Source organism: Pseudomonas laurentiana (genome assembly GCF_014648275.1).
Taxonomy (GTDB): domain Bacteria; phylum Pseudomonadota; class Gammaproteobacteria; order Pseudomonadales; family Pseudomonadaceae; genus Aquipseudomonas; species Aquipseudomonas laurentiana.
Genome location: NZ_BMQU01000003.1, coordinates 164,543 through 361,611 on the forward strand (window position 1 = coordinate 164,543; position 197,069 = coordinate 361,611).

General features: G+C 59.5%; 165 protein-coding genes, 1 tRNA gene and 3 pseudogenes (1 of these 169 cut by a window edge). 77 read left to right on the forward strand and 92 right to left on the reverse strand.

Annotated elements, in window-relative coordinates:
- Together IE038_RS04585 and IE038_RS04590 are read right to left on the reverse strand one after the other, a co-directional pair.
- A protein-coding gene (locus IE038_RS04585) for a cupin domain-containing protein (RefSeq protein WP_163937026.1) crosses the window boundary here: on the reverse strand, window positions 1-297 show its 5' portion. The gene continues 69 nt to the left of window position 1, outside the view; 297 of the gene's 366 nt are visible here — the first part of the coding sequence; its start codon is at window positions 295-297; the stop codon falls past the left edge of the window.
- A gap of 31 nt (window positions 298-328) precedes the next feature.
- Window positions 329-1,627, reverse strand: coding sequence for an NAD(P)/FAD-dependent oxidoreductase (locus IE038_RS04590; RefSeq protein ID WP_163937023.1), 1,299 nt, complete (start codon window positions 1,625-1,627; stop codon window positions 329-331).
- A 336-nt stretch (window positions 1,628-1,963) separates the two neighbouring features.
- Between IE038_RS04590 and tyrS the strand changes: the two genes are divergently transcribed.
- Window positions 1,964-3,199 carry a tyrosine--tRNA ligase gene (gene tyrS, locus IE038_RS04595; protein ID WP_163937019.1) on the forward strand — a complete coding sequence of 412 codons (1,236 nt, stop codon included), beginning with the start codon at window positions 1,964-1,966 and terminating at the stop codon, window positions 3,197-3,199.
- A gap of 83 nt (window positions 3,200-3,282) precedes the next feature.
- On the opposite strand, the gene IE038_RS04600 is transcribed toward tyrS, so the two are convergent.
- The 9 genes from IE038_RS04600 to IE038_RS04640 all read right to left on the reverse strand — a co-directional run bounded on the left by IE038_RS04600 (window position 3,283) and on the right by IE038_RS04640 (window position 12,065).
- A complete protein-coding gene (locus IE038_RS04600; RefSeq protein WP_163937016.1) occupies window positions 3,283-4,737 on the reverse strand; it encodes an NAD-dependent succinate-semialdehyde dehydrogenase in 1,455 nt (484 codons plus the stop codon).
- A gap of 15 nt (window positions 4,738-4,752) precedes the next feature.
- Entirely contained in the window at window positions 4,753-5,556 is an 804-nt protein-coding gene (gene hpaI, locus IE038_RS04605) for a 4-hydroxy-2-oxoheptanedioate aldolase (RefSeq protein WP_163937013.1), read from the reverse strand.
- Between the two features lie 10 nt (window positions 5,557-5,566).
- Window positions 5,567-6,370, reverse strand: coding sequence for a 2-oxo-hept-4-ene-1,7-dioate hydratase (gene hpaH, locus IE038_RS04610; protein ID WP_065757829.1), 804 nt, complete (start codon window positions 6,368-6,370; stop codon window positions 5,567-5,569).
- A 13-nt stretch (window positions 6,371-6,383) separates the two neighbouring features.
- The gene (locus tag IE038_RS04615) at window positions 6,384-7,688 is read right to left on the reverse strand and encodes an MFS transporter (RefSeq protein WP_189395221.1); all 1,305 of its coding nucleotides are present in this window, start codon (window positions 7,686-7,688) and stop codon (window positions 6,384-6,386) included.
- Window positions 7,689-7,735: 47 nt separating this feature from the next.
- Complete coding sequence (locus IE038_RS04620; RefSeq protein WP_163937010.1) at window positions 7,736-8,128, reverse strand: 5-carboxymethyl-2-hydroxymuconate Delta-isomerase; 393 nt, start codon at window positions 8,126-8,128, stop codon at window positions 7,736-7,738.
- Window positions 8,129-8,183: 55 nt separating this feature from the next.
- Window positions 8,184-9,041 (reverse strand): 3,4-dihydroxyphenylacetate 2,3-dioxygenase, encoded by an 858-nt coding sequence (gene hpaD / locus IE038_RS04625; RefSeq protein ID WP_163937007.1) that lies wholly within the window; start codon window positions 9,039-9,041, stop codon window positions 8,184-8,186.
- A 119-nt stretch (window positions 9,042-9,160) separates the two neighbouring features.
- Entirely contained in the window at window positions 9,161-10,621 is a 1,461-nt protein-coding gene (hpaE, locus tag IE038_RS04630; protein WP_065757833.1) for a 5-carboxymethyl-2-hydroxymuconate semialdehyde dehydrogenase, read from the reverse strand.
- Between the two features lie 5 nt (window positions 10,622-10,626).
- Complete coding sequence (locus IE038_RS04635; RefSeq protein WP_163937005.1) at window positions 10,627-11,394, reverse strand: fumarylacetoacetate hydrolase family protein; 768 nt, start codon at window positions 11,392-11,394, stop codon at window positions 10,627-10,629.
- Between the two features lie 11 nt (window positions 11,395-11,405).
- On the reverse strand, window positions 11,406-12,065 hold the full coding sequence (locus tag IE038_RS04640) for a fumarylacetoacetate hydrolase family protein (RefSeq protein ID WP_189395222.1): 660 nt from the start codon (window positions 12,063-12,065) through the stop codon (window positions 11,406-11,408).
- Between the two features lie 202 nt (window positions 12,066-12,267).
- On the opposite strand from IE038_RS04640, the gene hpaA reads away from it, so the two are divergent.
- From hpaA to IE038_RS04695, 11 genes are all read left to right on the forward strand, one after another.
- Window positions 12,268-13,170, forward strand: a complete 903-nt coding sequence (hpaA, locus tag IE038_RS04645) for a 4-hydroxyphenylacetate catabolism regulatory protein HpaA (RefSeq protein ID WP_163937002.1) — start codon at window positions 12,268-12,270, stop codon at window positions 13,168-13,170.
- Window positions 13,171-13,348: 178 nt separating this feature from the next.
- Complete coding sequence (locus IE038_RS04650) at window positions 13,349-14,590, forward strand: Bcr/CflA family multidrug efflux MFS transporter (protein WP_163936999.1); 1,242 nt, start codon at window positions 13,349-13,351, stop codon at window positions 14,588-14,590.
- A 113-nt stretch (window positions 14,591-14,703) separates the two neighbouring features.
- The gene (gene hpaR, locus IE038_RS04655; protein WP_083199727.1) at window positions 14,704-15,126 is read left to right on the forward strand and encodes a homoprotocatechuate degradation operon regulator HpaR; all 423 of its coding nucleotides are present in this window, start codon (window positions 14,704-14,706) and stop codon (window positions 15,124-15,126) included.
- Window positions 15,127-15,174: 48 nt separating this feature from the next.
- Window positions 15,175-15,375, forward strand: coding sequence for a hypothetical protein (locus IE038_RS04660; RefSeq protein ID WP_189395223.1), 201 nt, complete (start codon window positions 15,175-15,177; stop codon window positions 15,373-15,375).
- Between the two features lie 287 nt (window positions 15,376-15,662).
- A complete protein-coding gene (locus IE038_RS04665; protein WP_163936994.1) occupies window positions 15,663-16,439 on the forward strand; it encodes an ABC transporter ATP-binding protein in 777 nt (258 codons plus the stop codon).
- Window positions 16,436-17,158 carry an ABC transporter ATP-binding protein gene (locus IE038_RS04670; protein ID WP_189395224.1) on the forward strand — a complete coding sequence of 241 codons (723 nt, stop codon included), beginning with the start codon at window positions 16,436-16,438 and terminating at the stop codon, window positions 17,156-17,158. Before IE038_RS04665 ends, IE038_RS04670 begins: the two co-directional genes overlap by 4 nt.
- 108 nt (window positions 17,159-17,266) lie before the next feature.
- Window positions 17,267-18,481, forward strand: a complete 1,215-nt coding sequence (locus IE038_RS04675) for an ABC transporter substrate-binding protein (protein WP_163936991.1) — start codon at window positions 17,267-17,269, stop codon at window positions 18,479-18,481.
- Window positions 18,482-18,554: 73 nt separating this feature from the next.
- Window positions 18,555-19,442, forward strand: coding sequence for a branched-chain amino acid ABC transporter permease (locus IE038_RS04680; RefSeq protein ID WP_189395225.1), 888 nt, complete (start codon window positions 18,555-18,557; stop codon window positions 19,440-19,442).
- Between the two features lie 2 nt (window positions 19,443-19,444).
- A complete protein-coding gene (locus IE038_RS04685) occupies window positions 19,445-20,449 on the forward strand; it encodes a branched-chain amino acid ABC transporter permease (RefSeq protein ID WP_163936988.1) in 1,005 nt (334 codons plus the stop codon).
- A 148-nt stretch (window positions 20,450-20,597) separates the two neighbouring features.
- Window positions 20,598-21,812, forward strand: coding sequence for an OprD family porin (locus tag IE038_RS04690; RefSeq protein ID WP_229775626.1), 1,215 nt, complete (start codon window positions 20,598-20,600; stop codon window positions 21,810-21,812).
- A 176-nt stretch (window positions 21,813-21,988) separates the two neighbouring features.
- A complete protein-coding gene (locus IE038_RS04695; protein ID WP_163936982.1) occupies window positions 21,989-22,882 on the forward strand; it encodes an EamA family transporter in 894 nt (297 codons plus the stop codon).
- Window positions 22,883-22,974: 92 nt separating this feature from the next.
- Here IE038_RS04695 and IE038_RS04700 read toward each other — a convergent pair whose 3' ends face one another.
- Window positions 22,975-23,469 carry a DUF934 domain-containing protein gene (locus IE038_RS04700; RefSeq protein ID WP_163936979.1) on the reverse strand — a complete coding sequence of 165 codons (495 nt, stop codon included), beginning with the start codon at window positions 23,467-23,469 and terminating at the stop codon, window positions 22,975-22,977.
- On the reverse strand, window positions 23,453-25,111 hold the full coding sequence (locus IE038_RS04705; protein ID WP_163936977.1) for a nitrite/sulfite reductase: 1,659 nt from the start codon (window positions 25,109-25,111) through the stop codon (window positions 23,453-23,455). Before IE038_RS04705 ends, IE038_RS04700 begins: the two co-directional genes overlap by 17 nt.
- 220 nt (window positions 25,112-25,331) lie before the next feature.
- On the opposite strand from IE038_RS04705, the gene IE038_RS04710 reads away from it, so the two are divergent.
- Window positions 25,332-26,414, forward strand: coding sequence for an ABC transporter substrate-binding protein (locus IE038_RS04710; protein WP_163936975.1), 1,083 nt, complete (start codon window positions 25,332-25,334; stop codon window positions 26,412-26,414).
- Between the two features lie 275 nt (window positions 26,415-26,689).
- Here IE038_RS04710 and IE038_RS04715 read toward each other — a convergent pair whose 3' ends face one another.
- On the reverse strand, window positions 26,690-26,908 hold the full coding sequence (locus tag IE038_RS04715) for a DUF2970 domain-containing protein (protein WP_065757851.1): 219 nt from the start codon (window positions 26,906-26,908) through the stop codon (window positions 26,690-26,692).
- Window positions 26,909-27,020: 112 nt separating this feature from the next.
- Window positions 27,021-30,728 carry a methionine synthase gene (gene metH, locus IE038_RS04720; RefSeq protein ID WP_189395226.1) on the reverse strand — a complete coding sequence of 1,236 codons (3,708 nt, stop codon included), beginning with the start codon at window positions 30,726-30,728 and terminating at the stop codon, window positions 27,021-27,023.
- A 156-nt stretch (window positions 30,729-30,884) separates the two neighbouring features.
- On the opposite strand from metH, the gene IE038_RS04725 reads away from it, so the two are divergent.
- A complete protein-coding gene (locus IE038_RS04725) occupies window positions 30,885-33,185 on the forward strand; it encodes a fatty acid cis/trans isomerase (RefSeq protein WP_163936971.1) in 2,301 nt (766 codons plus the stop codon).
- 157 nt (window positions 33,186-33,342) lie between these two features.
- Window positions 33,343-33,927, forward strand: coding sequence for a Fe-S biogenesis protein NfuA (gene nfuA, locus IE038_RS04730; RefSeq protein WP_163936969.1), 585 nt, complete (start codon window positions 33,343-33,345; stop codon window positions 33,925-33,927).
- Window positions 33,928-33,984: 57 nt separating this feature from the next.
- Here the strand turns inward: nfuA and IE038_RS04735 are convergent, their stop codons facing one another.
- The 9 genes from IE038_RS04735 to IE038_RS04775 all read right to left on the reverse strand — a co-directional run bounded on the left by IE038_RS04735 (window position 33,985) and on the right by IE038_RS04775 (window position 43,552).
- On the reverse strand, window positions 33,985-35,601 hold the full coding sequence (locus IE038_RS04735; RefSeq protein ID WP_189395227.1) for a glycosyltransferase family 39 protein: 1,617 nt from the start codon (window positions 35,599-35,601) through the stop codon (window positions 33,985-33,987).
- A 163-nt stretch (window positions 35,602-35,764) separates the two neighbouring features.
- Window positions 35,765-36,778, reverse strand: a complete 1,014-nt coding sequence (arnC, locus tag IE038_RS04740; protein WP_189395228.1) for an undecaprenyl-phosphate 4-deoxy-4-formamido-L-arabinose transferase — start codon at window positions 36,776-36,778, stop codon at window positions 35,765-35,767.
- A 353-nt stretch (window positions 36,779-37,131) separates the two neighbouring features.
- Window positions 37,132-37,941, reverse strand: coding sequence for a gamma-glutamyl-gamma-aminobutyrate hydrolase family protein (locus IE038_RS04745; RefSeq protein WP_163936966.1), 810 nt, complete (start codon window positions 37,939-37,941; stop codon window positions 37,132-37,134).
- A gap of 332 nt (window positions 37,942-38,273) precedes the next feature.
- Window positions 38,274-39,062, reverse strand: a complete 789-nt coding sequence (locus IE038_RS04750; RefSeq protein ID WP_163936963.1) for an amino acid ABC transporter ATP-binding protein — start codon at window positions 39,060-39,062, stop codon at window positions 38,274-38,276.
- 19 nt (window positions 39,063-39,081) lie between these two features.
- A complete protein-coding gene (locus tag IE038_RS04755; protein ID WP_189395229.1) occupies window positions 39,082-40,323 on the reverse strand; it encodes an NAD(P)/FAD-dependent oxidoreductase in 1,242 nt (413 codons plus the stop codon).
- A 27-nt stretch (window positions 40,324-40,350) separates the two neighbouring features.
- Window positions 40,351-41,061, reverse strand: a complete 711-nt coding sequence (locus IE038_RS04760; RefSeq protein ID WP_163939860.1) for an ABC transporter permease — start codon at window positions 41,059-41,061, stop codon at window positions 40,351-40,353.
- The gene (locus IE038_RS04765; RefSeq protein ID WP_163939861.1) at window positions 41,058-41,777 is read right to left on the reverse strand and encodes an ABC transporter permease; all 720 of its coding nucleotides are present in this window, start codon (window positions 41,775-41,777) and stop codon (window positions 41,058-41,060) included. Before IE038_RS04765 ends, IE038_RS04760 begins: the two co-directional genes overlap by 4 nt.
- A 115-nt stretch (window positions 41,778-41,892) precedes the next feature.
- The gene (locus IE038_RS04770; RefSeq protein WP_163939862.1) at window positions 41,893-42,651 is read right to left on the reverse strand and encodes a transporter substrate-binding domain-containing protein; all 759 of its coding nucleotides are present in this window, start codon (window positions 42,649-42,651) and stop codon (window positions 41,893-41,895) included.
- A gap of 31 nt (window positions 42,652-42,682) precedes the next feature.
- Window positions 42,683-43,552 (reverse strand): MurR/RpiR family transcriptional regulator, encoded by an 870-nt coding sequence (locus IE038_RS04775; protein ID WP_189395230.1) that lies wholly within the window; start codon window positions 43,550-43,552, stop codon window positions 42,683-42,685.
- 148 nt (window positions 43,553-43,700) lie between these two features.
- Between IE038_RS04775 and IE038_RS04780 the strand changes: the two genes are divergently transcribed.
- The 9 genes from IE038_RS04780 to IE038_RS04820 all read left to right on the forward strand — a co-directional run bounded on the left by IE038_RS04780 (window position 43,701) and on the right by IE038_RS04820 (window position 60,625).
- Window positions 43,701-44,732, forward strand: coding sequence for an Ldh family oxidoreductase (locus IE038_RS04780; protein ID WP_189395231.1), 1,032 nt, complete (start codon window positions 43,701-43,703; stop codon window positions 44,730-44,732).
- 136 nt (window positions 44,733-44,868) lie between these two features.
- A complete protein-coding gene (locus IE038_RS04785; protein WP_163938944.1) occupies window positions 44,869-46,071 on the forward strand; it encodes an amino acid aminotransferase in 1,203 nt (400 codons plus the stop codon).
- 305 nt (window positions 46,072-46,376) lie between these two features.
- The gene (locus tag IE038_RS04790; protein ID WP_163938946.1) at window positions 46,377-47,654 is read left to right on the forward strand and encodes an aromatic amino acid transport family protein; all 1,278 of its coding nucleotides are present in this window, start codon (window positions 46,377-46,379) and stop codon (window positions 47,652-47,654) included.
- Between the two features lie 1,010 nt (window positions 47,655-48,664).
- Window positions 48,665-49,165: a thiol peroxidase gene (tpx, locus tag IE038_RS04795; RefSeq protein WP_189395232.1), complete on the forward strand. Its 501-nt coding sequence runs from the start codon at window positions 48,665-48,667 to the stop codon at window positions 49,163-49,165.
- Between the two features lie 205 nt (window positions 49,166-49,370).
- Window positions 49,371-50,663, forward strand: a complete 1,293-nt coding sequence (locus IE038_RS04800; protein ID WP_189395233.1) for an MdtA/MuxA family multidrug efflux RND transporter periplasmic adaptor subunit — start codon at window positions 49,371-49,373, stop codon at window positions 50,661-50,663.
- Window positions 50,660-53,755: an MdtB/MuxB family multidrug efflux RND transporter permease subunit gene (locus IE038_RS04805; protein WP_189395234.1), complete on the forward strand. Its 3,096-nt coding sequence runs from the start codon at window positions 50,660-50,662 to the stop codon at window positions 53,753-53,755. The genes IE038_RS04800 and IE038_RS04805 overlap by 4 nt, the downstream gene beginning before the upstream one ends.
- Before the next feature lie 22 nt (window positions 53,756-53,777).
- Entirely contained in the window at window positions 53,778-56,888 is a 3,111-nt protein-coding gene (locus IE038_RS04810; RefSeq protein WP_163931797.1) for an efflux RND transporter permease subunit, read from the forward strand.
- A complete protein-coding gene (locus IE038_RS04815; RefSeq protein WP_163931793.1) occupies window positions 56,885-58,372 on the forward strand; it encodes an efflux transporter outer membrane subunit in 1,488 nt (495 codons plus the stop codon). The genes IE038_RS04810 and IE038_RS04815 overlap by 4 nt, the downstream gene beginning before the upstream one ends.
- Window positions 58,373-58,543: 171 nt before the next feature.
- Window positions 58,544-60,625, forward strand: coding sequence for a putative bifunctional diguanylate cyclase/phosphodiesterase (locus IE038_RS04820; RefSeq protein WP_189395235.1), 2,082 nt, complete (start codon window positions 58,544-58,546; stop codon window positions 60,623-60,625).
- A 3-nt stretch (window positions 60,626-60,628) separates the two neighbouring features.
- On the opposite strand, the gene IE038_RS04825 is transcribed toward IE038_RS04820, so the two are convergent.
- On the reverse strand, window positions 60,629-60,886 hold the full coding sequence (locus tag IE038_RS04825) for a DUF1652 domain-containing protein (RefSeq protein WP_163931790.1): 258 nt from the start codon (window positions 60,884-60,886) through the stop codon (window positions 60,629-60,631).
- 303 nt (window positions 60,887-61,189) lie between these two features.
- Here IE038_RS04825 and IE038_RS04830 point away from each other — a divergent pair, with 303 nt between their 5' ends.
- Window positions 61,190-62,398, forward strand: a complete 1,209-nt coding sequence (locus IE038_RS04830; protein WP_189395236.1) for a pyridoxal phosphate-dependent aminotransferase — start codon at window positions 61,190-61,192, stop codon at window positions 62,396-62,398.
- Here IE038_RS04830 and IE038_RS04835 read toward each other — a convergent pair.
- Complete coding sequence (locus IE038_RS04835) at window positions 62,370-63,017, reverse strand: DUF1345 domain-containing protein (RefSeq protein WP_189395237.1); 648 nt, start codon at window positions 63,015-63,017, stop codon at window positions 62,370-62,372. The two genes, IE038_RS04830 and IE038_RS04835, sit on opposite strands and share 29 nt — an antisense overlap.
- Before the next feature lie 80 nt (window positions 63,018-63,097).
- On the opposite strand from IE038_RS04835, the gene IE038_RS04840 reads away from it, so the two are divergent.
- Both IE038_RS04840 and IE038_RS04845 read left to right on the forward strand, forming a co-directional pair.
- Window positions 63,098-63,769: a DUF3313 domain-containing protein gene (locus tag IE038_RS04840; protein ID WP_163931787.1), complete on the forward strand. Its 672-nt coding sequence runs from the start codon at window positions 63,098-63,100 to the stop codon at window positions 63,767-63,769.
- 261 nt (window positions 63,770-64,030) lie between these two features.
- Entirely contained in the window at window positions 64,031-64,876 is an 846-nt protein-coding gene (locus tag IE038_RS04845) for a site-specific integrase (protein ID WP_407682233.1), read from the forward strand.
- Between the two features lie 3 nt (window positions 64,877-64,879).
- Here the strand turns inward: IE038_RS04845 and IE038_RS04850 are convergent, their stop codons facing one another.
- Both IE038_RS04850 and gspG read right to left on the reverse strand, forming a co-directional pair.
- Window positions 64,880-66,067 (reverse strand): type II secretion system F family protein, encoded by a 1,188-nt coding sequence (locus IE038_RS04850; RefSeq protein ID WP_189395238.1) that lies wholly within the window; start codon window positions 66,065-66,067, stop codon window positions 64,880-64,882.
- A 15-nt stretch (window positions 66,068-66,082) separates the two neighbouring features.
- Entirely contained in the window at window positions 66,083-66,505 is a 423-nt protein-coding gene (gene gspG / locus IE038_RS04855; RefSeq protein ID WP_163931781.1) for a type II secretion system major pseudopilin GspG, read from the reverse strand.
- 174 nt (window positions 66,506-66,679) lie between these two features.
- Here gspG and IE038_RS04860 point away from each other — a divergent pair, with 174 nt between their 5' ends.
- Window positions 66,680-67,285 carry a lytic transglycosylase domain-containing protein gene (locus tag IE038_RS04860; RefSeq protein WP_163931778.1) on the forward strand — a complete coding sequence of 202 codons (606 nt, stop codon included), beginning with the start codon at window positions 66,680-66,682 and terminating at the stop codon, window positions 67,283-67,285.
- Window positions 67,286-67,340: 55 nt separating this feature from the next.
- On the opposite strand, the gene IE038_RS04865 is transcribed toward IE038_RS04860, so the two are convergent.
- The gene (locus tag IE038_RS04865) at window positions 67,341-68,006 is read right to left on the reverse strand and encodes an HAD family hydrolase (protein ID WP_163931774.1); all 666 of its coding nucleotides are present in this window, start codon (window positions 68,004-68,006) and stop codon (window positions 67,341-67,343) included.
- A 101-nt stretch (window positions 68,007-68,107) separates the two neighbouring features.
- Here IE038_RS04865 and lexA point away from each other — a divergent pair, with 101 nt between their 5' ends.
- From lexA to IE038_RS04895, 6 genes are all read left to right on the forward strand, one after another.
- Window positions 68,108-68,725, forward strand: a complete 618-nt coding sequence (lexA, locus tag IE038_RS04870; RefSeq protein WP_163931770.1) for a transcriptional repressor LexA — start codon at window positions 68,108-68,110, stop codon at window positions 68,723-68,725.
- Entirely contained in the window at window positions 68,725-69,342 is a 618-nt protein-coding gene (imuA, locus tag IE038_RS04875) for a translesion DNA synthesis-associated protein ImuA (RefSeq protein ID WP_189395239.1), read from the forward strand. Before lexA ends, imuA begins: the two co-directional genes overlap by 1 nt.
- Window positions 69,343-69,348: 6 nt before the next feature.
- Entirely contained in the window at window positions 69,349-70,764 is a 1,416-nt protein-coding gene (locus IE038_RS04880) for a Y-family DNA polymerase (RefSeq protein WP_163931764.1), read from the forward strand.
- Window positions 70,740-73,838, forward strand: a complete 3,099-nt coding sequence (locus tag IE038_RS04885; RefSeq protein ID WP_195826216.1) for an error-prone DNA polymerase — start codon at window positions 70,740-70,742, stop codon at window positions 73,836-73,838. Before IE038_RS04880 ends, IE038_RS04885 begins: the two co-directional genes overlap by 25 nt.
- Window positions 73,839-74,009: 171 nt before the next feature.
- Complete coding sequence (locus tag IE038_RS04890) at window positions 74,010-74,708, forward strand: CoA transferase subunit A (RefSeq protein WP_102052136.1); 699 nt, start codon at window positions 74,010-74,012, stop codon at window positions 74,706-74,708.
- A gap of 36 nt (window positions 74,709-74,744) precedes the next feature.
- Window positions 74,745-75,401 carry a CoA transferase subunit B gene (locus IE038_RS04895; RefSeq protein WP_065757882.1) on the forward strand — a complete coding sequence of 219 codons (657 nt, stop codon included), beginning with the start codon at window positions 74,745-74,747 and terminating at the stop codon, window positions 75,399-75,401.
- Between the two features lie 88 nt (window positions 75,402-75,489).
- Here IE038_RS04895 and IE038_RS04900 read toward each other — a convergent pair whose 3' ends face one another.
- Both IE038_RS04900 and IE038_RS04905 read right to left on the reverse strand, forming a co-directional pair.
- Window positions 75,490-76,374 (reverse strand): dihydrodipicolinate synthase family protein, encoded by an 885-nt coding sequence (locus tag IE038_RS04900; protein ID WP_163931761.1) that lies wholly within the window; start codon window positions 76,372-76,374, stop codon window positions 75,490-75,492.
- 25 nt (window positions 76,375-76,399) lie between these two features.
- Entirely contained in the window at window positions 76,400-77,182 is a 783-nt protein-coding gene (locus IE038_RS04905; protein ID WP_065757884.1) for an aldolase, read from the reverse strand.
- 162 nt (window positions 77,183-77,344) lie between these two features.
- Here IE038_RS04905 and IE038_RS04910 point away from each other — a divergent pair, with 162 nt between their 5' ends.
- The gene (locus IE038_RS04910; RefSeq protein WP_163931758.1) at window positions 77,345-77,887 is read left to right on the forward strand and encodes a helix-turn-helix domain-containing protein; all 543 of its coding nucleotides are present in this window, start codon (window positions 77,345-77,347) and stop codon (window positions 77,885-77,887) included.
- 26 nt (window positions 77,888-77,913) lie between these two features.
- Complete coding sequence (locus IE038_RS04915; RefSeq protein ID WP_163931754.1) at window positions 77,914-78,699, forward strand: AraC family transcriptional regulator; 786 nt, start codon at window positions 77,914-77,916, stop codon at window positions 78,697-78,699.
- Here IE038_RS04915 and IE038_RS04920 read toward each other — a convergent pair.
- Window positions 78,688-79,275, reverse strand: coding sequence for a LysE family translocator (locus IE038_RS04920; RefSeq protein WP_163931751.1), 588 nt, complete (start codon window positions 79,273-79,275; stop codon window positions 78,688-78,690). The genes IE038_RS04915 and IE038_RS04920 overlap by 12 nt on opposite strands.
- Before the next feature lie 270 nt (window positions 79,276-79,545).
- Here IE038_RS04920 and IE038_RS04925 point away from each other — a divergent pair, with 270 nt between their 5' ends.
- Window positions 79,546-81,117: a TerC family protein gene (locus IE038_RS04925; RefSeq protein ID WP_163931748.1), complete on the forward strand. Its 1,572-nt coding sequence runs from the start codon at window positions 79,546-79,548 to the stop codon at window positions 81,115-81,117.
- On the opposite strand, the gene rarD is transcribed toward IE038_RS04925, so the two are convergent.
- Both rarD and IE038_RS04935 read right to left on the reverse strand, forming a co-directional pair.
- Window positions 81,080-81,967: an EamA family transporter RarD gene (gene rarD, locus IE038_RS04930; protein ID WP_163931745.1), complete on the reverse strand. Its 888-nt coding sequence runs from the start codon at window positions 81,965-81,967 to the stop codon at window positions 81,080-81,082. The two genes, IE038_RS04925 and rarD, sit on opposite strands and share 38 nt — an antisense overlap.
- Before the next feature lie 49 nt (window positions 81,968-82,016).
- Entirely contained in the window at window positions 82,017-83,588 is a 1,572-nt protein-coding gene (locus IE038_RS04935; protein WP_189395241.1) for an EAL domain-containing protein, read from the reverse strand.
- Window positions 83,589-84,025: 437 nt separating this feature from the next.
- Here IE038_RS04935 and hppD point away from each other — a divergent pair, with 437 nt between their 5' ends.
- Entirely contained in the window at window positions 84,026-85,102 is a 1,077-nt protein-coding gene (hppD, locus tag IE038_RS04940) for a 4-hydroxyphenylpyruvate dioxygenase (RefSeq protein WP_163931960.1), read from the forward strand.
- An 84-nt stretch (window positions 85,103-85,186) separates the two neighbouring features.
- Here the strand turns inward: hppD and IE038_RS04945 are convergent, their stop codons facing one another.
- Entirely contained in the window at window positions 85,187-85,978 is a 792-nt protein-coding gene (locus IE038_RS04945) for a CSS-motif domain-containing protein (protein WP_163931962.1), read from the reverse strand.
- A 168-nt stretch (window positions 85,979-86,146) separates the two neighbouring features.
- Window positions 86,147-86,842, reverse strand: a complete 696-nt coding sequence (locus IE038_RS04950) for a type 1 glutamine amidotransferase domain-containing protein (RefSeq protein ID WP_163931965.1) — start codon at window positions 86,840-86,842, stop codon at window positions 86,147-86,149.
- Between the two features lie 156 nt (window positions 86,843-86,998).
- Here IE038_RS04950 and IE038_RS04955 point away from each other — a divergent pair, with 156 nt between their 5' ends.
- Window positions 86,999-87,454: a nucleoside deaminase gene (locus IE038_RS04955; protein ID WP_189395242.1), complete on the forward strand. Its 456-nt coding sequence runs from the start codon at window positions 86,999-87,001 to the stop codon at window positions 87,452-87,454.
- A gap of 35 nt (window positions 87,455-87,489) precedes the next feature.
- Window positions 87,490-89,118 carry an ATP-binding protein gene (locus IE038_RS04960; RefSeq protein WP_189395243.1) on the forward strand — a complete coding sequence of 543 codons (1,629 nt, stop codon included), beginning with the start codon at window positions 87,490-87,492 and terminating at the stop codon, window positions 89,116-89,118.
- Window positions 89,119-89,154: 36 nt separating this feature from the next.
- On the opposite strand, the gene IE038_RS04965 is transcribed toward IE038_RS04960, so the two are convergent.
- From IE038_RS04965 to IE038_RS04985, 5 genes are all read right to left on the reverse strand, one after another.
- A complete protein-coding gene (locus IE038_RS04965; RefSeq protein WP_163931972.1) occupies window positions 89,155-90,207 on the reverse strand; it encodes a HEAT repeat domain-containing protein in 1,053 nt (350 codons plus the stop codon).
- A gap of 182 nt (window positions 90,208-90,389) precedes the next feature.
- Window positions 90,390-91,814 (reverse strand): efflux transporter outer membrane subunit, encoded by a 1,425-nt coding sequence (locus tag IE038_RS04970; protein ID WP_163931975.1) that lies wholly within the window; start codon window positions 91,812-91,814, stop codon window positions 90,390-90,392.
- Window positions 91,811-94,990 carry an efflux RND transporter permease subunit gene (locus IE038_RS04975; protein WP_163931979.1) on the reverse strand — a complete coding sequence of 1,060 codons (3,180 nt, stop codon included), beginning with the start codon at window positions 94,988-94,990 and terminating at the stop codon, window positions 91,811-91,813. Before IE038_RS04975 ends, IE038_RS04970 begins: the two co-directional genes overlap by 4 nt.
- A 12-nt stretch (window positions 94,991-95,002) precedes the next feature.
- Complete coding sequence (gene mexE, locus IE038_RS04980) at window positions 95,003-96,244, reverse strand: multidrug efflux RND transporter periplasmic adaptor subunit MexE (protein WP_189395244.1); 1,242 nt, start codon at window positions 96,242-96,244, stop codon at window positions 95,003-95,005.
- Between the two features lie 172 nt (window positions 96,245-96,416).
- Window positions 96,417-97,151, reverse strand: a complete 735-nt coding sequence (locus tag IE038_RS04985; RefSeq protein WP_163931983.1) for an SDR family oxidoreductase — start codon at window positions 97,149-97,151, stop codon at window positions 96,417-96,419.
- A 123-nt stretch (window positions 97,152-97,274) separates the two neighbouring features.
- Here IE038_RS04985 and IE038_RS04990 point away from each other — a divergent pair, with 123 nt between their 5' ends.
- Window positions 97,275-98,090: a LysR family transcriptional regulator gene (locus IE038_RS04990; RefSeq protein ID WP_163931985.1), complete on the forward strand. Its 816-nt coding sequence runs from the start codon at window positions 97,275-97,277 to the stop codon at window positions 98,088-98,090.
- Window positions 98,091-98,120: 30 nt separating this feature from the next.
- Here IE038_RS04990 and IE038_RS04995 read toward each other — a convergent pair whose 3' ends face one another.
- From IE038_RS04995 to IE038_RS05010, 4 genes are all read right to left on the reverse strand, one after another.
- The gene (locus IE038_RS04995; RefSeq protein ID WP_163931988.1) at window positions 98,121-100,544 is read right to left on the reverse strand and encodes a glucose/quinate/shikimate family membrane-bound PQQ-dependent dehydrogenase; all 2,424 of its coding nucleotides are present in this window, start codon (window positions 100,542-100,544) and stop codon (window positions 98,121-98,123) included.
- A gap of 359 nt (window positions 100,545-100,903) precedes the next feature.
- Window positions 100,904-101,839, reverse strand: coding sequence for a LysR family transcriptional regulator (locus tag IE038_RS05000; protein WP_189395245.1), 936 nt, complete (start codon window positions 101,837-101,839; stop codon window positions 100,904-100,906).
- A 107-nt stretch (window positions 101,840-101,946) separates the two neighbouring features.
- A complete protein-coding gene (locus IE038_RS05005; protein ID WP_163931991.1) occupies window positions 101,947-102,999 on the reverse strand; it encodes an alpha/beta hydrolase in 1,053 nt (350 codons plus the stop codon).
- 108 nt (window positions 103,000-103,107) lie between these two features.
- A complete protein-coding gene (locus tag IE038_RS05010) occupies window positions 103,108-104,097 on the reverse strand; it encodes an aldo/keto reductase (protein ID WP_163931994.1) in 990 nt (329 codons plus the stop codon).
- Between the two features lie 257 nt (window positions 104,098-104,354).
- On the opposite strand from IE038_RS05010, the gene IE038_RS24800 reads away from it, so the two are divergent.
- Window positions 104,355-104,462, forward strand: coding sequence for a 4-hydroxy-2-oxovalerate aldolase family protein (locus tag IE038_RS24800; RefSeq protein WP_189395246.1), 108 nt, complete (start codon window positions 104,355-104,357; stop codon window positions 104,460-104,462).
- Window positions 104,463-104,504: 42 nt separating this feature from the next.
- Here IE038_RS24800 and IE038_RS05020 read toward each other — a convergent pair whose 3' ends face one another.
- From IE038_RS05020 to IE038_RS05050, 8 genes and pseudogenes are all read right to left on the reverse strand, one after another.
- The gene (locus tag IE038_RS05020) at window positions 104,505-105,620 is read right to left on the reverse strand and encodes a glycosyltransferase family 61 protein (protein WP_189395247.1); all 1,116 of its coding nucleotides are present in this window, start codon (window positions 105,618-105,620) and stop codon (window positions 104,505-104,507) included.
- A 38-nt stretch (window positions 105,621-105,658) separates the two neighbouring features.
- Entirely contained in the window at window positions 105,659-106,813 is a 1,155-nt protein-coding gene (locus IE038_RS05025; protein ID WP_163932000.1) for a GNAT family N-acetyltransferase, read from the reverse strand.
- A 435-nt stretch (window positions 106,814-107,248) separates the two neighbouring features.
- Window positions 107,249-108,181, reverse strand: a complete 933-nt coding sequence (locus IE038_RS05030) for a VirK/YbjX family protein (protein WP_189395248.1) — start codon at window positions 108,179-108,181, stop codon at window positions 107,249-107,251.
- A gap of 89 nt (window positions 108,182-108,270) precedes the next feature.
- Entirely contained in the window at window positions 108,271-109,641 is a 1,371-nt protein-coding gene (locus tag IE038_RS05035; protein WP_163939251.1) for an oligosaccharide flippase family protein, read from the reverse strand.
- 181 nt (window positions 109,642-109,822) lie between these two features.
- Window positions 109,823-111,097 (reverse strand): M20 family metallopeptidase, encoded by a 1,275-nt coding sequence (locus tag IE038_RS05040; protein WP_229775621.1) that lies wholly within the window; start codon window positions 111,095-111,097, stop codon window positions 109,823-109,825.
- Window positions 111,098-111,195: 98 nt separating this feature from the next.
- Window positions 111,196-111,813: a trimeric intracellular cation channel family protein gene (locus tag IE038_RS05045; protein ID WP_163939253.1), complete on the reverse strand. Its 618-nt coding sequence runs from the start codon at window positions 111,811-111,813 to the stop codon at window positions 111,196-111,198.
- Window positions 111,814-111,930: 117 nt separating this feature from the next.
- Window positions 111,931-112,101, reverse strand: a pseudogene (locus IE038_RS24430) (Fic family protein); the annotation flags it as partial.
- Window positions 112,102-112,338: 237 nt separating this feature from the next.
- On the reverse strand, window positions 112,339-113,253 hold the full coding sequence (locus IE038_RS05050; protein ID WP_163939255.1) for a LysR family transcriptional regulator: 915 nt from the start codon (window positions 113,251-113,253) through the stop codon (window positions 112,339-112,341).
- A 193-nt stretch (window positions 113,254-113,446) separates the two neighbouring features.
- On the opposite strand from IE038_RS05050, the gene IE038_RS05055 reads away from it, so the two are divergent.
- Window positions 113,447-114,469 (forward strand): zinc-dependent alcohol dehydrogenase family protein, encoded by a 1,023-nt coding sequence (locus IE038_RS05055; protein ID WP_189395249.1) that lies wholly within the window; start codon window positions 113,447-113,449, stop codon window positions 114,467-114,469.
- A gap of 69 nt (window positions 114,470-114,538) precedes the next feature.
- Here IE038_RS05055 and IE038_RS05060 read toward each other — a convergent pair whose 3' ends face one another.
- Window positions 114,539-115,546 carry a hypothetical protein gene (locus IE038_RS05060; RefSeq protein ID WP_163939263.1) on the reverse strand — a complete coding sequence of 336 codons (1,008 nt, stop codon included), beginning with the start codon at window positions 115,544-115,546 and terminating at the stop codon, window positions 114,539-114,541.
- Window positions 115,547-115,933: 387 nt separating this feature from the next.
- On the opposite strand from IE038_RS05060, the gene IE038_RS05065 reads away from it, so the two are divergent.
- Window positions 115,934-116,539 carry an OmpW/AlkL family protein gene (locus tag IE038_RS05065; RefSeq protein WP_163939257.1) on the forward strand — a complete coding sequence of 202 codons (606 nt, stop codon included), beginning with the start codon at window positions 115,934-115,936 and terminating at the stop codon, window positions 116,537-116,539.
- Window positions 116,540-116,551: 12 nt separating this feature from the next.
- On the forward strand, window positions 116,552-117,796 hold the full coding sequence (locus tag IE038_RS05070; protein WP_189395250.1) for an SfnB family sulfur acquisition oxidoreductase: 1,245 nt from the start codon (window positions 116,552-116,554) through the stop codon (window positions 117,794-117,796).
- A gap of 14 nt (window positions 117,797-117,810) precedes the next feature.
- On the opposite strand, the gene IE038_RS05075 is transcribed toward IE038_RS05070, so the two are convergent.
- The gene (locus IE038_RS05075; protein ID WP_163939259.1) at window positions 117,811-118,491 is read right to left on the reverse strand and encodes a cupin domain-containing protein; all 681 of its coding nucleotides are present in this window, start codon (window positions 118,489-118,491) and stop codon (window positions 117,811-117,813) included.
- A 953-nt stretch (window positions 118,492-119,444) separates the two neighbouring features.
- Between IE038_RS05075 and IE038_RS25195 the strand changes: the two are divergent.
- Both IE038_RS25195 and IE038_RS25200 read left to right on the forward strand, forming a co-directional pair.
- Window positions 119,445-120,407 (forward strand): annotated as a pseudogene (locus tag IE038_RS25195) (HAMP domain-containing protein); the annotation flags it as partial.
- 90 nt (window positions 120,408-120,497) lie between these two features.
- Window positions 120,498-121,262, forward strand: a complete 765-nt coding sequence (locus IE038_RS25200; RefSeq protein ID WP_407682236.1) for a methyl-accepting chemotaxis protein — start codon at window positions 120,498-120,500, stop codon at window positions 121,260-121,262.
- 80 nt (window positions 121,263-121,342) lie between these two features.
- Here IE038_RS25200 and IE038_RS05085 read toward each other — a convergent pair whose 3' ends face one another.
- Complete coding sequence (locus IE038_RS05085) at window positions 121,343-121,882, reverse strand: GNAT family N-acetyltransferase (RefSeq protein ID WP_189395252.1); 540 nt, start codon at window positions 121,880-121,882, stop codon at window positions 121,343-121,345.
- A gap of 178 nt (window positions 121,883-122,060) precedes the next feature.
- On the opposite strand from IE038_RS05085, the gene IE038_RS05090 reads away from it, so the two are divergent.
- Window positions 122,061-122,351: a DUF7693 family protein gene (locus IE038_RS05090; RefSeq protein ID WP_163936085.1), complete on the forward strand. Its 291-nt coding sequence runs from the start codon at window positions 122,061-122,063 to the stop codon at window positions 122,349-122,351.
- A gap of 1 nt (window position 122,352) precedes the next feature.
- Here the strand turns inward: IE038_RS05090 and dsdC are convergent, their stop codons facing one another.
- The 4 genes from dsdC to IE038_RS05110 form a co-directional block, all read right to left on the reverse strand.
- Window positions 122,353-123,300 carry a DNA-binding transcriptional regulator DsdC gene (gene dsdC / locus IE038_RS05095; RefSeq protein WP_163936088.1) on the reverse strand — a complete coding sequence of 316 codons (948 nt, stop codon included), beginning with the start codon at window positions 123,298-123,300 and terminating at the stop codon, window positions 122,353-122,355.
- A 74-nt stretch (window positions 123,301-123,374) separates the two neighbouring features.
- Window positions 123,375-124,727, reverse strand: a complete 1,353-nt coding sequence (dsdA, locus tag IE038_RS05100; RefSeq protein ID WP_163936091.1) for a D-serine ammonia-lyase — start codon at window positions 124,725-124,727, stop codon at window positions 123,375-123,377.
- A 250-nt stretch (window positions 124,728-124,977) separates the two neighbouring features.
- Window positions 124,978-125,781: a hypothetical protein gene (locus tag IE038_RS05105; protein ID WP_189395253.1), complete on the reverse strand. Its 804-nt coding sequence runs from the start codon at window positions 125,779-125,781 to the stop codon at window positions 124,978-124,980.
- Window positions 125,782-126,005: 224 nt separating this feature from the next.
- Window positions 126,006-126,458 carry an Lrp/AsnC family transcriptional regulator gene (locus IE038_RS05110; RefSeq protein ID WP_163936094.1) on the reverse strand — a complete coding sequence of 151 codons (453 nt, stop codon included), beginning with the start codon at window positions 126,456-126,458 and terminating at the stop codon, window positions 126,006-126,008.
- A gap of 188 nt (window positions 126,459-126,646) precedes the next feature.
- Here IE038_RS05110 and IE038_RS05115 point away from each other — a divergent pair, with 188 nt between their 5' ends.
- The 5 genes from IE038_RS05115 to IE038_RS05135 all read left to right on the forward strand — a co-directional run bounded on the left by IE038_RS05115 (window position 126,647) and on the right by IE038_RS05135 (window position 130,806).
- On the forward strand, window positions 126,647-127,264 hold the full coding sequence (locus tag IE038_RS05115; RefSeq protein WP_163936109.1) for a LysE family translocator: 618 nt from the start codon (window positions 126,647-126,649) through the stop codon (window positions 127,262-127,264).
- Between the two features lie 653 nt (window positions 127,265-127,917).
- On the forward strand, window positions 127,918-128,625 hold the full coding sequence (locus tag IE038_RS05120) for a hypothetical protein (RefSeq protein WP_229775623.1): 708 nt from the start codon (window positions 127,918-127,920) through the stop codon (window positions 128,623-128,625).
- Between the two features lie 424 nt (window positions 128,626-129,049).
- Complete coding sequence (locus IE038_RS05125; protein ID WP_189395254.1) at window positions 129,050-129,799, forward strand: 3-oxoacyl-ACP reductase family protein; 750 nt, start codon at window positions 129,050-129,052, stop codon at window positions 129,797-129,799.
- 301 nt (window positions 129,800-130,100) lie between these two features.
- Entirely contained in the window at window positions 130,101-130,262 is a 162-nt protein-coding gene (locus tag IE038_RS05130; protein ID WP_163936107.1) for a DUF2986 domain-containing protein, read from the forward strand.
- A gap of 208 nt (window positions 130,263-130,470) precedes the next feature.
- The gene (locus tag IE038_RS05135) at window positions 130,471-130,806 is read left to right on the forward strand and encodes a hypothetical protein (RefSeq protein WP_163939880.1); all 336 of its coding nucleotides are present in this window, start codon (window positions 130,471-130,473) and stop codon (window positions 130,804-130,806) included.
- Between the two features lie 187 nt (window positions 130,807-130,993).
- Here the strand turns inward: IE038_RS05135 and IE038_RS05140 are convergent, their stop codons facing one another.
- Window positions 130,994-131,881: a DUF2950 domain-containing protein gene (locus IE038_RS05140; RefSeq protein WP_163939881.1), complete on the reverse strand. Its 888-nt coding sequence runs from the start codon at window positions 131,879-131,881 to the stop codon at window positions 130,994-130,996.
- Between the two features lie 26 nt (window positions 131,882-131,907).
- Window positions 131,908-133,380: a DUF3300 domain-containing protein gene (locus IE038_RS05145; RefSeq protein WP_189395255.1), complete on the reverse strand. Its 1,473-nt coding sequence runs from the start codon at window positions 133,378-133,380 to the stop codon at window positions 131,908-131,910.
- A 266-nt stretch (window positions 133,381-133,646) separates the two neighbouring features.
- Between IE038_RS05145 and IE038_RS05150 the strand changes: the two genes are divergently transcribed.
- Window positions 133,647-134,345 (forward strand): ion channel, encoded by a 699-nt coding sequence (locus IE038_RS05150; RefSeq protein ID WP_189395256.1) that lies wholly within the window; start codon window positions 133,647-133,649, stop codon window positions 134,343-134,345.
- Window positions 134,346-134,431: 86 nt separating this feature from the next.
- Here the strand turns inward: IE038_RS05150 and IE038_RS05155 are convergent, their stop codons facing one another.
- On the reverse strand, window positions 134,432-135,358 hold the full coding sequence (locus IE038_RS05155) for a transporter (protein ID WP_189395257.1): 927 nt from the start codon (window positions 135,356-135,358) through the stop codon (window positions 134,432-134,434).
- Window positions 135,359-135,499: 141 nt separating this feature from the next.
- Between IE038_RS05155 and IE038_RS05160 the strand changes: the two genes are divergently transcribed.
- The 5 genes from IE038_RS05160 to IE038_RS05180 all read left to right on the forward strand — a co-directional run bounded on the left by IE038_RS05160 (window position 135,500) and on the right by IE038_RS05180 (window position 139,409).
- The gene (locus tag IE038_RS05160; RefSeq protein ID WP_163932396.1) at window positions 135,500-135,844 is read left to right on the forward strand and encodes a cupin domain-containing protein; all 345 of its coding nucleotides are present in this window, start codon (window positions 135,500-135,502) and stop codon (window positions 135,842-135,844) included.
- Between the two features lie 241 nt (window positions 135,845-136,085).
- Window positions 136,086-136,850 (forward strand): COG4705 family protein, encoded by a 765-nt coding sequence (locus IE038_RS05165; protein WP_163932401.1) that lies wholly within the window; start codon window positions 136,086-136,088, stop codon window positions 136,848-136,850.
- Between the two features lie 28 nt (window positions 136,851-136,878).
- Window positions 136,879-137,316: a hypothetical protein gene (locus IE038_RS05170; RefSeq protein WP_163932394.1), complete on the forward strand. Its 438-nt coding sequence runs from the start codon at window positions 136,879-136,881 to the stop codon at window positions 137,314-137,316.
- A 96-nt stretch (window positions 137,317-137,412) separates the two neighbouring features.
- Window positions 137,413-138,078 carry a response regulator gene (locus IE038_RS05175; RefSeq protein ID WP_189395258.1) on the forward strand — a complete coding sequence of 222 codons (666 nt, stop codon included), beginning with the start codon at window positions 137,413-137,415 and terminating at the stop codon, window positions 138,076-138,078.
- On the forward strand, window positions 138,054-139,409 hold the full coding sequence (locus IE038_RS05180) for an ATP-binding protein (protein ID WP_163932391.1): 1,356 nt from the start codon (window positions 138,054-138,056) through the stop codon (window positions 139,407-139,409). Before IE038_RS05175 ends, IE038_RS05180 begins: the two co-directional genes overlap by 25 nt.
- A 226-nt stretch (window positions 139,410-139,635) precedes the next feature.
- On the opposite strand, the gene IE038_RS05185 is transcribed toward IE038_RS05180, so the two are convergent.
- Window positions 139,636-140,193 (reverse strand): TetR/AcrR family transcriptional regulator, encoded by a 558-nt coding sequence (locus IE038_RS05185; RefSeq protein ID WP_163932389.1) that lies wholly within the window; start codon window positions 140,191-140,193, stop codon window positions 139,636-139,638.
- A 107-nt stretch (window positions 140,194-140,300) separates the two neighbouring features.
- Here IE038_RS05185 and IE038_RS05190 point away from each other — a divergent pair, with 107 nt between their 5' ends.
- Window positions 140,301-140,801: an HPP family protein gene (locus IE038_RS05190; RefSeq protein ID WP_163932386.1), complete on the forward strand. Its 501-nt coding sequence runs from the start codon at window positions 140,301-140,303 to the stop codon at window positions 140,799-140,801.
- An 11-nt stretch (window positions 140,802-140,812) separates the two neighbouring features.
- Here the strand turns inward: IE038_RS05190 and IE038_RS05195 are convergent, their stop codons facing one another.
- The 8 genes from IE038_RS05195 to IE038_RS05230 form a co-directional block, all read right to left on the reverse strand.
- Window positions 140,813-141,451, reverse strand: a complete 639-nt coding sequence (locus IE038_RS05195; protein WP_163932398.1) for an START domain-containing protein — start codon at window positions 141,449-141,451, stop codon at window positions 140,813-140,815.
- A gap of 102 nt (window positions 141,452-141,553) precedes the next feature.
- Complete coding sequence (locus IE038_RS05200; protein WP_189395259.1) at window positions 141,554-142,459, reverse strand: amino acid ABC transporter substrate-binding protein; 906 nt, start codon at window positions 142,457-142,459, stop codon at window positions 141,554-141,556.
- A 47-nt stretch (window positions 142,460-142,506) separates the two neighbouring features.
- Window positions 142,507-143,847 (reverse strand): putrescine-ornithine antiporter, encoded by a 1,341-nt coding sequence (gene potE / locus IE038_RS05205; RefSeq protein ID WP_163932383.1) that lies wholly within the window; start codon window positions 143,845-143,847, stop codon window positions 142,507-142,509.
- A 78-nt stretch (window positions 143,848-143,925) separates the two neighbouring features.
- Entirely contained in the window at window positions 143,926-146,226 is a 2,301-nt protein-coding gene (locus IE038_RS05210; RefSeq protein ID WP_189395260.1) for an Orn/Lys/Arg family decarboxylase, read from the reverse strand.
- A 36-nt stretch (window positions 146,227-146,262) separates the two neighbouring features.
- Window positions 146,263-148,443, reverse strand: coding sequence for an ornithine decarboxylase SpeF (speF, locus tag IE038_RS05215; protein WP_163932380.1), 2,181 nt, complete (start codon window positions 148,441-148,443; stop codon window positions 146,263-146,265).
- Window positions 148,444-148,731: 288 nt separating this feature from the next.
- On the reverse strand, window positions 148,732-148,968 hold the full coding sequence (locus tag IE038_RS05220; protein ID WP_163931092.1) for a thioredoxin family protein: 237 nt from the start codon (window positions 148,966-148,968) through the stop codon (window positions 148,732-148,734).
- Window positions 148,969-148,987: 19 nt separating this feature from the next.
- Entirely contained in the window at window positions 148,988-150,025 is a 1,038-nt protein-coding gene (locus IE038_RS05225) for a permease (RefSeq protein ID WP_189395261.1), read from the reverse strand.
- 27 nt (window positions 150,026-150,052) lie between these two features.
- Window positions 150,053-151,132 carry an ArsO family NAD(P)H-dependent flavin-containing monooxygenase gene (locus IE038_RS05230; RefSeq protein WP_163931096.1) on the reverse strand — a complete coding sequence of 360 codons (1,080 nt, stop codon included), beginning with the start codon at window positions 151,130-151,132 and terminating at the stop codon, window positions 150,053-150,055.
- A 417-nt stretch (window positions 151,133-151,549) separates the two neighbouring features.
- Between IE038_RS05230 and IE038_RS05235 the strand changes: the two genes are divergently transcribed.
- The 5 genes from IE038_RS05235 to IE038_RS05255 all read left to right on the forward strand — a co-directional run bounded on the left by IE038_RS05235 (window position 151,550) and on the right by IE038_RS05255 (window position 158,143).
- Window positions 151,550-151,906, forward strand: a complete 357-nt coding sequence (locus IE038_RS05235; protein ID WP_163931098.1) for a metalloregulator ArsR/SmtB family transcription factor — start codon at window positions 151,550-151,552, stop codon at window positions 151,904-151,906.
- A 73-nt stretch (window positions 151,907-151,979) separates the two neighbouring features.
- Window positions 151,980-152,696 carry an arsenical resistance protein ArsH gene (gene arsH / locus IE038_RS05240; protein ID WP_163931113.1) on the forward strand — a complete coding sequence of 239 codons (717 nt, stop codon included), beginning with the start codon at window positions 151,980-151,982 and terminating at the stop codon, window positions 152,694-152,696.
- A gap of 111 nt (window positions 152,697-152,807) precedes the next feature.
- Entirely contained in the window at window positions 152,808-153,812 is a 1,005-nt protein-coding gene (locus IE038_RS05245) for an ArsJ-associated glyceraldehyde-3-phosphate dehydrogenase (RefSeq protein WP_163931116.1), read from the forward strand.
- A 12-nt stretch (window positions 153,813-153,824) separates the two neighbouring features.
- The gene (gene arsJ, locus IE038_RS05250) at window positions 153,825-155,045 is read left to right on the forward strand and encodes an organoarsenical effux MFS transporter ArsJ (RefSeq protein ID WP_189395262.1); all 1,221 of its coding nucleotides are present in this window, start codon (window positions 153,825-153,827) and stop codon (window positions 155,043-155,045) included.
- 266 nt (window positions 155,046-155,311) lie between these two features.
- A complete protein-coding gene (locus IE038_RS05255; protein WP_189395263.1) occupies window positions 155,312-158,143 on the forward strand; it encodes an amino acid adenylation domain-containing protein in 2,832 nt (943 codons plus the stop codon).
- A gap of 88 nt (window positions 158,144-158,231) precedes the next feature.
- Here IE038_RS05255 and IE038_RS05260 read toward each other — a convergent pair whose 3' ends face one another.
- Together IE038_RS05260 and IE038_RS05265 are read right to left on the reverse strand one after the other, a co-directional pair.
- Window positions 158,232-158,906 carry a phytanoyl-CoA dioxygenase family protein gene (locus IE038_RS05260; protein ID WP_163931119.1) on the reverse strand — a complete coding sequence of 225 codons (675 nt, stop codon included), beginning with the start codon at window positions 158,904-158,906 and terminating at the stop codon, window positions 158,232-158,234.
- A 19-nt stretch (window positions 158,907-158,925) separates the two neighbouring features.
- Window positions 158,926-160,341 (reverse strand): esterase, encoded by a 1,416-nt coding sequence (locus tag IE038_RS05265; RefSeq protein WP_163931122.1) that lies wholly within the window; start codon window positions 160,339-160,341, stop codon window positions 158,926-158,928.
- A gap of 220 nt (window positions 160,342-160,561) precedes the next feature.
- Here IE038_RS05265 and IE038_RS05270 point away from each other — a divergent pair, with 220 nt between their 5' ends.
- The 5 genes from IE038_RS05270 (at window position 160,562) to IE038_RS05290 (ending at window position 167,288) form a co-directional block, all read left to right on the forward strand.
- Window positions 160,562-163,105 (forward strand): patatin-like phospholipase family protein, encoded by a 2,544-nt coding sequence (locus IE038_RS05270; protein WP_163931125.1) that lies wholly within the window; start codon window positions 160,562-160,564, stop codon window positions 163,103-163,105.
- 115 nt (window positions 163,106-163,220) lie between these two features.
- Window positions 163,221-163,733, forward strand: a complete 513-nt coding sequence (locus tag IE038_RS05275; protein WP_163931127.1) for a GNAT family N-acetyltransferase — start codon at window positions 163,221-163,223, stop codon at window positions 163,731-163,733.
- A 251-nt stretch (window positions 163,734-163,984) separates the two neighbouring features.
- Entirely contained in the window at window positions 163,985-165,718 is a 1,734-nt protein-coding gene (locus IE038_RS05280) for an ABC transporter permease (protein ID WP_163931130.1), read from the forward strand.
- A 10-nt stretch (window positions 165,719-165,728) separates the two neighbouring features.
- Window positions 165,729-167,030: an ABC transporter ATP-binding protein gene (locus tag IE038_RS05285; protein ID WP_163931133.1), complete on the forward strand. Its 1,302-nt coding sequence runs from the start codon at window positions 165,729-165,731 to the stop codon at window positions 167,028-167,030.
- 183 nt (window positions 167,031-167,213) lie between these two features.
- Window positions 167,214-167,288 (forward strand) — tRNA-Gln (locus IE038_RS05290).
- Window positions 167,289-167,508: 220 nt separating this feature from the next.
- Here the strand turns inward: IE038_RS05290 and IE038_RS05295 are convergent.
- Window positions 167,509-169,221: an amidase gene (locus IE038_RS05295; protein ID WP_163931137.1), complete on the reverse strand. Its 1,713-nt coding sequence runs from the start codon at window positions 169,219-169,221 to the stop codon at window positions 167,509-167,511.
- 383 nt (window positions 169,222-169,604) lie between these two features.
- On the opposite strand from IE038_RS05295, the gene IE038_RS05300 reads away from it, so the two are divergent.
- From IE038_RS05300 to IE038_RS05310, 3 genes are all read left to right on the forward strand, one after another.
- Window positions 169,605-170,579: a quinone oxidoreductase family protein gene (locus IE038_RS05300; protein ID WP_163931140.1), complete on the forward strand. Its 975-nt coding sequence runs from the start codon at window positions 169,605-169,607 to the stop codon at window positions 170,577-170,579.
- Window positions 170,576-171,511, forward strand: a complete 936-nt coding sequence (locus IE038_RS05305) for a LysR family transcriptional regulator (protein WP_163931143.1) — start codon at window positions 170,576-170,578, stop codon at window positions 171,509-171,511. The genes IE038_RS05300 and IE038_RS05305 overlap by 4 nt, the downstream gene beginning before the upstream one ends.
- Window positions 171,512-171,768: 257 nt before the next feature.
- The gene (locus tag IE038_RS05310) at window positions 171,769-172,935 is read left to right on the forward strand and encodes an HPP family protein (protein ID WP_163931146.1); all 1,167 of its coding nucleotides are present in this window, start codon (window positions 171,769-171,771) and stop codon (window positions 172,933-172,935) included.
- Here the strand turns inward: IE038_RS05310 and IE038_RS05315 are convergent.
- From IE038_RS05315 to IE038_RS05345, 7 genes are all read right to left on the reverse strand, one after another.
- Window positions 172,909-173,772: a LysR family transcriptional regulator gene (locus IE038_RS05315; protein WP_163931149.1), complete on the reverse strand. Its 864-nt coding sequence runs from the start codon at window positions 173,770-173,772 to the stop codon at window positions 172,909-172,911. The genes IE038_RS05310 and IE038_RS05315 overlap by 27 nt on opposite strands.
- A 137-nt stretch (window positions 173,773-173,909) precedes the next feature.
- Window positions 173,910-174,746 (reverse strand): nitrilase family protein, encoded by an 837-nt coding sequence (locus IE038_RS05320; RefSeq protein WP_163931152.1) that lies wholly within the window; start codon window positions 174,744-174,746, stop codon window positions 173,910-173,912.
- Window positions 174,743-176,173, reverse strand: coding sequence for a purine-cytosine permease family protein (locus IE038_RS05325; RefSeq protein ID WP_163931155.1), 1,431 nt, complete (start codon window positions 176,171-176,173; stop codon window positions 174,743-174,745). Before IE038_RS05325 ends, IE038_RS05320 begins: the two co-directional genes overlap by 4 nt.
- Before the next feature lie 166 nt (window positions 176,174-176,339).
- A complete protein-coding gene (gene ada, locus IE038_RS05330; protein WP_163931157.1) occupies window positions 176,340-177,422 on the reverse strand; it encodes a bifunctional DNA-binding transcriptional regulator/O6-methylguanine-DNA methyltransferase Ada in 1,083 nt (360 codons plus the stop codon).
- 135 nt (window positions 177,423-177,557) lie between these two features.
- Window positions 177,558-178,214 (reverse strand): DNA oxidative demethylase AlkB, encoded by a 657-nt coding sequence (alkB, locus tag IE038_RS05335; protein ID WP_163931160.1) that lies wholly within the window; start codon window positions 178,212-178,214, stop codon window positions 177,558-177,560.
- A gap of 115 nt (window positions 178,215-178,329) precedes the next feature.
- The gene (locus IE038_RS05340; protein ID WP_163931162.1) at window positions 178,330-179,322 is read right to left on the reverse strand and encodes an asparaginase; all 993 of its coding nucleotides are present in this window, start codon (window positions 179,320-179,322) and stop codon (window positions 178,330-178,332) included.
- A 96-nt stretch (window positions 179,323-179,418) separates the two neighbouring features.
- A complete protein-coding gene (locus IE038_RS05345) occupies window positions 179,419-180,861 on the reverse strand; it encodes an alanine/glycine:cation symporter family protein (RefSeq protein WP_163931164.1) in 1,443 nt (480 codons plus the stop codon).
- A gap of 174 nt (window positions 180,862-181,035) precedes the next feature.
- Between IE038_RS05345 and IE038_RS05350 the strand changes: the two genes are divergently transcribed.
- Window positions 181,036-181,854: a helix-turn-helix domain-containing protein gene (locus tag IE038_RS05350; RefSeq protein WP_189395264.1), complete on the forward strand. Its 819-nt coding sequence runs from the start codon at window positions 181,036-181,038 to the stop codon at window positions 181,852-181,854.
- Window positions 181,855-181,868: 14 nt separating this feature from the next.
- Here IE038_RS05350 and IE038_RS05355 read toward each other — a convergent pair whose 3' ends face one another.
- The 8 genes from IE038_RS05355 to IE038_RS05390 form a co-directional block, all read right to left on the reverse strand.
- Window positions 181,869-182,939 carry a lipocalin-like domain-containing protein gene (locus tag IE038_RS05355; RefSeq protein ID WP_189395265.1) on the reverse strand — a complete coding sequence of 357 codons (1,071 nt, stop codon included), beginning with the start codon at window positions 182,937-182,939 and terminating at the stop codon, window positions 181,869-181,871.
- Window positions 182,929-185,406, reverse strand: coding sequence for an ABC transporter permease (locus tag IE038_RS05360; RefSeq protein ID WP_189395266.1), 2,478 nt, complete (start codon window positions 185,404-185,406; stop codon window positions 182,929-182,931). The genes IE038_RS05355 and IE038_RS05360 overlap by 11 nt, the downstream gene beginning before the upstream one ends.
- Window positions 185,406-186,071: an ABC transporter ATP-binding protein gene (locus tag IE038_RS05365; RefSeq protein WP_189395267.1), complete on the reverse strand. Its 666-nt coding sequence runs from the start codon at window positions 186,069-186,071 to the stop codon at window positions 185,406-185,408. The genes IE038_RS05360 and IE038_RS05365 overlap by 1 nt, the downstream gene beginning before the upstream one ends.
- Window positions 186,072-186,159: 88 nt before the next feature.
- On the reverse strand, window positions 186,160-187,098 hold the full coding sequence (gene copD, locus IE038_RS05370; protein WP_163939249.1) for a copper homeostasis membrane protein CopD: 939 nt from the start codon (window positions 187,096-187,098) through the stop codon (window positions 186,160-186,162).
- A gap of 4 nt (window positions 187,099-187,102) precedes the next feature.
- Entirely contained in the window at window positions 187,103-187,486 is a 384-nt protein-coding gene (gene copC / locus IE038_RS05375; protein ID WP_163939247.1) for a copper homeostasis periplasmic binding protein CopC, read from the reverse strand.
- A gap of 73 nt (window positions 187,487-187,559) precedes the next feature.
- Complete coding sequence (locus tag IE038_RS05380; RefSeq protein ID WP_163939245.1) at window positions 187,560-188,450, reverse strand: copper resistance protein B; 891 nt, start codon at window positions 188,448-188,450, stop codon at window positions 187,560-187,562.
- 9 nt (window positions 188,451-188,459) lie between these two features.
- A complete protein-coding gene (locus IE038_RS05385; protein WP_189395268.1) occupies window positions 188,460-190,268 on the reverse strand; it encodes a copper resistance system multicopper oxidase in 1,809 nt (602 codons plus the stop codon).
- Between the two features lie 151 nt (window positions 190,269-190,419).
- Window positions 190,420-191,772: a methyl-accepting chemotaxis protein gene (locus IE038_RS05390; protein WP_163939241.1), complete on the reverse strand. Its 1,353-nt coding sequence runs from the start codon at window positions 191,770-191,772 to the stop codon at window positions 190,420-190,422.
- A gap of 346 nt (window positions 191,773-192,118) precedes the next feature.
- Here IE038_RS05390 and thpR point away from each other — a divergent pair, with 346 nt between their 5' ends.
- Entirely contained in the window at window positions 192,119-192,664 is a 546-nt protein-coding gene (gene thpR / locus IE038_RS05395; RefSeq protein ID WP_189395269.1) for an RNA 2',3'-cyclic phosphodiesterase, read from the forward strand.
- A gap of 7 nt (window positions 192,665-192,671) precedes the next feature.
- On the opposite strand, the gene IE038_RS05400 is transcribed toward thpR, so the two are convergent.
- A complete protein-coding gene (locus IE038_RS05400; RefSeq protein WP_163939239.1) occupies window positions 192,672-193,484 on the reverse strand; it encodes an AraC family transcriptional regulator in 813 nt (270 codons plus the stop codon).
- A gap of 92 nt (window positions 193,485-193,576) precedes the next feature.
- Here IE038_RS05400 and IE038_RS05405 point away from each other — a divergent pair, with 92 nt between their 5' ends.
- Both IE038_RS05405 and IE038_RS05410 read left to right on the forward strand, forming a co-directional pair.
- Window positions 193,577-194,542, forward strand: coding sequence for a bile acid:sodium symporter family protein (locus IE038_RS05405; RefSeq protein WP_189395270.1), 966 nt, complete (start codon window positions 193,577-193,579; stop codon window positions 194,540-194,542).
- 101 nt (window positions 194,543-194,643) lie between these two features.
- Window positions 194,644-195,648 carry a formylglycine-generating enzyme family protein gene (locus IE038_RS05410; RefSeq protein WP_189395271.1) on the forward strand — a complete coding sequence of 335 codons (1,005 nt, stop codon included), beginning with the start codon at window positions 194,644-194,646 and terminating at the stop codon, window positions 195,646-195,648.
- Between the two features lie 49 nt (window positions 195,649-195,697).
- Here IE038_RS05410 and IE038_RS05415 read toward each other — a convergent pair.
- Window positions 195,698-197,069 (reverse strand): annotated as a pseudogene (locus IE038_RS05415) (LysM domain-containing protein); the annotation flags it as partial.

Here is a 197,069-nt window from a genome sequence, read left to right on the forward strand (position 1 = left end):
GGTCACGAACCAGCTGTCGCCAGCTTTGTAACGTGTGCTCTGGCCGGTGGACTCATCGGTGAGTACCACTTCGCCAGTCACGACTACGGCCTGTTCGTTGAATGGGTAAACCATGCGGAACTTGCCTTGGGTGGTGCCGAAGTAAGCGCTGCTGACCGGATCGGTCGGTGCACCGAAGGTCATTTTGCCGAAGGCTTTCACTTCGCCTTCGAGGATCTCGGAACCCAGGTCGGCAACGGTGCCCCAGGCGTCGAGTTCGGACAGCGCGATGTTGTTTTGTACGGTTGTAAGGGTCATGGCAATGCTCCAGTGAGTGAACAGTAGGGTTTCAACGACGGCCGTTGAAGTAGCCGGACAACTGATGCAGGCTCTTGCCGGCGGTCAGCAGCAGGGGACGAATGTGGTCTTTGCCGAGGATCTGGGCGTGTTTGACCGAGCTGATGAGGTCGTAACGGGTTGAGCCTTCGCTCATGCCTTCGGCGAGGATTTTGCAAATGATGTGGCTCGGGGTGACGCCGAAGCCGGAATAGCCCTGTACATAGAACGCATTCGGGCGGCCGCTGAGCGTGCCGATCTGCGGGAACAGGTTGGCGCCGGTCGCCATTGGGCCGCCCCAGGCCAGGTCGATCTGCACGTCCTTCAGGTACGGGAAGATCTTCAGCATCAGGTTGCGGTTCCAGGCCTTCAGGTCCTTGGGGATGTGTTCGATGAAGGGTGTGGCCGCACCGAACAGCAGGCGGTTTTCGTTGGTGACCCGGTAGTAATCGATGACCGGGCGAATATCGCTGTAGGCGCCGCGGATCGGGCTGATACGCCGGATCAGCTCGTCGGACAGCGGCTCGGTCATCAGTTGGAACGCGTAGGTGTTGATGGTGCGCGCGTGCAGTTCTGGCTCCAGCTTGTTGAGGAAGCTGTCGCAGGCCCACAGCAGCTTGCGCGCTTTCACCGAGCCACGCCCGGTACGCACGGTGATTTGCTCGCCGTAGCTCACTTCCAGGGCCGGGCTATGCTCGAAAATCCGTGCGCCCAGGCCGGCCAGCGCCTTGGCTTCGCCGAGCAGCAGGTTCAGCGAGTGCACATGGCCGCCGCCCATGTGCAGCAGGGCGCTGCTGTAGGCGTCCGAGCCGATGATCTGCTTGACTTCGGAGCCGCCCAGGAAGCGAATCTCGTCTTTGCTGTTGATCGATTTGAAGTCTTTTTCCCAGGCCCGCAGGGTTTTTTCCTGGCGCGCGTTGAAGCCCATGTAGCCGTAGCCGTGGCAGAAATCCGCATCAATCGCGTACTTGGCGATACGGTCCTTGATGATGCCGGCGCCCAATTCGCTGATCTCGAAGATTTCCCGCAGGCCTTGCTCGCCGACACTGCTCTTGATCTTCTCCAGGTCGTGCCCGATACCGGCCATGATCTGTCCGCCATTGCGGCCTGTACCGCCAAAGCCCAGGTAGCGCGCTTCCAGCACCACGACGTTGGTGATGCCTTTTTCGGCCAGTTCCAGCGCAGTGTTGATGCCGGAAAAACCGCCGCCAATCACGACGACGTCCGCTTCAATGTCACTTTCCAGCGTCGGGAAGCTGAGGTTGTATTTCTTGGTAGCCGAGTAGTACGTAGGCGTTTCGATAGTGATCATGGCGCAGCCTGAACGGTTGAATTGGCACGACGGCAGGGCTTTTCACAAGCGCTGTCCCCTGTGGCCTATTAAGTTCCTAACGAGCGGTAGGTGTCTTGACTCTGCGTGCCGACAGCTTTGACCCGGCCTGCCAGCGCAGGGGTTTTGCGCCGGGCAGCTTGACGGCAGCCCCGGCATTTCGGAAGATCGGTTCATGAATACATTAATGACTTGTCGCAGCGACTATTACGGCTACCCGCTCATCCCATGAGGCGGTAGTTGCTGCGTGCACCCGATCCGCCTGAGGCGAATCGGATAGCGCTCCCTTCTCCTCGGGCTTTACCCCTGGAGACAGCAATGAACGACACCCAAGACCGTTTGATCGACCACCTGCAGGCGCGGGGCTTTATTCACCAGAGCACCGACCTGGAAGCCTTGCGCACGCACCTGGCGACAGGCTCAAGAACGATCTACCTCGGCTTTGACGCCACCGCCGACAGCCTGCACGTTGGCCACCTGCAAGGCCTGATGCTGATGCGCTGGTTACAGAAGGCTGGCCACCGGCCGATCCTGTTGATCGGAGGCGCCACGACCCGTATCGGCGACCCGAGCTTTCGTGACGAGAGCCGGCCGATCCTCAGCGAAGCGCAGATTCAGGCCAATATCGCCGGCATTACCCGCACGTTTGGCCGTTACCTGAACCTGGGTGAAGGTGCTGGCTTGGTCGTCGATAACGCCCAATGGCTCGATGGCATTGGCTACCTGCAGTTTCTGGATCAGGTGGGGCGCTACTTCTCCATCAACCGTTTGCTGACCTTCGACGCGGTTCGCCAGCGCCTGGACCGCGAGCATTCATTGTCGTTTCTTGAGTTCGGCTACACCCTGTTGCAGGCCCACGACTTTACCGAGCTGGCGCGCCAGTACGATTGCACCGTGCAACTGGGCGGTGCTGACCAGTGGGCCAATATCATCAATGGCGTGGAGTTGGGGCGCCGTCGCGACAATCGCCAGCTGTTTGGCCTGACCATGCCGCTGTTGACCAGCAGTGATGGCAAGAAAATGGGCAAATCGGTCAGTGGCGCTGTGTGGTTGGACGGCAGCCGCCTGGCACCGTTCGACTTCTGGCAGTTCTGGCGCAACTGTGATGACCGCGATGTCGGGCGCTTCCTGGCGCTGTTCACCGAGCTGTCGCTGGAAGAGATTCAGGCGCTCACGGCGCAGGGCGGTGCCGCGTTGAATCAGGCGAAGTGCGTACTGGCCGACCACGCCACGGCGTTGGCCCATGGCGAGGCGGCGGCGAAGCAGGCCCATGCGGCGGCGATTGCCGTGTTTGCCCATGGCGAGGCGGCAGAGCTGACCACGCTGACTATTCCTCGTGCCCAGGTGCAGGCGGGTATCACCCTGGCCGAGCTACTGGTCGAGACAGGCTTGCAAGCATCACGCTCGGCGGCACGTCGTCTGGCCGAGGGGCGTGGGCTGCGGCTGGATGGGGCGCTGGTTGAGTCGGCTGAACTGGAAATGGACCGGCAGGCCAGCCAGTGGCGGGTGAGCCTGGGCAAGAAGCGTCATTTCGACATCAAGGTGGTGGGCTGAATCGAGCGGATGTTTAGGTGAAACACGGCCTGCTGAGCCGATGCGTCGACTCGGCAGACCGCATTTTTTAACGCACCTGACCGTTACTTGATACCCAGGCACATGTACTTCTGCTCGATGTAGTCATCAATGCCGTACTTGGAGCCTTCGCGGCCCAGGCCGGACTGCTTGATGCCGCCGAAGGGGGCAACCTCGGTAGAGATCAGCCCTTCGTTGACGCCGACCATGCCATATTCCAGTGCCTCGCTGACGCGCCAGGCACGGCCGAGGTCGCGGGTGTAGAGGTAGGAGGCCAGGCCGAACTCGGTGTCGTTGGCCATGGCGATGGCTTCTGCCTCAGTGTCGAAGCGGAAGATCGGTGCCAGCGGCCCGAAGGTCTCGTCACGGGCCACCAGCATCTGCGGGGTTACATCGCCCAGGACCGTCGGCTCGAAGAAGTTGCCGCCCAATGCATGGGGTTTGCCGCCAGCGAGCAGCGTTGCACCTTTGCCCAGCGCATCGTTGATGTGTTCTTCGACCTTGGTCACTGCCTTGGCGTTGATCAATGGGCCTTGCTGGACACCGTCGGTATCGGCACTGCCAACCTTGAGCGCCTTGACGGCGGTGGCGAGGCGTTCGCTGAAAGCCTCGTAGATGCTGTGCTGGACCAGGATACGGTTGGTGCAGACGCAGGTTTGCCCGGTGTTGCGGAATTTGGAGCCGATCACGCCCTCGACAGCCGCATCCAGGTCGGCATCTTCAAAGACGATAAAGGGGGCATTGCCGCCCAGTTCCAGGCTGACTTTCTTGATGGTTTCGGCGCATTGCGCCATCAGCAGCTTGCCGATGCCGGTCGAACCGGTGAACGAGAGCTTCTGTACCCTCGGGTTACCGGTCAGCTCCGCACCGATCTCGCGCGAGCGGGTGCCAGGGACAATGTTCAGCACGCCCGCAGGAATGCCGGCGCGCTCACCCAGCTCGGCCAGCGCCAGTGCCGACAACGGGGTCTCCGAGGCCGGTTTGACGATAACGGTGCAACCTGCCGCCAAGGCCGGACCGACCTTGCGGGTGATCATGGCATTGGGGAAGTTCCACGGGGTAATCGCAGCGACCACGCCAATCGGCTGTTTGATAACCAGCAGCCGACGGCCGGGTTTGTCGTGAGGAATCACGTCGCCGTAGACACGTTTGGCTTCTTCAGCGAACCACTCGATAAAGCTGGCGCCATAGGCGATCTCGCCACGGCTTTCGGCCAGCGGTTTACCCTGTTCCCAGCTCAGCAGGCGCGCCAGGTCTTCCTGGTTGGCCATGATCAGCTCGAACCATTTACGCAGAATCGCGCTGCGCTCCTTGGCGGTTTTGTCTCGCCAGGCAGGCAGGGCCGCATGAGCCGCGTCGATGGCGCGGGCGGTTTCGGCCTGGCCAAGGGAACTGACGGTGGCAATGATTTCGCCGTTGGCCGGGTTGCTCACGTTGAAGCGGGCATGGTCGTCTGCTTCAAGCCATTGGCCGTTAACGTAGGCGTGCTCGCGTAGCAGTTTCAGGTCGTTGAGTTTCATGGTCATGCTCAGTAGTTAGTAGACGCTGCCGCCAGCGCTGGTGGGCGCTGTACCGCCTTTGAATTTGCCGGCCAGGGTCTGCAGGCCGCGCATCAGCACGGTGGTGTCTACGCCGACGGCGACGAAGGCTGCGCCCAGTTCGATGTAGCGCCGGGCAAGCGCCTCGTCAGCGCTGAGAATGCCGGCTGCTTTGCCTGCCTTCTGAATCCGTACGATGGCGTCTTCGATGGCCGCCTGGACTTCGGGGTGGCCGGGGTTGCCACGATGGCCCAGTGAAGCACTGAGGTCGGCCGGGCCGATGAACACACCGTCGACGCCGTCGACCGCCGCGATGGCGTCCAGGTTGGCCAAGCCTTCACGGTTTTCGATCTGCACCAGCAGGCACATCTGCTGATCGGCGTGATCCAGGTAGCCGGGAATGCTGTTCCAGCGCGAGGCGCGGGCCAGGGCACTGCCGACACCGCGAATCCCCTGCGGCGGGTAGTGGATGGCACGGACCAGTTCGCGTGCCTGCTCGGCGCTTTCGACCATGGGTACCAGCAAGGTCTGGGCACCGATATCCAGCACCTGTTTGATCAAGGCGGTGTCGCCGATCACCGGGCGAATGATGGGTTGGCTCGGGTAGGGCGCGACGGCCTGCAACTGGCTGAGCATGCCGCGCAGGTCGTTCGGCGCGTGTTCACCGTCTATCAGCAACCAGTCGAAACCGGCATTGGCCGCCAGCTCCGCACAATAGGCATCGGCCAGGCCGAGCCACAGGCCGATTTGTGCCTGGCCACTTTTCAGGCGTTGCTTGAAGGTGTTGATGGGCATGTCCATGGGCAGCTCCTCAGACGAAACGGCAAGCGATGGAGCCGAGCATGTCGTAGTCGACATGGAAGGTATCGCCCGGGTTCGCGGCCACCGGACGGGTAAACGAACCGCCGAGAATGATCTGACCGGCTTCCAGGGTGACGTCATATGGCGCCAGTTTGTTTGCCAGCCACGCAACGCCTTTGGCCGGGTGGTTGAGCACGGCAGCAGAAACCCCGGACTCTTCGATCACGCCATTGCGGTAGAGCACGGCGGGAACCTTGCGCAGGTCGATTTCGGTCGGGCGCACAGCACGACCGCCCATGACCACGCCGGCGTTGGCGGCGTTATCGGAGATGGTGTCGAAGACTTTGCGGGTAGCCTTGGTTTGCGGGTCGATCTGTTGAATGCGTGCGTCGATGATTTCCAGCGCTGGGATCACCCATTCGGTGGCGTCGAGCACGTCGAACACACTGACGTTCGGGCCTTTGAGCGGCTTGCCAAGGATGAACGCCAGTTCCACCTCGACCCGTGGGACGATGAAACGGTCGAAAGGAATGTCACTGCCTTCTTCGAACATCATGTCGTCGAGCAGCGCGCCGTAGTCCGGCTCGGTGATGTTCGAGGAGACTTGCATGGCCCGAGAGGTCAGGCCGATCTTGTGCCCGACCAGCTTGCGACCGTCCTTGATCTTCTGCGCTACCCAGGCGCGCTGGATGGCATAGGCGTCTTCGATGGTGATGGCCGGGTGTTCGAGCGAGAACTGGCGGACTTGTTCGCGCGAGCGTTCAGCACGGTCGAGCTGGGCAGCGGCTTGCAGAATCAGGCTGTGGTCAAGCATGGAAAAGGCTCTCTTACTGTGGATTAACGATGGCAGCCCGGGTGCGCAGCACCAGGAAACCGCCCAGAGCGATGAACAACGCCAGTACATACAAGGCCAGGCTGGCGCTGTGCGTGGTGTCGCGCATCCAGCCGATCAGGTAAGGCGCAAGAAACGAGGCGATGCTGCCGAACGAGCTGATCAGGGCGATGCCGGCCGCCTGGGTACTGTTGGAAAGAAATGCGGGTGGCAACTGCCAGAACATCGGCAAGGCGGCGCTGGCACCCATGCCGGCGACCACCAGGCCACTGAGCACCATGACCGGATTGGTGGGGGCCAGGCCGGCGACTGCGATCCCCACTGCCGACATCAGCAGGGGTACGCACAGGTGCCAGCGGCGTTCGCGGTGACGATCCGAAGAGCGTCCACAGGCGATCATGAACAGGCAGCCGAACAGGTAGGGCACCGCACTGAGCAGGCCGACTTTGCCGTCGCTACCAATGCCGGCACCGTGAATCAGGGTGGGCATCCAGAACGCCAGCGTGTTGACCGCCAGCATCACTGCGAAGTACACGGCGACCAGTAACCAGACCTGCGAGTCCTTGAGGATGCCGGAGAACGAGGTGATGGACTTGCGTTGCTCTTCATGGCTGAGCTGTTCGCGCAACTGACGTTTCTGCCCGTCGGACAGCCAGTTCACGGTCTCGAAACTGTCAGGCAGGCACTTGAGGACCACAAGGCCCAGCAGTACCACGGGCGCGCCCTCGATCAGGAACATCCACTGCCAGCCGCGTAACCCGGCAAACTCATGGAAGCGTTCGAGGATACCGCCCGACAGCGGGCCGCCAATCACCCCGGCCATCGGTACGGCAATGGCGAACAGCGCGGTGACCTGTGCGCGGCGACCGGCCGGGTACCACCGGTTGAGGAAGACCAGTATGCCGGGGAAGAAACCTGCTTCGGCCACCCCAAGCAGGAAGCGCAGTACGTAGAATCCGGCCGCGCTGTCGATCCACAGCATGCCGGTGGAAAGCATGCCCCAGACCACCATCAGGGTGGCGATCCAGCGACGCGGGCCAACGCGGTCCAGGGCCATGTTGCTGGGCACTCCGAACAGTGCATAGGCGACAAAGAACAGGCCGGCGCCAAAACCGTAGACGGTATCGCTGAAGTGCAGGTCGGTGCTCATCTGCATTTTGGCGAAGCCGATGTTGATTCGGTCGAGGTGGGCAAACAGGTAGCAAATCAGTAGCAGGGGCATCAGTCGCCAGGTGACGATGCTGTGGGTCCGATCCTGGGTAGCGGCGGTGACGCCTTGAACGCTATGGGCTGTGTTCATGATCTTGTGCTTTTTTATTAGAGAGATCAGGGGTAAAGGCAACGAGGTCAGTTGCCTTGTGACTTGAGGAACGCGTGAACGTTGTTTTCCTTGAAGTTCAGGACTTCGTGCAGCTCGGTCATCTCGAACGACAAGGCCAGCAGACGTTCAGCCTGTAACGGCGCGAAGTGCGCCTTGATGACCTCGAACAGGGCTTCGGCGACGCGCTGGCGCGTCGCCAGGTCCCGGCCATGGCCGACTTTCAGGGTCATGTGCACGAAGGCATAGTCATGCTTGCCGTCGGCCATGCGCCAGGTGTCCAGGCGAACCGCACGGCTGCGGATCCCGCCCAGTGGGAATACACCACTGTCGCCCAGGGTGGCATGGACCTTCTCGAACAGGCCGGGCAGGTCGGCTTGCTGTTCAAGGTTGTCGGTGTACTCGGCAATAAAATGCGGCATGGGAGCTCCTCTGCGCCGGGTAGCCTTGAGCGTGGCGCCCAAGGCTTGCGCTGCGTTAAACCGGGAAGATGGCGTTGATCTGGCCAGTGCCAGAACTGCCGAACGGCTCGGTGAGCACCTCGACAGGCTTGTTGTAGTCGGCACCACCGAGCAGGCCCAGGAGCATCGCGGTGTCATGCATGCCGCCTTCGCCAAAGCAGTGTGCGGCGTAGTCCGGGAGCATGGCGCAGAACTCCTTGAAGCGGCCTTGCTTCCACAGCTCGACCACGCGCATGTCCATCTGCTTGTCGAATTCGCGGGTCCAGTTGTGAATGTTCGCTTCAGCGTTGCGATCGTCCGAGAAACGGTGCGACAACGAGCCGGAGGCCAGGACCAGGACCTTGCGGTCGCTCTTCTCGATGGCGCGGCGTACAGCGGCGCCGAATGTGAAGCTGTCTTCCAGGCGATGCCAGGCACACCAGGCTGCAACCGAGACGACGTTGAATTTCTGTTCGTCCGGAACGTCCATGTGCATGTAGCGCATAGGGACCAGGGTGCCGTATTCCAGCTCCAGGCTCGGGATGTTGTGGGCCAGGGTGCGTACGTCGGAGGCATTCGCCTCGGCAGCGATCAGTTCACCCAGCTCCGGGCAGCCGGGGTACTCAAAGTGCATGTCCTTGATGAAGTGCGGCAGCTCGTTGCTGGTATAGATTCCCTTGAAGTGTTCGCCACAGTTGACGTGGTAGGCACTGTTGACCAGCCAGTGCACGTCGAACACAACGGCGGTATCAGCGCCCAACTCGCGTGCGCGGCGGCCAATCTCCTTGTGACCGGCGATAGCGGCTTCACGGCAGCCATGGTGTTTGCCCGGCAGTTCGGAAAGGTACATCGAGGGTACGTGACAGACTTTGGCTGCCAGGACGACTTCGCCCATGATGGAACTCCTGAAAATTGTTCTTGTTGTGCGTTGTAGGAGCCGGTCTTGCCGACGATGTGCTCACCCTATACAGGGTGTTGCAGCTATCGCCAACCACAGCGGCTCCTGTACGGGTATCAGACGCCCCAGCGTGGAATGTGGTGGCTGCCCATGGAAATGCACACGTTCTTGATCTCGGCGAACACTTCGAAGCTGTACTGACCGCCTTCGCGACCGGTACCGGAGCCCTTCACGCCGCCGAACGGCTGGCGCAGGTCACGCACGTTCTGGCTGTTGATGAAGACCATGCCGGCCTCGATGCCACGCGCCAGGCGGTGGGCCTTGCCGATGTCCTGGGTCCAGATGTAGGAGGCCAGGCCGTATTCGGTGTCGTTGGCCAACTGCAGTGCTTCGGCCTCGTCCTTGAACGGGATCAGGCAGACCACAGGACCGAAGATTTCTTCCTGGGCAATGCGCATCTTGTTGTTCACGTCAGCGAATACAGTCGGCTGGATGAACTGGCCACGGCTCAGGTGCGCTGGCAGGTTGGCCGGACGCTCCAGGCCACCGGCGAGCAGGGTGGCGCCTTCTTCGATACCGATCTTGATGTAGCCGGTGACCTTGTCGTAGTGGGCTTGAGTGATCATCGAGCCTACTTGGGTTTTCGGGTCTTGCGGGTCGCCGACGATCAGGCGCTTGGCGCGGGCAGCAAACTCGGCAACGAATTGCGGGTACACGCTTTCCTGGATGAAGATCCGGCTGCCAGCGGTGCAGCGCTCGCCGTTCAACGAGAAGATGGTGAACAACGCAGCATCCAGTGCGCGCTCGAGGTCGGCATCTTCAAAGATCAGTACCGGCGACTTGCCGCCCAACTCCATGGAGTACTTCTTCAACCCGGCGGTCTGCATGATTTTCTTGCCGGTGGCGGTGCCGCCAGTGAAGGAGATGGCGCGTACATCCGGGTGACGAACCAGTGCATCGCCGGCGGTGGCACCGTAGCCCTGGATCACGTTCAGCACACCGTTGGGGATGCCGGCTTCAACGGCCAGGCGACCCAGTTCGTTGGCGGTCAGTGGCGACAGCTCGCTCATTTTCAGCACCGCGGTGTTGCCCAGTGCCAGGCATGGCGCCGTTTTCCAGGTGGCGGTCATGAACGGTACGTTCCACGGCGACACCAGGCCGCATACACCCACCGGCTGGTACAGGGTGTAGTTGAGCATCTGGTCGTCGACCGGGTAGGTGTGACCGTCCATGCGGGTGCAGACTTCGGCGAAGAAATCGAAGTTGTGCGAGGCGCGCGGGATCAGCACGTTCTTGGTCTGGTGGATCGGCAGACCGGTGTCCAGGGTTTCCAGTTCGGCCAGGTGTGGCACGTTCTGCTCGATCAGCTCACCGAGTTTGCGCATCAACCGCGCACGTTCCTTGGCCGGGGTGTTGGCCCATTTCGGGAACGCTTCCTTGGCAGCGGCAACGGCCTGTGCGACTTCTTCAGCACCACCACTGGCGACTTCACCGATGGCCTCGCCCGTGGCCGGGTTGTAGTTGACGAAGGTGTCTTTGCTTTCGACCTCGCGGCCGTTGATCCAGTGTTTGATCATGGGGTTCAAGCCTTTTTGTTCTTGAAGAAGTCAGCTTCACTGACAATACGGTTGACCAGGCGACCGACGCCCTCGACTTCAACCACCACCTCATCGCCTGGCACGACATCGGCCAGGCCTTCCGGTGTGCCTGTGGCGATCATGTCGCCCGGCTGCAGGGTCATGAAACTCGAGAAGTATTCGATCAGGTAGGGGATGTCGAAAATCATGTCGCGAGTGCTGCCTTCCTGTTTCAACTCGCCGTTGATCCAGGTGCGCAGGGTCAGGTTGCTTGGGTCCGGTACGTCCGCCACATCGACGATCCACGGGCCGACCGGGGTGGTGGCGTCGCGGTTCTTCACCCGCAGGTTGGGGCGGTAGTAGTTCTCGAGGTAGTCGCGGATCGCGTAGTCGTTGCACACGGTGTAGCCGGCCAGATACGCCAGGGCGTCTTCGCGCTTGACGTTGCGTGCCGGCTTGCCGATCACGGCCACCAGTTCGCACTCGTAGTGCATGTAGGCGACGTTGTCCGGGCGCCAGGTGACGCTGTTGTGGCCCGTGTAGGTACCGGGCGACTTGATGAAAGCCAGTGGCTCGGTCGGTGGCGCGAAGGCCAGTTCGGCGGCGTGGTCGGCATAGTTCAGGCCCAGGGCGAACATGCTGCCGTTGGCCGGTGGCAGCCACTCGACCTGGTCTTCGTTGAGACGGCGACCATCGGCCAGGTGCAAGACGTTGTTGTCGTCGACCGTGGCGAGGTGAACCTCGCCTTCAAAGCGGATACGGGCGTGTTTCATGGGGGCTCCTCTTACTCGGCCACGATGTGGTTAACGAGGCGGCCCAGGCCGCTGATTTCAACTTCGACGCGGTCGCCAGGTTGCACATCGACACGGCCTTCCGGGGTGCCGGTGATTAACAGGTCACCTTCATGCAGGGTCATGAACTCGCTGAGTTCGGCAATCAGTTGCGCCACCGAGCGGACACAGTTGGCCGTGCTGTTGGACTGGCGCAACTCGCCGTTGACCCAGAGCTTGATGTCGAGCGCCTGTGGGTTGGCGACCTGGGAGGGCGGAACCAGCTCCGGACCGAACGAGCAGAAACCGTCTCGGCATTTGGCTTTGACGGCAGGGCGGTAGTAGCTGTCTTCCGGCAGGCTGAATTCGTTGACGATGGTGTAGCCGGCCACGTACTCCAGTGCCTGTTCGACGCTGACGCGGCTGGCGTCCTTGCCGATCACGACGCCCAGCGCAGGGCCGGGCTGCAGGTGTTCGATGCCCTGGGGGTATACCACCGCACCATCATGCTGGTTTCGGGTGTTGGGGGTCTTTACGAACAACACCGGCTTGACCGGGGGTTGCTTGTAAGGCGGCTCGTTGAAGGCGGCGAGGTGCTGATTCAGCAGCCCCTGGTAGTTCAGGGCAACGCCGAACAAGGTGCCGGTCGCAACGTCATGCAGGGCACGGCTCATGCTTTTCTCCTGGCAGTGGCAGGACACTGTGTGCCCTGCGTCTATTTCGTTAATGTGTTAGCGTTATAATTAATATGTTAACGATCGTCAAGGTATTTGCCATCGTGCCGACCTGTGCCGCGGCGGTGGTACGATGGGCAAACGCTGCGTGGCTTGGGAACAGGACCAGGGTGGCGGCCAAGACCAGCATGAGTAGCCCGCGATGAAAGATCGCCATCCGATTCCGAACATCAACATTGGCAAGGTGTACGACCAGCGTTACAGCGACAGCGAAGTGCATTACGACAAGCTGGGCAATCTCGCCGGCTTTTTCGGTCGCAACATGCCGGTGCATCGGCACGACCGCTTTGTTCAGGTGCACTACGTCAAAAGCGGTACGGTCCGGGTCTACCTGGATGACCAGCAGTACGTGGAGTCGGGGCCGATGTTCTTCCTTACGCCGCCGACCATCCCGCACTCGTTTGTCACCGAAGCCGATGCCGACGGTCACGTCCTCACCGTGCGCCAGCAACTGGTCTGGCAACTGATGGAGGCTGAACCCGGTTTGATCCCAGGGCCGCGTCTGCCGGCTGCTTGCGTTGCCCTCGGTCGACTGTCGGGGCAGTATCAGGAAGAGGCACGTCGCCTGGAGTTTCTGTTCGAGACGCTGCGCGAAGAAACCAGCCTGCCGTTGCCCGGCCACGCGTCGGCGTTGTCGAGCCTGACGCGTTTGATCATGATCAGCCTGCTGCGACTGTGTGCCAATTCGCTTGAGGCGACACCAGCCCGTCACGAAGACTTGCAGATCTTTCACCGTTTCAATGAGCTGATCGAGCGTCACTATCTTGAGCACTGGACGTTGTCGGCCTATGCCTCTGCCATCGGCGTGACCGAGGCGCGACTGAATGATGTCTGTCGACGCATCGCCGACTTGCCCTCCAAGCGCCTGGTGCTGGAGCGTGTCATGCAGGAAGCGAAGCGTTTGTTGTTGTTTACCGGCGGCTCGGCGAACGAAATCTGTTATCAGCTGGGGTTCAAGGACCCGGCGTATTTCAGCCGGTTTTTCCAGCGTTATGCGCAGATGACGCCGGGCGAGTACCGTCAACGTCAGGTCGGTTTGCGATAGAGCGTGCATGGCGCCACTGCCTTTTTTACTGACGGATAGTGGTGCCTGCCGGGCAGGGCGGAAATGGCTTTTCCGGGTGATGTATTGCACTTTTCATGGACGGTAGGCGGCAGGTCTCTTCATTTGCATAGTTAATATGCTAACGTTCTCTTCCCTGTTCGCCGATACTTGCCTACCCATGTCTACTATTGCCCGCCCTGACCGCTTGCTTGTGTTGCTGGCTGCGCTTGTTGCCTTTGCCCCGTTGTCGATCGATACCTACCTGCCCAGCTTGCCGGAAATTGCCAACAACCTCGCGGCCAGTCAGCCTCAGGTGCAAATGACCATTGGCGTTTTTCTCCTTGGCCTGTGCGTCGGCATGTTGTTTTACGGGCCGCTTTCCGACCGCTTTGGTCGCCGCCCGATTCTTCTGGCCGGCCTGGCGCTGTACCTGGTGGCCAGTGTCGGCTGCATGGCTGCATCCAGTGTTGAGCAGTTGATCGTCTGGCGTTTTTTTCAGGCGTTGGGCGGTGCCGCAGCGTCGGTGCTGGCCAGGGCCATTGTCAGGGACCTGTACCCATTGAATGAAGCCGCGCGGGCGCTGTCCCTGATGCACCTGGTGACGATGATTGCGACCTTGGCGGCGCCACTGGCGGGCAGTGCGCTGCTGAGTCTGAGTGGCTGGCGCAGTATCTTCGCAGCATTACTGCTGTTCTCGGTGCTGTGCCTGTTGGCGTCGTTGCGCTGGATTCCAGAAACCCACCCGGCCAGCCGCCGCGGCCGTTCGGTAGGGGCGGCGTTTGCTGCCTATTGGCACATCGGCACGCAACGCCGGGCCTTGGGCTGCATTCTGTGCATGGGGTTCTCCTTTGGCGGCATGTTTGCCTTTATTACCGCCTCGCCCTTCGTCTATGTGGAGTATTTTGGCGTTTCGCCAAGCGACTATGCCTGGCTGTTCGGCATGAACATCGCCGGGATCATTGTCATGACCTTCGTCAACGCACGGCTGGTCACTCGGGTGGGGACGCTGCCAATGTTGGCGGTGGGTGCTGTGTTGGCGGCACTGTCGGGGGCGGCGCTGGCCGTGGTTGGCCTTACCGAAATGGCAAGCCTGGCGGCGATGGCGACCTGCATCATTGTGTATGTCAGCGTGACCGGGCTGCTGGGGGCCAACAGTGTGGCGCGCCTGTTGACCTTGTACCCACAGCAGGCAGGCGCCGCCGCTGGTTTGGCGGTGTCCGGGCAGTTTGCCTGCGGTGCCGGGTTTAGTGCGTTGGTCAGCTACTTCGCCAATGGCACGCCATTGCCGATGTGCCTGGCGATGGCCGCTGCCGGTGTTGGCAGCCTTGGCGCATTTCTGTTGATCTATCAGGGGCGTGGCGAGGCGTCCTCCGGGGCGGCAGGGCAGTTCCAGGCGGGAAGAGCGCCAGGAGGTCGCTAACGTCCTGACGCGTCACAATTCGAAATTTGTTAACATGTTTATTTTGTGGGGCGCCCTTGCTGCGACGTTGAGGCGCCCTTAAACTGCCACCTCATTCACTGTTTAACTCAATCATGGCTATTCCCAGACCTTCCCTGACCCTCACGTTGCTTCAAGCGCGTGAAGCGACCATGTCCTTCTTCCGCCCGGCGTTGAACGCCCAAGACCTGACCGAGCAGCAGTGGCGGGTCATCCGCATCCTGCGTCAGCAGGGCGAACTGGAAAGCCATCAACTCGCTCACCTGGCATGCATCCTCAAGCCAAGCATGAGCGGTGTGCTCAAGCGCCTGGAGCGTGACGGCCTGGTTTCACGGCGCAAGTCCACCGAAGATCAGCGGCGTATCTTCATCAGCCTGACTGTACAGGGCCATCAGTGCTTTCTGGAAATGAGCGAGCAGATGGAGCGTAACTACCAGGAGATCCAGCGTCAGTTCGGTGAAGAGAAACTCGACCAACTGATGGGCCTGCTGAACGAATTGAAGAAGATCAAACCCTGAGGGCGTGGGTTCCTGAATGGATGTATTGGCTCAACGCAGGAACTCTTTATGAACGACGAGATTGATATTCACGAACCCGAGCACGATCACCTGCTCGATCATGAGTTCGATGAAGACTTCGACGCGGTAGAGGCTGAAGCCAACCCGCTGTTCGACCACGCCGATGACGAAGACAACGAAGACGACGACTCCGAGTGGGATGAGTTTGATCGCGAAGATCAGGACAGTTGGGAGCGTAGTCTCGACTGATCGCTGGTCATGATGCCTGCCTGCAACGGTCACTATTTCATACCCGCACGACGAGCCAGATCGCCCTAAAGTATCGTTTCAGCACGGGCAAAGTGTTTTATCCCGATTTTGCCCGTCATTTCCCGACATTTTTTGTCACATTTCCCCGCTATCAAAATTTCTTCCTGCTCTTCATGTTATTACCGTTTACGTAAAGGTAATCTTCGTCTAGTGTTTGCGTTTACGTAAAGGGAAGAACACCCGCAGCGCCATAACCAATAAAAATAATCAAGGTTAGAGGGCTACACATGTCACCAGAGTTCGTGTTGGAAACACGTGGCTTGACCAAGGAATTTCGCGGTTTCACCGCGGTCGACTCGGTAGATCTACGTGTGCAGAAGGGACACATCCACGCGCTGATCGGGCCTAACGGGGCCGGTAAAACCACCGTATTCAACCTCCTCACCAAGTTCCTCACGCCCACCCGTGGAGAGATCCACTACCTCGGCAAGCCGATTACCGGCATGCAACCCAACGAAATCGCCCGTCTCGGTCTGGTGCGTTCCTTCCAGATATCGGCCGTTTTTGGCCACATGAGTGTGGTGGAGAACGTGCGGGTAGCGCTGCAGCGCAAGTTGCGCAACTCGTTTCATTTCTGGAAGTCCGAACGCAGCCTCGATGCCCTCAATGAGCGCGCGTTGCAGATGCTGGATGATGTCGACCTGCTGTCCTATGCCGATACATTGACCATCGAGTTGCCCTACGGGCGCAAGCGCGCCCTGGAGTTGGCAACCACGCTGGCGCTGGACCCGACGGTGCTGTTGCTCGACGAGCCGACCCAGGGTATGGGGCACGAGGACGTAGAGATGGTCATTGGCCTGGTGCGCCGCGCTGCAGTAGGGCGCACGGTGCTGATGGTGGAGCACAACCTCAATGTGGTCAGCCAGTTGTGCGACCGCATCACGGTACTGGCCCGTGGCTCTATCCTCGCTGAAGGTGACTATGCCAGCGTTTCGGCTAACCCACAGGTGCGTGAAGCCTACCTGGGCAGTGAAGCGGTCAGCCTCGAGGAGGCCCACGCATGAGCAGCCTGAATGTTCCGGACTTCGAGCAACTGCGGGTCAGTGATCTGCATGCCTTCTATGGCGAATCGCACATCCTGCACGGCATCGACCTGCAGGTACGGCGTGGCGAACTGGTCACCTTGCTAGGGCGTAACGGCGCGGGGCGCTCGACGACCTTGCGCGCGATCATGAATCTGGTGGGCCGCCGCACCGGTTCGATCATGGTCAATGGCAACGAGACCATCGGCATCGCCGCTCACCTGATCCCGCGTCTGGGGGTCGGATACTGCCCTGAAGAGCGCGGTATCTTTGCCAGCCTCAACGTCGAGGAAAACCTGCTGTTGCCGCCGATGGTGCGCAGCGATGGCATGAGCCTGGACGACATCTACGCGATGTTCCCCAACCTCTATGAGCGCCGTTTCAGCCAGGGCACACGTTTGTCCGGTGGCGAGCAGCAGATGCTGGCGATGGCGCGCATCCTGCGTACCGGGGCCAACCTGCTGCTGCTCGATGAGATCACCGAGGGCCTGGCGCCGGTCATCGTGCAGAAACTGGCCGAGGTGCTGATCAAACTCAAGCAGAAGGGGCTGACCATCGTCCTGGTGGAACAGAACTTTCGTTTTGCGGCGCCGCTGGCCGACCGTCATTACCTGATGGATCACGGGCAGATTGTCGAGGAAATCAGCGCTGCCGAACTGGGCGCAAAACAGGATCTGCTCAACCGCTGTCTCGGCGTCTGAACGCCGTTTAACCCCTGTGCTGTTTACGTCGGCGTGGTTTCAGTCACGCCGGGCGGGGGGCGCTTTGCCCTTTACAACAACAATAACTGTGGAACGTGGGTGAACTACATGAAGGTTTTCCAAAAGACTGCTTGCGCCATGCTCGCCTCCAGCCTTATTGCCGGTGCGGCCCAGGCCCAGATCAGCGACGATGAAATTCGCATTGGTTACCTGGCCGACATGTCCGGGACCTACCGTGACCTTTCCGGCCCGGGCGGCCTGGAAGCGCTGAAAATGGCCGTCGAAGATTTCGGCGGTCAGGTCAATGGCAAGAAAATCGTGGTCTTCAGCGCCGATGACCTGAACAAGCCGGATGTCGGTGCCAACACCGTGCGCCAGTGGGTCGATGAGCGCAATGTCGACATGGTCACCGGGATGGTGGCGTCCTCGGTGGTACTGGCGGCAAGCAAGGTGGTGGAACAGTCCGGCAAGCTGGCGCTGATTTCTGGTGCGGCGGCGTCCAGCCTGACCAACGAATACTGCTCGCCCAACCATATCCACTGGACCTATGACTCTTACGCCCTGGCCAACGGTACGGCCAAGTCGGTACTCGCTTCCGGTGGCAAGAACTGGTTCATCCTGACGGCCGACTATGCCTTTGGCCATGCGATGGAGAAGGACATCACCAAGGTTGTCCAGAGTGACGGGGGCAAGGTGGTCGGTACGGTTCGTCATCCGTTCCCTAGCAGTGATTTCTCCTCCTACATCCTCCAGGCCCAGGGTTCTGGTGCTGACGTGATCGCCTTCGCCAACGCAGGTGCCGATACGGTCAACTCACTGATGACCGCAAGCCAGTTCGGTGTTGCCCAGTCCGGGCAGAAACTGGCGGGCATGGTGGTGTTCCTCAATGACATCCATGCCATGGGTCTGGACGTCACTCAAGGGTTGATGCTGACCACCGGCTGGTACTGGGACATGAATGATGAAAGCCGTGCCTGGGCCCAGCGCTACTACAAACGCGTCGGCAAGATGCCGGGCATGGTTCCGGCGGGCATCTACTCGGCCACCACCAATTACCTGAATGCAATCAAGGCCACCGGCAGTGATGAAGCCCAGGCGGTGCGTACCCAGATGATGGCCACGCCGGTCAACGACATGTTTGCCAAGAACGGCAAGATCCGCGCTGACGGCCGCATGGTTCATGACATGTACCTGGCACAGGTGAAGACCCCGGCCGAGTCGAAAGGGGAGTGGGACCTGTACAAGATCGTCAGCACCATCCCCGGCGATGAGGCCTACCGGCCGCTGTCCGAAAGCGCCTGCAAACTGCTGCCGAAAGGCTGATCGGCACCTGAATCAGGCTACACGCCCGGTTGCTTGCAGCCGGGTGTCACGGACTTCCAGCGGATGGTAATTCATGACTATCGTATTCGGCATTCCCCTGAGCGTATTGCTCGGTCAACTGCTGCTCGGGCTGATCAACGGGACGTTCTATGCCTTGCTCAGCCTGGGCCTGGCGATCATCTTCGGCCTGCTGCGGATTATCAACTTTGCCCATGGTGCCCAGTACATGCTCGGTGCGTTCGCCGCCGTGCTTGGGTTCAACTACCTGGGGGTGAACTATTGGGTCGCCCTGGTACTGGCGCCGCTACTGGTGGGTGCGCTGGGCATGCTCATCGAGCGCGGCCTGTTGCGACGCATTGCCGGTGAAGACCACCTCTATGGCCTGCTGCTGACCTTTGGTCTGGCGCTGATCGTCGAAGGCGCCTTCGTCAAATTGTTTGGTGTTTCCGGTTCTTCCTATCCCATGCCAGAGCAACTCAAGGGCGGCTTCAACCTGGGCTTCATGTTCCTGCCAACCTACCGCGCCTGGGTGGTGTTAGCGGCCTTGGTGGTGTGTCTGGCGACCTGGTTCATGATTGAGCGCACACGCCTGGGCTCCTATCTGCGTGCAGGCACCGAGAACCCGAAACTGATGCAGGCGTTCGGCATCAACATGCCGCTGCTGATTACCCTGACCTATGGCTTCGGTGCTGCCTTGGCGGCCTTCGCCGGGGTACTGGCGGCGCCGATCTATTCGGTGACGCCGACCATGGGCGCCAACCTGCTGATTGTGGTGTTCGCCGTGGTCGTGATCGGGGGTATGGGTTCGATCATGGGCGCGATTGTCACCGGTCTGGCCATGGGCCTGATTGAGGGGCTGACCAAGGTGTTTTATCCAGAGGCGGCCAACACGGTGGTGTTCCTGGTGATGGTGCTCGTATTGCTGGTTCGTCCTGCGGGACTGTTCGGGAAAGAGGTGTGACGATGACGAGTCTGGAGATCAAGCAGGGCGCAGGTGTCCTGCAACCGAATGCCGTACAGGAGCGTCGTCAGGCAGCGGCAAGGCGCAAGCGCTGGTTCTATCTGGTGCTGATGGGCGTCGCGTTGCTCGCACCGTTGGCGGTGTACCCGGTGTTCCTGATGAAACTGCTGTGCTTTGCGCTGTTTGCCTGCGCATTCAACCTGTTACTGGGGTATGCCGGGTTGCTGTCGTTTGGCCATGCGGCGTTTCTTGCCTCGGGCGGCTACGTCACAGGGTATTTGTTGAGTACGTACAGCGGCCTGGGAACCGAGCTTGGAATTCTTGCCGGAACCCTGGCCTCCACTGCGTTGGGCCTGGTATTTGGCCTGTTGGCGATCCGGCGCCAGGGTATCTACTTTGCGATGATCACCCTGGCCTTGGCGCAGCTGGTGTTCTTCATCTTTGTCCAGGCGCCGTTTACCGGTGGCGAGAACGGTCTGCAGGGCGTGCCCCGTGGGCATCTGTTCGGGGTCTTCGACCTGAACAACAACCTGACCCTGTACTACGTCGTTCTGGCTGTGTTCGTGTTCGGCTTCGCAGTGATCCAGCGCACCATCCATTCGCCGTATGGCCAGGTCCTCAAGGCGATCCGCGAGAACGAACCACGGGCGATCTCCCTGGGCTACAACGTCGAGGCCCACAAACTGCTGGCCTTTGTGATTTCCGCAGCGTTGACGGGCCTGGCCGGCGCGACCAAGACCGTGGTGTTCCAACTGGCTTCATTGACCGACGCTCACTGGCACATGTCCGGCGAAGTGATCCTGATGACCCTGCTCGGTGGCGTTGGCACGGTGTTCGGCCCATTGGTCGGTGCCGGCATCGTGGTCACCCTGCAGAGTTATCTCTCCAACGGACCATTGGGGGAGTGGGTGCACGTCATCCTCGGGTTGATCTTCGTCATCTGCGTGTTGCTGTTCCGGGTCGGCATCGTCGGCTGGGTGCTGAAACTCGCACGGCGCAATTTCTAAGGGCAGCGTTGCAGGCAACGCTGGGGGAATACCGCGCAGACGTTGATCTGGGCTGGCTACGAGTGCATCAGCACGCTAATAAGAAGAGAGACCTATGAGCGCAATTCGTTCTACCCGCATTCTGTTGTTACCTGGCCTCGCTGGGGTCATGGGTGTTTGCTCACCGGCGTCCGCTGCGTTTCTGGAGGACAGTAAAGCCAGTGTGGAAATGCGCAACTTCTACATGAACCGCGACTTCCGCCAGCATGCGGCGCCGCAGAACAAGGGCGAGGAGTGGGCGCAGGGCTTCATCATGCGCTATGAGTCCGGGTATACCGAGGGTACGGTTGGCTTTGGTGTCGACGCCTTGGGCCTGCTGGGGGTCAAGCTCGACTCAAGCCCCGACCGTGCCGGAGCAACCGGCCTGTTGCCACGAGGTGCCCAGTCCAAGCGGGCACCCGATAATTACAGCGAGCTGGGGGTGGCCGCCAAGGTGCGGGTGTCGAAATCCACCCTCAAGGTGGGCACCCTGATCCCCATGTTGCCGGTGTTGACGCCGAACAACACGCGCCTGTTGCCACAGACCTTCGAGGGTGGCTGGTTGAACTCCACGGACCTTAGCGGTCTGACCTTCGATGCCGGGCGCCTGACTCAGGTGAACCAGCGCGACTCGACCAACCGTGAAGACATGACCCTGATGAAGGGGCCGCGGCGCAATATCGTCACCACCGGCAAGGCGACTTCGGACAAGTTCGATTTTGTCGGCGGTACCTACGCCTGGAGCAAGACGCTGAGCACGGGCTACCACTATGCGCAGTTGGAAGACCTGTACAAGCAGCATTTCCTGACCCTGGTGCATGTCTTGCCTATCGGCGAAGGGCAATCCCTGAAGTCCGACCTGCGTTTTGCCGACGCCCGCGATGATGGCCGCAGCAACGTCGACAACACCTTGCTCAGTGGCATGTTCACCTACACCCTGGGTGCCCATGCCTTTGGCCTCAGCTATCAGAAAATGAACGGTGATACGGGCTTTGCCAACGTTCAAGGTACCGACCCGTACCTGGTCAACCTGGTGCAGATCAACGATTTCGCCAACCAGGACGAGCGCTCCATGCAGGCCCGTTACGATTACAACTTTGCAGCGTGGGGTATTCCCGGCCTGACCTTCATGACCCGTTATGTCAAAGGTGACCAGATCGAGCTTGGCGCGGCAGGCGGCGAGGGCAAGGAATGGGAACGTAATACCGATATCGGCTATGTCGTTCAAAGCGGTCCACTGAAAAACGTGGGTATCAAATGGCGAAATGCGACCTACCGCTCCAGCTTTGCCAGCGACATCGACGAAAACCGTCTGATCCTCAGCTACAGCTTGCCACTCTGGTAAATACGGCAATGCGTTGAGTACGGGCCCGACTCGGCAACGATCGGGCCTTTTTCATGCGGGGTTATGAATGGCTGCGGCGATGACGTAAACAGACTATTGGGCGGCAGTTGCAGGTATGAAGGGCCAGTGCATAAGGCTATGCTGTTTCGACATATTACAAGGCGTGCGAGGGAAGGATGCCAGTCAAGGATCTGCTGTTGGCGTTGGTGGTAATCATCGCCTGGGGTGTCAATTTCGTGGTGATCAAGGTCGGCCTCGACGGGCTGCCACCCATGCTGCTGGGTGGGTTGCGCTTCTTGCTGGTGGCGTTTCCGGCGATCCTGCTGATCAAGCGTCCTGCGCTTCCCTGGCGTTGGCTGATTGCCTATGGCGCGACCATTTCGCTGGGCCAGTTCGCGTTCCTGTTCGAAGCCATGGGTAACGGCATGCCGCCGGGGCTGGCCTCCTTGGTGCTGCAATCGCAGGCGTTCTTCACCTTGTTTTTCGCCGCGATGTTTCTGGGCGAACGTTTGCGCGTGGCCAGCGTGCTCGGGTTGATGGTGTCGGCCGGCGGGTTGGTGTTGATTGGCAGTGAAAACGGTACCAGTGTGCCGGTGTTCGCCTTGATCCTGACGTTGTGTGCTGCCGCCAGTTGGGCGATAGGCAATATCATCACCCGGCACTTCGGCAATGTGAATCTGGTTGCCTTGGTCATCTGGGGGGCCTTGATTCCGCCGCTGCCGTTTTTTGCACTGTCCTGGTGGCTGGAAGGGCCGGCATTGATTGAAGCTTCGCTGCGGGGTATCGGCCTGAGTTCGATCCTGTCGCTGGCGTACCTGGCCATTGTCGCCACGATGCTCGGCTATGGCCTGTGGAGCCGATTGTTGTCGCGTTACCCGGCAGGCAAGGTGGCGCCATTTTCGTTGCTGGTACCTGTCGTGGGGCTCAGTTCCTCGGCACTGTTGCTGGACGAACGATTGAGCGATGTGCAGTGCTGGGGGGCCTTGCTGGTCATGGGCGGGTTGTTGATCAACGTATTTGGCCCACGTCTGCTGCAGCGTTTGCGTGCGACTCAAACGCAACTGTCCTGAGGCACGGGTGGCCTGCGAAAACAAAACACCCTGCGAAGGCGCAGGGTGTTGAGTACTCATTCAGCATTGCCCGCATCTGCGGGCTTTTGCTGTCAGCGGCGGCGGAACAACGGCAGCGGCTGATCGGTGGCGGCCTGATAGGTCACCGAGAAGTCCTTGAGGCTTTCCAGCGCTTCGTACGGGTCCTTGTCGGCACGTACCGCGAAAGCGTCGAAACCACAGCGGGCCATGTAGAACAGCTGGTCACGCAGGACATCGCCGATGGCGCGCAGTTCGCCCTTGAACTGGTAACGGTCACGCAGCAAACGTGCGTTGGAGTAGCTGCGGCCATCGGTGAATGCCGGGAAGTTCAAGGCAATGACCTGGAACTGGGCCGCATCTTCACCGATTTCCTCGGCTTCTTCGTCGCTGTCCAGCCACACGCCCAGGCCGCCATCGCGGGCCTTGAGGGCATGAGCATGATCGCGCCACAACTGCAGCGGTACGATGTAGTCGTCGCAGTTGCTCAGTTCGTCCAGGGTGACGTCCTTGGGCAGCAGGTGCCAGGTTTCGTCGACGACCTGGTTGTTCTTAATGATTCGCTGCATAGACGCGCTCCTTGAAGGGGTCAATGCCAATACGTTGGTAGGTGTCGATGAAACGCTCGTCTTCGGTACGTCGTTCCACGTACACCGCGATCAGCTTTTCGATCACATCCGGCATGGCATCCTGGGCGAACGAAGGGCCGAGGATCTTGCCCAGGCTGGCATCACGGCTGGCGCTGCCACCCAGGGAAACCTGGTAGAACTCTTCGCCTTTCTTGTCCACACCGAGAATGCCGATGTGGCCTACGTGGTGGTGACCGCAGGCGTTCATGCAACCGGAGATGTTCAGGTCCAGTTCGCCGATGTCGAACAGGTAGTCCAGGTCATCGAAGCGACGCTGGATGGACTCGGCAATCGGGATCGACTTGGCGTTGGCCAGGGAGCAGAAGTCACCGCCCGGGCAGCAGATGATGTCGGTCAGCAGGCCGATGTTCGGGGTGGCAAAACCGTTTTCGCGCAGCTCCAGCCACAGGGCGTGCAATTGGCGTTGCTCGACGTCGGCCAGAATGATGTTCTGCTCGTGGGAGGTGCGCAGTTGACCGAAGCTGTAGCGCTCGGCCAGATCGGCAACTGCGTCCAGTTGCTTGTCGGTCAGGTCGCCTGGCGCCACACCTGTCGGCTTCAGCGACAGGGTGACAGCCACGTAACCCGGGCGTTTGTGCGCACGGGTGTTGCGCGAACGCCAGCGGGCGAAACCTGGGTGCTGCTGTTCCAGTTCGGCCAGCTCGCGGTCGAGGTTTTCCAGCGCCTTGTACTCAGGGTCGACAAAGTGCTTGGCGACTCGGTGCAATTCGGCTTCGGTCAGCGTGGTGCTGCCGCCGCGCAGGTGAGCCATTTCGGCCTCGACCTTTTCGGCGAACACTTCTGGAGTGAGCGCCTTGACGAGGATCTTGATCCGCGCCTTGTACTTGTTGTCGCGTCGGCCATAGCGGTTGTAAACCCGCAGGATCGCGTCCAGGTAGCTGAGCAGGTCCTGCCAGGGCAGGAACTCGTTGATAAACGCACCGACCACCGGGGTACGGCCCAGGCCGCCACCGACCAACACACGGAAACCCAGTTCACCCGCTTCGTTGCGCACGGGCTCCAGGCCGATGTCATGCACCTCGATGGCTGCGCGGTCGTTGACCGAGCCATTGATGGCGATCTTGAACTTGCGCGGCAGGTAGGCGAACTCAGGGTGGAAGGTGGTCCACTGGCGAACGATTTCGCACCACGGGCGTGGGTCGATCAGCTCATCGGCAGCCACACCGGCAAATTGGTCGGTGGTGACGTTGCGCAGGCAGTTACCGCTGGTCTGGATCGCGTGCATCTGCACGGTGGCCAGTTCGGCGAGAATCTCCGGAATGTCTTCCAGGGCCGGCCAGTTGTACTGGACGTTCTGCCGGGTACTGATGTGGGCATAGCCTTTATCGTAGTCGCGAGCGATCTTCGCCAGCATCCGCGTCTGACGCGACGTCAGCTGGCCATAGGGCACCGCGACCCGCAGCATGGGGGCAAAACGTTGGATATAGAGGCCATTCTGCAGGCGCAGGGGGCGAAACTCTTCTTCACTGAGCTCACCGGCCAGGTAGCGTCGGGTCTGATCACGGAACTGCTTGACGCGGTCCTCGATGATCCGCTGATCGTACTCGTCGTATACGTACATAAGGGTCCTGTTTTCAGGCTGCAGGCAGCTAATCGCGCGCACGGCCGCGCACTCCGGAGCGGAGCTGTGGAAAGATATCAGCTTGTGTTTATGCGCAAAAGTGAAGTTTTTGCATATGCAAAGAACCATTTGGACTAAGTGAGATTGTATTGCGTTTAGCCTAAGGGTGGGTTGAGGGCGTTATACTCCGCCGCTTCGTTTTGCAGGAGCGTGACCCCCCATGCTGAAGGCTCTGGCTAAATGCCTGCTGCTGAGTCTGCCATTGGCAGCCCATGCGCAGACTCCCTCGGTGGTTTTTTTGAATCCGGGGTACTCCAATGAGACTTTCTGGGTCAGTTATTCGCGCTTCATGCAAGCGGCGGCCAGCGACCTCGGGATGCAGTTGCGGATCGAGTACAGCGAGCGTGAACCGGCACGGGCCATGACGCTGGCCCGGCAAGTGTTGGAGGGGCCGCAGCGACCGGACTACCTGGTGCTGGTCAATGAGCAATATATAGCCCCGGAAATCATTCGCCTGTCCCGTGGCAGCGGGGTAAAGCTGTTTCTGGTCAACAACGGTTTGACGCCCGACCAGACGCGGCTCATTGCCGACAGCCCGGACAAATACCCGCAACCTATCGCGACGCTGGTCACGAATGACGAGGAGGCGGGCTATCGCATGCTCACGGCATTGATTGCCCAGGTACCGCCGCCTCCGAAGGGCCAGCAAATCGACCTCCTGGCGTTTTCCGGGATGAAAATCACCCCCGCCTCGCAACTGCGTGAGCGCGGCATGCGTCGGGCGCTTGCCGAGCACCCCGAAGTGAATCTTCGCCAGGTGGTCTACGGCGGGTGGGGGCGGGAACGGGCTTATGAGCAGGCCACTCAGTTGCTGCAGCGCTATCCGAACACCCGACTGGTCTGGTCGGCCAACGATGAAATGGCCTTTGGCGCCATGCAGGCGTTTGAAGAGGCGGGGCGCAAGCCTGGCAAGGATGTCTGTTTCAGTGCCGTCAACAGCTCGCCAGAGGCCTTGCAGGCGCGTATCGACGGGCGCCTGAGCGTACTGATGGGCGGGCATTTCTCACTCGGTGGCTGGGCCATGGTGCTGTTGCACGACGATGCACGCGGGTTGCCGATCAGCCGCGATGGCCAGCATCAGTATCAGGTGCCAGTGCTTCAGCTCATCGATCCCGCTCGAGCCCGACGCTGGCTGAAGCTGGTCAATGAACCCGACTATGGCCTGGACTTCAATCGTTTCAGCGCCGAAGGCAAGGCGCGCAGTTTTCGCTACCCATTCCTGACCGCGCCGGTGGACTACTAACCGACGAACAGCCAAAAGACCTGGCTTGAGCAAAGGGCATCGCTGGGCTTAACTGCTACAGGTGTCATGCATTCCCATAACCACTACAAGAGGCGATGCAATGGGAAATTCAACCAAGTCGGTTAAGAGTGACAGTCATGTCGACGCTTGGGCGACACTCTGTCTGATCATTCTGGTGGTCGTGACAGCCGTGTACTGGGTCAGTCATCAGTGACATCACCCGCTGGGTAGCATGAAACCGCCCGCAGCATGGATACCTGCGGGCGGGTTGCGTTTCAGGCGGCGGTCAGGTGCAGGGCCAGTTTTACCAACCCCAGCAGAACCAGAATGAACAGCAGGGTGAACAGCGTGCCCAGCACAATGAAGTGACTGGGTTTGCCGTGGGTGAAATCGCGCGCGCGGTTCTTGTTGCTCTGCACGCCAAACGCGGCGGCCAGCACGCTTTGCAGCATCTGCCAGAAGGTCGGTGGCTTGCCTTGGGCGGGGTCGTCCATGATCAGCTCCTGTAGGGCGGAAGGCCTGCCCACAGTGTAGCCCCTCAAGCGGCTTCTGCAGGGTGAGGTATCACCTCGACCCTGCAGCACCGGCCTCGCTGACGACAACCGCTTAGGCGTCGTACCCCAGGTTGGGCGCCAACCAACGCTCACTGACGTTCAATGCCTGGTCTTTACGCGCCGTGTAGCTCTCCACCTGATCCTTGTCGACCTTGCCCACGGCGAAGTACTGCGCTTGTGGGTGGGCGAAGTACCAACCGCTGACGGCGGCTGCCGGGAACATCGCATAGTGCTCGGTCAAGGTAACGCCGCTCTGGCCCTGTTCACCGATTTCGGTGCCGTCGAGCAGTTGGAACAGTGTGCCTTTTTCGGTGTGGTCCGGGCAGGCAGGGTAGCCAGGGGCCGGACGGATGCCCAGGTATTGTTCCTTGATCAGCGCTTCGTTACTCAGCGCCTCGTCTTTGGCGTAGCCCCAATACTGCTTGCGCACCTGTTCGTGCAGCCATTCGGCACAGGCCTCGGCCAGGCGGTCGGCGAGTGCCTTGACCATGATCGAGTTGTAGTCGTCGCCCTTGTCCTGATAGGCCTTGGCGACTTCCTCGGCGCCAATGCCGGCGGTGGTGATGAAACCACCGACATAATCGGTCACGCCGCTGTCTTTTGGCGCCACGAAGTCGGCCAGGGAGAAGTTGGGCTTGCCGTCGGTCTTGATGGTCTGCTGACGCAAATGGTGCAGCAGCGCCAGTGGCTGGCCATCCTGCCCATAGACTTCGATGTCGTCGTGGTTGACCTGATTGGCCGGCCAGAAGCCGAACACCGCCCGGGCGCTGATCAGCTTTTCATCGATCAGCTTGCGCAGCATCTGTTGGGCGTCTTCGTACAGTGCCGTGGCTGCCTCACCGACCACTTCGTCGGTGAGGATGCGCGGGAATTTGCCGGCCAGGTCCCAGGAGATGAAGAATGGCGTCCAGTCGATGTACTCGGCCAGTACGTTCAGGTCGATGTTTTCCAGTACCTTGGCGCCGGTGAACGTCGGTACGACTGGCTGATAGCTTGCCCAGTCGAACGATGCCTTGGCCGCGATGGCCTGTGCGTAGCTCAGCCGTTCAGTACGGGCGCTGCGGTTGGCGGTACGCTCACGTACTTCGATGTACTCCAGGCGGGTGCGCTCAACGAAACCGGCTTTCAGTTCCTTGGACAGCAACTGCGTGGCGACGCCGACGGCACGCGAGGCGTCGGTGACGTAGACCACTGCGTCGTTGCTGTACTTGGGTTCGATCTTGACGGCCGTGTGTGCCTTGGAGGTGGTTGCACCGCCGATCATCAGTGGCAGGTGGAAGTCCTGACGCTGCATCTCGCGGGCGACATGCACCATCTCGTCCAGCGACGGCGTGATCAGGCCGGACAGGCCAATGATGTCGCACTTCTGCTCACGGGCCACCTGCAGGATCTTCTCGGCGGGGACCATCACCCCGAGGTCGACGATGTCGTAGCCATTACAGCCCAGCACCACGCCGACGATGTTCTTGCCGATGTCATGCACGTCGCCTTTTACCGTGGCCATGAGGATTTTGCCCTTGGCCTCCGGCTTGTCGCCTTTCTCCGCTTCGATGAAGGGGATCAGGTGGGCCACGGCCTGCTTCATGACCCGCGCCGACTTGACCACTTGCGGCAGGAACATCTTGCCGGCACCGAACAGGTCACCGACCACGTTCATGCCGCTCATCAGCGGGCCCTCGATGACCTCGATCGGGCGTGCGCACTGTTGGCGGCATTCCTCGGTGTCCTCGACGATAAACGCCGTGATGCCTTTGACCAGGGCGTGTTCCAAGCGCTTGCCGACGGGCAGCGAACGCCATTCCTCGCTTTCGACTTCCTTGGTGGCACCGCCTCCCTTGTAGTCATCGGCGATGGCCAGCAGGGCATCGGTGCCTTCGGGGGTGCGGTTGAGTACCACGTCCTCGACCCGCTCGCGCAGGGCTGGCGGGATCTCATCGTAGATCTCCAGCTGGCCGGCGTTGACGATACCCATGGTCAGGCCGTTCTGGATCGCATGGTAGAGAAACACCGAGTGGATCGCTTCACGCACCGGGTTGTTGCCCCGGAAAGAGAACGACACGTTGGACACGCCGCCCGAGGACAGTGCATGGGGCAGGTGGTCGCGAATGTAGGCGCAGGCTTCGATGAAGTCCACGGCGTAGTTGTTGTGTTCCTCGATGCCAGTGGCCACGGCGAAGATGTTCGGGTCGAAAATGATGTCTTCCGGCGGGAAGCCCACTTCATTGACCAGAATGTCGTAGCTGCGTTGGCAGATTTCACGCTTGCGCGCGGCGGTATCGGCCTGGCCGACTTCGTCGAAGGCCATTACTACCACGGCGGCGCCATAGCGCTTGCACAACTTGGCGTGATGCTTGAAGGCTTCGACGCCTTCTTTCATCGAGATCGAGTTGACGATGCCCTTGCCCTGGATGCATTTCAGGCCTGCTTCGATTACCTCCCACTTGGAGGAGTCGATCATGATCGGGACGCGGGAAATGTCCGGCTCGCCGGCAATCAGGTTGAGGAACTTGACCATGGCCGCCTGGGAATCGAGCATCCCTTCGTCCATGTTGATATCGATGACCTGGGCGCCGGCTTCGACCTGCTGCAGGGCGACTTCCAGGGCTTCGGTGTAGTTTTCTTCACGGATCAGTCGGGCGAACTTGGCCGAACCGGTAATGTTGGTGCGCTCACCGACGTTGACGAACAACGAGTTGCGGTCGATGGTGAAGGGCTCCAGGCCCGACAGCCGGCAGGCCTTGGGGATATCCGGAATGACCCGCGGTGGGTACTTGGCCACCGCTTCGGCAATCGCCTGGATGTGCGCAGGCGTGGTGCCACAGCAGCCGCCGATAATGTTCAGGAAGCCGCTGGCGGCGAATTCTTCAACGACGGCAGCCATTTCGGCCGGGGTTTCGTCGTATTCGCCGAAGGCGTTCGGCAGGCCGGCGTTAGGGTGCGCGGAGACCTGGGTATCGGCTTTGCTCGACAGTTCTTCCAGGTACGGGCGCAGGTCCTTGGCACCCAGGGCGCAGTTCAGGCCCACCGAAATCGGCTTGGCATGGCGTACCGAGTTCCAGAACGCTTCGGTCGTCTGTCCGGACAAGGTGCGGCCCGAGGCGTCGGTAATCGTGCCGGAAATCATGATCGGCAATTCGACACCGTCTTCCTCGAACACCTGTTGCACGGCGAAGATCGCCGCTTTGGCGTTGAGGGTGTCGAAGATGGTTTCGATCAGGATCAGGTCGGCACCGCCTTCGATCAGGCCACGGGTGGCCTCGATGTAGTTGGTCACCAGTTCATCGAACGTGACGTTACGGTAGCCGGGGTCGTTGACGTCCGGGGAGATCGAGCAGGTGCGGCTGGTCGGGCCGAGCACGCCGGCGACGAAGCGCGGGCGCTCCGGGGTTTCCAGGGTCTTGGCGTCGGCTACCTGGCGGGCGATTCGTGCGCCCTCGACATTCAGCTCATAGACCAGCGCCTCCATGCCGTAGTCGGCCTGGGAGATCTGCGTAGCGTTGAACGTGTTGGTCTCCAGGATGTCGGCACCGGCATCCAGGTAGGCTTTCTCGATTGCGGCGATGACATCGGGGCGTGACAGCAGCAACAGGTCATTGTTGCCCTTGACGTCGCTGGGCCAGTCGGCGAAGCGCGTGCCACGATAGTCGTGTTCCTCTAGACGGTAGCTTTGGATCATAGTACCCATGCCGCCATCGAGGATCAGGATGCGCTCTTTGAGTGCTTTCTGAAGTGCTTGGAAACGAGCGCTGCGGTCAGACATAGGACTACCTGGTCGGGCAAAGACAAAAGTTGCGGAATAATAACAAAGCTGCGCGGTTTTTAGACGTGCCACAGATTTGCATGAATTTCATTCATGTTGGTGCGGTGCCGCCACCGGTAGAATCGTGAAGCTTTTAATTTCCAGGACAATTGGCACATGGTGCATCGTTTACTTGCCGGGGCCGTCGCGCTGCTGATCAGTGGCATGGCGTTGGGGCAAGCGCCTCAATCCAGTCCGGCTATTTCCTATACCCGGGACATTCAACCCATCTTCACTGAGAAATGCGTTGCCTGCCATGCCTGCAACGATGCTGCCTGTCAGCTCAAGCTGGAAAGTGCCGAAGGTGCCGAACGCGGCGCCTCGAAAGTCCCGGTCTATGAGGGTAACCGCACCAAGGCGGTACCCCCGACCCGGCTGTTCTACGACGCCCAGGGTGTCGATGCCTGGCGGCGCAAGGGCTTCCACTCGGTGTTGGATAACCAGGGTAGCCAGGCCGCGCTGATGGCGCGGATGCTGGCGCTGGGGCATTCAACCCCGTTGACGCCAAATGCCAAGCTGCCTGAAGACATCGTGCTGGGCTTGAATCGGGAAAACATCTGCCCGCTGCCCGGCGAGTTCGATGCGTATGCCAAGGCACATCCCCGAGAGGGCATGCCGCTGGCAGTCACCGGCCTGACCGATGCCCAGTACCAGACGCTGCAGCGTTGGTTGGCGGCGGGTGCGCCAGTCGAGCACAACCCGATCCAGCCTAGCGCCAAGGAAGCGGCACAGATTCAGGAATGGGAGGCGCTGCTCAACAGCCCGGGTTCGACCGAAGCGCTGGTAGGCCGGTGGCTGTATGAACACCTGTTCCTGGCGCATATCTACTTTGTCGGCGGTGAGCCGGGGCACTTCTTCCAGTGGGTACGCTCCCGTACACCCAGTGGTCAGCCCATTGACCTGATTGCCACACGTCGACCCAACGATCCGCCGGGCACCGATTTCTATTACCGGCTGATGCCCGTACAGGGCGTTATCGTGCACAAGACTCACATCACCTACCCGATGGGGCCGCAGAAGCTCAAACGAGTCAAGCAACTGTTCTACAGCGGCGACTGGCACGCGGCTGCGCTGCCGGGCTATGGTCCGCGCCACCGTGCCAACCCGTTCGAGACGTTCGAGGCGATCCCGGCGGTAGCGCGCTATCAGTTCATGCTGGATAACGCCGAGTATTTCGTCCGCACCTTCATCCGCGGCCCGGTGTGCCGTGGCCAGATCGCCACGGACGTCATTCGTGACCACTTCTGGGCGCTGTTCCAGGAACCGGCCCATGATCGCTACCTGACGGATGCCAAGTACCGCGCTGAAGCCACGCCATTGCTGGCAATGCCCGGGCAGATTGACGATGTTGGCAGCATTCTGACCCTCTGGCATACCTACCGTGACAAGCGGAACGAATATGAAAGCCTGCGCCGTGAAGCCTATGCCGACATGCCGGCGCCAAGCTGGTCAAGCCTGTGGGCGGGTAACGACAACGCCTTGCTGACCATCTTCCGTCACTTTGACAGTGCCTCGGTCACCAAGGGCCTGATCGGCGATGTGCCGCTGACCCTATGGCTGTTCGACTACCCGCTGTTCGAGCGTACTTACTATCAGTTGGCAGTGAACTTCGATGTGTTCGGCAACGTGTCGCATCAGGCTCAGACCCGCCTGTATTTCGACCTGATCCGCAACGGTGCCGAGGTCAACTTCCTGCGTCTGATGCCGGCCAACAAGCGGGGCGCCATCCTCAGCGACTGGTACCAGAACGGCGGCAAGGTGAAGATGTGGCTGGACTATGAGGAAATCGACACCAGTACCCCGAGTGCCCTGAAGCTGGACAAGCGTGACCCGAAACGTGACTTTGGCCTCAAGCTGATCGAGCGAACCGGTAGCCTCAACGCAGCCCCCGACCCGATCAATCGCTGCCATGGTGCCTATTGCTCGCGGCCGCAGATGACGGAAGAGTTCCGCGATGTCGAGCAGTCACTGAGCCGCCTGGCTTCGCGTCCGGCAGCAGGGCTGAAGGTGATCAACCAGTTGCCGGAAGCGACCATGCTGCGTATCGAAGGCGCGAGCGGCAAGCGGCAGGTGTACTCCATGCTGCGCAACCATGCCCACAGCAACGTTGCCTTCATGTTGGGTGAGGTCTCGCGGTACCAATTGGGGCTGGACACCCTGACCATCTACCCTGGGGTGATGAGCAGCTACCCGAACTTCATGTTCAATGTTCCGGCCAGCGATGTACCGGAGTTTGTCGAGGACATGGAAGCGGCCCGTGACGATACCGCCAAATTCGAGCGCATTGTCATGCGCTGGGGCGTACGCCGCAGTCATCCGCAGTTCTGGCAGTACTTCCATGACCTGAGCACTTACATCAAGGAAACCGAGCCTGTAGAGGCCGGTGTGTTGGACATGAATCGCTACGAAAACCTTTAAAGGCGATTGTTCGTACCGCTACGGGGCCGCCTCCGGCGCTTGGGTTACCCGCTCAAGAAGCCTGAGGCGGCTTTTGTTTCCCGACAAAAATACTGGGACTTTGTTCGCGCGTCAGGTTGGCGTAAACTGCGGCCAAGTCTGTGAGGAAACCACTTCAATGAGTGCCATAACGATTACCGATGCTGCGCATGATTACCTGGCTGACCTGCTGTCCAAGCAGAACACCGCAGGCATCGGCATACGCATCTTCATTACCCAGCCGGGCACCCAGTACGCCGAGACCTGCATCGCCTACTGCAAACCGGGCGAAGAGAAGGCCGAAGATACCGCCCTGGGCCTGAAGAGCTTCACCGCCTGGATCGACGCCGTCAGCGAGCCGTTCCTTGAGGATGCACTGGTTGACTATGCGACTGACCGCATGGGTGGTCAACTGACCATCAAGGCCCCGAATGCCAAGGTGCCAATGGTCAATGCCGACAGCCCGATCAACGAGCGCATCAACTATTACCTGCAAACCGAGATCAACCCTGGGCTTGCCAGTCACGGCGGCCAGGTCAGCTTGATCGAGGTGGTTGATGATGGCATTGCCGTGCTGCAGTTCGGTGGTGGTTGCCAAGGCTGCGGTCAGGCCGACGTGACCTTGAAGGAAGGTATCGAGCGTACCCTGCTTGAGCGTATTCCTGAGCTCAAGGGCGTACGTGACGTCACCGACCATTCACAGAAAGAGAACGCCTACTACTAAGGCGTTTGCGACAGACCTTCAAGGGGCCGGCAACCGCCAGGCCCCTTGTACGGTTGCTCAGTCGATCTGTTTCGTGCCCTGTTCGCCTTTCGTGTGCGCCAGACGGGCCTGCGATGGCGCGTGAACGGTGTAAAGACGTACTTGAGTATCGCCGACGTTGCGCGTGCTTACGTTTGTCCAGTTGCCGGGGATGGGGGCGAAATCATCTGGCGGCTCGCTACTGCTGACCAGCCATACTCTGCTCGTACTTGTGCCCAGCTGTTCGAGGTTGTCGAGGTAGATCTTTTCAGCATCGCCGTTGACCAGTGTGCCAAATCCATAGTCGCCTGGCCGTCCCGAGGCACCATTGGCCTGTGGCGGTGTATAGAGCAGAGGCAGCGCACCGGTCGTGTTGTAATAGCGGTAGCCGAAATACCAGAACAGGTCGCTGACCACAATTCGGTCATTTGCGACATAGTGCTCGTTGACGTAACTCACCAGCGTGTCGAACTGTTCGTCATCGGTTTGGTAGTTGGTTTTCAAACCGCCCAGTTCTACGAGCAGAAGCAGTGCCAGCGCCGCCATTGCGGTGTAGCGGGAATGGCGCTCCACATGGTCAATAACGATTGCCATGATCAGTGGCAAACCCAGTGCCGAGAACATCAAGTAGCGCTCGACCAGAAGCGGCATTGCCCATGAGACAAGAAACACTACGATCAACGGAAGGAACGTATAGATCACCAGCAGGACGTGAAGTTTATGAGGCCCTTGATCGCGCCGGCATACAACGCCAGCGATCAATGCCAGCGCCACTGGAAGCGAGAAGTAGATCGCTCTGTTCAGTTCCAGGCCGTCCGTAAGGTTTAAGAACTGCCAGATTGTCGACGGAAGTGAATAGCCGGTAACCGGCGGTATCCAGCCTACGTCACCGCCTGCCTTGAGCTGCTCGGTATGTTGCATCAGGTCAATCAGGCCTGGAATCCAGGGGGTGTACATCAAGACGATCGCACTGTTGGCCAGCCACCATGCCGGCCGAACGATGAGGCGGTTTTTTTCCCCGCGAATCATCAACAGATAGGTCCAGTGAGAAAGCACGCAGAGGGCGGTGAAATAGTGCGTGTAAAAACTGGCGGTCATTAACAATGCGTAAATGACAAGGTAGCGGTGACGCGCTGGGTTTTTTACCCAATAGACCAGGGCGATGGTTGCGCCCAGTAACCAGAATCCCATAAGCGAGTACATGCGCACTTCCTGGCTGTAGCGCACGGCAATTGGCAGCATTGCCAGTAAAACTCCAGCAAGGACGGCTGCTCGACGTGTTGCAATCAAGGAGACCAGCCAGACACCCAGGGCAACGGTCCCCAAGCCGGTCAGTACACTCATGAACCTGATGGAAAAAATGCCGTTTCCGAAGACGTCTATCCAGGTATGCAAAAGAAGAAAGTAGAGTGGGGGGTGCACATCATGGGCGCTGTGAAGCCAAATGAGTGAGGGTGAATACTGGCTCATCAGCAAGCTGGAACCTTCATCGCACCAGATCGCGGAAGCGGTTGAGCCATAGATACGAACCACTGTTGCGAGCAACAGAATAGGAATTAGCCAGAGTTCCCTCGCCAAGACCGCAAGTCGCTGGATTCTCTGCGCGGCATCGGGCGTCAGGGCTTTGCCCGTGACATTGCATTCGTCAGGCCTCATGTTCCCTCCCAGCTAGTCAGGGCGCAGCGTATTGGTTTGGCGTATTTGCTGGCTGATTTGAGCGTAGCCTTTTTCCTCTGAAATCCTGGGTCTTTCGGCAGCATTGACCGGCTGCGATAACGTGGCAGTAGCGAGCCATGCAGGTTGAGTGTACCTGCCGTACTCATCGAACTGCCTTGCTCAAGTGGGGCGAGGCAGAGACATCCAGACGTTCGGCGGCCACTTCGGTTGAGCTGCGCACGATTTTTTCGATGAAAAAACGCGGGCGTGCTCTGACATCGCTGTACATTCGACCCAGGTACTCGCCGAGCAGGCCCATGCCGATGAATTGCCCGCCGGTGAACACGAACAGCACTGCGAACAATACGAAGGTGCCCTGGCCAGCCCAGTGGGCACCGAACATCAGGCGCAAGACGATCAACAGCACTGCAAACAGCGCGCCCAGCAATGCCATGCTGAAGCCAATGATGCTCAGCAGCCGCAAGGGGGTTGTGGTCATGCAGGTGATCAAATCGAACATCAGGTTGATCAGGCGCATCGGGCTGTACTTTGAATCGCCATGCACGCGTTCGGCATGGTCTACCGGTACCTCGGTCGTATAGCGGGCAAAGCTATTGGCCAGAATCGGGATAAACGTGCTGCGCTCGCGGCAGGCCAGCATCGTGTCGACGATAGTCCGTCGGTATGCCCGAAGCATGCAGCCATAATCGGTCATGGCAACGCCGGTGGAACGCTTGACGGCCAGGTTGATCAGCTTTGAAGGCCAACGGCGCCAGGCAGAATCCTGGCGATTGCTGCGCACGGTGCCGATTACGTCGTAACCCTGTTCAGCAAGGGTGACCAGCCGCGGAATTGCCTCGGGCGGGTTTTGCAGGTCAGCGTCGAGGGTAATGACCACATCGCCTTTGCACTGTTCAAAACCGGCCATGATCGCTGCGTGCTGACCGTAGTTTCGATTGAGTATGACGGCGACGATAGGGCTGTCGTCTCGTTCCGCTGCCTCTTGGAGTATCTGCGCAGAGTTGTCACGGCTGCCATCGTCCACCAGCACAATCTCAAAGTCATGGGGCTGCTGCGCGCATGCGGCTTGAGTGCGTCGCAACAGTTCCGGCAGGCTCTGTTGTTCGTTGTAGACCGGTATGACAATCGACACACAGTGGATAGGGTAAGGTTTCACGAGGGCGCTTCCACGATGAATTCGATGGCGCCTCAGGCGTACTTGTCATCGCCAAGGCTCGGTCGGGAAAACGGCATAACACCTGATGAGGGGGCGCTTAATGCGCGCAACGGTGGTGAACCCAGGTAAGGGAGCGGTTTTTCTGCGCCGTCACGGCCCCGTCCAACCCTCCATACAGGCTGCTTGATGCTGAAAATACTAGTTCAAGCATGAATATTACGTATGCAAAGCGTTGGTTTTTCGGATGGGGTGTGAAGGTGTAAAGGCGGGTGAGGTGTTTCGTGGGGTGTGGTTATCACCCGCAAGGCTGGCTCCTCGTATGGCGCCGGCCTTGCGGGTGATCGGTGCAGCACTCAAGCTGCGATTTCAGGCTTTTTTAGCGCAAGGCGCACGCGTTGGCGGCAGGCATCGCCGAAGGCCTGGAACATTTTGACCGAGTCGGGGTTCTGCGCTGCTTGCCACTCCGGGTGCCACTGCACGGCGAAGAGGAACGGCGACAGGCTCGGGGCATGGACAGCTTCGACCAGGCCATCTTCGGCGTGGGCGATAGGCTCAAGGCCTTTACCAAGGGTTTTCAGGCCCTGGCCATGCAGTGAGTTGACGCGAATCTCATCGGTTTGCAGCAGGTCACGCAACCAGCTTTTCGGTGCCAGGCGTACGCCATGTACGGCCTGGTACTGGATGTCCACCGGATCTTCCGGGTTTTCCCGGTGGTCGTTGAAGCCAGGTTCTGCGTAGACTTTCTGGTAGATATCGCCACCCAGCGCTACGTTGATTTCCTGCATGCCACGGCAAATACCGAAGATCGGCAGGCCGCGGGCAATCGCTGCATGCACCAACGGGATGTCGAACAGGTCACGGTCCTTGTCCTGAGCTTTGCCGGGGGTATGGTTGTCCTGGCCGTAAAGGCTTGGGTCGATGTTGCTGCCAGCACCGGTCAGGTAAACACCGTCGGCCATGTTCAGGTATTGCTCAAGGTCGTCGGCACCGCAGCAGGTCGGTACCAGTACCGGTACGCAACCGGCCAGCTCGACCAGTGGAACGATGTACTTGTGGGTCATGACCTGGTAGTCGTGGCCCTTGCGCTCCTGGGCACCCATGGTCATGAGAACGACGGGCTTGCGGAGAGTCTGATTCTTATTGCCAATGTTGCTGTTGGGCATATGTCACCTTTGGACAGGCGCAGCCTGTCATTGTTGTGCAGGCGCATCGATTCAGCCTGATGCTACCTGAGGTTCCGAGCACTGCCGGAAGGCACGCAATGGCCTGATTCCAGTCGAAACCTGTTACATAGCTTGCCAGCGCCGTTAAATATGTCAAACAGCTTTGTGTAAAATTATTGCTTAGTAAGCTACTAATTCTGCGGATCTATTAGGTATGCTATTGAAATATAAAGATATTTTGTATTTTTTATAGTTCATTATATTTAACGTTTTGGCGCGTGCGCTGCGGGAGTATGGGCCTTGGCGAGACGGAGGCGCTCAAGGCCCTTGGCTCAGTGCAGGATCTGCGCGAGGAACCCTTTGGCCCGTGAGCTTTGTGGGTTGTTGAAAAATGCCTCGGGAGGGCTGTCCTCGATGATCTGGCCGCCATCGAGGAACAGCACGCGTTCTGCCACCTGGCGGGCGAACCCCATTTCGTGGGTGACGCACAGCATGGTCATGCCGGTGTCGGCCAGCCGGACCAGCACGTCCAGCACTTCGGCGACCATTTCCGGATCGAGTGCCGAGGTGGGTTCGTCGAACAACATGATTTTCGGTTTCATGCACAGTGCCCGTGCGATTGCCACGCGCTGCTGTTGCCCGCCAGAGAGCTGGCTGGGGTACTTGCCTGCCTGGCTTTCGATACCCACCTTGTTCAGGTAGAAGCGCGCGCGTTCCTCGGCTTCCTGACGTGACAGGCCGCGCACGCTCATGGGCGCCAGGGTGCAGTTGTCGAGTACGCTCATGTGGGGAAACAGGTTGAAGTGCTGGAACACCATGCCGATCTCGCTGCGCACCTGGGCCGCCTGGCGACTGGTTTCGGCGAGGTCAGTGTCATTGACCCGGATCGTGCCTTTCTCGGCGATCTCCAGGCGGTTGATACAGCGGATCAGTGTCGACTTGCCCGAACCGGAAGGCCCGCAGAGTACGATACGCTCGCCCTCGCGTACCTGCAGGTCGATATCGTGCAGTACATGGTAGGCGCCGTAGTACTTGTTCAGGCCCTCAATGGTCACCACGACCTTGCGTGGGTCGGGTTGGGCGATGGGGCGGGTGGTGGCAAGGCTCAGGGGGCTGGGCATTATTATTGTTCTCCCGAAGTCAGTTGAAGCGCTGTGCGCTGTAAGGCGCAGGGTCGGTGAAAGGCTTGGCGCCGGTCATCATTTCAGCTAACAGCCGACCGCTGACCGGCCCCAGGGTCAGGCCATGGTGAGCGTGCCCGAAGTTGAACCACAGGCCTTTGTGATGCGCTGCCGGGCCTATGACCGGGCGCATGTCCGGCAGGCATGGGCGGCGCCCCAGCCATGGCTCGGCTTCGATGCGTTCGCCGAGGGGGAACAGCTTGCGTGCGATGGCCTCACAACGCTCCAGCTGGATTTGATTGGCCGGCGCATCGCTGGCGGCGAATTCGATGCCGGTGGTCAGGCGGATTCCCTTGACCATGGGGGCCAGGACGAAACCACCCTGTACGTCGCAGATCGAGTGCGTCAGTTCGGCGCCGGCGCGTGGTCGGTAATGGGCGTGGTAACCCCGCTTGATCTCCAACGGAATGTTGTAGCCCAAGGGTTTGAACAGGTCGGCGGCTTGTGGGCCGAGGGCGACGACCACTTCGGCTGCGCTGACGGGGCCCTGACGGCTGTCGACTTGCCAGTCGCCAGCGACCTGGCGCAGTGTGCGGGCATCGCCATGAATGAACTGGCCCCCGCGTTTGACGAACAGCGCGGCATAGCCGCGCGTCAGGCCACCGGGGTCGCTGACGGTCTTGGGGTCGAGCCAGTGGATGCCACCGACAACGTTTTCGCTGAGGTCGACTTCGCGTGTGTGCAGTTGCTGGCGGTCGAGGATCTCGTAGCGCAGGCCGTAGGGCTTGAGTGCATGGGCCTCTTCCTGTGCAGTGGCAAAGGCGTCGGCATTGCGGTACACCTCGATCCAGCCCTTGGCCTTGATCAGGTCGCCGAGCTCGGCAGCCTCGATCAGCGCGTCGTGTTCCTCTACGCAGCGCTCCACCAGTGGCAGCATGGCGCGGGTGGCCACGGCGATGCCTGCGGGCGATGAATTTTGCCAGTACTTGAGCAGCCAGGGACCCGCCTTGGGCAGGTAGCGCAGGCTGTAGCGCACATCAGGCTGGCGATTCAGGCTGTAGCGCAACAAGCGGGAAAGCTCGCGCGGGAAAGCGTAGGGGATCACGCTGGAGCGCTCGATCAGCCCGGCGTTGCCGTGGCTGGTGCCGCTGCCCGGCTCGGCGCGGTCGATCAGGATCACCTTGCGTCCACGGGCCTGCAGGTGCAGGGCGGTGCTGACGCCGACGATACCGGCGCCCAGAACGATGGTTTGGCATTGCATGGAACGGTCCTCGAAAGGCTGCACGGTTTAGCGCAGGTGACGGCCCAGACGGCCTTCGATGTGTTTAAGGCTGCGTCGCACGATCTCGACGATCAGCAGGTAGAGCACTGCAGCCCAGAGGTAGATCTGGAAGTCGAAACTGCGCGAGAAGGCCAGTTTGGTGATGCCCATCAGGTCATAGATGGTCACCAGCGAAGCAATGGCGCTGGCCTTGATCATCAGGATCAATTCGTTGCCCAGTGGGCCGACGGCGACGATCAGTGATTGGGGCAGGATGACTTTGAAAAAGGTGGTCGAGCGCTTCAGGCTCAGTGCCTTGGCGGCTTCGTATTGCCCGGGGGCAACGGCCAGCAGGCTGCCGCGGAAGATCTCGGCCTGGTAGGCCGCGGTGTTCAGGGTGAAGGCCAGCAGGGTGCAGTACCACGCCTCGCGGAAAAACCACCAGAGCCCGACGTCTTGCCAGAAGCCCTTGAAGGAGCTCAGGCCGTAATACAGCATGAACAGTTGAGCCAACAGCGGTGAGCCGCGGAAGAAGTAGATGTAGCCGGCGCTCAGACGCTGCACGACCAGGTTGTTCGACAGCCGCGCCAGGGCCAGCAGCAGGCCAAGTATTGCGCCGAGGGTGAACGAGATTGCCACCAGTTTGGCGGTCACCAGCAGGCCATCGACAAAGCGGGGGCCGTAGCGCTCCAGCAGCTCGGGATCGAGGAACAGCCGTAGCAGATCGTCGAAAGTCATGGGCGTGCGCTCCGCAGGTGGCGGCTGAAATACCGCTCGATAACGTTAAAGGCGCGTCCCGACAGGGCTGAGAACAGCAGGTAGCCAAAGCAGGCGACGGCATAGAAGAACATCGGCTCCTTGGTCACGCTGACCGCCAGGTTGGTCTGGCGCATCAGGTCGACCAGGGAGATGGTCGAGACCAGCGACGTGTCCTTGAGCAGTGACAGCCAGTTGTTCGACAGGCCGGGCAAGGCGATACGTGCCAGTTGCGGAAACACCACTTTGCGAAAGGTCGTGGTCTTGCTCAGGCCCAGAGCCGCTGATGCCTCGTATTGGCCCTTGGGCACGGTCTTGAAGGCGGCCAGCCAGATCTCGCTGGAAAAGGCGGCGAAAACGAAGCTGAACGCGATCATCGCGGCGAGGAACGTGTTGATCAACACTTCGCCTTCATACCCCATGGCAGCAAGGATTTTCTGTGCGGCAATCTGGCAGCCGTAATAGATGATCAGCAGGGTCAGCAGCTCTGGCAGGCCCCGGAATACGGTAGAGAAGACGGTAGCCGCAGCCCTTGGGAAACGCTTTGGCGAGCGGGCGGCGAGGGCGACGCCCAGCCCCAGTGGCAAGCCAATGGGCAGGCAGGCCAAGGCCAGGGTAATGGTGACCACGGCACCGGCCAGTAATGCCTGGCCCCAGCCGCCGCTGGCAAACGACAGCAGTGACAGTTGTTCGATCATGCTCGAACCCTCTTTTTTGACCGTGCAGGAGCCGGCGATGGCGTCGACGCGTTGTCAGCGCGATATCCGCTGGCGCATCGCGTCGGCAAGGCCGGCTCCTGCAGGGATGTGGGGCTTATTGGTAGATATCGAAGTCGAAGTAGCGGCTGGAAATCTTCTGGTAGGTACCGTCGGCGACGATCTCATCCAGCGCCTTGTTCAGGCGTTCGCGCAGGGCGTCGTCGTCCTTGCGAACGGCGATCGAGGCATCGGCGGTGGTGCCTTTGACATCGCCTATGAACTTGCAGCAGTCCTTGCCGGACTTGTTCAGCCATTCCATCAGCGGAAATTTGTCGGCAATCACGCCATCCAGGCGGCCTGCAGCGAGGTCGGCGTTGGCTTCATCGAGGGTAGGGTAGAGCTTGACCTCGGCACCGGCCTTGCCATAGACGTCTTCGGCATAGATGGCCTGGGTCGAGGACGACTGTGCGCCCACGGTGTAGCCCTTGAAGTTGGTCTGTGCGTCGGTGATCTTGCTGTCCTTGGCCACGGCAACCGAAAGGGGGGTCTTGTAGTAGTGGTTGGTGAAGGCGATTTTCTTGCGACGCTCTTCCGTGTTGATCATCGACGCAACCACGGCATCGTACTTCTTGGCCATCAGTGCCGGGATGATGCCTTCCCAGTCCTGGGCAACCAAGGTGCATTGCACCTGCATGCGTTCGCACAGGGCATTGGCAATATCGACGTCGAAGCCGTGCAGCTTGTTATCCGAATCGACATAGTTGAAGGGTGGGTAAGCGCCTTCGGTGGCGATTTTCAAGGTTTCTGCCTGGGCGGCGCCGATTCCGGCGAGCATCAGTACGCAAGCGCTTGCAAGGTGGACGACTCGTTTCATCATGTACCTCGATTGGTATTTTGCACTCTGGCTATTGTTTGCTCGTTGACGTGTAGCCAACGAATTCGTTGTGTAGAGCGGCAGTGGCTTCCAAGCGTTTTTCAACATCCGGTCCGAGCTTCTTGCAGACCTCGTTGACCATCAGGTGTACCCACGACAGCATGGTCGCGGTGGACTCCCAGAACAGATTGAAATCGGTGGGTATACGAAAGACTTCGTCGGCGTGGGCATCGGCCCAGTCGCAGAAGGTATCGGTAACCAGTGTTACCGGGATGCCCGCTTCCTGTGCCTTGCGACACAAGGTCAGGGCATGACGTGAGTAGCGGCGTGCCTCGAACACCACCAGTGCGCAGTCGTCCGGTTGGCTGAGCAGCACGTCGCCAAAGTGCCCGGCGCTGCCGTCGACGGCGTGCACACCGTCACGCAGGTATTGCAACAGGTGCACCATGCACAGGGCGATGCCGCGCTCGGTTTGAAAGCCGGCGACGAAAATTTTCCGGCGTTCAGAAAGGCGTTGGGCAACGCTGTGCCAGAGCGGGGTGTGGCTGTATTCATGAACCCGCACCAGCGCGGCAACTTCCAGTTCAAAGCTGCGCGAAGCACCTTCTTCGGATTCGCGCCGTTGTTGGCGGAATTCTTGCAGGCGATCACCGACCAGCCAGGGGCCATCGCCCAGGTCATTCTTGAGGTCGTGTTTGAGTGCCTTGAAGTGCTCATACCCCAGTGCGCGGCAGAAGCGGCCGACACTGGACTCGCTGATACCAAGTTTCTCGGCGATGCTGGCAGCGGTCTGGAAAGGCAATTCATGCAGGTTGCCCAGCATGTAAGTGGCGATCTTGCGCCCAGACGCCGAGGCGTTCTGCAGGCTGCTTTCCAGGCGTTGCTTGATCGGTTGGCTCACGGACGACTCTCATGGCGGTTGCGCTTGACGAAGAAAATGAATGTTTTCTGTCATCAAGTCAATATTTGACAGATAGCTGTCACTGCGCGAGAGTTTCCAGCCATGCTCGTCGCTGTCGCCCAGTCCAATTCCAACAAGGGAGCTTCAGATGTCCGCACGTCCCGATACTGCAGTCGCACACCTGGCGTTTGCCGAACTGCAGGCTTTGCTGCATCGAATTTTTGTTCGTCATGGCACCAGCGAGGCAGTTGCCGATGCGCTGGCCTATAACTGCGCCAGCGCCCAGCGTGACGGCGCCCACAGTCACGGGGTGTTTCGTATTCCGGGCTATGTATCGACCCTGGCCAGTGGCTGGGTCGATGGCAAGGCGTTGCCAGAGGTCGAGGATGTGGCCTCCGGCTATATTCGTGTCGATGCCAAGGGTGGCTTTGCCCAGCCCGCGCTGGCCGCCGCCCGCGGGCTGTTGGTGGAGAAGGCCCGCAGTGCCGGGGTTGCGGTGCTGGCCATTCACAACTCTCACCACTTTGCGGCCCTGTGGCCTGACGTAGAGCCGTTCGCCGAACAAGGGCTGGTCGCTCTGAGCGTGGTCAACAGCATGACCTGCGTGGTCCCTCATGGTGCACAACGCCCCTTGTTTGGCACCAATCCGATTGCATTTGCCGCACCGTGCGCTGGCAGCGACCCTATTGTCTTCGATATGGCCACCAGTGCCATGGCCCATGGCGATGTGCAGATTGCCGCACGCAAAGGCGAGCAATTGCCGGAAGGTATGGGGGTGGACAGTCAGGGCCAGCCAACCCGCGATCCCAAAGCGATTCTTGAGGGCGGGGCATTGTTGCCTTTTGGTGGGCACAAGGGTTCAGCGTTGTCGATGATGGTCGAGTTGTTGGCCGCAGCCTTGACCGGCGGTAATTTTTCGTTCGAGTTCGACTGGTCGCAGCACCCAGGCGCGAAAACGCCATGGACCGGGCAATTGATCATTGTCATTGATCCTGCCAAGTCCGTGGGCAATCGCTTTGCCGAGCGCAGCCGCGAACTGGTGAATCAGATGCATGAGGTGGGCTTGAAGCGTATGCCGGGAGAGCGGCGTTACCGCGAGCGCGAGTTGTCGGCGCAACAGGGCGTGACCCTGACGGTGCAGGAGCTGGAGCAGCTACGAACACTGGCGGGAGAGCAGTGAGTCAACGACGGTGATGCTGTGCCGTGCAGTGTTGCACTGACGAGTTGCACGCGAAGCCATGTTCCTTGGCGTTCAGTACAGGTATCCTCGCGACAGCTGTTAGTCCGAACTGTCCTGACCCAAGGAGCTGCACGCTGTGTTCAAACATGTTGATGCCTATGCCGGTGACCCGATTCTCTCGCTGATGGAGACCTTCAAGGCCGACCCGCGTGCCGACAAGGTCAACCTGAGTATCGGTCTGTATTACGATGCAGCCGGTGTGGTGCCGCAACTGGGCGCCGTGGCCGAGGCGGAAAAGCGCCTGGCCGACCAGCCTCACCAAGCGTCGCTGTACCTGCCAATGGAAGGCCTGGGCAGCTATCGCCAGGCGATCCAGACCCTGCTGTTCGGCGCCGGCCATCCCGCGGTAGAGGGTGGGCGTGTCGCTACCGTGCAGACCGTTGGCGGTTCGGGGGCATTGAAGGTTGGCGCTGACTTCCTCAAGCGTTACTTCCCGGAGTCGCAGGTCTGGGTCAGCGATCCGACCTGGGACAACCACCGCGCAATCTTTGAAGGCGCAGGTTTCAAGGTCAACACCTACCCGTACTTTGATCAGCAGAGCCGTGGGCTGAATTTTGACGGCATGCTCGCGACGTTGCAGACCTTGCCGGCCAACAGCATTGTGCTGTTGCACCCGTGCTGCCATAACCCCACGGGTGTCGACCTCAGCCAGGCACAGTGGCAGCAGGTGATCGAGGTGGTCAAGGCGCGCAACCTGATTCCATTCCTCGACATTGCCTATCAAGGCTTTGGCGAAGGCCTGGTGGAGGATGCCTACGCCATCCGTGAAGTCGCCCGTGCAGGCGTGCCTTGCCTGGTCAGCAACTCGTTCTCGAAGATTTTCTCGCTGTATGGTGAGCGCGTAGGCGGCTTGTCGGTGGTCTGCGACGACGTGGCCAGCGCACAAAGTGTATTGGGCCAGCTCAAGGCTACTGTGCGTCGTAACTACTCCAGCCCACCGAACTTTGGTGCCCAACTGGTCGCAGCGGTGCTTGGCGACGCGGCCCTGAATGCCCAGTGGGAAGCCGAAGTGGAGCAGATGCGCCTGCGCATCCTCGAGATGCGTCAAGGACTGGTCGATGCCTTGGCCGCGCTGCTGCCAGGCCAGGACTTCCAGTTCTTCCTGCGTCAGCGCGGCATGTTCAGCTACACCGGCTTTAGCGTGGAGCAGGTTCGCCGCTTGCGCGACGAGTTCGGGGTGTACCTGATCGACAGTGGCCGGGTGTGCATGGCGGGCCTGCGACCCGACAACCTGCAACAAGTGGCGAAGGCGTTTGCCGCGGTGCAACGTCAGGCATAACGCAGCGCCCTTGCCGGCACCTTGCGGATACCCTCGCAGGCAAGCCTTGCCCCCGCGCTCACTGAGCGGCGCGGTGGCTGGCTTGCCTGCAATAACACTGCCCTGGTTTGAGAGGTGCGCCTCGTCCTTCTGGCACTGTTTTTCTTCGTGATGTTGCACTAGGTGCAACCGTTCCTCTGGTAGCACTTTGCAAGTGCAACCAATCAGCGCAAAATCGCGCCCTCTTACTATAGGTTGGGAGCGGTGAGGCGTCTGTTTCGCAGCTCCTGGCCCTGTTGTAGTCTTGCGAGTGGAGTTGCACCCGGATGAACGAGCAGGCCCCAAGCGTTGATCAACGCTTTGAATCGACCCCCGTTGCCCTTGGCAACTGGGCCCGTCATGACACCACCTGGATGCTGGGCCTGTTTGGCACGGCTATCGGCGCTGGTACCTTGTTTCTGCCAATCAACGCTGGGCTCGGTGGTTTTTGGCCACTATTGGTCTTGGCGCTGCTGGCGTTTCCGATGACCTTCTTCGCTCATCGCGGGCTAACCCGTTTCGTGCTGTCTGGTCGTGATGGCGCTGACATCACCGAGGTTGTCGAGGAGCACTTCGGGCTGAAGGCCGGCGCCTTGATCACCCTGTTGTACTTCTTTGCCATCTTCCCGATCCTGCTGATCTACAGCGTGGCCTTGACCAACACCGTCAGCAGTTTCCTGGAGCACCAGCTACACATCACGCCACCGCCGCGTATGGCGCTCTCCCTTGTGCTGATCCTCGGCTTGTTGGCAGTGGTTCGCTGTGGTGAACAGGCCACCGTCAAAGCCATGAGCCTGTTGGTGTACCCATTTATCGTCGCCCTGGCGTTTTTGGCTGTGTTTCTCATTCCGCATTGGAGCGGCGGTATCCTCGCTACGGCCAGTGAAGTGCCGCCAGCCTCTGCGTTTTTGCATACCCTGTGGCTGGCGATTCCGGTCATGGTGTTTTCGTTCAACCACTCACCGATCATTTCCGCCTTCGCCGTCGACCAAAAGCGCCGTTATGGTGTGAACGCCGAACAGCGCAGCGGGCAGATTCTGGCCCGCGCTCACTGGCTGATGGTCGCGATGGTGCTGTTCTTCGTGTTCAGCTGCGTACTGACGCTGACCCCAGCCCAACTGGCCGAAGCCAAGGCGCAGAACCTGTCGATCCTGTCGTACCTGGCCAACCATTTCAGTAACCCGACCATTGCTTTTGCCGCGCCGCTGATTGCGTTCGTGGCCATCTCCAAGTCGTTCCTGGGGCACTACATCGGTGCCAGTGAAGGCCTCAAGGGCATGATCGTCAAAAGCGGCTGGCGCCCAGGCGCCAAGGCGCTGGACCGCGTCACTGCCGCATTCATGCTGGTGGTGTGCTGGATCGTTGCCACGCTCAATCCAAGCATCCTCAGCATGATCGAGACCCTTGGTGGGCCGGTCATTGCGGCCATTCTCTTCCTGATGCCGATGTACGCCATTCGCCGGGTGCCCGCGATGCGTCAATACAGTGGTGCACTGTCCAACGTGTTTGTGGTCGCGGTAGGCCTGGTGGCCATTTCGGCACTGGTGTACTCGCTGCTGGGCTGAAGTCTTGTGCTGGGGGCCAGGAAGGCCCTTCAGCGTATGTCCGGCATCGCAAACGGATATGCCTGCGGTCATCAGGGGTGATGCATGTTTGTGGCTATTGGCGCCCACCTCGTGAACATATCCATTCCCTGTGGCGGCACCACCGGCTGGTTTCGCCTTTTACGGCGACCCACTTTTGAAAGGGCGCAAAAGTGGGCAAAACGCCCTGTCCCGACATCCGGCCCTACGCTGCGCTTCGGGTGCCTTCCTTACGCCATCGCTCCCGTGTGGACGCGCCGACGGGCCATCCATGGCCCATCAGCACTTGCGAGGCATCCCTGCCTCGCACCCCACTACGCAATGACTCCACTCAGCCTCCTGAAGGGACGCCCTGCAGCGCCTGACATTCCGTGTACTGACAAGCAGAGCACTCGCAGACACTCGCGGCTTCGCTTGTCCGCGAAGGCGCTGGGCTTTTCGGCTTTGTTTTTTCATGCACTGAATCTGCAGGCGCCGCCAAATTGTCCCTTCAGGAGGTCGAACGCAGGCAGTGCGTAGCTGGGTGCCAGGCAGGGATGCCTGGCAAGGGCTGAGGGCCAGGAAGGCCCTTCAGCACGGTCCCGGCGGGAGCACTGCCGGAGTGAGAGGACCCGCAGCGTAGCGGAGGGCCGGATGTTGGGACGAGGGGTTTTGGTCACGTTTGCCCCGACAAAAGTGACACGCCGTAAAGGCGGAACGGGATATCAGGCCCAACATCGCAAACGGATATGCCTGCCGTCATCAGGGGCGACGCATGTTTGTGGTTATTGGCTCTCACCTCGTGAACATATCCATGCCCTGCAGCGCCTGAGACTCCGCGCACCTACAAACAAAACCCTCCTGAACAATATGCCAGGGGCCGGGTTTTAGCTCCCGGATTGTCTACAAGAATTGTATGAAAGCTCAACAATTTTTGTCTGCCCATAGGTGGCGGGGCACTTTCGTGGTTAACTTTGGTCCTTTACTCACCTCCCGCATTAAGGACTTCACTCATGGCTCAAGTCACTCTTAAAGGCAATCCGGTTCAGGTCAACGGTCAACTGCCACAGGTTGGCACCCAGGCACCGGCGTTCAGCCTGGTCGGCGCTGGCCTGGCTGACGTGTCGCTGAAAGACTTCGCCGGCAAGCGCAAAGTGCTGAATATCTTCCCAAGCGTCGATACCCCGACCTGCGCGACCTCCGTGCGTACCTTCAATGCCAAGGCCAATGACGTGGCCAACACTGTTGTCCTGTGCATCTCGGCTGACCTGCCGTTTGCTCAAGCCCGTTTCTGTGGCGCCGAAGGTCTGGAAAACGTCAAGAACCTCTCGACCCTGCGCGGTCGTGAGTTCATCGAGAACTATGGTGTGGCCATTGCTGACGGTCCACTGGCCGGCCTGACGGCACGTGCCGTGGTGGTGCTGGACGAGAACGACAAAGTGCTGCACAGCGAGCTGGTCAAGGAGATCGCCGAGGAGCCTGACTACGCTGCCGCCCTGGCTGTGTTGAAATAATCTGCCGCCCTCGCCGGCAGTGCCGGCGATTCAGGGGCACAGATTTGCAAGCGTTTGTAACGGCCTGGCCTGCGTCCAGGCCGTTTTTATTTATAGTTCAGTATCTTGCCTCTGTCAGCGCTAAGTAAATTGCCGGTAAAGGCGCTTTGCTTAACGGTCTCATCTGCTTATCGTTCAGCCTTCTCAAAAGACATCCCTCTGCACAATGGTCGATCACCCCATGCATGCTTCCGCTTCCCGTTCCCTTCGTCCCTGGCTCGTTAGCCTGCTGATCTTGTTGTTGGTCGTCGGCCTGTGTTGGTGGCTGTGGCCTTCGACGCCAGCAAAAAACACCAGCATGGCGCCGGGCAAGGGCGGTCGACCGGGCTTTGGGGCCTTTGGTGGGCCGGTGCCAGTCCGCGTGGCGCCCGCTACCGTTGCGGATTTCCCGCTGTACCTCAAGGCACTGGGTACTGTTACTGCCACCAATACGATCAATGTGCGCAGCCGTGTGGCGGGTGAGTTGGTCAAGGTCAACTTCCAGGAGGGGCAGAAGGTAAAGGCCGGTGATTTGCTGGCTGAAATCGATCCGCGTAGTTACCAGATTGCCTTGCAGCAGGCCGAGGGCACCCTGGCGCAGAACGTGGCGCTGCTGAAGAATGCCCAAATTGACCTGGCGCGTTACAAAGGCCTGTACGCCGAAGACAGCATCGCCAAACAGACCCTCGATACCCAGGCGGCGCTGGTCGAGCAATACCAGGGCACCGTCAAGACCAATCAGGCGGCAGTGGGCGATGCCAGGCTGAACCTGGAGTTCAGTAAGATCCGTGCGCCGATCAGTGGCCGTCTTGGCCTGCGCCAACTTGATGTCGGTAACCTGGTGGCAGCCAACGACACCACGGCGCTGGTCGTGATCACCCAGACCCAGCCGATCACCGTTGCCTTTACCTTGCCTGAGGCGCAGCTGTCGGCGGTGCTTGCGCGCTACCGCAGTGGCGCCAAGCTGGCGGTGGAAGCCTGGGACCGGGGGGATCTCAAGCAGCAGGCCGTCGGTGTGCTCAGCAGCCTGGACAACCAGATCGACACCACGACCGGCACCCTGAAGTTCAAGGCACGTTTCGAGAACCAGGATGAAGTGCTGTTCCCCAACCAGTTCGTCAATGTGCGCGTGCTTGCCGATACGCTGAAAGACGTGGTGTTGGCCCCTTCGGCAGCGATTCAGTTCGGCACGGAGGGCTCCTTCGTGTATGTGATGGACGGCGACAAGAAGGTGCGCATTCGCAAGCTCAAGGTTGGCGCCAGCGATGGCGAGCACACGGTAGTGGTTGAGGGCCTGGCAAAGGGCGAGCGGGTGGTGCTTGAAGGTACCGACCGTTTGCGCGATGGCAGTGACGTGGATGTGGTCAACGACAGCTCCGAAGTGCCTGCGGCCCCCGGTCAACACTTGCAGGGGCAGGATCAGCAGGATGCCTCGGCGCGCCCGCGTGCTCAGGCTGCTCAGGGTAAGGCGGGCGCATGAACCTCTCGCGGCTGTTCATCCTGCGCCCGGTGGCGACCACACTGAGCATGCTGGCCATCGTGCTGGCGGGCCTTATCGCCTACAGGTTGCTTCCGGTGGCGGCGTTGCCGCAGGTCGATTACCCGACGATCCGGGTCATGACGCTCTATCCCGGTGCCAGCCCCCAGGTGATGACCAGCGCCGTCACGGCCCCGCTTGAGCGTCAGTTCGGGCAAATGCCGGGGTTGACCCAGATGGCCTCCACCAGCTCGGGCGGTGCTTCGGTGCTGACCCTGCGGTTCAGCCTGGAAATGAACATGGACGTCGCCGAGCAACAGGTGCAGGCGGCGATCAACGCTGCCAGCAACCTGCTGCCCAGCGACCTGCCGGCGCCACCGGTGTACAACAAGGTCAACCCGGCCGATACCCCTGTGCTGACCTTGGCCATCACCTCGAAAACCATGCTGTTGCCCAAGCTCAATGACCTGGTCGATACCCGTGTCGCGCAGAAGATTGCGCAGATCAGCGGGGTAGGGATGGTCAGCATCGCCGGTGGCCAGCGCCAGGCGGTACGCATCAAGGTCAATCCCGATGCCCTGGCGGCCGCCGGGCTTAATCTGGCTGATGTTCGTACGTTGATTGGCGCGTCCAACGTCAACCAGCCCAAGGGCAACTTCGACGGCCCGACCCGGGTTTCGATGTTAGATGCCAACGACCAACTGCGTTCGCCCGAGGAATACGCCAACCTGATCCTGGCCTACAACAATGGCGCACCGCTGCGACTCAAGGATGTTGCCGAAATCGTCGATGGTGCCGAGAACGAGCGTCTGGCAGCCTGGGCCAACCAGAATCAGGCGGTGTTGCTGAACATTCAGCGCCAACCAGGCGCTAACGTCATCGAGGTGGTCGACCGGATCAAGACCTTGCTGCCATCGATTACCGACAACCTGCCTGCCGGCCTTGATGTCGTGGTGCTTACTGACCGTACCCAGACCATTCGTGCCTCGGTCAAGGACGTACAGTATGAGCTGTTGATCGCCATCGCCCTGGTGGTCATGGTCACCTTTGTCTTCCTGCGCCGTTTGAGTGCTACCTTGATCCCGTCCATTACCGTGCCGTTGTCACTGATCGGCACGTTCGCGGTGATGTACCTGGCGGGCTTCTCGATCAACAACCTGACGCTGATGGCGCTGACCATTGCCACCGGTTTTGTGGTGGACGATGCCATCGTCATGCTGGAGAACATCTCCCGGCACATCGAAGAAGGTGAAACGCCGCTGCAGGCTGCGCTCAAGGGCGCCCGGCAGATTGGCTTTACCCTGGTGTCGCTGACCTTCTCCCTGATTGCGGTACTGATTCCGCTGCTGTTCATGGCCGATGTGGTAGGCAGGCTGTTCCGTGAGTTTGCCATCACCCTGGCGGTGGCCATCCTGATTTCCCTGGTGGTCTCGCTGACACTGACCCCGATGATGTGCGCGCGGCTGCTCAAGCGCGAACCCAAGGAGGCGGAACAGAGCCGTTTCTACCGTGCCAGTGGCGCCTGGATCGACTGGATGATTGGCCACTATGGCCAGGGCTTGCAGTGGGTGCTGCGCCATCAGCCGTTGACCCTGTTGGTGGCGGTGGCAACCCTGGGGCTGACTGTCGTGTTGTACCTGGCGGTGCCGAAGGGGTTCTTCCCGGTGCAGGACACTGGGGTTATCCAGGGCATTTCCGAGGCGCCGCAGTCGGTATCGTTCGCCGCCATGAGCGAGCGTCAGCAAGCCTTGTCAGCGATCATCCTCAAGGACCCGGCGGTGCAGAGCCTGTCTTCCTATATCGGGGTCGATGGCGACAATGCCACGCTGAACAGTGGCCGCTTGTTGATCAACCTCAAACCGCACAATGAGCGGGACCTGACTGCGGCCCAGGTGATCCTGCGTCTGCAACCGGAGGTCGACACGCTGGTCGGTATGCGCCTGTTCATGCAGCCGGTGCAGGACTTGAGCATTGAAGACCGGGTCAGCCGCACGCAGTACCAGTTCAGCCTGTCATCGCCAGATGCCGAGCTGCTGGCGCAATGGAGCGGCAAACTGGTCGATGCCTTGCGCCTGCGCCCGGAGCTCACCGATGTCGCCAGTGACCTGCAAGACAAGGGCTTGCAGGTTTACCTGGTAATCGATCGCGATGCGACCGGACGCCTGGGTATCAGCGTCTCCGACATTACCAATGCGCTCTATGACGCCTTCGGGCAGCGCCAGATCTCCACCATCTACACCCAGGCTACCCAGTACCGTGTGGTCTTGCAGGCCTCTGAGGCGGCCACCCTAGGCCCACAGGCGCTGGAGCAGGTCTACGTCAAGAGTGCCGATGGCGGGCAGGTCCGCTTGTCGAGCCTGGCACGTATCGAGCAGCGTCAGGCGCAGTTGGCGATTGCCCACATCGGTCAGTTCCCGGCGGTGATGATGTCGTTCAACCTGGCGCCCGGTATAGCGCTGGGCGAGGCGGTCAAGGCGATTGAACAGGTGCAACAGGACATTGGCATGCCGCTCGGGGTGCAGACGCGCTTCCAGGGTGCAGCCGAAGCGTTCCAGGCGTCCCTGTCGAGTACCTTGCTGTTGATCCTGGCCGCAGTGGTGACCATGTACATTGTGTTGGGGGTGCTCTACGAGAGCTATATCCATCCGGTGACGATCCTCTCGACCTTGCCGTCCGCTGCGGTCGGGGCCTTGCTCGCCTTGCTGCTCAGTGGCAATGACCTGGGGATGATTGCAATCATCGGCATCATCCTGCTGATCGGTATCGTCAAGAAGAACGCGATCATGATGATCGACTTCGCCCTGGAAGCTGAGCGCACGCGCGGTGTCGATCCGCAGACGGCGATCTATGAGGCAGCGCTGCTGCGCTTCCGCCCCATTTTGATGACCACCTTGGCGGCGCTGTTTGGGGCCGTGCCGTTGATGCTGGCTACGGGCTCTGGCGCAGAGCTGCGCCAGCCACTGGGCCTGGTGATGGTGGGTGGCCTGCTGGTCAGCCAGGTGCTGACGCTATTCACGACGCCGGTCATCTATCTGTACTTCGATCGGCTGGCACGGCGTTTCAGTGGTCGCAGTGCTGCGGGGGTGCCGGTATGAGCATGGTCAGGAGCTGCCGCCGATGAACCTGTCCGGCCCGTTTATTCGTCGTCCGGTGGCGACGATGCTGCTGAGCCTGGCGATCCTGTTGCTGGGTGGCGTGAGCTTTGGCTTGCTGCCGGTGGCACCGCTGCCGCAGATCGATTTCCCGGTGATCGTGGTGTCGGCCAACTTGCCGGGGGCGAGTCCCGAGGTCATGGCCTCGACTGTGGCGACCCCGTTGGAGCGCTCGATGGGCGCAATTGCCGGGGTCAACACCCTGACCAGCCGTTCCAGTCAGGGTTCGACCCGGGTGATTCTGGGCTTTGAGCAAGGGCAGAATATCGATGCCGCCGCCCGCGAAGTGCAGGCGGCGATCAATGCCTCGCGCAATCTGTTGCCCAGCGGCATGAACAGCATGCCGACTTACAAGAAAATCAACCCGGCCCAGGCACCGATCATGGTGCTGGCGCTGACGTCCAGCGTGTTGCAGAAAGGCCAGTTGTACGACCTCGCATCGACCATCCTGTCGCAGAGCCTGTCCCAGGTGCCGGGGGTAGGGGAGGTGCAGATCGGCGGCAGCTCGTTGCCAGCGGTACGCATCGAGCTTGAGCCGCAGATGCTCAACCAGTACGGCGTGGCCCTGGACGATGTGCGCCAGACCATCGCCAATGCCAATCAGCGTCGGCCCAAAGGTTTCGTCGAGGACAGCGCACGTAACTGGCAGGTACAGGCCAACGATCAGCTCTACAAAGCCAAGGACTATGAACCCCTGGTGATCCGTTACCAGGACGGTTCGGTACTGCGTCTGAGCCATGTGGCCAAGGTCAGCGATGGCGTGGAAAACCGCTACAACAGTGGTTTTTTCAATGACCAGGATGCGGTGCTGCTGGTGATCAACCGTCAGACCGGGGCCAACATCATCGAGACTGTGGCGAAGATCAAGGAGCAGTTGCCGGCCCTTGAGGCGTTGATGCCGGCCAGTGTCAAACTGGACCTGGCCATGGACCGTTCGCCAGTGATCAAGGCCACCCTCAAGGAAGCTGAACATACCTTGCTGATTGCGGTAGCCCTGGTCGTCCTGGTGGTGTTCCTGTTCCTCGGCAACCTTCGCGCTTCGCTGATTCCGACCCTGGCGGTACCCGTGTCACTGGTGGGTACCTTCGCAATCATGTACCTGTGCGGCTTTTCCCTGAACAACCTGTCGCTGATGGCCTTGATCCTGGCCACAGGCCTGGTGGTGGACGATGCCATCGTGGTGCTGGAAAACATCTCCAGGCACATTGATGAGGGTGTTGCGCCGCTGCGTGCAGCGTTTCTCGGCACCAAGGAGGTGGGTTTCACCTTGTTGTCGATGAACGTGTCGCTTGTGGTGGTGTTCATCTCCATCCTGTTCATGGGCGGTATTGTCCAGTCGCTGTTCAAAGAGTTCTCCATCACCCTGGCCGCCGCGATCATTGTTTCGCTGGTGGTGTCGCTGACCCTTACACCCATGCTCTGCGCCCGTTGGCTCAAGCCGCACCCGGTTGGCCAGCAGACCCGCTTGCAGCGTTGGAGCGAGCAGCTCAACCAGCGCATGATGGCCGGTTATGACCGTACCCTGAGCTGGGCATTGCGCCATCGTCGGCTGACGCTCGTCAGCCTGCTGCTGACCATTGGCGTGAACATTGCCCTTTACGTCGTGGTGCCCAAGACCTTTATGCCGCAGCAGGACACCGGCCAGTTGATGGGGTTCGTGCGCGGTGATGACGGGCTGTCGTTTTCGGTCATGCAGCCGAAAATGGAGACCTACCGTCGGGCCCTGCTCAATGATCCCGCCGTGGAAAGTGTGGCCGGCTTCATTGGTGGCAATAGCGGCATCAACAACGCCATGGTGCTGGTGCGCCTGAAACCGATCAAGGAACGCAAGGACTCGGCACAGAAGGTCATTGAGCGCCTGCGCAAGAACATGCCCAAGGTGCCGGGTGGCCGCTTGTTCCTGATGGCGGACCAGGACCTGCAATTTGGTGGTAGCGGGCGCGAGCAAAGCTCCTCACAGTTTCTCTATACCTTGCAAAGTGGCGACCTGGCTTCGTTGCGCGAGTGGTACCCGAAGGTCGTTGCGGCCTTCAAGACCCTGCCGGAACTCACGGCTATCGATGCGCGTGAAGGCAGCGGTACCCAGCAAGTGACATTGGTGGTCGATCGCGAACAGGCCAAACGCCTGGGTATCGACATGAATATGGTCACCGCGGTGCTCAATAACGCCTACAGCCAGCGGCAGATCTCGACTATCTACGACAGCCTGAACCAGTATCAGGTGGTCATGGAGGTCAACCCGCAGTATGCCCAGGACCCGCGTACCCTGGAGCAGGTGCAGGTGATTACTGCGGCGGGGGCGCGGGTGCCGCTGGCCTCGTTTGCTCGCTATGAAAACAGCCTGGCCAGCGACCGGGTCAGTCATGAAGGGCAATTCGCTTCTGAAGACATCGCCTTCGACATTGCTGAAGGCTACAGCCAGGAAGCCGCCATGGCCGCTGTAGAACGTGCAGTGGCCAAGGTCGGCTTGCCTGAAGAGGTGATCGCCAAACTGGGCGGTACCGGCAATGCCTTCGAGGAAAGCCAGAAAGGCCAGCCATTCATGATCCTCGGTGCACTGCTGGCGGTGTACCTGGTGCTGGGCATTTTGTATGAAAGCTACATTCATCCGCTGACCATTCTGTCGACGCTGCCGTCCGCCGGGGTGGGCGCCTTGCTCACGCTGCACCTGGTGGGCAGCGAGTTCAGCCTGATCTCGTTGCTGGGGTTGTTTCTGCTGATCGGGGTGGTGAAGAAAAACGCCATCCTGATGATCGACCTGGCCTTGCAGCTTGAGCGGCATGAAGGGCTGAGCCCTGAAGAATCGATCCGCCGTGCGTGCCTGCTGCGTTTGCGGCCGATCCTGATGACCACCCTGGCGGCCATCCTCGGTGCGCTACCGCTGTTGCTTGGCGGTGCCGAAGGTGCCGAGATGCGGCAGCCGCTGGGTCTGACCATTATTGGTGGGCTGGTCTTCAGCCAGATCCTCACGCTTTACACCACTCCTGTGGTCTACCTCTACCTGGACCGTCTGCGCCATCGCTTCAACCACTGGCGTGGCGTGCGTACCGATGCTGCTTTGGAAACCCCGCTATGACTCAACGCCTGTTACTTTCCGACCGCACACTTCAGCAGTTGCTGGCCGCCCGAGGCTCACGCTTGCTGGCGACCGGCATGTGCCTGGTGATGCTCAGCGCCTGTACCCTGAGCCCGAATTACCAGCGCCCGGAAACCCCTGCGCAAGCGTCGTTCAAATATGCAGAGGGCTGGACCCAGGCAACACCATCCGATGCGTTGGCCCGAGGTGCCTGGTGGGAGTTGTATGGCGATAGCCTGCTCAACGACCTGGTTGCGCAACTCAATGCCAACAACCAGACGGTTGCCCAGTACGAGGCTCAGTACCGGCAGGCGCAAGCGTTGGTGCGTAGCGCCCGAGGCTCGCTGTTTCCCAGTATTGACCTGAGTGCCGGCAAGACCCGTTCCAGCCAGGGCACAGGTAGCAGTAGTTCAAGCCTGAGCAATAACAGCAGCGGCATCCGTGATACCTACAACACCCAACTGGGCGTGAGTTGGGAGGCTGATTTGTGGGGCAAACTGCGCGAGGGGCTGGCCGCTAACCAGGCCAGCGCTGAAGCGAGCCTGGCCGACATGGCCGCGATTCGTCTGAGTCTGCAGTCGGAACTGGTGCAGAACTACCTGCAACTGCGGGTGCTGGATGAGCAGAAGCGCCTGTTAGAGGCCACTGTCGAGGCTTACCAGCGTTCGCTGACCATGACCGAGAACCAGTACCGTGCCGGCGTTTCTGGCAAAGATGCCGTGGCTCAGGCACAAACTCAGCTGAAAAGTACTCAGGCAGACCTGATTGACCTGGTCTGGCAGCGTGCCCAGTTGGAGAACGCGATTGCCGTACTGCTGGGCAAGGCACCGTCAGAATTTGCCCTGGCCGCGACCGAGCGCATTCCGGCCCTGCCGGAAGTGCCGCTGGCCTTGCCGTCGCAATTGCTGGAGCGTCGTCCCGACATCGCGTCGGCTGAACGCAAGGTGATGTCGGCCAACGCCAGCATTGGCGTGGCAAAAGCGGCCTACTTTCCCGACTTGAGCCTGAGCCTGAGTGGGGGCTACAGCAGTAGCAGCTTCAATGACTGGATCAGCCTGCCAAACCGCTTCTGGTCGGTCGGGCCGCAACTGGCAGTGACCTTGTTCGACGGTGGCAAACGTGCAGCTGAAGTCGACCGAACCGAAGCGGTCTATGACCAGACCGTCGCCCAGTACCGGCAGACGGTGCTGGATGGCTTTCGTGAAGTGGAAAACTACCTCGTGCAGTTGAAGGTCTACGAGGATGAGGCCCAGGTACGCAATGAGGCGCTGGCGTCCGCACGGGAATCGTTGCGCCTGACGAATAATCAGTACAAGGCAGGGCTGATTGGTTACCTCGACGTAGTCAATGTGCAGGCCACGGCCTTGAGTAATGAGCGCAGTGTGCTGACCTTGTTGCAGGGGCGTCTGGTGGCGAGCGTACAGTTGATTGCGGCCTTGGGTGGTGGCTGGGACACAGAGGCGGCGTTCAGCCCGCAGCCTTGACGGTTCGGCTGGTCAGGATGGCGGTATCGTGCCCGCGTTTGCACGGTACTGTGATCCGCGCAGGTTATAGCTGACCCACTGAAACTCCGTGCGTTTCGCTAGCGCTTGGGTACAATCTCCGGCCTTATCGGGCCTCAACGCGTGCCCTCCAACCCGGTTGTCGAAGGCCTCATGTTGATCGGTAGTTACTCTCCCTCGCTGGTACTGATTTCCCTGTGCGTGGCTATCCTTGCGTCTTATACCGCGCTTGACCTGTCTGGCCGTATCGCGACGTCCAAAGGGCGCGCGGTCTACCTGTGGATGGGTGGCGGGGCCATGGCCATGGGTTTCGGGATCTGGTCGATGCACTTTATCGGGATGCTCGCCTTCAGCCTGCCGATCCCGCTGGGTTACGACATCACCTTGACGGCGCTGTCCTTGCTGGTTGCCGTGTTGTCTTCGGGTTTCGCTCTCTGGCTGGTCAGCCAGCCGAGCCTGCCTTGGCGGACGCTGGGCCTGGGTGCCTTGATCATGGGGGCGGGCATCAGTTGCATGCATTACACCGGGATGGCGGCCATGCGCATGCAGCCCGGCATCGATTACGACCCGGCGTTGTTCGTAGTGTCTTTGCTGATAGCCGGGAGCGCCTCGGCTGCGGCGCTCTGGATCGCGTTCCGTTTACGTCTACACACCCCTTACGTGCGCCAGTTCCGTGGCTGTGCGGCGGTGATCATGGGCATTGCCATTGTCGGCATGCACTACACCGGCATGGCTGCGGCCAACTTCGTCGATGGCAGCTTCTGTGGCGTCCAGGACGGCTTGAGCGGTAATGGCCTGGATTATCTGGTATTGATCACTACCCTGGCGGTGCTGGCGGTGGCGTTGTTGACGTCGGTGCTGGATGCGCGACTGGAAGCGCGTACGGCCGAACTGGCGCACTCGTTGACATTGGCTAACCAGGAACTCACGCAGTTGGCCTTGCACGACACCTTGACCGGGCTGCCCAATCGGACGTTGCTGGCCGACCGGATCGATCAGGCCATCAGCAAGGTGGCGGAGCAGGGCGGTTGCTTTGCCCTGATGTTTATTGATCTTGATGGTTTCAAGCCGGTCAACGATGCCTTTGGCCACCATATGGGTGACCAATTGCTCAAAGAGGTTGCTTTGCGGCTTCGCGGGCACCTGCACAGCCAGGACACCCTGGCGCGTATTGGCGGTGATGAGTTTGTGCTCTTGGTAGAGCTGGATGAGCCGGACGATGCGCTGGGTGTTGCTACCAAGCAGGTCAACCTGATCTCGCGACCATTCCGCATCAATGAGCAGAACCTGCAGATTTCCGCCAGCATCGGCATTTCCTTGTACCCGGGTAACTGTATTGACCAGCACGAGCTGCTGCGCAATGCCGACGCGGCGATGTACCACGCCAAAAGCGCGGGCAAGAACGGCTACAGCTTCTTCGATGTATCGATGAACAGCAATGCACGGTTGCAGCTGCAGTTGCTTCAGGATTTGCGCATGGCGTTGGAGCAAGGGCAGTTTCGCCTGTACTACCAGCCCAAGTTCGATGCCCAGAAATGCCAGCCCATCGGTGCTGAAGCGCTGTTGCGTTGGGCCCATCCTCAACATGGCCTGTTGTTGCCGGATCGCTTTATTGTCCTGGCGGAGAAGACCGGCCTGATCATTCCCATCGGTGAGTGGGTGCTGGATGAGGCGTGTCGGCAAATGCGCTTGTGGATTGATCAGGGTTATACCGACTGGCGTATCGCCGTGAACCTGTCGGCGATCCAGTTCTGTCATGCCAGCCTGGTTGAGAGTGTTGCCAAGGCATTGGCGCGGCATCGTCTGCCGCCCAACACCTTGACGCTGGAAATTACCGAGACCACCGCCATGCATGATGCCGATGCCAGTCTGTTGGTTTTGCAGAGGCTTTCGGACATGGGCGTGGACTTGTCGATCGACGATTTTGGCACCGGCTACTCCAGCTTGATGTACCTCAAGCGGCTGCCGGCCAATGAGCTGAAGATCGACCGGGGCTTCGTTCGTGATCTGGAGCACGACGGCGACGATGCCGCGATTGTCTCGGCGATAGTTGCGCTGGGCCAGGCCTTGGGCCTGCGTATCGTTGCCGAAGGGGTGGAAACCGATCGGCAACAGGACTTTCTCACACGTCTGGGCTGTGATTCGCTACAGGGCTACCTCTTGGGGCAACCGCAATCTGCAGAAGACTTCATGGCCAGAATCGAATCGGTCCATCAAGCCGATCTACCCGCCTAGGTGTCATGCCGAATGCAAGGTGCTGGAAGGCTCACAAGCATCGAGCTCGGCCTCTACGGCCTCGATGATCAGCTCAACATCGGTAGCTTGCATCACGGTGGCGCATGGAATGCCGGCGATCGCCAGCAAGGTTTCGCCCGTGGCGCGGTCAAACAGGCGGGCGACCATGCTGCAGGGAGCATCCATGGTGGCTTCAAAGCCCAATGGATGGAAATGCCAACGCATTACCTGACAGGCGTTTGGAAACGTCAGTTTGTTCATGCCGGCCTCCTTGATTATCAGCGTCACACGGTGTGTTGGCTACGTCTCAGGGTATAGCGCGACCCTAACCATAGCATTCACTGGCGCGTTGTCCGGACCGGAACCCGGTTCATCACCGGTTGTTTGACCCAGATCAAAGCCCTTCGTTCGAATGGTTTTTCAACGCAAACGTTTGTCTTTGGGTGTTGAACCGCACGGCGCACGTCATTCTGCTACTTTTACCGGCAGTCGGCTGGGATGCCTGCCTGGAGGTTTCTGACCAGCGGTACGCCCGAGGCGCACCCTCAGTCAAGGAGCCCCTTCATGCAGTATTCCACCCTGACCCAACGTATTGCGGGTGACGGTGCTGCCGTCTGGAACATTCACTACCGTGCCCTGGAGCTGCAGCAGCAAGGTCGTGACATTCTGTTGCTGTCGGTCGGCGATCCTGATTTCGAAACGCCTAAGCCGATAGTCCAGGCGGCGATCGACAGTCTGGTCGCTGGCGATACCCATTATTCAGATGTGCGCGGCAGCCTGGCCTTGCGTCAGGCCATTGCCCGCCAGCATGCACGGCTCAGCGGGCAAGTCGTGGATGTGCAAGAGGTCGTTGTGTTGGCGGGGGCCCAGTGTGCGCTGTATGGCGTGGCTCAATGCCTGTTCGATCCGGGCGATGAAGTGATCGTCGCCGAGCCCATGTATGTCACTTACGAGGCGGTCTTCGGTGCTTGCGGGGCCCGGCCGGTACCCGTCGCGGTCAAGCCCGAGAAGGGTTTTCGTATTGAGCCGGCGGATGTTCAGGCGCTGATCACCCCGCGTACCCGCGCCCTGCTTATCAATAGCCCGCACAACCCTTCAGGTGCCAGCCTGCCACGTGCCACATGGGAGCACCTGGCAACGCTGTGTATCCAGCACGACCTGTGGCTGATCTCTGATGAGGTGTACAGCGAACTGCTGTATGACGGCGAGCATGTCAGCCCCGCGAGCTTGCCGGGCATGGCAGAGCGTTGTGTGACGATCAACAGCCTTTCCAAATCCCATGCCATGTCCGGTTGGCGGGTGGGTTGGATGATCGGGCCGCCGACGTTGGCTGACCACCTGACACACTTGGCGCTGTGCATGCTCTATGGCTTGCCGGATTTTGTTCAGAACGCTGCTCGGGTGGCCCTGGAACACGACCTGCCAGAGCTTGCTCAGATGCGCGAGGCTTACCGCGAGCGTCGTGATCGCGTATGTGCCAGCTTGGAAGGCTGCGCGGGGATCCGTGTGCACAGGCCGGATGGCGGCATGTTCGTGATGATTGATATCCGTGAAACTGGCTTGGGCGCACAGGCGTTCGCCGAACGCCTGCTGGAAGAGCAGGGTGTTGCGGTGTTGCCTGGCGATGCATTCGGCCCCAGTGCTGCCGGGCATCTGCGACTGGGCCTGGTACTGGACAGTCAACGACTGGAACTGGCCTGCCAGCGCATTGCCCGCTGTGCGGCACAAGCGCTGGAGGGGCAATTCAGCTCAGCAAGCCGGCTGCAATATTGATCGTGAAGCCCAGAATGGCTGTGTTGAAGAGAAAACCGATCAGCGAGTGAGCCAATACCACACGGCGCAACTCGCGCCCGGCGACCCCCACATCGGCGGTTTGCACGGCCACGCTCAGGGTGAACGAGAAGTAGTGGAAGTCCCAGTAGTCCGGGCGGCATTCGCCATCGGCAAAACGCAACACTGGGGCCTTTGCCTCGTCGGTGTAGAACAGGCGTGCGTAGTGCAGGCTGAAGATCGTGCCGATCAACAGCCACGAACCGCTTACGGTGAGCCCGGTGAAGGCGTAGCGCAACAGTTGTTGGCCATTCTCCAGGCCCCGACTGCCGACCAGTTCGAGGGTAACGGCGGCCAGGCTGGCGATGGCCGCGATACAGACGGTGAACAGCACCAACCCGGCATTTTCGTCTTCGATACTGGCCACCTTGCGGACTCGCTCCGGGCTGGCCCGAATGGTCAGCCAGAGCACCAATGCCAGGTAAAACCAGACACCGATATTCCAGCCAATCAAAATATGCTGGATCAGGTCGTGGGCGGGAATCAGCAGGCCTGCAACAGTGCCCAGTAGCGCAGCGGCGCTCAAGCGTGGATGGGTGTGTGCCAGTTTGTGGAATGCCATGCTGCCTCGTTTTGTTGGATGCCTGCGCAACTCTAGCCTATACCTACAGAGCCTTCCTTTGCGCGCCATGGAGCGAGAGCATGAAAAGAGCATTGATCGTCGGTACTCTGTGCCTGACAGGGCTTGTAATGGCCGGTTGTTCAAGCAAAGTTGTCGAACCCGAACATTATTCCGGTTTTCTCAGGGATTACAGCCGTTTGAGCGAAAGCACATCGCCTTCCGGGGCGACGGTGATGCGTTGGGTGGACCCTGACCTGAAGGCTGAGCGTTACAAGAGCGTCTACATCGAACCGAGTCAGTTCTATCCCAAACCGCAAGCGACCGAGCGCATACCGCAAAGTACCCTGCAAGGCATTACTCGCTACTACGATGCGGCACTCAAGCGGGAAATCAGCAAGTCCCTGCCACTGGCTACAGGCCCTGGCCCTGGCACCATCGTGATCAGGCCGGCCATTACCGCAGTCAGTAGCAAGACCGAAGGCTTGAAACCGTATGAGGTGATTCCGATAGCACTGGTAGCCGCGGCAGTGAGTACCGCCTCGGGCATTCGTGATCAGGAAACCGAGATTGCCACTGAAGCGGCATTTCTCGATGGGGGTAATAATAAGGTGTTGGCCCAGGTCGTACGCAAGGGCAGCGGTAAGCCCCTGGAGAACGACAAGCAGGTGTTGGTCCCGGATGACGTGAAGTCTGTACTGGATACCTGGGCTTCGGACCTGAACCTGTCGTTCAGGAAGCTCAAGTCTCGTTAGCTCACTTGATTATCCTGAAGCCGACTGCTCGCCCGTGGTATCGGCTCCCATGATGGGAGGGCGTGTCGGCTATTGGCAGCAGCGTCACGCCTGATGAGTTACCATCAGCCCGGTGCCAGGTCAAAATGCTTGGCAATCAATAGCCTGGCTCTGATTTCGGAGCATGCTGGCGCTGCTACAGGATCTCTCGTTTTGCCCGATTCACTGCATAACCCGCTGCTGCAATACCTTGCGCGCCTGGCACCCTCCAGCCAGTTGACCATGAAGTACGTCCTGCAGGATGCTGCCGACCGACTCGGCTTTGACGAATGCGATATCGCCGAGGTGCCCTGGCACCTGCTCGATCCTGCGCATGTGGTTGCGCTGGTGGCGGCATTGCGTGCCGATGGGTTTACCCCCAACACCTCATCGCTGTATGTCAATGCAATACGCGGCGTCATGAACGAGGCGTGGCGGTTGAGCCTGATCAGTCATGAACAGTTGCTCAAGATTCGTACCGTGAAAGCGACCCAGGGTGTACGCCTGCCCGTGGGACGTAACCTCAAGCGCAGCCTGATACGTGAACTCATGGAGGTGTGCGCCGCCGACCCGCGTCCACAGGGGCTGCGTGATGCAGCGGTAATCGCTTTGCTCTATGGCACGGGGATGCGCAAGTCCGAGTCGGTCGACTTGAAGCTGTCGCAAATCGATTTTTCCGAGCGCAGCCTGCAGGTGTTGGGTAAAGGCAACAAGCAATTGATCAAGTATGCACCGGCCTGGGCGTTCGACACGCTCAATGCCTGGTTGGCGTTTCGCCGCTCGCAGTTGCCGGAGGGGCAGGCCGATGACGATTTCCTGTTCAACCGTATACGCCGTGGCAGCCATATCACCCGCGAGCGCATCACCAAGCATGCGATCTACTACATCGCACGGCAGCGGGGGCAGCAGGTAGGGGTGAAGATCATGCCCCACGATTTTCGTCGCTCGTTCATCACGCGGGTGATCGAAGAGCATGACCTGTCGATTGCGCAGAAACTTGCGCACCACAGCAACATCCAGACCACCGCCAACTATGACATGCGCGACGACAACGAGCGGCGGCGGGCGGTGGATCGTTTTGATATGTAGCGGTCAGTGAATGCTCGATGCCAGTTCGAAGATGGGGATGTACATCAGGATGACGATCACGCCGATCAACAGTCCGATGAACGTCATCAGCAGCGGCTCGAACAGCCGCACAAACCACTCGATCCAGCGACCGACTTCGTCATCGTAGAAGTCCGCGCTCCGCTCCATCATTTGTCCAAGGTTGCCGGCGTGTTCGCCTGCACGCAGCAGGCGTAGCGACACCGGGGTGACCAGTTGCCCGGCTTCCAGCGCGGCAGACAGCGACAGGCCTTCGCGGACACGCTCGCATGCCTGGTCCAGGCGTTGGCCAGCAGAGACGCCGAGCAACCCCCGGGCCATCGCCATGGCGGTAAGGATCGGAATGCCACCTTGCAGCAGAATACCCAGTGAGCGGTAGAACCGCGCCAGTTCATACATCACCAGGCGACGGTGCAAGGCGGGTACGCGTTCCAGCTGCCGCCCCAGCCAGCGACGGACAGCGGGCTGACGTTGCAGCAGTGCCAGGGTTGCCATCAGCAGGCCAAAGCCCGCGGCCAGGAGTCCCTGGTGAGCATGCAGGAACAGACCGGCATGCATCAGCACCTGCGACAGCCATGGCAGGTTTGAACCAAGGCCTTCGAATACCAGGCTGAAACGTGGCACTACATACCCCAGTAGAAACAGCACCACACCGCCACCGACCAGCAGCAGCAAGAACGGGTAAATCGATGCGCCGACAATCCGTTGGCGTACCTCATCCAGGCGCTGGCGATAGGCGACATAGCGGCCCAGCGCCTCGCCCAGCGCCCCGGTTTTTTCGCTCGATTGCACCAGCGCGACATACAAGGTTGGAAAGACTGCCGGCCACTGCCCGAGCGCTTGGGAGAACGATTTACCCTCGTAGAGCTGGCGCACCAAACCATCAAGTACCTTGCGCGCGGCCGGTGCGGTTTCCTTTTCCGCCAAGCTCTCCAGGGCGTCGATCAGCGGAAGGCCGGCATTGAGCAGGGTGGTCAGTTCCTGACTGAACAGCACCAGCTCAAAGTGTTCTCGACGTCGCCAGTTCAGGCCGGGCCAGCGTTCGCTACTGCGCAGGCTGACCACCCGTAAGCCCTGCTGCTCTGCCAGTTGACGGGCCTGAGCCGGGTCGCTGGCTTCAAGCGTCAGGCAGACTACGCCAGCCTTGCCCAGAGCCTTGAGTTCAAAACGCATGGCGCGTCCCTCCACTCACTGCCAGCTGGTGATTTCGGCATTCTCGCCGTCACCGCCGGGTTGGCCATCCTTGCCCATCGACAGCAGGTCATATTCGCCGTTTTCTCCGGGCTGGCGATAAATGTAGGCACGCCCCCAAGGGTCTTGCGGCACTTGCTTCTGCAGATAGGGACCGGTCCAGCGGCTTTCACCGCTCGGCGCACTGACCAACGCTTGCAGACCCTGTTCCGAGGACGGGTAGTGACCGACTTCCAGCCGGTACAGGTCCAGCGCCTTGCCCAGGCCCTCGATTTGCGCCCGGGCCACTTTTGCCTCCGAGCGCCCCAGTTGGCTGAAATACTTGGGCGCGACGATGCCGGCCAGCAAACCAAGTACCACCAGCACCACCAGCAGTTCGAGCAGGGTGAAACCCCGTTGCACATGTCGTTTGTTGTTCATGCCATAGGCCTCCGTTGTGCGCCTGAAGTGCCTTATGCAATTGCCATGCGCGTTCTGCCGGTAGCCGTAGGGATGCGGCTGGAAAGCGGCACGCTGCTTGCGTCAGTACATCTGCACCCGGAAAAACGGGGCATAAGCCCCACTTTCTGGGGACGTAACGGGGAGGGGTTCGCGATGACGCACGTGACGGCAGTGCTCTTGGCCTGGTGGGTGTTCAGTGGCCCAGTCATGGCGGATGTCTATATTTCGGTTTCCAGCAGCGGCGGCTATGTACTGTCGAATGTGCATCGCCCAGGGCGCCACTACCAGCGCGTGGTGGTTGAGCCAAGGCCTGTTCAGTCGAGTGCGCTGCAGCCACAGTTGATTACCGGCATGCCCTATGCCGGATTGATTGCCGAAGCTGCCAAGGCCCAGGGTGTCCCTGAGGCACTGCTGCATGCGGTCATTCAGGCAGAGTCGCGTTACAACGCCAATGCGCGCTCACCCAAGGGGGCCGCAGGGCTGATGCAGTTGATGCCTGATACCGCGCGTGAACTGGGTGTCACGGATGTGCTCGACCCGGCTGCGAACCTGCAGGGTGGTGCTCGTTATCTCAAACGTATGCTGAACCTGTTCAACAACGACATAACGCTGGCCGTGGCCGCCTACAATGCCGGGCCTGATGCGGTGATCAGCCGTGGCCGGGTGATTCCGCCGTTTGCAGAGACACAGCGTTATGTGCCGAATGTGCTGCGCCAGTATCGGCGTCTGCAAGGGATCGCCGTGGATGCACCGTTGTAGGCCGAGCGCTCGTGCGTCATCCGGTGGCGCCACGTAGCAAGACAAGCGACCGGCGTCACTGAGCCTGAGCGGACATCCGTTCGATCAGTGCCCACAGTCGCGCATCCGTGAAGTCCTCCACCACCAACTGTGCTCCAGCGGCCAGCAGCACTTCCGGTCGTTGGCTGGTGGTCAGGCCAACGGTAAAAATACCGGCCTTGCTGGCTGCCGTTACCCCGGGAATCGAGTCCTCGAACGCCAGCGCGTACTCGGCTCGCGCCTGCAGGCGTTCAAGGCCGGTGAGGTAGGGCAGCGGGTCGGGTTTGGCGCAGGGCAGTTCCTCGGCCACCAGAATATGTCGAAAGCGCCCGGCCATGCCCATGGCGGCGAGCATGTGCTCGGCGTTGGCCCGTGGGGCATTGGTGACTACGGCCATGCCCAGGCCGGCAGCTTCCCCATGCGCAAGCAGGCGCGGCAAGCCTGGGGTCGGTTGCAGGCGCGGCGACAAGGCGCGAAAGCGTGCTTCCTTGCGGTCGGCGAACGCCTGGTGCTCCTCGACCGAGCGCTCCGGGAACAGGTAGCGGCACAAGTCGGCATTGGCCCGGCCACTGACATGCGCGTCGAACTCCTCTTCGGTAAAGACCCGGCCTTCTTCGAGCAACAACTGCTGCATGGCCAGCAGGTGCAGTTTGTCGGTATCGGTCAGGGTGCCGTCGAGGTCGAACAGCAGGGCATTGAGCATGGTGGGTTTCCGCTACACGTCTGGTAGCGACAATCATAACGGACTCATTTCGCCTTGGGGCGATCAATGGGGCTGGTCAGCTGTTTACGAAAAGAGTACAAATGTACTCCATGACTAGATTATCGCCCAAACGCACAGCCATCCTGACCTTCATCCGTGAGCGCATCGCCGAACACGGCCAGCCACCGAGCCTGGCCGATATCGCCCAGGCTTTCGGTTTCGCCTCGCGCAGTGTGGCCCGCAAGCACATTCAGGCCCTCTGTGAGGCGGGTTTGATCGAGGTCACACCGAACCAGGCGCGCGGTATCCGCCTGGCCGGGGCGTTGCGCCGGCCCGAGGTGCTGGAGATACCGGTGCTGGGGCAGGTGGCGGCCGGGCGACCGATCGGCCCGGATATCGATATCCATGAGCAACTGCTGCTTGATCCGCAGTTGTTCAGCCGTACCCCGGACTACCTGCTCAAGGTGCGTGGTGACTCAATGATCGATGACGGTATCTTCGATGGCGACCTGGTTGGCATCAAACAACAGGCCGATGCCCGTGATGGGCAGATCGTGGTCGCCCGCCTGGACGGCGAGGTGACCATCAAGCGCTTCCAGCGTGCCGACGGGCATTACCGTCTGTTGCCGCGTAACCCGGCCTATGCGCCGATTGACGTCGGTCCCGAGCATGAGCTGGTGATCGAGGGTGTGTTCTGTGGCCTGTTGAGGCGTGGCTGATGGGCGCCGTGGTCAGTCTCGACGGGCTGCTGGATACCCGCCAGGTCTGGAAGGGTCGGCCTGTTGCACCGCCACGCGACGTACAGCCCACCGGGCATGCTGCGCTGGATGCCGCCTTGCCCGATGCCGGCTGGCCGTCCGGGGCGCTGACCGAGGTGTTGTTGGCGAGCGCCGGCAGTGGTGAGCTGCAATTGCTCTGGCCGAGCCTGGCACGCTTGACCACGGGCGGCGAGCGGGTCGTACTGGTAACGCCACCCTATATACCCTATGCCCCTGCCTGGCAGGCTGCCGGGGTCGACTTGCATTGGCTGTCGCTGGTGCAGGCCAACCCGGCTGACGCCCTCTGGGCGGCCGAACAATGCCTGCGTTCGGGCAGTTGCGCTGCGGTGTTGTGTTGGCCGCATCAGGCTGACGATCGGGCGTTGCGCCGTTTGCAGGTTGCCGCTGAAACGGGCCAGGCCCTGGCGTTCGCCTGCCGTCCTCACTTTGCCGCGTTGAACCCTTCGCCTGCGGCCTTGCGGATTGCCATCGATAGCCAGCCTGCACAGTGGCGGGTGCTCAAGTGCCGTGGCGGGCGAGCGCCGGCAGCCCCCATTGCGGCGTACCGGCGAGGCTGATGCACCATGCTCTGGGCTTGTATCCTGCTGCCGCAGCTGGCGCTCGATGGTGTGCTGCGCGGGCGTGATGACCCGGTAGCCCCGCTGGTACTGATCAGCGGTCCGACCCAGCGTCGGGTGTTGCAGGCGGTCAACCCGTCTGCCCATGCCCTTGGCTTGCGTGCCGGGCAAACGCTGAGCACAGCGCAAACCCTGGCCCAAGGGTTTACGTGTGTCGAGCATGACCCTGCAGCCACGGAACACTTGCAGCAATTGCTTGCGGCCTGGGCCTATCGCTTCAGTTCACAGGTCAGCCTGCATTACCCACGAGCCTTGTTGCTGGAGGTCGAGTCCAGCCTTGGGTTGTTCGGGCCATGGCCTGCGTTTGAAGCGCGCTTGCGTGAGGAACTGACGGCACTCGGCTTTCGTCATCGCATCGTCTTGGCCAGCAACCCTGTAGCGGCCCGGATGCTTGCCAATGGGCATGACGGATTGGCAGCTTTCTGCCCCGATCAGACTCGGGCGGCCTTGGTGCGAATGCCCATTGAACGCATCGGTTTAGCGGCGGACGCTGCCACGGCGTTCGTTCGTATGGGTGTGCGCACCCTGGATCAGGTGTTGGCGCTGCCGCGTGATGCGCTGGCTCGACGTTTCGCCGCCCCGGTACAGCTGCATCTGGACCGGCTGCTTGGCCTGCGCCCCATGGCACTGGCGTGCTACATGCCGGCTGACCGTTTCGATGCGCGGCTGGAGCTGAATTTCGATGTTGAATCCCATCAGGCGCTGCTGTTCCCGTTGCGGCGCTTGATCAACGACCTGACGGTGTTTCTGGTCGGGCGGGATGTGGGGGTGCAGCGTTTTACCCTGTACCTGGAGCATGCCGAGGCTGAGGACACCCGTGTGGTGGTTGGCCTGCTGGCTGCTGAGCGTGAGGCCGGCATGCTGTTTGAACTGGCTCGTGGGCGGCTGGAGGCGCTGCAGCTTGTTGCGCCGGTGCGTAACCTGCGTTTGCTGGCCGAGGACTTGCCACGTTTCGTGCCACCGCTAGGGGAGCTCTTCGAGGCTCGGACGCAGCAGCACCAGCCGTGGGAGCAGTTGCGCGAGCGTTTGCGTGCGCGCCTTGGCGATGAGGCGGTGAGGACGCTGCAGGTGCAGGCAGACCATCGCCCCGAGTGTGCCTGGCGCTTGGGAGAGGGGCGCTTGGCCAACATATCGGCACCGGCTGCGCCACGTCCCGGCTGGTTGCTGGCCACGCCGCAAGCGCTACTGGCTGACGGTTTTCAAGTGTTGGCCGGGCCTGAACGTATCGAGTCCGGTTGGTGGGACGGCGACGACATACGCCGTGACTATTACCTGATCGAAACCGCCAGCGGCCAGCGTGGTTGGGCCTACCGTAATGTCGGTGACAGTCATTCGCTGTGGTTGCAAGGCTGGTTCGCATGAGCGTGGCGTATGCCGAATTGCACTGCCTGTCGAACTTCAGTTTCCAGCGTGGTGCCTCACGTGCGCAGGAGCTGTTCGAGCGTGCCCGCCAGCAAGGCTATCAGGCCCTGGCGATTACCGATGAATGCACCCTGGCCGGTATTGTGCGGGCCTGGCAGGCAGCGAAGGACAGTGGTCTTCCATTGATCATTGGCAGCGAAATACGCCTGGAGGACGGCCCGAAACTGGTGCTGTTGGTAGAGGATCTGTGTGGCTATCAGCACCTGTGTCGACTGATCACCCTGGGGCGTCGACGGGCAAAGAAGGGCGAGTACTGCCTGTATCGCGCGGACTTCAACAGCCCTCTGCCTGGGCTGTTGGCACTGTGGGTGCCGGATGACGAGCGTGACGCCAGCAACGGCCACTGGTTGCGTGAGGTGTTTGCTGAGCGCCTGTGGCTAGCAGTGCAGTTGCACCGTGGCCCGGATGACCGCCAGCGACTGGCGAACCTGCAGGCGCTGGCCGTTGAGACAGGCATTCCAGCGGTTGCTTGTGGCGATGTGCATATGCATGCCCGTGGACGCCGGGCCTTGCAGGACTGCATGACCGCTGTCCGTCATCACACGACAGTGGCCGAGGCCGGGCACCGTCTGTTCGCCAATGGCGAGCGGCACTTGCGATCATTGCAGCAACTGGTCGAGTTGTACCCACCCGAATTGCTTCAGGCCAGTGTACAGATCGCCGAACGTTGCCATTTCGATCTTGGTCAGTTGCGCTATCAGTACCCTCAGGAAGTGGTGCCACAGGGTCATACCTCGACCAGCTGGCTGCGTCAGTTGTGCGAGCATGGCCTGCATTGGCGCTGGCCTATGGGTATCGAAGACAAGGCCCGAGCCATGCTTGAGCATGAGTTGGCCCTGATCGCCGAGCTGGGGTACGAAGGGTACTTTCTCACGGTCCACGACATCGTTCGGTTTGCCCGCGAGCAGGACATCCTTTGCCAGGGGCGGGGCTCGGCAGCCAACTCGGTGGTGTGCTTCGTACTGGGCATCACCGAGCTGGACCCCATGACCTCGCACCTGTTGTTCGAGCGTTTTCTCTCCCGCGAGCGTAACGAGCCTCCGGACATTGATGTTGATTTCGAGCACGAGCGCCGCGAAGAGGTGCTGCAGTACGTGTTCCGCCGTTATGGTCGTCACCGCGCGGCGCTCACGGCCGTGGCCAGCACCTACCATGCCGCCGGTGCCGTACGGGATATTGCCCGGGTGTTGGGGTTGCCGCCTGATCAGGTCAACGCACTGGCCGATTGCTGTGGCCGCTGGAGCGACCGGGTACCGTCGGCCGAGCACTTGCGTGAGGCGGGCTTCGACCCTGAAAGCCCGTTGCTGCACCGGGTATTGGCGTTGACAGGGACATTGATCGGCTTTCCCCGGCACCTGTCTCAGCACCCCGGTGGCTTTGTCATTTCCGAGCAGCCACTGGACAGCCTGGTGCCTGTGGAGAACGCGGCCATGGAAGACCGCACAGTGATCCAGTGGGACAAGGACGATCTCGACCTGGTCGGTCTGCTCAAGGTCGATATCCTTGCCTTGGGAATGCTCAGCGCCTTGCGTCGCTGTTTCGATCTGCTTGAACGCCATCGTGGGCGTCGGCTGACTATCGCCACGGTGCCGCCCGAGGATGCAGCGACCTACGACATGATTGGTCGTGCCGATACCATCGGCGTGTTCCAGATCGAATCGCGGGCGCAGATGGCCATGCTGCCCAGGCTCAAGCCGAAGACGTTCTATGACCTGGTCATTGAAGTGGCGATTGTCCGCCCTGGGCCGATTCAAGGCGATATGGTCCACCCCTATCTGCGCCGTCGGAACAACGAAGAGCCTGTAGCGTTTCCTTCACCCGCACTGGCGAAGGTATTCGAGCGCACCCTGGGCGTGCCGCTGTTCCAGGAGCAGGTCATGGAGTTGGCCATCGTCGCGGCCGACTACAGCCCGGGTGAGGCCGATCAATTACGCCGCTCGATGGCAGCGTGGAAACGTCATGGCGGGCTGGAGCCACACCGTGAGCGCTTGACCCGCGGTATGCTCGCCAATGGTTACACAGAGGCCTTTGCTGCGCGGATCTTTGAGCAGATCAAGGGCTTTGGTAGCTACGGGTTTCCCGAATCCCATGCGGCCAGCTTCGCCTTGTTGACCTACGCCAGTTGCTGGCTCAAGTGTCATGAGCCGGCCATCTATGCCTGCGCGTTGATCAACAGTTGGCCGATGGGCTTCTACAGCCCGGACCAGATCCTTCAGGATGCACGACGGCATGGCATCGAGATTCGTCCGGTGGATGTGTGCCATAGCGACTGGGACTGCAGCCTGGAGCCGGGCACGGAGGGTGCCTTGGCGATCCGCCTGGGGCTGCGCCAGGTGCGTGGTTTTCGTGAGGGCGATGGCCGGCGTATCGAGCAGGGGCGCGCCATGAAGGCGTGGAGCGATGTCAGCGACCTGAGCATGCGCGCCGGCCTGGATACCCGCGCACGTGAGCTGCTGGCCGATGCCGGAGCCTTGCAAGGGCTGGTCGGGCACCGTTACCAGGCGCGCTGGGAAGTGGCGGCGGTGCAGGCCCAGTTACCGTTGTTCGCCGGGCTGGCGGCTCCGTCAGACGAGGGGGTGGCCTTGCCCGCGCCAACGTTGGGTGAGGACCTGTTCGCTGATTACAGCAGCACCGGCACGACTCTGGGGCCGCATCCTTTGGCCTTGCTGCGGCGTCGGCTCGACGGCCTGGGTTGTCGCAGCTCCCAGCGACTGGTCGAATTGGCCCATGCCGACAGGGTCAGCGTGGCAGGCATTGTCATTGGGCGGCAACGGCCGCAGACCGCCAGCGGGGTGACTTTCGTCACCCTGGAGGACGAATTCGGCATGATCAATGTGGTGGTCTGGCGGGCGCTGGCCGAGCGTCAGCGCCGAGTATTGGTGGGCGCGCGGCTGTTGCGGGTGGTGGGTCGGCTGGAGTGCGAGAGCGGGGTGCGCCATGTGATCGCCCGACACCTTGAGGACCTCAGCCCACTGTTGAGTGGGCTGGACGTGCGCAGCCGGGACTTTCATTGATGTTTAAGCGCGTCGCCCGGCGCAGCAAACCGTGTTCGGGTCTATTGTTTTTAAAAACCAATTAATCAATGAAAAAAACAAAATTAACAAATGAGTCAGGAGGGGTGAAGATGCGCCAGACGCTCCTCCGACACCCAAGGTCGGTTCTACAACTACAAAAGGCGGATCAGCATGGCCGGACTGGACAAGCGCGTAGCAACCTATGAAGAGGCCCTCGAAGGCCTGACCGACAACATGACGGTACTGGCCGGCGGCTTCGGCCTGTGCGGCATTCCGGAAAACCTTATTGCTGAAATCAAGCGTCGTGGGGTCAAGGGCCTGACCGTCGTCTCCAACAACTGTGGTGTCGATGGCTTCGGCCTGGGTGTGCTGCTGGAGCAGCACCAGATCCGCAAGATGGTCGCGTCCTACGTGGGTGAAAACGCCGAATTCGAACGCCAGTTGCTCAGCGGCGAACTGGAAGTGGAACTGACCCCGCAAGGCACCCTGGCCGAAAAAATGCGCGCAGGCGGTGCGGGTATCCCGGCCTTCTATACCGCTACCGGCTACGGTACCCCGGTGGCCGAAGGCAAGGAAGTGCGCGAGTTCAACGGGCGCAAGTACATCATGGAAGAAGCCATTACCGGCGACTTCGCCATCGTCAAGGGCTGGAAGGCCGATCACTACGGCAATGTGGTCTACCGCAACACCGCGCAGAACTTCAACCCGCTGGCCGCCACAGCCGGGAAGATCACCGTGGTCGAAGTTGAAGAAATCGTCGAGCCAGGTGTCCTGCTGCCCAGCGAGATCCATACCCCAGGCATCTATGTCGACCGGGTAATCGTCGGCACCTTCGAGAAGCGCATCGAGAAGCGCACGGTCAAAGCCTGACCCGCCCCCGCACAGAACAACAAAGAGATCCTGACCATGGCACTTACCCGCGAACAAATGGCACAGCGCGTCGCCCGCGAACTCAAGGACGGCTACTACGTGAACCTGGGCATCGGTATCCCGACCCTGGTGGCCAACTATGTCCCCGCCGATATGGACGTGATGCTGCAATCGGAAAACGGTCTGCTCGGCATGGGTGAATTCCCGACCGAAGCGCAACTGGATGCCGACATGATCAACGCCGGCAAGCAGACCGTAACCGCGCGCCGCGGCGCTTCGATTTTCAACTCTGCCGAGTCCTTCGCCATGATCCGTGGCGGTCACGTTGACCTGACCGTACTGGGCGCCTTCGAGGTGGACGTGGAAGGCAACATTGCCTCCTGGATGATCCCGGGCAAACTGGTCAAGGGCATGGGCGGGGCGATGGACCTGGTGGCCGGTGCCGACAACATCATTGTCACCATGACCCACGCTTCCAAGGATGGCGAGTCCAAGCTGCTGTCACGCTGCAGCCTGCCGCTGACCGGTGCGGGCTGCATCCGCAAGGTACTCACTGACCTGGCCTATCTGGAGATCGAGAACGGTGCGTTCATCCTGCGCGAAACCGCTCCGGGGGTAAGTGTCGAGGAAATCATCGAGAAAACTGCCGGCAAGCTGATCGTCGCGGACGATGTAAAGGAAATGACCTTCTAAGCAGCCGTTTTATCGTGACCGTACCGGACCTGTTGCCCGCAAGACAGGTTCCTGCAAATAGCAGGGCCTGCCTTGCGGGCGGGCTCTGTCAGATCAGTTGATCCAGCAACGCCTGCAACTGCATCCGGCCGGTTTCATTCAGCCCGAACACAGGGCGACGCGGCTCGCCCACGGGCAGGCCGGTCAAGGCCAGACCTGCCTTTATGGTTGCCGGTAATCCACCCTTGAGAATGAAGTCGAGCAATGGCAACTGTTGGTAGAACAGCGCTTTTGCACGCTCCAGGTCGTTGGCCTGCACCGCCTGATAAAGGGCCAGGTTAAGCGCCGGAATCAGGTTGGCCGCAGCCGTACACCAGCCTGTCGCGCCGGCCACGAACGCCTCCAGCGCCAGAGGGTTGCAGCCGTTGTAGAACGGCACCTGGCCTTCGCCGAGCACCTGCAGTTTGTGCATGCGCTGAATGTCGCCGGTACTCTCCTTGACCATGGTTACGTTCTCCACCGTCTTGACGATGCGCAGAATCAACTCCACTGACATGTCTGTGCCGCTGGTGGCCGGGTTGTTGTAGAGCATGATCGGCACCCCAATGCTGTCACCAATGGCCCGGTAATGCTGGAGAACCTCTGCTTCACTGAGTTTCCAGTAGGCGGTGGGCAACACCATGACTGCATCGGCGCCCAGGCGCTCGGCCAATCGCGCACGGCGAATGGCACTGGCAGTGGTCAGGTCCGAAACACTGACAACGGTGGGAACACGACCGGCAATGTGCGCCAGGCTGAACTCGGCCACCTGGTCCCACTCGTGGTCACTGAGATAGGCCCCTTCGCCGGTGCTGCCCAACGGCGCGATCGCATGGGCGCCGCTTTCGATCAGGCGGTCAATGGAGTGGCCCAGGGCAGGCAGATCAAGGTTTTCGCCATTTGCGCTGAACGGGGTGATGGTATAGCCGATGATGCCGTGAATTGCGGTGGACATGGGCAAGGCTCCGATAAGAATGTGATCAGTTCAGGCAGTCGGCATGCTGGCGCAGGCTTTGCCGGGCATAGTAGTTGAAGGCGGCAACGTGGCGCTTGGGGCGGGCGATCCAGTCATGAGCTTCACGACCCAGTGCCGGTTCGATCGGTTTGATCTGCCCTGCGGCCATTGCCAGTAGCTGCAGCTTGGCGGCGCGCTCGATCAGTTGTGCGATCACACAGGCTTCTTCAACACTGGCACCTGTCGCCAATTGGCCGTGGTGCGAGAGCAGAAGTGCACGCTTGTCGCCCAAGGCGGCGCTGATGATCTCGCCTTCTTCATTGCCCACGGGTACGCCCGGCCAGGCCTCCAGGAAGGCACAGTCCTCGTACAGCGGGCAGAGGTCCATATGGGAGACCTGCAGGGGGACTTCGAGCATCGACAAGGCTGCGACATGGGTCGGGTGGGTGTGAATGATGCAATTGACGTCCGGGCGGGCACGGTACACCCAGCTATGGAAACGGTTGGCCGGATTAGGCATGCCGTCGCCTTCGAGCACTTCAAGGTCCTCATTGACCAGCAACAGGTTGCTGGCCGTGATCTCATCGAAGCCCAGGCCCAACTGTTGGGTGTAATAGGTACCGGGCTGCGGGCCCCGTGCGGTGATTTGCCCGGCCAGACCTGAATCGTGGCCATGTTCAAAGAGAATCCGGCAGGTGAGGGCCAGCTTTTCTCGGGTAGTCCACGTATTATCGGCAAGCGAGCCTTGCATGTGCGCAAGGGCCTGCTTGATCAATTGATCCTTGGGCAGTGTTAATGTCTTGGCCATGGAGATGTCCTGTGCAGTCGTCATGGGTGTCAGGGAGGTATGTCGCCGGGTGGCTCTGGAAGGTGGCACGGCGACACGCATATGACACAAACGATGCTATATGACACAAAGTGTCATTAGCAAGACAAAATCGCACACGCCTGTGGGGATTTACTGCTTCGCATGTCTATCCGATTGAAATTATTGAGAAAAAAACTGGGGATTACGCTGGAGGCGCTGGCGGAAAAAGCCGGCATGACCAAGAGCTATTTGTCCAAGGTCGAGCGCGGCCTGAACACCCCATCAATTGCTGCTGCCTTGAAACTGGCCAGTGCCCTGAACGTCAAGGTCGAGGAACTGTTCGCCGCCGACGCGCCGACACAAGAGCGCTACAGCCTGGTGCGCAGCCACCAGCGTCAGTCGCTGCCCGGGGCGCGCGAGGTCTCCAGCTATGCCGTACTCGCCAGCCAGATCAGTCATCGCAGCCTGTTGCCGTTCATGCTCAGCCCGCCGACCGAGTTCAGTGACTCGACGTTCAAGGAGCATGAGGGAGAAGAGTTCCTGTTTGTCCATGAAGGCCAGGTAGAAGTTGACTTCATGAACGAGCGGGTCATTCTGGAGCGCGGCGATGCACTGTATTTCAATGCACAGACACCCCATCGGTTGCGCTCGCTGGGACCACAACCCGCGCAGTTGCTGGTGGTGGTACATGAGATGAACGGGTAGACGAGCCTTCAGGACCTGAGCCAGCCATGAGCATTCATTCACAATTCTGGCGTGACCCGGCCTTGCCCTTCATTGAGGCCCGTAGCGTGGAAGACGGACGCAAGGTCTGTTATGCGCGACATTCCCACGCCGGTTTTTCCATCGGTGCGGTTACAGCGGGGCGCAGCACTTACCTGAACGGTGAGCACTGGCACGAGATCAGCGCGGGCACGGTGGTGATGATGAACCCGGGGGCGGTGCATGCCTGCAACCCGATTGCCGATCAGCCCTGGTCGTACCTCATGCTGTATGTCGATACCCCCTGGCTTGAGCGATTGGGATTTCAGCCACTGGCGGCGACCCATACGACGTCGGCGCAGGTGTACAGCGAATTGCTGAGGCTGTATGCGTGGCTGGTCGATCCTGCACGCAGTCATCTGGAGAAGGCGGCGGCAGCAGAAGCATTCTTTGTTGAATTGCTGGATCAATTAGGACCCGTTTGGGTCGAGCCTACACAGGGCAATCAGCGTCTGGAGCGTGCCGCGGACTATATTCGCCAGCACTGCACCGAGCCGCTGAAGCTGGAGGACATCTGTCAGGCCGCCGGGCTATCGGCGTCTTACCTGATTCGTGCCTTCAAGCAGCACTATGGCCTGACGCCCCACGGCTATTTGCTTGACCATCGCGTCCAGTATGCCCGGGCGCAGTTGCGCCGTGGCCGGCTGATTGCCGAGGTCGCCGCCGACGCCGGATTTGCCGATCAGGCTCACCTGCAGCGAGCGTTCAAGCACCACCTGGCCGCCACGCCCGGGCACTACCGTTCAGCCGAGTAACAGGTAGATCGCGCTGGCCACTAGCAATAGCGCCAGGCTGCGATTGAACAGGCGCACGCGTCGTGGGTTGTTCAGGTAGTGGCTGATGACACTGCCGGCCCAGGCCCAACTGGCGACTGACAGATAACAGATCACGAAATACAACCCGGTGAACTGCCACAGCAGGCTGGTTTCACCTTCACCGACGTATGCGCCAATGCCGGCAACGCTCGCCAGCCAAGCCTTGGGGTTTAGCCATTGCAGGGTTGCCCCGTAGAGCATGGAAGGCGGTTCTTCGCGGTTCCCCGCACCCAGCTCGCCATTGTCGCTGCTCAGCTTCCAGGCCATGTAGAACAGAAACAGCACACCACCCGCCTGCAGCAGACGGGCCAGGCCGGGCCAGTGGCGCAACAGCTCGTGAAGCCCTAGCCCGACCAGCACCAACAACAGACAGAAGCCCAGTGTCGCACCCGTGACATGCGCCAGGCTGGCGCGTAAACCATGCCGGGCGCCGGCACCGAGGGCAACGATATTGACCGGGCCGGGAGAAATCGAAGCGGCCAGCGCAAAGGCGGCCATGGACAGCATCAGGCTCATAGGGACCTTCTGGGTGAAAGGAAATGTCCATACAGCCTAAGCAGCAGGGGAGGCCGGGTATTGAAGAAAATCACCCTGTGGGCACTTGATGCCTGAGTCTTTACAGCTTTTGTAATAGTTTCCCTCTACATGAAGAGCGTTCAACGATTGTAGGATCGTCGTCCCTCATTGATTCAAGGTTGATATGACGTCGTTCTCGGAGCCCCCCAGTAGCTGGCCGTCTCGGCCCTTCTTTCGTCCCTGTGACGCCTCCTTTGCGAGTACCACCCCATGGAATGGCTAGCCGACCCCACGGCCTGGCTGGGCCTCGCCACGCTGATTGTCCTGGAACTGGTTCTGGGCATCGATAACCTGGTTTTCATCGCCATCCTTGCCGACAAACTGCCGCCGCATCAGCGCGATCGGGCGCGGGTGATTGGCTTGAGCCTGGCGCTGATCATGCGTTTGGGCCTGCTGGCCAGCATTTCCTGGATGGTGACCCTGACCGCGCCGCTGATCGAGATTCTCGACACGTCGTTCTCCGGGCGTGACTTGATCATGCTGTTTGGTGGTGTGTTCCTGTTGTTCAAGGCCACCATGGAGCTGCATGAACGCCTTGAGGGTCATGTTGCCCAGGCGGGCGGGACCGTCCGCCATGCAGCCTTTTGGCCCATCGTGGCGCAGATTGTGGTGCTCGATGCGGTGTTCTCGCTGGATGCAGTGATTACTGCGGTGGGTATGGTCGAGCACTTGTCGATCATGATGATCGCGGTGGTGTTCTCCATTGGCATCATGATTGTCGCCAGCAAGCCGCTGACCCGCTTCGTCAATGCCCATCCGACCGTGATCATGCTGTGCCTGGGCTTCTTGATGATGATTGGCTTCAGCCTGACCGCCGAAGGCCTGGGTTTCCACATCCCGAAAGGTTACCTGTACGCCGCGATTGGTTTCTCGATTCTGATCGAGGTGTTCAACCAACTGGCCCGTGCACGCCGCAAGCGCAGCCTGCAGCAGCATCGACCACTGCGTGAGCGCACTGCCCATGCCGTACTGCGGCTGCTCGGCGGGCGCTCGGTCGAGGCAGATGAAGTCGGCGAGGAGATCGCCGATCTGGTCGAGGGTGGTGCCGAACAGGTGCTGTTCGACCGTCGTGAGCGTGTAATGATCAGTGGCGTGCTGAACCTCGCCGAGCGGCCTATCAAAACCGTGATGACGGCTCGGGCCAAGGTCGATGTCATTGACCTGGCGCAATCGGCAGAGGCGATTCGCACAGCATTGATGCATTCGTCCTATTCGCGTTTGCCACTTATCCGTCATGGCAACGTCGAAGAACCGCTGGGCTTCGTTCACAAGAAAGAGCTGCTCAAGGAGCTGTTGGCCGGCAATGAGCCCGATCTGGAGCGCCTGGCACGTACACCGCTGCATGTGCTGGAAAGTTTCAGTGTGCTCAATGCGCTGGAGCAGATGCGCAACCAGTCGACCCACATCGCCTTTGTGGTGAACGAGTTTGGCGATTTCACCGGTGTGCTGACCATGACCGACATTCTTGAGTCGATTGCCGGTGAGCTGCCGGATGCCAGTGAGATCGAGGGGCCAGATATTGTCGAAGGTCCCGAGGGGTACCTGGTCAACGGTGCCTTGAACCTGAGCCAGGTTCAGGCCAGAACCGGGTTCATGGCCAAGGCGACCGAGGATTACCAGACCCTCGCGGGCCTGGTCATGAGCTTGCTTGACCGGTTGCCGATGGTCGGCGACCAGCTGAACTGGAATGGCTGGCAGTTGACCGTGGTGGCGGTGGAGGAGCGCAGGGTGCGGCAGGTGCGCCTTACAGCAGACGGCGACGCTGACGCAGCAGGTGCTTGATACCTTCAAGCACCAGCACCACGACAGCCAGCCAGATCGGGATGTAGGTCAGCCATTGGTCAGCACGGATGCTTTCACCCAGCAGCAGCGCGACCGCAACCAGCAGTACCGGCTCGACATAGCTGAGCAGGCCAAACAGGCTGAACGCTAACAGTCGACTGGCCAGCACGTAACAAATCAGGGCCAGCGCGCTGATCACGCCGAGCAGCGGGATCAGCGCGTAAAGCCCTGGATGCTGCTCCAGATCGGCCGCCGACAGTGGTCCTTGGACAACGAAATAGAGCGCCGCAGGCAGCAGCAGGCACATATCGGCCCACAGCCCCCCCAGATGATCGGTACGCAGTTTGCGCCGCAGTACGAAGTACACGGGGTAGCCGCCGGCCACCAACAATGTTTCCCAGGCGAAGCTGCCTTGCTGGTAGAGCGCGTGGCCAACCCCGGTCATGGCGCAGAGCACCGCCAGCTTTTGCAGGCGTGAGAGCCGTTCGCCGTACACTGCGCGCCCGGTCAGCACCATGCTCAACGGCAACAGGAAGTAGCCCAGGGAGACTTCCAGGCTACGGCCATGCAGCGGTGCCCAGAGGAACAGCCAGAGTTGTACGCCCATCAGTGCCGAGGTGGCGCACAAGCCGAGCAGTAACCAGGGGTTCTGGCGGATTCGGGCGAACAGCCCGGTGACCAACGGCCAATCCCTTGAAATCAGCATGAACAGGGTGACGCAAGGCATCGTCAGGAGCATGCGCCAACCGAAAATTTCCTCACCGTCCAGCGGGCTGAGCAGCGAGGTGTAGAAATACATCACGGCAAACATGAACGAAGCCATGACGGATGAAACGATACCTTTGGACAAGGGTGCCTCTAACTAGCGCAAGTGACAGAACGGTTGACCTGCAATGATCTCAGGGGCAGGAGGGCTGGGCAACCGTAGCCTCTTTTTTCTGGCGGGCCAGGGCGTCGATAAAGCCGTCCAGCGGCAGGGGTTTGCCGAACAGGTAACCTTGTTGGAAATCCACTTGGCGCTGGGCCAGGTAATCACGTTGCGTTTGTGTTTCTACGCCTTCGGCAACGATGCCCATGTCCAGTTTGTTGGACAGCTCGATGATGCTGTCGAGAATGTGCAGTGACAACGCATCCACCCCGATCATGCCGACAAAACTCTTGTCGATCTTCAGGTAGTCCACTTTGAACTGGCGCAGGTAGGTCAGGCTCGATTGACCCGTGCCGAAGTCATCCAGGGCAATCATGACCCCCAATTCATGCAGCTTGGCGAACAGGTTGAAGGTGGTTTCGGTTGGCGTGATCAGCGTACGCTCGGTCAACTCCAGGGTCAGCCGAATGCGTCCTGGCGGGAAAGCCGCGAGCAACCGCTGGCAGTCATCGAAAAGTGCCAGATCCTGGCAGTGTGCAGCGCTGACATTGATGCCAATGTGAAAGCCCTCGTCAAAGGTGTCCGCATGGGGCGCCAACTGTTCGGCGACCTGTTGCATCAGGCGACGGGTCATGGGGAGTATCTGACCGCTATGCTCGGCGTAGGGGATGAACAGGTCAGGACGTACCAGGCCATCACGAGGGTGTATCCAGCGCATCAGCACTTCGACGCCGGCCCAACGATAATCGCCATGACGTACAACGGGTTGAAAGTACGGAACGAACTCATCGGCCTCGAGTGCCCGTTGCAGTTCGGCCCGAGGTGAATTGGCGCGCTTCAGTTGCCAGTTGCAGGCTGCTCCGGCAATGACCCCGAGGAAGACCAGCAGGCCGAACAAGGGGCCGTACTGGCGCTGCATCAGGCGCCACACTTCGCCATCCGGGTAGCCACTATGGACCGTGAAGCTGAAATGCGAGGACTTCAGGGCTGTCGGGGCCACGGCAAAGCCGGGTAAGGGGTCATTGCGCACCCGGCCGTCGGTTCCCATCCAGTGCTGGCCCACCTGTACCCGCAAGTCGGAATCCGGATCGATCAGGCGCAACAGGTGTGTCAGGTGATCGCCATCGACCGTTGTGATTGCGCCCTTGCTGCCTTCACTGAGACGGTAGACCAGCAGCGGGTGCCCGGGTGAGACAGAGTTGCCATCCATCAGCCAGAGGCTGCCGTCGGTATAGTCGTCAGGGTTGACCGCCTCGCGGTAGCTGCCAAACAGCGAGCTGCAGTACAGGGTGTCGTCGTAGAACAGGTTGGTCGAGCGAACGAAGGTGCCTCGCGTGACCTGTTCGCGCAAGGGCAGCTTGACCTGTTCGCAGGGTTGTCCTGCCAGCGGCAGCAGATTGCGTGCGGCCTGGGCGATGTTGTCCAGCACCCGGTCGAACTGTTCGATGGCATGTTCTGCGTTGAACCGTGCTTTGGCTTGCAGTTCTCGTTGTGCTTGCCAGTTCAGCAGCAGCACGCCGCATATCACCGGAATGAAACCCACCAACCAGGGCAGCAGGACGCGTGCAGTGGAGCGGCTTCGGCGTTTCGGGGAAAGGGGCATGGTTGACTACCTGTCATGGCAAAGGTCCTTCGTTGGCAAGCATAGCGCTTGAGCGGTATGCGCACAGTCGCTATGACCGCTCTCTCGGGGTGCGTGCCTCGGCAGCGTGGGAGACCGGGTTTGGCGTTAGTCTATTATGGCTACGACGTACCCACCATCCGAATGGAGCACCGTTGTTGCCGAGCGCGGCCTGAACTAAAGTGCGGACAAATGGAGTTACGCCCTGTAGAATCATTTTACGCATACAATAATAAGGTTCTCCGCCTCCGGGGAATCAAACCCGCCGAGAATGGGTCCATATGAAGTGTCATGGGTTCAAACTGATCTTTGGTGACTTCCTCGCACGCAGTGTGAGGGGCATCTCCTGCGCGCCACCCTCCCTGCTCGACATCGATAGCAATTGAACCTGTTTTTACCGTATTGATGAGGACACGAGCATGGCTGATATCTTCGACAACCCAATGGGCCTGATGGGCTTCGAATTCATTGAATTTGCTGCACCGACCCCAGGCGTTCTGGAGCCGATCTTTCAGATCATGGGCTTCACGAAAGTGGCGACCCACCGTTCCAAGGACGTCCACCTGTACCGCCAGGGCGGTATCAACCTGATTCTCAACAACGAGCCCAGGAGCATTGCCTCCTACTTTGCTGCCGAGCACGGCCCTTCGGTGTGTGGCATGGCATTCCGCGTGCGTAATGCCCACGAAGCGTATGCGCGTGCGCTGGAGCTGGGAGCGCAGCCTGTAGAGATCGAAACCGGGCCAATGGAATTGCGCTTGCCGGCGATCAAGGGTATTGGCGGTGCGCCGCTGTACCTGATCGACCGTTTCGAGGAAGGCAGCTCGATCTATGACATCGACTTCAACTTCATCGAGGGCGTTGACCGTCATCCGGAGGGGGCGGGCCTCAAGATCATCGACCACCTGACCCACAACGTCTATCGTGGCCGTATGGCCTACTGGGCAGGTTTCTACGAGAAGCTGTTCAACTTCCGTGAGATTCGCTACTTCGACATCAAGGGCGAGTACACCGGCCTGACCTCCAAGGCCATGACGGCACCGGATGGCATGATCCGCATTCCGCTGAACGAAGAATCGTCCAAAGGTGCCGGGCAGATCGAAGAGTTCCTGATGCAGTTCAACGGCGAAGGCATTCAGCATGTGGCCTTCCTCACTGACGATCTGCTCAAAAGCTGGGATGCCCTGAAAAAACTGGGCATGCGCTTCATGACTGCTCCGCCAGAGACCTACTACGAAATGCTGGAAGGTCGCTTGCCTGGTCATGGCGAGCCGGTCGCTGAACTCAAGGCTCGAGGCATTCTGCTCGATGGTTCCTCGCAGCCTGAGGACAAGCGACTGCTGCTGCAGATATTCTCGGAGACCCTGATGGGCCCGGTATTCTTTGAGTTCATTCAGCGCAAAGGCGATGACGGTTTCGGTGAGGGTAACTTCAAGGCACTGTTCGAGTCGATTGAGCGTGATCAGGTACGCCGCGGTGTATTGGCGACCGACTGATTATCGATAGCGCGACACACAAGAGGCCAGCGTTCCTACGCTGGCCTCTTTGTTTTTCAGGCGATGATGCTTGCGCATGTCGCCTTACGGCTTGCGGTTGCGTCGGGAAAACAGGCTCCAGTACACAAAAGCGGAGGTGATGATGCCGACCAGTAGTAGCGAGGGCGCGCTGGCAAGCATGTTACTGCGGACTTCCTGCCAGGTGCTGCCGTCCGCAAAGCCACTGTGTACGATAAAGCCGTGTTTGTGGGATACGACCTGAAGGTACTGCTCATTGATGTTGGTGTGGTTCATGTCTTCGACAATGCCCGTTTCTGACAAGTATGCCGTACCGAATTGAACGATCACGGTCGCGGGCTCCTTGATCGCACTGATCATTTGCTGCAAGAGCAAACCGTTGGTCAGCGACAGTACTCCGAAAGGGTATTCCTGAAGGCGGTAGTACAGAACAGGGGAGTCGGGCGTTACCTGATTACCAGCAGCCAGCAACAGTTTCTGGTTATGGAAGGTGCCGGGGTCGATGATGATTTCGCTCTCGCCATGCTGGGTGCTGCAGTAGGCGCGGTTCTCCCTGAGCAGTACCAATGAGCGCAGATTCGGCTCGGAGACGACTTCCACGCGTAGCCTGGGCATCGCTTTATCACAGGCCAATTCTGCGAGACTGAGCACTTTACTACTGCTGGTGTGGAGCGTTTCGATAACGGTCTCGATCCGTTCAAGCGCTTCCAGAGCGGATTTTTCAGCTGCCTCCAAATGCTTTCGGTCTACTTGCAGGGCAATGATCAGCAGGCCGCTGGCCACAGGGGTCAAACCGATCAACATGATCGTCAGGAACTCGAGCAGGACACGGCCTGCGCGTTTTTTATGGATAGCCACGGTTCACCTCTGGACGCTGAGTGAAAGCCAGGGCTCGTATGCCCCGCAGAGGGGCGTTGCGAGCTTTTCGACTGTGTCGTCAGCATAAAGGGTGCTGTGGGGCGCTCCTGTAGTCCCTGGAAACGATTGGCCGTGGTATCGGTCAACAGCTAAAGTCAGGCGTATCGATCAAGCCTGCCGCAGTGTCGCCAATACCCGTTGTGCTACGGGCGCGGCAGAGGCAGGATTTTGCCCGGTAATCAGCCTGCCATCCTTTGAGTCAGCAATGACAAAGGGCTCCCAGGGCGCTTCAGCCTTCTGGTAAAGGCCGCCGCGAGCGATCAATTCGGTCTCGGTAAGAAAGGGAACGGTCTTGTCCAATTCTGCCAACTGCTCTTCGATGTTGGAAAAACCGGTGACCTCCCGGTCTTTGACCAGCAAGGTGTGGTCGCTGAGCTTGATGTTCAGCAGGCCTGCAGCGCCATGGCACACCGATGAAACGATCCCGCCATTTTCAAAGATCGTCCGGGCAATGCCCTGCAGGGCGGCGTTGTCCGGGAAATCCCAGATCACGCCATGCCCCCCGGTGTAATAGATGACGTTGTAGTCCTGAACCTTGACCTGCTTTGGGCTGAGGGTTGTGCCTAGCCTGTTCATGAACGATTTGTCGTCATACCAGGCCCAGTCGATGTCGGCGGCCATGCTCAGGCTATGCGGGTCGATGGGGACATAACCACCCGCCGGGCTGACGTAGTCGACCATCAGGCCTGCCTGTTGAACCGTGTCGACAAAATGCACCGCTTCGCCCAGCCATAGACCGGTGGCGCGTTTGTGTAAGGGGTACTTGGCAGTATTGGTCAGTACTACCAGGATTTTCTTGCTCATTACGGTCCTCCTTAGACGATCGGTGTCTTGGCATACACCAGCAGCTCAATTCCGGACTTTTCAGCATAGCTGTCGGCTTGAATGGTGCCATGGCGACTGCCGCGTTAATGGCCTTGTGCTAGTGTTCAGTTATCCAAATGCCATTGAGTCAGCCTTATGAGCACTAGCACCAACCACTCGTCATTTATGCAGGCTGCTATCGATGAGGCGCGTACCGGCCTCGCCGAGGGTGGCATTCCGATCGGCTCGGTGATTGTGTATCAGGGCCGGATCATTGGGCGCGGTCACAATCGTCGGGTGCAGTCCGGCAGTGCAATCCTCCATGGTGAAATGGATGCGTTCGAGAATGCCGGGCGCCAGCCTGCCAGCGTGTATAGCCAGGCCACCCTCTACACCACATTGTCACCCTGCTCGATGTGCAGTGGGGCGATTCTGCTCTACGGTATCAAAGAGGTGATCATTGGTGAGAACCGTACATTCATGGGGGAGGAGGCCTTGCTGAAGGCGCGTGGCGTGAACGTGCAGGTATTGCAGGATCCAGACTGCATCAACCTGATGAGCGACTTCATCGCCAGTCGTCCCGAGTTGTGGGACGAAGATATCGGGCGATAGTCGCTGCGGCGTTACCTGAGGACATGGAGTCGACAATGCGTAAGACGCACCTTGCTTCACCGCTCATCTCGCCGAGTGAGATGGGGGAGAAAGTCAGGCACTTTCCTTGGGAGGACACGCCACTGGGGCCGATCATGAGTTGGCCGGCGACGTTGCGCATTGCGGTGGACATGCTGCTGGTGTCGAAGCTTCCCAGTTGCCTGGCCTGGGGGCCGCAACTCACCACGATATACAACGATGCTTTTAACGTGATGCTGGGTAAGCGTCAGGCATTGGGTTGCAGTTTTGATGAGGTGCTGGGGGAAAGCTGGGAGCAGATCGGCCCCATCATGTTCAAGGCGCTTTCAGGTGAAGCGACGTTTATCGAAAATTTCCCCTTGATACTCAATCGTAAAAATTCGTCGGAGCAAAGCTACTTCACGTTCAGTTGCACGCCCGTACGTGATGAGAGCGGGGAAATTGTCGGGGTGCTCGACAAGGTGATTGAAACAACGGCCCACGTTCAGTCCGAGCGGCAGTGGCGCATGTTGGCGTCTGCCTATGAACAGCAAGTGCAGGCACGCACCGCCGACCTGGATCATATCTGGCAGTTGTCCTCGAATGTGATGATCGAGGTGCGACCGGACCTGACCGTGGGGAATATCAACCCGGCCTGGTCCCAGGTGCTGGGATGGACACGGGAAGAGATGCTCGGCATGCCAATCCTCTATTTGGCCCACCCGGAGGATCACCAGTGGACGCTTGAACTGGTTGGGCAGTTGCAAAATGGAGAAACCCTGCAGGATGTCGAAAGTCGCCTTCGACACAAGGACGGACACTATCGGGTGTTCATCTGGTCGGCGATGCCCTCCAATGGCGGATACACGGCCGTAGGTCGTGACTCAACCCAGGAGCGCGAGCAGGAAGAGGCATTGCATGACGCCGAAGTGTTGCTTCGTCAGCGCCATAAGATGGAAACCATCGGGCAGTTGTCGGGGCGCATGGCGCATGATGTGAACAGTCTGCTCGAGGGTGTCGCCAACAGCCTGACGCTACTTGAGCAACATCTGGCGCAGGGACGTCTGGAGCGTCTGGATGTTTGCATCGATATGGCCAAGGGCGCGGCGAGCCAGGCCATTACACTGGTTGAGCGGCTACTGGCTTTTTCCCGTCACCAGGAACTCAATCCCCAGCCTGTCGATGCCAACCGACTGATTCACGAAATGACCGCGGCGTTAAGGCAATCCCTGGGCCCGCAGATTGTCCTGCAGATGCATCTGGAGTCGGTGCCCTGGACGGTTCTGGTGGATATCGAGCAATTGCAGAATGCGTTACACCATCTCTGTTCCAATGCCCGCGACGCCTTGCCAGCAGGCGGCACGGTGATCGTCAGCACCGGTAATGTGCGTTATCACGCACGTGTCGGCGTTAAGGATGGCCTGGTGCCTGGCGACTATACCTATGTGCAGGTAGAGGATAACGGTTGTGGTATGGCGCCTGAGGCGGTGGTCCGTGCTTTTGAGCCCTTTTTTACCAGCAAGCCGGCGGGCCAGGGGCATGGCCTGGGATTGTCGATGGTCTACGGTTTGCTCCGGCAGTCGGGTGGACGGGCCTGGATCGAGTCCGAGCCGGGCAAGGGCACTCGGGTAAAACTGCTGCTCCCTCGGCATATGACTCAGGATTGATCCTTTTGCAACCTGCGTCCTGTTAACCGTTGGTATTCAGAGGCCTTGTTGCACCAGTGGATCGTCGGGGTTCTGCTGTTCCAGTTGCGCCAAAAGAATCTGCACATTCTGCAACTGGCCGGTTTCCTTCCAATAGTTGATCAGCAAGACCCTGGCCTTGCGGTTGGCCGGTTGCCGGGCAAGGATGGTTTCCAGCTGTTTCTGGGCTGCGTCGGTTTGGTCGAGGTCGTGCAGGCTGGTGGCCAGGGTGTAGCGGTAATCGTTGTTGTCCGGTTCCAGCTCTACGGCCCGGGCAAACGCCAGCAGCGCATATTCGTCTTGATGATGGCGCAATAGCCAGAGGCCCAGCTCATGCTGGAGGAAGGCCGAGTCGGGGTGACGCTGCAGGGCCTTGGCCAGCACTTCGCGAGAAGGGTCCGTATGACCTTGATGCTCAAGCAGGCGCACCTGGGTTGCCAATGCCTGCAGATCATCGGGGGCCAGGCTCAATGCGCGCGTCAGCGCTACGCCCGCTTGGTCGAAGCGTTGTTCGTGCATATACAGCCGTGCCAGATGCACTTGAGCATCAGGCTCGTCGATGTTCTGCAATGCCTGTTGGTATTGCCCCAGTACATCCTGCAAGGGGCCAAAGTACAGACCAATGTCATCAAGGCTGAGCCCCAGCAGGGCATCGGCAGCGGCAAAGCGTACGCTCTGTTCCTTATCATCGAGCAACGGCCCCAGCAACAGGCTGCGTTGCGCTGGCGGAACCAATGCAGCAATGCTGGTGATCGCGGCACGGCGTACCAGTGGGTCTTCATGCCGCAGGTCGTTGCTCGCCAGCTTCAATGCCAAGGGGGAAGGGTAGTTTGGCAGTTCGGCATGCAGACTGGCCCGACGGACAGGTGACAGGTCGTTGCGGGCCATTTGCTGGTACAGCACCCGTGCAGCACCCGGCAGGCCGTCATGGGCCTGGGCCAGGGCTTTGGCGTAGGTGTTTTTGAGCACTGGAGAAGGCTCAGGGCTGTCGTCACGCCAAAAATAACTGCCCACCCCCAGAACAATGAGCAGGGCAAGACTGATCAGCGTGTAAGTTTGACGCTTGGGCATGCTGAATCCGCGCGTACGGCTGGAGCTAAAAGGGCAGCTTGTGTCAGCTGGCTGTCGGAGTCAAATCGGCTGTTGCCGGGATGCCTCGGGTTGTGTGCCGTTCGAGGGCGGATAAAAAAGCCCCGCTGCCAGGGGCGGCGGGGCAAAGGGTTGGTGTTCAACCAACCAAAGGAGCCGTTGAATCAGTTTGCCGAGGCGACCGTTTCGGCTTGCCAGCCGCCACCCAGGGCTTTGTAGATGGCGACGACACCGCTATACAGTTCGACTTCCGCTTGGGCCTGAGCATCCTCCGCACTAAGCCGTTCGCGCTCGGCATCCAGTAACACCAGATAGTCCACCGTACCTTCGCGGTAACGAATCGACGCCAGTTCGGCTGCCTTGCGACTGGCCTCGCTTTGGCGTAGCAGCGCAAGCAGGCGTTGCTGGCGCTTGCTGTAGTCGCTGAAGGCGTTTTCCGACTCTTCCAGGGCGAGCAACACCTGTTGCTCGTAGCTTGCCAAGGCACCTTCGGCTTCGGCATTGGCCCCGCGCAAGCGGGCCTTGACACTGCCCAGGTCGAAAGCCGCCCAGGTGATGCTTGGGCCCAAGGCCCAGGCCTGTGCTGCGGATGAGCCCAGTTGCGAGCCCCGAGCGGCCGTGAAACCAAGGAAACCGCTCAGGCTGACCCGTGGGAACAGGTCTGCCGTGGCCACCCCGACATTGGCCGTCGCTGCAGCCAACTGGCGTTCGGCGCTGCGTACGTCCGGGCGGCGCTTGAGCAGTTCCGCAGGATCGCCGATCGGTAGCGCCTTGGCGATGGCCGGTAACTGGGCCGGGGACAGGTCGATGCTCAGGGTATCCGGACGCTGACCCAGCAGGGTGGCGATACGGTTACGTGCACGGACCTGTTCTGCCTGCAATTGCGGTACTGTGGCTTCTACTGCAGCCAGACGGGCATCGGCGCGCACCACATCCAGCTCATTACCGACCCCTGCCTCGTTCAGCGTCTGGGTGATGGCCCGGGAGTCCTGCTGGGTTTTCAGGTTGGCCAAGGCGATCTTTTCACGTAGCTGGGCACCACGCAGTTGACCGTAGGCATCGACCAATTCGGCGATCAGGCTGACGTGCAACTGCTGCAGGTCAGCCTCGGCGGCGTCCTGTTGCGCTTCACTGGCTTCCAATTGCCGCTGGATGCGACCAAACAGGTCAAGCTCCCAGGCCATGTCCAGGCCCAGGTCATAGCGCTCGCTGTTGACCCGATGATCGCTCTGGCCAGGAATCTGCCCTTTACCCAGATCGCTGCTGGCACGGCTGGTCACTGTAGGCAGGGCATCGTTGCTCACGTCATCGCGGATCGCCCGGGCGGATTTCAGGCGGGCGAACGCCACGCGCAGCTCACGGTTGTCGGCCAGCGACTGGGCCACCAACTGGTTGAGCACCGGGTCATCGAACTGGCGCCACCAGGCCGCCTCAAAGCGGTTGCGGTCGAAGGCTTTAGTCGCCTCCGGCTGATCCGCTGCATTCAGGTGTGCCGCTGCGGTACTCGGTGCGCGGTAGTCCGGCCCGACCGCACAGGCGGCCAGGGCCAGTACCAGCAGGCTGGGCATCAACAGTTTCAGGTGGTTCATGCATGCTGCTCCCGCTGGGCAATCCGGGCCGCCTTGCGGGCCTGGCTGCGTTCGACATAACGACGGATCAAGACAAAGAACACCGGGGTCAGCAACAGGCCGAAGAAGGTTACCCCGATCATCCCGGAGAACACCGCCACGCCCATGGCATGACGCATTTCGGCACCGGCACCGGAAGAGAACACCAGCGGCACCACACCCATGATGAACGCGATCGAGGTCATCAGGATTGGCCGCAGACGCAGGCGGCACGCTTCCAGCACCGCTGCGAGCGGATCGAGACCTTCGGCTTGTTTGTCCTTGGCGAACTCGACGATCAGAATCGCGTTCTTGCAGGCCAGACCCACCAATACGATCAAGCCGATCTGGGTGAAGATGTTGTTGTCACCACCGGACAGGATCACCCCGGTAATGGCCGACAACAGGGTCATGGGCACGATCAGGATCACTGCCAGTGGCAGGCTCCAGCTTTCGTACTGGGCAGCCAGGACCAGGAAGGCCAACAGCACGCAGAGCGGGAACACGAACAGTGCAGTGTTGCCGGCAAGGATTTGCTGGTAAGTCAGTTCGGTCCATTCGAAGGTCATGCCGTTGGGCAGTTCCTCCTTGAGCAGCTTCTCCATGGCTTTTTCGGCTTGCCCGGAGCTGTAGCCTGGAGCAGCGGCACCGTTGATTTCTGCCGTGATAAAGCCGTTGTAGTGCATCACTCGGTCGGGGCCGGCGGTGTCGCTGACCTTGATGAAGGTCGCCAGCGGGATCATCTCGCCCTGGTTGTTGCGCACCTTCAACTGACCGATCTGCTCAGCGTCGAGACGGAACTGTTGTTCTGCCTGAACGTTGACCTGATAGGTGCGGCCGAAGCGGTTGAAGTCGTTGGTGTACAGCGAACCGAGGTAGATCTGCAGGGTGTCGAAAATATCGTTGATCGCCACGCCATGGGTCTTGGCCTTTTCCCGGTCGATGGCGGCATCGACCTGCGGCACGTTGACCTGGTAGCTGGTAAACAGACCGGCCAGCTCCGGCACGCTCCGGCTCTTGGCGATAATGTTCTGGGTCTCCTTGTACAGGGCCTCATAACCCAGGTTGCCACGGTCTTCGATCTGCAGGCGGAAGCCGCCGATGGTACCCAGGCCTTGTACCGGCGGTGGGGGGAAGATCGCGATGTAGGCGTCCTGGATGTCCGCGAACTGGGCATTCAATGCGGCGGCGATGGCGCCCGCCGACTGGCTGGGGTCCTTGCGTTCATCGAAGGGCTTGAGCGGGGTGAACACGATGCCGCTGTTCGGGCTGTTGGTGAAACCATTGATCGACAGGCCTGGGAACGCCACCGAATCGGCAACGCCAGGTTGCTTGAGGGCGATCTCGCTCATCTTCTTGATCACCGCTTCCGTACGGTCCAGGCTCGCGGCATCCGGCAACTGGGCGAAGGCCACCAGGTACTGTTTGTCCTGGGCCGGGACGAAGCCGGTTGGCGTCGAGGTAAAGCCCAGCCAGGTCATGACCATCAACCCGCCGTAGACGAACAGGGCAATGCCGCTGCTACGGATAACCCGCCCTACGGTGCCGACGTAGCTGTGGCTGGCGCGCTCGAAGAAACGGTTGAACGGGGTGAACAACCAGCCGCCCAGCAGACGCTCAAGGGCCTTGGAAAAACGGTCCTTGGGCGCGTGGTGATCCTTGAGCAACACCGCAGCCAAGGCTGGCGACAAGGTCAGTGAGTTGAACGCCGAGATCACGGTGGAGATGGCGATGGTCAAGGCGAACTGCTTGTAGAACTGCCCGGTAAGGCCGGAAATGAACGCCGCCGGTACGAACACCGCGCACAGTACCAGTGCCGTGGCGATGATTGGCCCGGTCACTTCGCCCATGGCGCGCTTGGTTGCCTCCAGCGGGGTGAGGCCAAGGCCAATGTTGCGTTCGACGTTTTCCACCACGACGATGGCGTCGTCCACCACGATCCCGATGGCCAGCACCAGGCCGAACAGCGACAGTGCGTTGAGCGAGAAACCGAACAGGTGCATGACCGCAAAGGTACCGATCAGCGAAACTGGCACCGCCACCAGCGGGATGATCGAGGCGCGCCAGGTCTGCAGGAACAGAATGACCACCAGTACCACCAGGATCAGCGCTTCAAACAGCGTATGCACGACCGCTTCGATGGAGCCACGGACAAACACAGTCGGGTCATAGACGATGCTGTAGTCCATGCCTTCAGGGAAGCTCTGTTTCAGCTCGTTCATCTTGGCCCGCACTTCATCGGAGATCTCGATGGCGTTGGAGCCTGGGCGCTGGAAGATCGGGATGGCGACGGCGGGTTGGTTGTTCAACAGTGAGCGCAGGGCGTACTGGCTTGAGCCGAGCTCGACCCGGGCGATGTCTTTCAGGCGGGTAATCTCACCGTCGGCACCCGCACGGATGATGATGTTCTCGAACTCTTCTTCATTGACCAGGCGGCCTTGCGTGTTGACCGACAATTGGAAGCTGGTAGCGCCCGGCGCGGGCGGGGCACCCAGTTGTCCTGCAGCCACCTGACGGTTTTGCTCACGGATTGCCGCCACCACATCGCTGGCGGTCAGGTTGCGCGATGCGGTCTTGTTCGGGTCGAGCCAGACCCGCAGCGAATAGTCGCCCATACCGAACAACTGCACGTCACCGACGCCGCCCAGGCGTGCCAACTCGTCCTTGATGTTGAGGATCGCGTAGTTGGACAGGTAGAGCATGTCATAGCGGTTATCCGGCGAGGTCAGGTGCACGACCATGGTCAGGTCGGGCGAGGCCTTGTCGACGGTGATGCCGATTCGCGTCACTTCTTCGGGCAGTTTCGGCTGGGTCCGGGTTACACGGTTCTGTACCTGCACCTGCGCGTTGTCCAGGTCGGTACCCAGGGCGAAAGTGATGGTCAGTGTCAGCTTGCCGTCGGCGGTAGATTGCGACGACATGTAGAGCATGCCCTCCACCCCGGTGATGGCCTGCTCCAGCGGTGCGGCGACGGTTTCACCAATGACCTTGGGGTTGGCCCCCGGGAAGTTGGCGCGTACCACCACGGTCGGGGGTACCACTTCCGGGTATTCGCTGATCGGCAATTGGAACAGCGAAATGCTGCCGGCGATCAGGATCAGCAGCGACAGCACCGCGGCAAAGATCGGCCGTGTGATAAAAAACTTGGAAAAATTCATCGGAAGTATCCCTTAACCGCGTGGTGCCTGGTTACTGGCGAGCTTGACCGTGGTGTTGCCCGCTGGCTTGCCGTGGGTACTGGCTTCGAGTGCCTGACGTTGCTGGGCGAGGGCGGCGAGGGTAGCGTCGCTGGCCATTGGCGTGTCTTGCGGGGTAACCGGTGAACCAGGACGAACTCGCTGCAAGCCCTTGACCACGATGCGCTCGTCCTTGTTCAGGCCGCTACGAACGATACGCAAGCCCTCCAGCTTCGGCCCCAGTTCGACAGCGCGATAATCGGCCTTGTTGTCCTTGTCCATCACCAGCACGAATTTCTTGCCCAGGTCGGTACCAACGGCTTCGTCGTTGATCAGTACCGCGGAGTAAGTGGCACTGCCGACCAGCTTCAGGCGCGCATACAGCCCGGGGGTGAATTGCCCGTCGCTGTTGTCGAACACGGCTCGGCCACGGATGGTGCCGGTCTTGGGGTTGACCTGGTTGTCGACGAAGTTCATCTGCCCCAGGTGTGGGTTGCCTTGTTCGTTTGAAAGGCCGAGGTATACCGGCGTGCTCTGGCCTCGCTGACCGTCGCGGGCCAATTGGTTGTACTTGAGGTAGACCCGTTCATCGGCATCGAAGTAGGCATAGACCTTGTCGGTGGAGACCACACTGGTCAGCGGCGTGACGTCGGCGCTGACGATGTTGCCAGCGGTGTACTGGGCGCGGCTGACACGACCGCTGATGGGGGCGGTGACGCGGGTGAAGCTCAGGTTCAGCCGCGCCAGGTCCAGTTGTGCCTGAATCGCCGCGACGCCCGCGCGCGCTTCGGCAGCAGCGCTGCTGCGCGACTCGGCCAGTTCGGCGGAGATCGCGTTACTGCTGCGCAGGCGTTCGCCACGCTCCGCTTCGTTGGCGCTGCGGGTGGCAGTGGCGCGGGCTTGCTGCAACTGCGCTTCGAGACGGCGAACTTCTGCCTGGAAGGGGCGCGGGTCGATCTGAAACAGCAGGTCACCTTTCTTGACCTGAGCGCCCTCAGTAAAGGCCACCTGATCGATCTGCCCGGACACGCGAGGGCGTACCTCGACCGTTTCCGGAGCCTCCAGCCGGCCAGTGAACTCGTCCCATTCATTGATGGGCTGCTCCAGCACCTTGGCCACGCTGACCGTGGGCGCGCCGGGGGCCTGTACCGCTTCCGGGGTACGACCGCAGGCACTCATGACCAGAAGTGCCAGGGCGGCGAGGGGATAACGCAAGGGTTTGAGTGACTGCTCCATGGAGAGAATCCGCCGATTATTAAAAGTGGGCGAATTCTGCGTTCTAGAGCGGTCAACAACGAATCGAATGAGGCGAAGGTAACTATCACTGGGAATGATGGAAAGTGTTGGGCCTCAATCAGCAATATCGGGGATAGGTACCGTTCACCTCGTCCAGAGGCTTAGTCGGGCTTCAGGCCTGCTGACGAGTCGCAGCCAGAACGATTTCGCGGATGCACACACCTTGGGGCTGGCCATAGGCGTAGTCGATGGCATTGGCGACGTCGTCGGCCGAGAGCACCACGCCACCCATGTCCTGTTTCCAGGCGTGGTAACCGGTCTTTATGGTTTCGTCGGTGGTGTGGCTGAGCAGTTCGGTTTCCACCGCGCCTGGCTCAATGGTGATGACCCGGACGTTGTGGGGGGCCAGCTCTTCACGCAGGTTTTCCGAAAGACCTGTGACGGCGAACTTGGTGCCGACGTAGGCCACGTGGTTGGAGAAGGTTTTGCGCCCGGCGACAGAGCTGACGTTGATGATGGTGCCGTGTTTGCGCTCTACCATGCCACGGGCTACGGCGAGGATGCCGTTGAGCAGGCCACGTACGTTGATGTCCAGCATTTGGTCCCATTCCGATGGGTCCTGTCGGGTGATATCGCCCAGCAGCATGACGCCGGCGTTGTTGATGATGGCATCCACCGGGCCAAACTGCTGCTCGGCCTGGGCGACCGCGTCGAGTAGCGCGGCGCGCTGGGTTACATCCACTGATACCGCCAGGGTGTCAGGCAGATTCAGCGCCAGCATGGGTTCCAGGCGACGTGCCAGCAGTAGCAGCGGGTGTCCACGACGGGAGAGCAGTCGGGCGGTGGCCTGGCCAATACCGGAACTGGCGCCGGTGATGACAATGAGGGGCTTGCGGGTAGTCGTCATGAAAGGCGCTCCTGAAATCGAAATACGTGATGGCTTGAGGTGAGCGAAACTATAGGGCGCACCAGAAAGCCTGAAAAATGGATTATTCTTCTTCCTGCTATCGGCTTTTTTTATGGGTTGACAATGGATTACCGCCAACTTCGCGCTTTTATCGCCGTTTTTGAGGCGCGCAACATCACGGTTGCTGCGCGGCGTATCCACCTCAGCCAGCCGGCACTTTCCGCGAGCATCAAATTGTTGGAAGAAGCCTTGGGTATCACATTGTTTGTGCGCCAGGCGCGCGGGGTGGAGGTCACCGACGATGCTCGCGCGCTTTACCCGCAGGCCAGGCGCATGGTGGCGGACGTCGACAGTCTGGCCCGACAATTTCGCGAAAAGCGTCACCGTGGGCTGCTACAGGTCGGCGTGGAGCAGGACATTGCCCGGTGTTACGTTCAGGCGCTGATTCGTGGCGCGAGCCAAGTCGTTCCCGGCGTGTTACTGGGGCTACTGGAGGGCTGTGAAGGGGATGCGCGGTTGGCGAGCGAGGAACTGCGTTGTGAAGACGAATTGTTCTTACCGTTGTGGAGCGAGCCGTATGTACTGGCGCGGCCTATGGACCATCGCTTGGCAGAGGGTGAGTTGACCATCGACTATGCACTGGAGCAGGCAGCCTGGATCACATGTCCAGGCCATGCCAGTCACCAGCGCCTGCTGCCCTTGTACGGTTCAGGTGCTATCACTCCCGAAGCCCAGGCCGGCTCCTTCAGGCTGGCACTTGCCTTGGTCGCTGCCGGTCAGGGCATGGCCGTGGTACCCAAGTCCCTGGCTGAAGAGCAGCCTGAAGTTCTGGTGCGATCATTGCCCATGCTTGATCTCAAACGCCGCATTGGCCTGTGCTATTCGGCTCAGGCGCTGGACAATCCGGCGTTGGTGCAACTGCGTGATGCCATGCGCTGACAGCCAGCCCCTGCAGCCGGTGTTGCAGGTTTACTTGCTGTCAGGCAGCGCGTAAGCAATTACATAATCGCCACGATCGGGTGACTGACGCGCACCACCAGCGGTGATGACGATGTACTGCTTGCCCGTTTTCGGCGAAACGTAGGTCATCGGGCCTCCCTGACTGCCCACAGGTAGGCGGGCTTTCCAGGCCTCCTCACCGTTGGCCGAGTTGAAGGCACGCAGGTAGTAATCCTGGGTGCCGGCAATGAACACCAGGCCGCCCTGGGTAGACAGCGTGCCGCCTAGCGTTGGCATGCCGATCGGCAGAGGCAGGTGCATCTTGATACCCAATGGGCCTGTGTCCTGGACGGTGCCAACCGGTACTTGCCAGGCAATTTTCTGGCTCTTCATGTCGATGGCGGTCAGGGTCCCAAAGGGTGGTGCCTGGCAAGGGATGCCTGCGACCGACAGGAAGCGGTTCTTGTTCACGGCATACGGGGTGCCTTTGAGGGGTACCGCGCCCATGCCGGTGTTCAATGCTTCACCACCGGAAGAGGCCTTGGCATCTTTCTGCTGTGGGATCATCTGGATCCACAGGCCCAGACGCATGTCGTTGACGAAGATGAAGCCGTGTACCGGATCGGTCGAAATGCTGCCCCAGTTCATCCCGCCCAGCGAGCCAGGGAAGCTCAACGACACATCGGTGCCAGGTGCGGTGAACAACCCGTCGTAACGCATTTTCTTGAATGAGATACGGCACAGCAGTTGGTCGAATGGCGTGGCTCCCCACATGTCCGACTCCGAAAGGTGCTGTGCGCCGATCTGCGGCATGCCGACCGATTTCGGCTGGGTCAGCGAGTAAGGTTCGTTCGGGATGTTGGCCGCCTTGACCGGAACCTCTTCAACCTGGGTAAGCGGCTGGCCCGTGTGGCGGTCCAGCACATAGATCTGGCCGGCTTTGGTACCGATCACAACGGCAGGGACCTTACTGCCGTCAGCCTTGGTGAAATCGATCAGGCTTGGTTGCATCGGCAGGTCGAAGTCCCACAGGTCATTGTGGACGGTCTGGTAGACCCACTTCTCTTCGCCAGTGGTAGCGTTCAGCGCCAGAATGGAAGCGCCGTACTTGTGGTTCAGCGCCGTACGCTCCGCACCGTAGAGGTCAGTGGACGAGCTGCCCATCGGCAAGAAGACGGTGTTCATTGCCGGGTCATAGGACATCGGTGCCCAGCTGTTAGGCGTACTGCGCACATAGGTGCTGCCGGCCGCCGGCGCTTGCTTGTCTTGTGGGTTGCCCGGGTCGAATGCCCAGCGCATTTCGCCGCTGATCACATCGAAGCCACGGATCACGCCGCCTGGCATGTCGGTCTGGACGTTGTCGGCCACTCGGCCGCCCACCACCACCGTGGTCCCGGCCATCAGCGGTGCCGAGGACAACTGATAATAGGCGTCGGGTACATCACCCAGACCGGCTTTCAGGTCAACCTGGCCATGCTTGCCGAAGTCTTGGCAGTACTCGCCGGTGTCGGCGTCCACGGCGATCAGGCGCGCATCGATGGTGTTGGTCAGCACGCGGCGTTGGCAGGCGGCACCGGCGGGTACCGATACAGGCTTGGCCGGCGTGCTGCCATCGGTGGGTTGGGCGACTGCAGCGGTAGCATCGAAGTAGGCGAGACCGCGGCAGCGCTGCCAGACAGCAGATTTGGCGTTGATCTCGTTTTTCCACAGTTGTTTGCCAGTGTCGGCATCCAGTGCAATGAGGTTGTTGTGCGGGGTGCAGATGAACACCTTGTCGCCAACCTGCAACGGAGTCATCTGGTCTTCGGCGCCATTGCCATCACTGATGGCCACGTCGCCAGTGTGGTAGGTCCAGGCCGGTGCCAGCTTCGAAACGTTGTCACGGTTGATCTGGTCCAGCGCGGCGAAGCGGCCACCCCCTTCGTCGTTACCGTAGTGTTCCCAGTTTTTCTGGGCCTTGGCAGGGTCTACCTTGGTCAGTCCGGGGCCGTTACCGGTCGACAGCACAGGATCGTGGGGGAAGAACATGCCAGCGAAACCCGCCACCAAGGCGATTGCCAGAACACCGCTCGGGGCGTAGCTAGCGCTACCGCTGGCCAAGCCATTGGCCTTGCGCAGGGCAGGGTAGATCAACGCGACCAGCAGGCTCAGCACGCCCAGAGCGAACAAGCGAGAGATCTGCGGCCAGAAGTTCAGACCGGCATCGGCGAGCGCCCAGACCACGGTCATTACCATCACGGCCGCGAACAACCAGACGCCCGACAGGCGCTGTCTGAAGAGCAGAATGGAGGATACGGTCAAACCGAGACCGGCGAGCAGAAAGTACCAGCTGCCGCCAAGCGTAGCCAGGTATCCACCACCTGCTGCGAAGAGTAACCCGAATACCAGCACGCCAAAGGCGCCGAACCCTATGAGCCAGCGACCGGCGGATGCCGGAGGTCGAGACGTAGTCATGTTGCATGATCCTTCTGACGCATGAGCGTTTGTGGGAGTAGTTTTAGAGTAGAGGAGGCCAGGGTGCTTGGCCTTGTTTTCAGGACGCTGGTCGCTGGGGAGTCTCAACGTCTGCGCATCGCCGCTGTCACAACCGCTCAGGGCGATGTGTTCGGTGAAGGCCGAAAACTTATGGACTAAATAGTTAGTTTTCAGAAGATATCAAAAAATCAGGCTGGTTGCGACACGTTGTCATTTGTCAGAAGAGAGAAATACGGTTGCTGAATGGGCAGCAATCGAGGGTGGACAACGCTGTAGCTGGCTCAGGCGCTGATACATTGGGCTACCATGACGCCATGCAAATCGGCGGATAGCCGCCTTCAGGTCGGCGACGCTGGCTTAGGCGCTACGGTAAAGCGCTCGTTTTGCTTATAGCGCAACGCATCGATCACAACCCCGAGCGCCGATGACTGTTCACGCCGGTTTGGGTAATAGAGGTGATATCCAGGAAACGGTTGGCACCAGTCCTCTAGCACTCGTACAAGGCTTCCCTCGGCCAGCGCGTTGGTCACCATGTCTTCCGGCAGAAATGCCAAGCCGCAGCCTGCCACTGCCGCGCGGAGAATCGGTACGCTGCTGTTAAATGTCCATTGCCCTTCGACGCGGGCTTTCACCTCGTCGCCATCCTTTTCGAAGTCCCATAGCAGCAGGCTGCCGTGGGTGGGCAAGCGCAGGTTGATGCAATTGTGCTCTGACAGGTCGCCTGGCGCCAAAGGCCGAGTGTGTTTGCGAAAGTATTCCGGCGATGCCACGACCGCCATGCGCAGTCGTGGGCCGATTGGGATGGCAATCATGTCTTTGGCAACCTGATCGCCCAGGCGCACTCCGGCGTCGTAGCGCTGCGCCACGATGTCGGAGAGGGCATAGTCGACGGTGATCTCTACCTTGATGTTCGGGTAGTCGGGTAGAACCTTCAGAAGCTTGGGCCACAGAATGTTGTTCGCCGCATGCTCTGACGCTGAAATTCTGATGCTACCGGCCGGCGTATCCCGAAACTCAGCGACTGCCGCCAGTTCCTTTTCTATTTCGTCGAACCGCGGTGCCATGGACTGATATAGGCGTTGGCCGGCTTCGGTGGTAGACACGCTTCGTGTTGTCCGAGTCAGCAGTCGGACACCTAATCGGGTTTCAAGGGCTCGCATGGTGTGACTGATGGCTGATTGCGAGACGCCCAACTGAGCTGCTGCGCGCGTGAAACTGCCTTCGCGGGCGATGATCACGAAGGCTTGAAGCTCGTTGAGGTTGGCCCGAGACATTTATGAGAATCCTTCATGAAGTGGGAATGTATTGTCCTATCTATCATGTCCCATATGGCCCGGGGAGGTTTAGATTCCTGTCCATCTGTAACAGTTGCTTCCTGGCATCAGAGTGTTCTGGCGTAGAACGCTTTGAGTTTGACTACGGCAGCGTCAACGTATTTTGGCACCCAATAGGTCTCTATATGGGTAGCCCCCTCGATCTTGAATAGCTCTTTGTCCTGGGAGCCCGTCGCTTTAGCAAACGCATCTTCGCTCATGTACAGGCTGTCGGCCTTGGTTCCCGCGATCATTAGCAACGGCTGGCCGATCAACTCGATCTGGTTGGTGGCGTCGAAACGCATCAGGTCGAGCAAGCTGCTGGTGGTGTATTTGAAGGTTGAGTTTGGGTGAGCATAGGTTTTCCAGTAGTACTGGTAACCCTGGCGGTAGAGGTCAAACGGCAGCTTGGCAATCTGCTCGTCTGTCAGGTTGGCGTCTCCAGCGTAACGGACTTCTCCTCCCGCCGCTTCCTGGGCGCGTGCCTCTGAGGCTTGCTTGAGGCGGTCCTGAATCGAGTCCATTTGCGAGTCGACGTAGCCGTTACGACGCACTCGGCCCGAGTTGAACAGGCTGATGGTCGCGATAGACTTGAAGCGCTTGTCGGATTGGGCCGCAGCCAGTGAGTAACCACCGCCGCCACAAATGCCCAACACGCCAACCCGCGCGTCATCGACCCCAGGGTACTGAGAGATGAAGTCAGCCATGCCGTGGATATCTTCGATACGGTTGGCAGGCTTGTCGACGTTGCGCGGTTGGCCCCCGCTTGCGCCCTGGTACGCCGCATCAGCGGTGATGGTGATGTAGCCCTCTTCGGCCAGGCGCTGGGCATAAAGGCCCGCCACCTGCTCTTTTACGCCGCCATTAGGATGGGCTACGACCACAGTCGGGTAGCGCTTCCTGGCGTCATAACCAGCAGGCGTGTACACGTTGGCGGCGATATCCAAGCCATTTAGTTTGTAGGTGACCGGATGGATATTGACCTTGCCGGACTCGTTTCTGGTGAGCGCGCCATCATAGACCAGGGTGAAGGGGTTCTTTTTGTAGTCCGCCGCGCCACTGCCTGCCGAAGCACTGATCATCGCTGCCATGAAGGTGGCTTTTAACACTGTATTTCGCATTAGACGTCTCCATGAGTCTTGCCTTGCCCTGTGCCTGTTCACCGCATCGCGCAATCAGCTTGTGAGGGCGCCGTCGCTCAACGACGCGTTGCTCATCGCAACGCGCCATTAACGGCCGACGCGAGCCTTGAGAGACTCGGGATAGCGGTCGCCAAGGATGCGGATCTGCGACAGTGCCGAATCAATGGCCAGCAGGTCGGCCTCCGTGAGCGTGATGTTGGCTCCGCCGAGATTTTCTTCTAAACGGTGCAGCTTGGTCGTTCCGGGAATAGGAACGATCCAGTTGGCTTGTGCGAGTAGCCAGGCCAGGGCGATCTGGGCAGGTGTTGCAGACTTCTGGGCGGCAATCTGACGGACGAGGATCACGAGGTCCTGGTTAGCCTGGAGGGCTTCCTGACTGAACCGTGGCACGATGCTGCGGAAATCGTCGCTACCGAATGAGGCGTCTGCCGACACAGCCCCGGTGAGGAAGCCCTTTCCCAGCGGACTGAATGGTACGAAGCCGATACCCAACTCTGCGAGCGTTGGCAGAATCTCTTGTTCAGGCTCTCGCCACCACAGGGAGTACTCACTTTGCAGTGCGGTAACAGGCTGTACAGCATGGGCGCGTCGAATGGTTTGCACACCGGCTTCCGAGAGGCCGAAGTGCTTTACCTTGCCTTCCCAAATCAGCTCTTTGACCATACCTGCAACGTCCTCGATGGGGACGTCCGGGTCGACTCGATGTTGGTAGAGCAAATCAATAAAGTCCGTTTTCAGCCGACGCAATGACCCCTCGACCGCAAGCCTGATGTGTTCGGGACGGCTGTTGAGGATCTGCTGCTTGTTGTCGGAGCCGAAGGTAAAGCCGAACTTGGTCGCGATCACCACCTGTTCGCGCACTGGTGCCAGGGCTTGTCCCACCACGTGCTCGTTCAGGTAAGGGCCGTAGACCTCTGCAGTGTCGAAGAAGGTGACGCCGCGCTCAACTGCCGTGCGGATCAGCGAGACGGCCTGCTTAGTGTCAGTGGCTGGGCCATAACCATAGCTAAGGCCCATGCAGCCCAGCCCCAGGGCTGACACTTCAAGAGCGCTGTTTCCAAGTTTCCGCTTTTGCATTTCAGATCTCCCGGCTTAAGCGATCAGATTTGAACTCGTGGGTAAAAAGTCGGGGTAGGCTGCACTCAGCGCACAGTCGGCTTGGTGCAATACCGCTGTGAAAAGACTAAGTGAGCAAGCGAGTGCGGACTAGACGGGTAAATCAGCAAGGCCTTATGAGTGAAATTCATTAGTCTGGCTGTGGCGCGTGATGTCAGTGCGCTCTTGAAGGCCGAGGAAATGACCGTTTCATAGGGTGGGATGCTGTGCTTGTTGCAATGCGTCCCACAGCAGTTTTGCGGGGGCGGTGCGGAAAGCTGGATAGGGTTGGCGGCCAGGAAGACATGATCGTTGATGTGGCGCTGGACCTGCTTGAAAAGGCCTGAACGCACCTAGGCCTTGAGGGCATCAAGGCCTAGGTGGTGCCATCATGACGGCAGCAGGTCCAGGGTTCGCTCAAGCTCATTGAGGTCGATCCTGAAGCCATCTCCATCGGGTGTGCCTACCACGAAGCCGAAATGCTGCTGGTCGCGGTCGGTCAGGAACTTGTAGAAGCAGACAAAGCGATTGGGTGGCTGCAGTGTCAGCACCGAAGCGCCGGGCGCCAGTATATTCACTCCGTGAATGAGCTGGCTTCCCTCGACGCCCGCCACCACCCTTGCTCCGGCACAGGTCGCGACTATTGTCGGCAGGTCGTACTTCGTGGGGTCGAGGATCCGAAAGCCCCGCTGTTTTTGCAGGTGTTCGGCGATTTCCAGTTCATTACGCAGCAGGCGCAGATCCCCGGTGTTGCCGCGCAGAATGAAGACCCCCGGGTGAGATTGGTAGCTCACCCGTGACAGGATCTTCTCCTTCATTGCACGGTGTCGCAGGTACTGGTTGGTGTTTTGGCTCGAATCGTCAAACAGCACCAGCTCGCGAAAAAAGGCGCTGTGCAGACGAAGCGGTTGCATGCCCAGCCATTCTTCATAGTCTGGGGCTTGAGGATAGAGGGGGAACCTGGCCGATGGCGCAGTCGCCACGGGAACGCCCTCGTTGCAGGCCAGTGGATAGGTCACGCAGTCCTCGGCCAGCCAGGTGCCGAACCAGCGGTTACCATATGGCGAGCAATAAGCGGCCCCACGCTCGATCTCCCTGTCCACGACTATCCGTGGCAACCCGTTGGGCCGATCGGACAGCCAGAAGATGGCATCGTCCTTGTAGAGCGCACCATCGATCAGCAGGACGTCCTTGATCAGATGGCCTCGTGTGGGGCGCTGTTCCACACTGCCTAACCCCTCCATGGTCCGACGCGGATGTTCATAGGGAAAAAAACGCGCCTCTTCCCAGCCGGTTACCCGCTCTAGCTGGCCGGGCAGGAAAAAGGCAGGTGGCGCAGGGGTTATTTCGCTTGGCGCGATATCCCAAGATTTGACCGCGAGGTTCTTCACGTTTTCCGACGGCTTTCGTCCCAGTCGTTTTCTGGCGAGATACCGGTATGCCGCAAGGCTCCAGATTTTCCGGTCAGCCCCCGTTGTATTTACATCCGAGACATCGCTTTCCATGAAGAGTCCTCTCTGCGATGGAGGTTTGTCTTTCACGCTCAGTTGGACGGGATTTTTTCCACAATGGGCGGAGACTGGAAATGGGCATAACGATCGCGCAGGTTTTCCAGCAGCAGTTCGCCAGGGTTTTTGGCGCAGTAGAGGTATATCTTGAACAAACCGCCGAACACCATTTCTCGATAACGGTTGACGACTTCCTCGTCGCTCAAACCGTCCGGCAGGCCCAGATGAAGCGTCAGGTTCTTGCCTTCGACGGCAAACAACGGGAACTCCCAGAGGAATTTGGCGACGCCGGTCTTTGGCAAGCGTACAAACATGTAGGCCTGGTTACCCAGCGTATCGACGTCACCGCCGCGCCGCCGCTTCCATTTCAGAAGACCATCGTCCGGACGTGCCAGGCACTGGCCGATATCGTAGTAGTCGAAGCCATGTTCGATGGCCCACTCCAGGGCCATGAAGGTGGTGATCGAGTTGACCTCGCGCAACCGCTTGGCATCGGTGAAAACCGACTCCGGATAGCCGAAGCGCAGTGTGCTCCAGTAGCGCTTCCCGGCCCGGGTTATCACGCAGCCGAAGTGGCACGCGACGACTTCATCGCCCTGCATTATCAGGTCTAACCGACCAACGGTCTTGGCGATGCGAAACAGGTCGTTCGTGTCAAACTGCTTGGCATAGTCGCCATGCCGTGCCTGGGCATAGGGCTGCAGCATCTCGCGGTCTGCCTTGGCGATCTCGTCGTCTGTCAGCGCCTGCTGCATGCGATACATCGGTCGGCACTTGCGGATGTTGCGGCGCAGTTCGCCGTCGTACCGTGCGGTGATCTCCTCCAATGGGCGTCCCAGAGGGATGATGGCGCTCAGGTAATGGGGAACGTACAAGGCGCCAGCGCTCGGCATCTCGCTGACCAGCACCCTATGGGGGGTGGAAGTGGACTGCTCCACGCCATCGCCGCGCTCGACGTCGGCCTGGGGCTTGCCGCTGATGAGCAGCTTGGCCATTTCCCTGCGGGTCTTCCTGCCGACATACAGGATTTCGTAGTCACTACTCTTCGGCAGCCGAAATTTGGCGACTTCCCAGCGCCAGAAACATGCGCGCCCGAGAATATCCTGCGCCCAAGCCATATACTTTCTTATTTCGAAGCGCGTCGAGGGCGTTATCAACTTCCGTATCAGGGCTGCCAGGGGTTCTCTCATTTTCTCATTGATATCCGTTGATGTTGTCTGTTGGCGGGTTCTGTAAATATCAAGGAAAACTTTGGGGGCATACTTTGAAGATTGAAGAGGCGGAATAGTTATAATGACTACTTCAAGTAAAAGTGCATATTTAACGTCAGTAAAGATTGGGGTTGCAGGCTTGTCAAGCTGAGCTTAATGGGTGAAATTCGCATATTTCATGGCGTCAATAATTACCTCTTGAGATAGAGCTAAACACTCGTCAACGTGTTGGCGCCGCACAGTAGGCATGTCGGCGGGTTAAGGTGAATAGTTCTGAGGACACGCCAGGTCGCCCGGTTATTGACGTATTCGATTTCGGAATCGAGGTGTTGGACCCTCTGCGCGATGGTCTTGAGTTGCGCATGGATGTCGCGCACGTGGGGCGGGCGGGTGAGTTTGGGGCGCTCTCGGTCATCAACCACCGTCGACCACCGCCACGTTGCCTTGCAAGGTGCCGTCTACTTTGGCGAAGACTGCATCCAGCAGTTCGTGGCGCCGACGGTACATGGAGCGCTTTTTGGCCGCTATATCCTCAAGGGGCTTGCGCGAATCGGCAGCAGGGATGCTGAAGAAGTCTTCGCGCTCAGACGCCGTAGCACCATGTTCTTGCCAGATGTCGTCGTAGTTGGCCAGCAGCTCCTGGGATTTCTCCAGGCCGAAATAGGGGTGCCGGTGGTGACGGTAGCCGTCGCCAACAGCATAGATCCTGTCGACTCCCAGGCTCCGGGCGATGTACTTGATGACCTCGATCAGCAGGCTTCTCGGGCGTAGCCCTTCGAAGTCCTTTGTCAGCCCCCGATAGATGCTCAGCGATGTTTCGCTGTCCACGCCCTTGTGGATACCCTGCACCGCGCCGATGAACATGCACGGGCCGTCTTTGGTGCGGGACAGGGTGAAGGCGAGCGAGGCAACCCGCAGCCCGTCCTGGAACAAGTTCAGTACAAGTTCTCCCTCGCGCATGAACCAGAACGCGCGGTCGAGCACCAGGGAACAGCCAGGGGAGTACTCCGATAGATCGGCCAGCAGAAGTTTGTCATCTCGCCCCAGGAGCAACAGAGGCCGACAGCATTGGGTAACCACTTCATAGTGCGAGGCCAGCACACCGAAGCGGACGTGCGAGTTCCACGACTTGCTGATGTAGGGCCAGTGGACGATACCGATGCAATCCACCCCCAGGCGCTGGAAGCCCCGGCGGCCTAGCGTGCTCGACAGGCGTCTCAGATAGTTCTTGAGCCTGGGCCAGTCGCGGGCAATCAGCAGCGCCAGACGGAACTTGTTGTGCAAGGCCCGCAGGGAATAGCCTGGGTGCAGGACAAATACGCTTTTCACTATCGCCCTATAGATCATGGCGTCCTCACGTGTACTTGATCACAGCCAATCTGAAGGATTCATAACGCACGAACAGCGACGAGATTCGACAGCGGGTTAATCCAGGCTCAGGCAAAGAGTCCGGAGATCAACTCTCCGGACAAGGCGCCAAGCGCCAGGGCAGGCAGCACCACAAGCTCGCGCTTCAGGTCCAGAAGGCCCAGTTGGCGGTTGACTTTGTAAATCAGGAAAAGCGTCAAGTAGGTATGCAGGGCGACGCCCCAGATTGCATAGCTCACCCCACCGATGGCCAAAAGCAACGGCAGCAGAATACACAGCGAAACGCCCCGTATGATGTTGTCAATGGCCAGGTATTTGGTCAGTCCGAGGGCCAACCAGACCTGGTGGGCGAGCGTGTACCGCAAGGTAAAGAAGGACAGCGAGAGGATTGCCATGATGCTGCCGGCGCCGGCATAGCGTGTGTCGTACAACCAGCCGATGATCAGCGGACTGGCAGTCAAGAGGAAGCCACAGGCGAACAGCGCGACTAGATCGAACAACAGCCTGGAGCGGTAGTACAGGTTGCGCACCCGTTCGTTGTCGCCGCTTCTCGCCGCCTCGCTGAAGGCCGGGAGGGCGACAGCTCCGGCCAGCCGCTGCAGGCTAGACTGGATGGCCCCAAGGATGGTCACTGCGATGGAATAGACGCCCAATTCCGTTGCTGACATGCTGCCGCCGAACCAGATCCGGTCGCCCTGCATGGCCAGGACCCCCACCGAAGACGACAACAGTATCCAGCGACCGTAGTCCAACATTTCGCGCAGAGCCGCCGGATCCCATTGTGGGCGGTTGCGTGGGCCTTGGAACATCAGGTGGCTGAGCGCCGTGAAGACCAGTGTACTCACCAGGCCTGCCGCCACCAGTGACCAGATGGAGCGGGTCAGGTACCCGGTCACCAGCATCACCACCAGGCCGACAAGTTGTGAGATCAGTTCGGCGATCACCACCTTCTTCTGCTGGAAAGCACGGATGGCGACGTCAACCTTGGTCGACTGGAAGCCGTAGATGACCACGGAAAAACCGGTCAATACCAGCACCAACGGCAGCTCTTCGGCCGCATAGGTGGAGTGCGGTGGCCACAGATCGATGTGCTGCGCCAAGCGGGCGCAGAGGGCCAGCAACAGCATCAGGAGGAATAGCACGAAACCGCGGATGATCTGTACGACCCACACAGTATTGAGAAACAGCGGATCGTCGCCCCGCGGGCTCTGAATGATGTTCTGCCGCAGGCCGACATCAGAAAGCAGTTGCAGCAATACCGAGGCGGTGGTCGCGATGGCCATCAAGCCGAACATTTCCGGCACCAGCAGGCGGGTAATCAAGAGATTGCCGCCCAGGCGCATGATCTGGGAAGCCAGGATGGCCCCAATATTCAACGCGCCGGCCCACATGGCTCGCTTGCGGAGGCTCAGCGGGGGCGACACATCAATCGAAGGCATAGCAGCGTCCCTGACCCAACGTCTAGCGATTTACTATAGTCTCAATCTGCCATGCCATTAGTGACTGTTATCGTTTACCAAGAAACAGATCCATGTGTAATCGACATTCACTCGCCGTTCATTGTCCTCCCGATGGCTGGCCTGCGCTGCAAAGATGCTCAGGCTGCCGATACCATTCTGTTCAAGAAGGCGCATTCAGCCAGGTCAGTGCGCCAACCAACATCGTTTCCAATCCTGTCTCCAGCGTGGGGTGTAATTGCGGATCAAACTTTGATGAATGGTTGGAGGGAATCTGGTTGATGTTTGCACTTGATACGGCCTGCTGCCATATCGATTTTTCGGTGCTCCCCACAAACCAGAATACGTAGGGAACCTTCCACTCTCGGCCGAAAACACTGAAGTCCTCGCTGGCCGATACCGGCGCGGTTTCGTACGAGCGCTCAGCGAAATGCTCATCAAAGGCCTGTGCCAACCTGGCGGTGGCTATGGCATCGTTTTCAGTGACAGGGTAACTGTCAATTGTGGTGAACTCCGGCGGATGGTCAGCATTGGAGGCTTGGCATTCCGCACAGCAGATCCTATGTACCGAGTCGATCATTCGGCGACGAACGTTTTCGTCATAGGTTCGCATGTTCAGTTTGATGACCGCGTCATCCGGAATGATATTTTCCTTCGTCCCGGCTTGCAGGGCGCCGATAGTCAGAACCCCACTTTCCTGTGGGGATAATTCACGGGACACGATAGTTTGCAGGCGCATGACAGTCGCTGCGGCCATGACCACAGGGTCAATTGAATTTTGCGGCATGGAACCGTGGGCGCCGCGGCCATACAGCTTGATATGCATGCTGTCGCCAGCAGCCAGGATAGCGCCGGGTCGATGCCCGACCGTACCCGCCTCACCGACCATGACGTGCTGCCCCAGAATGATGTCTGGCTTTGGAAAGCGTTCAATCATCCCGTCGTCGATCATCGCCTTGGCTCCTTTCCCGATCTCTTCGCCAGGCTGGAAGACCAGCATCAAGGTGCCGCTCCACACGTCACGATGATCCGCCATCAGCTGTGCTGTACCCATCAACCATGTCACGTGCAGATCGTGACCACACATATGAGCCACATCTACCGCCTCTCCGTCAGCGGTTTGTCCCTTCTTCTGACTGGCGTAGGGCAGGCCGGTCTTTTCCGCCATGGGCAGGGCGTCCATGTCGGCGCGCAGCATGACCGTCGGTCCATCACCGTTTTTTAACAGGCCGACTACACCGGTTACGCCAATCCGTTCGTGAACGTCATACCCCAGCTTCTTGATAAAGGAGGCTGCGATCCCGGCCGTGCGGGTTTCCTGCATTGAAAGTTCAGGATTGGCATGGAGATCTTTGTAAATGCGCTCCAAGGCAGGCAGCACCTTGAGGATGTCACCGGACATTTTTGACATTCTTTGATTGCGAGCCAAGGTGTCCATCTACACCTCCAATTCAAGGCAATAGTTGTAAAACGGTCGGTGTCCGTGACGCTCTGCGACGTTCCAAACGACGTTTTCACATGGGCACAGGGCAGGGCTCACGAACTCTTTTTGATCGCGGGCAGATTCCATTGGTATTTCAATGACAGCATTCGAACCAAGGTACATAGCGCAATCGCAGCCCAGGGAGAGAAACGCTGATCAATCACCTGCAGCTCGCCGAGGAGCTGGATTACTGCTCCCAACAGGGCTGCCGAGGCATAGATTTCCTTGGTCAGTACCACGGGAACACGACTGAGCAGCACGTCCCTGATAACGCCACCGCCCACTGCGGTAATGACACCCAACACGATAGCCAGTTCGACATTCGGTAGATGGGCATATGCCTTATGGACACCGAACGCAGCAAAAAAACCGAGCCCTACGGCGTCGAAAAATAGCGTTGGCTGAGCCAGCCTGAGTAGTAAATGCTGGAAAAAAGCAGCCAAGGCGCCTGCCAGTGCAATGACGCCCAGGTAATCGATGTTGATGAGGCCGGCAGGAGGGAATGCGCCAATACACAGATCGCGGATCACACCGCCGCCGCAGGCTGTCACAAAGGCAACGACAAAAACGCCGAAAACATCCAGTTTACGATCGATGGCCGCCACAGCGCCGCTCAGGGCAAAGACAAACGTCCCCATGAGGTCAATGGCAGAAAATACCTCGAACTCCATCTTCTTTACCTGAAAGCGCGGGCCACGGTGCAGGAGACACTCTATGAGGTATAGCGCGAAAGAGCCGGTACTGTGAAAGGCCGAGGCACGCGTCGAAGATCATTTGACGCGGGTGCCCACGTCCGGCCGCTGTCCGGTCAGCCACTCGTACAGGAAACCGGTGCGGCGGGCATATCGGCCAAAGGGCGCTTGCCGGCACCAGGCTTCGATGGGCGCTGGGCCAACAGCCGCAAACAGCCGGGCGAAAAACTCGAGGTGAATTTCTTTGTACTTGAGTCCAAACTCGAAATCTGGTGGGCGCGAAAATGCTAACGATCACTTGAATGTGCTAACGATTTGGCTGATCTCGCCGAAAACGATAAAGCTCTGGAGCGCCCCGTTGGACACTTGCCTTGGCGCCAGTGTCATCTAGCCCCAGGCGGCACTTGGTGTGTTGGGGCCACAACTGCCGAGCAGGGTGTTCACGGTTGGGCTTATGCCTGTAGGTACGCGTTCACCCAGTCCTGAGTGGTAGGGACGGGTCTTTCAGAGGCTATCCGGATCCCCGAAAAACATCTGAATCCGCGAACGCAGCCAACGCTCACCTGGGTCGTTGTCCTGAGCGCCGCGCCAGGCCATGTGCAGCTCAAAGCTGCGGACGTCTATTGGCAGTTCTTCGGCGCGCAAGCCACCTGCAGCCGTCAGTACTTCGGCGGTGTAGTCGGGCACGATGGCCAGGATGTCGGTGCCGGTCAGCAGGCTGCCCAGGCCGTTGAACTGTGGCACGGCCAGCACGACATGGCGCTTGCGGTCGAGTTTGGCGAGTTCTTCGTCGATAAAACCACTCAGGTCGCCAGCGAACGACACCAGTGCATGGGGGCGGCAGCAGAAGTCGTCCAGGCTGAGGCTGCCCGGCATGCTGTCGGCCCGCAGCAGTTTGGGCTTGCTGCGGCGCAGAACCTTGCGCTTGGCATTTGCCGGCAGGTCGCTGGTGTAACTGACACCTACCGAAATTTCACCCGACGCGAGCAACGCCGGCATCAGGATGTAGTTGACCCGCCGCACCACCAGCACGATGCCCGGGGCTTCGGCGCGGATGCGCTTGAGCAGGAGAGGCAACAGGGCAAATTCGGCATCATCGGAGAGGCCGATACGAAAGACCGCCGTGCTGGTGGCCGGATCGAAGTCGGCCGCGCGGCTGACGGCGGTGGAGATCGAGTCCAGTGCAGGTGAAAGCAGGGCGAAGATCTCTACCGCGCGCGCCGAGGGCTCCATGCTGCGCCCCGTGCGAACGAACAGCGGATCGTCGAACAGGGTGCGCAAGCGTGACAGTGCGGCACTGATGGCCGGCTGGCCGAGGAACAGCTTCTCTGCCGCACGGGTCACGCTGCGCTCATGCATCAGGGTCTCGAAGACAATCAGCAGGTTCAGGTCGACGCGGCGCAGGTCGTTACGGTTCATCGCTTTGCTTCACTGGATGGGGCAGGGGTGAATCTTAAGGGCAAAGGCTGTTACCCTGCACCGAATAAATTGAACGTATGCCACTACCTTCAATCAATGACAGGCATGTCGACTATTAATAGCCACGGATGGCCTAACCAGGAAAGCCCCGATAGAGTTCAGGGTATTAGCGATTCACTTGGCGAGGTTTGCGATGTCCCGCATGATCCGTTTCCACAAGTTCGGTCCGGCCGAGGTGCTCAAATGCGAAGAGCAGGCAGCACCGACCCCGGCTGCCGGCGAAGTGCAGATTCGTGTGCAGGCGATCGGCGTCAGTTGGTACGACGTGCTTTGGCGGCAGAACCTCGCCTCGTCTCAGGTCCGCCTGCCGGCCGGTATCGGGCATGAGATGGCGGGCGTTGTCATGGCCGTGGGCGAGGGGGTCGATGACCTTGCCGTCGGTGACAAGGTCGCCAGTTTTCCGGCCAGTAGCGCTAACACGCACCCGGTGTACGGTGAAGTCATTGTGCTGCCGCGAAACGCCCTGACGCGCTACCCCGATGTCCTCAGCCCTGTCGAGGCCAGTGTTCATTACACGCCCTTGTTGATTGCCTACTTTGCGTATGTCGATCTGGCCAGGGCCAAGGCCGGGCAAACGGCGCTGGTGACCGATGCCAGCCACTGTGCCGGGCCTGCCTTCGTACAACTGGGCAAGGCGCTGGGTATCCGGGTTATCGCGGCCACCAAGCAAGCCAGTGAGCGGGACTACCTGCTCGGTCTGGGGGCCGAGAAGGTGATCGTCACTGAAGAGCAGGACCTGCTCATGCAGATCAACAAGTACACCGACAACCGTGGCGTTGACATGGTGCTCGATGGGCTGGGCGGGCCGCAGATGTCGTTGCTGGGCGATGTCCTGGCACCGCGTGGCAGCTTGGTACTGTATGGCTTGCAGGGTGGAAACCAGACGCCGTTCCCGGCGTGTGCGGCTTTCCAGAAAAACATTCAGTTTTTCGTCCACTGCATTGGCAACTTCACCGGTAAGCCTGAGCTGGGTATTGTCCAGGACCACGCGGCATTGCAGCGTGCGCTGCGTGACATCAATCAATTCACCGCCGACCAGTTGTTGACACCCCAGATCAGCAAGGTCTATCCGTTCGAGGCGTTTGTCGCCGCGCATCGCCACATGGATGAGTGCCCGTGCGGTGGCCGGATTGTGCTGGAGCTTGCTCAGCGCTGAAGGTTCAGTTGATCCGCGCCCATTGCATCGCTGGCCAGCCCATCGGTCCTGGTGACGACAGGGCCTGGCTTATGGCTCGGGTTCGAACTGTACAGGCGGCGCATCGGTAGCACGCACGCTGCCTTCGATTTGCTCGGCCAGATAATACACGCCGGCCATGACCCCCGACGTGCGGTTTTGCAGCAGTGTTGCCCATTCTTCGTCCAGAGCAGCGTTCAGGATGACCCTGAGCTGCTCGACCATCTCAGGCCGTTCACTGTCATGCATCAGGGCGCCAACACCCGTCACCACCAGGGAAATCATCATCCCGGCAACGCGGCCAACGGCTGCTGCCGTTGCGCTGGCCGCACCGCGTACGGGGAGGGTGGACTCCAGCTTTTCGCTGGTGCGTTTGGCCACCGAGGACAGCACGGCATCTGCTTGATCGGCGCCATTTGTGCCTGCTGCGGTGCGCACTCGCCTGACCAAGGCGGCGTACGCCGGTAGTTTGTTGACCGGGTTGGTGTAGACCAACTGATAGAGCGATGCGTTCAGGGGCGGCGGTGGCGCCAGGTTGATCGCTGGAATACGGCTGAGCCGCAAGTTGAATTGATCGGGCGGCAAACGATAGCGTTGCACGATACCCTGCAGTTGCGGCCCGAGTAGCTGTGCGTACAGCACAATGGCTTGCTGCATGACTGCATCGGGATCAATCTCCTTGGCGACCGGTTCCAATACCCGTTCGTGGTACTGCTCCTGGAGGTACGCGGCCAGTCGTTTTTCGCCAGGTTCAGTGTCATTGCCGGCATTCATTTTGTACCAGGCAACCTTGATCGTCAGCCATTGCTGGGTCCAGTAGCTGGTGAACCAGGGAATGAACTCGGCTTCGGTCTGCTGGTAGACGCGGTCCCGCCAGGCTTTCATCGAGCGGCGCGCATAGTCTTTGACCGAATCGGTGACGGCTTGTGACGCACTGACGATTTCCCAGTCAACCTGCTGCCATGTGGACTCAGAAATCACCACTGGCGCTTGCGCCTCGGGGACGGGCGCTTTCGAGGCGCAGCCGGACATTCCCGCCAGAAGCGCAATGATCAGCATCACGGTCAGGGAACGTCGATTCAAGACCGCAGTCCCCCAGAAGAGGTTCCACAATAGGCAGGTTCTGCTGTCCCTGAACCTCCCGCCGGTCGCTACGTGTTAAGTATAGGTGGCGAGCCAGCCCTTCAGCGCCTGTGTGGCGCAGCGCCTTCTATTGTGTGCAAACCGCTGTCCTGTGACTAACAGTGTTGCACCAAGGCTGTTGCACGAACAACAGCGAGGCTGTTCTTCCTTGGTAAATACTCAATAAAAACAAATAGATACGATTGGCACAAAAGCTGCTGATGGTACTGCAGCCTGTCCGCCGGACATACCGAAACAGTGCCTTAGCCGGTGCGGTAAGTAGCCCGTACCCAGGTCCAATCGAAATCGACAAGGAAGAACCGCATGTCAATACACTGGCTTCGCCATGCAGCCCTGGGTGGGCTACTGCTGACGGCGAATAGCCTCGCTCTGGCGGCCGATAGCCCTTGGCAAGTGCGCTTGGGCGTCAGCAATATTGTCCCAACCTCCGAGCCAGGCAACATTCAGCCGGGCGCCATCGACATCGACAGTGATGCAGGCCCGACCTTCAATCTGGCGTACTACCTGACACCTAATCTTGCCATCGATGTACTGGGCGGTCTGCCGTTCAAACACGACATCAAACTGAATGGCAGCAAGGTTGGCAGCACCAAGCAGTTGCCGCCGATTGTCTCGCTGCAGTGGCATTTCGCGCCAGATGCCCGCATACGGCCCTTTGTTGGTGTCGGCCTGAATTACACCTATTTCTACGACGAACATCTGGACAACGGCGCCAAGCTGGAGCTTTCCGACTCTTGGGGAGCGGCCTTCCAGGCGGGGCTCGATGTTGCCATCGACGACCACTGGAGCCTCGGCGGCGATGTGCGCTACGCGAAGATCGACAGCACCGTGAAGATCGACGGCCAGAAGGTCGGCAGCGTCGATGTCAACCCTACGGTGTACAGCCTCAACCTTGCCTATCGCTTTTGAAGGAAACTCGCCATGACTGAATTGAAAACCCCATTGGCCGAGCAGGCCGACGCCTTTGTCCAAACCCAATCGAGCACGCCGGCACAGCGTCTGACCAGTGAGGCGCAGGCCATTGAAACGGCCCGGCGCCTGGCGGGTGAGTTTGCCCGTGAGGCGGTTGTGCGTGATCGCGAGCGGCGTCTGCCGGTGGCTGAACTCGACACATACTCCCAGAGCGGGCTCTGGAGCATTGTGGTGCCCAAGGCGTACGGTGGCCTGGGTGCCAGTTACCGAACCGTTGGCGAAGTATTCAAACAGATTTCCTCGGCTGACGGCTCACTGGGCCAACTGGCTCAGAACCACTTCGTCATCCTGGCCCACATCGCCTTTGACGCCAGTGAACAACAGAAGCGCTTCTTCTTTGACCTGGCACTGTCGGGCGCACGCTTCGGCAATGCCTTCTCCGAGCGTGGCAGCAAGCACGTTGCGGACTTCCAGACCCGTATCAGCGCAGATGGCCCAGACTTTCTGGTGAGCGGGCAGAAGTTCTTTTCCACGGGGGCGCTGTTGGCGCACTGGGTACCCATTGTCGCGGTTACCGAGGAGGGTTTGCCCCACCTGGCTGTAGTGCCACGCAATGCGCCGGGGTTGAAGGTGGTGAATGACTGGTCCAGCTTTGGTCAACGCACCACTGCCAGCGGCACGGTGTTGATCGATCAGGTGCGCGTGCCTGCTGCGCAGGTGGTGCCGATCTGGAAGGCGTTCGACCGCCCGACCGCAGGCGGTGCGATTTCCCAGTTCATCCAGGCTGCCATTGATGCTGGTCTTGCTCGCGGCGCGTTCAATGACACTCTGGATTACGTTCGCCGCCATACTCGCCCGTGGATCGACTCAGGGTTGGAGAAGGCCACGGATGATCCGTACGTCATTCAGCAGGTGGGCGACTTGCAGATTCGCTTGCGCGCGGCTGATGCGGTGCTCGACCTGGCCGCCGATGCTATCGATCATGCGCTGCGCGAGCCGACAGAAGAGAACGTGGCGCAAGCCTCGCTGCTCACCGCCGAAGCCAAGGTGTTGACCACCGAAGTGGCAATCCTGGCCAGCAACCGTCTGTTTGAACTGGCCGGCACCCGGTCGACCCTTGAGGAGTACGGGCTCGACCGCCACTGGCGCAACGCCCGCGTGCATACTTTGCACGATCCGGTGCGCTGGAAGTACCACATCGTGGGTAACTATGCGCTCAACGGTGTGAAGCCACCTCGGCACCCCTGGAGCTGATGAGCGTGTGCTGACTAGACGCTGTGTGGTGTCGCAATGTGTCGTAGATGTCCTGATTTCACCCAGACGCTGGCTCCATCGGAGCCGGCGATGGCCTTCAGATGGTCACCCTTGGGCAGGCGCATCCACGACATGGCCGTGAGCAGGTTGCCGTCAATACGCACTTCTCCGGCCAGCACCAGCAGTTCGGCGCCATCCGGGCATGCCATTTCAATGCGCGTGCCCGGTACCCACACTTCCAGGCGTACCGTTTCATGTTCGTCCTGAAACAGCGGCATGACCCCGACCCCTGGGCGCAGCGTGTCTGGCATCAGTGCTGCCTGGTTCATGTCGATCACGCTGTGCTTGCGGTCTGCCGGATCGAACTGCCAGAGCTTGACGAAGATGATGCAACCACTGGCGGAACCGGGGGTGTGTCGCGAGGTGGGTGGGTTGCGCACATAGGTGCCGGCAGGGTAGTCGCCATGCTCATCCTGGAACACGCCTTCCAGGACGATGAATTCTTCGCCCCCGTCATGGGTGTGAGGGCTGAATTGACTATTAGGGGCATAGCGCACGATGGAGGTGGCACGGGCGACCTCGTCTCCGACACGGTCGAGCATGCGCCGCTGCACACCGGGCATGGGCGAGTCGACCCAAGGCATTTGCGCCGCGTGCATCAAGATGCGCTGGTCGAAATCGGCGTTGATTTCCATCTGGAGCGTACTCTCCTGGGTAACGGTTCAGGCTGTTGTTCACCCGGACAGTGTTGTTCCAAAACAGAGGCCGCGCAAGACGGTGATATTCATAATTCCAGTGCAGGCATCTAAGCAGAAAGCCCTCGCTTTTCGGGTAAGGGCTTTTTTTAAATCAGGGGCGCTTTACATTTCCGCAGTTTCGAGGGTGCGCTTGATGTGTTGGAAGAGTGTGTCTTGACAGGCCCGGTATTGGCGCTCCAGTTCATCAAGTTCTTGCATTCTAGAGAGCCAGATTTCGTCGGATACAGTGTTCAAATGCTCCACGGTATTTTGCCATGTCGCTTTGGCGGAGTCGGTAGCATTCAGCAAGGCTAGAAAGTGTGCGTCGACAGGGAGTGCGTGCACAGGGTGTTTCCGTGACAACATTAAAAAACCCGATAATCCATTAAGTTAGTGTGGTTAATGTTAACCCTCTGCGCGCAAAAAATCGTGCGGTATACGACGAATGGATAGTGGGCTACCGATCTGTAAGCAGCGCTGTCAGAGGTTTTCCCGCCGTGTCACAAGGCTTAAACATGATGGCGGTAAAATGGCGTCAAAATGCTTACGAGGTGATTCTAAAGTGATATTATCCTGCGCTGGCGATGTTTTGAGCGGTGGGAGTGCAGGTTTCAGCCACGGGGCAGATGGACGATGAGCGTGTGCAGGGATGGCGCGGATAAAAAGGAATCTCCACGGTGTGTAACTTTCGTTTGTAGCATTTCATAACCCCTCAAATTGTTCAGGGTTTACCTTGTGCCTGGTCCTATAACGTCATGAAGTCTGTGATGCAGTGGCGCTCGCCTGAAAGTCATCGGATATAACGCTTTTGCCAAACGTGTAACACGTCGTGGCTGCCAAGGATTATGTGCATGTTCAATCAGCTTAAATTCAGCCAGAAAATTCTGCTCGCTGCCGCCGTGGTAGTGGTGATGATTTTCTCCTTATCCAGCCTCTATAGTTACTCGTTGCAGCGCGATGCGGTCAGCAAAAGCCTGGAAAACTATCTCGACGATATTGGCGGTGCCACCGCCAAGGGTATCCAGAGCTGGCTGGCAGGGCGTATTTTGCTGGTGGAGAATACCGCCCAGACGGTTGCCCGCAATCCGGCTCCCGAGCAGGTCGTGAGTCAGTTGGAACAAAAGACCTTGCTGTCGAACTTCGTGTTCACCTACTTGGGGGGCGTTGATGGCAGTTTTACCATGCGTCCGGACAGCAAGATGCCAGATGGCTATGACCCGCGTACTCGCCCTTGGTATCAAGCCGCCAAGGCGGCCGGTGGAACCATCCTGACCGAGCCTTATGTCGATGTGGTCACCGGCGGCCTGACCGTAGCCATCGCCACGCCTGCAGGCAACGCAGGGGTATTGAGCAGCGATCTGAACCTCAACGTCCTGAATGACACCATCAACTCACTGAACTTCAATGGCTTGGGTTATGCGTTCCTGGTGAGCAGTGATGGCCGGATTCTGGTTCACCCAGACAAGAGTCTGGTTATGAAGAACCTGAAGGATGTCTACCCCCACGATACCCCACGTATCGGCGACAACTTCAGTGAGGTAAACAATCAGAACGGTACGCGCATTCTCAGCTTTGCCCATATCGACGGCCTGCCTTCCGCCGACTGGTACATCGTCCTGTCCGTTGATAAAGCCAAGGCTTACTCGTCGCTCAGCGAATACCGCACATCAGCAATCATCACTACGCTGGTCGCTGTTGCGGTCATCATGTTGTTGCTCGGTATCCTGATCCGGGTGCTGATGCGCCCGCTGAATGCCATGGGTGTAGCCATGCGTGACATTGCAAATGGGGAAGGGGACCTGACCAAACGCCTGACAGTACATACCCAGGACGAATTTGGTGAACTGGCTACAGCCTTCAACCAGTTTGTCGAGCGCATTCATGCCTCGATCCGCGAGGTGTCCTCGTCAGCCTTCCATCTGAGTGAGGTGGCGACCCAAGTTGTAACGGCGTCCAACTCGTCGATGCTTAACTCCGACGAACAAGCCAGCCGCACCAACAGCGTCGCTGCGGCCATCAATGAACTGGGTGCCGCTGCCCAGGAGATCGCACGCAATGCTGCAGAGGCTGCACATCAGGCTACCGATGCGCGTGCGCGGGCCGAAGAAGGCCAGAGCATCGTGGAAAACACCATCAAAACGATGAACCAGCTGTCTGCCAGGATCAGCGACTCGTGCGGCAACATCGAGCTGCTGAATGGCAAGACCGTCGACATCGGGCAGATCCTTGAAGTCATCCAGAGTATTTCCGACCAGACCAACCTGCTGGCACTCAACGCGGCCATCGAGGCAGCGCGTGCAGGCGAAGCAGGGCGCGGGTTTGCTGTGGTCGCCGATGAAGTACGCAACCTTGCTCACCGCACGCGAAGCTCGGCGCAGGAAATCCAACAGATGATCGAGGAGCTGCAGGTTGGTTCCAAGCAGTCGGTAGAAACGATGGTAGAAAGCCAACGCGACAGCGAAAGCAGCGTCTTGATCGCCAATCAGGCCGGCTCAAGCCTGGAGGTCGTCACCGAGCGTATCGGTGAAATCGACAATATGAACCAGTCCGTGGCCACGGCGACAGAAGAGCAGACGTCGGTGATCGAGGCGCTCAACCTGGATATCAACGAGATCAACACCCTCAATCAGGACGGTGTCGAGAACCTGCAAGCGACCTTGCGCGCCTGTAACGATCTGGAGCGCGAGGCCAATCGCCTCAAGCATCTCGTCGGGACGTTCCGCATCTGACATTGGCCAGCGGCTGCGCCTCGTGGTTTGCGGTGCAGCAGTGGGCGGGAAGGGCTTGCCCTTACCCGTCCTGGCGGCGTCTAGCCGTGTGCGCCGTCCTGCAATGAGGCCCAGCCCTGGCGATTCAAGCGGTACATGCGCACGGGCCGACCATGAAATTCGCGCAACTCGAAAGCATTGAAACCGGTTTTTTCCGCCACCCTCAGCGAAGCCACATGCTCCGGTTGGATCACTACAACAACGGACGCCAGTTGTTTTTGCGTAAAAACGTAATCGACAACGGCTTTACTCGCCTCGCAGGCAAGCCCCTGGTTCCAGAACCTTCTGGCCAGGCGATAGCCCAGATTGGCTTCTTCTACGCCGTCGATCATCTCTGGCCCGACGCCACAAAATCCAACGAGATCATTCGAGGCTTTTTCGACCAAGGCCCAAGGGCCCAGCCCGGTTGAGGCGTAGCAGGCCAGGCACCAATCAATGAAGCGCAGGGTGGCCTGCTCATTACACACCCCGCGAACGGAATACCTCATCACCTCAGGATCACTCAGCATCGCCGCGAGCGCGGGCAGGTCCTGCTGCGATAACTGCCGGCCGATCAGTCTCGGCGTTTCAAATAAATGCACCCCTCACTCCCTTTACCTGACGTCAAGTTAACGGGCGCGCTGGTGCGCGTCGTCCTTGAGTGCAGCGTCAACCGTCAATACGGTAACATCCCGGCTACCACAAGGTAGATCAAGTGACAGCCTTGTACCTGTTTGCAAATGAGCGAGTTGTGCCCATGTACCTGCCGAGTCTGACCTGATGACCACCTTGACCGCCCGCGAGGTGTATCAATGCTTGCGAGACGCCGCCCTGGGTATTCGCCCCTTGCAACGCCTCGGCCTGCAGCCCGTGCACGGCCTGTTGGAGGTGGGTATCGAGGGCTGGCAACTGACACTCGACGTCACCGGCAATAGCCTGCACCACTGCCTGCGCGGTCAGAGTCCGGATGGTCGAGTGGGGACCTGCGACAGTTGGCAACGCACCGACCCGGTCAGCTTGCTCAGTACCTGGGAGCTGGCCCAGGTTGAGCGATTGCTGAAGGACGCCTGAGTCATGGTCGCAGTGGTTCGTCGGCACACTGCTTGAGCCAGTCAATCAGCACGTGTACACGCAGGGGCATGGCCTCGCGTTTGGGGTGGACGAGGTAGTAATCGTATCGTCCTGGCTGGGTAAAACCACCGAAGGGCAGGATCAGTTCGCCTCGGTCGACACGGCTTTGCACCAGGCGCTGGCGGCCGATGGCAATGCCGGCGTGGTGGATTGCTGCGGTAACGCACAGGTCGGAGCGGTCGAAGGTCAAACCACGTTGCGGTAGTACGTCGAGCAGGCCTTGCTGACGAGCCCAAAGCTGCCATTCGGCATCATAGACCGCATGCTCCCAGGCCAGGGCATCGTGCAGCAGGGTGCAGTGGCGCAGGTTATGCGGTGCATTGTGCAGGTCGTGAGCATCGGCATAGCCTGGGCTGCACACCGGCGCGAGGGTCTCGGTCATCAAGTGATGGCTGACCAGGCCGGGGAACTCGCCATTGGCGTAGAGCAGGGCGAGGTCGATGTTTTGCGTGCGAAAGTCGATCGCGTCGTTGCCGACACGGATGTCCAGAGCGATATTCGGGTAGCGTTGATGAAAGTCCGCCAGGCGCGGCACCAGCCAGCATTGCGCGACAGAGGGGCGTGCATACAGCGCTACGGATCCCGACAGCTCGGCCTCCGGAGACGCTTGCAGCGCTTCCGACAACTGCTCCATCGCACCCTGGAGAATTGCGAATATCCGCTCGCCCTCGTGGGTCAGGCGGATGCGCCGTGTCAGGCGTTCAAACAGGCGAAGGGACAGGGCTTGTTCAAGCCGGGCGATACGATGGCTGACAGCGCTAGGGGTGAGGCACAATTCCTCGGCAGCCAGCGCAAAGCTCAGGTGCCGCGCCGCAACCAGAAAGGTATGCAGGTTGGCGAACTGAGCACTGTTGAGTCTTGAGCTCAGTCTGGGGGGCAGGTTCAGCATCGGGTGAGTCTTCCGCAGGCGTGAATCAGGGGGCCGTGGCGTGCCAAACGCCGCCAACGGCCCGTGATCAAAGGCTAGTGTGCAGCCACGAGTTTACGACCCTGACTCAGGTAAGCATCCATTTCTTCGTCCGGGACCATGCTGCCGCCGGTACCCCACATGATGTGGGTCGCATTGGCCATACGTTGCTCGTCCAGCCCCAGGCGCAACCTGTAACCCTGTTGCTCCTGCAATACCCGCAGGAAACCGGGCAGCCCGGCCAGCGCCGAGGGCTCCAGCTTCAGGCCTTCGGTGGCCTCCATCAGGGCCAGCAGGCGGTAGAGTTCTTCATCAGTGACGGTGTAGTAGCCGTCGATCAGGCGCTGCATGGCGCGCCCGACAAAGCCCGAGGGCCGGGCCACTGCCAGGCCATCGGCGGCAGTGTGGTTATCAATGCCAATGTCGTAGACGCTGATCGCATCGTGTAACCCGGTGTAAACCCCCAACAGCATGCAGGGCGAGTGCGTCGGTTCGGCAAACACGCAGTGCACCGCATCGCCGAAAACCTGTTTGAGACCGAACGCCACCCCGCCAGGACCGCCGCCGACACCGCAAGGCAGGTAGACGAACAGTGGGTGCTCCTGGTCTACCGTGATGCCTGCAGCATCAAGCTGGCGTGCTAGCCTGCGTGCGGCCACGGCGTAGCCAAGGAACAAGTTCAGAGAGTTCTCGTCGTCGACAAAATGACAGTTCGCGTCCATCTCGGCCTGTTTGCGGCCTTGCTCCACCGCCACGCTGTAATCGGACGCATATTCGACCACCTCGACGCCGCAGGCGCGCAGCCGGTCTTTCTTCCATTGCCGGGCATCGGCAGACATGTGCACGGTGGCCTTGAACCCCAGGCGCGCGCTCATGATGCCAATCGACAAACCCAGGTTGCCGGTGGAGCCGACCGCAATGCTGTATTGGGCAAAGAAGGCTCGGGCTTCATCGCTGTCCAGCGTGTTGTAACGGTCGCCGGGCTGGATCAAGCCGCCGGCCAGGGCCAGGTCCTCTGCGTGCTTGAGCACTTCATAGATACCGCCCCGGGCCTTGATCGAGCCGGAAATCGGCAGCAGGTTATCGGCTTTCAGCCACAGCCGGCCTTGTATCGGCACCTGTTGCTCCGCGCACAGGGCAGCCTGCAACTGCGCCAGCGGTAGCAGAGGCGACTCGATGATGCCGTCGCTGACCTGCGTTTCGGGAAAGGCCGATTGGATAAACGCGGCAAAGCGCTCAAGCCGGGAGGCGGCGTCGTCGACATCGGCGACGCTCAAGGGTACATCGCCCAGCGCTTGTGCGGTCGGCGCCAGCGCTGGATTGAACCAGGTGGTTGGTTCAAGGCGGATCAATTCGGCGATCAAAGGATGGCTTAAACAGCCGTTATCGATCATTTTACGGAGGGTCATGCTCTGCCCCTTGTTGTCGTGAGTGCATGAGGTTGTGTAGATCGCAGTCGCAGCGATTAAGCCTCGGACGCAGGGGCTTTACAACGGATGGATGTTCAATGGATAGCTGATCCACGGTCATCTGTGCAGGCTCGGCTGAACATGCTGAGGGGTTTGCAGGGTTGACGCGAGGGGGCAGGCGTAGCGTCGTTGGCCAGTCTTGACCTGTCGGTCTCCATGCCGTCGAGTACGCCTGCAGCCACCGCGTTTTTCACCCTCGCGGATCACCAGGCAAATAATGCCCCGTCACCTTGAAATACGCTGCTGATGTTCTGTCGCCTGGCACGCCATCCACCTTGACGAATATTCCCGGAAACGTATTGAGCCAGCGCTGCAGGTTTTCCGCCTTGGTCACGGCCTCCAGGCTGTCCAGCGTGGTGGCTGAGTAGTTGACTATGATCGGGCCGTCATCCTCTGTAGGTGAGGGTTGATCGGCGAAATCGATATAGCCGTTTTCGGCCATGCGTCGCAGCAGTACCGCTGCCCCGCATTGTGCCGATTTTGCCGAGTCTGACCACGTGCCATCGCTCACGTACTTGCCGCTTTGGTAGTGGTTGCTGAAGCTCCATAGGTAAGGCGTCAATACATGAGGGTGATACAGGCGGTAGCCAATGCCGTTGTACAGTTCAAGTTGATACAGCATGCCGGGCAGCGTCCAGTCGGTCTTGTCGCCCAGCTTGTGCAGGCTCAGGGCGTCTGTGGCACTGGCTTCCCACGTGAAGGGGCCTTTGCCTGGAGGCCTGCCTTTGGGTACATGCACGGTGGGCGCCGCCAACGGGTCACCGTTATGCAGGTGTTTCGTGAAATTCTGGCTGGACTCCATGTTATGGACAACGGCAATAAAGGCCCATGGGATGCCCATCGTGTTGCCAACACGTTGATACCGGTCACGGTGGTCGTACAGGCTTTTGACCAATGCATTGACGTCGTTGAAACGGGCCGGGTTTATCAGGCAGGTGTTGAATAACTGTTCGTACTCATTTTTTAGCGCAGGGGTAAGGCTGAGTTTGGCCATGGTGCGTACCTGCTTAACGCTGGTGTGCGCAATGTGATTAAAGTACGGACGACAATCACGGACGTTTTCAGGCAGGCCGAGTGGCTTCCAGACCAAGATTGTTAACGTCCAACCCTCACGATTAGCCTAGCGTGCAGACCATAAAACACCACGTTAAGGCATTTTTTTGCCCATTTTGGGTAACGTGTATCACGGGCATTACATGCCTCGGCATAGATGCGCCATCACAAAGGAAGAGGCCTGTCCTGGACGATCCGCTTCATCACCAGGGTCGAGGTCAGCCGCTGCACATTGGGTAGTGTCGAAAGGCTTTCATCGTAGAGCCTCTGGAAGGCTGGCAGGTCCTGGGTGATGACATGAAGCAGGTAATCCGGTTCGCCAAACAGCCGTTGAGCGTCCACCACCTGGGGAATGTCAACCAACGCTGTCTCGAATGCCTCGACGGCGCGCCTATCGCCTTCCCGAAGCGTTGCAAACACCATGGCGGAAAAGTTCAGGCCCAGCGCGCCGGGATTCAGCTGAGCTCGATAGCCCAGCAACACGCCAGATTCCTCTAGCGCCCGTACTCGTCGATGGCACGGGGAAAGGCTCAGGCCCACGCGTTCGGCCAGTTCGGTAACCGAGAGCCGACCATCTCTTTGAAGCTCGGCAAGAATCTTCCGATCAATTCTGTCCATGCAGAAGAATCTCCCCCATAGCTGCGCATGCATGATGATATTTGAAAGAAAATTCTAGCAAGATTTCACTAATCTTCCTCGCATCCTTAACTGCTGAACCTCTCTGAAGACCAGGGGAGGGCGGCCTTTGATTCACGGAGCGAGACGATGCAAAGAGCGCAGTGCAAGTGGCAGGGGTGGGCGGGGCGATGACGTTCAGTGTTGTGGTTGCATTCTGGGCGGTGTCGATTCTGTTCATCATCACGCCCGGCGCCGATTGGGCCTACGCAATTTCGGCGGGTTTGAAGGGGCGCGTTGTCCTACCGGCTGTAGCCGGGCTGCTGTCCGGTCACTTGATTGCAACCGTTGTTGTTGCCGGCGGCGTCGGCACCCTGGTTGCGAGCCATCCGGTCGCCCTGTCGATACTGACGGTTGCCGGCAGCGGTTATCTGTTATGGCTGGGTATCAACATGCTGGCCCATCCCGCGGCACCGCACGCTGATGAGGTTCAGACATCGGGTTCCTGGCAGCGCTGGGCAATCAAGGGGCTTTGCGTCAGTGGGCTGAATCCGAAAGTGTTCCTGCTGTTCCTGGCACTTTTGCCTCAATTTACGGATGTCACTGCGCCATGGCCTGTTCCCATGCAGATCATTGCACTGGGGCTCGTGCACGCTTTAAGTTGTGGTGCGATCTACCTGCTGGTCGGATTTGGTTCTCAAGCGGTTCTTCGAGCACGTCCGGCTGCAGCGCACCTCATCAGCCGGCTTTCGGGTGCAGCCATGATCATCATCGCGGTAGTACTGCTCGCCGGGCAGCTACCGTTCTAAACATCGCCCACTGTTGCCCAAGGAGCTTGTATGAAAAGCCCGAGAGAACGTGCCGCTGAAGGTCTTCACTGTGTGAGGGGGATCCTACCCAATGCCGCCAGGTCTGTGAGTTGATTGGCGACCATGAACACCAAGCGGGCAGGGTGCTATACCACTGCCCGCCTACTCCGCTAGCGTGCTTCCGGCTCGGACTTGTCGGCCTCCATACCACCGAGCAACGCCTGTACCAGCCCTTGAGCCATCTTCGCTGCGAAACGAAATTGGGTGGCAGCTGTACGCGGGTTCGCAGACCGGGCTCCAGGACCCCGGCGCACCCGAAGGTGCCCCACGCACAGCCGCCATTGCACGAAACAGCGGGCACAAAAAAAGCGCCTGCTATCGAGTCATGGGGCGCTACGCGCCTGGAGATACCGGACTGCGAAATCCGACTGCTGAATTTGCAGCAGTCCGGGAATGGTAGTGGGGTCGAAGGTAGGATTCAAGCGCTGGAGGAGAGAGGGGGAAGTCTCCTATCAACCTGACGCAGTCATTCAAGATGCCTATGACGCTTCAGATGACTCACTTGCACTCGGTAGGCGGGCTCAAAGAGACCCTTTTAAATCGTGTTAAGGTCTTGCGATATCAGTAGGCCGCTCTGTCAAAAGGATGAGGTTATGCCTCTGCAAACCCGCAATTTTATTCTTGACGTGCTTTGCGACCTGGCCATTGGAGATTACATCGCGCGCCCCTTCGACTGCGCGTTCGAGTTGCTCGCGGCACCACCCAGTCGCAAGCGTCTGATCATGGTCGGTTTTAACGGCTCTCTTGCCGACGCTATCCACACCAACGCGGGGTCAATCTGTGCAGGTTATGATCAGCCTGAATGTTCCAATGTTGCCTATGGTCTTGAGGGTGGATGGGGGCCGAAAACCCTGGCCCGGCGCTTGACTGAATTGCCCTGCGCGCTGGGTTTTGACTGGCGCGATACTGTTTATACCAATGCGCTGCTGATGTGCTCCAAAGATGCTGCGTCGATACAGAAGGTTGCGAGAGGATCCCCTGCTGCGAGCCTGGAATCACTGGCATACAAATCAATGGAGTTTTTCAAGCGAGTGACTATGTCGCTCGCTGAGCCAGAGCTGATCATCGCGTACAGCAATGGGTTGGGGAGCCCATCCGCTGCGAGGATTTTGTGGGAGGCGTTTGGCAACGGCGAGGCATTGGATCATGTTGACGCTTCTTCCTACCGCGCGACATATGGGTTCACCGCTGACATCGGAGGGCGGAGGGTACCGGTGGTGGGAATACGGCATATGTCCAGGTTTGTGCCAAGCGTCGATAACATAAAGCTGGCCTGGGCAAGGCAACGAGAGCGGGCTTGAACGCTGCCCCGCCAGTTAACGCAAGAGAATCAGCACTCAGCCAACGCCTCGAACAATGCCATTGTCGTGAGCAACACTCTACGTTTTGTTAAGGGAGTCACTGACCGGCTCCTTTGGGCTTCATGCCGAAAAATAATCACAATAGTTGATTGCAGCTTTGTGGGACTGTTGCTTTCTACCTGAAGCGGACACCCATAATCCTGACTTAACCGCCAACTGCTATGCTCTGCGCCTCGACACTGACTGATGTGGCTATGTATGCCCATACTTCCAGTTTCCCCGTCAGCGCGCTACTGGCGGACAACGACCAGCAGGCTGAGTTCCTCCTCGCCGATAAACTGCTTTTTGCCGAAGTCGGGCCCGTGGCAATAGATTGCTCAAACCACAGTCATACTGAATTAACTTTCTGTAATGGAGATACACCATGACCGCTACCCAAACGTTGCAAGGGAAAGTAGCTTTCGTTCAAGGCGGCTCCCGCGGTATCGGCGCGGCCATCGTCAAACGTTTGGCCCGTGAAGGGGCGGCAGTGGCGTTCACCTATGTATCGTCCGCCGAGCGGGCCAATGCTTTGGTCAGTGAAGTAGTTGCTGCCAGTGGTAAGGCGCTTGCCCTCAAGGCCGACAGCGCTGATGCCGCAGCGGTGCAACAGGCCATTCGCACGGCAGTCGAACACTTCGGTGGCCTGGATATTTTGGTCAACAATGCTGGTGTGCTGGCCTGGGGCAGCACCGAGGACATCACCCTGGAGCAGCTGGACCACACGCTGGCGGTCAACGTGCGCAGTGTATTCGTTGCCAGCCAGGAGGCTGCCAAGCATATGGGCGATGGCGGGCGCATCATCAATATCGGCAGCACCAACGCCGAGCGCATCCCGGTTGCCGGTGGGGCCGTGTACGCCATGAGCAAATCGGCGCTGGTCGGTTTGGCCAAAGGCATGGCCCGCGATCTAGGCCCGCGCTGCATCACCGTGAACAACGTGCAACCCGGCCCGGTGGACACTGAGATGAACCCGGCCGATGGTGAGGGCGCGGAGTACCTGAAAGGTCTGATGGCGCTGGATCGTTACGGCAAGGCAGAGGAGGTTGCCGGTTTTGTCGTCTATCTGGCCGGCCCGGAAGCAGGCTACATCACCGGGGCCAGCTTGACGATCGATGGTGGTTTCTCGGCCTAGTTTTTTGCGCCCCTTGCGAGGAGTACAAATCATGAGCACCGTAGCCACCTATAGCGGCCAACCTTGGACAAGGGAAAACGAGTCGGGCAGAAAGCCCCGCTTCGGCTTGGCCATGGACACCATGCACGTGACTCCGTAATGTGCGCTGTAGTCATGTGGCTTTGCCTCCCCGTAGTCTGTCGTGTTTGCCAAGGCAGTACTCAAGCCGATAAAGGCGTCACGATTGAAACAGTCATGTTATCGGGGGGGTAAATTTTTTAAGCGGGCAGCACTCAAGACGTTAAAGGCTGAGTAGAAGTAGATGAATCGTCAAAAAAAGATAAAGCAGTTATTAAAGGCTCATGCCAAAAAAGCCAGTGCAAAATTGGCGCCGAAAAACAAGCCTAAATACATCTGTAAAGCGGATCGCTTGAAGCTGGCCGCGGAACCTGATCACGACGCCATTATCTCCTCTGATAGCTGATTCATGTAGCTTGAGTACCGTCGGAATTGGCTGATCGGGTTGGCTTGGCATTCCGACGGTACATACCGCTCACCCGTTTACGTTCACGTGTGGATTGAACGACTATTGCCTGTGAAGTAATGTTGCGCCTCGATTGAGCCTGGCGGTTGGTGCAGCGGCGAAATCAATAAAATATTTATAAGAAATCAACATAACGCAGGAGCGCAACATGAATAAAATTGCCGGGGTAATGCTGTTGTTACTGGGGATGGCTGGGGTGGCTCAAGCTGACCAGTGTGAGTCGTGGACGCACAAGGCATATCCCGTTTCCATGAGTGCGTGCTCCTACGATAACGGTGGCTCAGGTTACGTACAGATCACCAACGACGGGCCTAAAACTGCCAATGTGTGCTGGACGGTTGTTTTTAATAATGGACGAACTCAGGACAGCTGCTACCGAGGTATGGGGTCAGGTGTAACCACGACGCCTTCGTGCGCCAGTTGCGGCTCAAAAAATGGTGGGGCTCGCCATGTCTTGCTGACAAAGTATGAGGAAGTTGAGTGACGAGTTGGCGCTCTCAACCTTCACGCTGATGCTTGGTGTGCAGGTTGTTTCGCCTGCGAGGGGTGAGCCAGTTGGACAAAACCGCCTGTTCGCTTCCGACCTGTAACGGTCGGTGGCGAGGAGCGGGCAGCGGGCAGCGGCAAAGTAGCCATTTGATTACGTTCAGGACGTCAACAACCGGATCGTGCTACTGCTGATCGACAGTGACCACCTTCCAACTGTCATCTGGATCAAAGCGCTTCATCGCGTGCGCCAGTTTATCCCCACTGGGCCCCAGGTCTTTCTCGAACACCTGTCCTTCATGGCTGATCATGAAGCTCATCACCCCGGTGTCATCGTATTTCGCCGGCCAGGCGATCAGTGCAAACCCACGGCTCATCTTGTCACCGATGAAGTAGCTGTATGCGCCGCCAGGTGCCGAGGGGCCTTGGCCATCCAGAATGCGGAAGCGGTAGCCATGCCAGTCTTCGCCAGCAATGGTTTTGCCGAACAATGGACCCAACGGGCTGATCTGCCTGCTATCGTCGTCCGGCCAATAGAGTCCGTCGTGCTTGCCAGTAGTGCTGAAGATTTTCTGCGCATATTCGAGTGCGCCGTCACCGTCGCGATCCACTGACGCATAGTCTATCTGGGCGTCGTGATAGGTCAGTACCGATTGCAGCGCGGCCAGTTCGTTGCGGCCAATTCGACGGGCACGGATTTCGGCGCTACCGGCCTTGATGTCGAAGCGCCAACCGTTCTTGCCTTTTACCATGGGGATAGGCAGTGTCCAGTGGTCACTGCCGACCGACAGGATCGCCTTGCGGTCGCCGGATTTTTCAATGCTGTGTTGTTCATGGTATTGCTTCAAAAACGCATCTACATCACTGCGCTGCACACCCTCACGCGGAATGAAACTACGCCACTCATCACCCAGCAACTCGCTCAGACGGGCCTGATCGGCGTGTTCCGTACCGACTGCTTCGACGAACGCTTGAGCGGCCTTTTCTGGCGTTGGAAATGCTTGCTGTGCCGTAACCGCGCACGACCACGCCACGCTGGCAGCTATCGCCAAGAGGCGGGGGCGTAGGCCTATGAGTACCTTCACTCGAGAATTGTGGTTCAACGCCGTCCCCCCCTTTGACGCGCTGGTGGATTGGACGGCCGACTGATCTGATTGCCGGCTGATCGCGAGACGTTAGGTCGTTGGGCGGATGCCTGGCTGGTCCGACCGCGACTGGCTTGTGCGCTGGCCAGGGATGGAGCGCGTGCGCCGGCGAATACATTGTTGCGAGCACTGCCGGTGTTGGCGGATGGCCGTTTTTTTGCCGTCTGGCGCGCAGACAAATCGGCCTGTCCGCGCTGTTGTACCTGAGCGGTGTTCCTGAGTTCCTGACGCTCCCGAGTGTTTCTGATCGTGCCCTGACCCATGCCTGACGACTTCTGTCTCTCAGTACCTGCTTGTAACCGATTGCTGTCCGATGTTCCGGACTGAGCTGCGCGCGCTCGATCACGGGCTTCGCGGTTGCTGGTGGCAGGTCGTTCAATACCGTACTTATCCATTGAGCCGCGGGCTTTTTCACGAGCCTGGGCTCGCTGTGCATTGTCCCCTCGATAAGCCTCACGCTGACTGGCACCGTTCAGTTGTTTGCCGTAGCGTTCGCGGCTCCTGCTGTCTCGATAGGGAACGCCATCGCGGTGAACGGCGTTGTGCTGCCATTTGTTCTGATTATTGGTGATTTGATTGTTGCGGTTGATGGTGTTGTAGCGATTGACGTCGATGTCAATGTCGTTATTGTCCCAGTCACACTCACCCCACAACGAGCCGATGATCGCCACGCCAGCACCGAACGCCAGCCCAGCCAGCAATGCCGAGCCGGGGTAATAGGCGGGCGGCGGTGGATAGTAAACGGGAGGCGACGCAGGGTAGGCCCAGGTGCCGTAGGTGGTGGTCGGGTTGTAACTGGGTACGTAGACCACCTGCGGGTCGGCGGGCTGAATGATGATCGTAGAGTGGTTGCTGGCAGGGGGGGAGGCAGGCGCTGCAGAGGTGGGGGCGGGTGCTGTAACAGCCTGCACCGTCACGTTCTGATACTGGTTGCTCTGAAGGTTGCCAGCGGCTTGCGCCTGATGACGCAAGCGCTGTACGCCCCCCATGACATCGTCGGGTTGCGCCAGGAAGGCATCACCCAGGCGTTGTACCCAGACGGGATCTTGCCCTAGCGTTGCCAGCACTTGTGGGAAAGCGACCAACGCCTGCACGCTCGGATCCCAGGGCTGGCTCGCCACTTGTTTGACAGCATCATCGCCCTTGGTGTCCGGATGTGCTTTAGACCAGGTTACCGCCTCGGCGACTTCCCCAGGGTAGGTGGTGGCCATTAGCACTTGTGCCAGCAGTGGATCCGGATAGAGCGCAATGGGCGCCAGCATTTGATCCAGTTGCTCTTCGGTAAACACGGCATCCTTGGCTACCGCCTCGACTGCCGCTGTATCTGCAGTGTTTGGGGGTTCGCTCGCATCCAGTGGTTGCGCCAGGCAGGAAAGCCCGCTCAGCAACAGAGCAACTGACACCGCGTAAAACAATGGAATGCGCATTGCACCTCCCATCTGTCCGGCAGGCTTGAAATGAGTGGTTCCATGCCAGGGAGACAAGGGCTGACGTTGCCTGCTGCAGACCTCAATCTCGATGTCGCTCGTTAATGGTAGCAAACCTGCAAGGTTGGCCATTAATTCATTGCCGCGAATACCCTCTGGTAGGCATTCGTGACTAGAATTCCACTGCCGACCCTGATCAAACCAAGTCAGATTTCAACTGTGAAACGTCAGGTCTCTAGCGCTATTTCCGTCCGTGGGATACCGGTATGACGAATCTGCGAGACAAACCCGAGTCGGAAGAGGATTTAGCCCAGATGGTGATAGGGCGAGGCCCTTGCACTTATCTATTGTTGCTGTTGCTCGGGTTGATCCTTCTGTTTCCCTTTCTTGAAGAGGGCATATTCGCCCGCACGTTGCTGGGTATTCTGTTTTCAATCGTGCTGCTCGTGGGGGCTTTTGCCACCCGGCAGACTCGGCGGGGGTTTATCTTCAAACTGAGCCTGGCGTTACTTGGGGTTGGCCTTCAATGGACGGCGTTATGGGCTGAGAGTATCGCGATGCTTGTCTTTGCCGGGATATCGTATGCGGCGTCTCTTGCCGTCTCGTTTAGTGGCGTGCTCCGCTATATTCTCAAGCGCGGGCCAATTACAGCCGACAAGCTGCATGGCGCACTTGCAGGTTACATCATGCTGGCTTTCGTCTGGTCCTTCGTCTATGCCCTGGTCGAGATATCCAGTGCTGGCTCATTCGGCCCTGGCCACCTCGACTTCATACAGCCTGGCACGTTCTTCAAGCTGATCTATTTCAGCCTCACGACGCTCACAACCACCGGCTATGGCGATGTGCTCCCATTGACTGACCATGCCCGTTCGTTGGTGATGGTCGAAGAATTTTCGGGCGTCTTTTACGTTGGTGTCGTGATCGCTCGGCTCGCCGGCCTTTATCCATCGAATCAGATTAAGTGACGCTTGATGTTGATTGAGCCGTCCCTGATTGATCGGATACCTATCTGACTAATCCGCGAAGGGAATGCGGCGCAAATCCCTGGGGATCAGAGCCCTCCGCCGAAGCGGTACTGCCAGACTATGCCAATGGCATCGTATTCGCTGCCCGTACGGGTATGCCCACCATTGCTCGCATTCAGCTTTAGCGAATGGTTGCGGTTCAAGGGCAGCGTGAGGGTGCATCCGTAGCGTGTATTTTCCTGAAAGTCGTGGTTACCAACCCCATCGACTGAGCTACTTCCGCCAGCGAAGTAGGTCGTATCCAGCGAAGCCCAGACACCGTTGCTAAAGGCATAGATAAGATGCCCCTGTACCTGGTAGATCGGGTTCTGTGACAGCGTATGGTCGCCGAGGAACTCGTTATTGTCGGTGTAGAAGGTTCCGGCGCCGGACAGTTCCAAGGTTACTGGCCCCAAGCGCTTGGAAATCCCCAGTTCGGGCTTGAACGACCAGCGGTTGTTGCCGAGATTGACCAGCTTGCTCGTGTCGTATTGACCCAGTGGCGCTGTGATCGCCAGGCTGGCGCCGATAATGACATCTTGTTGATAGCGGGGAAACTCAGCCAGGGACATCGCCGGGGCGCCATACAGGTTGACCGAGAAGCGGAATCTCGGATCGATCAACCCTGTGACATTACGCTCCTTGGGTTCACCGTTGAACAGCGCAGAGCCGGCCAGTTTTGCCTCAGGCACGATGATATCGAACTTCCCGGAGCGGCCCCAGACATCCAGGGATCTGGCAAAGGCAAACACGACGGTCTTGATGTTGAGCTTGGCATCCTGAAGCGGGATTGAGGGGTTGGCTGTCACGTTGCCATGGAGATCGCTATAACCCATCAGCAGGAAATTGATACCGACCGGCGTATTGGCGTAGGACCTGGGTTCGAGATCCTCTGCGACTGCGCTGGGGGCTATTATGAATAGCGAAGCGGATGCGATCCGAGCCAGGCTGGTGACGCAGAGTGTGTGTTTCATCCACGTTCGCTCGCTTCCTGTCAGGCCCCCGGAGTTCTATGTATTGTTGTAGCGCATCTGCATGGGTTTGGCACTTGCCGCTGCCACCTGTGTGGCGTGAACTGATCGGTCGGGCACTGCCGCTACAGAGAGGAGAGCGCGATGAGCAACGAACAGGCTGCACCCGAAACGAAAGGTGTTGCGGTGAAGTTACTTGCAACGGTTGACCTGGGCCCTGAGATCGAGGGCATGGCAGGGCGTCAACTTAGAATGCGTATGGTGACCATCGAGCCTGGAGGCGTCTTCGGGCCGGTTCACAACCATAAAGACAGACCCGGTACTGTTTACATTCTGCAAGGTACGATCACTGACCATCGAAACGGGGTCGCTACGGACTATGGCCCGGGAGTGGGCTGGCCCGAGGACAGGAACACGACACACTGGCTTGAGAACAGAGGAACGATTCCGGCGGTGGAGATCTCGGTCGATATCGTCAGGCAAACGTAAGCTCAGGCTCCAGATCTAACGCGACCAGGCATGACACGCGGCGCTACCGGACGCGCTCCAGTCGGCTTCGTGTCTTTTTGCGCGCCGGTTCCTTTTTCAAAATCAAGCGTGTTACGCCCAGCGCTATCCCCGCAAAGGCTACTTTGGCAAGCACCGTGCCACCCCTCAGTCTCAGCTAAGTATTGCGTTGTACCTTTTCTTCCGCGCACATTCAGCGCCGCTTAGAAGAGGTTATCAGCAGATGAATCCCGCAAAAGCCGGATGGCTTAGTAAAGTGCCCGAAGTGACACTGTCTTTCTGGGTGATCAAGATCCTATCGACGACAGTGGGTGAAACCGGCGCTGACTTTCTAGCGGTAGATGCGGGTTTCGGCGCTGGCTGGACCAGCATCGGCATGGCGCTATTACTGGCGTGCGCGCTGTTCTTTCAAATGCGTAAAGCGGCCTATTCACCTTGGATCTACTGGTTGACCGTGGTGTTGGTGAGCATCGTCGGTACCCAGATCACCGACATCATGACCGACATGCTCGACATCAGCCTGTACGTCAGCACGGCGGTGTTCTCGGTGTTGCTGGCAATCAATTTTCTGCTCTGGTTTCGCGTGGAGCACACTCTTTCGATCCGCGAAATCGACACACCGCGCCGCGAGTTTTTCTACTGGACGACCGTGCTCTGCACCTTTGCCCTTGGCACCGCCGCTGGTGATCTGGCCACCGAAGCCCTTGGGCTTGGTTTCACGCTCGGCGTCGTGATTTTCGGTGCGCTGATTGCAGCGACTCTGCTGGCTTGGCGTCTGGGCGGCAACGTGGTGTTGATGTTCTGGTTAGCCTACATCCTGACGCGTCCGTTCGGCGCCTCCCTCGGCGACTTGCTGACCCAGGCCAAGACCTACGGAGGCTTGGGTATGGGCGCCGCCTGGACGAGTGCGATCTTCCTGAGCGTCATCGTGCTGCTGGTGGTGGTCGCGCAAGTCAGCGTCGGCAACCGCAAAACCGTCATTCAGTAACCTTTCCGAAGCCTATCAAGGAACCGTCATGCGCTCCTTTCAAATCGCTATTCGCCACGTTGCCATCGTCTCGTCCCTCGTGTTGTTCGGCAGTATGGTCGGCTGCTCGAAACCCGTCGACAAACCCGGCACTGGCACGACCACCTCGTCGCTGAGTTCGCCCGCTCAATCCGGTTCGAAGCTGGGTGACCTGAGCGAGTTCCATGCCATTGCCGCCGATGTGGCTGTACTGGTCGACAAAGACGATCTGCCCGGGGCGAAAGCCCGAATCAAAGACCTCGAAACGTCCTGGGACTCCGCCGAGGCCGGGATCAAACCCCGCGCCGCCGGCGACTGGCATGTGCTGGACAAGGCAATTGACCGGGCGCTCGATGCCCTGCGCGCCAGTACGCCGAAGCAGGTTGATTGCAAGGTCGCGATGGATGATCTGCTCAAGGCCTTCACTTCGATGAAAGGCAAACAGTGATGCTGCATGGAATCGGCGGCGGACAAAACCCCGGTTCAGGTGCTTCAATACAGGCGCGATAGTTGTGACCGTCGCGCCTTTTTATCGGAGCGAAACATGCGAATTCTGTTGGTCGAAGATGACCTGATGATTGGTGATGCCATCCAGAGTGCGCTGAACGATGCGAGCTACGCTACCGACTGGCTGAAAAACGGCCTCACGGCCTTGGCGGCCCTGGACGCCCAGAAGTATGACCTTGTGTTGCTCGACCTTGGGCTACCCGGCAAAGACGGACTCGATGTGCTCGATGTCATTCGCGCTCGCAACAACCCTGTACCGCTGCTGATCATCACCGCACGGGATGGCCTTGATGATCGCCTGCGTGGCCTCGACGGCGGCGCAGATGACTTCCTACTCAAACCCTTCGCCATGGCGGAATTGCTGGCGCGTATGCGGGCTGTACTGCGCCGCCGTGGCGGTAATGCCCAATCAGTGCTGGATAACGGTGAGGTATCGCTGAACCTGGTCTCTAAACAGGCTACCACCGCTGAAACCACCGACGTTCAACTCTCCAGCCGCGAATTCGCCCTTTTGCAGGCCCTGTTGATCCGGCCTGGCGCCATTCTCTCGCGCAGTGAGCTTGAAGACCGTATTTACGGTTGGGGCCATGAAGTGGAAAGCAACGCGGTGGAGTTTCTGATCCACGCTTTGCGGCGAAAGCTGGGTAACCATGTCATCAAAAACGTCAGGGGGATGGGATGGATGGTTTCAAAAGGCGCTTGAGCGACTCGGTACAGTTAAGGCTTTCTGTAACGCTGTCGCTGGCCATCCTCATCGTGGCAGTACTGGCGGGTGTGTTCGCTTTCGTTTCCGCACTCAAAGAAGCGCACGAAATGCAGGACGAAACCCTGCGCCAAGTGGCGGTGCTGTTTGATCGGCAGCAGATGACCCTGCGCTATCCCGGAGGGGAACAGGTCGTCGGCGACGACGAAGAATCCAGGGTCATCGTGCAATACCTGGTCGATAGCGGGAAAGCGACCGGCAATGACGACGCAACCATACCGTTGCCCTTTCCCACAAGCCTGGCCGATGGCTTGTCGACCTTGAGCATCGCAGGCGAAAAGTTTCGCATACTGGTCAGAACCACGGCCGCTGGCGAACGTATCGTTGTCGCTCAAGAGGCAGACGTGCGTGATAAGGAAGCGCGCAAAAGTGCCTGGCGCAGTCTGTTGCCATTTCTCATTCTGTTTCCGGTGCTGCTGGTGGTCGTGGCTGATCTGGTGCGCAAGCTGTTCCGTCCTATAGCGATTCTCTCGGCCGAAATCGATCAGCGTGACAAACAGGCGCTGCATCCTATCGACGAAACTCACTTGCCGACCGAAATACGACCTTTCGTCGTAGCCATCAATCGATTGCTCAAGCGTGTTGCGCAGGCCATGGAAGCACAGCGTCGCTTCATCGCCGACGCAGCGCATGAACTGCGTTCTCCGATGACGGCCCTGTCACTGCAAGCGGAGCGATTGTCGTCCACGGAAATGTCGGCATCTGCCCACGAGTGCTTTTTACCGCTGTCTCAGGGAATTGAGCGCAGTAGAAAGCTGATCGAACAATTGCTTACCCTGGCGGCCGCACAATCGATTGCGGAACGATCACAAACATCGGTGTCCGTCCATGAAGTCTTTCGTCGAGTGTTGGAAGACTTGTTGCCACTGGCCGAACACAAGGGCATCGATATCGGTGTTGAAAGTACCGAAGACGTACAGATCATCATCAATGAAATGGATCTGTTTATCGTGGTCAAGAATCTGGTGGACAACGCTATTCGTTATACCCCGGCGGGTGGACGCGTCGACCTGAGAGTCGAGTTGGCGCAAGAGACCGTGATCTTGGAAATCAAGGACTCGGGTCCGGGCATCAGTGTGGAAGAGCAATCGCTGGTATTCGATCCGTTTTACCGCAGCCTGGGAACCGGCGAAGCAGGCTCTGGGCTGGGTTTATCGATCGTCACTGCGATAACCGGTCGTATTGGGGCACGTATCCGATTGAGTTTCTCGGATGAGGTGAACCAGAGCGGATTATGCGTTTCGCTCTGGTTAAAAAGGCATGGTTTTTAAGTGTGGTTCTGTCGTCATGAACGCCCCTTGAATGTATAGACTTCCAAGTTGGCAATTGGCTGGCGTCGGCGTGATGCAAAAGCATGGCCACGTAAAAATTCTAATCAAGAGCGTTCGACTCAGCGGCCCATGGGGTGCGGAGCACTCGCAGGGCAATCATGGAAAGCACGTAGAGGGTGGTGCGCGACAGATCGCTGGCGCACCAGGCTGCGCCCTATGGGGCGCTTCATAGAGGGCCGCCAGACATTTCCATCCCCAACACCATCCCTCGCGCTGCCTCGATGAATGCCGTCGAAGCCCCATTGACCTGGCACGTAACGATCAACCCCTCACCGATCACGAAAAGCTGCAGCGCAGCCACCGACGGGTGTTTGAACTGTGCCTCGGTACAGATCGCTTCCAGGTAGGCGAGCACCTGTTGCTTATGCTGTTTTGCCAGTAAGTGAGGCTGGTCGTCAGGACTGCTGTATTCGGCGGAGGCATTGATGAAGGCACAGCCACAAAAGTCTGCGGATTGTGCCCAGGTGGCGATGAAGTCGATGTAGGCCAGTGGTCGCTGCAGGCTGGGGGCTGCGTCTACAGCAGCGCTCATTTGCCTCATGAACTCGGTATGGCGAAGCTGCAACGCGGCTTCGATCAGGTGTTCTTTGCTCGGAAAATGGCGATACAGCGTTTTCTTGGTCACCCCGGCCACTTGGCTGAGTTGCTCTACGCCGGAGGCGTGGTAGCCCTGGCGGTAGAACAGGCGCAAGGCCGATTCGGTGATCGTCTGAGATGTGCTCATGTGTTCAGGCCTCCTGGCGTACTGGGCTAGTGTACACCGATCGGTTGACATGGATGTATACCGATCGGTATCTTTTCGGTGTCTTAAGTCTCTCTGGAGTTGTTACGATGCCCATCGGCCCCATCCTTAAATCGAGTGCGCCGCCCGCGCCGTCGCTGCATTTCAGCCTGCTGTCATTCATCGGTGCGGTGGTCGCGATTGGTGCCACAGGTTGGCTTAGCCATGTGTCGGGGGCACCATGGTTGATGGCGTCCTTTGGTGCGAGTTGTGTGCTTGCGTTCGGCTTGCCTGAGTCGCCACTGGCTCAGCCGCGCAGTCTCATCGGCGGGCATCTGGTGTCGACACTGGTCGGCTTGCTGGTACTGCACACGTTGGGGAATGCGTGGTGGGCAGGTGCGCTGGCCGTGGGCCTGGCGTTGGTGGCGATGCAACAGACGCGCACCTTGCATGCCCCCGCAGGTGGCAACCCGTTGGTGGTGCTGGCGGCCAGTGCGCCGTTCAGTTTTCTGCTCACGCCCGTACTGGCCGGTTCAATCGTGATTGTTGCCGTCGCCTGGTGTTTGAACAATGCCCGCAGCCGTGGCAGCTATCCGAAGTATTGGCTATAGGCGAATCATGCTCAGTCGTGTGCTTCGCCGCTGTCGGTCGAGGCCGGGCGGATGCCTTGCCTTTCGGCGACGGCGCGCAGGGTTTTCAGGGTAATCATCGGTGCGTCGATGACAAACTGATTAGCCAGCCATGAGGGAATATCCCCCGCAGGGTCAGCTTGCAGTTGATAGGTGACTTCCGTTTCGTTGTCGCGCTTGGGTACCATCTTCCAGATGCCACTCAGCTGGCGTACGCGGGTTTGGCCCGGTACACCAGGCACCATGCCGGGCACGGCGCTGAGGTGGCGTATGACGGCACCGTCGTCGGTACGCTCGGTGTGTACCTTGAGCACGATATCGCGGGGGTTGGCGGGCCAGGGCAGGGCGGTAGTGATGTAGACCCAGGTGTTATCGCCTTCGACTTTCAACAGGCGCATGTCTGCGCAGGCGTACAGCCATTTGCAGGCGACCCGCAGGTTTTCCTGCAGGTCGGTGAGGGTGGCAACGCTGGCCTTGATCAACGCGATGCCACGAAAGCGCTGGTAGTGGGTGCCCGGTACGTTGCTCAGGTAGACCTGAATGTTGTCCTCGTTCGCGGCCAACTGCCAGTCCTCGGCGCTGGCCAGGGTTGGGCCGCACAGGCTCAAGGTCAGCAGCAGGCGTGTAGTCATCGCTGGCAGCATGTTCATGGTCTGACCTCCGAGGGCTCGTGAGCACGCGCTGAGTCATCAGCGCATGGCGGCAGGCATGTTGAGCCACCCTGGCCTTCGGATTCAGGGTTGTGCATACACCTTGAACAGTTTCTTGGCCGTCTTGCCTGCACCTCCCAGGTACTTGTCGTAGGCCTGTTCGATCTCGCCAGAACGGTACATCTCACTTAGTGTCGTATCGACCAGCAAGCGGAAGTTTTCATCACTGCGCTCCACCATCAGTGAAACCGGCGCGTATTCAAAGATACGGTCGAGTATCTTCAGCTTTCCGCTCGGGTAGTCCACCGCGACATGGGTTTTCAGCGACATGCGTTCAGAGAAGAACGCATCGGCCTTGCCATCGGCGACCAGTTTTATGCCTTCGTCGTTGTCCTTGACCGTAATCAGGGTGGCGACTACGCCGAGCAAGCGCATTTGCTCGCGGATCCACGACTCGGAGACGCCGCCACCGGTGGTCACAAAGGTCTGGTTGGCAAGACCATGGTTGACGGTTGCACGCCAGGTCGGCCCGCTGTGGGCCACCTTGCCATTGAGCACATTGAGCAACGCCTCGGAAGCATCATCACGCACCACGACGGAGAGCCCGGCGGTGTATACCGGTATCGAGTAACTCACGGTTTTACGCCGCTCCAGTGTCGCCGGTGTTGGCGTACAGAGGATATCGATCTTTCCCGAGGCGACAGCACTGGTCGCCTCGGTGATGTTGACGGGCTGGTAGTGCAGTTGCAATGAGGCCAGCCCCAGTTCGGCCTTGATCCTGTCGGCGATTTTCACGCACAGGTCGATGGAATAGCCGCTGACTTTGTCGCCCTCCATGCTACTGAACGGTGCGAAGTCTGGCAGGTAGCCCAGGTTCAGGGTGTTGTTGGCGCGAACGCGTTCAAGGGTATTTGCGCCAGCCACTACCGGCAGCAGCGCAAGCAGGCAGGTCATCAGCAGGCTTGCGGGTTTGGTTAACTGTACGTTCATATCCTGTTCCCCGTATTCAGATGTCTTTGCAGTCCTGAAAGCAACGCCTAAGGATTGCCGGCCCTGGCCTGGGCGGTTTGAGGCTCATTGACAAAACGTTTGGCGAGGAAGCCATAAAGCAGATAACCGAACGCAAGCACCAGTGTGCCACCGAACACGGCATCTTTGCCGCAGGCATAGAGGGCATATAGCGAATAGGCGACGGCAATCAACAACACGAGCGTATTACGCGAGTTGATCGCGGACGAGGCCTTGGCCTTGTACATCATTACCAGCAGCCCGGTGAGCGCTGTCACGTAGGGAATCAGGTTGGTCACCGCCGCCAGGTTGACCAGTTTGCTGAACTGGGCGCTGGCATTGGGCGAGATGGTCGATAGCGCCATGAGTGTCTGCAATACGCCGCAGACGATCATGCCGACGATGGGGGCATTCAGCGCGCTGACCTTGCTGAACAGTTTTGGGAACATGCCCTGATCGGCGGTCATCTTGGCCGTTTGCGCCAGGGTGAACTGCCACCCCAGCAGTGAACCAACGCACGCCATCACGGCCAGGGCCATGATGATGTTGCCGACCGTTGGGTTGAAAATGTGTGCATAGACGAGTGCGAAGGGGGCTGACGCATTGGCCAGCTCGGCGTTGGGGATGATGCCCTGGATGACGGTGGTCGACAGCACGTACACCACGGCGGCGCCCAGTGTTCCGAACAGGCAGGCCAGGGGTACCGTGCGTTTGGGGTCCTCCACTGCATCCGAGGCCTGTGCTGCCGACTCCATGCCCAGAAATGCCCACAGGGTCAAGGGAATGGCCTTGCTGACCGCTTCGGAGATCGGCAGGCTGTTCGGGTTCCAGGCCGCAGCCAGTACGTCGGGCTTGAACCAGAACCAGCCAATGAGGCTCAACCCGGCCACCGGGATGATCACGCCCCAGACCGTAATCGCGCCAATCTTGCCGGTGATGCTCGGGCCGCCAAAGTTGGCCAGTGTGGTCAGCCACAGCAGGCCAACCGTACCGATGAACAGCGGAATGGCGCCGCTGCCCAGCCACGGCACGAATGACGTCATGTAACCCACAGCTGAAATGGCGACGGCGACGTTGGCGATGGCCAGCGAGAGAAAGTACAGGTACGAACAGAGAAAGAACCCGGACTTTGCGTGCGCTTCTTCGGTATAGGCCGACAATCCGCCCGATCGTGCGCAAAAAATACCGCATTGGGAAAAACAGTAGGCGATGGCCATGGAGCCGATGGCCGTCACCACCCACGACAACAACGAGACCGCTCCGAGTTGGGCCATGCTTGTGGGCAGCATGATGATGCCGGAGCCCATCATGTTGACCGTCACTAGCGTGGTCAGCCCCACGAGGCTCATTTTCTTGCTTGAATCAGCCATCTGAAAACTCCTTGCGCTCTCAAAGCACTGACCCTGAGTCCGGCGGCTTACTGCGTGCCGCAGGGGAGGGGTTAAACACTATTGTTTGACCACATACACCCTGTAGATTGGCCGCCCCTGGTCGTCACGCTCAATCTCGATGCCATGGTTGTCGTGTTCGAAACCCGGAAAGTGGCCGTCGAACAACTCCATGGCCAGCAAGTAATCGACGATGGCCTTTTTGTCGGCACCGGCTTTCTCCCCCGGCATCATCAGCGGTATGCCTGGTGGGTAGGGAACGATCTGCACGGCGACCGTTCGATCGAGCATGTCGCGTACGGCAATCTGCTCTATTTCGCCGCGTACCAGCCTGGCGTAAGTGGCGCGCGGGGAGGTCACCGGGTCTGGCAGCAGGGTATAGGCGGCATCCATGTTGTGGAGCATCTTCGAGGCGAGCATGTCCTGGTGCATCTGCTCGGCCAGGTCCTTCAGGCCCATGTCGCAGTAACGATCACCATGACTGGCGACCAGGTCGGGCAACACCTGTTCCAGTGGCGAGTTGTTGTCATAGTGCTTCTTGAATTCCATCAGTCCTGCGACCAATGTGCCCCATTTGCCTTTGGTCACGCCGATGCTGAACAACAGCAGTATCGAGTAGGGTTCGGTCTTTTCCACCACCGTTCCACGACTGGCCAGGAAGGTCGAGACCAAAGGGGCCGGGATGCCGCTCGGCTCCATTGCACCTTCAAGCGTCTGGCCGGGGGTCAGGACTGTGACTTTGATCGGGTCAAGCATGCAGTAGTCGTCACCCAGGTCGCCGAACCCGTGCCAACTGGCCGTTGGCTTGAGCACCCAGGACTCACCACGGTGCAGCGTGTGCGGGTCGAGTTCGGCGAAGGGCACACCGTTGACTTCATCCGGTTGCCAGACGCCAAACCACCAGTCGTTGGGGTCACGCTCATGCACTTCGTTGTTCAGGCGGACCATGGCCTGGCGAAAGGCGATGGCTTCGCTGATCGACTCGTCGGTGAGGTACTCGCCGGCATCGTCCATCATCTTCGACGAGACATCGATAGACGCGATGATGCTGTACTGCGGAGACGTCGAGGTGTGCATCATGAACGCTTCGTTGAACAGTGCCGGCTTGACCGGCACCTTGCCCGAGCGGATGTGGATCATGGAGGCTTGTGACAACGCCGCCAGCAGTTTGTGGGTCGAGTGGGTAACGGTCACCGTCGCATCATCGGGGTGACGCTCGCCGCGGTGCATGCCATAGCGTCCTTCGTACAGCGTATTGAAGCGCGCATAGGCGAACCAGGCTTCATCGTAGTGGATACGGTCGACGCTCTGGCTCAGTTCTCGGGTGGTGACCTGAACGTTGTAGCACAGGCCATCGTAGGTCGAGTTGGTCAGTACGGCCAGTACCGGGCGTGCCTGCTTATGGATCGCCAAGGGGCTGTCGGCACGCTTCTGTGCCACCGCTGCCGGTGTCAATTCGCTGCGCGGCACTGGGCCGATCAGGCCCCGCGCATTACGGCGTGGGCGCAAATAGAGCGGTACCGCACCGGACATGTTCAACGCATAGTTCAACGATTTATGGCAATTGCGGTCAACCAGCACGGCATCGCCGTCGGTCACGGCCGAGTGCAGGACAATCTGGTTGCTCGCTGAGCTGCCACCCATCGAAAAGAAGGTGTAATCGGCGCCGAACACGCGTGCGGCATACCTTTCCGCTTCATCCACCGGGCCTGAATGGTCGTTCAGCGAGCCCAGTTCGCCCACTGAAACACTGAGGTCCGAACGCAACATTTGCTCGCCGTAGAAGTCGAGAAAGCTACGTCCGACGGCGGTTTTCATGAAGGCCGTGCCGCCCGTATGGCCCGGGGTGTGCCAGGAGTATTCATGGGTGCCGGCGAAGTTGACCAAGGCACCAAAGAAGGGTGGCAGGATGCTGTCGAGATAGCGACGGGCAGCTGTTTCGATGCGCCCGGCGATGAACTGGGGACTGTCTTCGGGTTGCCAGATAACGCCGTCGATGTTCTCGACGAATGCCAGCGGAACCTTGCTCTGGTTCGCCTGGCTCATGCCCAGCATGATGGGCAGTTGTCCTGTGCGCCGGCGTATCAAGCGAATGAGTTGCAGCGCCTGTTCGGGAGCGGCCTCGCACAGCCCCCAACCAATAATGGCGCAGCTGTAGGCTGAGTTGGCACTGATGGCAATCTCTGCTTCATCCAGCGACCCTACCAGTTCAACCTCCAGTTCATGCTCATGCAGCGCTTCTGCGATGGCGTGGGCACTGCGCACAATGATGCTGTCGTCGTGCGCCTTGGCGTCGATCACGATCAGGACCGGAAAACGTTGCACCATGTCGGCGGGTAAACGCGTTTGCGATCGACTCATAGGGCGGCTCCCGGAGGGTGTGTAGTGGGGGTTGCATCAAGTCTTGAGCACGTAGCCATAAGCGCGGGTGCGTCCACCTTCCTGTTTCAAGTAGACGCCCTGCAGTTCAGGGGTGAAGCCGGGCAATTGATTGATGCCTTCCTCCAGGACCAGGAAATACTTCAAGACCGCTCCGCCCCATACTTCGCCGGGTACAACACAGAGCACGCCTGGTGGGTAGGGCAAGGCGCCTTCGGCAGCGATGCGGCCATCGGCGTCTGCCAGTGCGACCAACTCGACATTGCCGCGCATGTATTGAATCTGGGCGTCCTGAGGGTTCAGTGCCTTTTTCGGAAAATGCGCCTTGCGGAACATGTCTTTCTGCAATTGTTGAACGTTATGCCGACGGTAAAGGTCGTGCATCTCCTGACAGAGCTGGCGGATCGTGTAGCCGTTATAGCGCGCCTGATACTGCTCATAGAGGGTCGGCAGCACCCGGCTCATGGGCGCGTTATCGTTGATGAAGCGCTCGAAGCGTGCAATTTGTGCAGCCAGATGACTCATCTTTGCCCAATCTTCGGCGGGGGTCAGCAGGAACAGGATCGAGTTGAGGTCGCACTTCTCCGGAACAATGCCGTTCTCGCGCAGGAAGTTGGCCAGGATGCCGGCATGAATGCCGAAGTCGGCGTAGCTGCCGTCGGCGGAGTTGATACCCGGTGTTGTAAACAGCAGTTTGCAGGGGTCGATGAAATACTGTTTATCGGCATAACCTGGGAAAGCGTGCCAGCGCTCTCCCGGGTGAAACTCGAAGAAGCGAATGTCCTTGGCGATCTCATCGGTTGGGTGGTCTTGCCATGGACGGCCATCAAGGGTGTCAGGCACGAATGGGCGAACGAGTGTGCAGGCTTCCAGAATCAATTTGCGCGCATTGATGCCGAATTTGATGCAGTCGTCCCACAGCCGCAGGCCACTGCGACCGGAATGGATGCGTGCATTGACGTCCAGGGATGCAAACAACGGATAGAACGGGCTGGTGGAGGCCTGGGCCATGAACGAATTGTTCAAGCGGGCATGATTACAGTAGCGTGCCTGTCCTTTGATGTGCCGGTCTTTTTTGTGGATCTGCGAGGCCTGAGAAAATCCGGCTTGCTGCTTGTGTACTGAATGAGTAACGAAAATGCCTGGGTCGTTTTCGTTGAGATCCAGCAGCAGGGGCGAGCAGTCCTTCATCATCGGTATGAACTGTTCGTAACCTACCCACGCGGAGTCGAAGAGGATGTAGTCGCACAGTGTGCCGATACGGTCCACTACCTGGCGGGCGTTATAAATAGTGCCGTCATAGGTGCCCAACTGGATGATCGCCAGACGAAACGGCCGCGCCAGCGTTGCCTTGTCTGGTGCGACTTCGCTGACCAGCTGGCGCAGGTAGCTTTCGTCGAAACAGTGAGCATCGATACCGCCGATGAAGCCATAGGGATTACGCGCGGTCTCCAGGTACACCGGAACGCCGCCCGACTGGAGTAAGGCGCCCTGATGGTTGGACTTATGGTTGTTGCGGTCGAACAAGACCAGATCACCTGGTGTGATCAGCGCGTTGGTGACCACCTTGTTGGAGGCTGAAGTGCCATTGAGCACGAAGTAGGTCTTGTCGGCGTTGAATACCTGCGCGGCATGTTTTTGTGCAAGCAGCGCCGGGCCTTCATGGATCAGCAGGTCGCCCAGCTTGACATCAGCATTGCACCTGTCGGCACGAAACAGTGTTTCGCCGAAGAAGTCGAAGAATTGTCGGCCAGCCGGATGTTTACGAAAGAACTGGCCCCCCTGGTGCCCTGGGCAGGCAAATGTTGAACTGGCCGCCTCCGTGTAGTGTTCAAGTGCGTCGAAAAACGGCGGCAGCAGGGTCTCCTCGTAGTGTCTGGCGGCGGTCTCCAGTTGGTGGCCGTAATAGTCGGCATTACTGCTGGAAGGGTCGAACACGCCATTGACCTGCAGCAGTACGTCTTGCACACGCTTGTAGTTTTCAAGGGCACGTTTGCCCTCTTGTGCCACAACCAGGAAAATCGGGATATCGAAGCCGTTACGCTTGATAGCCTCAAGGGCACCTGCCAACACATCGTCCAGCGAAAATACCGCCACGGCGACGTCGGTGTAATCGGTCTGGTCGAGGGAAACCACTTCTCGGTTGGTATGGAAACAGGCACGAACCGGATGATTGGCGGCGACTTTCAAGGCATTCATCAATGAGCCTCTCAGTGTTGTGTGTACCACCTGTTTCAATGGAACAGCATCAATGGGGGAGGGTTGACGATTCCTGCCCCACGCCATCGGTTTTATTGGGTATAGATCAGTTTTTTGAACTGGCAATACGTTATCGACGCAATCTCGGATGAAGTGGCAGTCGCTCGGCATCAACAGGGTTGCACGTTCTGAGCACTTGCCAGGCCGGTATGCGAGCTATAGGCAATACCCCGGCATTGACGTCTGAGATGATTGTCGTGCACCACAGTGCAACCCTGGCTGCGTATCTCAAGCGCTGAGCCATTGCTCGACCTTGTCACGGGACGGGATGCCGCCTGAATGAACAACCTTTCCATCAATCACGACGCTGGGCGTGGACATTACCCCGTAGCTGACGATCTGTTGCATGTCTTCGATTTTTTCCAGCTTTACGGGGACGCCTTTCGCACTCGCCACCTGTTCGATGATGGCCACTGTCGATTTACATTTTGCACAACCGGTGCCCAGAACTTTGATGTCTTTCATAGAAACCTCGGTAGGTGGATTACAACGCGAAGTTGAATATGTAACCAACGATGAGAATGCCGACCGCGACGACCCCGATGAAGGTGGCTATCAGGCGAACTTTCAGCACCTTGCGCAAGATCACCATCTCTGGAAGGGATAGGGCAATGACACTCATCATGAAAGCCAGCACGGTGCCCAGCGCCGCGCCCTTTGCGAGCAGTGCCTGCACAATGGGAATGATGCCTGCCGCATTGGTATACATGGGGATGCCGATAAGCACCGCGAGCGGAACCGACCACCACGCTTCTTTGCCCATAAAACTGGCCATGAAATCCTCAGGTACATACCCGTGAATGCCAGCGCCAATGGCAATGCCGGCAAGGATGTACGGCCATACTCTCCCGACGATTTCGCGTACGCTGCTAAAACCGGTACGTATCCGCTCATACAGCGGCATACTCGTGTCACCGGCGGTTGCCTGGATTTTGGGCATGTCACGAACCCAGTCCTCCAGGTAGGCCTCCATTTTCAGGCGACCAATGACCCAACCTGCGACAATTGCAATAAACAAACCCAGGCCCAGGTACAGCAGTGCAACCTTCCAGCCGAACAGGCCAAGCAGCAGTGTAAGCGCTACCTCATTCACCATAGGCGCGGAAATGAGGAAAGATAACGTCACCCCTAGTGGCACTCCCGCTTGTACAAAGCCTATGAACAGAGGAACGGCTGAGCAGGAACAAAATGGGGTAAACACACCGAGAGACGCCGCCATGACATTGGCCATCCCCTCGCTTCGTCCCGCCAAGATTGCGCGGGTGCGCTCAGGTGTGAAGTGGGAGTTGATCATGCCCATCAAGAACACGATGCCGGTCAGTAACATCAGCACTTTGGGTGTGTCGTAGAAGAAAAACTGTAAGGCGCCTCCAAGGTGGCTATTCCGATCAACGGGAAGCGCTGCGACCACAGCCTCTGAAACGGGAGCCAGGGCTTTATACAGCGCGAGCCAGACGAGTGCGGCTACCGTTAAAAAGAGGCGTGGATTGCGCTCAGGCCAACGCACAACCATTTCGTTCATGTCCGCAACTCCTATGGTGTTGAGGCGCTAGACCACGGATGCATCACCGAGGAAGGCCAAGATCTCATTGACTGTGCTGCGTGCGGTGCGTGCTACGCCGATCAACGTGGCAGAAGCCGAACCTGTCCACTCGCCATAACCGACCAGCCATAGCCGTGGCTCTTGGGTCGAGTGAGTGCCTTCAACCTCAACGCGGCCTTCCGTGTTGATCACCCCAAGCGTATCCAGGTGCTGAAGGGCGGGCCTGAATCCGGTACACCAGATCACCACATCCACGGCAGATTCAGTTCCATCGGCCCACATCACACCGTTGCGAGTGAAATGTTCGAAAGGGCGTACAGACGTGAGCACTTTACGCTCACGGGCTTCAACAACGGGTGGCACCATCACAATGTCTCCCAAACCGCCGACGGGCTGGTCGATGAGACGTCCCTCTTGTTGAGCCTTCAAACGCTCAGTGGCGCGCTCGAAAAGCACCCGGCCATCGACGTCGTCAGGCAAAAACACTGGCTCAGCAGGGGTTACCCACGTGGTCTCGGCGACCTTGGAGACTTCTGCCAGAATCTGCGCCCCGGAATTCCCGCCACCCACCACCAGCACCTTCTTGCCCGTAAATACGTGCGCTTCAACATAGTGCGCAGAGTGCAGCTGCCTACCAGCGAACCGATCGGCATCGGGGTAGTGAGGTATGTAGGGGTTGCTCCAGGTACCTGTCGCGCTGATTACAACTTTGGCATCCCAATGCCTGGCGTCAGAATGCACGCGCAAGCCTGACGCTGTGCGCTCCACAGACGTGACCCGTACTGGGCGTTCGACGGGAAACTGGTAACGCTGCTCGTACTGGCTGAGGTATTCGATCACATGATTTCGTGTGGGATAGCCATCGTGCGCAGGTGGCATCATCCAGCCAGGGATTGAACTCCACGTGGACGGTGAGAACAGGCGCAGTGAGTTCCAGCCGTGTCGCCAGGCGCCTCCCGGTGCTTCCTCTGCATCGAGGACGACGAACGAAAGCTGGGTGCGGCGCAGGAAATACGCGACAGCCAAGGCTGATTGGCCCCCACCGATAATGACGATGTCTAGTTGATTGCCAAGCGGGTGAGCCATGGGAGGGGGCCTCATATCAATGCGGGGCGGTGCCTAGTGTAGCGACTCTGTTTGGGCGTCAACTGATCTAGCTCACAAAGCCACTGCACTGGCTGGTTAAATACGAAAATACGGATATAGGATTAAGCCGATGTCAGGTAAAAATGCGCTATCAGATGGCTGTGCTCTGCATTTCTATAGCGTTTCGTGAAAGATACGGGCTTCTTGAGTCTGCATCTATCCACGGCACGCGGGCGCCTCTTTACTATATATCTGGAAAAACATATATTTGAGGAGCCATATGAGTTCCGGAGCTTGGCAATGACTCACGCTGCCCGGTAACGATTAACAGGCCTGATTCATACCGCCACACGCTTCACGAGCGCCATGAACGTACCAAGATGTTCATGCAGGTTAAGACCCAACGTTGAGACCCCTATGGCTGACCACCTGACGCCAACCACCGTATTTAAATGCCTGGCCGATGAAACGCGCGTTCGCCTGATGTTGCTCGTTACCCGCGAGGAAGAACTATGCGTTTGCGAACTCACCTGTGCACTCGATGAGAGCCAGCCCAAGGTTTCCCGGCATCTGGCACAGCTGCGCAATTGCGGGTTGCTGGAGGATCGTCGGCAAGGTCAGTGGGTTTATTACCGTCTGCATCCCAACCTCCCGGATTGGGTGGTCGACGTACTGAAAACCACCCTTGAAGCAAACCAGCACTGGCTCCGTCCCGACGCCAAGCGCCTCGACGTGATGGGGGACCGTCCGCAGCGCTTGTCTGCTTGCTGCTGAGTTGATGCATGCCCGAGCTGTGCTCGGCGTTTATGAGATAGCCCGCAGGGCGCACGTGCTTAGGAATCAATCCATGACTGAAGACCATCTCCCTAATCTCTATACTGAACTGGTCGAACTGCCAACTCCCGATAAGTTCGGCAGTACGCTATCGGTCACGCACAAGCCACGCATCCTGCTGCTATACGGCTCGACCCGCGAGCGCTCGTTTAGCCGCTTGCTGACCGAGGAAGCGGCTCGTCTGCTGGAGCATTTCGGTGCCGAAACTCGGATATTCAATCCATCCGGTCTGCCTCTACCTGACGATGCCCCGGACCACCATCCCAAGGTGCAGGAACTCCGGGAACTGATGCAGTGGTCGGAAGGGCAGGTCTGGTGCTCACCTGAGCGTCACGGTGCGATGACTGCTGTGTTCAAGGCTCAGATTGACTGGGTACCGTTGGCCATGGGAGCCATGCGTCCGACCCAGGGCAAGACCTTGGCAGTGATGCAAGTCTGTGGAGGGTCTCAGTCTTTCAATGTGGTAAACCAACTGCGCGTGCTCGGACGTTGGATGCGCATGTTCACCATCCCGAACCAGTCATCGGTACCTAAGGCTTACCTGGAATTCGACGAAGAGGGCCGTATGAAACCGTCGACGTTCTATGATCGCGTCGTCGACGTGATGGAAGAACTGGTGAAATTCACCCTGCTGTTGCGTGAGCGCTCTGACTATTTGGTCGACCGCTATTCCGAGCGAAAGGAGTCGGCAGAAGAACTCTCGAGGCGGGTCAATCAACGCGCCATTTGAAGAGCGCGTCATCGTTTCACACTACCCGTACGTCATTATCAACGACATCGGCCAGTTCGACATTGCCACGTCGTGACTGCTTGCAGGCCACTGTTTCAAGGGAACAAACACATGCGTATAAAAGTAGGTATCAACGGTTTCGGTCGTATCGGTCGTCTCGCCCTGCGCGCTGCCTGGGGCTGGCCGGAGTTTGAGTTCGTACAGATCAACGACCCGGCAGGCGATGCAGCAACGCATGCTCACCTGATCAACTTCGACTCGGTGCATGGCCGTTGGCACCACGAAGCCGGGGCTGAAGGCGATCAGGTCGTGATCGATGGCAAGCGCATCAAGGTCACGGCCAACAAGGCGATTGCCGATACCGACTGGTCGGGCTGCGATCTGGTGATTGAGGCCAGTGGCAAGATGAAAACCGTTGCGGTACTTCAGGCCTATCTGGATCAGGGTGTGAAGCGTGTGGTGGTGTGCGCGCCGGTCAAGGAAAAAGGTGCACTGAACGTTGTCATGGGGGTTAACCAGCATCTGTTCGACCCGTTACAGCACCGTATCGTGACTGCCGCTTCCTGCACGACCAACTGCCTGGCCCCCGTGGTCAAGGTGATCCATGAGAGCCTGGGTATCCGCCATGGCTCGATCACCACCATTCACGACCTGACCAATACCCAGAGCATCCTCGATCAACCGCACAAGGATTTGCGCCGTGCCCGTGCCTCGGGCATGAGCTTGATCCCGACCACTACAGGGTCGGCTACCGCAATCGCCGAGATTTTCCCTGAGTTGCGCGGCAAGCTGAACGGCCATGCCGTGCGCGTGCCGCTGGCTAACGCTTCACTCACAGACTGCGTGTTCGAAGTCGAGCGTGCTACTTCGGTGGATGAGGTCAATGCGCTGCTCAAGGCTGCGGCAGAAGGCCCACTGAACAATATCCTCGGTTACGAGGAGCGCCCGCTGGTTTCCATCGACTACCGGACCGACCCGCGCTCTTCGATCATTGATGCGCTGTCGACCCTGGTGGTCAATGACACCCAGGTGAAGATCTACGCCTGGTACGACAACGAATGGGGGTACGCCAACCGTGCTGTCGAGCTGGCCAGGCTGGTCGGTTTGGCGGGCTAAAGGGGAGTGACCATGCACGTGCTGTCAGCCCTATCCCCGCAAGTGCGTCAGTACCTGCTGGTCACCGGTAACTACTGGGCGTTTACGCTCACCGATGGCGCGTTGCGCATGTTGGTGGTGCTGCATTTCCATACGTTGGGCTATACACCGCTGCAGATCGCCGCGCTGTTCCTGTTCTATGAGATCTTCGGTGTGATCACCAATCTGGTGGGCGGCTATCTCGGCGCTCGCCTGGGGCTGAACCGCACCATGAACATCGGGTTGGGCCTACAGGTTGCCGCCCTATTGATGTTGACCGTCCCCGCCGCCTGGCTGACGCTTCCCTGGGTGATGGGGGCACAGGCGATGTCGGGTATCGCCAAAGACCTCAACAAGATGAGTGCCAAGAGTTCCATCAAGCTGCTGGTGCCCGGCAACCAGCAAGGCAAGCTCTATCAGTGGGTAGCGGTCCTTACCGGCTCAAAGAACGCGCTGAAAGGGGTTGGTTTTTTCATTGGTGGTGCGTTGCTGGCTTTGCTCGGTTTCACCAGCGCAGTACTGGCGATGGCTGCAGCACTGGCACTGATCTGGATCGCCAGCCTATTCCTGTTGAGTCACGACTTGGGCAAGGCCAACGCCAAACCCAGGTTCCGCGATATCCTGTCGAAAAGCCGGGCCATCAACATGTTGTCGGCGGCACGGCTATTCCTCTTCGGTGCCCGTGATGTGTGGTTCGTGGTGGCCTTGCCGGTCTACCTGAGCACGGTTTTCGCCTGGGATTTCTGGCAGGTTGGCAGTTTTCTCGCTGTCTGGGTCATTGGCTACGGCGTGGTGCAGTCGTTCGCTCCCTACATCACCGGAAAAAAACGTGGTCATGTTCCGGATGGTCGAGCTGCTTTTGTTTGGGCTTCGCTACTGGCAGGCCTGCCGGCGATCATTGCTTTCGGTCTTTCGGCAGGCGGGTCACCGCAGATTGTGCTGTTGGGCGGGCTACTGGTGTTTGGCGCGTTGTTTGCCGTCAACTCGTCGCTGCACAGTTACCTGATCGTGTCCTACGCCAAGGAGGACGGTGTGTCGTTGGACGTGGGCTTCTACTATATGTCCAATGCAATGGGCCGATTACTGGGCACGGTGTTGTCGGGCTGGATTTATCAACGTCATGGGCTGGAGGCGTGTTTGTGGGTATCCACGGCGTTCGTCTTGCTGGCCGCACTGATTTCTACGGCCTTGCCTCGGCACGCTACTGTGGACTAACGCATCGGATAGGCAGCACAGGGCTGTTGACCATCCCCATTTTCAGGCGCCGCCTCGCTGGCGCCGTCCAATACTCTGCACTAACGTTCAATCAATCGGCCTGAACCACTCAACAGGCCGCTCAACGCTGTGTGTTCTCCGCTAGAACGCTCCACGGAACTGTGCTGCATTTCGTGCCTCGGCCACTGATAAGTTCCGCGCTGTTTTCACTCAGGATGTTCGGGGCACGATTATCTTCGTATGGATCAAGCGGAGTGACAAACACTATGCTGGATGCCCGCCCAAACCCGACACTCACATTGGAATACTGTGCCGAACGTCCCATATTCATGGATTTTCTACGGCATGCGGCAAGTTCACCCGACGCAACGGCGGTCATCTCGCAAGACGCGACGTGCAGCTATCGTCAGCTTGAAGCAATAAGTCTGGGCATCGCGTCATTCTTGATTGCCCATGGCGCTGCAGCGTCTGATCGTGTTGTGATTGTCTCGAGTCGCTGTGCAGGGCTCGTATATGCAATGCTTGGTGCAGCGCGTGCCGGGTTGACGTTCACGGTTGCCGATATCGCTTACCCGCCCGCGCGCATAGATCAAATCATTCAAGCGCTCCAGCCTTCCTTCATCCTGCTAGGCGGTGAAGCAACCGTTGATCTCAATCTTGAGCGCATGGGGCCAAGGGCAGAGCATGCTGATCCGCAGGTTGTCAGCATTCCGGAAATGCCCACTGAAGCATTACAGGCGTTCCCCTTTTCCTCGGGTGCGTTGCCCGAAGTCGACCCCCGTCAGCCGGCCTACATCACCTTTACCTCGGGAAGTACGGGTGAACCCAAGGGGATTGTGGCCCAGCATGGGCCGTTGGTTCACTTTGTCGAATGGCATGTCCGGCGTCATTCCTTATCAAAACACGATTGTTTTTCCTTGCTTTCAGGGCTTGGCCATGACCCTGTATACAGGGATATATTTACGCCGCTTTCTATTGGCGCGAAGGTCATTATTCCGGCGTCGTCAACGGTCACAGATCCTTCGGCGTTGGCAACGTGGATACAGACCAATCGAATATCCATCATTCACCTGACGCCACCCTTGGGGCGACTTGTTGAAGCGGGTGCGAACATTAATGGGGTTGAACTCACTGACCTGCGGTATTTTTTCTGGGGGGGCGATGCGTTAAACAGTAGTTTGTACGAACACATACGCCTTATTGCCCCCCATTCGATCAGTGTGAATTTCTACGGCACGACGGAAACCCCGCAGGCGATGGCGTACCATCAAATCGATCCTGAGGCGAGCAATGCCAGAATTCCACTGGGGAAAGGGATTGAAGGGGCACAGTTGCTTGTCGTGGATGAATCGAATCGGTTGGTCAGCGAAGGGGAGGTCGGCGAAATTCTTATACGCAGCCCTTATTTATCGCTCGGTTACTGGAGGGATATAGAAAAAACCAGAGAACGCTTTGTCGTGAATCCATTTACGCATGAAGAGAACGACCTCTGCTATAGAACCGGCGACCTTGGGACATACCTTGCGGATGGTAGTGCGATCTTTCTGGGGCGAGGCGATCATCAGGTAAAGATTCGTGGTCATCGAATTGAACTCGCTGAAATCGAAGGTGCGCTGTCACGGCATGCCTTGATCACGCAGTGTGTTGTCCTGGCGATCAATGACCGTTCAGGTACTAAGCTGGCAGCATGCTGCGTTACAAAAACGCCGGTGTCATCTATTGAGTTACGCGAGCATGTCAGCCGTCAGCTACCCGATTATATGGTGCCGGCACTGTTCGTTTTCCTGGATGATATTCCACTTACGCCAAACGGGAAGATCGACAGGCAGGCGTTGTCTTCGCAGCTAGGGTGCACGGATCCGGTACCCCTGAACGCAAGTCAGAGTTTGTCTCCGCTCGCACTGAAGCTGGCAGATGCCTGGGCGGAAATACTGAAGGTCCCCAGTATCGATGCAAACTTATCGTTCGTGGAACTCGGTGGGGACTCGCTGTCGTTTGTCCAGGCTTCAATGGCCCTTGAGACGCTGCTTGGACAGTTGCCAGCGCGATGGGAGGTCACGCCATTACGTGCGCTTTGTGAACAGGCTGGTGAGGCAAGAATATCAGCGCCATTTCTTCGGGAAATGGAACTTCCCGTACTCTTGCGGGTCGTGGCTATAGTGCTTATTGTTGTCGGGCATTTCAATGTGTTCTCGACGTGGCCCATTGTTGGCGAAACGACGACGCTATTCATCGTGTCGGGCATCAGTTTGGCTAGATTTCAATTCAACGCTATCGCTGAACGCGGTAATGTGCGTCTGCTGGTACGGTCCATTGCCAGTATCGTGGTGCCAACCATTTTATATACGCTCTTGATTCAGCTGCTGTTCGGTAAAGTTCATTGGCAGGCCGTATTACTGATATCGAACTGGTTTCCACCGATGCTCACTGAGGGCTTTGCGTATTGGTACATTGAGGTGCTCGTGCAGATGCTCTTGGCCATTGGGTTTGTGCTGTCGTTTGCACGCGTCAGGGCAATAATAATCGCTGATCCATTCCGCTGTTTGATCGTGGCGTCGTGTGCATTGGCAGTCGCCGGCGTTTTGATAAATGCGTATGTATTTGATGCCAGCGTATTGTACAACCGGGTGCCACAGCACTATCTTGCGGTCATGGTGCTGGGAATGGCCATTCATTATGCCGATACACGTCAGCAGAAGTGGATCGCCAGTGCGGTGACTGTCATGGTGATGGGGTGGCAAGATGTGCTTGCCGTCTTCGACAGTGGATCGCACACCCTCGCAATGCTTGAACATATTGATGTAGGCGTTCCTGCCGTACTCGGCGTGATTTGGGTTCGGTCTATCCCTGTGCCAGACATCATCGCGCGGGCACTTGCATTAATCGCATCGTCAACGCTGTTTATCTATCTGACGCATTTTCAATTTCAGTCCGTGGCCCGTCGCATAGTCGATCAACCGGTGTTCGCGGTAGTCATTGCCATCGTCGGTGGCATCGCGGTTGGCTATGTCTGGAACAAGGGGGCTCGGATGGTGTTGATGCGCTGGAGTGGAGGAGGGAAGAGGAGCCGCGCTGAGAAAATTGAGCGAGTCGCATGACCCGTGATTGTTGCTGCGTCAGCACATTCCTCAGGCAGGCTCGTCTCTTTGGCCGGTTGAGCGTACAGAATGGCCAGCCTGGTCATACTCAACGAAGGCTGAAATCCGAGGGATCGAACCTATCGGTCGTGTCCATCCGAACATTTCGCAGGCTCGCTGTTTCCAGGTGCGATGCGTATAGAGGTTCAGAAAAATAGCTGATCAGGAGGGTGCGGCGGGGTGCGCCGATCGCGTTCAGACTGGCCGCATGCACTAAGTCGACATCAAACACCAAGATGTCACCCGCAGAGCCTGAAAGCTGCACAGACCGGGACTCGTCATTGAAGTCGAATGGCGGTTCTCCTTGCCCAGGGCGATGGCTGCCAGGGACGATACGTGTCGCGCCGTTTTCGGGGCCGTAATCGTCGAAATAAGCTAAAGCGCTCACGATGTCGCCTGGCCGTTGCGCCGACAAGTCGCGGTGCAGCTGCTGATGTCCACCCCCTGCAAGGGGGTCGCGACCCTCCACGTGTGAGAGGAAGAACCGCTCTCCAATCAACTCACCGACTACCGCCAGTACCTCCGGCAGACGACACACCGCTTGAACCTTCGAATCAGTGTCCAGCAGTGAGTGACGCCAGTCCATGCCACGCGGCACTGGCCATTGGTCCGACGGCTTCACGCCCGCATCGAATACGGCACGAAGGTCATCCAGCCACTCAGTCGGGATTGCGCGACGGAGCAGCACATAACCCTCTCGATGGAGCTGTTCGCGGTCAGTCATGGTGTCCTCAATGTCCTGCTCAAATTACCGGGGCACACCCTGGATCGATGTCAGCCGGCGCGGTCTGGCGGTCATTATCCGACAGTGTGGAGAGCAAAATCACCTGTTTGATGAACTCGATGATCTGTGGCTCGTCAATGTCGTTGTGCCCATTGATCAAATCACCGGCAACACTCACGTTCAGATAGGGGTTGCGCTCGCTCAGCTGCTTCCGGCTCAGGGTCAGGCCCGCCACGCAGAGGTCGCGGTCGGGCTTGGCGTTTTTGAGCCACGCCTGCTTCAAGGTAATGCCGGGGGCGCTTGGCGATCGGCTCAGGGTGTGAGTGATGTACGGTTTGTAGTGCCCCACCGCCGTGACATTCTTGGGGTCCCAGCCGTTGCGATCAAAGAGGGTGGATACATACCGACCGGCAGGGAAAAGGTACTTAGTCGCGTCGTCCGACTGTGAGGTGAGGATCAGCTCCACCGGCAGTTGTTGCGCAGGGTAGTAATTGCGCGTTGCGGCCAGGTTGTGAATGACTGAGTAGCGCTGGGCTTCGAACGCTGGATTGATCAGTACGACCAGGTTGCCGAAGCCTTCCACGTCCAGTTGGCAGCCGTAGTCGCCGCCTTTGGTGCGCACGGCGCGGTCTTCCAGGATCTGGCCAACTGCGGACTGCACTACCAAGCCACCGAAGCTGTGGCCAACCACGACCAGTTTGGTCTGGCTAGTGATAGCTTGCCCAGTGGCGGTCAGGCGCTCGCAGCCCGTTGCGGGCACTGACAATGCCTTGAGACCGGCACCCGTGACTGCTGCGTCTCGGGCCTTGCTGTCCTGGGTGCGCTTGATCAACTCTATACGGCTCAACAGCTCCGTGACGCCGCCATGGCCGACTTGTGCCGCGGTGTTCTTGCGATCCCAGAAGGTCAGTTCGTTCAGGCCCTTGAGGGTGATGGAGTCGCCACGCCAACCGACATAGATACCTGCTACCTCGCGTGGTGCGCGGTGGAGCACAGCAGCCTGCTTGCGTTCAGCCTGGGACAGACCCAGGAGTACGTTCTGGAAGGTCTTCACGTTGCCATCGCGGTCATCTTCATGCAATGACGTCGCACCGGGCGTCTGCCCCTTCGCCGAATGGTGCCAGCCATGCACGAATACCACCATCAGCAGATCCTGATGGGCGGCCTGGCGCTGCAGATAATCGAGCACTACCGCCATTTGCTGTTGTGAACCTGACGCAGGCCACAGGTCACCTTGATCGTTGAATTCGACGAAACCCAGCGAGTAATCGAATGTGGCCTGGCCCGCGTCCTTATGACGGTAAAGCATCGAGTCTGTACAGGCGCTGGTGCTGCCTTCGCAGAGCGCCGGCGATGTTCGGTAGGGGCCATATTGCGCACAGCCAGCAATGGAAACAAACACGCTGAACAGCAGGTGGGCGAAGATGCTTTTCATGATCTGCACCTGTGCGGGATGTAGATTGACTGTGGTTTCAAATCACTGTGAAAAGGCATTCAAACGTGGGCTTGTCGTTCTTGCGTAGGTGTAGCAGGCCGGAAGGCGGTGTACCAGCGACGTTAGTGCAGGTCGGCGTCACAACACTGGCGAGGCATGGCGGCAGTGCTTTACTTACCTGAACTCGGCACCCGCGCGTGCTGACGGGAGGCAAGCGGACATGGCACTGGAGACGGAGCAGTACAACGCAGAGCGCGAGCGCATCAACAAGCGTCGTGAGTACCTCGACCTGCAGGAATACCAACAGGAGCAGAACACCGGTCGACCCTGGGGCCTGGCGCTGTCGGGGGGCGGCATCCGCAGTGCCACGTTCTGCCTCGGGGTACTGCAAGCGCTGGCTCGGGCCCGACGCACCGATCGTTCGGAAGACAAGCCACTGCTCGCACGTTTTGATTACCTTTCGACCGTCAGCGGTGGTGGCTACATCGGCTCATTTTTTTCCAGCTTGTTCCTGCCTAACCGGTTGCGAGGCACTGTAGCGGGACAGCCGCCGCAATCACCCTACGATGCCGCCCAGGATGCCTACGCGGTGTTTCGCTACGAGCCGCCGGGTAAGATCAGCACGGCTACCGACTACTCCCGCGCACCCGTCGGCAGTGGCCCCGGCGCCTGGCTCAGGGAGAACGGGCGCTACCTGACGCCCACCGGTGGCGGCGACATGTTTTACGCGCTGGCGATGGCTTGGCGAAACTGGCTTTCACTGCATTTCGTGATCGGCATGCCGATGGTGCTTGCTTTGTCGTTTTTGTTCCTGGTGCAGACCAGCCTTGGCATCAACCTGTTTGTCTGGCCGCTGGTGGCGCTCGTGGTGCTGGCGCTGCCATGCGCCCTGGCCTATTGGCTGATTATTCCGCGGCAGAGCCTGACCGAGGCACCCAGTCTCGCCAACCTGGCGTACCGGGCCACGTTCGGCGTGGCTGCCGCGCTGCTGGTCTTGAGCCTATTGGCCTACGGGCTGGGTTATTCTCCGAGGGTCGCGGTGTTGGCCTTCTGTTTTGCGGTGATTGCCGGGTCAGGGCTGCTTATCACCTCGTTACTGGTGCGAAAGCTCGCGTTGAACGAAGAGGGCAACACGCTACGCAATTACCGTGTACTGATCACCCGCTATCTCAGCAATGCAATCATCGCGGTCGTTACCCTGTTGCTCCTGGCGAGCGTGGCAACCTTGGCGCAAGACATTTATAGCGTTCTGTTCAAGCAGTTCGGTCTGGTCAGCGTTGGCGTGCTGCCGACGCTGATCTGGTTAGTGCGCAAGTTGGCGCTGCTCAAGGATGAGAAAGCATTGCCAGCTTGGTCATTGAAGTTGCCGTTGGAGGTGCTGGCACTGATCGGCGGCACCTTGCTGGGCATGGTGGTGTGTCTGGTTTGGGCTTTGTTCGTGTTGTGGGTCGCAAACGGCGGCCGCGATCAGGTATTGAGTGCCCAAGGCAATCTCAGCTTGTTGATAGTGGGGGCACTGGCCTTGGCGCTGATTGTTGTGGCGGCCAGGTTCGTCGGTTTTCTCAACCTTTCCTCGCTACACACCTTTTACGCCTCGCGTCTGACGCGGGCCTACCTTGGTGCTTCCAACGGCAGGCGCTTCACCGCCACCAGTGGTGCCAGGGAGCGGAGCGTTGCCGAGCCATTGGCTGATGACGACATCTCCCTGGAGACTTACTACGGGACACAGACGGCCGGCCCGCTGCACCTGATCAATGTGACCATGAACCTGACCGTCGACCCTGCGGAACAACTGGTGCAGCGTGACCGCAAGGGTAAACCCCTGTGCCTTGCGCCTCACGGCTGGACAGTTAACGGCGGGAGGCCGACGAACTACATGCTCGATGGCGTGAGTTATCAGCGAGGCCCGAGCCCCAGCCAACCTTCGGAAATCATGCTGCCGCTTAGCCTTGGGCAGTGGATTGGTACCTCCGGCGCCGCCTTCAGCACTGGGCTGGGACGCACCACGAGCTTGGGTATGTCCTTGGCACTAGGCTTGGCCAACGTCCGCCTGGGGGTCTGGTGGTCCAGTCAGTTTCTCTCTGAAGGTGAAACACACTACCGGCACAAGGATCCGCGGTGGGTACGTCGATTCCCCACCCAGTCCTACCTGTTTTACGAGTTAACGGCGCATTTCCACGGGCATCGCCGAGACTTGCATTACCTTTCCGATGGCGGACATTTTGAAAATACCGCCGCCTATGAGCTGGTTCGCCGCGAGCGTGATATCGCGCTGATCGTGGTATGTGACTGCGGCTGCGACCCTTCGTACCAATTTGACGACGTGGCCAACCTGGTTCGGCTGGCGAGGATCGACCAGCAATTGGACATCCGTGAAGACCTCACGGTGCAGCATCACCCAGTGCTCAGTCAGGTGTTCGGCAGTATCAGCCATTTCCAGCAACCACCCGCCAAAGACAGTAAAAAATGCGCGTTGCTACTCGACGTATTTGACACCACCGATGAAACCGAGCCCCCTTTGCCGCAGTGCCGGATCCTGGTGCTCAAACCGCGGCTGATTGCCTCGCTGACGCCGGACGTTTTCAATTATGCCCTGGCCAATGAAGCATTCCCGAACCAGACCACCGCCGATCAGTTCTTCGATGAGGCCCAGTTCGAAAGTTACCGCCAACTGGGCTTGAGCATTGGTCGTATGCTGTTTGGCGAAGAGGGTACTGTCGATCCGGTGAGCAGCGCGTTGTGGCATTACCTGAATCTTCCATGACCCTCAGTAACTGCCCGGATCAGCGGTAGCATTCTCGCGTTTTTTTATAAACAATAGCGCGCGCAAAACGGCCGCTGCCTGCGGCCTTCATTCGTATTTCCTCTCCGAGCTTCCGATGCCTTCGACTACCGACGTCACCCTTGAACTGGTGCAGGCCAGCCCTGATCAAATCGAACTGGTGCGCAACCTGTACCAGTTCTATGCTTACGAGTCCTCGGACTGGGAGCAGGAAGACGTTGAGCTTGACGGTCGCTTCTATATCCACGATGAGCACTTGCTGCGCTACTGGCAAGAGCCTCAGTGGAGCGCCAACCTGTTGCTGGTCGACGGTTTCATTGCCGGTTTTCTGCTGATCGAACGCAGTGACTTACCCGGTATCGATGCTTTGGAACTGGCAGACCTGTTCATTCTGAAAAAGTATCGCCGTCGAGGCATCGGGCGTGCCGTTGCGGCCCAGATGCTGATGAGTGCGGAGCATGCCTGGCTGGTGCGTTTCTACTATCAGGATGAAACCGCAGCGGCATTCTGGCGTTCAGTCCTGGAGCACCTGCCGCGTGCGGTTCAGGCTATCGAGCTGGATGACGACCCCGAACTGTTGAACTTCCTGCTGCCGCGCGTGGTGCACTGAGTGCATGCATGAAAGTGAAGCACTGCTAGCCTTCAATCACGTGATGATTTCTTCATGAAATCGAGATGTTATTTGTTTGATTTCTACCGTGCAGGAATTTAGTTTGCGCACGCACCCGGGGCCTTGCAGCGGCTCCGCCCCGTCCCGTTATCCCGGGCAATTGCAACAGACCAAAATGGCAAGCCAGTCCGTTGGGTAGGCATGTACTTGCGGGTACGGCAACCAGCTCCTGAATGGCCTAGGAGGATGCCATGCTTGAACGTTTCAACCTGCAAAAGCGCGAAGCCTCATTGGTCGGCAAAGCCCCAAATCGCTGGGATTGGGCGCTTTTACCCTTGGTACTTGTCATCCTGGTAGCGCTTGCTTTTGGTGCGATGCAGATGAGTCGGCCATTTGCGGTCGGTGAATCACTGTCGATTTCGCTCGATCCGGCTTATCTACCGTATTACCTGCTGCGTACCATTTTGCGAATGTTCTCGGCGTTGGCGGTCTCGCTCTTGTTCAGCCTGGTTTTTGCGGCGATTGCCGCCAAGTACCGGGCTGCCGAGAAGGCGATGATCCCCCTGCTGGACATTCTGCAATCGGTGCCTATCCTGGGTTTTCAGGCTATTGCCATCGCACCGTTCATTGCTCTATTTCCAGGTAACATCCTGGGCGTTGAATGTGCCGCGATTTTTGCCATTTTTACCTCCCAGGCATGGAACATGGCGTTCAGCCTGTACCAGTCCATACGGACTGTCCCACCTGAATTGAACGAAGCTTCGCGGATCTTCCGGCTGTCCGGCTGGCAACGCTTTTGGCGGCTTGAACTGCCTTTCGCGATACCGGGGTTGTTGTGGAACATGATGATGTCGATGTCAGGTGGCTGGTTCTTCCTGGTGGCCGCCGAGGCCATTTCGGTCGCCGGTCAGGACATCAAGCTGCCAGGTATCGGCTCCTATATTGCGGTGGCCATTGAAGCCAAGGATGGACATGCCATTGCCTGGGCGATTGGCGCCATGCTGGCGGGCATCCTGCTTTACGATCAACTGTTCTTTCGACCCTTGCTTGCCTGGGCTGACAAGTTTCGCTTTGAAGAGTCACAAGGTGAATCCGCGCAACAATCCTGGTTGCTCAATTGGGTGCGAAGAAGCCGCTGGATGCACCGGTTGACCGGACGCTTCTGGGCGTTGATGCGTCGGGCACTTAGCGGGTTCAGCGTGAACAGCAACGGCCGCAGCATGGGGCACCGCTCGGCGGCATCGTTCAAGGCCTGGTCACGGCTCTGGGATATCGTCCTGATGCTCGCCACCCTGGGTGCGGTCTACCGGCTTGTGGTTTTTGTACACAGCGATGTGGGCTGGGGAGAGGCGGGGCATGTGGTTGGCCTGGGCTTTATCACATTGCTACGTGTGCTGCTGTTGATCGGGCTGGCTTCGTTGGTGTGGGTGCCGATTGCAGTCTGGATCGGGCTGCGGCCGCAGTATTCCCAGCGCGTGCAGGCCGTGGCGCAGTTTCTTGCGGCGTTTCCGGTCAACCTGATGTTCCCGTTGGTCGTGTTCGTGCTGGTGACGTTGCAACTGAACCCGAACATCTGGCTCAGCCCGCTGATGGTGTTCGGCACCCAATGGTACATCCTGTTTAATGTCGTCGCCGGTGCGTCGGCCATTCCCCATGAGCTGCGCCTGGCTGCCGATAATCTCGGCTTGAAGGGCTGGCTCAAGTGGAAACGTGTCTACCTTCCAGCGGTATTCCCGAGCTACATCACTGGCGCGATCACCGCCAGTGGTGGCTCATGGAACGCCAGTATCGTGGCCGAGTACGTCACGTGGGGGAAGACCACACTTATGGCCGACGGCCTGGGCAGCTATATCAAGCAGATGACTGAAACGGGGGACTTCCATCGCATCGCATTGGGAATCGGTGTGATGTGCGTATTCGTGATGTTCTTGAACCGGTTCTTCTGGCGCAAGCTGTACCTGCTCGCCGAAAACCATAGTCGCTGAGGGTAGGGTGATGAGCCAGGACGTGTTGATTGAGTTGAAAGGCGTTGCCAAATCCTTCCGTGCCGCAGATGGCAGTGCACGCAGTGTGTTGGAGCAGGTCGATTTCACGCTGAAGACGGGTGAAATTGTGGCCTTGCTCGGCAAGTCCGGTTCGGGAAAGTCAACATTGTTGCGCATCATGGCCGGCCTGATTCCCGCCGACAGTGGCAAAGTAGGCTACCGCGACCGGCCCATTCAAGGCCCTGTGCCCGGCATTGCCATGGTGTTTCAGTCGTTTGCGTTGTTTCCCTGGCTGACGGTTCAACAGAACGTAGAGCTTGGGCTGGAGGCTCAAGGTGTCTCGGCCAACGAACGAGAAAAGCGTTCCATGGCCGTGCTTGAGCTGATCGGTCTGGCTGGATTCGGCGGGGCGTTGCCACGCGAGTTGTCCGGTGGCATGAAGCAACGTGTCGGCATCGCCCGGGCGCTGGTGGTCAACCCGGACATTCTGTTGATGGACGAGGCTTTCTCCGCGCTGGATGTGCTGACGGGGGAAACGCTGCGCGATGACATGCTTGAGTTGTGGGATGGCGAGCGGATTTCCACCAAGGGCATGCTGATCGTCTCTCACAACATTGAAGAAGCCGTGATGATGTCGGACCGAATCATCATTCTGTCCAGCGACCCGGGGCGTATTCGGTCTGAGCTGAAGATCGGGCTGCCGCGTCCACGCAATGTCGACTCACCCGAGGTGCGAGCCCTTATCGACCAGGTCTATGATTTGATGACCATGCGTCCGACGCATGGCGTGGTCGGCGAAGCGCCGGCCATTGCCCATTTGGCCTATCGCCTGCCAGACACCGATGTCAGTCGTATCGAAGGTGTGATAGACCTGCTTGCCCAAGCACCGTTCAACGGCAGGGCCGACTTGCCGCAGCTTGCTGCAGAGGCTGAACTGTCTGATGAGGAGTTGTTCCCGACCTATGAAGCACTGGCGCTCCTCGGCCTGGCCTTGGTCGCCAAAGGCGACATCGCGCTGACCTCCTTGGGCCATCGATATGTGGCGGCCGACCAAGCACTGAAACAGGACATTTTCGGACAGCAGCTGCTGACACATGTCCCACTGACGGCCCATATTCGTCGCAGTCTCGAGCAGGAGGCGAGCGGTACATTGGCGGAGAAGCGCATTCTGGAGTTGCTCGAAGAGTCGCTCAAGGCTGACGAGGCAAGACAGGTCTTGAAAGTGGCGGTCGAGTGGGGGCGTTATGGCGGCATCTTTGAATACGACTTCCATACCGGTCGACTCGAGTTGCCGCAAACAAGCGAGGAATGACGGTAGCCTGACTGAGGTCTGTTGGAGGCTAGACAGTAAATTGCTGTTTTAAAACCGATTTTTTTGTTTTGGAGGCTTCCCATACAACGCAAAAGTTGATAAATTTCGCACATTCCTGCAGCGGCGGTATCCACAAGCTGCAGAATCAGACAGTGAGTGCCATGCACTCATCGCAACAGATACAGGGGCGTCGCCAAGCGGTAAGGCAGCAGGTTTTGATCCTGCCATGCGTTGGTTCGAATCCAGCCGCCCCTGCCATTTTCATTATCCTCATTCTGGTATGACTCCGTTGTCACGTATTGCTCTGCTCGAGCATGATCGTCTCGACGGCAAGCGCCATGCTGCGATTCTTGTACCAGTCACCGACTCCTACCCCTGAAGTCTCCGGTAGTGCGCCTGTTTGTGCGCGGCCGTATTTCCTGGCATTGGCATGATGGCCGGGATCGAAGCCTGTGCAGCTCCAATCCCGGCCTTTTCGTTACTGGCCAGTCGACAACGGTGGCGTACGAGGAGGGATCACCCGCTTAGTCCCGGTCGATTCAAACGCGCAAGCAAGTCGCAGCAGGGTCGAGTCGTCATAGGCTCGTCCAGCAAAGGTCAGCCCTACGGGCATACCGATGTCCGCCATGATACCCATCGGTACAGTGACGGTTGGAACACCCAGGTGGCGGATGGCAAGGTTGCCGTTAGCGACCCAGACACCGTTGCTCCAGGCAATATCTGCGGCTTTCGGATCGACATCGGCCGTTGCCGGCCCAACGTCGGCTACCGTCGGGAAGATCACCGCATCGAGGCCAAGTCGTTCCATCCAGTCTTCAAGGTCGATCTGGCGGGTCTTTTCAAGCCCACGTAGCCCATCGGGCACGGTTGGGATCTTGTCCCAGGGCGTAATGCCGCGCTCGGCCATCCGAACATACTCATCCATGCCAGCGGCCAGGTCGCCCTCCCGGTTGGGCAGGGTGCCCGGGTCGTGCGGAAAAATCAGCGAGCCGTCCACATCGACCAGACGGTTCAATTTCGGATCACCGTTGGCCTGCAGGAAGTCATCGAACGCCCACGCCGTAAGGTCCCACAACTCGTGATGCAGGAACTCCTTGGACACCAGGCCCCGGGTGAACACGGTTGGTGCGCCCGGACGATCACCCTCGCAATTGGAGACCAGCGGGAAATCGACTTCGATCACTTCCGCGCCGGCGGCCTCAAGCGCCTTGCGTGCGTCTTCCCAGAGCGCAATCACTGACGGACGGGTGTTGATGCGTTGTCCTGTCGGGCCTCCGATACCGGGCGCCTCAGAGGTGCCCGCCTCGGGGTCGGCATTGATGTACATGCGCGGGACACCGAGCCGCTTGCCAGCAAGAGCCTCAGGCTTCGCCGCCAGTGACGGGTAGCTGGCAGGACGAACCGAGGCGACACTCGGAATCGGCACCCAGGGTTGCATCCGCCACAGATCACCCCGCGTATCGGGATCCTCTGCAACCACCACATCGAGCACTTCGAGCAGGTCGGCCATGGTCCTGGCATACGGCACGACAACGTCCATCGTCGGCGTCAGCGGCCAGTTGCCACGCACCGAAATCACCCCACGCGAAGGCGTGTAGGCGCACAGGCCGTTGTTCGAGGCCGGGCCGCGTCCGCTCGACCAGGTCTCTTCCGCCAGGCCGAAGGCTGCGAAGCTGGCTGCGGTGGCAGTGCCGGCACCGTTCGATGAGCCCGATGCGAAGGGGGCGGTGAGGTAGTCGGCGTTGTAAGGGCTTTCCGCGCGGCCGTAGACCCCGCGTTGCATGCCACCGTTGGCCATGGGCGGCATATTGGTTTTGCCCAGGCAAATCGCGCCAGCGGCGCGCAGCCGTTCGATGGTGAACGCATCACGATAGGCCATCAGGTTGGCGAAGGCGGGGCTGCCAGAGGCAGCGGTGAGCCCTTTCACCAGATAACTGTCTTTGGCCGTGTAGGGGATGCCATCGAGTGGACCCAAGGTCTCGCCCCTGGCCCGACGGGCATCGGAAGCCTGCGCGTCCTTGAGTGCATCAGGGTTGCGAACCACAACCGCATTGAGCGCGGTGGGTGTGTCAGGGCCGTCATAGGCATCGATCCTGGCGAGGTAAGCCTGAACAAGCGCTACCGCTGTTGTTTGCCCGGATTCGAGCGCCGCACGCAGGTCGGCAATGGAAACCTCGGTTACCTCGATCATGCGGCTGGTGCTCCGTCACACAGGAAGTTGGACGCTGGGATATCAGTTGTCTGAACAGGAAGTCTCATATTGGTTCTCATTGCACGGCAGGGGCTGGGCTTGCACGTTGAGCCTGGGTAGCGCTTGCGCACGTTGCGGGTGCTGTAGACGCAAAGGCGTCAGTGTAACGGCTCACGGCTGTTGACGGCGTTCGTCAAAGCGGCAGGTTCTGGCAAATCTTGGCTGCAACCCGGGCATTCGGGATTAAACCGGAAGCACATGCACGGTAATTGCTGCACATGATGCATCAATGAACTGCAGTGGCGTCGTCTTGTTCGATTTGAGGCTGCTTTTCATAATCAGGCACACCGTTGAAACACGTTCCTGACCGCAAGGAGATAACCATGGTATCCGTGATCCGGCTTAGCCAGGTGGGCCAGCCTGAAGTAATGAAAGTCGAGACACTGAGCGAACAGACGCCAGGGCCAGGTGAGGTGTGGCTGGCGCATGAAGCAATTGGCGTCAACTTTCTGGATGTCAGCCAGCGCAACGGCGCCGTGAGCATCCCGCTGCCTTCCGGCCTCGGCCTGGAAGGGGCTGGTCGTGTGCTGAGCGTCGGAGCGGGTGTAAGCACGGTACGTGCAGGTGATCGTGTGGCCTATGCAACCGGTCCCCTTGGCGCTTATGCAACGGCCCGGCTCTACCCGGCGGAGCGGTTGGTCAAAATGCCCGACGCGTTGTCATTCGATGACGCGGCTGCGGTGATGTTCAAGGGCATCACGGCGCACTACTTGCTCAAAAGCACCTATCCCGTAGGGCCGGATACCACGATGTTACTTTATGGCGTCGCCGGTGGCTTGGGTGAAATCATGGTGCAGTGGGCAAAGCACTTGGGCGCTACTGTCATTGGCGTTGTTTCAAAGCCTGCCAGCGTTGAAAAAGCCCAGGCACTGGGGTGCGACGAGGTGTTGGTGTTCGATCCCCGCACCCTGGCTACCGAGGTTGCCCGTATTACCCAAGGTAAAAAGGTCGATGTGGTCTACGACCCGATTGGTCGGGTTTCCTTCGACGCCTCTTTGGACAGCTTGCGGCCACGTGGCCTGATGGTGTCCTTTGGCGCATCATCAGGCGCTCCCGCAGCCGTGGCGGTGGCGACGCTCAATGGCAAAGGCTCGCTGTTTTTGACCCGTCCTGCTTTGGCGGCCCACACTGCGACTACGGCTGAGTACCAGGCGCGTGCCCAAGAGGTGTTGTCGGCGGTAGAGGCAGGTATCATCACGCCTCGTATTTGGGGCCGCTATGCGCTGGCAGACGCCGCATCGGCTCATGCCGATCTGGAGTTCGGACGTTCATCTGGAGCGATCATTCTAAAACCATGAATCTTGATGTTCTGGACAATCAGCACAGTGATGAAATCGCTGCGTTCCTCGCGGTGGCGTCACAGGGGTCGTTTGTGGCGGCGGGACGGCTGTTGCAGCGTCATCCTACGGTCATTTCCAAGCGACTGGCTGCAATGGAAAAGCGCCTGGGCGTTCGGCTGGTAGAGCGCTCTACACGGCAGGTGCGCATCACGGATGCCGGTGCAAAACTTGAGCAGCGTCTTCGCTCAGCCGTTGGGCTCATTGTTGAAGCCGAACAGCAGGCGAGCGAGGGGGCTGCCGAGGTCCGTGGAACGTTGCGCCTGGCGCTGCCAGCAGCAATGGGCCGGCTCTGGCTTGGCCCCATGCTGCCCGAGTTTCTCAAGGCGTATCCGCAGGTCTCGATCATTGCCGACTATAGCGAACGTGTAGTCGACATCATTGAAGAGGGATTCGACGTCGCGATTCGGATCGGTGAGCTGCAAGACAGTCGATTGATCGCCAGGAAGTTGTGTGAGCACCGCCGCATATTGTGCGCCTCGCCTGGCTATGTGGAACGGCATGGTTGGCCTGAGACGCCGCAGGATCTCAGCGCACACAATTGTCTGCGGTTCAGTGGGCTGGCGTCTTTTCCGCAATGGCGGCTGCATTGCGGCAGCCGTCAGCACACGGTCGTCCCCAAGGGAAATCTGACGGCCAACGACAGCGAGTCACTGTTGGCCGCGGCCCGTGCCGATGTTGGCATTCTCGGCGCTGGCGAGTGGTTGATGAGTCGGGACATTGCCGATGGGCATCTCTTGCACATTCTGCCGGACTGGCAATTGGACGCTGCAGGTGGTGTTTACCTGGTCAGGCCCTCGGCCAGGTTTCCATCTGCGACGGTGATTGCTTTCAAGGCGTGGATCGAATCCAGGTTTGCCCATGATCTGCCCTGGAACAGGGCATCTCGCTGACCTTCATTCCTCTCCCATCATGCAATGCGTGCGCGCAAACCACCGTGCACCCCTCAAAAAAAATGCAGCGTCCCCTCATTTTTTTGCATTACCGCCATGCTGTTCATCTCCTTCAAAATCCGTCCGCAATCGCGAGTTCTCCCCCCAACCCTGGTTTCCACCCGTAAGGCATGAGCCTTTTGCGTACTGGTTTTGCTGCCACGCAGATCGCTCGGTCTTGGATGGGCGTGTTTTATCAAGAGGTGTTTGCTCGTCCCATGGCTAATCGTGGTCTGAGTCACTGGCTTCAGCGCCTTGCCCCGGCAACGCTGAACATCCCCCCAAAAGAATGGTTTCGCGCCGGTCTCGGTGCCTTGCTCGGTGTGTTCATCTCCGGCTGGTTATGCAGCCTGTTGTTCGGCAGTGCGGTGGCACTGCACCTGCTGGGGCCGTTGGCGGCCTCGGCCGTGTTGTTGTTCGGGGTGCATTCCGGTGCGTTGTCACAGCCGTGGCCACTGATCGGCAGCTACGTCATTGCCACGCTGGTGGCGTTGGCGCTGCATCATTGGATTGGCCCCGGGCTGCTGGCCGCCAGTTCGGCCTTGGTGTTGGCCATTTTGCTGATGTGCCTGTTGCGTTGCCTGCATCCACCCGGCGGGGCATTGGCGGTGAGCCTGGCATTGGCCGATCCATCGCTCGCGGCCTTGGGTGTGCAGGTGCTGGAGCCGGTGCTGCTCAACGCGTTGTGCCTGGTGCTGGTGGCAGTGCTGTACAACCGGGCAACCGGGGTGCGCTATCCAAAGACCGCAGTGCCGCGCAAAGACCTGCACCACACCCTCGACCCGTTGCCGAGTGAGCGGGTAGGGGTCAGTGGCGATGATCTGGATCAGGCCTTGGAGGCCTTGGGTGAATTTGTCGATGTTACCCGCGATGAGCTGGAGCGAATCATAGTGGCCACCGAGCAGCAGGCGTTGAAGCGTAGCCTCGGTGGTATCACCGCCGCGCGCGTCATGTCGCGGGATGTCCAGTTCGCCACGCCCGATACCACGCTGGAGCAGGCCTGGCAGCAGTTGTCGGCCCATCATGTGAAGGCGTTGCCGGTACTCGATGAGACGAAGCGTCTGATCGGTATTGTCAGCCTGAGTGATTTGATTGGTCCTGCCATGGCCCAGCAACGGTTCAGTTGGCGTGCACTGTTTGGTCGGCGTCAGCCGGTGCGGCTTGAGACGATCATGAGTCGGCGTGTGGTCAGTGTCAGCAGTCAACAGCAGGCGGTCACGCTGCTACCGTTGCTCTGTGAGCAGGGCCTGCATTGCCTGCCGGTGCTGGACGGTGAGCAGGTCGTCGGGGTGATCACCCAGACCGACCTGATTGCTGCGCTCAAGCGTCAGTTGCTCAGCAACGTGGCGACGGTGCGCTCAGATCTGCGGGTCCCAGCGTTGTGACCAGTCATTGTCGCGGGCGACGACTTCGCGTAACACGCTGAACGCCTGTTGCAGCGCCGCCGAGTCGCGCTCGCGGGCATACACCAGGTAGGTGGGGTAGGTGAACTCTGGGGCTTGCGGGACGCGCTCAAACACGCCGCTGTCGAGGTAGGCTTGTACCACGCGGGTGCGGAAGTAACCGCTGCCGCCGTGTTCAAGTATGTACTGCAGGGCCATCGGGCCAAGGTTGAAACTCAATGCCGGGCGGGCGCACTCGGGCAGTGCGGCATCGTGCAGGCGGCGGAACGCGTCGCCCCAGTCGATGTACACATAGGGCTCAGGCATGCTGACCTTGCGGATGCGGATCAGTTTTTCTTCCATCAGTTGCTCTACCTGCAGGCCCGGGCCATAGCTCGGCTGGTAGACCAGCACGGCGTCGAGTACACCCAGCTCAAGTTCTCGCAGCAAGGCGTTGCGCTCACTGACTTCACAGCGCACGGCATGGTCGGGCAGCGCCTGGTGCAGGGCGCTGATCCAATTTAGCATCAGCGGGTTGCACAGGCTGACTTCGCCCCCCATGTGCAGCACCTGGCGGCAGCCATCGGGTAATGGCAGATCGCGGCGGGCGGCTTCCCAGGTTTGCACCAATTGGTTGGCATACACCACGAACGCTTCGCCGTCGGCGGTGAGGCTGGCGCCACTGCGGCTGCGCACGAACAGTTGGCAGGCCAGTTGTTGCTCGAGCTTCTGTACCCGGGCGGTGATAGCGGTCTGGGTGACGTGCAGCCGCTCGGCGGCCGACGCCAGGCTGCCGCAGCGGACAATTTCAAGAAAGGTTCTGGCCAGCTCGATATCCATGAGTTCACCTGATCGACAAGGTGGTCATTCTAGTGGTTTTGTCGTGGCACAGGGATGGGTGTCAACAAGGTGGCCGATGGCGGTTTCGGTAAGGCCGACACCATAGAGGCAGTGCCGGCGTTACCAGGGCGATGTGCTCAGTCGTACAGCGCCGGCTGTCGGTCCTGGTGAACGTGATTGAGGGCGCTGATGCGCTTGTCGCGGGCCTCGCCAAGGTCCAGTCTGGCAATGAGCAGTGTGTGCTCGGCCGGAGCATCGTGCAGTGGTCCGGCCAATGGATAGCCGTTGGCATCGACGATTACCGAACCACCGACCCAGTCCACGCCACGCTCGGTGCCGCTACGGTCGCAGGCAGCGATGTACAGTCGGTTGACCGAGGCGTTGGCCTGCACCCGCACCACTTCAGCGGGGCGCTCACCGACAGGGCGCGGAGCGTCCGGCCAGTTCACCGGCGCGCATAGCAGTTCAGCGCCGGCCAGCGCCGGCAGCCGCACCCATTCCGGGAACTCAAGGTCGTAACAGATCATGACGGCAATGCGGCCAAAGCGTGTTTCAACCACCGGTGGTGGGCAGTTGCCGGGGGTGAAGAGGCGTTTTTCATCGTTCCACAAGTGCGTCTTGCGGTACACGGCCTGCACGCCGTCGGCATCGATCAGTGCCGCGCTGTTGTACAGTTCGTCGCGTTCTGTGCGCTCGCAGAAACCGCCGACGATGACGATATCCAGCTCCGTGGCCAGCGCAGACCATTGACGCAGTGTTTCACCGTGGGCGGTTTCAGCCAGGCTCAGGGCTTCGGCCTTGTCGATGAAGACGTAGCCGCTCTGCACCAACTCTGGCAGGACTACCACCTGTGCGCCCTGACGGGCTGCGGCGCGAATGGCGGCCAGCGCCTGGCGCCGATTGTGCTCAAGGTCGCCGATCCTGGGCGCCAGTTGGCAGCAGGCGACGGTGATGCGTGTGGGGGTTGGTTTCATCGTGTGGCTTCCTCAAGCTGGCGGTCGTTAGCGACCAGCAGGCGTTGTTCGGCGTTCAGGTCCAGGGTTCGGCAGAGGCGCGCATAGGTCACCCCGGTTACCAGCAGGCCGACGGCAAAGGCGATATCGGCACCGCCGAGGGCTACGGCAGCAGGACCGGTATAGAAGCTCAGTGACATGAACGGCACCATCGCCAGCAGGCCAATACCGTAGGCGCTCAGGCCCGCTTTGCCCCAGGCGCCGTAGATGCCATTGGGGTTGAAGATCTCGCTGATTACATAGTGACCCTTGCGCACGCCGTAGAAGTCGACAAGGTTCACTGCCGTCCATGGCACCAGGAAGTACAGCATCAACAGGATGAAGGTGTTGAAGCTGCCCAGGTAGCTCTCGGGAATTGCCAGCGCAACGATGAAGACAACGGCAGCGATGATTGCGATGCCCGTGACGCGAATCTTCAATGACGGGGTGACCTTGCGGAAGCTGTCGATGGCGCTGATGCTGGTGAGCATGGCCCCGTAGCAGTTCACGGCCATGATGCCGACCAGGGCCGGTATCGAGATCAGCACGGTAAAGGTACCCAGCCCCGGTATGAACTGATTACCCACTTCGCGCACGCTGCCGATGGCGTCCGGCGACGGCAGGGCCGAGGCCAGGAAAGCGCCAAGCGACATCAGCCACAGGGCCGAACCGGCTGCACCGAGGTAGGTCCAGAACACCACCTTGCGGGTGGGGGTGTCGTGGGGCAGGTAGCGTGAGTAGTCGGATACATACACCGAGTAGCTGATCTGGTAGCCGGCGGCAGCGGACAGTTGCACCAGGAAGGCGCCCCAGGAGAAGTGTGCGTTGGCCAGGGCGGCATCAGCCTGCAGGGTCATCACGGCGCTGACGGTCAAGGCGCCGAACACCACGATCATCACGTAGGTCAGCCAGCGTTGCACCGTGTGCAGCAGGTCATGACCTACCACTGCCAGCACCACGGCAACGGCGATGACCCCCAGGTACCAGGGGGCACGCTGCCCGGGAAGTACGGTGTTGATGGCGTCGGTGGCGAGGATGACGTTGAAGACATTGAAACCGATGTACACGAATACCACGGCGGCGAAAGGCACGATGGCGCCTTTGAGACCGAACTGGGCGCGTGACTGAATCATCTGCGGCAGGCCCATACGGGGGCCCTGGTTGGCGTGAAAGGCCATGAAAAAGGTGCCGAAGCAGACACCGATGATGATCGCAAGAATCGAGTACAAGGCACTGAGGCCCAGTGCCGGGCCGGTGAAACCCGTAACCATGGTGGTGAGGACGAAGTTGCCGGTAAACCAGAATGGCGCCTGATGCCAGACCTTGCCGTGGCGTTCGGTGCGCGGCACGTAGTCGATGGAGCGAACCTCGATTTTCGGTCGAGCGTTGACCGGGTTGGCGTTGCTCACTGGGAACCTCACGTCTTGTTGTTGTGTACGCGTGTACAGGGCCCGCCTTGGCGGACATAAGTGGGGTGGATGTTCCGACAGCGGGCAAGGTCGAGGGAATCGGCGTAGGGAAATAATCACTTCAGAAATTTCTGAAGTAATACCGGTGGTTACCTGAGGCCGGTCATCAGGGCTTGACTTCACGCGCCAGCAAGGCGCGTTTACGCTCCACGCCCCAGCGATAACCCGACAGGTTGCCGTCGCTGCGCACCACGCGATGGCAGGGGATCGCGACGGCCAGTGTGTTCGCGGCGCAGGCCTGTGCAACGGCACGTACCGCCTTGGGTGAGCCAATGCGCTCGGCGATCTGCGCATAGCTGGCGGTGGTGCCCGCCGGGATCTCGCGCAAGGCCTGCCATACCCGTTCCTGAAAGGCCGTGCCGCGTACGTCCAACGGCAGGTTCAGACCAAGGGCCGGGGCTTCGACAAAGCCAACCACGGTGGCGATCAGTTGCTCGAAGTTGGCGTCTGCACCAATGAAATTGGCATTGGGGAATCTGTCCTGCACGTCGTACAGCAGCTGTTGCGGGTCATCGCCCAGGAGAATCGCACAAATACCACGTGCACTCTGCGCCACCAGAATCGAGCCCAATGAGCATTCACCCACGGCAAAGCGGATATCCAGGTGCTGGCCGCCGGCGCGGTAATCACTCGGGCGCATGCCGAGCAGGTTGTCCGAAGCCGCATAGAAACGGCTGTTGGAGTTGAAGCCTGCATCATACAAGGCATCGGTGACCCGGCCGCCAAGGGCCAATTGCTCGCGTACCCGGCGTGCGCGGTGGGCATTGGCGTAGCCTTTTGGGGTCAGGCCGGTTACGGTCTTGAACACCCGATGAAAGTGAAACGGGCTCAAACCGGCACACGCCGCGAGGTCAGCGAGAGAGGGAAGTTCAGCGCTGGTCTCGATCAGTCGGCAGGCACTGGCGACTTGGGCTGTGTGCTGGGCCAGCACGCTGGAGGGCGAAGCCCCGGCACGTTTCGATGGACGATAGCCGGCCGCCTCGGCGTCCTCGGGCGAGCTGAAAAACTCTACGTTCTCCGGGCGCGGCAAGCGTGCGGTGCTGCCAGGGTGGCAGTACACACCGGTGGTGCGTACGGCATAGACGAAGCGCTCATGGGCGCTTGTGTCTCGTGCCAGTACCGCTTGCCAGCGAGGGTCCTGTTCCACTGGCGTGGTCGGTACTGTGGCGCGGTCCTTGTCTGTGTTCATGAATGCTGTTCCCGGTGTCAGTGACCTACAGGCTGCACATTAAACCGCCGCGAGCGACCAGACACTCCGACTCTTGCGGTTGAATTCCGTATACAGCGTGAGTCGCGCATCGAGATACGATGAAACGGTCCTTCGTCAACCTGCCTTGCGAAAGGTAAGGTTGATGCGTTGCGCGCCCAGTACCGAATGCAGTGCCTCCCTGATGGGCGCCACACCATGGTAACGCAACCGGTCTTCACCGCCCCAGACCACCACATCGCCATGAAACAGTGGCACACGCTGGGCCTTGTCGGCTCGGTGATGTCCGCCAAAAAGGAAAGTGGCCGGGATGCCTAGAGAGACGGAGATGATCGGCCAGGCATAGTCGCGCTCATCTTTGTCCTGATGCAGGGACATCCGCGCGCCGGGTTGATATCGGTTGATCAGGCAGGCATCAGGTACGAAATCGGGGAAGCCCGCGGCGTCCGCTGCGGCTGTCGCCAGCGCCAGAAACGAGGTTGGCAGCGCGGGCCAGGGCTGTTCAGTGGTGGGGTCGATCGCGCTGTAGCGGTAACCACTGCGGTCGCTTGTCCAGCCCAGGCGCCCACAGTTGGTCAGGGCCACGGACATACTGAAACCGCCTGGGGTGACCATGTGCCGAAACGGCGCCGCCGCGCAGATGGAGTCCAGTGCGGGCAGCAGTGCCTCGACAAAGGGCAGGGCAAACCCGCGCAATACGCAGGCCTGTTGTGCTAGGGATTCTATCGCCTGCGTCGGTGTCTGCAGGCCTTCAAACAGATCGAGTGTGCTCATGGCGCTTGCTTCGCAGTAGGGAGGATGCGGCCTTTGGCCTATCACATCAGCGCCAATGTACTCCATTACGCGGGCGACGGGCTCAGGTTCGCGCAAGCCCGTGCCCAGCGGCCAGTCAGGCGGCGCGCTCACCGCACAGGTCCAGGGCGAACCAGCGTTCGGCCTCGTCCACGCTTAGCCCGGCACCGAGCAGGGCGAACAGTTTGCCCAAGGCCGCTTCCCGGGTCATACCGCCGCCTGATACCAGGCCGGTGTCGCGCAGGCGGCTGCCGGCGGCGTAGGTGTCGAACAGTACGCTGCCTTGTGGGCACTGGCTGATAGCAGCCAGCAATACGCCTTGCTGACGCGCCTCGCTCAGCACCTGCAGCAATGCTGCGTCATCGGATGGCCCGGTACCGCTGCCGTAGCATTCCAGCAGCAGGCCCTGGATGCCGCTGTTGAGCAGGCCTCGTAACTGTTCAGCCTGAAGGCCGGGGAACAGCGGCAGTACTGCGAGCCTGACCGGCGTGCGTCGCTGACGGTAGTCCAGCGTTGCCGGCAGTGAGTCGGCACAGACACCTTCGCGATGACGAGGCTGTACGGCGAACGCGTCGAAGGCTTCGCTGCGCAGTTTGCTGGCGCGAGTACCCTGCAGCAGCGCGCCATTGAAGAACAGGTGTACGCCACGTTCAATGCCTGACGCCATGATGCCGAGGGCGCCACTGAGGTTGTCCCAGGCATCGCTGTTCGGTGTGCCCGCCGGCAGCATCGAACCGGTCAGCACTACCGGAACGTTCAAGCCGAGCAACAGGAATGACAGGGCTGCGGCACTGTAGGCCAAGGTGTCGGTGCCGTGCAGTAACAGGACGCCGTCGTGGCCATCTTCGACCACGGCTTTGACGATAGCGTCCCGCATGGCCAGCCAGTTTGCTTGCTGCATGTTGGCACTGTCCAACAACGGTTCCAGCTCAAGCAGGCGCCAGTCAGGTGCCTGTACCTCGGGATGCGCCAGCAGATAATCGTGCAGACGGGCCTCGAAGCCGCTGGCCGGTGCCAAACCCTGTGGGGTCTGCAGCATGCCGATGGTGCCGCCGGTATAGAGGACGAGAAGGTTTTTTACTGCGCGCATGGAAGTCGTCCAGGCAAATGGAAAAATGCGGTATGAAAGGAGACGGGGAGGGGCCGTGAAGGCCGCCCCGGGGTGGGGCGACCTTCGCGTGGTCACTTAGCGTTGTGCCGGTGCCAGTTGGGGGGCAGCGGGTACTGGACGGTCGGCGTGTTGGCCAGCGGGCCAGGCTTGCGGGTCCAGGTCGAGGTCGGCGAAGCGTGCGGCGTCGAACACTGGTTGCGCGATACCGGCGCGGCGCTGTTCGTCATAGTCACGCATCACCCGCAGGCCGACCTTGAACAGCATGACCAGGGCGGCCAGGTTGACGAAGGCCAGGCAGGTCATGGTGATGTCGGCAAAGGCGAAGACGGTGGAGAGGTCTTGCACCGAACCCCACAGGATCAGCAGCACCACAAGGGCGCGGTAGGCGATCAGCACCAGACGGTTGCGGCTAAGGAACTGCAGGCTGGTTTCGCCCAGGTAGTAGTTGTAGAGGATGCAGGTGAAGACGAACAGCGACAACGCAACGCTGACGAACAGCCGCCCCCAGTCACCGACGACTGCGGCCAGCGAGTTCTGGGTCAGGGCGATACCATCACCTTCAAAGCCTGGGGTGTAGAAGCCCGAGAGCAGGATCAGCAGCGCGGTACAGGTGCAGATCACGAAGGTGTCGAGGAATACGCTGAACGCTTGTACCACACCTTGCGCGGCCGGGTGGCGCACGGCCGCGACAGCGGCGACGTTAGGGGCGCTGCCCAGGCCGGCTTCGTTGGCGAAAACCCCGCGCTTTACGCCCATGACGATGGCGCTGCCCAGCAGGCCGCCGAATGCCGGATCGAGGCCAAAGGCGCTCTTGATGATGGTTTCCAGCATTGCCGGTACGTGCTCGATCTGGGTGATGATCACGTACAGGGTGACACCGATGTAGGCCAGGGTCTTGACCGGTACCAGAAGGTCGGACACCGAGGCGATGCGTTTGATGCCGCCGATGAACACCAGGCAGAGCAAGGCTGCCAGGGCAATGCCGGTCTGACGGGGTTCAAAGCCAAAGGCGTTTTGCAGCGAGTGAGTCACGGTGTAGGACTGCAGGCCGTTGAAGGTGAAGCCATAGGTCACCAGCAGCAATACGGCAAACACCACGGCCATCCAACGCAGCTTCAGGCCGTGCTGGATGTAGTACGCCGGGCCACCGCGGTACAGGCCGTCACCGTCGCTCCGTTTGTAGACCTGGGCCAGGGTGCATTCAAAAAAGCTGCTGGACATACCGACCAGCGCGGTCACCCACATCCAGAACACAGCGCCGGGGCCGCCAAGGGTCACGGCGATGCCGACACCGGCGATGTTCCCTGCGCCGACGCGGCCGGCAAGGCTCAGCATCAGGGCCTGGAACGAACTCAGTTGGCCTGCCTGGCCGCGCAGCGATTCCTTGAACACACTGAACATGTGGCCGAAGTGACGGAACTGGACGAAACGCGAGCGCAAGGTGAAGTAGCTACCCAGGCCGACGATCAGCACGATGAGGAGTTTCCCCGAGAGGAAATCGTTGAGCGCTTCAAGCATGAAGAGACCTCGATTCTTATTGTTTAAGTGAAAGACAAACGACCGCAACAATGCGCCGCAGGCATGACGCGCATGGTTGGCCAAGCAAAGCCTGGTTACAATTTCGCGGATTGATCTCAAGTGATGCGACTTGATGCTAAACTGGCGTCGCTAGCATCAATCGGAAAAGCGTCAATGAGTGAAAACCTGGGTGTAAACCTCAAGTTGGCGTGCAGCCACTACCGTTCTATTTCGGAGGTTTGCCGACAGTTGTCGATCAACCGCGGGCAGTTCAACAAGTACCTCAGCGGTCAGAGCCAACCGACGCCCTACAACCTCAAGCGCATCGGTGACTTCTTCGGTGTCGAGGATTACGAGTTGGGGTTGCCACCGGAGCAGTTCGCCCGCCTGATCGGTGCACGCGTCACGGTATTACCCGGTGTCGGGCAGGAAGATCCGCTTGCCGAATTGCTCCGGCCTTTGCGTGAGCATGCCGGTAACCTGTCGCGGTACTGCGGTTACTACTTTGAGTACTCCAACTGCATGTCGGTACCGGGTTTGATCTTGTTGTCGCTGGTGCATTTGCGTGAGGAACGGGGCACGTTCCTGTTCGAGCGCCAGGAACGTCAGGAGCGTACCAGCAGCACCGATGTCCAGTCCGAAGACTGGGTGCGTTGTCGTTACCTGGGGGCAGCGTTCCAGTTGCAGGATCGTCTGTTTCTGATCGACTACGAGTCACTGACGGTCAACGAGATGAGCCAGACCATCCTTATCCCCAGCTTCAAGAGTCGTATTACCCGTCTCAACGGGCTGAAGACTGGCGTCTCCAGCGGCGATCGACGTACCCCGGCCTGCACCAGGGTGGTCTGGGAGTACTTGGGGCCGGAAATCAACCGTATCAACGCCTACCGTCAGGTCAGGCTGTACCGGCCGGATGATCCACGCATTGATGATGACATTCGTGCGCGCCTGGAGGTGGGGCCAATCCGTAACGGTCTGTTCGAGATTTCCTGAGCACGCGGTGGGTTTCAATAACCGGTCATTTCCAGGTAGCCGCGTCCGGTGCTGCTGCCCTGCAGTTGCACCGGGCCTTCCCAGTAGGCAACAGTGGTACCCATCCATGCATGCGGCTGCAGGGCCTCGACCTGCACATCCAGGTTGTGTGCGGCCACTTGCAGCCGCCAGCGTGTGGGTAGCTGCCTGCCATTGTCCTGGCGCGTCCAGGCTTGCGGGGCGAGCTGGATCTGCTCGTTCCGCAAGGCTTCGGCTCGTCCGTCAGGGCTGATCCAGGTGCCCGCGCGGTAGGGCTGACCGTCGCGTTGGCGTACCTGGAACAGCATCAGCTTGGCGCCGTTTTCCAGGTGCAGTGAGAACCAGTCCCAACCCTGTTGGGTGCTGCTCAGGGGTTGGCTGCTCCACTCCCGGTCGAGCCAGGCACGTCCCGTTACCGGGTAGCGTTGGCCGTGGCGCTCAACCTCGCCACTGACCCGATAAAACGGTTGGCTGTAGTAGTACGATGCTTGACCCTGACCGGACTTTTCGCTGTAACCGTAGTCGCCATGCAGCACCAACGGCCCTTGGCTGGTCAGTTGCAGCTGATAGCTGAAGCCTTTTCCAGTAGCGTGCATCTGCAACTGATCAAGCCCCTGGCCTGAGGTACTGGCCAGTGACCAGTTGTCGATCCAGGCACGGAAGGGCTGTGCCTCGACCCCTGCCTGACCGATGCCGCCACGGGCGAATGTCTGGCTGTATTGATGGCTGGATGGGCTGCTCAGCGCGGCATGTCCCAGCCATACCGTCGGGCTTGACCAGCCCTGCGTCTCGGCGCCCGGATGCAGGGCAGAGCGGAACAGCGTCCATTGCACGCCCCAGTCATGTCCTTGCTCGTCGATGAGGTTGGCGGTCACATACCACCACTCGATGCGGTAACCCACATGGGCGCCGTGGTCGGCAGGAAAGCGGAGCGCTTGTCCGCGCAGCACCGGCGTGTACGTCGTAGCATCCTGGCCAAGCCCGGCAAAACCTTCGCTCGCTGGCGGGGCGTTGTCGCAACCGCTGAGCAGTAGGGCGCAGGCGATGATCTGGACGTTACGCTTCATCGGCGAATTGCCTCAACAGGTCGGCCGGTTGGCTGCGCAGCAGCTGCCACAAGGGCGCGGCGGCAGCCAGCAGACTGGTCATCAGGCCCAGTAAAACCAATTGCAGTAGTTGCAATGGAAACACCTGCAATGGCAGGCGCCAGCCAAAAGCCTGCACATTGACCACCGCAACCAGACACCCTGCCAGTAACAGCCCCAAGGGGATTGCCAGCAATACCGTCAGGCCGGCCAGCATCAAGGTTTGCCCCAGGTTCAACCAGGCCAGCGTGCGCCGCTCGACACCCAGTGCCCAGAGTGGGGCCAATTGCCCGAGGCGGCTCTGGCCGAGGGTCAACAGGCTGATGAACAAAGCCACGCCGGCGACTGCCAGGGTCAGGCTGTTCAGCGCGGCGGTGGCGACGAAGGTGCGCTCGAAGACCTCACGGGACCAGCGTTTGAGTGAGGCCTGGTCTGTCAGTTGGTCGTTGTTCAGGGCGAATTGCTGTTGCAGCTGCGCCATTAACGTCGACACCTGCTGTGCAGGCAGACGAATGCTCAGGGCGTAGAAGTTTGCTTCGGGCCAGTAGCGCTGCAGCCAGTCGACACTGACCAGCAGGTGCCCCTTCGGGTTGCCATAGTCAGCGTATATTCCGACGACCCTGAGATTGGCTGTGGCAGTAGGTGCGGGCAATGACAGGCGATCACCCAGGTTCAGGTGAAGGTGTCGGGCCAACTGCTCGCTGAGCATCACGCCTTGGCCGTTGGCCAGTTGTCGCCAGGCATCCTCCTGTTGTTCCAGAAGCGCCCAGTGTTGCCGGTAGTAAGGGTGGTCAATGATCCCGAACAGTTGGGCGGGCCAGCCCTGCAGGCGCAGGTCTACCCGCCAGCGCGGCAGGACGGCGTCGACCTGTGGCTGGGCCTTCAACCAGTCGTTGATCGCCTGCGCCTGTGCGGTGTCACGTGGGCTCAGGTAGAGCTCGGCGGCAAGACGCTGGTCGAGCCAGCCCATGAAGGTCTTGCGAAAGCCTTCGGTCATGCTGCCGACGCCGACGCTGGCGCTCAAGGCCAGCAGCAGCGCCATCAAGGCCAGGGCCAGTGCTGGTAGTTGTTGGCGGCTATCGGCAATGAACCATTGCGCCAGAGGCCGATGACAGTAGCGTCCGAGCAGGGCCAGCGCGGCGTCGAGCACGGCTGGCAATAGCAGGGCGGCGGCCAGCAGTAATGCGGTAATCATCACAAAACCGATGCGCAGGCTGTCACCGAACTGCCAGCAGGCCAAGGCCAGTAGCGTCAGGACAACCGCCAACAGGACCTGGCGGCGCTGCCAGAGGCTGTGTGCCGCCCGCCAGGCGTGTGGTTGCGCCAGGGCCAGCAGTGGCAGGCGAGCCGCGCGCAACAGGCTGTTTGCCCCGGCCAACAGTGCACCGAGCAGGCTGATGCTCAGGCCTGTCAGCCACCATGAGGGTGACAGGCTGAGTTGGCCGGCCACCTGAACGCCATAGAGGCCCCGCAGGCTGGCAGCGACGTCGTTCAGCAGCACGGCTGCCAGCAGGTAACCACTGAACACGCCCGCCAGGCCACCCAACACGGCAAACAGGCCAAGCTCAAGCGCCAGGGCGCTGATCAGCTCTGCGAGGCTTACGCCGCAGGCGCGTAAGGTGCGCAACAGACTGCGGCGCTGTTCCAGGGCCAGGCCAATGGCGGCATGCACGATGAAAAGCCCCACCAGGAACGCCAGCAGGCCAAGGGCACTGAGGTTCAGATGGAAACTCTCGGTCAGGCGTTGCAGGTCTTGCGCATCGCTCGAAGTCTGCAGTTGCAACGTGTCGGCCAGATTGACCGGAAGGTGTGGTGCGCTGTCGGCGAAGTCTGCGGGCATCAGTAGCCGCGAAACCTGCCCTGGTGCTTTGAGCAGTGCTTGCGCGTAGCCAATATCGACGACGATCACCCCAGGCGCCAGTTGCCCCTGCAGGTGCAGCGGTGGCAGGTATTGGCCATCTTCGGTCCGTGCCTGGACGCCCGGTTTCAGGCCTAGGCGTTGCAGGGTGTCTGGGCCCACCCAGGCTTGCCCGGGTGGGCCAATGAAGCCGCTGAGGTCCAGTGCTTCGTTGGTTTGTCCGGCGATGGCCGAACCCTGGGGCAGGGTGAGCGGCTCGATACCGATCAATCGCACAGTGAGCGTGTTTCCGCCGACAAGGTTCAGGCGGCCTTCCAGTACCGGTGAGACGGGCCAGCCTTCACGACGCAGGGTAATGTAGGTCGCCTGGTCGATGTGCTGGCCTTGGCGCGGCGCCCAATACGCCTGTGCAATGCCACCGAGTACGGTACTGGCTCGCGCGTAGTCGGCCCTTGCCTGGGTATTGAGTGCCTGTACGCCGGCCCAGAGTGCGGTAGCCAGCCAGAGCCCGGTGAAAATGCTGAAGCACTGTAGCGGGTGGCGCCGCCAGTGGCTGAGCAGGGCCAGCAGGCTGATCCTTACGCAACTCATTACGCCGCCTGGGACTGGACACGGCCCAGGTGCAAATAGCACTGCCGGGACAGGCGGGCGGCAAGGCGCGGGCTGTGGGTGACCATCAACAGGCTGCTACCGGCCTCGCCAACCAGCCGCAAGAGCAGTTCGAGCACCGTGTCGCTGCTGGCTTCGTCCAGGCTGCCAGTGGGTTCGTCGGCCAGCACCAGCGAGGGTCGTGCCGCCAGCGCCCGGCCGATGGCAAGGCGCTGTTGCTGGCCTCCTGAGAGTTGTTCCGGGTAGCGCTGGAGTAAAGGGCTTAGCCCCAGATGCTCTGCCAGGTAGGCAACCCAGGCCGGATCGTGACGTTCGGCAAGGCGTGCCTGGAAGGCCAGGTTGGCGGCCACATCAAGGCTGCCGATCAAGTTGTACTGTTGAAACACCAGGCCAATACCGAGCCGTCGCCAGCGCGCTAGTTCTGCCTCGTGGCGCCCTTGCAACGGTGTGCCATCGACCAGAATGTGCCCGCTGTCGGCCCGTTCCAGGCCAGCGATCAGGTGCAGCAGGGTACTCTTGCCGCTGCCGGACTCGCCCATCAACGCCATGCTCGTCCCGTTGGGCAGATGCAGGTCTACGCCACGCAGCACGGGCAGCGAGCCTTGGGCGGTGATGAACGACTTGTACAGGTTTTCGACGCTCAGCATGGGTACCACACTTGCACGAGGAGCATCTGAGTAGGGTAGGCCATCCGTTGGGCGCTATCGAGGCTTCAATCTAACCCCCCGTATCAGCCTAGCCGCTGGGCAGCTCCACCTCCGGGCTGAGCGTACCCAGCCAGGCCACCAGGCCAAGCACGAGCACCGCTACTGATAGCTCCAGGACCATGCTGCGCCGCAAGGCGTTGACCGCGCTTTTGTAATGGCCGGTTTGCAGCGAGGCTTCCAGCAGCGGGCTCAACTGGAAGCGATTCAGCGCGGCAAACACCAGCATGCCGGCAAACAGTATGAGCTTGAGCGAAAGCAACCAGCCGTAAGTGCTGTTTGTCAGCGGTTCCAAGGTCATCCCGATGATCAGCAGGTAGTTGACGACGCCGGTGAGCACCAGCACGACGACGATCAATGTCCCTGTGACTTCAAAACCCCGAAGCGCCTGGGCCAGTGCCCGCAGTTGTTGGTGTGCCGTGAGGTATTTTGCCTTTAACAACACGGCAAAGGCGAGCAATGCTCCCAGCCAGCCACCTGCGGCCAGCAGGTGTGCAATATCACTGGTGAAATGCAGGTAGCGCCTGTAGCCATCGTCCATGGCACCGTGCCCGCTCCAGGCCAGGGTTGCCAGGGCAATCGCGCCACATAGCATCACCAGCCACTGACCTACGGGTGAGTCGCGTCCTGCACCGAGGGCAACGATGGCCGCGAGGGCCAGCGCGGCTACGCGCAGCCACCAGGTGTGCCCGACATCGGTTTCCATCAGTACCATCTGCAGCATGTGCGGGTGCAGCTCAGTGAAGTCTGAGGCGCCACTCATCGTTTTTGTCAGTTGCAGCATGCCGAGCGCCGACAACAGCACACCCAGCATGACGCCAGTGACAAGCAGCGCATTGAAACGCGGGATGGACCTTTCGGGCGCAACCTGCGTCACAGGGCTGTACAGGCGAAAGGCCGCCAGCCCAAAGAGCAGCATCAGATCGATGTAGAGCGCCAGGCGCAGGGTGATGTTGAGCGCGTCATCCATGCTGTCAGTTCACGGTGAAGGTAACGGCGCCGGTAATAGGGTGAGTATCGGAAGACACGGCTCGCCATTCGACCTTGTAGGTGCCGGCACTGAGCGGCGCTGCCGGGGTGATGAGCATGGCTTTCGGGTCACTGCTGCCGCTGACGGAGGCTTTGACGGCCATGGGGGCGTGCGTCATGCCCTGCATGCCGGTCATCATCAGTTTTGCGCCTGAGAATTGCGTCACCAGGTTCTCGGAAAAGTGCAGTTCGATTTTTGCCGGCGAGGCAACGGTGGTGCCCTCTGCCGGGCTGGATGAGAGCAGCTTGGGATGTGCTTGGGCGCTGAGGCTGAGAAACAGACCGGCGCTGAGTGCGGCGGCGACACTGAGTGTTTTCAGACGGGACATGCAAGGCTCCTGACGGCGGGGACCGCGGGTGGGGTTAGTGTATGTTCGGGACTTCAACGGGTGTTTGCGCGATTTAGAACCACATACGTACGCCCATCACCAGGCGGGCCTCGCTGCGCTCTTCACCGTCTTCAAGGGCATAATCGGCGGTTTTGCCATAAGTGCGATTCCAGGTCACACCAATATAAGGTGCAAACTCTCGGCGGACTTCATAGCGAAGCCTCAGGCCGACCTCGGTATTGGCCAAGCCGGAGCCTGTAGCCCGTTGCGGGTCGTTCTTGCCGTAGAGGTTCAGTTCAGCCGTAGGCTGCAGGATCAGGCGGTTGGTGAGCAATACGTCGTACTCACCTTCAAGGCGTGCGGCCGTTTGACCGTTCTCGCCCAGATAGGCGGTCGCCTTCGTTTCAAGGTCATACAGGGCCATGCCTTGTATACCCAGTGCTGCCCAGGTCTGCGGATCTCCCGGCTTGAAGTCCTGACGTATACCGCTGACGACGTCCCACCAAGGGCCGATGGCATGCCCCCAAAGCGCCTGCAGCTCGGCCTTTTCAGTGACACCATTGGTGCGTTCACCTTCAGAGCGTACCCACAAACGGTTCAGGTCGGTGCCAATCCAGCCATTCACATCCCAGTTGAGTACAGCGCCATTGTCCGCGTCTTGCCATTCCAGTTTATCGATCAGCACCTTTGAGTTGATCGCGCCATCATGCATCTCATGGCCACCAGAACTGTCAAAGACGGCCGCTCGGTCAGCGTCCGTGAGCGCCGGAATCGGTGTGCGGCTTTCCTGCGTCGGGCTCGGCGCCATGCCCTGCATCGGGGTGTAATCCATGTCCTGCATCTGGGAAGGGGCCATGCCTTGCATGGACTGTTCCTGCGCTTGCGCTACAGGGAAGTACAGCAGGCCCAGGCTGACAGCTACCAGGCTTGTGCGTACAGGTTTGATGCTTTTTTCGATGATCATGCCGTTCTCCTACTCATCTACCCGTACTTCGCGGAACATGCCCATTTCCATGTGGTACATGAGATGGCAGTGATAGGCCCATCGACCCAGTGCATCGGCGGTGACGCGGTAACTGCGCTTGGTGCCCGGCGGCATGTCTATCGTATGTTTGCGAACCATGAAATTGCCATTTTCATCTTCCAGATCGCTCCACATGCCGTGCAGGTGTATCGGGTGCGTCATCATGGTGTCGTTGACCAGAACAATACGGATACGCTCCCCGTACTTGAGCCGAATCGGCCCAGCATCGGCGAACGGGATGCCGTCGAACGACCACGAGAATTTTTCCATGTGCCCGGTCAGGTGCAAGGTGATCGTACGGCTTGGCTCGCGGCCATCGGGGTCCTGGAAGGTGCTCTTCAGGTCAGCGTAGGTCAGCACGCGTCGACCATTGTTCCTCAGGCCCATGCCGGGATCGCTGAGCTTGGGAGCCGGGGCCATGGTTTGCATGTCTACCAGCGGGTTGTCGGTTTCCGAGGCCGGATGGGTTTCCATGCCACTCATCGCGCTCATGTCATGCATGCTGTGGTCAGTCGTGGTGGCTGGCTGGCCAGGGTCCATGCTCTGCATGCCATCCATGGTTTGCATGCCGTCCATGCTCTGCATTGAGCCGTGGTCCATGTTGGTCATATCGCCAGGGTCCATGCTTGCGTGGTCCATCCCCCCCATGCCCATGTCGCTCATGCTGATCAGTGGGCGTGGGTCGAGCGGCGGCACGGGTGCGCTCAGCCCTTCACGTACCGCGAGCGTGCCTCGGGCAAAACCGGTGCGGTCCATCGATTGGGCGAAGAGGGTATAGGCCTCCTGGGTCGGCTCAACGATCACGTCATACGTTTCGGCCACGGCGATACGCAACTCATCCACACTCACTGGCGTCACATATTGGCCGTCTGCTGCGACAACGGTCATTTTCAGGCCTGGAATGCGCAAGTCGAAGTAGCTCATGGCCGAGCCGTTGATAATCCGCAGTCTTAACCGTTCACCCGGTTTGAACAGGCCGGTCCAGTTAGTGTCGGGAGCGTGCCCGTTGAGCAGGTAGGTGTAGGTGGCTGCACTGATGTCGGCAAGATCGGTGGGGTTCATCTTCATCTGTGCCCACATCTTTCGATCGGCCACAGTGGCAGCCCAGCCGTTCTTGCTGACATCATCAATGAAGTCACCGACGGTACGCTTGTGGTAGTTGTAGTAGTCAGACTGCTTCTTCAGCTTTTTCATGACCCGCGTCGGGTCTTCGTCAGTCCAGTCCGACAACATCACCACATAGTCCCGGTCGTAGCGGAATGGTTCGGGCTCCTTCGCGTCAATGACCAGCGGTCCATAGACACCGACCTGCTCCTGAAAGCCGGAGTGGCTGTGGTACCAGTAAGTGCCGTTCTGTTTGACCTTGAAGTGGTACACATACACGCCACCCGGTTCGATTCCGTGGAAGCTCAGGCCAGGTACGCCGTCCATGTTCACCGGCAGGATGATTCCGTGCCAGTGAATCGAGGTGTTTTCCTTCAGGCGGTTCCTGACTCGCAGGGTGACCGTATCACCTTCGCGCCAGCGCAGTAGCGGCCCTGGCAGGCTGCCATTGATCGTCATGGCGGTACGTGGCGTACCCGTGAAGTTAACGCCCATTTCACCAATGGACAGGTCGAAGTCGTTGCCCGCCAGTACATTCGGCTGGCCAGGGCTGGTAATCGCCCATACCGGCGTGCGCCACAGGCCGAATCCTGCCAGCAATCCGCCTGCGGCCAGGGCTTTGACAAAGGTGCGTCTGGAGGTGTTGGAAGACATGCCTGGATTGTCCCGTCAGTCAGAAACTCTCAGTGGGAGAGGCCTTGTTTGAATCGGGGCGGGCGACATTTTGCGAATGCCGGGCGCCATGGACCTAACGATGCCACAGCGCAATCGGGCAGATGATTACATTTCAGTCAGGTTGGCTGATTCAGGGCATGCTGCCCTTGGCGCCGTGATCGCTCTCAAGGATCTCGGAGAAACGACCGATCGCTTCGACCACATGCTTGGCACCGATATGAATCGCCTGCATGGCAGCACCTGCTTCCTCGGCGAGTGCCAGGCCTTGTTCGGCCTTGAGGGTGCTACCCTGCATGCTTTTGACCGCCTGCTGGGCAAGCGCCTGGCTGCGTGCCACGACCTCGCCGATTTCCACCGTGGAGGCGCTGGTGCGTGTTGCCAGGTTGCGTACTTCGTCGGCCACCACCGCAAAGCCGCGGCCTTGTTCACCTGCACGCGCCGCTTCGATGGCCGCATTGAGCGCCAGCAGGTTGGTCTGCTCGGCAATGCTGCGAATGGCGCCAACAATACTGCCAATTTCTTCGGACAACCGACTCAGCCCATTGATGTTGTCGGCGGCCTCGCGTAGCTCCTCGGCAATGTCCTGTACACGGCTGACGGCCTGGGCCACCACGGCCGTGCCCTGACTGGCGTGCTCATTGGTTTCCCGCGAGGTCTCGAAGGCCAGCATCGCCGCCTGCGACTCGGATCGCCGCTGTTCGATTCTCTCGGTGATGTCGCTGGCCAGCTTCATGACCCCATACAGCTTGCCGTCTACGTCATACAGCGGGTTATAGGTCGCCTGCAGCCATATGTGCCGGCCTTGCCTGGCCACGCGCTGGAACAGCCCGGAGCGCGGTTCACCGCGGCACAAGCCGAGCCAGAATTCTTTATAGGCGGCGCCCTGTACTTCACTGGGCAGGCAGAAGGTGCTGTGGTGTTTGCCACGAATGTCTTCCAGGCGGTAACCCATGGTGTTCAGGAAATTCTGATTGGCATTGACCACCTTGCCCTGCAAGTCAAACTCGATCACCGCCATTGAGCGATTCACTGCATCCATCACGCTGGCGTGCATCTGGTTGCGCAGCGTACGTTCAGTGATGTCGGAAGCCACTTTGATGACTTTTTCGACCTGTCCATTGACGCCGCGAACCGGCAGGTAAGTCGCCTCCAGCCACACCGTCCTGCCGGTGCTCGACAGGCGCAGGAACTCGCCACTGACGGATTCGCCCTGTTGCAGGCGGCGCCAGAGCGTAGCGTACTGCGGGCTGTTGGCATGTTCGTTGGTGCAGAACAGGCGGTGGTGGCGACCCATGAGAGCACTCAGGGAGTAACCCATCACGGCGAGGAACAACGGGTTGGCATCTCGTATTTCACCGCTAGGGCTGAATTCGATGATTGCCATCGACTCGCGCAGGGCGTTGCGTTCCGCGTCGCGCTCGGCCAGGCGCTGCTGGCAGGCATCCAGGGCGTTTTTCAGGAGGGTGGATCTGCGTGTGAACATGCCGGGAGTTCCAGAGAGAAGCGTAGTGTGAGAGTCGCAGGAGGCAATTTGATACTGTCGTACCATTGTGCATCAAATACTTGTACATAAGTAATTTTATGTACAAGTATTTTGGGGTGAGGTGTTTGGCCTTCCAGGGCAATGGCACAGCGATTTACGCTTCTTCCATGGGCTAACCCAGGCGCTGAGCGCCTGTTTCGTGGGGCAACTGCGTGGGAACTGACATTGCACCTGAAGCGTTTGCAGCCGTAAATTGAGCTTTAGGCGTAGGCTTGTCGTGGGCGTGGCGCTGCTTGGTGTTCCACGCGCTGAAGCTGCCGTCGTGCCTTTTCGAGCGGAGGCCTGTATGCGTAATGAGTCCCGTGAGCCGGGTGAGCCTTTCAAGCGCCTGTTTTTCGCCTTGCCCTGCGCGCCGTCCCCGCGTCGAGCCATCGCTCAATGGCGCAGTGCGCTGGAACTGGGCATCGGGCGCCCGGTGCCTGCGGAAAAATTCCACCTCACGCTGATGTTCCTTGGGACGGTTGCCGTTACACAGGTACCCGTCATCTGCGCAGCAGCTGTGAATGTTGCTCAAGCAAGTCAGCGGGTAATCGTACCGTTGGACTGCCTGGATGTCTGGCGCCGAAGTCACGTGTTACTGCTCACGTCGACGCAGACGCCCCTGGTGCTGCGTCAATTGGTCTATGCCCTGCAGGAGGCCATGTTGCCACTGGGGTTCGTTGAGTTGCCCCGGGAGTTCCGTCCACACCTGACCCTGATGCGCGACTATCATGCAGACGTCCCCGAAAGCAGCACGCCGCCAGACTTTCGCTTGAGCGCCGACCACCTCATCTTGTTCGAGTCGCACAAAGGCCAGTATCGGTCCGTGGGGGAGTGGCGTTTGGGCGGTTAAGTCAGGATCAGGGCGCGGCCTTGGTGCCACCTCGCAGCCATTCTCCGGGTGATCTGCCGAACTGCTGGCCGAACGCTGCAATAAACGCCGACAACGACTCGTATCCGCAGGCCAGCGCCACATCGGTCACGCGTTCGCCACGCTTCAGCGCGGGTAGCGCACTCAGCATACGCAGACGCTGACGCCAGGCACGGAAGGTCAGGCCCGTTTCGCGCCGGAACACTCGGCTGAGGGTTTTCTCCGAGACACCCAGTTGCAGAGCCCAGTCCGCGAGCCCTGTCGTATCCTCGGGCTGCTCTTGCAAGCGCCGGCACAACCCCCCGAGGCGCTCATCACTGGGCAGTGGCAAACGCATGTCTTCCTCGGGCGCGACGGCGAGTTGGTCGAGCAACACCTGCACCAGACGACCATCGGCACCGTATTGCTCGTAGTCCACCGGTAGGCCGCTGAAGGTGGAGATCAGCTCGCGCAGCAGCGGGTTGACGCTCAGTACGCGGCAGTCGGTTGAGCGCCTGCAGCTGGCTGTCTGGTCCACGTACAGGCTTCGAATGCAGGTGCCTGTCGTGCAGGTTACTCGATGCACGGTATTGGCGGGTATCCATACCGCGCGGTGTGGCGGTACGACGTAGAGCGCCTGTTCGGTACGCACCTCCAACACGCCACTGATGGCATGGGACAACTGCGCCCATGGGTGGCGGTGCGCGTAGCCGAGCGCAATGTTGGGCAATGCGTGTGCATGGCCATACACCGGGCGCGGCAGTTGCTTGAGCGCGGCGAGGCGTTGCGGGGGGTGTGTGGTGGGTTGTCCGTTTGGCGACACTGGCAGCGTTCTGGCGTTAGTCGGAATGGGCCACAGACCGTATCGTCTCGCCCGGCAAGCTACAAGCCTAACCTCATTCGCCAGGAAGTCCGATGAAGTCGTTACGTGTGCTGTTCGATAATTTCACCCTTGCGCTGCTCGCGGTCGTCCTCGTCGCCACGCTATTGCCGTGTGAGGGGCTGGCTGCGTCGGTGTTTGCGGGTTTGACCCACCTGGCTATCGCCCTGCTGTTCTTTCTGCACGGGGCCAAGCTTTCCCGCACGGCGGTCGTTGCCGGGGCGGGGCACTGGCGTCTGCACCTGCTGGTGTTTGGTTGCACCTTCTTGATGTTCCCGTTGCTGGGGTTGGCGCTCAAACCGCTGTTTCTGCCGCTGGTAGGCGATGAGCTGTACCTTGGCGTGCTGTACCTGTGTGCCTTGCCGGCGACGGTACAGTCGGCCATCGCCTTTACCGCTCTGGCGCGGGGCAATATTCCGGCGGCTATCTGCAGCGCGGCCGCGTCGAGCCTGCTGGGTATTGTACTGACGCCTGTGCTGGTGATGCTGTTGATGGGGGTGGAGGGTGAGGGGGCCTCCAACCTTGATGCGCTGTTGAAGATTGTTCTGCAACTGCTGGTGCCCTTTGTGGCGGGGCAACTGGCCCGACGCTGGATTGGCGCCTGGGTCATGCGTAACGCTACCTGGTTGAAAACCGTGGACCAAGGTTCAATCTTGCTGGTGGTCTATACCGCCTTCAGCGATGCGGTAATCAGCGGGCTCTGGCAATCCGTCGCGCTCCCACGACTGTTGGGCCTGACGGTGGCGTGTTGCGTACTGCTGGCCGTGGTGCTGTGGTGTACCCAGGCATTGGGCCGTTGGCTGGGTTTCAGCCTGGAGGATCGCATCACCATCCTCTTTGCGGGCTCAAAGAAAAGCATGGCCACCGGCGTGCCAATGGCCCAGGTGCTGTTTGCCGGGGGTGGCATTGGTGCGGTAATCCTGCCGCTGATGATCTTTCACCAGATCCAGTTGATGGTCTGCGCGGTCTTGGCGCAACGTTATGCGCGCCGCGCGGATTGATAATGGGGAGTCGTTGATTTCAGAACGGTCCTACAGCCGGTCTGCAGTCGGATCTGCTAGCGTCCAAGCTTTTCTGACGCTTGGCCCACAGGGATGCTGCCATGTTCTACCTGCCCACTGTTCGCGTACTTCTGCCCACCTGCGCACTGCTGTTACTGACCGCCTGTCAGGCCCAATCCCTGCCATTGCCCAAAAGCGAAAAACTCTCCGCCGAAAAAGTCGCGCAGATTGCGACGACCATCGACCAGACCTACCCGAAGCTGTCCACCGACATACGCACCCAACTGCTCAACACCGTGGTGCAGTCACTGGACAATATGGTGTTTGTCGAAGGCGGCGAGTTTCAGATGGGGGACTTTGGCTGGAAGTGTGACTACGACCCCAGCACTATGTGTGAGTGGCCGTGCGGCGTTGAGCCCGAGCGGTTGTGCAATATCAGCATGGATGGGGATGATGACTTCGTTCATCCAGTTAAGTTGAGCAGTTACTATTTTTCGAAATTCCAGACCACGATACGCGATTTCGATCTGTTTTTTATTGCTCAAGGCAAGCCGCTGTATGACGCAGAAGATCGTAAGCGCGAGGACATACAGTTCCTGTATAAACCCGATAACCCCGCGCCGTCCAAAAGCTGGGAGGAAGCTAAGGGTTACTGCAATTGGCTGGGCAAGCTGAGTGGTTACCCAGTAGATTTACCCAGCGAAGCACAGTGGGAATATGCCGCTCGCAACCGTGGCCAGTATGTTTTTTTTGCTACCGATAACGGTGGTTTGGACTATGGGCGAAATTTTCCCCACCCCGATGAAACGCGCACCTTTGCTGTAGACCGTTTTGTACCCAACCCCTTGGGAATTCATAACCTTTCTGGTAACGCCGTTGACTGGGTTAATGACTGGTATGGTGCGGATTACTACTATCACTCCCCCGTAGAAAATCCAACCGGTCCAGAAACCGGAACACTCCGCGTGCACAGAGGCTCAACCTATGCCGAAGGGCCGCTAATTTCCGCGAGCACGGTTAGGCGCTGGGCTGATGAGCCAGTCAAAAGTGGATACTTTCCAGGGTTCGGCTTCCGCTGCGCCATACAGTCCGCACAGCCACTCTGAGTAAGGAGCAGGCAAAGGCGTAATCATCCGCCCTTGTCAATTTCAGCATTTACGCCAGCCCGGTGAACCTGCCGCTGCGTTGCGCGGCCAACAGGATTTCCTGCTTGGTGCTAAAAGAACTCGGCGACCAGGCCATGCGCTCTTCACTGCGTTCGGCTTTCGGATTGACGGCTAGCCCATCAATAAAGCGATTGAAGAAGCGTTGCTCGCGGGCATCGAGTAGCGAGTTGATTCGTGCCAGACTCTCCATGGCATTTACCTTCTGGGCTTTGGGATCGCAGTGTTCCAACACCTCGATAAACTGTCGCCAAGTGCGCACAGCTGAAAGCAGCAAAATTAATGCACGCTCCCGACGCTCGTTAAAGCTCCAAACCAAGCTCTCTGACAACAGGTGGACCATGGGACCCATTGTCTCGGGCGGTAGCAGGCTCAGGGGAATACGTTGCCCACCTATCCATACAGCGTGATACTTAAGCAAGTGGTCTGTCAGTCGCTCTGCTTCCAGCTTGGTCGCATTTCTTTTATTCCACCAAGCTGCCATTTCATACAAGCTTTCATGAAGTATTCTCTGGCTCTCATCTATAGGATGACTAGCGACCTTAAACAACCCTGATACCAAGTAACTGAACGCATCTCCGGTTACCCCCAGCAAATACCGGTAATCCACCTCAGCCAACGCCTTGCAAAACAGTAGCGTCAGTTTCCCGACCAACTCCAGGTCAACCACCGTTGCAAAACCGCCTCCGGCACCGGGCCCGAGTACCAGCGAACCGCTGCAGCGTATAGCCAGTCGGTTCTTTGCGATTTCGATCCCAAACTCACCGCTCAGCCCAGCCCCCAGCGCAACATTCCCCTCCGCCTTGATCTGCGCCAAATCCACCCAGTTGCTGCTGGCATTCGCCTGCCCGGGTTCGATTTTGCCGCTGCCTTGCAGGTCGGGCTCGATCCACTGAAAGTTGCCGGTCAGGGCGCCACCGGTTTGGGCGCCGGCAAACGCGGTGCCTTTGACCCCGATGTAACCGCTTTTACCGACGTCCATAGTTGGCGTGCCGAGCAAGGCCGTGGCGCCCGCGGGCTGTTCGCGGGGTTTGTACTGTGCCTTTGTCCCCGCTTCACCCTGTAATTGGCTGCCCACGAAGCAGCTCAGCTCCAGCCGGCCACTCAGGCGGAACACGCCCAGGGGGTGGCGCACGGTCTTACCCTCGCCGTTGCGGTAGGTGATGCTGGCGAGGTAGCCGCCCTGGCTGGGGAAGTAGCGGTTGAAGGACACCGCGGCGTCGGCCAGGGAAAACTCGGCCATGCCCTTGACCCCGACGTCGATCAAGCCCTGCGCCGGGTTCCAGCTGTTGATCCCGGCGCTGGCGCTGGCGGCGAAGCGCAAGGCCTGGGCGTCGGCCGAGACGGCGTAGCGGGCTGCATCG

Bases quoted from the DNA above. Each gene is read 5' to 3' on its own strand.
- IE038_RS04590 (WP_163937023.1), bottom strand. From the start codon at position 1,627: ATGATCACTATCGAAACGCCTACGTACTACTCGGCTACCAAGAAATAC.
- tyrS (WP_163937019.1), top strand. From the start codon at position 1,964: ATGAACGACACCCAAGACCGTTTGATCGACCACCTGCAGGCGCGGGGC.
- IE038_RS04600 (WP_163937016.1), bottom strand. From the start codon at position 4,737: ATGAAACTCAACGACCTGAAACTGCTACGCGAGCACGCCTACGTTAAC.
- hpaI (WP_163937013.1), bottom strand. From the start codon at position 5,556: ATGGACATGCCCATCAACACCTTCAAGCAACGCCTGAAAAGTGGCCAG.
- hpaH (WP_065757829.1), bottom strand. From the start codon at position 6,370: ATGCTTGACCACAGCCTGATTCTGCAAGCCGCTGCCCAGCTCGACCGT.
- IE038_RS04615 (WP_189395221.1), bottom strand. From the start codon at position 7,688: ATGAACACAGCCCATAGCGTTCAAGGCGTCACCGCCGCTACCCAGGAT.
- IE038_RS04620 (WP_163937010.1), bottom strand. From the start codon at position 8,128: ATGCCGCATTTTATTGCCGAGTACACCGACAACCTTGAACAGCAAGCC.
- hpaD (WP_163937007.1), bottom strand. From the start codon at position 9,041: ATGGGCGAAGTCGTCCTGGCAGCCAAAGTCTGTCACGTACCCTCGATG.
- hpaE (WP_065757833.1), bottom strand. From the start codon at position 10,621: ATGATCAAACACTGGATCAACGGCCGCGAGGTCGAAAGCAAAGACACC.
- IE038_RS04635 (WP_163937005.1), bottom strand. From the start codon at position 11,394: ATGAAACACGCCCGTATCCGCTTTGAAGGCGAGGTTCACCTCGCCACG.
- IE038_RS04640 (WP_189395222.1), bottom strand. From the start codon at position 12,065: ATGAGCCGTGCCCTGCATGACGTTGCGACCGGCACCTTGTTCGGCGTT.
- hpaA (WP_163937002.1), top strand. From the start codon at position 12,268: ATGAAAGATCGCCATCCGATTCCGAACATCAACATTGGCAAGGTGTAC.
- IE038_RS04650 (WP_163936999.1), top strand. From the start codon at position 13,349: ATGTCTACTATTGCCCGCCCTGACCGCTTGCTTGTGTTGCTGGCTGCG.
- hpaR (WP_083199727.1), top strand. From the start codon at position 14,704: ATGGCTATTCCCAGACCTTCCCTGACCCTCACGTTGCTTCAAGCGCGT.
- IE038_RS04660 (WP_189395223.1), top strand. From the start codon at position 15,175: ATGAACGACGAGATTGATATTCACGAACCCGAGCACGATCACCTGCTC.
- IE038_RS04665 (WP_163936994.1), top strand. From the start codon at position 15,663: ATGTCACCAGAGTTCGTGTTGGAAACACGTGGCTTGACCAAGGAATTT.
- IE038_RS04670 (WP_189395224.1), top strand. From the start codon at position 16,436: ATGAGCAGCCTGAATGTTCCGGACTTCGAGCAACTGCGGGTCAGTGAT.
- IE038_RS04675 (WP_163936991.1), top strand. From the start codon at position 17,267: ATGAAGGTTTTCCAAAAGACTGCTTGCGCCATGCTCGCCTCCAGCCTT.
- IE038_RS04680 (WP_189395225.1), top strand. From the start codon at position 18,555: ATGACTATCGTATTCGGCATTCCCCTGAGCGTATTGCTCGGTCAACTG.
- IE038_RS04685 (WP_163936988.1), top strand. From the start codon at position 19,445: ATGACGAGTCTGGAGATCAAGCAGGGCGCAGGTGTCCTGCAACCGAAT.
- IE038_RS04690 (WP_229775626.1), top strand. From the start codon at position 20,598: ATGGGTGTTTGCTCACCGGCGTCCGCTGCGTTTCTGGAGGACAGTAAA.
- IE038_RS04695 (WP_163936982.1), top strand. From the start codon at position 21,989: ATGCCAGTCAAGGATCTGCTGTTGGCGTTGGTGGTAATCATCGCCTGG.
- IE038_RS04700 (WP_163936979.1), bottom strand. From the start codon at position 23,469: ATGCAGCGAATCATTAAGAACAACCAGGTCGTCGACGAAACCTGGCAC.
- IE038_RS04705 (WP_163936977.1), bottom strand. From the start codon at position 25,111: ATGTACGTATACGACGAGTACGATCAGCGGATCATCGAGGACCGCGTC.
- IE038_RS04710 (WP_163936975.1), top strand. From the start codon at position 25,332: ATGCTGAAGGCTCTGGCTAAATGCCTGCTGCTGAGTCTGCCATTGGCA.
- IE038_RS04715 (WP_065757851.1), bottom strand. From the start codon at position 26,908: ATGGACGACCCCGCCCAAGGCAAGCCACCGACCTTCTGGCAGATGCTG.
- metH (WP_189395226.1), bottom strand. From the start codon at position 30,728: ATGTCTGACCGCAGCGCTCGTTTCCAAGCACTTCAGAAAGCACTCAAA.
- IE038_RS04725 (WP_163936971.1), top strand. From the start codon at position 30,885: ATGGTGCATCGTTTACTTGCCGGGGCCGTCGCGCTGCTGATCAGTGGC.
- nfuA (WP_163936969.1), top strand. From the start codon at position 33,343: ATGAGTGCCATAACGATTACCGATGCTGCGCATGATTACCTGGCTGAC.
- IE038_RS04735 (WP_189395227.1), bottom strand. From the start codon at position 35,601: ATGAGGCCTGACGAATGCAATGTCACGGGCAAAGCCCTGACGCCCGAT.
- IE038_RS04745 (WP_163936966.1), bottom strand. From the start codon at position 37,941: ATGCCCAACAGCAACATTGGCAATAAGAATCAGACTCTCCGCAAGCCC.
- IE038_RS04750 (WP_163936963.1), bottom strand. From the start codon at position 39,062: ATGCCCAGCCCCCTGAGCCTTGCCACCACCCGCCCCATCGCCCAACCC.
- IE038_RS04755 (WP_189395229.1), bottom strand. From the start codon at position 40,323: ATGCAATGCCAAACCATCGTTCTGGGCGCCGGTATCGTCGGCGTCAGC.
- IE038_RS04760 (WP_163939860.1), bottom strand. From the start codon at position 41,061: ATGACTTTCGACGATCTGCTACGGCTGTTCCTCGATCCCGAGCTGCTG.
- IE038_RS04765 (WP_163939861.1), bottom strand. From the start codon at position 41,777: ATGATCGAACAACTGTCACTGCTGTCGTTTGCCAGCGGCGGCTGGGGC.
- IE038_RS04770 (WP_163939862.1), bottom strand. From the start codon at position 42,651: ATGAAACGAGTCGTCCACCTTGCAAGCGCTTGCGTACTGATGCTCGCC.
- IE038_RS04780 (WP_189395231.1), top strand. From the start codon at position 43,701: ATGTCCGCACGTCCCGATACTGCAGTCGCACACCTGGCGTTTGCCGAA.
- IE038_RS04790 (WP_163938946.1), top strand. From the start codon at position 46,377: ATGAACGAGCAGGCCCCAAGCGTTGATCAACGCTTTGAATCGACCCCC.
- tpx (WP_189395232.1), top strand. From the start codon at position 48,665: ATGGCTCAAGTCACTCTTAAAGGCAATCCGGTTCAGGTCAACGGTCAA.
- IE038_RS04800 (WP_189395233.1), top strand. From the start codon at position 49,371: ATGGTCGATCACCCCATGCATGCTTCCGCTTCCCGTTCCCTTCGTCCC.
- IE038_RS04805 (WP_189395234.1), top strand. From the start codon at position 50,660: ATGAACCTCTCGCGGCTGTTCATCCTGCGCCCGGTGGCGACCACACTG.
- IE038_RS04810 (WP_163931797.1), top strand. From the start codon at position 53,778: ATGAACCTGTCCGGCCCGTTTATTCGTCGTCCGGTGGCGACGATGCTG.
- IE038_RS04815 (WP_163931793.1), top strand. From the start codon at position 56,885: ATGACTCAACGCCTGTTACTTTCCGACCGCACACTTCAGCAGTTGCTG.
- IE038_RS04820 (WP_189395235.1), top strand. From the start codon at position 58,544: ATGTTGATCGGTAGTTACTCTCCCTCGCTGGTACTGATTTCCCTGTGC.
- IE038_RS04825 (WP_163931790.1), bottom strand. From the start codon at position 60,886: ATGAACAAACTGACGTTTCCAAACGCCTGTCAGGTAATGCGTTGGCAT.
- IE038_RS04830 (WP_189395236.1), top strand. From the start codon at position 61,190: ATGCAGTATTCCACCCTGACCCAACGTATTGCGGGTGACGGTGCTGCC.
- IE038_RS04835 (WP_189395237.1), bottom strand. From the start codon at position 63,017: ATGGCATTCCACAAACTGGCACACACCCATCCACGCTTGAGCGCCGCT.
- IE038_RS04840 (WP_163931787.1), top strand. From the start codon at position 63,098: ATGAAAAGAGCATTGATCGTCGGTACTCTGTGCCTGACAGGGCTTGTA.
- IE038_RS04845 (WP_407682233.1), top strand. From the start codon at position 64,031: ATGAAGTACGTCCTGCAGGATGCTGCCGACCGACTCGGCTTTGACGAA.
- IE038_RS04850 (WP_189395238.1), bottom strand. From the start codon at position 66,067: ATGCGTTTTGAACTCAAGGCTCTGGGCAAGGCTGGCGTAGTCTGCCTG.
- gspG (WP_163931781.1), bottom strand. From the start codon at position 66,505: ATGAACAACAAACGACATGTGCAACGGGGTTTCACCCTGCTCGAACTG.
- IE038_RS04860 (WP_163931778.1), top strand. From the start codon at position 66,680: ATGACGCACGTGACGGCAGTGCTCTTGGCCTGGTGGGTGTTCAGTGGC.
- IE038_RS04865 (WP_163931774.1), bottom strand. From the start codon at position 68,006: ATGCTCAATGCCCTGCTGTTCGACCTCGACGGCACCCTGACCGATACC.
- lexA (WP_163931770.1), top strand. From the start codon at position 68,108: ATGTACTCCATGACTAGATTATCGCCCAAACGCACAGCCATCCTGACC.
- imuA (WP_189395239.1), top strand. From the start codon at position 68,725: ATGGGCGCCGTGGTCAGTCTCGACGGGCTGCTGGATACCCGCCAGGTC.
- IE038_RS04880 (WP_163931764.1), top strand. From the start codon at position 69,349: ATGCTCTGGGCTTGTATCCTGCTGCCGCAGCTGGCGCTCGATGGTGTG.
- IE038_RS04890 (WP_102052136.1), top strand. From the start codon at position 74,010: ATGGCCGGACTGGACAAGCGCGTAGCAACCTATGAAGAGGCCCTCGAA.
- IE038_RS04895 (WP_065757882.1), top strand. From the start codon at position 74,745: ATGGCACTTACCCGCGAACAAATGGCACAGCGCGTCGCCCGCGAACTC.
- IE038_RS04900 (WP_163931761.1), bottom strand. From the start codon at position 76,374: ATGTCCACCGCAATTCACGGCATCATCGGCTATACCATCACCCCGTTC.
- IE038_RS04905 (WP_065757884.1), bottom strand. From the start codon at position 77,182: ATGGCCAAGACATTAACACTGCCCAAGGATCAATTGATCAAGCAGGCC.
- IE038_RS04910 (WP_163931758.1), top strand. From the start codon at position 77,345: ATGTCTATCCGATTGAAATTATTGAGAAAAAAACTGGGGATTACGCTG.
- IE038_RS04915 (WP_163931754.1), top strand. From the start codon at position 77,914: ATGAGCATTCATTCACAATTCTGGCGTGACCCGGCCTTGCCCTTCATT.
- IE038_RS04920 (WP_163931751.1), bottom strand. From the start codon at position 79,275: ATGAGCCTGATGCTGTCCATGGCCGCCTTTGCGCTGGCCGCTTCGATT.
- IE038_RS04925 (WP_163931748.1), top strand. From the start codon at position 79,546: ATGGAATGGCTAGCCGACCCCACGGCCTGGCTGGGCCTCGCCACGCTG.
- IE038_RS04935 (WP_189395241.1), bottom strand. From the start codon at position 83,588: ATGCCCCTTTCCCCGAAACGCCGAAGCCGCTCCACTGCACGCGTCCTG.
- hppD (WP_163931960.1), top strand. From the start codon at position 84,026: ATGGCTGATATCTTCGACAACCCAATGGGCCTGATGGGCTTCGAATTC.
- IE038_RS04950 (WP_163931965.1), bottom strand. From the start codon at position 86,842: ATGAGCAAGAAAATCCTGGTAGTACTGACCAATACTGCCAAGTACCCC.
- IE038_RS04955 (WP_189395242.1), top strand. From the start codon at position 86,999: ATGAGCACTAGCACCAACCACTCGTCATTTATGCAGGCTGCTATCGAT.
- IE038_RS04960 (WP_189395243.1), top strand. From the start codon at position 87,490: ATGCGTAAGACGCACCTTGCTTCACCGCTCATCTCGCCGAGTGAGATG.
- IE038_RS04965 (WP_163931972.1), bottom strand. From the start codon at position 90,207: ATGCCCAAGCGTCAAACTTACACGCTGATCAGTCTTGCCCTGCTCATT.
- IE038_RS04970 (WP_163931975.1), bottom strand. From the start codon at position 91,814: ATGAACCACCTGAAACTGTTGATGCCCAGCCTGCTGGTACTGGCCCTG.
- IE038_RS04975 (WP_163931979.1), bottom strand. From the start codon at position 94,990: ATGAATTTTTCCAAGTTTTTTATCACACGGCCGATCTTTGCCGCGGTG.
- mexE (WP_189395244.1), bottom strand. From the start codon at position 96,244: ATGGAGCAGTCACTCAAACCCTTGCGTTATCCCCTCGCCGCCCTGGCA.
- IE038_RS04985 (WP_163931983.1), bottom strand. From the start codon at position 97,151: ATGACGACTACCCGCAAGCCCCTCATTGTCATCACCGGCGCCAGTTCC.
- IE038_RS04990 (WP_163931985.1), top strand. From the start codon at position 97,275: ATGGATTACCGCCAACTTCGCGCTTTTATCGCCGTTTTTGAGGCGCGC.
- IE038_RS04995 (WP_163931988.1), bottom strand. From the start codon at position 100,544: ATGACTACGTCTCGACCTCCGGCATCCGCCGGTCGCTGGCTCATAGGG.
- IE038_RS05000 (WP_189395245.1), bottom strand. From the start codon at position 101,839: ATGTCTCGGGCCAACCTCAACGAGCTTCAAGCCTTCGTGATCATCGCC.
- IE038_RS05005 (WP_163931991.1), bottom strand. From the start codon at position 102,999: ATGCGAAATACAGTGTTAAAAGCCACCTTCATGGCAGCGATGATCAGT.
- IE038_RS05010 (WP_163931994.1), bottom strand. From the start codon at position 104,097: ATGCAAAAGCGGAAACTTGGAAACAGCGCTCTTGAAGTGTCAGCCCTG.
- IE038_RS24800 (WP_189395246.1), top strand. From the start codon at position 104,355: ATGCGTCCCACAGCAGTTTTGCGGGGGCGGTGCGGAAAGCTGGATAGG.
- IE038_RS05020 (WP_189395247.1), bottom strand. From the start codon at position 105,620: ATGGAAAGCGATGTCTCGGATGTAAATACAACGGGGGCTGACCGGAAA.
- IE038_RS05025 (WP_163932000.1), bottom strand. From the start codon at position 106,813: ATGAGAGAACCCCTGGCAGCCCTGATACGGAAGTTGATAACGCCCTCG.
- IE038_RS05030 (WP_189395248.1), bottom strand. From the start codon at position 108,181: ATGATCTATAGGGCGATAGTGAAAAGCGTATTTGTCCTGCACCCAGGC.
- IE038_RS05035 (WP_163939251.1), bottom strand. From the start codon at position 109,641: ATGCCTTCGATTGATGTGTCGCCCCCGCTGAGCCTCCGCAAGCGAGCC.
- IE038_RS05040 (WP_229775621.1), bottom strand. From the start codon at position 111,097: ATGGACACCTTGGCTCGCAATCAAAGAATGTCAAAAATGTCCGGTGAC.
- IE038_RS05045 (WP_163939253.1), bottom strand. From the start codon at position 111,813: ATGGAGTTCGAGGTATTTTCTGCCATTGACCTCATGGGGACGTTTGTC.
- IE038_RS05050 (WP_163939255.1), bottom strand. From the start codon at position 113,253: ATGAACCGTAACGACCTGCGCCGCGTCGACCTGAACCTGCTGATTGTC.
- IE038_RS05055 (WP_189395249.1), top strand. From the start codon at position 113,447: ATGTCCCGCATGATCCGTTTCCACAAGTTCGGTCCGGCCGAGGTGCTC.
- IE038_RS05060 (WP_163939263.1), bottom strand. From the start codon at position 115,546: ATGCTGATCATTGCGCTTCTGGCGGGAATGTCCGGCTGCGCCTCGAAA.
- IE038_RS05065 (WP_163939257.1), top strand. From the start codon at position 115,934: ATGTCAATACACTGGCTTCGCCATGCAGCCCTGGGTGGGCTACTGCTG.
- IE038_RS05070 (WP_189395250.1), top strand. From the start codon at position 116,552: ATGACTGAATTGAAAACCCCATTGGCCGAGCAGGCCGACGCCTTTGTC.
- IE038_RS05075 (WP_163939259.1), bottom strand. From the start codon at position 118,491: ATGGAAATCAACGCCGATTTCGACCAGCGCATCTTGATGCACGCGGCG.
- IE038_RS25200 (WP_407682236.1), top strand. From the start codon at position 120,498: ATGCTTAACTCCGACGAACAAGCCAGCCGCACCAACAGCGTCGCTGCG.
- IE038_RS05090 (WP_163936085.1), top strand. From the start codon at position 122,061: ATGACCACCTTGACCGCCCGCGAGGTGTATCAATGCTTGCGAGACGCC.
- dsdC (WP_163936088.1), bottom strand. From the start codon at position 123,300: ATGCTGAACCTGCCCCCCAGACTGAGCTCAAGACTCAACAGTGCTCAG.
- dsdA (WP_163936091.1), bottom strand. From the start codon at position 124,727: ATGACCCTCCGTAAAATGATCGATAACGGCTGTTTAAGCCATCCTTTG.
- IE038_RS05105 (WP_189395253.1), bottom strand. From the start codon at position 125,781: ATGGCCAAACTCAGCCTTACCCCTGCGCTAAAAAATGAGTACGAACAG.
- IE038_RS05110 (WP_163936094.1), bottom strand. From the start codon at position 126,458: ATGGACAGAATTGATCGGAAGATTCTTGCCGAGCTTCAAAGAGATGGT.
- IE038_RS05115 (WP_163936109.1), top strand. From the start codon at position 126,647: ATGACGTTCAGTGTTGTGGTTGCATTCTGGGCGGTGTCGATTCTGTTC.
- IE038_RS05120 (WP_229775623.1), top strand. From the start codon at position 127,918: ATGCCTCTGCAAACCCGCAATTTTATTCTTGACGTGCTTTGCGACCTG.
- IE038_RS05125 (WP_189395254.1), top strand. From the start codon at position 129,050: ATGACCGCTACCCAAACGTTGCAAGGGAAAGTAGCTTTCGTTCAAGGC.
- IE038_RS05130 (WP_163936107.1), top strand. From the start codon at position 130,101: ATGAATCGTCAAAAAAAGATAAAGCAGTTATTAAAGGCTCATGCCAAA.
- IE038_RS05135 (WP_163939880.1), top strand. From the start codon at position 130,471: ATGAATAAAATTGCCGGGGTAATGCTGTTGTTACTGGGGATGGCTGGG.
- IE038_RS05145 (WP_189395255.1), bottom strand. From the start codon at position 133,380: ATGCGCATTCCATTGTTTTACGCGGTGTCAGTTGCTCTGTTGCTGAGC.
- IE038_RS05150 (WP_189395256.1), top strand. From the start codon at position 133,647: ATGACGAATCTGCGAGACAAACCCGAGTCGGAAGAGGATTTAGCCCAG.
- IE038_RS05155 (WP_189395257.1), bottom strand. From the start codon at position 135,358: ATGAAACACACACTCTGCGTCACCAGCCTGGCTCGGATCGCATCCGCT.
- IE038_RS05160 (WP_163932396.1), top strand. From the start codon at position 135,500: ATGAGCAACGAACAGGCTGCACCCGAAACGAAAGGTGTTGCGGTGAAG.
- IE038_RS05165 (WP_163932401.1), top strand. From the start codon at position 136,086: ATGAATCCCGCAAAAGCCGGATGGCTTAGTAAAGTGCCCGAAGTGACA.
- IE038_RS05170 (WP_163932394.1), top strand. From the start codon at position 136,879: ATGCGCTCCTTTCAAATCGCTATTCGCCACGTTGCCATCGTCTCGTCC.
- IE038_RS05175 (WP_189395258.1), top strand. From the start codon at position 137,413: ATGCGAATTCTGTTGGTCGAAGATGACCTGATGATTGGTGATGCCATC.
- IE038_RS05180 (WP_163932391.1), top strand. From the start codon at position 138,054: ATGGATGGTTTCAAAAGGCGCTTGAGCGACTCGGTACAGTTAAGGCTT.
- IE038_RS05185 (WP_163932389.1), bottom strand. From the start codon at position 140,193: ATGAGCACATCTCAGACGATCACCGAATCGGCCTTGCGCCTGTTCTAC.
- IE038_RS05190 (WP_163932386.1), top strand. From the start codon at position 140,301: ATGCCCATCGGCCCCATCCTTAAATCGAGTGCGCCGCCCGCGCCGTCG.
- IE038_RS05195 (WP_163932398.1), bottom strand. From the start codon at position 141,451: ATGACTACACGCCTGCTGCTGACCTTGAGCCTGTGCGGCCCAACCCTG.
- IE038_RS05200 (WP_189395259.1), bottom strand. From the start codon at position 142,459: ATGAACGTACAGTTAACCAAACCCGCAAGCCTGCTGATGACCTGCCTG.
- potE (WP_163932383.1), bottom strand. From the start codon at position 143,847: ATGGCTGATTCAAGCAAGAAAATGAGCCTCGTGGGGCTGACCACGCTA.
- IE038_RS05210 (WP_189395260.1), bottom strand. From the start codon at position 146,226: ATGAGTCGATCGCAAACGCGTTTACCCGCCGACATGGTGCAACGTTTT.
- speF (WP_163932380.1), bottom strand. From the start codon at position 148,443: ATGAATGCCTTGAAAGTCGCCGCCAATCATCCGGTTCGTGCCTGTTTC.
- IE038_RS05220 (WP_163931092.1), bottom strand. From the start codon at position 148,968: ATGAAAGACATCAAAGTTCTGGGCACCGGTTGTGCAAAATGTAAATCG.
- IE038_RS05225 (WP_189395261.1), bottom strand. From the start codon at position 150,025: ATGAACGAAATGGTTGTGCGTTGGCCTGAGCGCAATCCACGCCTCTTT.
- IE038_RS05230 (WP_163931096.1), bottom strand. From the start codon at position 151,132: ATGGCTCACCCGCTTGGCAATCAACTAGACATCGTCATTATCGGTGGG.
- IE038_RS05235 (WP_163931098.1), top strand. From the start codon at position 151,550: ATGGCTGACCACCTGACGCCAACCACCGTATTTAAATGCCTGGCCGAT.
- arsH (WP_163931113.1), top strand. From the start codon at position 151,980: ATGACTGAAGACCATCTCCCTAATCTCTATACTGAACTGGTCGAACTG.
- IE038_RS05245 (WP_163931116.1), top strand. From the start codon at position 152,808: ATGCGTATAAAAGTAGGTATCAACGGTTTCGGTCGTATCGGTCGTCTC.
- arsJ (WP_189395262.1), top strand. From the start codon at position 153,825: ATGCACGTGCTGTCAGCCCTATCCCCGCAAGTGCGTCAGTACCTGCTG.
- IE038_RS05255 (WP_189395263.1), top strand. From the start codon at position 155,312: ATGCTGGATGCCCGCCCAAACCCGACACTCACATTGGAATACTGTGCC.
- IE038_RS05260 (WP_163931119.1), bottom strand. From the start codon at position 158,906: ATGACTGACCGCGAACAGCTCCATCGAGAGGGTTATGTGCTGCTCCGT.
- IE038_RS05265 (WP_163931122.1), bottom strand. From the start codon at position 160,341: ATGAAAAGCATCTTCGCCCACCTGCTGTTCAGCGTGTTTGTTTCCATT.
- IE038_RS05270 (WP_163931125.1), top strand. From the start codon at position 160,562: ATGGCACTGGAGACGGAGCAGTACAACGCAGAGCGCGAGCGCATCAAC.
- IE038_RS05275 (WP_163931127.1), top strand. From the start codon at position 163,221: ATGCCTTCGACTACCGACGTCACCCTTGAACTGGTGCAGGCCAGCCCT.
- IE038_RS05280 (WP_163931130.1), top strand. From the start codon at position 163,985: ATGCTTGAACGTTTCAACCTGCAAAAGCGCGAAGCCTCATTGGTCGGC.
- IE038_RS05285 (WP_163931133.1), top strand. From the start codon at position 165,729: ATGAGCCAGGACGTGTTGATTGAGTTGAAAGGCGTTGCCAAATCCTTC.
- IE038_RS05295 (WP_163931137.1), bottom strand. From the start codon at position 169,221: ATGATCGAGGTAACCGAGGTTTCCATTGCCGACCTGCGTGCGGCGCTC.
- IE038_RS05300 (WP_163931140.1), top strand. From the start codon at position 169,605: ATGGTATCCGTGATCCGGCTTAGCCAGGTGGGCCAGCCTGAAGTAATG.
- IE038_RS05305 (WP_163931143.1), top strand. From the start codon at position 170,576: ATGAATCTTGATGTTCTGGACAATCAGCACAGTGATGAAATCGCTGCG.
- IE038_RS05310 (WP_163931146.1), top strand. From the start codon at position 171,769: ATGGCTAATCGTGGTCTGAGTCACTGGCTTCAGCGCCTTGCCCCGGCA.
- IE038_RS05315 (WP_163931149.1), bottom strand. From the start codon at position 173,772: ATGGATATCGAGCTGGCCAGAACCTTTCTTGAAATTGTCCGCTGCGGC.
- IE038_RS05320 (WP_163931152.1), bottom strand. From the start codon at position 174,746: ATGAAACCAACCCCCACACGCATCACCGTCGCCTGCTGCCAACTGGCG.
- ada (WP_163931157.1), bottom strand. From the start codon at position 177,422: ATGAACACAGACAAGGACCGCGCCACAGTACCGACCACGCCAGTGGAA.
- alkB (WP_163931160.1), bottom strand. From the start codon at position 178,214: ATGAGCACACTCGATCTGTTTGAAGGCCTGCAGACACCGACGCAGGCG.
- IE038_RS05340 (WP_163931162.1), bottom strand. From the start codon at position 179,322: ATGCGCGCAGTAAAAAACCTTCTCGTCCTCTATACCGGCGGCACCATC.
- IE038_RS05345 (WP_163931164.1), bottom strand. From the start codon at position 180,861: ATGCTTGAAGCGCTCAACGATTTCCTCTCGGGGAAACTCCTCATCGTG.
- IE038_RS05350 (WP_189395264.1), top strand. From the start codon at position 181,036: ATGAGTGAAAACCTGGGTGTAAACCTCAAGTTGGCGTGCAGCCACTAC.
- IE038_RS05355 (WP_189395265.1), bottom strand. From the start codon at position 182,939: ATGAAGCGTAACGTCCAGATCATCGCCTGCGCCCTACTGCTCAGCGGT.
- IE038_RS05360 (WP_189395266.1), bottom strand. From the start codon at position 185,406: ATGAGTTGCGTAAGGATCAGCCTGCTGGCCCTGCTCAGCCACTGGCGG.
- IE038_RS05365 (WP_189395267.1), bottom strand. From the start codon at position 186,071: ATGCTGAGCGTCGAAAACCTGTACAAGTCGTTCATCACCGCCCAAGGC.
- copD (WP_163939249.1), bottom strand. From the start codon at position 187,098: ATGGATGACGCGCTCAACATCACCCTGCGCCTGGCGCTCTACATCGAT.
- copC (WP_163939247.1), bottom strand. From the start codon at position 187,486: ATGTCCCGTCTGAAAACACTCAGTGTCGCCGCCGCACTCAGCGCCGGT.
- IE038_RS05380 (WP_163939245.1), bottom strand. From the start codon at position 188,450: ATGATCATCGAAAAAAGCATCAAACCTGTACGCACAAGCCTGGTAGCT.
- IE038_RS05385 (WP_189395268.1), bottom strand. From the start codon at position 190,268: ATGTCTTCCAACACCTCCAGACGCACCTTTGTCAAAGCCCTGGCCGCA.
- IE038_RS05390 (WP_163939241.1), bottom strand. From the start codon at position 191,772: ATGTTCACACGCAGATCCACCCTCCTGAAAAACGCCCTGGATGCCTGC.
- thpR (WP_189395269.1), top strand. From the start codon at position 192,119: ATGCGTAATGAGTCCCGTGAGCCGGGTGAGCCTTTCAAGCGCCTGTTT.
- IE038_RS05405 (WP_189395270.1), top strand. From the start codon at position 193,577: ATGAAGTCGTTACGTGTGCTGTTCGATAATTTCACCCTTGCGCTGCTC.
- IE038_RS05410 (WP_189395271.1), top strand. From the start codon at position 194,644: ATGTTCTACCTGCCCACTGTTCGCGTACTTCTGCCCACCTGCGCACTG.